The organism is Agrobacterium leguminum (assembly GCF_005144435.2).
GTDB classification, from domain to species: domain Bacteria; phylum Pseudomonadota; class Alphaproteobacteria; order Rhizobiales; family Rhizobiaceae; genus Agrobacterium; species Agrobacterium leguminum.
Map to the genome: position 1 here is coordinate 113,698 of NZ_CP120212.1, position 230,686 is coordinate 344,383.

Here is a 230,686-nt window from a genome sequence, read left to right on the forward strand (position 1 = left end):
ACCGTGGAATCGGCGAAGCCACCAAGTAAAGCGTGGCGCACCTGCGCCGGGTCCGCTCCCCCCTCTTCCACAAGGGTCAGAGCTTCGGCGACGGCGCAGATCGTCGAGGCGACGATCAGCTGGTTGGCGAGCTTGGCCAGAGAACCGCAGCCCACCGGGCCGACATGGGTGACGCGCCCCAGACAACCGAGGAGCGGCCGCAGCGCATCCACATCCTGCTGTTCGCCGCCGGCCATGATGGCGAGCGTTCCTTCGATCGCTCCCTTTTCACCACCGGATACGGGCGCATCGACATATCTGACCCCGCATGCCCTCGCCGCCTCCGCCTGTTCCATTGCGGTCTCGACGGGAATGGAACTCATGACCAGCAGAACCGCGCCGGACCTCATGGCTGAAACGACGCCCGATGGGCCGAGCAGAAGCTCGTTGCAGACCGGCCCGGAACTCAGCATGCAGAGCACGGCATCCGCTTCGGACACGGCCTCGGCAGCCGTTGCCGCCGCCAGCACGCCCTTCTCCGCCAGAACCGCAGCTTTTTCAGCGCTGCGGTTCCAGACCTTGACGGAAAACCCGGCCTCCGCCAGACGCCCCGCCATCGGAGCGCCCATGATACCCGTTCCGATAACGGCGATCCGGCGAATGTCAGCCATCGTTTCCATCTTTCAGAGCCATTGCCGGTTCAGGAAACGCACCGGCAGTTCTTCTTCGATGAGGGCGGGAAATGCTTCCCGAAACCGGTCGAGATGTGGTGTCTTCAGATGATCGTCGAAAGCCTGTCTGTCGTCGTAGACCTCGTAGAACACCACATTGTTTCCGGTTTCCGGCCGCACCACATCGAATTGCCGGCAGCCCGGTTCATCCTGAACCGAGTGCCTGGCGTCATCGCGCGCCGCATCGAGAAAGGCGTCCATCGCCTCGGGTTTCACCCGGAATTCTGCGATCACCACGAAAGCTCCCTTCGACATTTCCTCTCTCCCGTCCATTACGCCGCGGCGTCCTTTTGCGGGCGGAACTGGTTTTCCATGTCCTGGCGCAGCTTCACCACATCGAGATCATTGACCAGCTCCACATCGTCGAAGCTGACGATCTGGTCTTTCTTGATGGCGCGCTTCAGCTTGACATTATGGGCAAGGCCGATCGGCAGTGCCTTGATGTCTAGGCTACGGGTGGCGGGAATGGCGTTTGCCCAGACCGCGTAACCGCCCTCGCCGTCGAGCATCTCGCCGGGCTGCATATCCTTCTTCGCCGTAGCGACGGCATCGCCGCGGAACTCCCTGGAGCAACCGGTCGCTTCGTTGCGCAGCACGGCGGAAAGCACGCTGATCGAGGTTTCCAGCCCGATGATGTGGAATGGACGCCACATGGAGGCGTACCAGCCGGAGGGATCGGTCAGCAGGCCATATTGCTTGAAGCAGGCCCGGGCATATTCATTATGCGCCTTGAAGGTGACGAAAACGCCGTAGCGGATGTTGTTGAACACCTCGCGCCCATCCGGCTCCTGGCTCGCGGCGATGTCCACGAGACCGGAGCGCGCCATGCGGCCGCCATCGGCAGCGGGGCGGAAGACGCGGGCGAGATCGTGCAGGCCGGCCGGCGGGAAGGCCAGACCGTCATCCGGGCAATCCAGCCCCGTACCGTTGGCGACGGCCGCCATCTCGATGGCCGCCTTGGTGCCGTCGGTGAAGGAATTGTACATTTTCGGATTGAAGTCGCCCTTGGCCACTTCCTCTTCCGTCCAGCCGAAATAACCCCAGACCGTGTCCGGCGTCGAATAACGATAACGCGGCTCGAAATTCATGCCCTTGCCGGCGGAGACGACCTCGAAACCGGTGGCGCGCGCCCAGTCCACCAGCTCGCAGATCAGCGCCGGCTGGTCGCCGTAAGCCATCGAATAGATGAGGCCCTTGGCGCGGGCCTTTTCAGCAAGGATCGGCCCGACCATGACATCGGCTTCGACATTGACCATGACGACATGTTTGTTGTGCTCGATGGCGCCGAGCGCGTGGCGCGCGCCGGCCAGCGGATGGCCGGTGGCCTCGATGACACATTCGATTTCGCCGCAGGCGAAAAGCTCGTTCACATCATCGGTCACATAGGTCTTGCCGCTTTTCAGCGCATCGGCGCAGCTCGTCGCGTCATAACGCTCCTTCGGCCAGCCGACGCGGTCAAACGATTCCCTCGCCTTGCCGACATTGAGGTCTGCGACGGCGACCATGTGGAAACCGGCGATGCGCTGCGCCTGCGCCAGCACCATGGAGCCGAACTTGCCGGCGCCGATGAGACCGACCCTGACAGGTTTGCCACCGGCTGCACGCACTGACAGAAGAGAATAGAGATTCATGTTTTGACATCCTTCGCTGGGGAAATTGCTGGCGAGAGTGTCCAGTCTGCCCGGCGAAGGCCATGCGATACCGAGGCTACGAAGGTGTGACCTTCGCGGCGCTGGCCACATGACGTTTCTGCGTTCCTCCCGGATCCCGGCACGCCTTTGCGCCGGCTCTCGCGGTCGCCTCCCAAAGCAACCTTGGGAACAGAGTAGGAGCGTTCAAATATTAGTTCTATTTAGAAAATCAGATTTTTTGTTTAGTTTATCTAACAAGTCATCAGGCCGATTTACGCAGCATCAGATCGGCGCTGAGCAGGATGCGTTCCCGCATCCGGGTGGCGGCATCATCCGCCTCCTCGTTCAGCTTCTGCAACAGAAGCTCGATCGACAGCCTGCCGATCTCGTTATAATTCTGCGCCACCGTGGTAATCGGCGGGCAGGCATAACGCGACAACGGATGATCGTCATGACCGGCAACCCTGAGATCGTAATCCGCACCATGGCCGACCCTGATGCCCTTCTGGAAGGCGGCGGCGATGACGCCGAAGGCGATGCGGTCGTTGGCGCATAGAATCGTGCGCGATGGCAGAGACCCCGCCCCTTCCAGCAACCTGCCCGCTTCATCGAAGGCGAAACGCTCGAAATCCCAGGTGACAATGTCTGGAACGTTGATCACCTGCGGCTCGAAACCAAGGCGCCGCATGGCCTCCTCATAGGCAGTGCGACGCGTGGCGGCATTGGTATTGACCTGCGGCATGTCGAAGAAACAGGGCGGCTCGCCCGAGCGGCAGAGATAATCCACCATCAGCCCGACACTCTGGCGGTTGTCGGTGCCGACAAAGGCCGAGGTCTCGTCGAGCGGCGAATCGACATAAACGATCGGAATGCTGGCGGCGAGTTGCTCCAGCGTGGCGCGGTGGGATTTGACGCCGAGCGGCGCGATGATAGCGCCGGCCACATTCATCGACTTGAAGGTGCGGATGGCGCGGTCTTCGATTTCCGCCTTGCCGTCGGATGACAGCACGAAGGCAAGGAAGCCCGCCTCGTTGGCGATGAGCTCGATGCGGCTAGTCAGCGCCATATAGAAGGGATCGGTGGAATTCGGGATGATGATGCCGATGATATTGGAGCGGCGGCGGTTGAGATTGACGGCGAAAATATTGGGCCGGAAACCCGATTTCTTCAGCGCATCCTCGATGGTGTCCCGCGTCTTCTTGCGGACCGAGGCCGGATCATTGAAGTATTTCGAAACAGTCGGGCGCGAAAGGCCGACGAATTCCGAAAACTCTTCCATCGTCCTGATAGATTTGGCCAAAGTGCTTGCCCCCATGAGATATTACATGTGGTACTTTATATCGACCGGCCTTCGCACGAAAAGCCGGTCGACTGCGGTTATCAACCACCAAACGATCATTCGGCTGCAAATTGCACTTTCATGGTGGCCGGATCGGATGGTTTCTTCGTAAAGAACGGCAGCATCTCCGAAAGCGGCAGCCGGTGCGAGACGAGCCGCGCCATGACATCGCCATCCGTTTCCAGAATGGCAAGCGCCTGCGGTATGTTACGGTTCAACGAATGCGAGCCGACAAGCTTCAGCTGACGCCTGAAGATTTCGAAGGGCGCGACCGAAATGCGGGCATCCGGCGCGCAGACGCCGAAGAACAGCGCCGTGCCGCCATCGGCAACCAGCGGGATCATCGCTTCCGCAACGGGTGCGATTCCGGTCGCATCCGCCACGACATCGAAAGACTTCTGTTGCCGCAGGAGAGCTTCCGAGCCGGAAACTGCCACCTTAAGCCCGAGACCTTCGGCAAAAGCCAGCCTGCTTTCGTTGATATCGGCAATCGTCACCGTCTCGATGCCGCGCGCTTTCAGCGATAGAGCAAGCAGCAGGCCGATGGGACCGGCGCCAAAAATCAGCGCATTTTCAGCCACCGTTCCGTTCTCGCCAATGCCCGCGCTCTGCATGCCGTTGACGACGCAGGCAAGCGGTTCAGCCAGCGCCGCGACATGATAGGGCATGGAGCCGATGCCATGCAGGTGATCGGCGCGCACCAAGCTGAATTCCGCGAAACCGCCATTATGGGAAACGCCATAGGCCTTCAGCGTGCTGCAAAGATTGGTCAACCCCTTCCTGCAACTCGGGCAGGTGCCGCAGGGCAGATTGGGATCGACCACCACCCGGTCGCCGGCCTTTATGCCCGTCACATCGGCGGCCACGGCCGCGACTTCACCGGCATATTCATGCCCCGGAATGACCGGAAAGGCACCGTCGCCGTAACGCGCGTGGAGCACATCGATATCGGTGTGGCAAAGCCCCGAAGCCTTGACCCGCACAAGCGCGTGGCCCGGCGGCAGATCGGCAACGGGAACCTCCGCCAGAACGGCCTGTCCCTTCTCGACGAATTGAATGGCATGCATGGTCATTCATCTCCGGCTTTTCAGCTCATCCAGTTGCCGCCGTCGACATTATATGTCTGGGCGAGAATATAGTCGCTGTCGGAAGAGGCGAGGAAAACCGCCAGCCCCTTGATGTCGTCGGGCGTCGCAAAACGGCCGATCGGCACGGATTTCGCCACCGCCGCCTTCTTCTCACCCGGCTTCAGGCCTTCCCATTTGGCGAACTCCGCATCGACCACTTCCCAATGCTCGCCATCCACGACGCCGGGTGCAATGGCGTTGACATTGATGCCGTGCTTGACGAGCGCCAGCGCCGCCGACTGCGTGGCGGAAATGATCGCCGCCTTGGAAGCGCAATAAAGCGTGACGAGCGCTTCGCCGCGACGGCCGGCCTGGCTCGCCATATTGATGATCTTGCCACCGCGCGCCCGCTCGATCATCACATTCGAGACCGCCTTCATCATGAACAACGGTCCCTTGAGATTGATGTCGAAGACCCGCTCATAACTCTTTTCGGTAATGCCGTTGATCGGCGCCATATCGAAGATCGCGGCATTGTTGACGAGAATGTCGATGCCGCCGAATTGCTCATCCACCGCCTTCACCACGGCATCAATCTCGGAAAGATCGGTCACATCCAGCTTCACAGCCTTGGCTGCAGGGCCGATGGCGGCGGCGGAAGCCGTCGCCCGGGCGATATCGATATCGGCGATAATCACCTTCGCACCTTCATCGGCAAAAGCCTGCGCGAAACCAAGGCCGATGCCGCGGGCGGCGCCGGTGATCAGCGCGACCTTGTTCTTCAATCTCATGTCGATCTCCGTGATGCATGGTGGGTAAGTTAGCCATGCTCGTTTGTTGTTAGATGCTTTTCCTCACTCGCCTCATTCCTGTGCCTGTCACAGGAATCCAGCCGACGCGCGTCTGCGCGGCGAGAGAGTCCTTCCAGCCCAAAGACTTGGGCTGACTGGATTCCTGTGACAGGCACAGGAATGAGGGAAGAACTGGCCCTCAATCCCCACCCATGCCGCCCGCCCCCGAAAGGCAAACGGGCGGCACGCCGGGAGGACGCGGCTACTTGATGTAGCCCGCGCGGGTCATGTCACGCTCGACCTGTTTCTGTGCGCCTTCGAGCGCCGCATCGACGGTCTGCTGGCCGGAAAGGGCGGCCGCGATCTGCTGGCCGACAATCGTGCCGATGGACTGGAATTCCGGTATGGCGACGAACTGCACGCCGGTATAGGGCACCGGATCCTTGGTCGGCTTGGACGGATCGGCCGACATGATCGCCTTCAGCACCGTATCCGCAAAGGGCGCCGCCTTCTTGTATTCCGGCAGTTCATAGGTGGATTTGCGCGTGCCCGGCGGCACGGCGACCCAGCCTTCGCTTTCGCCAACCGTCTTCACATAGTTCTTCGAGGTCGCCCATTTGACGAAGGACTTGGCAGTTTCGAGCTTCTTCGTGGTGTTCGGAATGGCGAGGTTCCACGACCACGACCAGCTCGACCCGTTCGGCGTCACTTCGACTGGAGCGCGCGTGAAAGCGGTCTTGTCGGCAACCTGGCTTTGCTTGGGGTCATAAACGCGGCCCGCCGCCGAAGTGGCGTCGATCCACATGGCGCAACGGCCGGATGAAAACAGCGTCTGGTTCTCGTTGAAGCCGTTGGCGGCCGCGCCGGGCGGGCCGTAGGAGGTCATCAGCGCCACATAATCCGAGATCGCCTTTTTCCACGGCTCGCTCGTCAGCTGCGGTTTCCAGTCCATGTCGAACCAGCGGCCGCCATAGGTGTTGATCATGGTGCCGAGGAAAGCCATGTTTTCGCCCCAGCCCGGCTTGCCGCGCAGGCAGATGCCATATTGCTGCTTCGACTTGTCAGTGAGCTTGGCGGCGAAATCCTTGATCTGATCGTAGGTCGGATTGTCCGGCATCTTCAGGCCGGCTGCATCGAACAGATCCTTGCGGTAAAGCGTGAACGAGCTTTCGGTGTAGAATGGCACGGCGTAAAGCTTGCCGTCGACAGTCAGGCCTTTCTTGATCGGATCAAGCAGATCGGCGTAATCGTAGTCGTCGCCGAGATCGTCGACCGGCGCCAGCCAGCCCTGCTTGCCCCAGATCGGCGCCTCGTAACCGCCAATGGTCATGATATCGAACTGCCCGCCATTGGTGGCGATATCGGTGGTGACGCGTTCGCGCAGAACATTCTCTTCCAGCACGATCCAGTTGATCTTGTTGCCCGTCTCCTTCTCCCAGGCGCTGGAAAGCTTCTGCATGATGATCATGTCGCCATTGTTGACGGTGGCAATGTTGATCTCTTCCGCCTGCGCCAGCCCGGCCAGAAGCCCGGCTCCAACCACAGACGACAACAGAATTCCAATGAATTTGTTCATGATACCCGCTCCTCCTTTACGGATGTCCACGCATAACAATACATGCGTAAATTTTTTATCTCGCGAAATCCGCTCTCTTGTCAACATCCGAAAATAAATCGGAGCATGGAGATATCGTCGCACGCGCCAATAAACCACTGTTTTAAAGCGAATAATATCATAAAAAATTATTTCTAGAGGTTCCTTGCTTGCTGCGATGCAACAAAATTTTCATCATCTCATATATTGACGCGCGTAAATTTTTGGATGATATCCGAAAATCAGAAGCCCTCGGGACGGCGGATTTGCATCCGCCAAAAGGACGGGAGCCGAATGCATATGGAGGAGACGATGAGGCAGACATCCGCACTGGCGCCGCACACGAAAGGCCCGACCATCACGGCGGGGGAAATCCTCGTGGAAATCATGGCGACGACGGTGGGCGACGGCTTTCTGGAGCCGCAGGCGCTGATCGGCCCCTTCCCGAGCGGCGCACCGGCCATCTTCATCGATCAGGTGGCGCGCTGCGGCGGAGCGGCCGGCATCATCGCCGCAGTCGGTGACGATGATTTCGGCCGTCTCAATGTCGAGAGGCTGCGCGGCGACGGCGTCGACGTATCGGCCATCGCCACCATTCCCGACCGGCCGACGGGCAGCGCCTTCGTGCGTTACCGGGAAAACGGCGCACGGGACTTCGTTTTCAACATCGCCCATTCGGCGGCCAGCGAAACGCATATGACCGATGAAGCGCAGGCTCTTATCGAAAAAGCCGGCCATGTGCATGTCATGGGATCGGCCTTTGCGATTGCCGGTATCGGCGAAATCATTCTTGAGGCCATCAGAAGCGTCAAGGCGCGCGGCGGCTCGGTCTCCTTCGATCCGAACATCCGCAAGGAACTGGCGCAGGGCGATGCCGGCCGCAGGCTGATCGACGATCTGCTTGAGATTACCGATCTTCTCCTGCCCTCCGGTGAGGAGCTTCAGGCGGCCTCCGGGCTTCATGACGAGGACGCGGCAATCGAAAAGCTGCTTGCCTCCGGTATCGGCGAGATCGTGCTGAAGCGCGGCGCGGATGGCGCAAGCCATTTCAGCCGCGCCCATGGGCGCATCGACGTCCCCGGCTTGCGGGTCCGCGAAATCGACCCGACCGGTGCCGGCGACTGTTTCGGTGCGACCTATCTCACCTGCCGCCGCCTGGGCATGCACCCCGGACAGGCGCTCGCCTATGCCAATGCCGCCGGCGCGCACAATGTCACCCGCCGCGGCCCGATGGAAGGCGCCGCCAGCCTTTCCGAACTCGACGCCTTTATGGCCGCGCAACTGTCGGAGGAAATCCTGTGACCGGTATACTCGAAAATCTCGCCGCCGCGCGCCGCTCCGGCAAGCCCGCCGGCATCACCTCCGTCTGCTCCGCCCATCCCGTTGTTCTGCGCGCCGCAATCCGCCGCGCCGCCGGCGGCAGGACACCGGTGCTGATCGAGGCAACCTGCAATCAGGTCAATCATCTCGGCGGATATACCGGCATGACGCCACGGGACTTCGTCAGCTTCGTCAACAGCATTGCCGAGGAAGAAGGGTTGCCCCGCGAACTGGTGATTTTTGGCGGAGACCATCTCGGCCCCAATCCCTGGCGTAAGGAAACGGCCGAGGAGGCGCTGACAAAAGCCGCCGCCATGGTCGAGGCCTATGTGACGGCGGGTTTTCGCAAAATCCATCTCGATGCCTCGATGGGCTGCGCCGGTGAACCGGCGGCGCTGGACGACGACACGATAGCCAACCGCGCCGCCAAACTTGCGGCCGTCGCCGAAAAGGCCGCCACGGCTGCCGGCCTGCCGAAACCGCTTTATATTCTCGGCACCGAGGTGCCGGTGCCGGGCGGGGCGGACCATGTGCTCGATACGGTCGCGCCGACGCAGCCGCAGGCGGCGCGCCAGACCATCGACCTTCACCGCGAAATATTCGCGCGACACGGCCTTTCCGATGCGTTCGAACGGGTCATCGCCTTTGTCGTGCAGCCCGGCGTGGAATTCGGCAGCGACAATGTCGTCGCTTACGATCCGCAAGCGGCCACCGCCTTGAGCGCCGTGCTCGACGCCGAACCGCAACTGGTCTTCGAGGCCCATTCCACCGATTACCAGACGCAGGCCGCCCTCACGACATTGGTATGCGATGGATATCCCATCCTGAAAGTGGGCCCTGGCCTGACCTTCGCCTATCGCGAGGCGCTTTACGCACTCGACATGATCGCCTCCGAGATGATCGGCGATTATGGCGACCGTCCTTTGGCGCGGACCATGGAGGAGCTGATGCTTTCTTCACCCGGCGACTGGCGCGGACATTATCATGGCGATGACATCACGCTGCGATTGCAGCGCCACTACAGCTACAGCGACCGCATCCGCTATTACTGGACGCGGCCGGAAGCGCTTGCGGCCGTTTCCGCCTTGCATAAGGCGCTGGATGGGAAGACAATTCCCGAACCCCTGCTGCGCCAGTATCTCGGCGAATTGCCGCTCGCGGCAGTTGCAGGAAAGGATATGGAGGAGGTTCTGGTCGCGGCAGTGGATCAGGTGCTGGCGACCTACCATGCGGCGACGGGCGAAGGCCGGCAGTAAGATAATCGTTAAATTCGGATGCCCCGGCGGGAGACGTTGCGGGTATCGGTTAGGGAGGGGAAACTCATGGCAACCCGAAACACAAGCGGATTAGCGCGGGTCATGCTTGCGCCATCGGTGCTGTTGTTGCTGGTGTGGATGATCGTGCCTCTGGCGATGACCCTGTGGTTTTCGTTCCAGAACTACAATCTCCTCAATCCGGCCAATGTCAGCTTCGCCGGTCTGTTCAATTACCAGTATTTCTATACCGACCCGGCCTTCTTCCAGTCGATCTGGAACACGCTACTGATCGTCGGCGGCGTGCTGCTGATCACCGTCATCGGCGGCATCGCCATTGCGCTTTTGCTCGACAATGACATTTTCGGCCAGGGCATCGTGCGCATCATGATCATCTCGCCCTTCTTCGTCATGCCGCCTGTCGCAGCTTTGGTGTGGAAGAACATGATCATGCATCCCGGTTACGGCGTGCTTGCCGATCTCTCCCGCTTCTTCGGTTTCCAGCCGGTCGACTGGTTCGCGCAGTTTCCGCTCTTGTCCATCATCATCATCGTCGCCTGGCAATGGCTGCCCTTTGCGACGCTGATCCTGCTTACCGCCCTGCAGTCGCTCGATGGCGAACAGAAGGAAGCGGCCGAGATGGATGGCGCCAACTTCGTCAACCGCTTCATCCATCTGACCCTGCCGCATCTGTCGCGCGCCATCACCGTCGTCATTCTGATCCAGACGATCTTCCTGCTCGGCGTTTACGCGGAAATCCTCGTCACCACCAATGGCGGCCCCGGTTATGCCTCCACCAACCTCGCCTTCCTCATCTATCGCACGGCGCTTCTCGGTTACGACGTCGGCGGCGCATCGGCCGGCGGCATCATCGCCGTCATCCTCGCCAACATCGTCGCCATCTTCCTGATGCGGGCGGTTGGCAAGAATCTGGATCGGTAGGAGGAGCGCGATATGACCATGGTTTTGTTCTCTGGACGGCCTTCCAACCTCCCTCATTCCTGTGCTCGTCACAGGAATCCAGCCGACGTGTGTCGGCGCGGCGGGAAGACTCTTTCTCAGCCCAAAGACTTGGGCTGGCTGGATCCCTGTGACAAGCACAGGGATGAGGGTGGAGCGGATGTCTCCGTCTCAGCACCGAAACGGCCCCGTGCGTTTGCCGCTATTACCTCAGGGGAGGTCTAATCATGGCCCGCAAGACAACCACACGTGCGAAGATCGGCTTTTCCATCGCGGCCTGGGCCGTGGCGCTCCTGCTGTTCTTCCCGATCCTTTATGCCTTCCTCACCTCGCTCAAGACCGAGCCGGAAGCGATCGCCGGCTTCAGCCTCATTCCCTCGGGCACGCTTGAGAATTACGTGACGGTCCAGACCCAGCGCGATTACTTCAAGCCGTTCATGAACTCGGTGGTGCTGTCGCTCGGCTCGACGATCATCGCGCTGATCATCGCCATTCCCGCCGCCTGGGCCATGGCGTTCTCGCCGACCAAGCGCACCAAGGACATTTTGATGTGGATGCTCTCCACCAAGATGATGCCGGCCGTCGCCGTGCTGGTGCCGATCTATCTGATCTTCCGCAATGCCGGCCTGCTCGATACCCGCATCGGGCTGACCATCATGCTCACCTTCATCAACCTGCCGATCGTCATCTGGATGCTCTACACCTACTTTCGGGAAATCCCCGGCGAGATTCTGGAAGCCGCCCGCATGGATGGCGCATCGCTGTGGAACGAGATCGTGCATGTGCTGACGCCGATGGCGGTGCCGGGCATTGCCTCGACGCTGCTCCTCAACGTCATCCTTGCCTGGAACGAAGCCTTCTGGACCATCCGGCTGACGACCACCAATGCGGCCCCGCTGACGGCCTTCATCGCCTCCTTCTCCTCGCCGCAGGGGCTGTTCTGGGCAAAACTCTCGGCCGCCTCGATGATGGCGATCGCCCCCATTCTCGTCATCGGCTGGTTCTCGCAGAAACAACTCGTGCGTGGCCTGACCTTTGGCGCCGTGAAATAAGGAACGACAAACATGGGCAGCATTTCCCTTCAGAACGTGTCCAAGCTCTTCGGTGAGGCGAAAGTCATCCCGTCGATCGATCTCGATATCAACGACGGCGAATTCGTCGTCTTCGTCGGTCCGTCGGGCTGCGGCAAGTCCACGCTGCTGCGCCTCATCGCCGGGCTGGAGGACGTCTCCGGCGGCAAGATCGTCATCGACGGCAAGGATGTCACCGAAAAGGCGCCGGCCGAGCGTGGCCTTGCCATGGTGTTCCAGTCCTATGCGCTTTATCCGCATATGAGTGTCAGGAACAACATCGCCTTCCCGCTGAAGATGGCCAAGCTCGACAAGGCGATCATCGATAAAAAGGTCGAGGACGCCGCCCGGGTGCTGAACCTCACCGATTATCTCGAGCGCCGGCCCTCGCAGCTGTCGGGCGGCCAGCGCCAGCGTGTCGCCATCGGCCGCGCCATCGTGCGCGAACCTTCCGCCTTCCTGTTCGACGAGCCGCTCTCCAACCTCGATGCGGCGCTGCGCGGCACCATGCGGCTGGAAATCTCCGAGCTACACAACACGCTGAAGACAACGATGATCTACGTCACCCACGACCAGGTCGAGGCCATGACCATGGCCGACAAGATCGTCGTCTTGAACCGCGGCAATATCGAGCAGGTCGGCTCGCCGATGGAGCTTTACCGCTCCCCCGCCAACCTCTTCGTCGCCGGCTTCATCGGCTCGCCGCGCATGAACCTGGTGACCGGCGATTACGCCCGCCAAAAGGGCGCCACCACCGCCGGTGTGCGGCCGGAGCATCTGGTGCTGTCGAAGGAAAGCGGACTGTGGCAGGGCAAGGTCACCGTCGCCGAACATCTCGGATCGGATACCTTTCTGCATCTCGAGGTCGACGGTATCGGGCCGATCACTGCCCGCACGGACGGCGAGTTCGAATGCAGGCATGGCGATACCGTGTTCATCACGCCGGATGAGACCAAGATCCACAGGTTCGATGAGAAGGGGGTGGCGATCTAGGTGCTGGCTTTCACAAGGTTTTTCGTTCACGCGGACCCGCAGGCGCGTGGGCTTACCCCCCTCTGCCCTGCCGGGCATCTCCCCCTCAAGGGGGGAGATCGATCTGCGGCAAAGTCTCGCACATCTCGAAGCTTGTGAGTGAAGCGATGAAAGAGCCTCTTGCCGATCTCCCCCCTTGAGGGGGAGATGCCCGGCAGGGCAGAGGGGGGTAAGCCCCACGCGCCTGCGGGTCCGCGTGAACGAAAAATCCTGTGAAAGCTCACATCCAGCCGGAGCCTCCATAATAGACGACCGAAAGGCAATCTGATGCCACGGTTGGCGCGTTTGCGAAGGTTTTCAACGTCTCCAGCTTTCCGCCGTTCCAGCTCAAGGCCGGAATGACGGAGGTGGATGTGCAACCGCACAGGAAATATTCCTGCGTACTATGCCAAACCTCACGCCTCCCCGATCCTGACGCCACTCCTGTCAAAGACATGCAGCCTTTCCTGCGGGAAACCGACCCGCAGGGATTTACCCGGCTGCAACAATGCCCTGTCTGATGAAAACAGCTTGAAGGGCAATCCATGCACAGTGAGGTGCAGGATGACGCCGAGGCCGGTCGGTTCGACGAGATCGACCGTCGCTTCCACACCGCCTTCAGCCGGCGCGACGATCACATGTTCCGGGCGGATACCGAGCGTGACCGGTTCGCCATCGGCCAGCTTCACTTCCCGGCCAAGCGCCAGACGCGTGCCGTCACCCAGCACGACGAAACTGCCGCCATTCTCCTGCACGAGCCGTCCTTCGAGGAAATTCATGCCGGGCGAACCGATGAAGCCGGCGACGAAAAGATTGGCCGGGCGATCATAGAGATCGAGCGGCGCGCCGATCTGCTGTACATGGCCGGCATTCATGGCGACGATACGTGAGGCAAGCGTCATCGCCTCGATCTGGTCATGGGTGACGTAAACCGAGGTTGCGCCAAGATCGGCATGCATGCGTTTGATCTCGGCGCGCATCTGCTCGCGCAGCCGGGCATCGAGGTTGGATAGCGGCTCATCGAACAGGAAGGCCTTTGGCTGGCGCACGATGGCGCGGCCCATGGCGACGCGCTGGCGCTGGCCGCCGGAGAGCGCCTTCGGGCGGCGGGCGAGATAGGGATCGAGGCCGAGCTTGGCGGAAGCACCGGCCACCGCCGCCGCGATGGTTTCTTTCGGGCTGCGGCGCAGGCGCAGGCTATAGCTCATATTGTCGGCGACGCTCATATGCGGATAGAGCGCATAGGACTGGAACACCATGGCGATATCGCGATCCTTCGGCCGGCGATCGTTGACGCGTTCGCCATCGATGGAGAGGTCGCCGGACGAGATTTCTTCCAGACCGGCGATCATGCGCAAAAGCGTCGATTTTCCGCAGCCGGATGGGCCGACGAGGACGATGAACTCGCCATCCCTGATATCAAGATCGACGCCATGCAGCACGGCGAGGTCGCCATAGGTCTTGCCGACATTCTTCAGCTCGATGGAAGCCATGGGATTATCCTTTCACCGCGCCGGCCGTCAGGCCCTGCACGAGATAACGTTGAATGAGCAGGAAGAAGAGGCAGGCCGGAATGAGCGCCAGAACGCCCGCCGCCATCATCTGCCCGAAGTCGACAGAGAATTTCGAAACGAAGGTCAGAAGGCCAACCGGGAAGGTGGCGCTCTGGTTGCCGGAAATCAGCATCAGCGCAAACAGAAGCTCGCTCCACGCGGCGGTGAAGACGAAACCAAGCGTCGCGGCAATGCCCGGCAGCGTCAGCGGCAGAATGATCTGGCGGAAGGCCGTAAACCGGCTTGCCCCGTCAATCATCGCCGCCTCTTCCAGATCCTTCGGAATGCCATCGAAGAAGGACTGCATCAGGAAGGTGGCGAAGGGCACGTTGAAGGCGGTGTAGACGATAACGAGGCCCGTCAGGCTGTTGGTGAGGCCGAGCGGCGAGAGCATCTTGAAGATCGGCGCGACAAGCATGACCAGCGGGAACATCTGGGTGATCAGCATTAGCGCCACGATCCAGTATTTGCCCTTGAAACGGAAGCGTGACAGCGCGTAACCCGACAGCGACGAGAGTATCGTAACGGCAATTGCCGTGGAGCCCGCGACGATGACGCTGTTCTTAAAAAACGTCGGGAAGGCACTGTTTTCTATGACGAAACGATAATGATCCCATGTCGCCCGCGATGGCCACATCCTCACACCTTCGCTATAGAGCAGATCATTCGGCGTGACGGACACCTTGAGCAGCCAGAACAGTGGGAACAGCGCAAAGGCGATATAGGCAAGGATCGCCAGACGATGGGCAAGGGTGAGAAATATCCTTGATGTCATCGGTCAGTCCTTCTCGATCAGGCGCTGGCGCAGCAGCACGATCAGCATGGAATAGGCAAGCAGCAGCACCAGAAGCACCAGCGCAATGGCCGAGGCATAACCGAAATCCAGGCGCCTGAAGGCCTGGGTGAAGATGTAGCTGGCGACGATCTGCGTGCGGTCGGCCGGCCCGCCATTGGTCATCACGATGATGAGATCGGCGAAATTAGCGATCCAGACGGTGCGCAGCAGGATGGTGATGGCGATGGTGGGCGCCAGAAACGGCAGGGTGATGGAGGTGAAGCGCTGCAGCGGGTTCGCCCCGTCAATTTCCGCCGCCTCGTAAAGATCGCGCGGGATGGCCTGAAGTGCCGCAAGCAAAGTGATGGCGAAGAAGGGAATGCCCCACCAGACATTGGCGATGATCGGCCCCCACATGGCGAGATGCGGATCGGCGAGGATATTGTTGGGCGCGGATAACAGCCCGAGCGAGACCATCCAGTGCGGCAGCGGCCCGATGACCGGGTTGAACAGCCATGCCCAGTTGAGACCGGCAAGGAAGGTCGGCACGGCCCATGGCAGGAACACCAGCGCCTGCGCCAGCCCCCTGCCCGCAAAGGGCTTGTCCAGCAGCAGCGCCAGAATGAGGCCGAAGAAGAATTGCAGGAAAACCGAAGCGCCGGTCCACCACAGCGTATTTTTCAGCGCCCGGTAAAAAGCCGCATCCTGCGACAGCGCCTCCAGATGTTTGAGACCAACAAAACCGCCGGAAAACGGATTGAGCAGCTGCACATCGCGAAAGGCATAGGAGAGGCCAAGCACCAGCGGCACCAGCATGACGGCGACGATGAGCACCAGCACGGGCGCGCTGTAAAGCCAGGGTTCGGCCCAATCGGCAAACCGCCGCATCGCGGGCTTGCCAGCCGGTTTGCGCGCAGCCACCGGCCCGGCGCCATGGGCATAGGACATTGTATCGCTCCCTGATCGGACGACGGAACGGACGGGTTTTCCAGCCTCTCGGCTTACCGATCCGAAAAATTTCTATGAAAAGGCCTGTCGCAGCGAAGGCCGGCAAGACCCGCCGCACGGGCATTTGCGCCCGCGCAGCCGGTCAATGTCGTTACTTCGAGGCCAGGAACTTCTGCTGCGCCTTGGTCATGTAATCAGCCCATTGCTTGGCAAGGTCTTCCGGCGTGATGTCGCCGAGCAGCGCTTCCTGCGATGTCTTGATCACAAGCGAATCCTTGAAGAAGGCGAATTCCTCAAGATAGGTCGGCATCGTCGTCGGCACGGCGTTCTTGTCGGCCAGTTCGTCGAACCAGCCCTTGAACTGCTCGCTGGCATAGAAGGGGTCCTTCTCCGCCGACTTGTGCACCGGCAGCGCGCCGGTCTTCTTGTTCCACTCGATATTGCCTTCCGGCCCTTCAAGCGTCTCGATCAGCTTCCAGGAAAGGTCCTTGTTTTCGGATTTCGACATCATCGACCAGCCGGCGAAACCGATCGTCGGGAAGGTCTTGCCGTCAGGTCCCTTCGGCATGGTCATGACGCCGAAATCTTCCGGCTTCATGCGCTGGGCAATGGCGATAAGCGCATCCGGGTCCTGATCGAGGAAGGCGCAGGTGCCGGAATAAAAGCCGGCGACGATCTCATTGAAGCCCCAGTTGACGCTGTCCTTCGGCGCCAAGCCGTTCTTGTAGAGATCGACCACATAGGTCAGTCCCTTCACCCAGCCGGGGCTGTCGAAGGTGGAGGTGCCGTCCTTGGTGAAGAACTCGTTCGAGCCGGCCATGGAGGCGCCGAACATGACCCAGCCGTTGAGGCCGCCCGGACCGCCGCGCAGGCAATAGCCATATTTACCGGGAAGGGCCGCGACCTTCTTCGAGGCGTCGGTGAATTCGTCGAGCGTCTTCGGTGGCTCCTTCACGCCCGCCTGTTCCAGCAGCTTCTTGTTGTAGAACATGGCGCGGAGATAGAAGCCGTAAGGCAGCATATAGGCCGTGTCCTTCACGTCGCGGCCGAGTTCCAGCGTGCGGTCGCTGAGACCCGCAGTGTGCTCCCATTTGGCGAGATAGGGCTCAAGGCTTTCGAGCATGCCGTTATTGGCATAGAGAGACAGCCATGTGTCGGGCATTTCCATCACATCGGGAATGTCACCCGCAGAAACCATGGTGGCGAATTTCTGGAAGGCTTCGCTCCACGGCAGGGAGATGATTTCCACCTTGGTGCCGGGATTGGCGGCCTCGAATTTCGAAACGATGCCCTTCAGCGTTTCGGTGCGTTCCGGGCTGGTGATGACTTCCACCAGCTTCAAGGTCGTGTCCGCCAGCGCCGTTCCGGTCATCAGGGCGGTGAAGATTGCTGCTGTTACCAGTTTTTTCATGTCGTTCTCCCCTTTTTTGTCGTCAGTTTAAAAACACGTCAGGCGGCGGTGGCCGCCTTGATCGCGGGTTCAAGATCGTTCCAGAGCGCTTCCGTGCCCTCCAGCCCGACATGCAGGCGCACCGAACGCGCGCTGATGCCGAAGGTGTGGGCGGAGTTTGGCTGCGCCTTCTGTTCGAGCACCACTTCCCCCGGAACGATCAGGCTTTCATGCCCGCCCCAGGAAACACCCAGTTTGAAAAGCTTGAGGCGGTCGGCAAAAGCGCGCACATCCACCCCTTCCTTAAAGATGAAGGAAAACAGGCCCGAGGTGCCGTTAAGGCCGGGCGGCAGGCGGTTCGCCAGCCCCGGGTGGCAGACCTTCTCCACCACATCCAGCGCCTGCAGGCGGGTTGCGATCTCAAGCGCCGAGGCCTGATGCGCCTTCATGCGCAGCGGCAGGGTGCGAAGCCCGCGAATGAGCAGCCAGGCATCGAAGGGCGACATCTTGCCACCGAGATAGGGATAGGTTTCCGCCCGGATGCGGTCGATCATCGCCTTCGAACCGGCCACCACACCGGAAACCACGTCGCTATGGCCGCCCAGATATTTCGAGGCGGAATGCACGACGAGATCGACGCCGAGCGCGATCGGCTGCTGGAAGACCGGGCTTGCCCAGGAATTGTCGATGACGGTGACGGCGCCGTGCCGCTTGGCAATGGCCGCCAGCGCGCCGACATCGTGGGCTTCCATCACCCAGCTCGTCGGGCTTTCCATGTAGAACAGCTTCGCACCCGGCATCGCCTTTTCAACCGCCGCCTCGTCGCGACCGTCGACATAGACCACCTCGATATTCATCCGCTGCATGAAGGTGCCGAACAGGCGGAAGGCATCGGGATAGACATGGCGCACCGCGACAATGCGATCGCCCGGCGAAACGAAGGAAAGCACGGTGGAGGAAATGGCCGACATGCCGCTCGCAAAACCAAGCGCATCTTCCGCCCCTTCGAGCTTCGCCAGCATCTCTTCGAACAGCCGCACCGTGGGGTTCAGCCCGCGCGTATAGACCGGCCGCACCTTTTCGCCGCGATAGGTGGAGACCATTTCGTCATAGCTGGAAAAGGTGAAAAGCGAGGTCTGCACGATGGGCGGCACCACGGCCTCAAAGGCGTGAGCCTCGTCATGCGCAACGATAAATGAGGCGGGATCGAAGAGATCGTTGCCATGGTTCATTTCGACATGTCCTTGATATCCTCCTCGACGACGGCGAGGATTTTCAGTGTTTCTTCACGCGCACCGGCCGCATCGCCGGCAGCGATGGCATTGAACAGCGTGCGGTGAAAGGGGAAGGAGCGGCCGGCGAAATCCGGGCGGTCGAAGGGTTTCGACCAGAAACGTTCGAAACCTTCGCGCATCTGCTCCAGAAGCTGCTTGAACAGCGTATTGTGGGTGGCGTCGTAAATCGAAAGATGGAAGGCAAGGTCGGCCTTGCCGGAGGTGCCTTCGGCCAGATGCACTCGCTCCATCTCATCGAGCCGCGCTTCCATAATGGCGATATCCTCGGGCGTGCGGCGGCGGGCGGCGGCCATGGAGGCCTCCACTTCGATGCCGCGTCGCACTTCCAGCGTCATCAGCAGCGCATCGCGCAGGCTTTCGGCGTCGATGGAAATCGGCATATGCACGGTGGCGGCGGAGATCGGCTTCAGCAGATAATTGCCGCTGCCCTTGCGGCTGTCGATAACGCCGAGCGCCTGAAACTTGCGGATGACTTCGCGGATGGTGGACCGGCCGACGCCGAGCGCCGCCATCAGTTCCCGCTCGGCCGGCAGCCGGTCTCCCGCCTTCAGCCCTGCCCGCTCCACATAGTCGGAAAGCGCGGCCTCGACCTGGCGCACGCGGTCGCTCGGCGGAATCGGCTGCATGAGTTCCCGGCTGGACCTGTCCAAGACGCACCCTCTAAATTGGTCTGACATCTTACCATTTCAAACGGAATGTCGATTGTCAACCGGCAAGCGGCCGTGCGTGCACACCATTCGGCTGGAGTCGCGAAAGAGTACCGGGGCAACCGCTCCATACGAAAAAGGTCGAGACGGGAGATGGCTGAAGTGAAGAGATTGAAGCGCCGAATCACGGCGACTGACGGCCGCCGGCTAAAGCACCGTCGCGCGGGGAACTCCACGCGCCAATGCATCGGCGTGCTCGTTGCCGACAGTGCCGGAATGCCCTTTGCACCATTCTACAACCACATGGGGATGCCGCTCCAGCAGGCTGTCGAGCTGCTGCCAGATGTCCCTGTCGGGGATCGGTCTTCGGCGGGTGCGCTGGTTGGGCGTGATCCGCTTCCAGCCGTTGTTGCGCCAGATCGCCCTATATCGGCGGCAGCCTTCGATGACATGAACGGCATCCGTCCAGAGTGTGACTGCCCGCGTTGGCGCCTCGACGGCGATCCAGGATAGTGCGTTGAGGACGGCGAGGATCTCGAACGTATTATTCGATGTGCCGACAGTCCTGCCTGAAGCGGAATGGACTTGGTGACCCGCTTCATGAACCACGAACGCCCATCCTCCGGATCTGGAAGCATCGTCGAAGGAGCCGTCGGTGAAGATGTGAAGCGCATCGGACATGAGGAGGCTTTGTAGCACCAATATGGAAATCGCTAAAGGAAGAGTTCCAGGGCCATTGCGTAAACACAAAAGCAGAGAGGGCGGCACAAGCCACCCTCCCCGAATTCACAGCGATATGGTCCAACTTACTGGCCGAGCACGGCCGCCGTGATCGTCTCGATATTGTGGTTGATCATGTCGATATAGGTTGCAGCCGGGCCGTCAGCGGTCGAAAGCGCGTCGGAATAGAGCGTGCCGCCAACCTTCAGGCCGGTTTCGCTGGCGATCTGGTCGATCAGCCGCTTGTCGGTGATGTTTTCGACGAAGATCGCCGAGGCCTTGTCGTGCTTCACCTGATCCACCAGCTTGGCGACATCGGCGGCCGAGGCTTCGGATTCCGTCGATACGCCTTCAGGTGCGAGGAAATTCAGGCCATAGGCATGCTCGAAATAACCGAAGGCGTCATGCGAAGTGATGATGACGCGCTTTTCCGGCGGGATGGCGGCGATCTCGGTCTTCACCTTCTCGTTCAGAGCGGCAAGCTTGGCGATATAGGCATCCGAATTGGCGGTGTAGGTCGCGCAACCGGCCTTGTCGACCTCGCAAAAGGCGCCGGCAATGTTCTTCACGTAGATTTCGGCGTTCTTGATCGACTGCCAGGCATGCGGGTCGAACTCGCCGTGATGGTGATGGCCCTCATGGCCATGGTCGTGATCGTGGGCCTCGGCGGTCTCATGGCTGTGGCCGGCTTCTTCTGCCTTGTGGTCGTGACCTTCCTCTTCCTCGGCTTCCGGATGGGCGTGACCGGCCGGCTCTTCGGAAAGCTTGAGCGGCTCCACACCCTTGGTCAGCTCCACCACCGGCGCCTTGGTGCCGCTGGTGTCGACCAGCCGCTTCAGGAAGCCTTCGAATTCCAGACCGTTGACCAGCACCACATCCGCCTTGCTGACGGCGACGGCATCGGCCGGACGGGGTTCATAGACATGGGCGTCGCCATCCGGCCCGACCAGCGTGGTGATTTCGACGCGGTCGCCGCCGACGTTTTTCGCGAAATCGGCGATGATCGAGAAACTGGCAACGACCTTGAGTTCGGCGGCGGATGCCTGCGCCATCAGAACCGGGGAGAGGGAAAGAAGGCTGGCGCAGGTGGCCAGACGGAAGGTTTTGAACATGAAGGTTCTCCTTTTTCGAACGCTGTTTTCAGGCCGTCCTGTGACGGCCGGAACCGAGAAGATCGCTGAGCACGCCGCGCGTGCCGATGAGGATGGAGAGCGCATAGATGACGCCCGCGGAAAGGATGATCGCCGGGCCGGATGGCAGCGACGCGTGATAGGACAGAAGCAGGCCGGCAAAGCAGGACACCATGCCGATGCCGATGGAAATGAAGCACATGGGCGCGACACGGTTGGACCAGAAGCGGCTGGCGGCGGCGGGCAGCATCATCAGCCCGACCGAGAGCAGCGTTCCCAGCGCCTGAAAGCCGCCGACCAGATTGAGCACGACGATGGCAAGGAAGAGGAAATGCACCGGGCTGCCCCAATTGCTGACCGAGCGCAAAAACAGGGGATCGAGGCATTCCGCCAGCAGCGCCCGCCAGAAAGTGATCATCACCACCAACGTCACGATGCAGATGCCGCCGATCAGGCCGAGCGCCTCATTGTTCAGCGCCAGCACCGTGCCGAACAGCACATGCATGAGATCGACGCTGGAACCGCGCCATGAGACGAGCAGCACGCCGAGCGCCAGCGAGATGAGATAGAAGGCGGCAAGCGAGGCGTCTTCCTTCTGGATGGTAAAGCGTGACACAGCGCCTGCACCCAGCGCGACCAGAAGGCCGACGGCCAGCCCGCCGATGGTCATGGGCAGGATTTCCAGCCCGTAAAATAGGAAACCGACCGCCGCTCCCGGCAGGATGGCGTGGGACATGGCATCGCCCGTCAGGCTCATGCGGCGCAGCATCAGAAACACACCGACCGGGCCGCAGCTGACGGCAAGGATTAGCGCACCGGCAAGCGCGCGCTGCATGAAGACATATTGGACGAAGGGTTGGATGAAGATATCAGCCATGGACATTCGAATTCGCGTGGGAGTGGGCATGGGAATGGGCGGATGCCGCCTGCGGACTTGCCCCGACGATCTGCAGCGAAGGCGCTTCGGCCGGTTCGCACCAGGGCGCATTTTCCTCCCACGCCTCGTGGAAATGCCGCGCCTGCCGAATGTTCTCCGCCTGCAGGACATCGGCTGTAGGACCCAGCCCGACGAGCTTTCGGGCAAGGAACAGGGTCTCCGGAAAATGCTGCCGCACGAGCTGGAAATCATGAAGGACGGCCAGAACCGTGCGCCCCTCCGCCACCCATGATTTGATGAGGACCATAAGGTCGGAAACGGTGCGCTCGTCGACGGCGTTGAAGGGTTCGTCGAGCAGGATCAGTTGCGCATCCTGCAACATGGCGCGGGCAAACAGGGCGCGCTGCATCTGGCCGCCGGAGAGCGAGTCGATATTGCGCTTTTCGAAACCGGAAAGCCCGACCGCCTCCATCACACGGCCCATCGCCGCCCTGTCTTCGGGACGGTGGCGGCCAAGCAGGCCGCGTTTCGGCCAGAGACCAAGCGCCACCAGATCCCGCACCTGCGCCGGAAAGGAGCGGTCGAGTTCCGATTGCTGCGGCAGATAAGCGACGGAGAGATCTGGGCTTACCCGGCATTCGCCGCCGAGCGGCTTCAAAATGCCGGCAATGCCTTTCATCAGCGTCGATTTTCCCGAGCCATTGGCGCCGACCACCGCAGTGAGCGAGCCTCTGGCGATATCGCCATTCAGATGATGCACGGCCGCGCGGCCGGCATATCCAAGCGTCAGGTTTTTGAAGGCGAGGCACGGATCGCTCATCGATCCCTCCGGGGCAGGATGTCATTCGATGGCCCTTGATATGTAATGTTATTACATTCGTCAAACGAATATGTAATGAAATAACATTAACTATCGGAAAGATACGTTGCGCTTCGCGTAAGCCGCAGCCCTCGCGTTGCGGGGACGCTTTTTTTCTGTCGCCCGTTGACAGGCGGCCAATATGTAATGTTATTACGTTACATAACAACGACGGGGCAGCACTGAACCCGTCGTTTCCAGATCGTGCGCATGGCCGCCATGAGGTCCACGCGAGCGTTGCCAAAGAACGAGGTCCATATGTCGCAAAAACTTCCCGTCACCGTGCTTTCCGGCTTTCTCGGCGCCGGCAAAACGACGCTTCTCAACCATATTCTCGCCAATCGCGATGGTCTGCGCGTGGCGTTGATCGTCAATGACATGAGCGAGATCAATATCGACGCCGCACTGGTGCGCGATGGCGGCGCCAACCTCTCCCGCACGGAAGAGCAATTGGTGGAAATGACCAACGGCTGCATCTGTTGCACGCTGCGCGACGACCTCCTGACGGAGGTGCGGGCGCTGGCCGAACAGGGCCGTTTCGACTACCTGCTGATCGAATCCACCGGCATCGCCGAGCCGCTTCCGGTCGCCGCAACCTTCGATTTTCGCGATGAAAACGGCCGCAGCCTTTCCGATGTCGCGCGGCTGGATACGATGGTGACGGTGGTGGATGCCGCCAATCTTCTCAACGATTACGGCTCGTCCGATTTTCTCGCCGACCGGGGCGAAACGGCGGGCGATGGCGACAACCGCACCATCGTCGACCTTCTGGTGGAACAGATCGAATTTGCCGATGTCGTCGTCCTCAACAAGATCGGCACCGCGACGCCACAGGAACGGGACGCCGCCCGCAAGATCATCGTCGGGCTGAACCCGGATGCGAAACTTATCGAGGCCGATTTCGGCAAGGTGGCGCTGAATGAGGTTCTCGGCACCGGCCGTTTCGATTTCGCCAGGGCCGAAGAACACCCCCTGTGGTTCAAGGAATTGCACGGCTTCAAGGACCACATTCCCGAAACCGAGGAATATGGCATCCGCTCCTTCGTTTACCGCGCCCAAAAACCCTTCGACCCCGTGCTGTTCCAGCGCTTCATCGACCGCGCCTGGCCAGGCGTGGTGCGCGCCAAGGGCTTCTTCTGGCTGGCGACGCGTCCGCGTTATGTCGGCGAGATCAGCCAGGCCGGCGCGTTGGTGCGCACCGGCAAGATGGGCCTGTGGTGGTCCGCCGTGCCGAAGGAGCAATGGCCGCGCGAAAAGCAGTTCCTCGATATGATGAAGCCCTATCTCGATCCGGTCTTCGGCGACCGGCGACAGGAAATCGTCTTCATCGGCTGCGACCCGATGAACGAGGCGCGCATCCGCGCGCAGCTCAATGCCTGCCTGATCGATACCGAGGCATTCACACCGGATGCATGGCGGCACCTGCCCGATCCTTTTGCAAGCTGGGACCGACAGGCGGCTTGATTGTCTCCACCGCCCGCATTTCAGCCGAGCGGTTGCGTCTTTCGCCTTCTCCCCGCCGGGGAGAAGGTCGCGGCAGCGGGATGAGGGGGCGAGGGTAGCGATATGCGGTAAGCTTGCCCCCTCATCTGACCCTTCGGGCCATCTTCTCCCCGGCGGGGAGAAGAAACAGGCCGCAGCGTTTCTTGCGAAACACTACAGAAAATTCAGTGTCACCAGCGCCAGAACGAGATAACGCCCGACCTTGGCGATGGTGACCAGCAGCAGGAAGACCGGCAGCGGTTCCTTCATGATGCCGGCGGCGACCGTCAGCGGATCGCCGATCAGCGGCGCCCAGCTGATGAGCAGTGACCATTTGCCATAACGACGATACCAGTTCTGGGCGCGCTCCAGCGCCGCCTCCCCGACCGGAAACCAGCGTTCATGCCGAAAGCGCTCGATGCCGCGGCCGAGCAGCCAGTTCGCAACGGAGCCGGCGACATTGCCGGCGCTGGCCACGGCGACCAGCAGCCAGACGGGCTGTGATTTCAAAACGATGAGGCCGGCCAGTGCGGCCTCCGATTGCATGGGCAGAATGGTCGCCGCGATAAACGCCGTCAGGAACAAACCCGCATATACCGCCAGATCGGCCATTGCCCGCCCTTCATCATCCGCGAATCCCGTCGCTACCCCTGAAGTGGCGGATGAGGGCGTCGGCGGTCAAGCGCATCTTGAGCCTGAAAACGGGTTCTCAAGCCGAATTCGCGGTGATGGCGCGCACGATATCGTCATGATCCACCGCGAGAAGCGCCTTGTGGATGGATAGTTGCCGGCTTGTGCCGGCAGCTGACAGGATGACGATCACCGTTTCGCGCGGTGGGCAATCCGGCAGGGAGCAGGAAAGCTCGCTGACGGTGATAATGTCTTCGGGGTGGAGATGCAGCAGATCGCGGGACCATTGCTTCAGAAGACGGGCCTGCGAGACGATTGCGGAGCCGCTGCGCGCAAGCGGATTGTTCATGCCCTGCCCTTTCGCCCCGCCTGCAAGGCCAATGTCTCGAAGAGGGCGCGGATCGGCTGCTGCGGCATGTCCATGCCGATCAGCACGATGCGCGTGGAACGATTGCCATCCGGCCAGCGCTCCAGGCGGGTCAATGGATAAAGCCGGTGCTGCACCGCATGGGCGACAACCGGCCGCTCCGGGTCATCCGTCGCGCCGAAAATTCCCTTGAGCCGCAGCAGGCCGGAATGCACATTGCTGGTGACGAGCTCCAGAAAAGTGACGATCGCCTGCGGATCGAAAGCGCCGTCAAAGGTGAGATCGAAAGCCTCAACCCCGACGCCATGGCGGTTGATATCGTGCTGGTGGGCGGCATGAAGGCTCAGCCTGTCGGCCGCAAGCCATCCCGGCGCATCCTCCGGCTTGCCGCGCAGCGAATAATCCGAGGCTGCAAACAACGACATCAGGTCGAAATCGACCGCATTACGGTCATGAAACGAGGCCGCAGGATTGAGATCGGCGAGGCTTTCGCGGTCCACGGCTGCGGCATCGGCAAGGTCGGTTTTCGTCAGAACGATATGGTCGGCAAAGGCAAGCTGTTTCCAGCCTTCGATAAAGCTGTCTAGCATCGCCGGACCGGAGACAACGTCGAAAGCCGTGACCACGCCCGAAAGGTGGAAATGCCGGGCGACGATGTGATCGCGCAGGCCAAGAGCCGGCGTGCCGCCGGCGATCAGGCTGTTGATGATCGGCGCGGGATCGGCAAGGCCGGTGGTTTCGATGACGACCCGCGATACTTCCGGCATCATCCCTTCCAGAAAGGCCTGATGCAGCTCGTAAAGCGAGGTGCGGATATCGCTGGTGGCCGTACAGCAGATGCAGCCCGTCGTCGTTCTGAAATATCGTTCTGAACCCGTTCGCACCAGACCGTGATCGATGGGCACCGAGCCGAATTCATTGACGATGACCGCGGCATCGCGCATGGCCGGCTCAGTTAGAAGCGCGTTCAGCAACGTCGTCTTGCCCGCCCCCAGAAAACCGGTCAGCAGGGTAACCGGCACCGTGCGGACAGGCGGCACGACGGCCGAATCGTCCCTGGAATCGACCGTCTTCTTCCGCTTCATTCCGAACACATCCGCACCTTCGCCATCCATAAATTCGCCGCACCATAATACGTAATGTAATAACATATCAATGACGATTATTGGATTTCCGGCGGGAGCTGATCCCGCGCCGGCATGCCCCTAACGGTCGGACGCATGAAAAAACCATGGAACGAAGGAAATGGAATAATAAATCCGTTTCCTTCACTTTCGTTTTAATCGTTCCACGTTCTCTTGCATTTTCGTTAGAGTTCGCTTTTAATCAGATCGCTAGTACAGAAAAGATCGCCCGCAGCCGGATCGAGGAGGATAGGCTGCAATAAGGGGCTGTATCTTTTACTGTTTTCATAACGGGAGGAATGACCTTGAAAAAACTCAGCTACCGCCTCGCCGCGGCATCCGCGCTTTCGTTTTTTGTCACATCGAATGCATATGCAGTAACGGACATTCAGTGGTGGCACGCCATGACCGGCGCCAACAACGAGGTCGTGGATACGCTTGCCAAAGAATTCAACGATAGCCAGAAAGAATACAAGATCACGCCCGTCTTCAAGGGCACCTATCCGGAAACGCTGAATGCCGGCATTGCGGCGTTCCGCGCCAAGCAGCCGCCGGCGATCATTCAGGTCTTCGACGCCGGTTCGGGCGTGATGATGGGTGCGGCCGGCGCCATCAAGCCGGTGGCCGACGTGCTGAAGGAAGGCGGCTACACCTTTAACAAGGCCGACTATCTGGCCGGTATCGTGGCCTATTATTCCAAGCCTGACGGCACCATGCTGTCCTTCCCTTACAATTCGTCCTCGCCGATCCTCTATTACAACAAGGATGTCTTCCAGAAGGCCGGCCTCGATGCCGCCAACCCGCCGAAGACCTGGCCGGAAGTTTTCGAAGCTGCCAAGAAGATCAAGACCAGCGGTGCGGCCCAATGCGGCTTCACCTCCACCTGGCTCACCTGGATTCAGACCGAAAACTTCGCCGCCTGGAACAACGTCTCCTATGGCAGCAATGAAAACGGCCTTGGCGGCACGGATGTGAAGCTTGCGGTCAATGCGCCGCTCTTCGTCGAGCATTTCCAGGCCATTGCCGATCTCGCCAAGGACGGCACCTTCCGTTATGGCGGCCGCACCTCGGAAGCCAAGCAGCTGTTCATGTCCGGCGAATGCGGCATCCTGACCGAATCCTCCGGCGGCCTTGGCGATATCGTCAAGACCGGCATGAATTACGGCATCGGCCAGCTTCCCTATTATGAGGGCCATGGTCCGCAGAACACCATTCCCGGCGGCGCCAGCCTCTGGGTCTTCGGCGGCAAGAGCGACGCCGAATATAAGGGCGTGGCCGAGTTCTTCCACTTCCTCTCCCAGACCAAGATTCAGGCGCGCCTGCATCAGGTCTCCGGCTATATGCCCGTGACGATCGCGGCCTATGAGGAAACCAAGAAGTCCGGCTTCTATGACAAGAACCCCGCCCGTGAAACGCCGCTGCTGCAGATGATGGGCAAGCCGCCGACAGAAAACTCCAAGGGCGTGCGTCTCGTGAACCTGCCGCAGGTGCGCGACATCATGAATGAGGAGTTCGAGGCGATGCTGGCCGGCAAGCAGGACGCGAAAGCGGCACTCGACAAGATCGTCGAGCGCGGCGATGCGGCCATCAAACAGGCTGCCGGCAACTAATCGATCCCCTGCCCCGCCCGCATCCTTATCCGGTGCGGGCGGCATTCCCATCTCATCAGGAGATCGCCGTGCAAAGCGTCGTATTCCCCAACAAGATCCTGCCCTATCTGCTGGTCGCCCCGCAGATCATCCTCACGGTGATCTTTTTCTTCTGGCCGGCAAGCCAGGCGCTTTACCAGTCGACCATGCGCGAGGACGCCTTCGGGCTGAACAGCAATTTCGTCGGGCTGGCGAATTTTTCCGCCGTGCTGTCGGATGAAAGCTATCTGAACTCGCTGCAGGTCACCGTCATCTTCAGCATCCTGACCGCGCTCGTCTCCATGGGGCTGGCGCTGCTTCTGGCGACGGCGGCGGACCGCGTGGTGCGCGGCAAGGGCTTTTACCGCACCATGATGATCATGCCCTATGCCGTCGCCCCTGCGGTGGCCGGCATGTTGTGGCTCTTCATGTTCAACCCGGCCATGGGCACCTTCTCCTACATTCTGCGCCGCAACGGCATCATGTGGGACCCGCTGCTCAACGGCGATCAGGCCATGCTGCTCGTCGTCGCGGCTGCCGCGTGGAAGCAGATCAGTTATAATTTCCTGTTTTTTGTCGCAGGCTTGCAGGCAATTCCTAAATCATTGCTGGAAGCGGCCTCCATTGATGGCGCGCGCGGTTCGCGGCGCTTCTGGACCATCGTTTTCCCGCTGCTTGCGCCGACAACCTTCTTCCTTCTGGTCGTCAACACGGTCTACGCCTTCTTCGATACCTTCGGCATCATCCATGCCGTCACCGGCGGCGGCCCGGCCAAGGCGACGGAAACGCTGGTCTACAAGGTCTATAATGATGGTTTCGTGAACCTCAATCTCGGCTCTTCCGCCGCGCAATCCGTGATCCTGATGGTGATCGTCATCGCGCTCACCGCCTTCCAGTTCCGCTTCGTCGAGAAGCGCGTGCATTACGGCTGAGGATTTCCCATGATTGAAAATCGCCCGGTCGCCCGCGTGATCGCCCATCTGATGCTGGTTCTTGGCATCATCATCGTGGCCTTCCCGATCTATTACACCTTCGTCGCCTCCTCCATGACGTCGACGGATATCATCCGCCCGCCCATGTCGCTTTTGCCCGGCGACCATCTTGGCGCCAATTACACCGAGGCCATGGTTGGCGGTGTCGAAAGGGTCGTAGGCGTCAGCCTCGAGCGGCTGCTGTTCAACAGCTTCGTCGTGGCGCTCGCCATTGCCATTGGCAAGATCGTCATTTCGTTCCTGTCGGCCTTCGCCATCGTCTTCTTCCGCTTTCCCTTCCGCATGGGCTTCTTCTGGATGATCTTCATCACGCTCATGCTGCCGGTGGAAGTGCGAATCCTGCCCACCTACAAGGTCATCGTCGATCTTGGGCTTATCGACACCTATGCGGGATTGACGCTGCCGCTGATGGCCTCTGCCACGGCAACCTTCCTGTTCCGGCAGTTCTTCCTGACCATTCCCGGTGAGCTGGTCGAGGCGGCGCGTATCGACAATGCAGGGCCGTTCCGCTTCATGCGGGATATTCTGCTGCCGCTGTCGAGAACCAATATCGCCGCCCTTTTCGTGATCCTGTTCATCTATGGCTGGACCCAATATCTCTGGCCGCTGCTCGTGACCAACGACGCCAAGATGAACACGATCATCATCGGCCTCAAGCGCATGGTGGATTTCACCGACGCTTCGACGCCCTGGAATTATGTGATGGTGACGGCGATCCTCGCCATCATCCCCCCGATTATCGTTGTGGTGCTGATGCAGCGCTGGTTCGTCAAAGGTTTGGTGGAGACCGAAAAGTAATGGCAAAAATTGCGCTGAAAGACGTCCGCAAGGTTTATGGCGGCAATGTCGAGGCCATCAAGGGCGTGTCGATGGACATCGCCGACGGCGAAATGATCGTGCTTGTCGGCCCCTCCGGCTGCGGAAAATCCACCCTGCTGCGCATGATCGCCGGGCTGGAAGGCATTTCGGGCGGCCAGATCGTCATCGGCGACCGTGTCGTCAACGATCTCGAACCCTCCGACCGCGATATCGCCATGGTGTTCCAGAACTACGCGCTTTATCCGCATATGACGGTGCGCCAGAACCTTGCCTATGGCCTGAAGAACCGCAACACGCCGAAGGAGGAAATCGAACGGCGCATCACCGAGGCGGCCAAGGCGCTGGAAATCGAACAGTTCCTAGAGCGTAAGCCGCGCCAGCTTTCCGGCGGCCAGCGCCAGCGCGTGGCCATGGGCCGCGCCATCGTGCGCAAGCCCGCGGCCTTCCTGTTCGACGAGCCGCTCTCCAACCTCGATGCCAAGCTGCGCGTGCAGATGCGTGTGGAAATCCGCCGCCTGCAGCGCTCGCTCGCCACCACCAGCGTCTACGTGACCCATGACCAGATGGAGGCCATGACGCTGGCCGACCGGCTGGTGGTGCTGAATGCCGGCCGCATCGAGCAGATGGGCACGCCGATCGAGCTTTATGAAAAACCGGCGACAACCTTCGTCGCCACCTTCATCGGCTCGCCCTCCATGAACCTGCTGAGCCATGGCGCGACATCGGCAAACGGCTCTTCCGGCTGGTCGGTGCAGGGAACCGAGGCACTGCCGCAGGGCGTCGCCACGCTCGGCATTCGCCCCGAAGACATTACCCTTGCCGATGAAGCCCCCGCAGACGCCGCCTTCACCGGCACCGTGCAGGTGGACGCCGTGGAACTGGTGGGTGCGGAAAGCTATGTGCACGGCTCCTTCGCCGATGGCACAACAATCGTCTTCCGCGTCCACGGCCGCTCTCAGTTGCGCATCGGCGAAACGCTGAAGATCGCCGCACAGGCGAAGGATTTTCACCTGTTCGATGCGACGGGGAAGCGGATTTGAGACCGAGTGCGCCGGCATAGCCGCCCCCTGCGGCAATGCCGGTGCATTCATGCCGATGATACGGCCACTTGAGCGGGCTGGCGTGAGGCGAGTTTCTTCCCGAGCTTTTGTGACGGCAGCTCGATGAACCTGTAGCTCAAATAAGCCATGATCACCGTCAGGGCGAAGGTCAGGATGATGGTGACGTGAACGGGATAGGGAGCCAGTTGCCGATAGGGGAGAACATATTCCACGATCGGCTGGGCGACCGGGCCAAGCAGATACACGGAATAGCTTATCGCGCCGAGCCAGACGAAAACCGGGTGCGTGATGCGAAGCCTTGTCGTGAAGAGCGCAAACAGCGCCATTCCCGCATAATAGGCAATTGTATAACGGTACCAGGTCTCACCGAACCCCATATCCACATTATAGCTCAGAAGGCTGACGACAGGCACGGTGAAGATGATGAGGAGGGATGTGGCAAGGATGAGCCGCCGCATGTGCGCGCCAGCCTCTTCACCCGCGCCGTGACGCCACAACAATCCCCAGAACATAACGGTCAGTCCAAGCGGAATGGCGACCGGCAATTTAATGCCCGTACCATATCGCGCCGCCCCCATGGCGACGGCGCAGAACAGGAAGAACACCACAGCACCCGCTGCCGCCTCCGGCTTATGGAGAAGCCTGACATAGAACAGCATGGCGCTGACGACATAAAACAGGATTTCTATCTGCAGCGTCCAATAGACGCCGAGAATATTTTGCTGCCCCAGAAACTGTTGCAGCATCGTCCCATTGGCAATGATCTGGCTAAGCGTGAAGACATCTCCGCGCAGCTGCGGAATAATCAACAGAGCAAGGACCATCGACCCCCAGTAAGCGGGATAGAGCCTGAAAAATCGCGAAATCGCAAAGCTGCGCAAGGGCGCCTTGTTTGCCTTCAGCAGCGAGAAGGGAATAACAAACCCAGAAACGGCAAAGAACATGACGACGGCGATCTTCCCGAGATCGAAGTATTCGGAAAAAAAGTAAAACAGATAATGCTCGACCGCATAGGTCGAAAATCTGTTCTTATAGGCGACTTCGGCAATATGAATGTATATCACCGCCAGAGCCGCTATGCCTCGAATGGAATCGACGTAAATCCAACGCCCGGGATTGTGCTCCGCGCTCATCAATACCTCATTCAAAATTTGTTATAAATATACAATATTCAGCAATGTAGACTTGATTATACTGCCGCCCAAACAGGAATTGCAACAGGTCATGCTCTCTTTGACGGCCTGTGCTCCCAAACAGCTGCGGCACACCGCATTCCGACCCTCAATCGGAACGCGGCGCGACGACGCCAGCGATCTGGGGCGCTGTTTCAAAGCTGACAGCAAGCAAACTCTGCCCGCCCCCCCTACCACACCAGCTCCACCTGCGGCCGACCGTTGGAGGTTTTCTCCACCGTGCGACCCGACGTATCGACATTACAGTGAACACGCTGGCGAAAGGCGGAAAAGCTTTCGAAAGTCACCACATCCACCGGATCGTCGAGATGCAGGGTCAGCCGGTAGCGTTCGGGATCGCCGCCGAGCGCCTGCACGCCCAGAACGGAGGCCACGAAGGGTTGGCCGAGGTAAAAACCTTCCACCCTTGAACCCAGAAGATAGGGGTTGAAGGCGGGGCGGTTACCGGCTGTGGCATAGAGGGTATTCCAGTCGCGGAAACCATATTGCGCGGCGATGAGTTCCAGCGCTTTCGAATGGGTGATTGCCTGCCCCTGATCCTCAAGGGCGGCGCGCAGGCGTTTTGCCTGTTCTTTCAGCCCCTCAAGTGCGGGAAGCGGTTTGGACACGTTCATAACGGTTCTCCAACATGCGCATGCCGACTATTCCGAAGGGGGTCCGCGTTGCCATCGACGACATGCAAAACATGGGATGACCGTTATTGAAGAAAGAGCTTCACCAGGGGCGCAAACGCCTGCGGACGGCCGGGGCTCTTATGCCCGTGGCCGTCCCTATAGCCCAGAAAGCGCCGCCCGTCAAAGGCGGCGCTTAACCGATCCCCTAATCAGAAGCGATAGGTGATACCCGCGCCGATCAGCCATGGATCGAGCTTGGCCTTGCCGCTGATCGGCGTGCCGCCGAGTTCCGCCGTCCAGTCGGTCTTGAGGAAGATTTTCTTCACGTCGAAGTTCACGCCCCAATGCTCGTCCAGCATATAGTCGAAACCGACCTGCACGGCTGCACCGACCTTGTTCTTGACGTCGAGATTGCTGAAACCGGGCTTTTCCGTCTGATTATAGAACAGCGAATAGTTCACGCCCGCGCCGATATAGGGCTTGAAAGCACCGAAATCGGTGAAGTGATATTGCAGCGTCAACGTCGGCGGCAGCAGCCAGGTCTTGCCGACCGGCGTGCCGGCCAGCACACCTTCGCCATTGATCTTGGCATAGGTGGTGCCGAGGATAAGCTCCGCTGCGAAGTTTTCGGTGAAGAAATAGCTGATGTCGAGTTCCGGGATCACGGTGTCCGAATAGGACAGGCCCGCTCCCGGCAAACCGTCGACGCTGCCGCTGTCATGGGTGATGACGCCGAGGCCGCGCACGCGCAGCATCCACGGGCTTGCCGCCGCAATCGCCTCTTCGGCGGTGGGGGCCGGCGCTGCCTGGGCCAGATCGGCGGCCATGGCATTGGCGGATACCAGCATGGCCGCGACACCGACTGCGACACTGGCAAGCAAGGCGGTTTTTTTGTTTCTGTTCGTCATTCCATCTCTCCTATAGCGCACCGCAGCCGGGCAAGTCCCCGGAACCGGCTGATGACGGCGGGCTTTCGCGAATCTTCGCCTGCCGCAACCGCTTGAAAGCCACTATGACGAAGGGAGAGGCGGGCCGATTGAGATGGATCAAACCGGGATGCCGATCATGGATCGGAACGATTAACCGGCAAGCATTGTGACAATTACGCAACAAATGCCGTCCAGCGATCGAGAAGCGGATGCACAACGCGCCCGGCAAATGTCGGAAAAATACAAAAAAGGCCTGCATTTGCAGGCCTCCTTCCAGTGCATCACCTCTATTACGCGGCCTGCGGTGTCAGGGTTGCGGAACCCGGCTTGCGCAGAAGCAGAACCGAGACGGCCGCGATCATGCACATCAGACCGGCAATCTGCAGCGCGGGCATATAGGTGTCGAAGTCGCTCTTGAAGAAACCGGCGCCAAAGGCGGCGGTGGCGGCTCCCAGCTGATGGCCGGCAAACACCCAGCCGAAAACGAGACCGGCCTTTTCGCGCCCGAAATTCTCGGCAGCGAGCTTCACCGTCGGCGGCACGGTCGCCACCCAGTCCAGCCCGTAAAAGACAGCGAAGACCGAAAGCTCCACGAAGCTGAACCCCGAGAATGAGAGGTAAAGCAGGGACAGGCCGCGCAGACCGTAGAACCAGAACAGCAGGAAACGATTGTCGAACCGGTCGGAAAGCCAGCCGGCGAAGATCGTGCCGAAGAAATCGAAAATGCCGATCACCGCCAGCGTGCCTGCCGCCGTCACCGCAGCCATGCCGAAATCGCCGCAGATCGAAATCCAGTGTGTCTGGATGAGGCCGTTGGTCGAAAGCCCGCAGACAAAGAAGGTGCCGAAAAGCACCCAGAAGACCGGGTTGCCCGATACGCTCTTCAGGGTCACCAGCGGCGATACCAGTGTGGCGAGAAGATTGTGATCCTGCTTGACCGGCTTCGCCACCGCTGTCTCGCCATAGGCCGGCAGGCCGACATCGGCAGGATGGTCACGCATCAAAAGCAGGACGAGGACCATGGCGGTGGCGATTACCGCAACGGACAGGGTCAAGGCGGTTCGCCAGCCATAGGCTTCCGTCAGCGCCGCCAGCAGCGGCAGGAAAACCAGCTGGCCGGTGGCGTTGCTCGCCGTCATGAGGCCGATCACCAGTCCGCGACGCTTGGAAAACCAGCGTGTCGCCACGGTGGCGCCCAATACCAGCGCGGTCATGCCAGTGCCGACGCCGATCACCACGCCCCAGAGCAGCAGCAATTGCCATACCTCGTTCATGAAGAAGGAGGCGACAATGCCGCCCATGATCAGGGCAAGCGCAGTGGACACCACCTGCCGGACGCCGAAATGATTCATGAAGGCGGCGGCAAAAGGCCCGAGCAGGCCAAAAAGCACCAGCCTGACGGCCATTGCGGAGGAAATATCGGCGATATCCCAGCCGAATTCCTGATGCAGCGGCTGGATCATCACCCCGGCGGACCCCATGGCACCGGCGGTGGCCAGCATGGTCAAAAAGGTGGTTGCGGCAACGAGCCAGCCATAATGCAGATTTCTGCCGGCCATCCAGCTGGCGAGGCGTGTGGAGAGCATGTTCAAATTCCCTTTCCAGCGGCCGCGGCCGATATTTTACGGGTATATACCCTGTATTGCGGGCAGATACCCGCTTATGTCCCCAAAAATCACAGGGCTGCGAGCAGTTCCTGCAATTGTGCTGTCTTCTCAGGCCCAAGCCGGGCCTCGATTTCATCCTGCACCCCATCCCAGAGCGGCGCGCCCGCTTTCAGGATCGCGTGGCCTTCCTTCGTCACGGTCAACATCGCTTCCCGCTGATCCTCGCCGTGCCCGATGGCCACCAGACCCATGCGAGCCAGCACCTTGGCGTTGCGGCCGACGGTGGAACGATCCAGTTCCACCCGCGCGGCCAGATCGGTCAGCGAAACCGGCGCGGTGCGATTGATATTCCGCAACAGGCTAAACTGACCGATATTCACGCCAAGCGGCGCCAGGGCCTCGTCATAATAGGACGAAACCTTGCGGGATGCTTTGCGCAACAGGATGCAATGGCAACTATCGTTTGGCATTTGTCTCGGGTATATACCCGTAAATTTTTGTGCGCAAGAGGCACCCCGAGAAATTATCGGCGGGCAACGGTCGACCCCAAGGCCATAGAGCAGAAACAACAAACCCCGGCTTTGGGCCGGGGTTTGATATCAGCAGCGAGGCTCGTCTCAGGCAGACAGCCTGCGCCCGCTTGCCACCAGCAGGCCGGCAGCGCCTTCGAGCCAGCCGGCTTTCAGTTCCAGCGCCAGGAAACGGCTGCGCTCGAACGGGCCGGGCATGATGAGGTGCTGGGCCTTGTCGGCGAAAAAGCCGAAGCGCTCGTAATAGGGCGCATCGCCAACCAGAAGAACGGCGCCGTGGCCACGCTTGGTCGCTTCTGCAATGGCGGCGCGCATCAGCGCCGATCCGATGCCCTTGCCCTCATGGGCGGCATCGACAGCCAGCGGGCCGAGCAGCAGGGCTTCGACGGCGCGACCTTCTCGGGAGATGCCAGCCTCGACATTCCAGAGACGTACCGTACCAATGACATGGCCATCCTCGTCGCGGGCAACCAGCGCCAGGCCTTCGGCCGGAATGCGACCGGCGCGCAGCTTTTCGGAAGACTTGCGGCGGCGGCCGGCGCCCATGGCGCGGTCCAGCAGGTTCTCACGGGCGACGACATCGCCCGGATTTTCCTGATCGACATGAAATGTCTGCGGCGTGAAAAATGCCCGTACCGAATTCAAAAGAGCGGCCATCCTTGGCCTCCCGTCACACTACCGCCCACACGCGGCCCTTGATGAAAAATTGGTGGAGCCGTTCCGGCCCGCCGACACGCTTTCCTCGGCTGGAAGAGGTGCAGCAAGCAGGGATTTGCGCATCAGCACAATCGGCAAAGCCGGAACGGAAGCTTGGTCGAGACGCCGCCCTGCTCAGCGGACGGCGCTCGGACTTTTAAGAAGCATCGGATTTTCCGAAAACCGCGTAACGCTTTTCGGTTCGATGCTTTAGATGACGTAGGCCTTCAGCGGCTCGAAACCGTTGAACGCGACCGCCGAGTAGGTGGTCGTGTAAGCGCCCGTGCCTTCGATCAGAACTTCGTCGCCGATGGTCAGCGAGACCGGCAGCGGGTACATGTTCTTTTCATACAGCACATCGGCGCTGTCGCAGGTCGGGCCGGCCAGAACGCAGGGCTCCATCTCGTCCTGATCGCGCTCCGTGCGGATCGGGTAACGGATAGCCTCGTCCATCGTCTCGGCGAGACCGCCGAACTTGCCGATGTCGAGGAACACCCAGCGGTGGTTGTCGTTGTCGGACTTGCGCGACACGAGAACGACTTCCGCCTTGATGACGCCGGCATTGCCGACCATGCCGCGGCCCGGCTCGATGATCGTCTTCGGGATCTGGTTGCCGAAGTGCTTGCGCAGCGCCGTGTCGATCGCCTGGCCGTATTCTTCGGCAGCCGGAACGTCGCGCAGGTACTTGGTCGGGAAACCACCGCCCATATTGACCATCTGCAGGTGGATGCCCTGCTTTGCGAGCGAAGCGAAGACGCGCTTGGCATCGGCCAGCGCCGCATCCCATGCGTCGAGATTCATCATCTGCGAACCGACATGGAAGGATACGCCATAGGACTCGAGGCCGAGCTGGTGTGCATAGACCAGAACGTCGACCGCCATCTGCGGCACGCAGCCGAACTTGCGCGACAGCGGCCATTCGGCACCTTCGCCATCCGTCAGCACGCGGCAGAAGACGCGCGCGCCGGGAGCGGCACGGGCGACCTTCTCGACTTCCTCATGGCTGTCCACGGCGAAGAGATCGATGCCGAGCGCGTGGGCGCGAGCAACATCGCGTTCCTTCTTGATGGTGTTGCCGAAGGAGATACGGTCAGCCGTTGCACCGGCATCGAGCGCCATCTGGATTTCAGCCACGGAGGCGCAATCGAAGTTGGAGCCGAGCGAAGCGAGCAGCTTCAGGATTTCGGGAGCCGGGTTTGCCTTGACGGCGTAATAGATGGCGCTGTTCGGCAGGGAATGCCGGAAAGCGTTGAAATTGTCGCGCACGACGTCGAGATCAACCACGAGGCAAGGGCCTTCGGGACGTCGGGTCTTGATGAAGTCGAGAATGCGTGCAGTCGTCATCGATGTATTCCCTGTTAAACCGGCTCCGGAAAAATCCGGAGGACAAAGGACGCTCGAGATATGCATTCGAATCAGCCGGTGGAGGCGCAGAATCGATAGCATACGCTCAAGGCGCGAATGTGAACGATGCCCTGCCAGAGCATCATTCGGCTTTGTCTGCCATGGATTGGAGGGAATGACCCGACCGCACTTCAGGCAATGATGGTGTGCCTCTTTAGTACCCCGGCTGATGGAAAGCCGGCAGAGAACCAGAAAGGCCCGCACCGTCGTTGCTTCGTATGTCCTCGCATTTTCCGGTTGGCCGGAATAGCGACTGGAGGGGTTAGTTCCAGGTACCTTACCTAAATCCTCACCACATCGAGGAATCGGCGGACACACATGGGCACGTGCGACTTTGGGCAGCACGGGAGATAAGAATATTCGCAGTCATAATCAAGAGGATTTTTTCACCAAAGAGCGGATTTTTTCGGCAGTGAATTAAGGGTTGAACAGTCCGCCCTCGCCGTTCAATTATATGGAACGAACTGGAGGATTTTCATGGACACGCTCACCCGCATCCGCGCCTTTATCGATGTCGTCGAAGCGGAGGGTTTTTCCGCCGCGGCGCGCAAGACGGGGCGTTCCAAGGCGCTTCTGTCCAAATATGTGCGGGAACTGGAGGACGATCTCGGCGCACTGCTCCTCAACCGCACCACCCGGCAGTTCTCTCTGACGGAAGCCGGACACACCTATTACCGCACCGCTTCCGATATTTTGAAGGAGATCGATAACCTTGCCGATCTGGTGCGCGAAAAGAATGCCGATCTGAAGGGCAAGCTCAGGATTTCCGTTCCCCGCACCTTCATCGATGCCGATGTCGGCCAGAGCCTGATCGATTTCGCCAAGGAAAATCCGGAACTGTCGCTGGAAATCGTCGCGGAAGACCGATTCGTCGACCTGATCGAGGAGGGTTTCGATCTTGCGGTTCGCATAACCCGGCTGGAGGATTCCGGTCTCATCGCCCGCAAGCTTTCCGATTTCCGGGTCTATGCAGTGGCGACGGCGGATTTCGTGGCGCAACACGGGCCGCTCGACGGGCCGCAGGATTTCTCCCGCGTTCCCTTCATCATCGACACCAATACGCGGTTTCACAATACGGTACGGTATCTGGAGCCGGATGGCGGTTCGAACTCCGTCACCATCAGCGGGCCGATCGAGGTCAACAGCCCGCAGGCGACGCTACGCGCCGCCCGCGCCGGCCTCGGCATCGCCATGGTGCCGGATTTCATCGCCCGGCCCTATATCCAATCCGGCGAGCTGGTGACGCTGTTCGACGATTATATTTCCAAGGACAGGGGTATCTATGCGGTCTATCCGCATCGCCGCTACCTGCCGGCCAAGGTGCGCAGCTTCGTGGATTATCTCTCGGCCTGGTTCAGGAAAAACGGGTGAAGGGCCGGGCGGCATTCGCCGAGCGTCTCTCCGTCATGCCGGACTTGATCCGGCATCCAGCAACGGCGCGTCTGCGCCGTGAAAGGACTCTCCCGCGATCAAGGACTTGATCGCCCTGGCCCCCGGATCAAGTCCGGGGTGACGGAGTGGGGATGCAGCCGTCTCGCCAAATCCAAACCTCGGCAAACTTTTAGCAGCATCGACGCCCGCGTTTCAGCGGGCGTCGCATGGCAGAAGCCGGCTCGTCAGAACGGCGAATCCGGGAAGTAGAACTGCTCGGCATTGTCCTTGGTGATGAGCGTCGCATCGAGGATATATTCACCTGCAACCGGCACCTGATCGTAGAAATGCCCGGCCGTCAGCTGCATGGCGGTCGCCACCATTGCCGGCGGGTAGAGCACGTCGACCGGCACGAGCTTGTCGCCATCCATGACCTTCTTGATCATGTCCTTGGAACCGGCGCCCGCAACGATATACTGGATATCCGTGCGTTTCGCCTGCTGGATCGCCTCCAGCACGCCGATAGCCATGTCGTCATCCTGACACCAGACCACGTCGATCTTCTTGTACTTGGTCAGATAGTCCTGCATCACGCGGAAGGCGTCGTCGCGGTTCCAGTTGCCGTACTGACGGTCGAGAACCTTGACGCTGGAACCGGCGATGCCCTTGTCGAAACCGTCCTGACGCTGCTGATCGATTGGGATCGGCAGGCCGCGAATGACCACGACTTCGGCGTCAGGCGTGGTCTTCTTGATGTATTCGCCGGCCACCTGGCCAAGTGCGGGGTTGTTGCCGGCAACATAGAGATCGCGGATGGAATTGTCGTTGACGCTCGGCGCGCGGTCGACAAGCGCGACGAAGGTGCCCTTGTCCTTGATCTCCTTGATGGCGTTGACCAGCGGATCGGGATCGGACGGCAAGACGACCAGCGCATCGAGCCCCTGCACGGCAAGGTCCTGCAGCGCATTGGCCTGATTGGCGGCGTCCGGCGACGTCTTGACGATGACGTTGAGCCCCGGATGTTCCTGCATCAGAAGTTTCGCCACACGCTCGGCATGGTAGACGACGCCCGCCGTCCAGCCATGGTCGGCCGCTGGAATGGATACGCCGATGGTGACCTTCTTGTCCTGCGCATGCGCTGAAGCGGCAAGCACCGTGGCCAGCGCGGCAAAGGCCACGCCGATGAATTTACTACGCATAGTCTCTTTCCTCCCAAGACCGGGGCGTTCCTCCTTCGGCCGCGCCTGCCCCACATGGCGCGGCGTGATACGTCACCTGCGGCTGAGCGAACGCTGCACCAGCATGGCGATGATGATGATGGCCCCCTGAATGGCGCCGATCAGATATTCGCTGACGAAGTTCGACAGGATCATGATGTTGCCGACGATCTCCAGAATGAAGGCGCCGCAGATCGTACCCCAGATGCGCCCCACCCCGCCCCTCAGCGCCGTGCCGCCGACAACGACCGCGGTGATGGCCTGCAACTCCCACGACATGCCTGTCGTGGCCGAAGTGGAGGCAAGACGCGGCACGTAAAGCAGCACCGCAACGGCGACACACAGCCCCTGCACCACATAAGCGATGGTGCGCACCCGCGCGACCGAGATGCCGGAATAACGCGCCACATCCTCGCTCGACCCTACTGCGGTCAGATGCCGCCCGTAACGGGTGCGGTAAAGCACGAAGGCGGCTATCGCAGCGGTGACGAAGATGACGATGACCGGCACCGGCACGCCAAGGACATTGCCGAAATAGACCGGACGATAAAGCGTCTGGATTTCCGGGTTGCGCAGCGTGATCGCCCCGCCCTGCGACAGCCATGTGGTCAAGCCGCGATAGATGCCCATGGTGCCGAGCGTGGCGATGAAGGGTTCGATACGGCCGATGGTGGTGATGAGGCCGTTCGTCAGCCCGCAGGCAGCCCCGATGGCGAGCGCCAGCGCCATGGCGGTGAGCAGCATCAAAAGCGGACTGGCGATGACGCCGCTATTCATGAACAGGATCATCAGGCTGGCGACGAAAGCCACCATCGCGCCAACCGAAAGATCGAGCCCGCCCGAGGTGATGACGTAAGTTGCGCCGAGCGCGATGATGGCGATGAAGGCGCTGCGGGTGATGACGTTCAGGAGATTGTCGATGCCGATGAAATTGGGATTGGCGATGGTGCCGAGAACCAGCAGCAGGGCCAGCGCCACGAAAGGCGCGACGGCGCGCAGATCCCAGTCCTTCGAGGTCTTCGGCGTTTTGCCGTTGTCAAATGCGGCCTCAGTCATGTTTCCCCTCAGTCTCTTTTGTCAGGCCATGTTTCCCGGCACACGGGCGCTCAGGCGGGTTCCTGCGTATGAACACCCGTCGCCAGCGCCACGATGTCGTTTTCGGTCATGCGCTCACCTGTCACCTCGCCGACGATCCGGCCCGACCGCATCACCAGAATGCGGTCGCAGATGCCGATCAGCTCCGGCATTTCCGAGGAAACGACGATGATCGAGCGCCCCTCATCCGCGAGCCTGGCGATGAAGCGGTAAATCTGTTCCTTGGTGCCTATATCGATGCCGCGCGTCGGTTCGTCGATGATGACGATGGACGGATCGATGAGCATCATCTTGGCCAGCAGCAGCTTCTGCTGGTTGCCGCCGGAAAGCTGGCCCGCCAGCAGATCCTTGCGGCCGGTGCGGATGTCGAAGTCCCGGACCGCATCATCGAGCGCCGCCGTTTCCCGGCGGGTATCGATCTGAAACAGCCGGCTGAATTTCTTCAGCGAAGCAAGCGTGAGATTGACACGCAAATCCTTGGTAAGCAGCAGGCCCTTGCCCTTGCGGTCCTCGCTCAGATAAACGATGCCGGCCTTCAGGCTGTCTTCCGCCTTTGCGAAATGCACCGGCCTGCCGTGGTGTCGCACCGTTCCCCGACCGGCGCGCAGGCCGAGTATTCCTTCCATGAGTTCCGTTCTGCCCGCGCCGACCAGACCCGCAAAACCGAGGATTTCGCCCCTGCGCAGGCTGAAACCGGTATCCTGCGCATAACCCGGTACGGTAAAATGCTCCACCTGCAGAACCGGCTCGTGCTCGCCGCCGGAGGCGCGGTCCGGATAAAGCTTGGCGACATCGCGCCCCACCATCAGCCGCGCCATATCGGCAGGCTCCAGCGCCGATGCCGGATGGGAGGCGACCAGCCTGCCGTCTCGCAGAACCGTCACCCGGTCGGCGATCTCCTTCACCTCCGGCAGACGATGCGAAATGTAAAGCACGGCCACGCCTTTCGCCCGGATGTCCCTGATGACATTCAGCAGCGCATCCGTTTCGATGGGTGTAAGGCTCGCCGTCGGCTCATCGAAAATCACCACGCGATGCGGCACCAGCAGAACGCGGGCGATCTGCACCAGCTGCCGCTGGGCAATCGACAGGCTGCCGACAATGGCGTCCGGATCGATCGTACCGCCGAGATCGGCGATTGCCTTGCGGGCGCCGGCGCGCATGGCGCGGTCGTCCACCACGGCGCCCCGGCGCACTTCGCGGCCGAGATAGATGTTCTGCGCCACCGTCAAATCCGGGGCCAGCAATATCTCCTGATGCACGAGAACGATGCCGCGATGTTCGGCATCCACCGGACCGCTTAGCGTAACGGCTTCGCCATCGATGCGGATTTCCCCGCCCGACGGCTTTTCATTACCGGCCAGCAGCTTCATCAGCGTCGACTTGCCGGCGCCGTTCTCGCCAATGATCGCGTGGACCTCACCGGCGCGCACCGCGATCTCTATATCCTTGAGAACCTGTACCGGCCCGAAAGACTTGGACAGCCCAACCGTCCGGATAAGGGCGTGGTCTGGAGATTCGTCAGTAAAAGCCATGTGCCGTCACCGGAATCCGGCGTGAACGGACGGCGCTTGCCCCTTGATTTTATCTGAAACGACCATCTGCGAACTCCTCCCAAAGCTCGAGGAAGAAGCTAGCCTTCGTTTTGAGGTACGTAAAGCAAATTTCGCTGGTGTTTTAGAATACACTCAAATTTGACCGCCGCGCCGGGTCCGGGAAATCCATTCGCTATGCCGGGGAGCGTCGAAAAGCCTTCATCAGACGATGCACCGCTTCCGCGCCCTCATTGGCCAGATCGAAACGCTTGCCGAACAGCAGCCAGTCCGAGCACATGCCTTTCAGCAGCCAGTAGAGCGCACCGAGCGCGGACTCGGCCGTCCAGTTATCGTTGAAAGCCCCTTCCGCCTGCGCCCGTTCGAAAGCCTCCTCGAGCAGCCGCTTGTGGTAACGGTCCAGTTCCTCCTGCGCGCGCAGCACGGGGGCGAATTCATCGGAGTAATTGGTGCGCAGGCTGATGGTCATGATGCGCTGGCGCTGTTCGTCTTTTGAAAGAAGCGAAAGCCAGTTGCATGCGGCGTCCTCGATCTTGGCCAGCAGCGCTTCCCCCTTGAGGTCCGGATCGCCGAAATCGAGCAGGTCCGATTCCGGCAGCGCCACCGATTCGTAAAGGCCGATGAAAAGGTCGCTCTTGCTGGAAAAATGCCAGTAGATCGCCCCGCGCGTAACGCCGGCCGCAGCCGCCACCTCATCCAGAGAGCTGTTGGCCACGCCCTTCTTGAAGAACACCCGCTCGGCAGCGGCAAGGATCGCCTGACGCGTCTCTTCTGCCTCGGCCTTGGTTCGGCGCATGCTGATGTCTCCTTCCAGTCGTGGCACGGCGCTTTCGCACCGTGCCTTGTTTGCGGTGCCGGGCTGTCAGTCAGATGAACGCATTCAACTGACTTTTCGCCCAGCCGTCACACCCGTTTTATTCCGCCGGCGATACCGCGTCAGCAGTAATCTCATTCTCCTTCTTCCGATCCCCGAAAATCTTCATGACGAAGACGAAGAACACTGTCACAGAAGTCAATTTATCTCGTTTGCGCTAAATATCTCTATATATTCAAAGAGATAATTCAGATGTCACGCAATAAATTTGAAGCCGCTTTCGCAAAATCAAACCCGCATTTTGAGTACGAAACCAAAAAATTCCCGTACCTCGTCACACATACATACACTCCTGACTTTATAAATCCAAGCACCGGACAGATTTTTGAAACCAAGGGCAGGTTCACCAGCGCCGACCGCTCGAAGCATCTGGCGATCAAGAGCCAACATCCAGAGTTGGACATAACGCTTGTATTCCAACGTCCTCAGAACAAAATCCGAAAAGGTTCAAAAACGTCATACGCTGACTGGTGCGACAAGTACGGCATAAAGTGGATGGATGGTAGTAAGATATAACTAGAAGAAAGGCTGAGCGGCGTATCTTAACAACAGGAGACAACATTGATACGAAGCGCTCAGCCTCAACAGTATAAAGGCAAAAAGGAACATAACCTTTACTGTCATAACTATTTATAACACTGAAGTTGACTTCATTGAAGAAATAGACGATGTGTCGCGAGTCTAAAATTAATATGGAGAAATTACTTATGGAAAATTTCAATGAACGCGAAAAGCAGTTACTTCAAGCAGCTGAGAAACACACAATCAATCACGTCAACAAAGTCGTTTGGGTGATGATTGTAGTTACTCTTGTCATCAACATTGCGCCTAAACTATTTGGATGAAATTTCGAAAGCCCTATAAATACTTGTTTATGGGGCTTTTTCTATGACTGACACCGAAGACCAGATTGAAACCATCAACCGCTATTATAAACGGTTCGGAAAGAATTATTATTGGTGGCCAATGATTGTCGCCAAATTCGAACTTGATTGGGATGAGCCGGATGACATCCCGGCTTGCGAACTCCTCAAGAGGTTGTTCCAACTATCCCCTACGTTCTGCCGCGCTCAGTTCGAACATATCCGAAAATACAAATCGTTCTCGATACATCCAACAACCGTCATCGGCCATTTCATTCACGAATTGGATATCGATGCACCTGATATTGTCGATCAAATCGAAAAGCGGCTGTATGCCGTTATGTCACCCCAAAACATCCCGCAGCATTTCGGCGTAAAGACCTCAATCGATCTTGAGATAAAGTTTGAACGTTGGAAAAGAGCGCGCATAAAAAAAGCCCCCTGAGGGGCTTTCTTTTTCCATTTTCCTTAGTCGGCTTTCTTGCGTCCACCCTTGCCTTCAAATCCCGAATAATAGTCATCAATCTGTTTGCGGATATCGGCGTCGTGGAGAACCATTTCCTTTGCCTCCTCCCACATTGAGATAACCGTCTTTACATCTGGAGCGTTGAACCATTCCGCGCCGTCGATAACCAAAGGGCGGCGGCCAACCTTGAAAACGTAGCGGGAACCGTCTTTGCGCCACCAAGAGAACTTGCCCGGTCCTGCTTTCTTATCGGTGTCTTCCTTAAACTGACGAATAGCCTTGTCGATGTTCTGGTTAAACTTTCCGTAGTTATCCAGCGGAGTCGAAATGTTTGCCGTTGGTGCAACTGCTTTAGCCGCTGCAAAACGTTTACGAATCTCATCAACCTTAGTCATTTTCATTTGCCCCTTTTGGCGTTTCGATACGTTTGGTCTATTTGATAAATAGTTATGAAGTCAATAAACGAAATTAGAAAAATCATATGAAAATTTATTTCGAAGTATCGTTTCGCCTAACCCGTGGCGAACTACAAAATTACATCAAATCAAAACCGGGTTTGCCACGCGAAGAAGCAATGGCAGAATGGATTGATCTAAAATACAAAAGTTGGATTGATGGAAACATATGCTCATCCTTATCAGACTTTGAGCTTGAACCGAATTTCCCAACATCAACTGACTCCGCGATATCGTTCACGGTTGATTTCAAGAAACAAAAGGATGGCGAAGCGTTCCTGGCTCAGATGGGAGGACGAATCCTATGACTGATACCGTGACCAAATTAGATAAGCGCAAGTCGCCAGAGCATAAAGAACACCTTCGCCAGATCGGCTTTAAGAAGAACGATCCCGTTACGTTGGAACGCATCAAAGGCGGCTCAACCAAATATACGGAAGAACTCAAAGCGGCTGTTGCTGAGCATTCATTAGATGCTCTCGCCGTTGTTGTTGACATTATGAAGAACGGTGCAAACGAACACGCAAAACTCAAAGCGGCAACCTACATCTTGGAAATTTGTGTAGCGAAAGCAGCGCGTGAAATCAAAGTTACAAAAGAATATTCAGTTGCTGATTTGTTGGCTCAGGTTAACGCGACCAATCCAGATATGATGATTGATATAACCCCCGAAGTTGACGATAAATAATTACAAAAAAGAATACCTATGACTAATTTCGATGACATTATCAATTTTCTATTTGCACTAGTTGGATCACCATTTGCTGCTGGTTTGGCAGGCGGTTACGTGCGCGCAATATTGCTTCAAGAGAGCAATATAATCAAAACGACCGTATCGACTTTTACTGGTGGTATTTGTGCATATTACATCACGCCGGGACTTCTCAAATACGGCGACCTCTCAGGTATGTCATCCGGCGAAATAGGAACCATTTCGTTTGTTGTTGGCCTAGTCGGTATCTATGCGGCTGAAGGTCTTATCCGCCTTGCGATCCGATACGCAAACAATCCGACGATTCCCTCAAAACAAAATATTGCAGAGATCGTCGAAACGATCTCAAAGCCAAAGGAAAATGAAAAAGAATAATGACCGATACGTCTCTGACACCAGAGGCGAAACTTGAACTAGAAGCAGTACAAAAGTTTGTTGAATTATCTAAAAACGATATCGAATTTTTTGCCAAAAATGTTTTAAGAGTTAGCCTCAGACCAAAACAAATTGAATTTGCCAACGCCTTTATGAACAACCGTCGCGTGACGTTTCGCGGTGGCGTCGGCTTCGGAAAAACCTACGTCATTTCCGTTCTGGCTTGGTGGGCTTTATTCTGCCACGACGAAGTTAAATTCATCGCGTTCGGTCCTACAGAGGATCAATTGAAAGGCGCTCTGTGGGGCGAAATCCGTTCCCGTTGGGAGGGAATGCAACCCGTTTTTAAAGACGCTTGGGAAGTCACCAGCACCAAGGTCGAGCGCAAAGCAAATCCAAACGGTTGCTATGCAGAGTATCGATTAGCGTCAAAAACAAATCCTGCCGCAGCGCGTGGTATCCACGCAAAGAACGTATTCATCGTTTGCGACGAGGCCGATGGCGTACCCGATGAAATCATATCTCTTATGGCGGGTATTTTCGCAGACTCGAATCCAAAACTTGCGCTGATATCCAACCCTACCAAACTCGGTACTTTTTTCTGGAAAACACATTGCGATCCAGAGATTTCGAAAATTTGGGTTCCGCTCCACGGCAAGGTTACTGACAATCCAAATCTGAGTGAGGAAGCCCTTCAGGAAATGATCGCTGAGCGTGGCGGTCCAAACTCTCTTGAAACGCGCACGATGCTTTGGGGTGAGTTTCCAGAGGAGGAATATGAAAGCCTCATCCCGTACAACTTGCTTACGCTTGCGGCTCAGAATGATGATGTTGTCGAGAACGAACAAAAGTCGATAGTTTGGGGAGTCGACCCGGCTGGCGATACGGGCCAGGATCGAAGCGTCCTTTGCATCAGGCGCGATAACCTAGTCTTGGAATTCAAGAGTTGGGAGGGTTTGAACACCACCCAATTGAGTTATGCGATTGCCGATCTCTATCAATCTCTACCCTTAAACAAGCGACCCTCCGTCATAGCCGTTGACGCTATCGGTATCGGTAAAGGCGTTGCTGACAATCTTGCGGAATTCGGCCTTCCGGTTCGTCACGTCAAAGTTTCAAACAAGGCAACTCGTCAGCCTGAGCGCTGGCATTCTTTGAAAGAGCAATTGTGGTTTGAAGCCAAAGACTGGTTTGCGACCGAGAACGTCAAGACTCCTGATAACGCCGATTTCATCCGCGAAATATCCGCTCATACGTATGAGATAACCAGCGGTGGAAAATACAAAATGGAGAGCAAAAGAGACGTTGTCAAAAAACGCCTTAAGAACAAGTCTCCAGACTTTGCCGATTCTTTCATTTTAACGTTCGCTGTTACCGGTATTAGGTATCAGGGTAAATACTCATTCAATAAGCCGATACAATACGATAACCTCGCTATATATGAATAAATACAATATACCAAATAATAATAATAAGAAAAATAAATATGGCGAAAAAACCAAATATTCAAAACGTTAAGACGGAACTATCTCAGCGTATTGCTAAATGTGTAAACTTCGGAAACACTCAACTTGCAACTCAATGGCAATTCAACCTTGAGCAATATTTCTGTTTGCCATTTAAAGAAGATGAAAAAATTCGTGGAACAAGCAAACATATTGTTCCGGTTCTACGCGACCACGTTGACCTTTTTACGGCACAGGTTGTCCGTATCCTTGACGGTCAAAAGAACGTTGTTTCATTCTCTCCATTAACCGCCTCCCCTCAAGACAAGATTGTTGCCAACCAGCAGACGCGAGTTGTTCAACACGTTCTCAGGGAAAAGAATAGCCACGTTGCACTTTTGACGCCGTGGGTAAAGAACTCTGCGATTTTCGGCCTTGGCGTTGCTCATATCGATTTCACTGATACCGCTGAGGAAGGTCTTGTTGAAACGTTGAAAGGCGTGACCGACGAACAACTCGTCCAGATCGTAGAGGATGAGAAGGCCGGTAAAATCATAATCGAGGCAACCGGCGACGATTATCGCGCTGAAATCCCGCCTGAGATTATTGAACAAATCGGTATGGCAACGGGTGGTCAAATCGACCCCTCAATGATCGATCCAAGCGTGATTGAACAACTCGTCCCAACTGTGCGCGATATCGAAATTCGCAAGGTCAAGAAGACCCCGCAATTTACCCTAAAAGCACTTGCTCCAGAGGATTTTGTCGTATCGGTTGATGCGGATATCGACCCTATGACCGGTGGCATCACAGCCTCTATTCAAGGCCATAGAACCTACACGACAAAGCAGGCTCTCATTGAAGAAGGCTATGATCCAAAGTTAGTTGATGAAATCCCGTTGGCACAGCAGAAACTCAATGGGACCGCAACCGTTCGTGCAAGAAAGACTTCCTACAATTCAGGGCAATCGGATGACGGCGACCTTGTAGAGGTCTATGAGATTTTCACTCATATCGCAATTGATGACAAAAAGAAGCGTCATTACCGTATAACGATTGGCGGAAACCCTACGCAATCTCCTATCTTTTTAGGACATTATGAAGTTTCCAAATATTACCCCTATGCTCCTCTAGTTCCTTATCCTGTTCCAAATACGCTGTTTGGTCAGGGTTTGGGCGACCGTCTTGGCGCGGATCAAGTTATGATTTCCAAGATGTATCGAGCGATGATTAACAACCTTAATTACGTTGTTGATCCGATCAAGATTATCAATCCAGATGTCACCAATACCGATGATGTCCTTAACCTACATCCCGGCAAGGTAATCCGTTCCGAAAACCCAACTGGTGGCATTTCATATAACCCTCCTCAGTTGGCGGCTCCCTTGGTATTGCCGGTCCTTGATATGATCGATCAACGCCACGAGTTGAGCACTGGCGTCGGTAGATCGATGATTTCGGTTGATGCTACCGATCTACAAGACGTTACGGCCACAGCGGCTCGTCAACGCTCCTCAATGCAGCAGATGTTGATTGAGCAAGTTTGCCGCCATTATGCCGATACCGGGTATCGATACCTGGCGAAGATCATCATCGATTTGATGATTTCGAAATCAGATATGGCAAATCTCTATATCGCAAGATTGACTGAGGAAAACCAGCCGTTTGTCGTGGGCGATGATTGGGATTCCGATATGGACGTTTCGACCAATACGGCCTTTGGGGCGATGGATAAAGACCTCAAACAATCTGCATTGCTCTCATTGTTGCAGCTTCAGCAGCAAGGACTAGGCCAGACCACGACCCCTCAGAACATCTATAAAACGTTGATCGATATCACCGAGACAATGGGTATTCAGGGCGCGACACAGTATTGGACCGATCCGGCTCAAATGCCTCCAGCACCACCGCCACCAGACCCGAACGCTGGCATTATTCAGATTGAGACCGTCAAGGCACAACTCAAAGCACAGAGCGACGAGAAAAAGCGTGATTTCGATGCGTACAAACTCCGTGTTGAGGACGATCTAAAGCGCGACCAAATGTTGGCTGACATCGAACTAAAGCGCGCTGAGATAACGGCACGTTTCGCGGCTGACGTTGATATTGCTCGTATCCAAGCTGAACAAGCAGCAGCGCGTTATGACGTTGATTGGGCAAGGCAGCAGGAACAGAACCGCAAGGGTGAAGAAGCCCGCCTTGAACAAGAAAAACAGATGCAAGCGATGATGGCTCAAAGCCAATTGGCTCAATCTCAGCCGCAACCACCAATGATTTAAAGCAAAAACAGGATTTTACCAAAATGAATATCACAGAGGAACAACGTCAGATCATTTCAAAAGGGCAGAAGGCAGAACTACTTTTGTCTATCCCTGAATTCAATGAATTAGCGCAAGATATTGAATTGGATATCATCAACCGATTTCGCAAAACAAACGTTTCCAATGCAGAAGAAAGAGAACATATCCACACCGCATTCTTTGGTCTCGATTTGTTTAAAAAACGCCTCGAAAAATATGTCGAAGCGTCGAAGGTAGAAATTGACAAAATAAATAATTATAACTTTAACGAATAAATTGAGACATACAATGGACGATTTACAAAGCAACAACCTCGATATGGGGACTGCTACTGAAACTGAAAATGCAAGTATCGAAGATAGATTGAGTGGATATTTTGGACAAGCCGATACGGACTCCGAAGAAACCAATGGCGTAGATACTAATACCGCTGATGACGTTGAAACAGACCTATCAAATTCTGATGACGAACAAACCGTAACGGACTCCGAAGAAGGCGATAACGTTGAAACAACTGATGAGGCAAACGACGAGGTAACGACCACCGAACCCGCTGATGATTTTAAAATCAAGATTGGCGACGAGGAAATCACATATGCTGATTTAAAGGGCGGGTATCTCAGACAGAGCGATTACACGCGCAAGACGCAGGAACTTTCCGGCCAGAGAGCAATCCTTGAACAAGCGCAGTTAGCCGCTAACCAACTCGTACAGAAAGAAGTCATCGACAATATGCGCTTGGCGTATCAGGTCGAATTGATGGAAGAACCAAATTGGGCCGACCTCAAAGAAAATGACCCTTTCGGATATCCTGATAAGCGTGAGGCGTGGGACGCGAAGATGGCAAAGTTTGCCGAACTCCAGACCATTGAACGCAATATGCAGAAACAGCGAGTTGAATTGGAAAATAAACGTTTCCAAGAAATGCGAAACAAAGCAAAAGTTGAGTTTTTCGAACGTCATCCTGAATTCAAGGACAAGACGGTCGCTGACACTCATACTGAGGGTATGTCAAACTATCTATATAACTTAGGATTTTCTGATGAAGAAATCACAAGTATTGCAGACCCCCGTTTGTTGACCATTCTATATTCCGCTTACAAGCACGAAAAAACTGCTGACAAAGTTGAATATGCAAAGAAGGTTATTTCCAATAAACCTAAGATAACGGCACCAAAAGCAACTGGTTCACGACCTCAGTATACGCAAGCAAGAAACAAATTGCGTGAAACCGGTTCAACCCAAGATGCAATTGATGCTCTACGCAATTTTTTCTAAACCAAAATAAAAAACCATATCAATAATAATAAGAAAGATACAAATATGGCTCCATTAATTTCTACTAACTTGCAGAGTCTTCGCGAAGACCTTGCGGATATCATTTCCGATATTTCTCCTTCTTCAACTCCTGTTTTGTCCTCAATTGGTAAAACAAACGCGACTCAGGAATATCACCAGTTCCTAACCGATACACTTGCACCAGCGAACAAAGATAACGCGGCTCCAGAAGGAGCGCCAGCGCCAACTACTACCCTTAACGGCCCAACCAAGATCGGCAACCACACGCAGATTTTCCGTAAAGTCGTTGATGTTTCAAATTCGACCATCGCCTCAAAAACCGCTGGTGCGAAAGACGAATTCCTTCGTCAGGTTGTTAAGGCTGGTAAAGAACTCAAACTCGATATGGAAGCATCTATCGTTTCTGATAACGCATCCGTAGGCGGCTCAACTCGTAAGAGCGCTGGTATGGGCGCGTGGATTTCTACAAACGCAATGCACGGCGCTGGAGGTTCAACGCCCGGCTTCGCAAGTGCGATTGTTGGTGACGTTGTTGACGGTACGACTCGTCCTCTTACTGAAGACCTCTTTAACGATATGATTGAAGAGATTTACGGTCATACCGATACTGACGAACTCCGCGTTATCGCTCCTCCAAAACTTAAGAAGGCAATCTCACAGTTCGATGCCAACGCAACTAAGTACAACGTTAGCGCAACTAAGAAACTGACGAACACCGTTGACATCTACGTTAACGATTTCAGCGTTCTTAACATTGGCCTTTCCCGTTATCTTAAGTCAACCTCTATCATTGCTTACAACCCTGAACTTTGGGCTTGGGCATCGTTGCGCCCGATCACTAAGATCGATCTTGCTGTTACAGGCGATGCTAAGAATATGATGCTCGTAACTGAAGGCACTCTTGAGAGCCGTAACGAAACCGGTAACGGTAAACTCGCTGACGTAACCGCAGTATAATAAAAACAAAATTCAATAATAAACTTAAACCCCATCATTCATTTGGTGGGGTTTTTTCGTATAAATATCTATAAATAATAACAATAAAAAGACTACCTAAATATGATTGATGAAAACACATTTAACGATGCCAAACTTGGCGATATGTTCATTACCTCCGATAGATATGTTGTGGTTGATGACGACGACGAATTGATCGTGATGACCAAAATTGGTGATCAAATCAAGATCGATCATTACGCGAAAAATCTCCAAGCAATATTTGACCAGAACGCGGAAGAGGCGGCGGCGTTCAGCCGTACCGGTAAACTTGGTTCTCAGGTCAAAGTCGCATCCATTCCGACCACGCTTTATAATCATTGGAAAAAGCTCGGCATTATGGACGACAACAGATTATTGAAACGTAAGTTGAACGATAGCGATTACTCAAAATTTAGAACGAATACATTGAAAGTTTGATACAGTGGCAATCAGTAATTATTCAGAATTGATTGCAATGGTTGGGGATGTAACCCTAAGGCCAGATGCACCAATCGCAAATTTTATATCTCTTATTGAATCCGATTTGTTTCCAACTCTGAAGCATCGCGACGGCCTGAAAACCATTACTGTTGATATCGTAGATGACAGGGTTTCAATCCCTTCTGACTTTATCGAAATCCGCAACGCTCAGATTGATGATTTATATACTCGTCCTTTAGGGATTTCGTCCCCTGTCAAATTGCGTCCCAACGAAGTCGGCTATGTCAATTCAGGTACTCATTTTGAAATCGTAACCGATAAGCAAAAGCCGAAAAAGTTTACGCTCCAATATTGGGCGCGTCCTCTTGGCGTATCTCCTGATAATCCTACGAATTGGGTTCTTACGAAATTCCCGAATGTTTACGTTTCGGCTGTATCAGCGCGTGTTTTCAGATGGGCGCGTGACCTTGAGGGCGAACAACTTGAAATGCAGGCTCTCGGGCAGGCTCTCGGCGTTGTTGCGGCTGATAATGCCCGCCAATTCACGATGATACCGGTCAACATCCAAATGGAGGATTCCAATTGGTAATGACCACAATTCCCCTTCCCGCTTGGTTGCCAGATATGGCTTCGCTGAATAGCCCCGGCCTTGCTATGGCTTACAACGTATATCCCTTGCCCGGTAACGGTGGGCCAGGAACGGTTACCTATGCGCCGGTTCCATCCGCTCAAAAGTATTCAGATTCAACATTGCCTGAGGTAATCAACTCGGCTTGTATTGGTACGGACAGGTTCTCCAGCCCGCACGTTTATGCGGCAACAGCGACTAAACTCTGGACCTACCTTTCATCGGCTCGTCAATGGAGTGATGTTTCCAAGGCCGGTGATTATATCTCCTCTGCAACTGAAACGTGGAATTGGATCCAGTACGGCACATCAGTCATTGGGACGAGTTTCGTAAACGCTCCTCAGTGGATTTCTTGCGATGACGTAACGGCGAAATTTGCCGATCTTACAACCGTTGTCAGAGGCCGTCATATCGCACAGCACAAAGGGTTTGTCCTTCTCGCAAATTGTTACGATTCCTTTGACGGCGAGGTTCCTAATCGCCTTCGCTGGAGCGCTATTGATAACCCGTTTGATTGGTCATTCTCTCAGGCAACAATGGCTGATTTTCAGGACTTGCAAGACGTTGGCGCTATTCAAGGAATGGTCGTTGATGAGGATTTATGGATATTCTGTAAGCAGGCAATTATTCGTGGACAGTTTGTTGGCTCACCTTGGGTTTATGAATTCTCTGAAGCTGTTTCTGGTCGCGGTCTGGCTTATCCGAACTCGCTTATAACAATTGATGGCGTCTCGTATTTCCTCGATGACGATGGCTTCTATTCGTTCAAAAAAGGCCAGATCGACCCCATTGGTGTCGGTAAAATCAACCTTACCTTTTACAAGAATTTCGATACGAATTCCGCCGCGCAAATGACAGTTGTTGCCGATCCAAGACGCACGATCATCAAATGGAACTACGCCGATAAAGCATCTCCAAACGGGCTTCCAAACAAGACGATAATTTACAATTACGTTTCTCGCGATTGGACGATTTGCGACTCTCAGGTTCCTTACGAATTTCAGGCGCAATCATTGGCTTGGACGATTGAGGACTTGAGCAATGCGTATGGTGCGATTGAGAACATCCCTGCCCCGTTCGACTCTCCCCTTTGGGCTGGTGGTAACGCGATCCTATGGGCTGTGAATGAGGCTGGAAACATCCTTACTTTAACCGGTCCACCTATTAGGGGAACGATTGAAACGACCGATTATCAACTTGGGACAACCCTAAAAAACCCCGTTGATATGGCTCTTGTGCAAAGGGTTAGACCGATTGTCGAGGGCGACGGTCGTGCAACTGTTTCGATTGCTGGTAGGCGTACCCAAAAGGGCGATATCAATTTCGAGAATGAATTTGAAACGAACGCCTCTACCGGGTTTGCGTATGTCCGTGCGGCTTGCCGATATCATCGATTCAAAATCAATCTCTATGGAGCGTGGGACTTAGCATCTGCGATTGATGTCGATTTTGTTGGGTTTGGGGGGCGCTGATGGTTTCCATTCAATCAATCACAAATATGGATGATAAGCCGAAAGTTAGGCAGACCTTGAACCTAACAATTCGTCAGGTTTCCGATATTACCGGCTCTTTTAATACCGAGTTGGGAACTCCCAAAACGACCATTGAAAACCTCAAGATTGGCCCGTCATCCGTTATCTTATTATCTCCGCGAAACCTTAATGCAGTGACGGCAAACGCTTTTGTAAGCGTCATCGGTCCCGGCTATTTCGAGGTATCACACAATGATGCTGAGGCCATTTTTGACTATGTAATAGTAGGTGCCGTTTGATCAAATTTAACGACACGCCAGACGATTTAGTCAGGGATTATCTCAAACATCGATTATACATTTTGAGGGCGATTATAAAAGATGAAAATTGTGAACCAGAGCAAGCAATCATCGATATCTTATTTGATCGAAAAGCCTATCTTATTACCGCTGAAAACACTTTTATCATAATCGAATATCTAATTGATGATTTGACCAAAGAGAAATCATTACACGTCAGGCTTGCCGGTGGACCTAAGAACAATACGTTGGAAATCTTCGACAAATATATACCGATATTATCCGAACTCGCCAAAGAACATAACTATGAATTTATATCCGTAGTTGGCCGAAAGGGATGGATCAAATATCTTTCAAAATTCAACTTTGAAATCGATCCGAATTACGTCCCTAAAACATCGTCATTGGTATGCTTAAAAGCCAAAGTTGATAACTAAATATAATAAAATACCTATCTCAAAAAATAATAATAAAAAAAGAGATTTTAAATATGACCGCTTCAAAAACACAGACTCAATCTCAAGAAGTTAAACCTTGGGGTCCGTATGAGCAATATTACAAAGAAAACGCCGCTGATTATAAAGCGCTAATCGATTCCGGCTCTCCCCAATTCTATCAAGGCTCGACTGTTGCCGGTCAATCCGCTGCTACCAAACAGTCTCAACAGATGGCTACGAATTACGCGACAAACGCGGCTAATTCTCAGGGTCTAACCTCAGCAAACAATGCCGTAAATACGCTTGCTCAGACCGGTGGCGCGAACGCTCAGGCAAACAATGTGTTGTCTCAGATTATGGGTGGTCTTGGGATGAATAACCCTGCTTCCGCTGGCATTGCATCTCAGATCGGTAGTGTTGCGAATTCATCGATGCCGGGACAATCAACATATTCAAGCGTTATGAACGGCGCGAATAACCCTGCAATCAGTAACCTAACTGCTACGGCATCCGGCGCGAATATCGGCAACAATCCATATCTTGCCCAAATGGTCGACCAGCAGCAGAACAACATTGCTGACAAGCTGAAAAATACAACACTTCCGGGCCTTCAGTCACAGGCGGCGGCTATGGGGCGTGGCGGCTCAAACGCGTTCGCAAGTCAGATCAATTCCGCAAACAACATTGCTGCAAATGAGATGAGCAAGGTCGCGACCGATATGTACGCAAACCAGTACAATACCGATACCGCAAATATGTTGCAGGCAAACAATCAACTTGGTTCGCTTTATAATCAGGATACGACGAACAAACTTAATGCGGCAACTGCGGCTGATAGTTCGTATAACAATTACAACAATCTATTGAGCAACTTATACGGCCAGCAATCAAACGTCTATAATCAGGGCATATCGAACCAGTTGAACGCGGCAAACTCTGCGAATAGTTCGGCTCAGAATACGGCTCAGACGCAATTGAGTGCCGCTAATTCTGCTGGTCAAGTTTATCAGAACGGCCTTCTTCCAAGTCAGATTCTTGGTGGCGTTGGCGCGGCTCAGGACGAATACAATCAAGACGTCCTCAATGCCGATATCGCACGTTGGGATTACAATCAGCAGATTGGTTTGCAGAACATTGCGAATTTCCAAGCACTGCTTAACGGACAAGGTTTGGGAACAACGTCTTCTCAGACTAAATCATCCGGTTCGGCTCTTGGTGGCATCCTTCAGGCAGGTCTCGGCCTTGCGTCACTCTGCGATTCCAGAACGAAGAAGAACGTTAAATATCGTTATACGAACGATAACAACATCAAGATTTATGAATTTGAATACATCCATAAACCCGGCCTTTACGAAGGTCCGTTGGCTCAAGATATGCTCAAAACACATCCAGAATTGGTTGAGACGTTACCTTGTGGATATCACGTCATCACCGACTCAACTCTACTTAAAAAGGTCGCATAAAGAATGGCTAAAAAACCTATTGAATTTACTTTTGACAAGCCGAAAACGTGGGCTGAATTGTTTGGGTTCGGTCCTCAGGTTCAAAAGCAGGCTGAGGTAATCGCAGATCAACAGAAGAATGCTTTGATTGACCTCTATCCTCAGGACTACGTTGATCAACAGCTATCCCGCGAAAATCAGCAGATCGAATGGGCAAGAGAAGACCAACTCAATGATGAGCGTTTAGCAGCAGAGGAACGTGCGCGTATTTCTCGCGAAAATCTTTATGGGCAACCTTCTGCAAACCCTATCGATAGAGCGCGTTCGGTAACGGTTGAAGCTGGTTCTACCCCATCCGGTGCACCAGTTGGATTTGAGACGGTTTCTGATACGGGACCGATCTTGCGCCGCGTTCCAGAGCCGCCAAAGAATGTTGGCCCTCTCCTATCGTCCGCTATGACCTCGATGCCTGATATTGGCCCGATCCTTACGACACGCGAAGAAGCCCTTGCTCAACCAGTACCAGTAGATAGCCAGACGACGAACTCGGTAACCGCAGGGCCAGGAACTGATTTTTTCCCTGATGCTCCAGCGGCTCCAGAACAGAAAAAGGGTATTCGAGATACAATCCTTGAAACTCTTGGATTTAGCACGCCTCAGGAAAAGCAAGCGTTTGCTATGGGTATGATTGCCTCAGGTGGCGCGTCCCTATCTGCCGCTGCTGAAGGTTACAATGGTTGGGGTTCACTCGGTAAAGGTTTGCAGGGCTTTGGCGCTGGCTATTCGAATGCCCTTTCTACCGCGATTGATGGTGACGCCAAGAAAGCGGCAATTGATGCCTCACGTCAAAAGCAGATCAAGGATGCCAAGGCTGACGTTTATAATCAGCGTATGGCTCAGATCATTGCCAACGGTCAAAACGGCAATTTTGGAATGACGGCTGAGGCTCTAAACGAACTTGCTCAGATGGCTATCGCTGCTGGCGATGGTGATACGGCTCGTAAAGCGCTCGAATATGCACAACAGGTTCAACAGGCGGCGGCGAAAGAAGGCCAGATTTACAATCCTCAGACCGGCCAGTTTGAATTGGCCCCCGGTTATGCTGGTGGTCAGTATCAGGTTGAGCAGGCTAAGTCGGCAGGTCGTGAATCCGGTGAATTGCCTTTCCGCACAACAACAGATTTGACCGAACTCGACCGCGTAAATGCGGAACGTTCTCGTAATGGTTTACCACCTGTTTCGGCTGAGGTTTGGATTAGACAATCTCAATCGACCAAATCTGCAAAACCAACCGGTGATGATACTTTCGATTCCAAGGGCGGCGAAATTCAAGCCAAATCGTTTGATGAGGCGCGTGTTGCAGGTCTCCAAGCAAAATCAAAAATTGAAACTATCAATAAGTTACAGGGTGCTTTGGGGAACGTTCAAGGTGGCGCTTTGACGGGTATGCAACAGTTTGCATCGAACTACGGCATCAAGTTAGGCGATAATGCATCTCAGCTAGAATACGCTCAGGCTCTAATCAACCAGATCGTTCCCGGCCAACGTCCAGCCGGTTCCGGTGCAATGTCGGATGCCGACTTGGAACTGTTCAAGCGTTCGGTTCCTGCTTTGATGAATACCCCTGAAGGCAACCGTTTGATTATCGAAACGATGCGCGGGATTGCTAACTATGAGGCTCAAATTGGTCAGATTGCAGGTCGTGCGCTTGCTGGTGAAATAACTCGTTCAGAGGCTAATCGCTTGATGAATGAAGTTCACAACCCTATCGAAACTTTCCGTTCCGCTCAGGGAACATCAACAGGTGTTAAAGTTGGCGGTTCTGTTATGACAAATAACGGAAAGGTCTATATTAGACGATAAATATCTAAAATAACTAATAATAAGAAACATTGATTTTATATGTCTATTTTAAATAATGAAAATGCACGTTATGCCTATTCCTACCTGAAACAAAAATATGGTTATACCGATGCCCAAGCAGCGGGTATCGTTGGAAACCTTATGCAAGAATCTACGTTCAATACCGGCGCTCGAAATAAGGGCGACGGTCGCGACGGCTCGGATTCTATCGGTATCGGTCAATGGAACGGTGATAGAGCGATTAACCTCCACGGCTACGCTAAGGCAACCGGTCGCGACGTTAGTTCTCTTGATACCCAACTTGATTTTATCCATCACGAGTTAGGCGGCGCTGAGAAACGCGCTGGAGATATGTTGCGCTCAGCTTCAACGCCTGAGGCCGCAACCCGCGCAATGATTGCCTATGAGCGTCCACAAGGGTTTTCTTGGAAACGTCCAGAGGGTGGCCACGGTTGGGATAATCGCCTTACGCACGCCGTTTCCGCTGCGAACGGTTGGGGTGGTCAAAATTACGACCTTGCTCAGATGAAAGCCCAATCTCAGCCTCTTGCCGGTGCGCCTAACGTTTCATCACAACCTATTGAGACAGCCGCTGTTGCTCCTCCAGTTGAGGATAAACGTCCTCAATTTATCAAGGATATCGATAACAGTTGGACCGGTTTCAAAGGAAAGTTGGGCATTGAAGGTAAAGGTGCCGACACAACGTTTCTCGGTATGAAACTCGGTGGCGATAACGGCCTTGCAAAAGTCCTTGGCGGCGCTGCGACTTCGTTGACTGGTGGCGATGATCCTATTCAGGCAGGACCACTCCCCGTCGCTGGTCAAAAAGCAGTTGCTGAGCCAATTCAGGTTGGTCTCAAACAGCCGTCATACTCTATCGGTCAATCCTCCGATCCTGAGATTGAATTAGAAAAATTAAAACAACGAATGAACAAGCGTGGCGGACTTGGCGGTCTCGGGGGTATGTATCTTGGCTGATAACAATAAAAAGAAACCAATCAATTCGGTAATGTTTAATGCGGATGGTTCACCCGCCGCTCCCCCTGAGCCTCAGATTGAGGAAATGACAGAGGAAGACCGCAAATACCTTATTTCACAAGGTTTAAATCCAGATGATTATATTGCCGTAAAAGAGGGGACAGAAGGTTCTCTTATCAACAATCCTGACGAGACATTTAACCCTGATGAATGGCAAGAGGTTGACCCTCAATCAATTGAACGCGAATTAGGCTTTACTGAGCGTCAAAGATATTCCGGTTTGACGAAGATTGAGGATAAGGAAAACGCTCTTAAAAAAGATTTCGATAACGTTACAAGAGTAGGCGAAAGCAATTTTGTAATGACCGATCCGAAAACCGGCGAATTGATCGTTTACAACAAAGAAGGTTACATACCATCTGGTGGCGATCTTGCGGACTTCATCCCTGATGCTGTTGGTTCCGTTGTCTCCATTCCGACAACAATCATAGGCGGCGCTCTCGGTTCTGCTGTTGCGCCCGGTCCCGGTACGGTTGCCGGTGGTATTGCTGGTGGCGCTGCTGGTTATTCTGCTGGCGCGGAAGCCGCTCGTCGTGGCCTCAATTGGTTGAACGGCGTAGAGGATACGAGAACGGCAGGCGAAACGGCTTCTCAGATTGGGACCGACCTTGGCTATGCTGCTGCTGGTGGTGCTCTTGGCGCTGGCGCTGGTGCGGCTTTAAAGGGTGGTGCAAAGGTTATCGGAAACTCTCTGAAATCCCGCGCCCTTGGTGGTACGGTTGATGACGCTGCAAAGGCCGCTGAGCGCTTGGCAACCTATGAAACGGCTGGAGTTACCCCAACGCCAGGAATGATTGGTGGTGAGGCTCTTAGTACGGCAGAATTGCAACGTGCCGGAACTCGTCCTTGGCTGAAAACCAAGATCGATGAGGTTCCAGAACAACTTAAAAACAATTGGTTGAAATCGGTTGATGAGGTTTCAGGTGGTCAAGGTGCGATGACGCCAAATGAGGCCGGTGGGTTTATTCGCGAAAATATCGACACCCTTAAAACCAACGTCCAGAACGAAACCAACCGTCTCTATGACAACGTTTCTGGATTGACGAAAGGCGTTCCGGTCGAATCCTCGACAACACGAAAAGCATATGAAACGCTTGCACACGAATTCGAAAACGCTGGCGCTTTCAAGAAGTCAACGGACGGTTCGGTCTATGAGCGCTCCCTTGGACAAGTCAAAGCCTTGCTTGACGATATCGAGGGCGGAAAGGCTGATTTCGAATATCTCAAACAAGCCCGTACAACGTTGAACGATACTGGTTCTGCGATGGGCGCAACTCGTGCTGAGAAACGTATATATTCACGCGTCGGTGAGGCTATCACGGCTGATATGGAAGCCACGGCTAAAAAGGCTGGCGATGACGTTTTAAAAGCGTGGCAAGACGCTAATGCGCAATTTATGCGCCGCCTCGATCCAACGGACGTGATTGGAAACAAGGCAATCGACAAGATTCTAAAAAACCAGAGCGATGACGCAATTTTAAAACTTGTTTCCACGGGTTCAAAAACGAACGCGTCTCAGGCTACCCGCGTTCTCGAACAGGTTCATATGGCCGGTGGTGATGACGCCTTGCGTGCGGTTTCAACAACGGTTCTGGACAACCTTGGTAAAAACGCTGCTGGAGAATGGTCGCTTGCCGCTCTTGGTAAAAATTGGACGGTAATGACCCCAGAGGCCAAATCCTCATTGTTCAAGTTTAAGGGCGGGAAAGAAATTTACGAACGTATGAACGGTATCGTAAAGGCAGGCCAACAGTTTCAGGAATATGGAAACAATGCGAATCGATCCAATACCGCAAGGCATATTGGGTCTGCTGTAAAAGGTATGATGGACCGTTATGCGGGACCGGTTGCCGGTGCTGCCGCCCTTTCCGGTTCGCCTTCAGCGGCGGTTGGCTATGGAGCGTTTCGTGGTGCGAAATGGATGTTTGACCGCGCAACACGTAAAATGATCGAAGATCCAAAGACGCTTTCTTGGCTGGCGAAACTGCCATCTGCTACCGATCCTGAAAAGCATTTGTTGGGCCTCAAAAACCTTTATCAAACAACCAAAGATGAGCGCACAAGACTCACTATCAGAGAGTATCTTGAGAGTTTAGAAAACGACAATAAATAATAATAACTCATAATAATAAGAAGATCATAATAAATGACCGATATTTCAGAGAACACTTGGAAAGAATTAGACGCGGATAACACATCAAATCCGCCTGCTGGCCTTCCACCCGGCACAGATGCAAACAAAATGTATCCGGTTGTTCACGCAATGATGGGCGCAACGAAGCGCGAATATACCCAATCCAATCCTGTTTATACGTCAACGGGTACAGCAGAATCTCGCGTTTACAACCTTACTTTTACCGGTGGTATTCAAACCCCTGCCCCAATTGGAAAAACGATCAAGTTTAATCCCAACTTTTCGAACGTTGCCGGTGTTCATAGCCTGAATATCAACGGTCAAGTTTATAGTCTCAAACGTGCAAACGGTACTAGTGATTTAATTGCTGGCGATATCCAAGTTGGTTATCCGGTTGAAATTACCTGCCTGAGCAACGGTCAATTCAATCTTCAGAATTCAATAAATATTGATGACAATCGTTTGCCGACAACTTTGGCCGGTAAAACGTTTTTCAGCGCGGTTACCGTTTCAGCAGGTGGCGTACTTGTCACAGGCAATTCAACCATTACCGGAAAACTCAACATAACCGATGGCGCAACAATTGTCGGCTCGACTACTGTTGATGGGCAACGTGTTTTAACACTTGCGGATGTCGGCTCAGGCAAGGGATTGGATGCTGACAAACTGGACGGCCAGGAAGGCACCTTCTACCTTAGCCGCGCTAACCATACCGGGACACAGCCAGTTTCTACAATTACCGGACTTGATACCGTTTTGACCGCCAAAGTCTCTAAGGCTGGCGATACGATGACAGGAAACCTCGTTCTTTCTAACGGTTCAAACCCTACACCGATCACGTTCAATGCAGCAAATGGGTCCATCACGGCTGGCGGTTTGGTACATATTCAATCTTCAGGAACAAATGCATCCGTCCTTGAAATGAGAGCACCTGCTAACGCTTCCGCTATTATTGATTTTAGCCCGAACGGCTATGGAGGCGACTTTGTTTGGAGAATTAATGCTCATCCAGACACTGCATCGTTTGATATCATTCACACTGGTACACATCGTTTCCGTCTAAGAAATGATGGCGCGATTTGGAATTCGTATTCCGGTTGGCTGCACGATAAATTTGCAGACCGTGGCGCACAGATACAGCACAATTCCGGCGTTTGGGAATTCGGTTCAATCGATCCGAATTATAACGACAGAACCACCGACGCGCCTAATCCGTGGGTATTGGTAGGTCTTAGAAGCGCAAGAGGAACAAACGTTATCAATATGCGCGCTATATGGCTCCGCAATAACTAATTTTCAGGAAACTATTTAAATGGAATTTGATTTTACAAACTATCCCCACGACCTATCAGCCAATGAAGTCCAGTTATTGTTAGGATTGGAATATCCTACATTGAAACGCGGTATAGACTATTGGGTTGCGCATCAAGTTGAACAAAACTCATCCGTGCGAACGTCACCGGCAGTCATTATCCAATGGACCCCAACTGTGACGCCTCCTACGCCTGAAGATATAGCAAACCTTGCAATCAAATATGCTATTGAACTGTCTTCATTTCAGTTGAAAGAAAAACGCTTTAACGACTATCCCGCAAAGACCCCCCTTGAGTTTAGAGAATGGCTTGTTCGCATCGGTCAATTTCCACGCGGGATCAAGAAAATGATTGATGAGGTCGATAGTGACGAACTGAACGCGTCACTTGAATCCTATTGGGAATACACCGATTGGTTCCGCCGCGACGATCCTTTTACGGTATGGCTTGCAACCGCCCTTGAAAAGACGCCTACCGAGTTTGATACGATTTGGAATGAATAAAGCCCCGAATGGGGCTTTTCGTTTCATTGAATGGAAATGATTTCTTTTGGAATATCGGTTGGAACGTCAATCACTGATTCTATGAATTTTACCGTAACTTTGTTCAGGTCTACGACATCCTCGTAGACCCATATTTGATTTCCATCTACATATCTACTCCATATACGAAAAATATCATCGTAAAACTTCTGATCGATCTTACGAAATCTCCCCTGCATCTTAGGCGGCATTTCTTCAATATTACTCGCAATAAGATAGATGTCCTTGATGATATTTCGCAATGCTTCATCCGTCGCACGATCCATATCAATTCCCCAATAGGGTTGCCCCATAGCGGACGGATCATCTACGCCGAAAGTTTCAAAGCGGGTTGTTTCGATATTATCGATTAAGTTTACAAGTTCTGACATTGTATGTGTTCCTCATTACAATTTCTTAAGTTTTGTCTTTTTCTGGAGCCAACGAAATTTCATTGATTTTGAAATCTTCGCCTTATGCTCTTCGGTTAGTTTTCTGTTTATTTTCACATAACCGGTTGTCTCAATACTATTTATCATTTTCACCTACTTTAAACGTACAGCGTCATTAAAATAAATTGCCCAAACTTGTATTTCGTCCTCTTTTAGATCAACGTTGATAGCCATTGATGTCACATTCTGGATTGAATCAGGATCATAGCGTGACAATCCCTCAAACTCCTCTTGCCAATCCATATCAACGATAGGCAGCACGTCGGTTAGGTGAAAATCTTCCAAGTACGGGCAGAACGAAAACCAGAGCGACGGTATGAAATAGATGACCGATGATTGATGCTCAGCCGTGGCGAGAATGGAAACAACCTCTGTCAGAGTTGGGACGTGGCCGTTTCGGGCAATGGTTTTGATGTCGGTCGTCATTGTAAGAAATTCGCCTCATAAACTGCTTTCATAAAGCCAACTGGTGTCTCTGAGCGGAGGTTCTTTCGATCCTCATTTTCAGAGGCGTTGACGATACGTTTCGTGTCGATTTGCAATCCCTCTGGATATGACGGCCACGGCATCTTGAAGCCGTTCCCTACCCATAGGCACGTTTGCTTTGAATAGTTGTCGCGGGGTTCCCAATCCGCAAAATGATACGGATGGAACTTATGGTCGGGTTTGCGCCAGTAACTCGAAATCGTGCTGATAGGATTTTCGATAAAGTACGGCGCGGCCAGCTCGTCGGCCATTTCAGCCGCAACGGCGAACAACTCTATCGAGGATGAGAGTTTTCTAAGCCCTTTGCCTTTGAACCACCTCGCACCAGATACCGCCAAATGATCGCAAGGCGGGAACGCTGCAAAGAATTGGCAACGCTCTTTTTGGTCTGGAGTTGGCGACCAATTCCTGGCGTCGGCTTTGATGAAATTGATCGTACCTGGCGCTCTAGTTTCAGATCGATCGGACTCGTGCGCAATATCAACACAAATGCATTCCCAGCCCATTTCGAGGAATGGTCCAGCGCTCTTTCCCGATAGTTCGTAGAGGAAGATCGCAAGCGGTGGTTTGTGATTGTTGAGCGCAACGGGCCGCATTATTTGCAAACCTTTGCTGGAGCCTCGTCCAAGAGGTTCTTTGCGGGAACCGTCTCAAACAATGCTCTTTCAGCCGCACGGCGACGAGTGAGGCCAGCAACCGTCTTTGTGTTGACTTTATTCCATCGTGCAAACTGTGCCGCCGCGCCTTTGTAATCAGAGGCGTTCAACAGCTTCAGTAGCGTGGATTTCCCAAAAGCCGCTGAGCCTACGTTAAACGAGAAAGATACCAACGCTGCGAACTGGTTGTCGTTCAGCGGAACCTTTGTAAGGCTATCGACAGTCTTTTCAAAAGTTGATACGTCAGCCTTTAAAAGACGCTCAGCCTCAACCTTCGTAATGGTTTTCTTTTTCGCAACATCTGTCTTAGTTACGCTATTGGTATTTCCCCAACCTATTGTAGGGATACCGCCAATGTCGGCGTATGCGGTTAAACGTAATCCCTCAAACTCTTGGATTAGTTTTAAACCGTTGGAATTAATCTTTCTAGCCATTATCAAAATACCCAAACTTATGTGTTTGAGGTATTTATCGAATGGTGTTTCAGGGTATTTCAGATGACGTTATGGAACCACAGTTGCTGAACTATAGAGGTTTAGAACCCGCTCGACTCCTGCCTGTTTTGGCCGTATAGGAATATGAGAACGGAAGGAGAACAAAAATGATGGGCAATGACGATCTGGAATCTTCGATCTATCTGAAATTCATCACGACAGAGCGCACGATACGGTCCAACTTTGCAGGCACCGGCCAATCTCGAAAGCGATCAATCAGCATCACGAGAGTCCTTGCCGAACACCTCGTAAGCCGGCTGTCGGTCAACTACACGTTCACAAAGAGCGGCAACCTAATCGGCAAAGCCGAATTGATTGAATTCGTATCGATGCACCTTTGGGCGGTTCCTGATGACGTGGCCAAGGCGTCCGGTACACGCAACACCGATATCAGCCAGCCAGCCGCTAAAGCCATTGCCCACGGCCTCTTTCTCGCAATCGATATGGAATACATCAGATCGTACGAGTCTCAGGACTTTCTCGATCCATCATCTCCCCGATACGTTAACCGACCAAAGGAAACATAGTCGACTTCTGCAATCATCGCTGGTAGATCAAACCTCCAAAAAACACACCAATAGGAGGTAAAACGAAAATGGTTGAATACGGTGTTTGGCTTAAGGGCGATGACGAGGATATCCTTGTCCATACAAACAATATGATGGGTTGCCAGAGATATACCGAAATCGAAACGGCCAAGAATTCCGATCTTAAGACACGCTGGCGTATTGGTCCTCTGCCAAGATATCGCGTTATGGTGAAAACCAAGGGTGGCGAAGAGATTGTAGCGGCATTTGAAGAAGAGACTACCGCAATGTTCTACGCACGGGAGTTCCTCGAAAAGATCGATAGCAAGACCGGCGAAGAGGTCGTCATAGTTTCCTAAAGGCGCATATCATTACCGAATACGGAACCCTGCCCTAAGCGGTGGGGTTTTTTGTTTGCAGTCCTGTAGCCATATTGCAACCCGCCGTTCTATCAGCAATCTAACCCAAAGTTGATTTCAAATGGTGCGAATGATGACGACAGAAACGGATAACTGGAAAGACGACCTGCTTAATCGCCAAGCGGATGGTGAGTTGATTTATCGCCTATTGGTGAACCGTTATCAGGAGAACACGAAGGCCGGTAAACACGGCTCATACGTGATCAACGTAGATGCGAAATGGGGCCAGGGCAAAACTTTCCTCATTAACGGAATGTACCGAGACGCTCTCAAGGACCATCCGGCTATTCTCATAAACGCTTGGGAACACGACTTCGTAGACGACCCATACAGCATCGTTGTCGGCGCGCTGGATAAGTATTTTAAAAGCATCGAAAGCGAACTGCCAAAATCCGTTAAAGCGAAGTTCGTTGAAGGCGCAAAGAAACTACGCCGAAACTTTGCTACTGTTGCGATAGCCACCGGGAAAGAAGTCGGGAAAACCCTGTTAAAGAAGGCCATATCTGACGGCGGCGAAGGCATTGTTTCAGCCTTTGAAGCCGAAGGCCAAGCCACTGGAGCGGAGGACAAATCAACGACAGCAGAAGTGATAGATGCGGTAGGTGTTGGTGTTGCTGCCTTAACCGAACAGGCAATAGATAAGTACGCGCAACAAAGACTTGACGACCTACATAAGACAACCAGTAGCATCGATAATTTCAAGACGAACCTTGCGGCACTTCTAAAAACCCTATCAACCGACGATAAGAAATTACCTTTCATCATATTCATTGACGAACTCGACAGATGCAGACCAACATACTCAATTGCAATGTTGGAACGTATTAAGCACCTATTTGACGTTGACGGTTTGGTATTTGTAATTGCAACAGATGCAGACCAATTAGCCCACGCGATAAATGCAGTCTACGGCTCGAACTTTGATTCAAAGCAATACCTACAAAGGTTCTTTCATAGGTCATACAAATTAGACGAATCAACTTTTGCTTATATAGCGAGAAACCTTATCGCAACGAATGGAATTAACACATCAAAGTGGTCAATCCCGCCATCGTCGTCCATTCAAGACCCGGCATTATTCGCTGAATTCCTTGCTGAGACCGCCAAACTCGCATCGTTGACAACACGGCAATTCGAACAATCGATTGATATACTTCAAGACATAACTTCAATCTGGACCGAGGAATATCCGATTGAGTTGGTAATGATGTATCCCCTTGTATGCGAGTACGCAAAGACAAGGTCGATTGAAAAAAACACGAGAGTGAAGAACATATTGGACGCTAATTCACATTGGTCTATAGTCTATGAGGGACAAGACATCGATTTGAGAAAGTACGCAAATATATTCAATGATTCAATGACGATGCATACGTTTGATTGGATTAGAAAGGTATCTAATTCGACAGAACTAACATATGAAGTTAGTTACGTTTACGAATATATGCGTAAAGAACACCAAATTAGGTCGCAAAACCCAGAGCATACCCGGTCGTCGCATTCAAGCGTCAAGGACTACAGGAGAGTTATCTTAAAAAATGAAGGGTTTTATAGGTGAGATAATAGCAGGCGAGGATACATACTCTTAATCCTCGCAATGAACCAAGACCCGCCGTAATGGGCGGGTTTTTTGTATCCACCGTAATAATCTACCAATTTAGCGTACTATTAACATTTCAGATAACAATATATAGTGTTTAATTAGTTTAACATACAACATATAGACATAATGCTTCAAAATAAAGTTGATAGAAAATTATTCCAAAAAGGTTTTCATCAAACGTTGTTGACAAACGTTTTAGAACGTTAGATAAGACCCTCCTTCGCAACAAACCAAAGGAGAGTTTATCAATGCCATATTCTAAACCAAAATTGTCAGCAAAGAACACTCGTGAAATCATTAAGATCGTCAAGGACGTACAATCTGGTAAAATCGAAAACTATGAAACGTTGAATAAGGATGGGAAACTTCATTCGTTTGACGACCTGCCATCGCTCATCCATATGTCTGATTATACCTCTGGCGAAAACGATAAGAGCATTACCTTTGATTGGCACAAGGACGGTACGCTCCATAGGGATAATGGGCCAGCATCGATCACCATTAACAAGCAAGCCGAAATTATGTTTTACTGGTGGAGAAACGGTATCAGGGCTGGTCAGTTCGTGTGCTGCCTCCCAAATACCGATGGATTTTTTGTGCCTCACAACAATACGGTTTATACCTATTGGACGATTGGGAACGCTGTTTCACCGGCGATGACCTGCTATCTTCCTGCCCATATTGGTATTCGTATGGTAGCGGATTTGGTTCCGATCCCCGTACAATTTCCAAAGATGCCAAAAAGGATGTTTACCCTCCCTATTACCGTTCAAGGGGGAACGTTTAAAAACGTCGCGGAATGGGCCGAGGATTTCCTTGAAAAAAGCAAGGAACAATCTTTGAAGGCGGCTTGATGCACAATCTTTCCCGGTGCGTGGTGTCAATTCGTATCGAACGAGTTAAACCAAATCTAACTTCACGTTAACCGAAGTTAAAAAGATCGATGGATAATGTTTCTGTTTGGGTTAAAAAAATGGGTCGGTTAAATTTCAAAACAAGGTTTTTAACCGACTTTTTAACCGGAAATTTCTTCCGAAAACCCCTATAAAACAAGGGTTTTCTCTATATAATATAATAATAAGTTAAAAAGTTAATATTATATAGTGATTGTTATATAGAAACGCTAAAAACGCATTATATATAGGAAGTTGAAAAGATATCTAACAAACTTAACTTTTTAACTTTTTTTAACCGAATCCGTTTGTTTTGATGAGATTGTTTGGACACCGGCTCAACACCGATGCCCAAACGCGTTCACCGGGATTACTTATCCAAGGCTTGAACCATACGGTCGTAATCAGCGTCATCAAGATAAGCTATTCCCGGAAGGTTGGTTTGAGGCAACTTTGAGCGGGGCTGGACCTTATCCAAGTCGAGGATGACCAGATACAAACCTGAGCCGTTGATGTTCTCGTCTGTAACATCGTATCGATCCTTGGACGGCTCGTGATCATTGTTGGGTGAAAGATACAAGCCGGACTTACGAGTAGTAGGAACAACGACCGTACCTGTTGCCCAACCGTCGCCAGCCCCGTAATTGGCGCTCACCCGCTCTATCGCCCATATATTGCTGTTGGATGTGATGCGGCTATGATCGTCGTCATCCGCCTCGAAAGCCGTGGTAAGGAAATCAACGTTCCTAATAAGATGGATTACAGGCATCTTGTCGTGAATGTTCAAATCGAGTGTCAAAAGAAAATCCCCCGCCATCTTGCCAATACTACTATAAATGGATTTAGGCAGGGATTCAGCCAAATCTTTTTCAACTTTTTTCTCGACCCTCCCCAAAAGTCGAAGGGGGAGAATCATACATAATTCCCCCTCAAAATCAATAACATAAGTCGATTTTCCCTCATTTTATTCCGGGTGGGAAATATTGAACGGTCGTTGAAAATGGGATATGGTTTTGACAGGGTAATTGAACGATAGGAACGGAATCCTAATGACCGAATATGTTGCATACTTTCGCGTTTCAACGGCGCGCCAAGGTCAGAGCGGATTGGGCTTAGAAGCTCAGCGATCATTGGTTGAAGCCTTTACCGATCCTGCGAATATCGTTGCTGAATTTACCGAGATAGAATCCGGTCGTAAGGATGATAGGCCAGTTATTGCCGAAGCCCTTGCCCACGCCAAAAAGACCGGCGCAACGCTCCTGATAGCCAAGATTGATCGATTGGCCCGCGATGTTCATTTCGTATCGGGCTTGCTTAAGTCAGGCGTCCCTATCGTTTGTGCGGATATGCCAGAGGCTTCGACAATGGTTCTCCAGATGTTGAGCGTCTTTGCCGAATACGAAGCCAAGGCTATTTCAGATCGTACCAAAGCAGCGCTCAAAGCAGCCAAGGAACGCGGCGTGAAACTCGGCGCTAACAATCCCGTCATCCAAGCAGCAAACGTTGCTGGAGCCATTGCCAAGGGCGATAGAACGGCCTCTGAGATTATGGGAATGATTGGGCAACATTGCCCGAACTATCAGGAATTATCCTATCGAAAGATTGCATCGATCCTTGACGAGAATGGTTGCCAATCATCCAAAGGCAAGGCTTTGACGCACAAGCAAGTAGCAAGCGCCATACAGCGCCACACGGCCTCACACAGCGCCGTAGAGCGTTCAGGGCTACATCGATAGCCAAAACCCTCCCAAATCCTCTGTGTGACGATCTGTGCCGATTTCCGGCAAAAATACCCCTACACCCCCCCCTTTGAGAATCCAGAATATATTTGCAGCCTATTCGGAATTTTTGAGAATTTTTTCGAGAAAACCCCTGCCCGATAAATATCATAGACAATAGGGGAACAACTTAATGAAACACCAGATCGAACTAGCAAAAGAACTCATTGCCGAAAACGGTTTAGAGAATTTCAAATACGATAGACATTATTTTGGAACAACTTATTCAACCTACAAACAAGCCAAAGAATGCGCCCTTAAATATTCAATCAAATTTCCGATGGAAATTAGACCTGCGAAATATAAGGGATTGTTTGTTTATTGCCACACGTTCGGGCGTCCTCCAATCGGGATAATTGCTGAGCGTATGAAAGACCCCACGCGGGACTTCTCAGATGATATTGCTGCAAATTTCATAATGAGTTTTCTAAGCCGACCCCGCGAACGTCACGAATTCGAGTTTGTTGACGTTTACCGCGATGAATTTCAATATGACGCAATATCCGATTATCTGCCTTACACGGCTGAGACGATCAAAACGATAAACCCAATAAAATTGAATGACTAAAGAATGATGGGTATACGGCTTCACGCGTTCTCGTAAACGTCTTTCAGAAGATCATACATTGTCACCTGATTATCGTGTCGCATTGTTTTTTCGACATCGAGAATGATTTTGTAACTCAAGTCCGACTGTTTCATAAATCCGACTTTCAGGTGCTTAGTGATCTTCAAGTCCTCGTCAGTCACCGCTGCTCTCGGGCCGAACAGAACTCCGACCAAGCTGACTGATGCGGTTTCAAAAGAGGCAAAATGAAGGTCGCCTTCCTCTAATGCATCATCAAGCGGGATATGTGTACGGCGTTCATTTTCATATATCCACTCCTCTGATTTCATCATTCCAACAGCAAACATCTCACGCTTGGATAATTCGCGATATCGAACTTTTCCAAACATTTCCAAAGTTGGACGAGTGGACGTATAGATAACCGGGTGCCATTTTTCGGGATCGGCGTCGAAAATCAGCGCTACCCCTTTATGGGCATCGGCATACTGCCCCCACATCAAAGGCGAATTGAACACTCCTGACATACATATGAGACCGCCTTCGTTATCGAAACGCTCTACCTGTTGTCGCTGATGTTTTTTATTTGTCGGCCCCTTAACGCACAGGGACAACTCTGATGTATCATTGAGTTGACTGTATCGGGATACCTTCAGGCGTTGGTCTCGAATAGCATCCAGACCAAACTGCTTGTTTATGTAACGGTAGAGCCGCAAATCAGCTTCCTTCAATTATCTGTTTTTGGTCCGTAGAACTAAATTTTCAGGGCGATTTTTTAACTGGGCGCTTCTTTCTCCGACGAACACCTGTGAAATCAATATCCTCAGGCGTAATTCTAGGTATCCGTAAAAAGTTTGTCATTACTGACTGAATCGAAGAGTCAATCATTTTCTCAATAGCGTGTTCAAATTCTAATCGGTCGGGCACTGGCAATTGTAAGACTCGATTATCTTCTGGCACACTTTCTTCTGTCTTGAATTTATCGATGACAATATCAAATGCGGTATTAGCTGGACTGGTTATCGCTAACTTAACGTTCGGATTTGCCGAGGCTATCCTTTTGATCTGCTCACTTGAAATCTTAGCGCGAGAACCAAACAAAATATATTTCAAAACCATCGACCCATCAAACCGCAGGTAATGATTGCCATCAACGAAATCAGCGGGTTCAAGATCAACAACACGACGCCATTCTCGTTCGTATGACCAGTGATTGAATTTTCTGAAAGCAATTTGCGCCTTGTCCTCATCGGTCAACTCGTGGATCGATGTCTTACCGAAATCAGCAAGTCGGGGACGCTCAGCACGATATTTAATCTGCTCGTAATGTCCCGCACGCACCTCGAAACCAAGACATACGCCTTTGTGCGCCTCAGCATAGTGACCCCACATAAGAGGTTCCTTCCAAGTTTCGCTTAGGCAGATGATACCCGACTTGGCACTTATTTCGTCGCGGATGGCTTTTAGTTCTTTGCGCTGATCCTTGCTATCGGTTGCCACACCAAGGAAATCAAAAGGATCGTTCAGGCTATCGTACAGGGATATCTTGATGCGCTTGTCGCGCACGGACGCCAAGCCGTATTGAAGTTTCGTGTAGTAATACAGTTGCATCGCTTCCCCCGATACGCCTCACGGATGAAAACGGATAAATCCAGAATCGGGAAAAGTCGATCTTGCAGCATCAAGGAAGCTCAATTGCACACAGCTTCTATGAGAATTTTTGTTTAGCGAAGAAAACTACGATCTTTTTGCCGTTTAATATTGAAGACGTATATAACGATAAGCTATGATTGATAAATACTAATATCGCGGATGGTACTTTTACCTTATCCCTCCTCCTTGGTTCCGATGTTTACCCGACTGACAACCTAAAATCCATCCGCGATAACTCCTCCCAACAAAAAACGTCAAATCTTTTATTAATTTGACGCCGATTTTACCGATATGTTATAAATAGATATGTAGCGATATTCATCGTTATTTGGGTAAACATAAACAAACGTATTTTTCAATAAATAGTTTGGAGATAGCATATAAGGTAAAGAATAATGACAAACAATTTTACGGTCGTTCCTGGCCAAACCCCTCTGCCGCCTGCCCACCAGATCGTCGCAGCGGCTCCCATCATCAACGCGGATTGGTTGATAGACAAATACAACACCGAATGCGCCGATGAAACGTATCATTGGATTCAGTTCGTCGTTGATAACGGCATCGATCTATCCCCCGCCTTCAAGCCCGTGCGTGACCATATCCGCAAGACGGAAAAGCTCTCAATCGAACGTTGTCGCGGAATGATTAAATTCGCAGTCAAATATGGCTCCTGCCCCCATTCCGATATGGAAAAGGTTGAACTCGTCCTTGCGAGGAACAACGTAAAAATCAATTTCGATAGAACGTGTTCGGGGGCGATCAACGGAAAGCAAATCTACGATACCGAGGGTATGACAACCATCCTCAGCGACTATATCGACACCTACGATATCGATATTACGTACAACGAAACGACCCGCGCAATCGATAACTATCTTGGCGCAATTCCATCAAGATTGTTGGCAGATGTCGCGAAAACCATCGCTTATGACAAAACGGTTGATGCGGCAAAGCACTGGCAGATCGTCGCAAAGCAATTCGATCAATCCAAGCAATCATCCGAATTTACCGTTGCGATTTTAAAGAAATTCATTTGGCAGGTTAAGCGCAAGATTAACAATATCGACGTGACGCATCATATGATGCCCGTTATTTTCGGCGCTCAGGGGACCGGCAAGTCCGTTTTCATCAAAGAACATTTCTACACCCCGTTTTTGGGAATGGTGAACGAAACGGATTTTGCGCAGTTGACCGAAGTCCGTAACGCAGATCAATGGACGTTCCCTATTCACCATTTTGATGAAATGGCGTTTGCGTCTGGGTCTGATGTTGAAACGATCAAGACCCGCATTACGTCAAAAACAATCGCCTATCGTCCAATGAATTCTAATAGGCAGAAGCTGACGCCAAACAACGCAACGATGTTGGGCCTAACGAACGCATATAACCTTTCATCGCTCATCCGCGACGAAAGCGGCAACCGTCGCTTTGTTCCGCTCTACTTTTCATCGGTTCCCGGCGCTAACCGTCAAGCGGATATGGACGAACTTGATACCGTTGTCCTCTGGCAATCAGTTGACGAACGCGCAGACGACCCCTCCAAACCATTTTGGGGAGAAGTCGCGGAACTCCAGAAAGATCATCGTCATCTTGGCGCATACGACCAATATCTCGAAGATTGGAAAGACGATAACGTAGATGGAAAAAAAGTATCGCTAAATGAAATGTGGATCGATTTTAACGATTGGTACAAGGCATCAAACATCGGCAAAGCTTTTAAGGCATACAATAAAAAAGATTTCATCCGACATATTGAAAACTTTGCTGCGAATTCTAGCGGCTCTGAATGGAAAATTCAAAAGCCGCAGAACGTCAAAACGTTGGTATATACCCCAACAAAGATGACATCCGGCGATGAAACAAACGTTGTTTCCATCAACAAACCGAAAGCGGTGAATATTCATCAACCTTCGACCAAGCTTTATCAAGATATTGCTGAGCGTGTAAAGAAAATCAAAAAAGACGCAGGGGAGGAATGAAAATGTCGATTCATTGGACCTTTGAAAAATCAATTTACGACGACAATCCGACTATCGAAAGCGATCTTTTCGCGAATTTGAAAAGCGCTAACGAAATTCGTTTTCCTAACAGGGACTCCGTACCACTATGGAGTCCTGCAATCTTTGACGCATCATTGACCGACGATGACAAATACAAGACCCGCGCCAACGTTATGTGCACGACCGCGCTCGTGTTCGATTTCGACGGCTCTATGGTCGATCCTCGAACGGTCATTGATGATCATTTCAAAGTATATGGCCTACTGGCGCACAACTCGTTCAACAACGGCGTAAAGGGCAAGGGAACGCGTTTCCGCATCATCCTACCGTTTACCGATCCAATGGCCGAAACCGCGACTACGGCGCGCTATGAGGCGATATGGGATTATTTTTCCCGTGACATCACTGCTACGAAATACAGCCTCGACAAATCCAAGCGCGGCGCTCAGTCGTTTTTCTATCTACCGGCAGAAACCGACCATCCTTTGTGGATTGATCGCCTGAGCCTTCCGTTTATCGATCCTATGGAAATCTTGGCGTCCGACGAGTGCTGCCAGTGGTTCCAACATATCTATGAAATGGAACAACAGCGTTTGGCACTTGAAGCGGAAAGGCAAGCCAAGATCGTCAATGTCCCGGTCACCGATAAGATGAAAATCGAACGTGCCGAAAAAGCCCTTGATAAGTTTGCAGGCACGGACAATGGGCATAACCGCTTTTTCAAATACGCGCTCAGCCTCTACCGTCACGCCCAACTCGATATACCGGCAATCGATTTCAAGTTAAGAGCCAACGCACACCTTTTCGGAACGGATAAGAACGACCGGTTAAAGGAAATCCCGCACACGCTCAAAAAACTACAAAAATCATAAATACAAGAAAATGAGGGAGACAACGAATGATGAATGAATATGAAATTGCGATGGATATCATCGAAGGTGTTGGAATAGATCAAGTTAATATATGGGGCAATAAATTCGGTATTGTTGCGCCAGTTATGTCCCAATGGGTGAATGCATCGAGTCTATCAAGCCGGTATGGTTTGCCGTTCTATCAAACCTATGCGTTCTTTGCGAACGATGAATATTATTTTACGTATTTCGATATGGGCCGCTATGCGTTGCCAATCCAAGTTGATGCTTATGGGCAATCGATGAGGATACAGCCTGAGGAACAAGACAAGTTTGAAAAGGAACGTGTAAAAACGTTTATCGCTGATAATCGATCTTTTGAGTTTCGCCAGCATATAGCGTGCATAAAAACGATGGCTGATATATTCGGCTATGATCCTTCTGATTACGTACCGTTCACGTTGGAAAGCATCAAAGCTGAGCGGGTATAATTCCACGACCGAAAAAAGCGAAATGACCCTTTTTTCATTTTTTAGATAACGTTGAAAGAATATTTTTTTATTTTTTAACGTTTTCGATAAATAGTTATGTAGCAACAATTCAAAAGGAACAACGAATATGATAATTCCCTTCATCAAAGACGAATTCAATAACAACAAATCAGAACTAATCGTAAAAGCAGCATTGCTCCTGTCATTTGTTGTTATGGCGACGTCTGGATTGTATTTTGCTTTGGTCGTTTCGTTTATCCCATTATCCGTATTTGGCCTCATAACCTACAGAGATTATGAACGGTTCAGACGTCGTCGCGATTAATCTACCGGGATCGCAGCGGCTTAAGCGCCGCTACCCCTCACCTTTTCAATATCTTTTTCTGATACGGAAAGCCCGACACCTTTGGTCATCTTCTGAATAGTTTCGATAGGAAGATGGCTAAAATCGAACGATGAAACAACGTCACCTTTACCGCTGAACGTCCAACCCTTTGTAACGCCACCTACGGCTACGTGGACCTCATTTGATCCCGCATCAATCCTAACAGCCGACACAATTGATTTGATCCTGAGCGCTACGTTTGAACGGGACTCGTAAAGGTCATCAACGGTCATATCAGGCCATTTAGTTCTCTCGTCATCAACATACGATTTAAGGTCTACCTTCCGATCTTTAGCGGTAGCAACCTCATTGATGAGCGTTTGCTTTTCGGAAAGCATTTGTTCGATAGTTGCCTTCTCAGAGCGTCGTTCAGCCAGCCGTTTACGAAAGTTTGCCCTATCCTCAACGTTGTCGATATCTTCGGCCAAATCGAGAAGGTTGTTGATTTTCTTGTTAATGCCGTCCAGTTCCAACAGATGCGCGGCGACTTCCTTGGCAAGATCGGATGCGTCCTTGGGGCTTTCCTCAACCTCGACAAACAGGCCCACGTTATCGAGGATAGCCTTTTCGATAGGATCATAGGGCAGAGCGCGCTTTCCCCATTTCACCTCACCGTCGCAATGTATACCGGTCTTATGGGCTGTTTCACACGTCAGATATTTGTAAGCAGAGCCGCCACCGACCACCCGTGCATTCCCCCCGCAAACAAAACACTTTGTAAGGCCACTGAAGAGGTTGGTTACCGTTTTGCCTCTACGTCCCGTACGATCTTGTTTTGATAGACGGTCGTTCGCAATCTGCCATTCTTTACGGCTCACAACTGCTGGAAAGAAATCGGGCAATACAACGTCATCAACCTGATAATCCCCTTTTGCGACTATCGAACGGATGACGCGCAAAATACCGTTTACGTGCCATTTCGTTTTCGTTTCGTAGACCGGGATAGATTGTTGATTGAAACGCTGAGCAATGACGCTTGCGCCCAAACCTTTGTTGTAGAGCCTGAAAATCTCTTTTGCGGTCTCGGCGTGTCGATTAAGCGAATAGTCGTATTCTTTCGAGCCATCAATTCGCGTTTGGTCAAGCCACCTTGGAAGTTTAACGATATGACGTTTGTGACCAGCCGCGATATCGTTCAAACGTTGCGAATGATATTTGAGAGAGAAGTCCGCTTTACGGGACGACTCCTCATTGGCACGAGACATAATAGTCAGAGAAATTATTAGCTGTGTGAAATCTCTATCGCGGCTGTAACGGGCTTCATCAGTAAGCGTTACAACATCGATGCCAGCGGATAGCAAAGTCAGAAGTTGAGCCTGAGCGCTGATAACATCCGCTCGGGAAAGTCGGTCCAGCGATTCAACGATCAATACCGAACCGGCTTCAATCCTACCCTCTTTGACCAGATCAAGGAAAGCGCCAAGCGCGCCGTGGGTGACGTGCTTGGCGTGATAACCGGATGCGATATCCTGAAGTTGGGTATCGATCTCTAGGCCGTGCTTCTTTGCATAAGCATCAGCCCGTTCCAACTGGCGACGTATGCCCTCCCCGCGTTCCTGTTTCTTAGAACTGATACGGATGTACGAGTAGGCTTTTGTCATTGCTGGAACCCTGATTTACTGCGATTTCCTCCTAATAAACCGCGCAAATCGTTCATTGACAAGTGTTACATAGACGAAGAAGACGGGAACGAAGAAGATCGCGAGGATCGTCGCCGAGATCATGCCGCCGAGAACCCCGGTGCCGATAGCGTTCTGGCTCGCCGCACTGGCGCCCGACGCAATCGCCATCGGCAGCACGCCGAGCGAGAAGGCGAGCGACGTCATCAGGATCGGCCGGAAGCGCAGGTGCGCCGCCTCCACCGTCGCATCATAGGTGGATTTTCCTTCCGCCCGCAAATCCTTGGCGAATTCGATGATCAGGATCGCATTCTTGGCGGACAGGCCGATGATCGCGACGAGGCCTACGAGGAAATAGACGTCGTTCGGCATGCCGCGCAGCATCACCGCCGCCACCGAGCCGATGACGCCGAGCGGCACCACCAGCATGACGGAGAGCGGAATGGACCAGCTTTCGTAAAGTGCTGCAAGCAGCAGGAAGACGAACAGAACGCTGAGCCCGATCAATGCCGGTGCCTGCGAACCGGACTGGATTTCCTGCAGCGACTGGCCGGTCCATTCGAAACCGAAGCCGCTCGGCAACTCACCCGCCAGACGCTCCATTTCGGCAATGGCGTCACCCGACGAATAACCGGGTGCGGACTGGCCGCCGATACGGACCGCCGGATAGCCGTTGTAACCGACCACCTGCGAGGGACCGCGCACCCATTCCACCGTGGCGAATGAGCTCACCGGCACCATGCCGCCATTGGCGTTGCGGACGTTGAGGTTCAGGAGATCCTCCGTCTTCATGCGCTGGCCCTGTTCCGCCTGCACCGTCACGCGCTGCATGCGGCCGGCATTGGGGAAGTCGTTGACGTAGGACGACCCCATATTGGCCGAGATGGTGGCGTTGATGTCGCTGAAGGTGACGCCGAACGTATTGGCCTTCTCACGGTCGATGATGAGATTGACCTGCGCCGCATCCGGCATGCCTTCGATGCGAAGACCGGCAAGGATGGGGCTCTGACGGGCGGCGGCCATCAGTTGCGCACCGGCGGCGCTGAGAGCCGCCTGTCCCGCGCCCGAGCGATCCTGCAGGCGGAAGGTGAAGCCGCTGGAATTGCCGAGGCCCTGGATCGGCGGCGGCGACAGCGCAAACGACATGGCGTCCGGAAGACCCCACAGCTTGACGTTGACGCGCGCCGATATGGCGGCGGCGGAATCGTTCGGTCCGCGTTCGCTCCAGTCCTTCAGGGTGGCGAAGGCGAGACCCGCATTCTGGCCCGAGCCGGAGAAGGAGAAACCCGAAACCGCAATCACACGATCCACCGCCGGCTCTTCCATGAAGATCTTTTCGATCTGCTGGATGGATTGCAGGGTGCGGTCGCTGCTGGCTTCCGCCGGCGCCTGAATATCGACGATCAGATAGCCCTGATCTTCGTTCGGAAGGAACGAGCTCGGCAGCTGCATATACGCCCAGCCAAGACCGACCAGCAAAGCCGCGTAAATGACCATGAAGCGACCGGAACGCTTGATGATGCTGCCGACGGACGAGGAATATTTGTGCGACGCCTTGTCGAAGCCGCGGTTGAACCAGCCGAAGAAGCCCTTCTTCTCATGGTGTCCGGCCTTGATCGGCTTCAGGAACGACGCGCAGAGCGCCGGCGTGAGCGACAAAGCAAGGAAGCCCGAAAACAGGATCGACACCACCATGGTCAGGCTGAACTGCTGGTAGATGATGCCGACGGCGCCCGGGAAGAAGGCCATGGGCACGAACACGGCCGTCAGCACCAGCGTGATGCCGATGATCGCGCCGGAAATCTGGCCCATCGCCTTGCGGGTGGCCTCCTTGGGCGACAGATGCTCTTCCGCCATGATGCGCTCGACATTCTCGACGACGACGATTGCGTCGTCCACCAGAATGCCGATGGCGAGAACCATGGCGAACATGGTCAGAACGTTGATCGAGAAACCCGAGATATACATGATGGCGCAGGTGCCGAGCAGCGCCACGGGCACCACCAGTGTCGGGATGATGGTGTAGCGGATATTCTGCAGGAAGACGAACATCACCACGAAGACGAGGATGATCGCCTCCACCAGCGTGTTGATTACCTTCTGGATGGAGATTTTCACGAAGGGGCTGGTGTCATAGGGAATTTCATATTCCAGACCCTGCGGGAAATATCGGGACAGTTCTTCCATGGTGGCGCGAACGCCCTCGGAGGTCTGCAGCGCATTGCCGGTGGGCGAAAGCTGCACGCCGATGGCGGCGCTCGGCTTGCCGTTGAGGCGGCTCGAGAAGTTATAGCTTTCGCCGCCCACTTCCACGCGTGCGACATCGCGCAGCCGTACGGATGAGCCGTCCGGATTGGCGCGCAGCACGATGGAGCCGAATTCTTCCGGCGAGGTGAGCTGACCCTGCACATTGACGGTTGCGGAAATCTGCTGCCCGATGGGATTTGGCGATGCGCCGATGCGGCCGGCGGCAACCTGCGAATTCTGCGCCTGAATGGCGCCGATGACGTCGTTCGAGGTGAGGCTGAGGCCCAGCATCTTGTCCGGGTCCATCCAGATACGCATGGAGCGCTGGGTAGCGAAGAGCTGCGCGCTGCCGACGCCGGGAACGCGGCGCAATTCGCCGAGCACATTGCGGCTGAGATAATCGCCGAGACCGATGGCGTCCGTGTTACCGTCGACGGAGGTCAGCGCCACCATCATCAGGAACGACGTGCCCGCCTGCTCCACGCGCAGGCCCTGCTGCGTCACCGCCTGCGGCAGGCGGGGTTCGACGCGCGCAATGCGGTTCTGAACCTCCACCTGGGCTTCACCGATGTTGGAGCCCGGCGCAAAGGTGACGTTGATGGAAATGCGACCCGAGGATTCCGACGTCGATTCGAAATAGATCAGGCCTGGAACGCCGTTCAGCTCTTCTTCGATGGGACGCGTGACGCTCTGGTAAATATCCTCCGGCGACGCGCCCGGATAGGTCGTCGAGACGGAAATCTGCGGCGGTGCGACATTCGGATATTGCGCAATCGGCAGCATGGGAATGGCGAGCAGGCCCGCCAGCATGATGAAGATGGCGACGACCCAGGCAAAAATGGGCCGATCGATGAAAAAACGTGCCATGAAATCGGTCCTTATTGCTTTGCAGCCGGAGCCGCGCTCTCGCTGTCAGCGGCGGTTGCGACATCGGCCTCATCGGACCACGGTTCCGGCTTCACTTTCGCGCCCGGAGCGGTCTTCTGGAAACCTTCGGCCACGACGCGGTCGCCGTCCTTCAGGCCCTCGGAAATCACCCAGCGATCGCCGATGGAGCGGCCGACGCTGACGCGACGCTGCTCCACCGTGTCTTCGGCATTGACGACAAGCACGCTCGCCTGGCCGCCGGCATCGCGCTGAACCGCCTGCTGCGGCACCGCGAAGGCCGCCTTCTGGATACCCTGCTGGATCTGCACACGGACATACATGCCCGGCAGTAGATCGCCGTTCGGGTTGGGGAATTCACCGCGCAGCGTCACCTGACCGGTGGTTTCATCCACCGCCGCTTCGGAAAACAGCAGGCGGCCGGGCAGCGGGTAACGGCTGCCGTCATCGAACAGCAGGTTGACTTCGGCTTCGTTCGGGCCGGTCATCAGCTTGCCATCCTGCAGGGCCTTGCGCAGACGGATAAGATCGGCCGCCGGCTGGGTGAAGTCGGCATAGATCGGATCGAGCTGCTGGATCGTCGCCAGATTTTCAGAGCCAGTGGCGCTGACGAGGGCGCCTTCGGTAATACGCGCGCGACCGATGCGGCCGCTGATCGGGGCTTTGACATCGGCATATTGCAGATTGAGCTTCGCTTCCGCGACGCCGGCTTCGGCCACGGCCACCTCGGCATCGGCCTGCGCCAGCTGGGCGATGGCATTGTCGAATTCCTGCTGGGAACCGACGTTGGAACGGCGCAGCTGCTGCTGTCTGTCGGCCGTCTGCCGTGCCTGAAGCTGCGCGGCCTGCGCCCGGCGCAACGTGCCCTCGGCGCTATCGACGCGCACCTGAAACGGCGCGGGATCGATCCGGTAGAGAACATCGCCCTCCTTCACCAGCGAGCCCTGCTCAAACACCCGCTCCACGATGATGCCGGAGACACGGGGGCGCACTTCGGCAAGCCGCGTCGGCGCAATGCGTCCCGGCAATTCGTTGGTGATGGGCAGTTCTTCCTGGCTCACCGTCACGATCTTCACCGCACCGGGCGGCGGCGCGCCGGGCGCGGACGCCTGCTCATCGCTACATCCGACCAAAACGATGCCCGTCAACAACACCGCCGCGATCTGCCCCAATCTCTTCGCCATACTGCGCTCCGAATCCATAAAAAAATGTCACATTTACATACATACTAAGACGTATGTAAAACTTCGGCAATAAAATTGTTGCAACGCAAAAGCCGTCTCACGCGCTTGTGAAGGTGCGTGAGACGGCTTGCGGAGAGCGCTGTAATTGGGAGCGGAGGACTAACTGGCGTCCAAGGCAGGACATATCGCGACGAGCCGGAGGCGACAGCTGGCCGAATGAAGCTTTCCGCTGCTTCCGTCACGTCCAAACCACCGCTGTGCGGTTTAGAGTCCGAGGATAAACATTCTCTCGACGTCATCCTCGGGCCTGTCCCGAGAATCTGCAACCGATTGATTTTATTCGACGTGATTAGATCCTCGGCATGGGGCCGAGGATAACGTCGGGGCTGAGGGAATGCCCCACGACGCTCTCACTCCCCGTTAGGACAGACGCTTCAGCGAGGAGGCTTCCGACTGCGGGTCAAGTTTCGTCGTGTCGTTATTGTCGGCGGATCTGCTGCGCAGGGCCGCATAATAGGCGTTCTTCTGCTCGTACATATTCATATCGGCGCGGCGCACCAGCGATTCCATCGTCTCGCCGGCCTCGCTGGTCGCCACGCCCAGCGACAGGCTGAGCGGCGCGCTGGAATAGAACTGGTTGTTGATCTTCAGCAATTCATAAACGGTCTCGACCATGGCGGCGGCAATCTGCCTGTCGGCGCCGGGAAGAAGGATGGCGAATTCGTCGCCGCCGATGCGCGCAGCATGGTTCGGCGCGGTCACCACGCCGTTCAGCACCTCGCCCACACGTCGCAACAATGCGTCGCCGGCATCGTGTCCCAGCTTGTCATTGGCGTCCTTCAGGCCGTTGAGATCGATGACGATGGCCGAAACCGGCCTGAGCGCGCTGCGCTCCAGCCGGTTCAGCTCGTCCGAATAGAAGGCGCGGTTGTGCAGCTTGGTCAGTACATCGTGCTTGCCGAGATATTCGAGATAGGCTTCCGCCTTCTTGCGCGCGGTAATGTCCGTCAGCGCCACCTGCACCAGCGACCAGTCGCGCTCATGGCCGGGGAAGACGGAAAAATGCAGGAGCACGTGCCGCTCCGAACCGTCAAGCGCGTAATTCACCACCTCGCGATGGTGGGTGAGATTGCCGTTCCAAAGCTCCATCAGCTGTTCCCGGAACGGTTTTTCCATCTCGCCGCGAAAAATATCGCCGAGCCGCTGCAACAGAACCTGCCGATCCGGCGCGCAGAACAGGTCCAGCGTCGCGCGGTTGACGTCGATGACGCGGATTTCGCTCATGCATTGCCGCACGAATTCAGGATGCACATCCATGAACACGCGGAAATCGACGATGCCGCGATCCCTGACCTCCTCGATCAGCCGCCGCACCCGGCTGAAATCCTCCACCCACAGGGAAACGGGCGAATGTTTGAACATGCCTTCGGCGTAACGGCGGTTGAGAAGTTCCTTGCGGCGCGCCTCCTCCCGCTCCGTCACATCCTCGGTGGTCAAAAGCAGCCGCCCGAGGGTTTCTTCATGGCCGGGAATGACCGCGCCGCGCAACTGGATATCCAGCCGCTTGCCGCTGATCGAATAATTGACCGCGTTGCTGGTGAATTCCGTCTTGCCCGCCCAGAGTTCGGAAAGCTCGTTCACATGGCTTTCCAGCATGTCGTCACGAAAAATCCGGTGGAGATTGTCGATGAGATGCGCCTGATCGCGGGCCTCGAACAGTTCCAGCGTCCTGGCGTTGACCTTGATCACGCGGATTTTCTGCGAGCAGGCCGCCACTCTCGATAAATCTTCCAGAAGAAACGCCCGGATATCCTCGACGCCCTGCGATCGCCAGATATCGAACTGGCTTTTCACCTCGCTGAAATCCTCGATCCACATCGCCACGGGGGCAAGATTGAAGACATTGGTATCGATTATCTCATTCATACGGGAGGTCTTCTCAAGGATAGCAGGCGAATGCCGAAACGGTGCGGAACGGCGATAGCCGCCCGCATAACCGGATTTATTAGTGATATTCGATTTAACGCAAGCATTTATCGCGCAAACCGCCGGATTGCGCGATAATTCATGGGTTTTGCGGATATGATGCCCGTTACCAGAGCTTCACGTGCCGGTTCACATCCTTGTAGAGCAGGTAACGGAAGCGGCCCGGTCCACCCGCATAGCAGGCCTGCGGGCAATAGGCGCGCAGCCACATGAAGTCACCCGCCTGCACTTCCACCCAGTCCTCGTTCAGCCGGTAGACGGCCTTGCCTTCCAGCACATAAAGGCCATGTTCCATCACATGGGTTTCCATGAAGGGAATGGTCGCGCCCGGCTCGAAGGTGACGATGTTGAGATGCATGTCGTAACGCACGTCTTCCGGATCGATGAAGCGGGTCGTCGCCCATTTGCCGTCCGTATCCGGCATGGCCGACAAAGCGTGCTCATCCTCATGCGTGAAGATCGCCGGCGGTGGCTCCAGCCCGTCAACCGCCTGAAACGCTTTGCGGACCCAGTGGAACTTGACCGGCGCCTTGCCCGAATTGCGAAGCTGCCAGCGGGAGCCGGCCGGCAGGAAGGCGAAGGAGCCCTCCCGCAACGCATGCTGCACGCCCTCGAATTCCACGGTCATTTCGCCGTCAACGACGAAGATCGCCGCTTCGGCCCGTGCGTCCGGTTCCGGCCGCTCACTGCCGCCGCCCGGCTGCACCTCGACGATATATTGCGCGAAGGTTTCGGAAAAACCCGTCATCGGCCGGGCGATAATCCAAGCCCGGGTGCCGGTCCAGTGCGGCAGCACGCTGGTTACGATATCGGACATGACGGTTTTGGGGATGACCGCATAGGCGGTCTTGAACACCGCCTTGCTCGACAGAAGTTCCGTCTGTCCCGGCAGACCGCCCATATCCGAATAATATCTCTTCATTTCAGCCATTCCATTCTGCAACGCATTCGGCGCGGATTCTTAGGCCCGCGCCGGCGTTTAATCAAATGGTTATTGGCAAGCAGAGACTGGCCCGAAGGATGTCACGCCTTCTTACGCATCGTGGCATAGACGATATTGTGGTTCTCACCGAAGAACACATCCGCCTCGATGCCTGCGGGATCGGCGCTGGCATTGACGATCCGCCACATATCCGCCTTGGAGCGCAACAGCAGCGCCCAGTTCATGAAGGTTTCCATGTAACCGTCGACGACGATGTCCTCCGAGAAATTGGCGAAGAGGAACATGCCGCCGGGTTTCAGCATTTCCATGCAGCGCCGCGTGAGTTTGATCGCCACGCGGTCGTTCAGATAATCGTAGAGACCGGCCGCGTAGATCAGGTCGAAAGTGCCGAGTTCCTGCGTGCGCAGGACGATATCGCGCACGGAACCGTCGATCGCCTCGATGCAGCTGCCGTTGAAATCGCGGGCGACGGAACCGACGCTCAAGGGGTCCTGATCGAGCGCCACCCAGCGCTTGATTTTGCCCTCTTTCAACGCCACGGAGGCATCCGCCTCGCGCAGATGGCCGGAAGCGATGGTGAGGATTTCCGTCTCATTGCCATGCCGGGCCGCGGCCTCATCGACGAACCGCGTCAGCAAATCGCGCCGCTCGCGCACGGCGACCGAGGAACTGGCATCCCTGGTGTAGTCGTAAAGGGCCGCACCGAGCGGCGTGGCATTATTTACCAGTTCGGCAACGCTGTCGTGGCCATAAATGAAATCGAGCAGCTGCGCATCGCCCGAATAACCCCGCGGCTTTTCGAAAGACCAGCGCGTGAACGGGTCCTCCAGAAAATGGACCGAAACGGGGTGATTCTGCACCAGCGGAATCAGTTCAGCCCACACGCTGGAGTGGAGCTTCTCCCGCAGGGCATGCAGTGCACCCGCCGTTCTATGTATTATCTCACGTGCTGAAACACGACTGTCGAATTGCTGCTGTGCCAATTCGAGAATGAGCGCAATCTCTGCTTTCGCAACTGCGAACTGCTCATCGAATGTTTCCGTTCTGCGTGCAAAAATCTCTTTTGCGACAGTATCCGGGGTAATCAGACTTGCCCCATCAAGATTTTTCTTCTTTACCCGCACCACTTCAGCCTCCAGTATTAACGCATTGTTAACTATACGTTTCTGGGAGGCGGAAGGCCACTCGCTTTCGATTTTTGAGCGGTGTAGGGATACATTAGTAGATTAGCGTATTTTTTTGGTCACACTCGTGAGGACGGGAGAAAGCAGATACGCGATTTAGTGAAACTTAATGTTGCGAACGTATGATGCGTTCTTCCTTTCCATGTTCTCCGCACGCATCGGCAGAGATCGACGGGAACCCGCACTGGGTGCGACAGCACACGGAAAAGTGGAATAAGCAGTTACTTAATAAAGTATACGCAACACTATGGGAAAGTGCATGAAGCACACATTGGGAGAGGTGAGTGGACAGCAAGACTATCGGCGGCCGGACTCCCGGTTTTCTGATGAACTCCTTGCCCTTTACCAGCAGGAAGGTGAGCGCAGCCGCCGCGGTTCGATCCGGCGGGGCCTGTGGACCGCTGTCTTCATCTATCTGCTGTTTGCCGTAACCGACATCATTCTGATACCCGACGTCGCTTTTTACACCATTATCGCACGTCTGATTGTTGTCCTGTCATCCCTGCTGACGCTGGAGATTCAGCTAAGCAAGGGCGCCAGCACCACGGCGCTCGATCTCACCTGCGCCACCGCTCTCGTCATGGGCTATATCGGCTGGCTGCTGCCGTCGCTGTTGACCGACAATACCGAAAACATGTCCTATTACATGGTTTTCGGGGCGATCTTCATGATGGGCGCCAATCTGTTTTTCACCTTCCGCTTCCATCTGTCGCTGGTGTCTTCAGGCATCATTCTCGTTACCTATTTTCTGGCGGCAACACAGTTTCCCGAAGACAGCTTCTACAAGTTCGCCTTCGGCACCTTCTACATATCCTGTTTCGTCTTCACTTCTTACGTGAACTGGAACCTGAACCGGGAGCGCTACCACGTCTTCGTCAACGGGCTGGAGGCGAAGGCCCAGCAGAAGGCGGCCGACGAACGTGGCCAGGCGCTGCTGCGGCTTTCCAATACCGACTCCCTGACCGGCCTGCAGAACCGCCGCGCCATCGACCACCATCTGCGCCTGCTGTGGGACAACTGGATCAGGAAGGAAGAGGGCTTTGCCGTTTTCCTGATCGATGTCGACTTCTTCAAGAAATACAACGACCGTTACGGCCACCAGGAAGGCGACAAATGCCTGGTGACGGTGGGCACCGCCCTGCAGGATGCGATCACCGAACACGGCGCCTCCATCGGCCGGTATGGCGGCGAGGAATTCATCGTGCTGGCGCCGTTCAAGTCCAAGCAGCAGGTGGGTGAGCTTGCCGAGACGATCCGCCACACCGTTGAAGAACTGTCGCTTGCGCATGACCAGCGCCGGGATGGCACCTTCATCGTCACCGTCAGCATCGGTGCGTCCTTCACCCGTCCCAATGCGGACGGCAAGCTGGAAAAGATCATCAACGAGGCCGACCGCGCGCTCTATATCGCCAAGGGCAATGGCCGCAACTGCATGAAGCTGTTCGATCCGGACGACCCGCAAACCAGCGACGAGACGGAGAATATTGCCGCCCTGCTGAAAATCGCCGTCGCGGAAGATCTCGTTTCCCTCGTCTATCAGCCTATTCTCAACATTTCGACCAATGAGACCGCAGGGGTCGAAGCGCTGATGCGGCTTCGCCTGCTGGATGGCAATCCAGTCGCACCCGGTATTTTCATTCCGATTGCCGAACGCACCGGCACGATCATGGAACTGGGCCTGTGGACCATCAAGACCGTCTGCAAGCAGATACTGGCCGATGACAAGGTGGCCGTCGTCAGTGTCAACGTATCGCCGATGCAATTGAAAAATCCGGGCTTCGCCACCTCGGTGGCCGCCATTCTCGTGGAGGCGGGAATTGCCGGCAACAGACTTGCCTTCGAAATCACCGAAGGCGTCGACATGGAAATGCATTCGGACGTGCTGCGTTGTCTCAACGACCTGAAAACGCTCGGCATCAATATCTGGCTGGATGATTTCGGAACGGGTTTTGCCGGCCTTTCGTGGCTGCGCATGACGGATTTCGATACCGTCAAGATCGACCGCTCCTTCCTGCACGACAGCAAGACCCCGCGTGGCCGGGCGATGCTGCAGGACATGATCCGCCTCATCCGCAATCGCGGCCACAAGATCCTGATCGAAGGCGTAGAGACCGAGGAACAGTTGAGGCTCGTGCGTCAGATGGAGATCGACTACGCGCAGGGTTATTATATCGGTCGCCCCATCGGCGCCGAAAGGCTGGGCGCGGCGGCAGCGCCCTATCCGCGCCCGAATATGCTGCTACGCCCCGCCTAATCCTGTATGACGGCGGAACGCCGCCGTCAGCTGCGGGCCGCTTTAATGATAAGCGGGCGGGTTGAGCGAGAATTTTGCGGCAAGCTCCGAGAAGGCCGCCCGCGTGACGGGATCGACAGGAGCCCCTTCCCTCTCCCGCCTTGCCGCCACCGCCCACTCCCGGTCACCCGGCGCCATGACCTTGCAGTCTTCCCGCACGGGGGATCCGCGCAGGACTTCGAGATAACGTTTCATGCCCTCGTCGAACACCTCGCGCTCCAGGAAGGCTTCCGGCTTCAGCGCCAGAACGAAGGCCCCAAGCCCGCGCGGCGTGGAAAAATCCGGCCCGCCCATGGGAGCGATATCGAAGCTGAGTTTCATGCCTGTGAGAACAGCGCTGAAAATCTCGACCATTCCCGCAAGTGCCGCACCCTTGAAACCGAACTCGCCGCCGACCGGGGCAAGCATTTCAACGGCATGGGGATCGCGGGTATCGACACCATCACCATCCGAAGCGACACCTTGCGGCAATTGCTGGCCAAGGCTCCGGTAAAGCAGGACACGGTTATAGGGCACCGCGCTGGTGGCCATATCCAGCAGCCAGGGCATGTCATCCGCTGCCGGCACACCGATGGCGATGGGATTGGTGCCGTGGAAACGCATTGCGCCATCGTGCAGGCGAACGAAACTGTCGGAGTTGCAGAAGGTGAGGCCGATATAGCCCTGTCGCGCCGCTTCCAGCGCATAAGCGCCGGCCGGGCCGAAATGCGATGAGTTGCGGATCGCCACCGCGCCAATGCCGAATTTTTCCGCGAGCGCCATGGCGCTGTCCATCGCCGCATAGGTGGCGCGGGCGCCATGGGCGTGGTCGGCGTCGATTGTCTCCACCGCGCCGAAGCCCGAAACGCGGCGAATCTGCGGCCGCCGATTGAGACGCCCGCCTTCGAGCGCGGTAATATAATGGGCAAGCAGGCGGACGCCGTGGCTGTCTACACCGAGCCTTGTGCCGTGCATCATGGCGCGCGTCGCCGCATCGGCCGTTTCGTCATCGGTGCCGGCGGCCAGGAAAACGGTGCGGCAAAACCGCTCCAGCTCATCCAGACTCGCCAGAACGGTGGCTTTTTCATTGCTGTGCGCCATGAGGGAATCCTCCCAATTCCAGAATCCATGCCGCACAAGCTATTCACGGGGCGCGTTTTTGCAATCGAATATCGCGCGCCCGAAGGCTCAATCAGTCTTCCGCTCCCATGGCATCGTAAGAAGAGCGTTCGCCGGCGATGATCGCGCGTTTGCCGACATGGTTGGCAGGCCCGACAATGCCTTCCTGTTCCATTCGCTCGACCAGCGAAGCGGCACGGTTATAACCGACGGACAGGCGGCGCTGAATATAGGAAGTAGAGCACTTCTTGTCGCGCATCACCACCTTGACGGCCTTTTCATAGAGATCGTCGCTATCGTCCTCACCCATGGCGGTCTTGTCGAAAACAGCGGCTTCCTCTTCCACCTCTTCGTCGGTTTCGTCGGCGTCTTCGGTAACGGTGCCGAGATATTCCGGGCGTCCCTGCGTCTTCAGATGCGCGACCACCTTTTCCACTTCCTCATCCGAAACGAAGGGACCGTGGACACGGGCGATGCGGCCGCCGCCCATCATATGCAGCATATCGCCCTGGCCGAGCAGATGTTCCGCGCCCTGTTCGCCAAGGATGGTGCGGCTGTCGATCTTCGAGGTCACCTGGAAGGAGATGCGGGTCGGGAAGTTCGCCTTGATCGTACCGGTGATGACATCGACCGACGGGCGCTGGGTTGCCATGATGAGATGGATGCCGGCGGCACGCGCCATCTGCGCCAGACGCTGGATCGCGCCTTCGATTTCCTTGCCCGCGACCATCATCAGATCGGCCATTTCGTCGACGATGACGACGATATAAGGCATAGCCGTGAGGTCCATTTCCTCCTGCTCGTAGACCGCCTCGCCGGTGGCGCGGTCAAAGCCGCTCTGCACGTTGCAGAACACCGTCTCGCCCTTGGCGCGGGCGGCAGCGGCCCTTGCATTGTAGCCGTCGATATTGCGCACGCCGAGACGCGACATCTTGCGATAACGGTCTTCCATTTCGCGCACGGCCCATTTCAGCGCCATGACCGCCTTTTTCGGATCAGTGACTACAGGCGTCAACAGATGCGGAATACCGTCATAAACGGAAAGCTCGAGCATCTTGGGATCGACCATGATGAGACGGCACTCTTCCGGCTTCAGGCGATAGAGCAGCGACAGGATCATGGTGTTGATGGCGACCGACTTGCCGGAACCGGTGGTGCCGGCGACCAGCAGATGCGGCATCTTCGCCAGTTCGGCGATGACAGGCTCGCCGCCGATGGTCTTCCCGAGGCAAAGCGCAAGCTTCTGGCGGGTCTCGGCGTAGTCTGTCGCTTCAATCAGTTCCCGCAGATAAACCGTCTCGCGCACCGGGTTCGGCAGTTCGATGCCGATGACATTGCGGCCGGGCACGACGGCGACGCGTGCCGAGAGCGCCGACATGGAGCGGGCGATATCGTCCGAGAGACCGATGACGCGCGAGGACTTGACGCCGGGAGCCGGTTCGAACTCATACAGCGTGACGACGGGGCCCGGACGAACGTCGATGATCTCGCCCTTGATGCCGAAATCCTCCAGCACGCTTTCGAGAAGCCCGGCGCTCTGCTCCAGCGCTTCCGGCGTCATGGTCGTGGTCTGCTGGACGCGGGCCTCCTGCAGAAGATCGATGGAAGGGTATTCATATTCCCCCTCGGCGAAGACAGGCGCTTCGCGGAACATCGGCTGCGAGGCCTGGATGGGCGCGCGCGGCGTGAAGCGCGGCTCGGCCGCAATTCTCTCAACCGGCTGAACCTGCTCCACAGGTCTCGGCGTCTCGACAACCATCGGCGCTTCCGCGACGGGCGGCGGCGCGACTTCCTGTTCAGCGACCGGAAGGGCGGCAGGAACGACGGACTGACGCACGCCGATCTCGCGGTAAAGCCGGATTGCGGAACCGCCCGGCACGGTGACGACAGGAGGTTCCGACGAAAGCACGATCGCAGCGGCTGCCGGCGACACGACGGCGACCGGCGCGACTATCGCTGGCGCCGTGACGACCGAATTTGCAAGAACGGCGCGCGTGGACGCAGAAACGCCCTCACTGGCGCCGCCCGGCAGATCGAGCGTCATCACTTCCCAGAAAAGCTCATCCGGCAGATGGGCGGCGAAAGCAGGAATGACGGCCTGAGCGGCCTCGACGGATTGCGGGTGAACCGACGGGGATACCTGCGGCACAGGCGCTTCCACGGCTACGGAGATACCCTCCTGAACCGGCATTTGCGCAGCGGCTGCCGCCTCTTCCGCCTGCTTGCGGGCAAGCTCCAGCCGCAATTTGTAAGTCAGCGCTCTGGCTCCCCGGGCCTCCGGCGGCTGCGGCAGAAACGGCATGCGCGGCGGCGGCACGCGCTGCTCCGCCGGCTTCACGACGGGTTGGGAGACAGGAGCAACCTCCTCCTGCACAGCCTGCTGCTGCGCCAACGCTTCCTGCTCCACCGTTTCAAGTGGAGCGGCAGCCGGGATTTCTTCTTCCGGAATATTGGGTGTCTCGACCGGCATACGCCGGGTAAAGGCGCTTTCCGGCGTACGGGTGAAACGCACATTCGGGCCAAGCACGAAAGCATTCTGCCAGCCGGGCATCTCGGCGCGGCCTTCGATGGCGTCGGCTGCGCTGACATCGGCATTCGGCCGGGGTGCCGCGCCCGCCTTCATTCCCGCCGTCTGCTGACCGGCAACCGACTGGCCGCCGGCATGACGAGCCTTCTCGCTCCCCTCCCCTACGCTATTGGACGAATTCTGGAATCTGGATCGGGAGAAACTCATGGCAGCGTGCACACTCATCATAAACGTACATATTTCGGTCTCCCTGAAATAGAAAATAAAGGTTAATTACCCCTTTCCAAACGGGGCCGCCGCGGCAGATTTTCGCTCCGCCCACAGGCGCAACGGGGCACACACGGCCGAAGCACCGGCGTCCCAACCACCTAATTTCATTGCGTTAAATCAATTTTCCGGAACATCGCCGCCGGCAGGGCCGCAGCAGGAGAAAAGCGCATTGCCGCCGGAAAGCATATTGTTTCCGCAAAGGCCCACGCAACGTAAAATCATTGCTGTAAAGCCCGCGAATTAACGTGGACACTGCCGAGGTTGCAGTCTTAAGATCGGCCGCCGCGGACCAAGTGGAAAGGCCCGCCCAGCCCTCATTTCCGGAGTGAATCATGTCGCCTGTCCACCTGTCCCGCCGCTCGCTTCTCAAGACGTCACTCCTTCTTGCCGCAACCACGGGTTTGGCGGGCATCGCCGCCGCGCAGCAGGCGGCACCCGGCGGAAGGCTGATCGTCGCGGCCGATTCGGAGCCGAAGAACCTCAACCCGGCGATCGTCGCCTCAAACGGCGTGTTTTATATCGCCAGCAAGATCGTCGAGCCGCTGGCCGAAGCCTCATTCGATGGCAAGGACGGGCTCACGCCGCGGCTTGCGACCGAATGGCAGGGATCGGATGACGGGCTCAGCGCCACTTTCAAGCTGCGCGAAGGCGTCTCCTGGCACGACGGCAAGCCGTTTACCTCGGCGGATGTGGCCTTTTCGGCGCTCTCCATCTGGAAGCCGTTGCAGAATCTCGGACGGCTGGTCTTCGCCAATCTCGAGAAGGTGGATACGCCGGATGAACACACGGCGATCTTCCGCTTCTCCAAGCCCACGCCCTTCCAGCTCATCCGCAACGCGCTGCCGGTCGTTACCAGCGTCGTGCCGAAACATCTTTATGAAGGCACCGATATCGTCACCAACCCGGCCAATACCAAGCCGGTCGGCACCGGGCCTTTCGTCTTTGCCGAATACAAGCCCGGCGAATATTATCGCCTGACCCGCAATCCCAATTACTGGGGCAAGGACGAACCGCAGCTCGAAGAGATCATCTACCGCGTCCTGCCGGACCGGGCCGGTGCGGCCTCCGCGCTCGAAGCAGAGGAAATCCAGCTCGCCGCCTTCTCCGCCGTACCTCTGGCCGATCTCGACCGCATCTCAAAGGTGGCGGGCATCAAGGTCATTGCCGATGGCTACGAGGCGCTTACCTATCAGCTGGTGGTCGAAATCAACCATCGCCGCAAGGAACTGGCCGATCTCAAGGTCAGAAAGGCCATCGCCCACGCCATCGACAAAAAATTCGTCATCGACAAGGTCTTCCTCGGTTACGCCACGGCATCCACAGGACCGGTGCCGAAGAACGCCCCTGAATTCTACACCGACGATGTCGAGACCTATGATTTCAATGTGGCCAAGGCCAATGCCCTGCTGGACGAGGCGGGTTATTCGCGCGGCCCGAACGGAACACGTTTCTCGCTGAAACTTCTGCCGGCGCCCTATTTCAACGAAACCAGGCAGTTCGGCTCCTATCTTCGTCAGGCGTTGCAGGAAATCGGCATCGATGCCGAGTTGGTCAACAATGATTCAGCCGCTCACCAGAAGGCGGTCTACACCGATCATGCCTTCGATCTCGCCATCGCGCCGCCGGTCTTCCGCGGCGACCCGGCAATTTCCACCACCATTCTCGTGCGTTCCGGCATCCCGGCGGGCGTCGGCTTCTCCAACCAGGGCGGTTACGAGAACAAGACGCTGGACGAATTGATCGACAAGGCGGCGATAACGGTCGATACCGCCGCACGCACGGCGCTTTACAAGGATTTCCAGAAGCGGGTCGCCGCCGATTTGCCGCTGATCAACGTTGCCGAATGGGGCTTCATCACGGTAGCGCGCGATACCGTCAAACATGTCGCCAGCAATCCCCGCTGGGCCGTTTCCAACTGGGCGGATACGGCGGTCGATACGTAAGGACGCATCGTGAAGCGTGCAGTAACATTGCTGAAGCGAAGGGCAGTCAGCGCCATTCCGGTGCTGCTGATCGTTCTCATCTTCACTTTCGTACTGCTTGAAAATGCATCCGGAGACGCGGTGGACGCCTATCTCGTCTCCATCGGCGGCGGCGATGCCGGGCTCAGGGATGTGTTGCGCGAGCAATACGGCCTGAACGGTTCGGTGCTGGCCCGTTTCTGGCTCTATGCCAGCTCGGTGCTGCGGCTCGATCTCGGCTGGTCGCTTGCCTTCGACCGGCCGGTGCTGGGGCTGATCCTCGAGCGGCTGCCGAACACGCTTCTCCTGATGGGCAGCGCCACCGCATTCGCCTTTATCCTCGGCACCGGGCTTGGCATCGTGGCCGGTGCGCGTCCCGGTGGGCTGGCGGACCGCGTGCTTTCAACGCTTTCGCTGGCGCTTTACGCCACGCCCGGCTTCTGGCTCGGCCTCGTGCTCGCAATCGTCTTTGCCGTTCAACTCAAATGGCTGCCCACCTCAGGCATCGAAACCATCGCCTCGGGCAAGCAGGGATTTGCAAGGGCGCTCGATATTGCCCGCCATCTCGTGCTGCCGGTCGCCAGTCTCGGCCTCATTTATCTCGCGCTTTTCCTGCGCGTCATGCGCACTGCCATGGCGGCGGTCTGGCCGCTGGATTTCGTGCTTTTTGCTCAATCCAAGGGGCTTTCCAAACGGCGGATCGTGCTGCGCCATGTCGCGCGCAATGCCGCTCTTCCGCTTATCACCGTGCTTGGCCTGCAGGCTGCGACCATGTTGGGCGGCAGCGTGGTGATCGAAAGCGTCTTCGCGATTCCCGGTTTCGGCCGGCTGGCGCAGGAGGCGGTCAGCGGTCGCGACACGCCGCTTTTGATGGGCATTATTCTGACAAGCGCCGTCTTCGTCATCCTCGTCAATCTCGCCGTCGATATTGTCTATGCCGTTCTCGATCCGCGCATCGGCAGCGGGGAGCGACAGGCATGAGTTTCGCTCTCCGGCTGCTGCGCAGTTTCGAAGGCGCCACGGGCACCATCATTCTGGTGCTGCTTGCCGTGGCGGCGCTTGCCGCCTCCCTCCTCTTTCCGGGCGACCCGCTGGCCATTGTCGGCGAGCCGCTGATCGCACCCTTTACGGATGCCGCCCTGCCGCTGGGCACCGACCGGCTCGGCCGCAACGTGCTGGCCGAGCTTGCCCATGGCGCGCAGGCCTCCCTGCTCGTCGGCATGGGCGCCGCCGCCGCCGCGCTGGTGATCGGCACCGTCATCGGCACCATCGCCGGTTTTGCGGGCGGTCTCGTGGATGAAGCATTGATGCGCGTCACCGACGCTTTCCAGATTGTGCCGAATTTCCTGCTCGCGCTCGCCTTCGTCAGCACCATCGGCCCTTCCATGCCCATCGTCATTCTCGCCATTGCGCTCGGCGCATGGGCGGATCCCGCGCGGCTGATGCGGGCGCAGGTGTTGAGCATCCGCGAGCGCGACTACGTGCAATCCGCCCGCGCCATCGGCATGCATCCGCTGGAAATCGCCTTCCGGCAGATTTTACCGAATGCCCTGCCGCCGGTCATGGCGCTCGCCGCCATCATCGTCGCGGCCGCCATTCTCACCGAAGCGGCACTGTCCTTCCTCGGGCTCGGCGATCCCAATATCGTCACCTGGGGTTCGATGATCGCCGAAGGACGCAACGTCCTGCGCTCGGCCGCGTTTTTGTCCGTCATCCCCGGCATCGGCCTTCTGGTCACGGTTCTCGGCGTTTATCTTCTCGGCGAAGGCATCAACAGGGCGATGGCGACGAGGAGGCAAGCGCCATGAGCGGAAATGCGCTGTGCCGGATCGACGATCTCAGCGTTTTTTATGCGGCAGGCGATGCACCGGCCTTGCAGAATGTTTCGCTGACGATTCGGCAGGGGCAGAGGCTGGCGATCATCGGCGAAAGCGGTTCGGGAAAATCCACGCTTGGCAGAGCCATAGCCGGGCTTCTTCCCGGCAATGCACGGGTTTCCGGCGATATTTCCTGGAGCCGCGATAGCGGCCTCTTTCACGGCAGGCCGCAGCCGGGGCGCGATATCGGCACGATCTTTCAGGATACCGGCGCGACACTCAACCCGGTTCTCACCATCGGAGAACAGGTGGCGGAAGGCGCCGTGCGGCATCTCGGCCTGTCATGGAGGCAAGCGCGCGATCTTGCCCGCGATCTTCTGGACCGGGTGCGGCTGCCCCATCCTTCCCATCTGCTCACCGCCTATCCGCACCAGCTTTCCGGCGGCCAGAGGCAGCGCGTGGCGATTGCCGCCGTCATTGCCGCCAGTCCTTCGATCCTGATTGCCGACGAGGCCACGAGCGCGCTCGATACGGTCAGTCAGGCCGCCATCGCCACGCTGCTGGACGATCTGGTACGGCAGGAAAACAAAACGCTGGTGTTCATCACCCATGATATCGGCCTTGCCTCCAGCCTTGCCGACGAGATCGCGGTTCTGCGCGCGGGGCTGCTGGTGGAACACGGCCCGACGCGGCGGGTGCTTTCCGCACCCGCCCATAACTATACGCGTGCGCTGCTTGCCGATTATCTCGATCTCTCCACTCCGCCGCTCATCGGCGAGGCCGCGTCATGAACGAAGCCCTTCTGAGTGTCGACGGACTGTCGAAAACCTATCGCACCGGCGCAAGAACGGTGGCGGCGCTTTCCGACATCTCCTTTTCGCTTCAGCCCGGCGAGACCCTGGGGCTTGCCGGTCCCTCCGGCTGCGGGAAATCGACGCTGGCGCGCATTCTGATGCGACTGATCCCGGCCGACGAAGGCACGATCCATTTCAAAGGCCGTGACTGGCTGGCGCTTGACGACGGCAAACTTCGCGCCGCCCGCCGGCATATGCAGATGGTGTTTCAGGATACGCATGGCGCGTTCAATCCACGCGCCAGCGTCGAGGATGCCATCGGCGAACCGTTGCGCATCCATCGCATGGTCAAAAGACGCGAGCGTGCGGCGGAAATACGCCGCCTTCTCGAGCGCGTGGGCCTGCCCGCCAGCTATGCCGGCCGCTCGGTCTTCGAGCTTTCCGGCGGTCAAAGGCAGCGTGTCGCGATTGCACGCGCCATTGCGCTCAAACCGTCGCTTCTCATTCTGGACGAAGCCGTATCCGCGCTCGATGTTTCGGTTCGCCGACAAATCCTCGAACTGCTGGTGGAAATACAGCGGGAGACGGCCGTTTCCTGTATTTTCGTTTCTCATGATCTCGCGGTCATCCGGGCCGTCTGCCACCGCGTCGCCATCATGGAAGCGGGGCGGATCGTTGAAATCGGCAGGACGGGAAATATCGTCTCGGCGCCGCAATCCTCGACCGCCAGAACCCTGATCGACGCCGCACCGCGCCTGACCATTGCCACGTAAGGAAAAGACATGCCCGTTCCGGATTATGCATTGCTGCTCGACCCGCCCGCTTTTCCCGCGGAGCGTTACGCGATTCTGGCTGACCGGCTGGCAGCCTTGATGGGCACGGGGAACGACGTCCTTCTCATGCAGGCGGAAGCCGTGCTGGCGCTTGAGGCGGCGGCGACGAGCCTTGCCCGACCGGGTCTTAGAGCGCTCAACATCGTCACCAGCCCCTATGGCGCATGGTTCGGCGGCTGGCTCGCGAGAGGCGGCGCGACGGTGCGCAACCTGACCGCCAGCCCGGCAAAGCCGGTCACGCTGGAGGAGGTGGAACGGGCGCTGGACGAGGGCCAGGGCTTCGATCTTCTCGCCATCGTCCATGCGGAATCGGCGAGCGGCATTCTCAACCCCCTGCCCGCCATTGCCGCGCTCGCTCGGAAAAAGGGCATCGTAACCCTTGTCGATGCCGTCGCCTCCATCGGCGGCCATGCCTTCGAGGTCGACCGGCTGGGCATCGATATCGCCGTCATCGGCCCGCAAAAGGCGCTGGCCGGCCCGGCCGGGGTTTCCGCCATTTCCGTCAGCGAAAAAGCGTGGGAGCTACTTTCCCATGGTGGTGCGCCGGAAAACTCCATGCTCTCGCTTATGGACCAGAAGAAATTCTGGCTCGATGCCGGCCGCAGCGTGCTGCCCGGAACGCCCGCTCCGCTGGAATTCTATGCGCTGGAGGCCGCCCTCGACAGGATAGAGGCGGAAGGTTTGGCATCCGCCAATGAACGCCACGAAAGGGCGGCGGCGGCCACCCGGAACGGCATCAGGGCGCTCGGTATCCCGACCTGGGTGGAAGAGGCACACGCCTCCGCCCTCGTTTCCACGGCGATCCTGCCGGATACCGTGGAAGCCGGAGCGTTCCTCGCCGCTGCATCCCAAAAGCAGGGCGCGGATCTTTCCGCCGGTGTCGGCCCCGGCGCGGAACGGTTGATAAGGCTCAATCACACCGGTCGGAGGGCACATCCGGAGGCGGTAAAAGCCAATATCGCGGCCTTCTCCAGCGCCCTGAAGAGCCTCGGCCATGCCGCAGATACCGATTCCGCACTGGAAGCGACTGAAAAAGCCTATTCTGACGCCCCTGCGAACGGCGTTTAACGCCGTTAATAAACGTTCATTGCGCCAAATCCGGCAGCGTTGGAATGTCAGTCACGACATTGTTGTTAAAAATGGTAGACAAATTCCTCAGCCAATCTTGACGAAATCATGGCAACGCGCGAAACTTAACGCTACGTTAACTCGCGTGAAGAAGGGAAATGGCCATGGTAGCAGGGTTCAACATGCTCTCCTTTGACCTCTTTGGCATCGGCCGAAGGATGCCCGTCGTCAATGAGCGGGTGGAGACCGAGTTTCAGGACAAAACACCGCGCAGACCCGATGACGAGTCGCACGACGACGACCGCGATCAGGAATATGAACTGTTCTTCTGGTCGCTTTACCCGGTGATCTGAGCCACTCACAGCGGCTTGCAGCCATGAACCTTGCCAAGGACCGCCGGTTCATACAATGATTGCCGCATGCGCCGGCCCGAAAAGAACTCTGCGAACAGAGACTTGCAACTGTTGCGCCGCCTTCTGCGGGCCAAGGATCATATGGACGCGGCACCCCATGAGGCGTGGCCTGTTTCACGCCTTGCAAGCGTCAGCGGCGCCTCGCAGGCGCACTTCGCGAGATCGTTTCGCGATGCTTTCGGCATACCTCCTCACCGTTATCTGCTGACCCGCCGGGTGGAGCGCGCCGTGGCGCTGTTGCGTGACACGGACCTTCCGATCATCGAGATCGCGCTGCAAACGGGCTGGAACAGCATCGGCACGTTCGGCCGTGTTTTCCGCGACGTGACGGGGGAAAACCCGAGTGAATTGCGGCGCAGGATGCGGCTTTTGCCTGCCGACCTTGAGCAGGTTCCCCATTGCTTCGTCAGCGCCGCACATCGTCCCCATCTCACAATCGCAGTTTCGGAGAAGCGCCGGCGAACGGAAAGCGGTAGGCACGGTGAGTGAAAGGGAGATAGCTCATGAAAAATGGTGTTCAACTTGTCGGGCTTTATGTTCACGACCAGGACGAAGCGTTGCAATTTTATGTCGAAAAAGTCGGATTTCGTCTGCATACGGACGCACGTAACGGCGATTATCGCTGGTTGACCGTGCAGCACCCGGACCAGCCGGATTTCCAGCTGGGTCTGTTTCGGCCGCAGGCCCCGACCGTTGATGAAGCGACGGCGCAGGACCTGAACGAAGCCGTGGCCAAAGGCGCCATGCCGCCGCTGGTTCTGGTGGTCGAGGATTGCCAGAAAGCCTTTGACGCCATGCACAAACGCGGCGTCGAATTCACCCAGGAACCGATCACCCGCTACGGCTCGGTGGATGCGAGCTTCCGCGATCCTTCCGGCAATGGCTGGAAGCTCGTTCAGGCCCGCTGAAGCGCCGATGTGTCACATTCCATCATGGATGCTTTTTCTTGGGGGCGATTTTGATCTTGCGAAACTGGATAAGGCAGGGCCATCGGTGGCTGGGCATTCTGCTGACCATTACCATTCTGGCGAACTTCGCTTCGATGGCCTTCGGCCCGACACCACCGATGATCGTCTTTGCTCCGCTGCTGCCGCTGACTTTGCTTGTTTTCAGCGGGCTTTACATGTTCTTCCTGCCATATCTGGGAAAGCCGCCAGCCCCATCGGAGAAGTAGGCAGGTAAGCAATGATGCTATCGCGCTCTTCGGCCGCCCGCACGGTTTACGCGGTTGCGAAGCACGGTATTCAAAATGTTTCGGCCCCGGGTTTTACCCCGGGGCTGATTAAAAAGCGCTCGGTCGAAACTACCTAACCTTAGTGGTTGTCGCGCGGCAGGCCCTTGGTCTGGGCAATACGCTGATACTTCACGGCCGGCTCCAGAACCGCGCCGGTTTCCATCTGGCTGACAATACCGCGCTGGATTTCCTGCCATGGCGTCTGGTGATCGGGGAACTTGTAACCGCCCTCGGCGGAAAGCGCTTCGTAACGCTTGGCCAGTTCCTCGCCGGAAATCAGGATATCCGCCTTGCCGCGGCCCACATCGATGCGGACGCGGTCGCCCGTCTGCAGGATGGCGAGACCGCCGCCGGCCGCCGCTTCGGGCGAAGCGTTGAGGATGGACGGGCTGCCCGACGTGCCGGACTGGCGGCCATCGCCGATGCAGGGCAGCGAATTGACACCTTCCTTCAAAAGATAATCCGGCGCGCGCATGTTCACCACTTCCGCGGCACCCGGATAACCGATGGGGCCTGCGCCGCGCATGAAGAGTATGGTGTTGGCGTCGATCTTCAGCGACGGATCGTCGATGCGGTGATGGTAGTCCTCCGGACCGTCGAACACCACGGCGCGGCCTTCGAAGGCCTCCGGGTCGTTCGGGTTGGAGAGGTAACGGTTGCGGAACTCTTCCGAGATCACGCTGGTCTTCATGATGGCGGAGGAGAACAGGTTACCGCGCAGAACGCGGAAGCCGGCGCGCTCCTTGAGCGGCTGTTCATAGGGACGGATGACCTTCTCGTCTTCGATGATGGCGCCACGGCAGTTTTCGCCGATGGTCTTGCCGTTGACGGTCATGGCGTCTTCCATGATCAGTCCCTGGTTCATCAGCTGGTTGACGACGGCAGGAACGCCGCCGGCATGGTAATAATCCTCGCCGAGATATTCGCCGGCCGGCTGCAGGTTGACGAGCAGCGGCACATCTTCGCCATAGGTCTGCCAGTCATCCACCGTCAACTCGACGCCGACGTGACGTGCGAGGCCGTTCAGATGGATCGGCGCATTGGTGGAACCGCCGATGGCCGAATTGACGCGGATGGCGTTGATGAAGGCATCCTTGGTCATGATATCGGAAGGCTTCAGGTCTTCCTTGACCATTTCGACGATGCGCAGGCCGGTAAGGTAGGAGACTTCCTGACGGTCGCGGTAAGGCGCCGGAATGGCGGCGGAGCCCGGAAGCTGCATGCCGAGCGCTTCAGCCAGCGAGTTCATGGTCGTTGCCGTGCCCATGGTGTTGCAGTAACCGGTGGAGGGAGCCGAAGAGGCGACGAGCTTGACGAAGCCCTGATAATCGATCTCGCCCTTCGCCAGCAGTTCGCGCGCCTTCCAGACGATGGTGCCGGAACCGGTGCGTTCGCCACGGAACCAGCCGTTCAGCATGGGGCCGACGGAAAGGGCGATGGCCGGAATGTTGACGGTGGCCGCCGCCATAAGACAGGCAGGCGTGGTCTTGTCGCAGCCGATGGTGAGGACAACGCCGTCGAGCGGGTAACCGTAAAGCACTTCCACGAGGCCGAGATAGGCAAGGTTACGGTCGAGACCAGCGGTCGGGCGCTTGCCGGTTTCCTGGATCGGATGCACCGGAAATTCGATGGCGATGCCGCCCGCTTCACGGATGCCTTCACGCAGGCGGTTCGCCAGTTCCAGATGGTGGCGGTTGCAGGGCGAAAGGTCCGAACCGGTCTGCGCAATGCCGATGATCGGGCGGTCGGACTGAAGCTCGGCCTGGCTCAGACCGAAGTTCATGTAACGCTCGAGATAAAGCGCGGTCATATCCGCGTTGGCGGGATTGTCGAACCACGCGCGCGAGCGAAGCTTGCCTTGGGTTGCAGGCAGATTGTCGGATTTGGTCATTATGCAGGTCTCCAGCCGGAAGTGGCCAACGGTAAAATATTACGAAATGCGACAAGCTTATGTTGTGCGCAAGGAAAATGGAATCAGCTTTCGGAGATCACGCATAACCGACAGAGCAGCCCCAGACGAGTGATTTGGAGCTGTTCTTCGGCTTTAACCGAATATTTTTCGGCATTTACGATGATACCGGTGTCGCGCAACGGCCTCTTCCTCCCTGCCTTGCCGGAATGCGGCTGGCCCGATGGCCCGGCACTCCGCCTCAGTCTGATCTCTTTATTTGTATTACTATTAGATGCCGCCATTCACTGTCAAGCCACATCACGGGCCATTTTCGGCCTGTTCAGACAGGGAAAGAATGCAGTTAATTTCTACACAAACCATTGATTCATTGTATTTTATGACAAAATTTCGTCGCAGCTCGTGAAAGCCAAATTGCGAAAAGGCTAAAAAACCACTTTTCAAGAGTATTACTATATGCTCATAGTGTCGCCGTCACGCTGACATCATCTCTGGGAGGATAAGATGAGAAAAGCTCTTGCGGCATTCACTGTCGCCGTTTCCGCATGCCTTGCATCCAGTGTTTCCGCACAATCGCTTACCGTCGGCTTCTCGCAGATCGGTTCGGAATCCGGCTGGCGCGCGGCTGAAACAACCGTCACCAAGCAGCAGGCGGAGAAGCGCGGCGTCACGCTGAAATTCGCCGACGCGCAGCAAAAGCAGGAAAATCAGATCAAGGCCGTTCGCGGCTTCATCGCGCAGGGCGTCGATGCGATCCTGATCGCTCCGGTCGTCGCAACCGGCTGGGACGCCGTGCTGAAGGAAGCCAAGGAAGAAAAAATCCCTGTCATCCTGCTCGACCGCCAGATCGAGGCTTCGGACGATCTTTACCTCACCGCCGTAACCTCCGATCAGGTTCATGAAGGCAAGGTTGCCGGCGACTGGCTGGTCAAGGATGTCGGCTCCAAGGACTGCAAGGTCGTGGAATTGCAGGGCACAACCGGCTCTTCGCCCGCCATCAACCGCAAGAAGGGCTTCGAAGAGGCGATTGCCTCGCACAAGAACATCAAGATCGCGCGCTCGCAAACTGGTGACTTCACTCGCACCAAGGGCAAGGAAGTGATGGAAAGCTTCATCAAGGCCGAAGGCGGCGGCAAGGATATCTGTGCTGTCTACGCTCATAATGACGACATGGCCGTCGGCGCGATCCAGGCGATCAAGGAAGCCGGCCTGAAACCCGGAACCGACATCAAGGTCGTTTCCATCGATGCCGTGCCTGATATCTTCAAGGCCATGGCGGCCGGCGAAGCCAACGCCACCGTCGAACTGACGCCTGACATGGCCGGCCCCGCCTTCGACGCGCTCGAAGCCTATCTGAAGGACAAGAAGGCCCCGCCGAAGTGGATTCAGACCGAATCCAAGCTCTATACGGCGTCCGACGACCCGATGAAGGTCTACGAGGCGAAGAAGGGTCTGGGTTACTGATACCCCATTCTTCGGAAGGAGCGGCGCGTCGTTCGTGCCGCTCCATCATGGCGTTTTTCATGCGGAACCTGCTCAATGTCCGAAACGGCACCACTTCTGGAAGCACGCGCCATCGGCAAATCCTTTCTGGGGATCACGGCGCTCGATGGCGTCGATTTTTCGCTTGGACATGGTGAAATCCATGCCCTGCTCGGCGAAAACGGTGCGGGTAAATCGACGCTCATCAAAATCCTGACCGGCGTTTATCACCGCGACAGCGGCTCGATCTTTCTGGAGGGTAGCGAGATTTCGCCCGCCAATGTGGGCGAGGCGCAGGCGCTCGGTATCGGCACGGTCTATCAGGAGGTGAATCTTCTCGAAAACCTGACGGTTGCCGAAAACCTGTTTCTTGGGCGCCAGCCGCGCCGCTTCGGGCTGATCGACCGCGGCACGATGCAGAAGAATTCGCAGGCGCTGCTTGCGCAATACGGGCTTTCCATCGACGTCAACGCGCTTCTTTCAAGCTATTCCGTGGCCATCCGGCAAATCATCGCCATTGCCCGCGCCGTCGATCTTTCCGGCAAGGTGCTGGTGCTGGACGAACCGACCGCCAGCCTTGATGCCCATGAGGTCGAGATGCTGTTTGGCGTCTTGAGAAACCTGCGCGCCCGCGGCATCGGCATCGTCATCATCACCCACTTCCTCAATCAGGTCTATGATATCGCCGACCGGGTGACGGTGCTTCGCAATGGCCGCCTCGTCGGCACCCGTGACATCGGCAGCCTGCCCCGTTCCGAACTGATCTCGATGATGCTCGGCCGCGAGCTTCAGCACATCACCCATGAACATCAGGCGACCGAAGATACGGTTGCCGAGGGCGAGCCGCCGATCCGTTTCGAAGGTTACGGCAAACGCGGCAGCATCGCGCCCTTCGATCTCGGCATCCGGCCGGGAGAGATCGTCGGCGTCGCCGGTCTCCTTGGCTCCGGCCGAACCGAAACCGCCTTCCTGCTGTTCGGCATCGACCGGCCCGATACCGGCACGGCGACAATCGACGGAAAGGCTGCGGCGATCTCGTCTCCTGAAGCCGCCATCTCGGCCGGGTTCGGATTCTGTCCGGAAGAGCGCAAGACGGATGGCATCATCGGCGACTTTTCCGTCACCGATAATATCGCGCTGGCGCTTCAGGCACGGCAGGGCTGGGCACGGCCGCTCTCGCGCCGGCAGAAGGCTGAGCTTGCCGAAAGCTTCATCAAGTCGCTCGATATCCGCCCCGCCGATCCCGAGCGGCCGATCAAATTCCTGTCCGGTGGCAACCAGCAGAAGGCCATTCTGGCGCGCTGGCTCGCCACCCACCCCCGGCTGCTGATCCTCGACGAGCCGACACGCGGCATCGATATCGGCGCGCATGCGGAAATCCTGAAAATGATCGAAAAACTCTGCAGCGAGGGCATGTCGCTCGTCGTCATCTCCTCCGAGCTGGAAGAGCTTACCGCCGTCGCCCACCGTGTGATCGTGCTCTCCGACCGCCGCCATGTCAGCGAATTGAAAGGCAGCGAGGTGACCGCCGACAACATCATGCGGGCGATTGCAGATGCGGCGAAAACGGAGGCGGCGTGATGACAGCAATGACACGACGCCTCAAAAGACTTGCTCCGCAGCTTGCCGCACTCTTCATCATTCTGGCAGCGATTACAATCCTTTCGCCGGGTTTCCTGCATGTCTCGTTCCAGAACGGCCGGCTCTATGGCAGTCTGGTGGATATTCTCGTGCGCGCCGCACCGGTTGCGCTTCTGACCATCGGCATGACGCTGGTCATCGCCACCAAGGGCATTGATCTTTCCATCGGCGCTGTCATCGCCATCTGCGGCGCGGTCGCTGCCACGCTCATCAGCAACGGCCATTCCATTCCTTCGGTCATTGTCATCTCGCTTGCGGTGGGCATTGCCTGCGGTCTGTGGAACGGCGTGCTGGTCGCCCTTCTCGACATACAACCGATCATCGCCACCCTGATCCTGATGGTGGCGGGACGCGGCATCGCCCAGCTCATCACCGAGGGTGTCATTCTCACCTTCAACAATGACAGCTTTTCCGCCATCGGTTCCGGCTCGTTCGCGGGCATACCGCTGCCCGTCATCATCTGGGTGGCGGCCGCACTGCTGATCGGCCTTCTGGTGCGCAAGAGCGCGCTCGGTTTTCTGATCGAGGCGACCGGCATCAATCGCCGTGCGGCAGCGCTTGCCGGTGTGCGGGCGCGCTTCCTGCTGTTTTTCGTCTATGCCGTTTCCGGCCTCTGCGCGGCCATCGCCGGCATGATCGTGACCGCCGATATACGCGGCGCAGATGCCAACAATGCCGGGCTTTGGCTGGAGCTGGACGCCATCCTTGCCGTGGTCATCGGCGGCACCTCGCTGAACGGCGGGCGCTTCTCCATCACCGCCTCGCTGATCGGCGCGCTCATCATCCAGACCATCAATACCGGCATTCTCGTTTCGGGCTTTCCGCCGGAATTCAACCTCATCATCAAGGCGGGCATCATCATGGTGGTGCTGACGCTGCAATCGCCGGCAATCATGACGGTACTCGGCTTCGTGAAAGCGCCCAAGCCACACGCTAAACCGGCCGCCGCCAATGGCATGACCAAGGAAGGAACCGCGCGATGATCCACAGCCGCAACCTGCCCTTCCTCACCACGCTGACGATCTTCGTCATCGCCTATCTGCTGTGCGTGCTGCAATATCCGGCGATCCTGTCGACGCGGGTGATCGGCAATCTTCTGACCGACAACGCCTTTCTCGGCATCGCGGCGGTCGGCATGACCTTCGTCATCCTGTCTGGCGGCATCGATCTGTCCATCGGTTCGGTCATCGCCTTCACCAGTGTCTTCGTGGCGGTCATGGTCGGCACCTATAACATCCATCCGCTGCTTGCCTTCGCCATCGTGCTGGTTGTCTCGACATTGTTCGGCTGCCTGATGGGGGCGATGATCCGCTTCCTCGCCATCCCGCCCTTCGTGGTAACGCTGGCGGGCATGTTTCTGGCACGCGGCGCGGCTTACCTCATCTCCACCCAGTCCGTGCCGATCTCGCATCCCTTCATCGATGCGATACAGGGCTTTTATTATCGCTTTCCCGGCGGCGGCAGGCTGACGGCGCTGGCCATGCTGATGCTTCTCGTCTTTGCTGCCGGCATGCTGATCGCCAGCCGCACCCGCTTTGGCGCCAATGTCTATGCGCTCGGTGGCAACCCGCAATCGGCCGAGCTGATGGGCGTGCCGATCGGGGCGACGACCATCGGCATCTATGCGCTTTCCGGTTTCCTGTCGGGCCTCGCCGGCATCGTCTATACGCTCTACACCTCGTCGGGTTATTCGCTGGCGACGGTGGGGGTGGAACTCGACGCCATCGCCGCCGTCGTCATTGGCGGCACTCTGCTGACCGGCGGCACGGGGCTGGTGGCGGGAACCTTCATCGGCCTTCTGATACAGGGCTTGATCCAGACCTACATCGTTTTTGACGGGACGCTTTCCTCCTGGTGGACGAAAATCGTCATCGGTGTGCTGCTTTTCATCTTCATCGTGTTGCAGCGCGCAATCATCTGGTATTCAAACAGGAGACTGGCCGGACCGCATCCGGCATAATTGCCAAGGGAGGCTTGCTTGGGGCTGCTCGAAACGACGATAAGCGGGCGAAAACGCCGGAACAGCCACGCCCATGTGGTCTCCGAACTCGGCAGCGCCATCGTTTCGGGCAGAATTGCGGAAGGCTCCCTGTTGCCCAATGACGCGGAACTTTCCATGCGCTTCGGCGTCTCGCGCACCGTGCTGCGCGAAACCATGAAGACGCTGGCGGCCAAGCGGCTGGTCGAACCCAAGGCGAAGGTCGGCACCCGCGTTCTCGACCGCTCAAGCTGGAACTTCTTCGATCCGGATGTGCTGGGCTGGCGCTGCGAGGCCGGCATAGACCAGGAATTCGTCACGCATCTGGCGGAGATCCGCCTGGCGCTGGAACCGGCGGCGGCAGCGGCAGCGGCCCTGCAGGCCTCCAATGACGATATCGTTTCGCTTTACGTCATCGCCGCCAAATTCGACAATCCTAAACATACGCCCGAAAGCATTGCCAAGGTCGATCTCGAATTCCACCTTGCCGTGGCGCATATGTCCGGCAACCCCTTCATGCGCTCGGCAAGCGGGCTGATCGAAGCAGCACTTGCCATTTCCTTCCAGCTCTCTTCGCCGGCCGCTTCGCCTGGCACCATTGCCGAAATCGCGTCCAATCATCTGCGCATCGTCCATGCGATTGCGGCGCGTGACGCGGATGCGGCGGTGAAAGCCATGCGCCACGTGATCGAGGTCGGTAAAGACCGGACGCAGAAGGCGATCAAGACGGTTTGAGGAGGAGTAGGACCCGCAGGAATGCGGGTCCGGTTTCTTCGACCAATTACCCCTGCGATGCCTCGACCTGCGGCACCACGCCACGGCGTGACGCCATCAACGATGCGCCGAGAAGGGCGGCAATCGCTACGAAGACGAAGACCATCGTCGCCCCCTGAAGATCGATCAGCAGGCCGCCCAGAACCGCACCGCTGGAAATGGCGATCTGGAACGTGGTGAGCAGCAGCGCACCGGCGCTTTCTGCTTCATCGGAAGCGGCCCGCGTGATGAAGCTCTGCACACTGACCGGAAGCGCACCGAAGGCAAAGCCCCAGGCAGCGATGGCAAGGCCCGCAACGAGGGGCGACGCACCCGCAACGACCAGAACGGAGGCCGATGCCGCGATGAGAGTCGCGGCGAACGTCACCGCCCATGCCGTGTTTTTCTCGGAGAGGAAACCGCCGAAAAGATTGCCGAAAAAGCCGCCGACACCATAAACCAGAAGGATGAGGGAAATCGCCTCGACGCCAAGAAGCGTCACATCTTCCAGGAACGGACGGACATAGGTGAAGCCGGCAAAGTGACCCGCAACGATGAACAGCGTCGTCAGGAGGCCGATCCGGACCTGCGGCCGCTGCAACAGGCGGAACATTGTGGAAAGACCGGGTGCGCCAGCCGGCGGCAGCGACGGAACGGTGAGCAATTGCACGAGAAGTGCGATGACACCGAGCGCACCCGCAACGACAAAGGCCGAGCGCCAGCCAAGCGTCGCGCCGATCCACGCGCCCACCGGCGCTGCACAGACGGTGGCAACCGAAACCCCTGTCAGGATGATGGCCATGGCGCGCGGCATCTTCTCAAGCGGCACCAGCCTCAGCGCCAGCGCCGCCGACATGGCCCAGAAACCGCCAAGGCCGATGCCGAGCAGGACACGCGAGGCGAACAGCATGAAAAGACCGTTGGCGAAGGCGGCCAGCGTGCTGGAAATGATCAGCAGCGTGGTCAGCCCAAGCAATGTCCAGCGGCGATCGATGCTGCGCGTGCCGATGACGACGCCGGGGCCGGCGACCGCCGCGACCAGCGCCGTAACGGTGATGGATTGACCGGCGATGCCGGAGCTGACGGCGAGATCGGCCGAAAGCGGCGTGAGCAGGCTGACCGGCAGGAACTCCGCCGTCACCAGCCCAAAAACGCCGAGCGAAAGCGAAACCACGGCCGCCCATTTCGCATCCGGCTCTGTCTTGCGCGGCACATATTCAAGCTCGTTTATGGTCCGGTTGTTCATGAAAATCTCCTGATGCGCATTCCCGGAATGCGTCCTGAAACGGAAAGACAAAGTGGTGAAACCGGTGGGAGTCCGGTTCAACAACCGCAAATCGATGCGCATAAGCTATGCGTGACATCCCGGCGTTTCCATGCTAGAAAATCCATATTCCTTAACCAAACATCCGAATTTGCGAGAGCGCCATGAATGATGCCCTGACCGAAATGTTGCGTGGCCTGAGGCTCGATGGTGTCGAATACGGCCGGTGCCGCATGGCCACACCCTGGGCGACGGCCTTTCCCGAACAGGAAGCCGCGCGGTTTCATTTCATCGGCGTCGGTCAGGCGAAATTGCAGAAACCTTCCGGGGAATGGCTGACGCTGACCTGCGGTGACGCCGTGCTTCTGCCGCGAGGGCACGCCCACGTGCTGGGCAGCGGCGAGGATGTGAAGCCCACCCTTTTCGACCGCTTCGGCAAGAAGGAAGTCTGCCAGGGCATCTTCGACATGGAATGTGCGAGCGCCGGCGGCGATACCGTCGCCTTTACCGCCTCGATGCGTTTCAACATGGACAATCTGCACCCGCTGCTGCAGCTGATGCCGGATGTGATGCTGACCAGCGATCTGGCCAAAAGCGACCCGGCTATCCCCCATCTGCTGGAAGCCATGACGCGCGAGGTGGAACTGAACCGCGTCGGCGCGGGCGGCATTCTGGCAAGGCTTGCCGATGTGCTGACCGCGACCTTGATCCGCACATGGGTGGAATATGGCTGCGGCGATTCCAGCGGCTGGCTGGCCGCCGTGCGCAATCCCGAACTCGGGCGGGTGCTGGCCGCCATCCACCTCAACCCCGAAAAGGACTGGAGCGTGGAGGAGCTTGCCTCGCTGATGGGCGCATCCCGTTCGAGTTTCGCGGAACGTTTCACCCGCGTGGTCGGCGAAAGCCCGGCCCGTTATGTGGTGCGCGTGCGCATGCATCAGGCGCGGCTGTGGCTGCGCGAAGGCATGCGCGTAACGCTGGCGGCAGAAAAGCTCGGTTACGATTCCGAAGCCTCCTTCAGCCGCGCCTTCAAACGCGTGCTCGGCGCGCCGCCCAGCCAGTTCCGCAGGAAGGACACCGCGGGGCTGGAGGATGCGGCTTAAAAGCTTCAAATAAAACGGATATGGATACGGGGTGAAATCAGATCCGCTCGACGCGAAAGCGTGGGGTTCGGGGAGCATCCACCATGAGCATTGCCGACGACGCCCGTTTCTGGAACCGGACTGCCCGGAAATATGCCGGGGGCAGGATTTCGGATGAAACCGGATATGCGCGCACGCTGGAACGGACCCTCGCCCTGCTGAAACCGGATGACAGGGTATTGGAACTGGGCTGCGGCACCGGGACAACGGCAATCCGGCTGGCAGGCGGTGTCAAAAACTATCTTGCGACGGATATTTCCACCGACATGATTGCGATTGCGCAGGAAAGAAAACACGCCGCCGGCTCTCTCACCAACCTCGTTTTCAGCATGGCGACCGTGGAAACGCTTGTGCCCGACCCCGCGCAGTTTAACGCGGTTCTGGGTTTCAATTACCTTCATCTGGTCCGCGATCTGCCCGGCACATTGCAGCACATCCATTCCCTGCTCGCCGCGCAGGGGCTTCTCATCACCAAGACACCCTGCGTCGGCGATATGAACCCACTCATCCGCCTTGTGTTGCCGGCCATGCGCGCAATCGGCAAGGCGCCCTATGCCGGCATCTTCACCGCCACCGAGTTGAGCCGGCATATAACAGCCGGAGGCTTCGACATTCTGGCCACGGAATTCCACGCGACAAAGGGCAATGACAAGCGGCCTTATATCGTGGCGCGAAAAAGATAATCTGAACCGCCTTTTCAATGAAAATTGCGGGAAATGACCTTTATCCGCTCCACCTCATCGTTATCATCGACTGTAGCCGGCAGGCGTTTCTTAATAGTGCGATGATCTTCCGGCGGCATGCCGTGGTGGAACTCATCGCCCCGCCCATGCGGCAGCGGAAAGGCGCGGTTGCGCTCGCCCACACTTGCCAGCGCTTCCGACAGATCGGTCAATCGGTGGGCGACCAGATGCACCACCTCGCCTTCCCGCTGGATCTTGCCGTAAATGCCGACCATGCCGGCAGACAGCACCACACGCCGGTATTTTTCGAAGGTCTTGACCCACAGCACCGCATTGGCAATGCCCGTCTCATCCTCCAGCGTCATGAAAATCACGCCCTTGGCCGAGCCGGGGCGCTGGCGCACCAGCACCAGACCCGCCGTTTCCAGCCATGTGCCGTCACGCACACGCACCGCCTCCGCACAGGTAACGATGCGCCGGCGGGAAAGATCGCGCCGCAGGAAGGTCATGGGATGTTCGCGTAGCGTCAGCCCCACATGACCGTAATCCTGCACCACCTCGCCGCCATCCGTCATGGGCCGGAGCGCGACGGCGGGTTCCTGAAGCTCGTCCACGACAGTATTTTCCCGGCTGGCGGCGGCGGCGAAAAGCGGCAGCGGCTCATCCCGCAAAGCCTTGATGGCCCAGAGCGCCTCGCGTCTGGCAAGCGAAAGCGACGGCAGAAAGGCATCGGCTTCGGCAAGACAGACCAGTGCGGCGGCGGGAACGCCCGCCCTTCGCCAGAGATCATCCACCGAGGCAAATGCCCGGTCCTGCCGGCCGGCGACGATATCGGCAGCATGATTGTTGGAAAGCCCCTTCACCAGACGCATGCCGAGCCGCACGGCATAACGTTCTTTGCCATTGGTGTCCGTCTTGCCGGTCGGTTCCAGCGTGCAGTCGAAGCGGCTGTTATTAACGCAGACCGGGCGCACCTCCACGCCATGATCGCGCGCATCGCGCACGATCTGCGCCGGAGCATAAAAGCCCATGGGCTGCGAATTGAGAAGCGCCGTGCAGAAAATATCGGGATGATGGCACTTCAGCCATGAGGAAGCATAGGCAATCAGCGCGAAGGATGCCGCGTGGCTTTCGGGGAAACCATAACTGCCGAAACCTTCTAGCTGCTTGAAAATGCGTTCGGCGAAGTCCTGCGCATAACCGCGCTCCACCATGCCATCGATCAGATCCTGCCTGAATTTGGAGATGGTGCCGACATTCTTGAAGGTTGCCATGGCACGGCGCAACTGATCCGCCTTGCCGGGTGAAAAACCGGCGCATTCGATGGCGACGCGCATGGCCTGCTCCTGAAACAGCGGAACGCCCAGCGTCTTGCCCAGCACTCCTCTCAATTCCTCCTTCGGATAATGTTCATCCTCTTTTTTGTCACGGCGTCGCAAATATGGGTGCACCATATCACCCTGAATGGGGCCAGGACGAACAATGGCCACCTGAATGACGAGGTCGTAGAATTTTGCCGGCTTCAGACGCGGCAGCATCGACATCTGCGCCCGGCTTTCAATCTGGAAGGTGCCGAGCGTATCGGCCTTCTGGATCATTTTGAAGGTTGCGGGATCATCATCAGGCATGGAAGTAAGATCGTGCTTCTTGCCTGTCCGCTCCTCCAGAATATCGAAGCCGCGCTTCATGCAGGAGAGCATGCCGAGCGCCAGACAGTCCATCTTCATGAACTTCATGATATCGATATCGTCCTTGTCCCATTCGATAATCTGCCGCTTGTCCATGGCAGCGGGTTCGATCGGGACCAGTTCGTCCAGCCGGTCATGGGTCAAAACGAAGCCCCCCGGATGCTGGCTGTGGTGACGGGGCGTGCCGACAAGCTGATTGGCAAGCTCGAAAGCGAGCTTAAGGCGACGATCCTCCATATTGAGGTTCAGCTCCTTCACCTGCTTTTCATCCACCCCTTCGCTCCAGCGCCAGACCTGCGAGGACAGAAGTTTGGTCAAATCTTCCGGCAGGCCGAGAACCTTGCCAACATCGCGTAGCGCCCCGCGCCCGCGATAACGGGTGACGACAGAACACAGCGCGGCTTTGTCATGGCCATAGGTTTTGTAAACCCACTGGATCACCTCCTCGCGCCGCTGATGTTCGAAATCCACGTCGATGTCAGGCGGTTCGCGCCGTGCTTCCGAAACGAAACGCTCGAACAGGAGATCGACCTTGAGGGGATCAATGGCGGTGATACCGAGCACGTAACACACCACCGAATTGGCCGCAGAACCGCGACCCTGACACAGAATATCTTCCCCGCGCGCAAATTGGACGATGGCATTCACCGTCAGGAAATACGGCGCATATTCCAGCCTGCCGATCAGGTCCAACTCGTGATGCAGCGCCTTTTCCACCTTTTCCGGCACGCCATCCGGATAACGCTCCGATACCGCATCCCAGACGAGCTTTTCCAGCGCCTGCTGCGCTGTCAGCCCCGGCAGGGTGCGCTCCTCGGGATATTGATAGACCAGTTCCTTCAGCGAAAAGGTGCAGCGCTTCGCGATTTCGAGACTGCGGGCCAGCGCCTCGGGGTAACGGGCAAACAGCCGGTGCATTTCCTGCGGCGGCTTCATATAGCGGTCGGCATGGCGTTCGCGCCGGAAACCCGCCTCATCGATGGTGCAATTGTGCCTGATGCAGGTGACGACATCCTGCAACATGCGCCGCTCGGGCACATGAAACAGCACGTCATTGGTCACCACCGTCGGTACACCTGCGGCTAGCGCCATGTTCGACAGTTCGAAAAGACGCATCTGGTCGTTGGGCCGCCTTCTGAGGCTGAGCGCCATATAGGCCCGGTCCGCAAAGGCAGCCCTCAGCCGCCGCAGGCGAAGAGCGCAGAGATCGTCGGCCAGATCGGCGAGCAGCACGACGATCAGGCCTTCGCCATAGGCGACGAGATCGTCCCATGTCAGCCGGCACTTGCCCTTGCCACCCCTTTTCTTGCCGACGGAAAGCAGCCGGCAAAGCCGGCCGTAGGCCGGGCGATCCATGGGATAGGCAAGCACGGAGATATCATCATCCAGATCGAGCCTGCAGCCGATGACGAGGCGGATGCCATGATTATTGGCGGCTTCGTAAGCGCGGGGAATGCCCGCAAGGCTGTTGCGATCCACGATGCCCAGCGTCTCGATACCGAGATTTTTGGCCTGTTCGAAAAGTTCCTCACAGGAGCTTGCACCGCGCAGGAAGGAGAAATGCGTGGTCACCTGCAGTTCGGCGTAAAGCGGCGTATTCATGCGAAAACCCCGTGGATGAACCAGCCCTGCGAGCCGGTTTCGGCATGTTCGCCGTCACCGGAGCGGAAAATCCAGAAGCGCTCGCCGCTTTCATTTTCCACCGTGAAATAATCGCGCACGGCGGCCTTTTCCCGGTCGCGTTTCCACCATTCGCCGAACACCCGCTCCGGCCCGTCGGCGCGCCGCACATTGTGGCGCACGCCTTTCCAGAGGAAATAACGCGGCGGATGATCCGGCAGCAGCGCCAGCGTCTCGATGGGTTCCGGTCTTGAAAAAAGCCTGACCGGGCGCGGCCAGTGGCCGGGCCAGCCGAGCGTATCCTCAGGCGCAAGCGCCGCAACGGGGGTAAGGGAGCGTTCCGGCACGTCGCTTGCCACCGCCGCATAACGATAGACCCTGTGGCCGCGATTGAGAATAACATCGACCGTATCGGCGATGTCCGCACGTCCCTCCTCCAGAAGCGAGGAACGGGCCTGCGCGGCGACAAGCGGTTCGGCATGGGTGGCGGTCAGCACCATCATCTCGATGCCGAAACCGGGATCGATGGTGTCGATCCGGTCGGTCAGCAGCCGAACCAGTTGCTTGATGTCGCGCACCGGTCTGGAGGTGCCGGCCCGCACCGCCTGCAAGCCGCTATCCACCCGATGCAGCACCAGATCGACCCGGCGGGCGCCGAGGCCGCGCTTTTCCAGCGCGACACAAAGCTCCACAACCAGCTTCTGCGTATAACGGGCAATCGTTTCCGCCGCTGCAATCGGCTCGGGAAAGGCGCGGCGCACCTCCACCAGCTCGGCCACACGCACCGGTTCAATGGGTTCGCCGATTTCTCCGGAAGCCTGGGAAAGACGGCGCACGAGTTCGGGGCCGAAGCGCAGGGTCAGCGGCGCACGCGGGGCATCGGCCAGCTCGCCGATGCTGCGGAAACCGAGCACCTTCAGCCCGGAAACAATACGCTCTTCCAGCCTGAGCGCGGCCACTGGCAAGCCGCTAACCGCCACCCGCTGCCCGCCCGGTGGCACGATGCTGATTTCCTCACGGCCGAAACGGGCCAGCGCATGGGCCGCTCCCCAGCTATCGGCAATGGCGGCGCGGGCGGCAAAACCGGCGGCATGCAGGCGGTTGACCATGCCGCTCAGCATCAGCGCCTCATTGCCGTGCAGATGGTCCGCCCCCACCGTGTCCAGCACCAGCCCGTCCGGCGGGTCGGCGGCAACGATGGGGGCATAGATGCGCAGGAAATGAAAGGCCAGCTGCTGCAGGGCGCGGGCATCACCAGCCGTATCCATATCTTCCACGATAAGGCCCGGCACCAGCGCCTGCGCCTTGCTGACCGGCGTGCCGGGCCGGATGCCCGCCGCCTTTGCCGCCTTGTCGAGCGCCAGCACCAGCCGGCGGCTGCCCTGGCGGCCGATCATGACCAGAGGTTTTTCAACCGGCGGCGCGTCCTTGCCCGAAAGACGCCGGAAACGATCCGTCGACCATGTCGGCAGGTAGAGCGAGACGACCCTTTGCATCACAGGCTTCCACTTCAAATTCGGCACTTTCGCCGCCGCGACATCGCAAAAGTTCCAGAAACCAGCGCGGCCTGCCCACCCCCGGCACCGGCAAGGGGGATGAGGGCCGGACGGAGATGCGCCAGCGGGTCACCGCCGCCGTCGGCTCGCCGAACAGCGCCGCATCGGCGGCGCGACGGAAACGGCGGATGGCGATGCCGGTCACACCGGAGGTTTCCGCCACCAGTTGCAGCCGCCGTGAGGCGTTCATCGGCAGTTTCGCCACCTCACCCATCACTGCGCCGAAGCCGTTGCAGCGAAGGCCTTCCTCGAAACAGTCGAGCACGCCTTTTTCATCACGGCATTCAACGATGATGACCCGGTTCTGCGACAGGCCCGCCTGCGTCAGCCCCGGCATGAACAGATCCCGGCGGGTGACACACCATAAAACCTTGCCGGAAAGCCTTGCTGCCACACCGGCCGCAAAAAGGGCGGCCGCCGCGCCATCGGCAGCGCCATTGCCGCCGCCGCTCACCTCATGCAGGCAACCGAGCTTCAGCCCGCCTCCCGGCAGGTGGTGGTCGATGGCATCCACGCCGAAAGGCAAGGTCTCGTGCAGGCGCGGAGCGCCGTTACCGATCCTTTCCAGCCTTTCACGCAGCTCTTCGACAACGAGCAACTGATCCGCGCGCTTTTGCATGGCATGACAGGTTTCAATTCCGGTTATTCATCTTTATTGTTCTTGTTTTGTTCCTATTTCAGCAAAGAGTCAAGCAATAGGCTGCCGGTCTTCAACAGTTTGCACGGGAAGAGAGGATTCTGACCTTGCGGCCCTCTGCCCTGCCGTTAAAACGGAATTGTCCGCTCGCCACCTGTTCACTCTGACAACGGCAACGGACATCATGGTTTGGAGGAAACCGCCGATGATCGCCAGCATTCTGATTGCCGTGGTTGCGGCCATCCATATTTACATCGTCATTCTGGAAATGCTGCTGTGGGAAAAGCCAGCCGGCCGCAGGGCCTTCGGCCTTTCGGCGGATTTCGCCCGGCAGACAAAGGTGCTTGCCGCCAATCAGGGGCTTTATAACGGTTTTCTCGCAGCGGGGCTGATCTATGGGCTGATGCAGGGCGATGAAGGGCTGAGCTTCAAGGTTTTCTTCCTGACCTGCGTTCTGGTGGCCGGTATTTTCGGCGCCATCACCGCCAATATGAAGATCCTGTTCATTCAGGCATTGCCGGCATTGTTCGCGCTCGGCTTCCTCTGGATCGGAGTATGAACCGATGAGCGCATGGAACGATCACAGCGCAAAAGACGCCCTCAACCGGATTTTCATGGCGGCAGTCGCAAGCGCCGATCCGGCAAAGGTGCTGCAACACCACCTTCCCTCCCCGCCCAAAGGCCGCTGCGTGGTGGTGGGCGCCGGCAAAGCTTCGGCCGCCATGGCCGCAGCGCTTGAAGCGGCATGGCCGCATGTCGATCTTTCCGGTGTGGTGGTGACGCGTTACGGCCATGCCGTCCCGACCACACGCATCGAACTCATCGAGGCCTCGCACCCCGTGCCCGACGATAAAAGCGCGGAAGCGGCAAAACGCATTCTCGCCGCCGTTGAAGGGCTGACGGCGGACGACATGGTGATCGCGCTGATTTCCGGCGGCGGTTCGGCGCTGATGGTGGCGCCTGCCGAAGGCATGACGCTTGCCGACAAGATGGCCGTGAACCGCGCCTTGCTTGCCAGCGGCGCGACGATTTCCGAAATGAACGCCGTGCGCAAACATCTCTCCCGCATCAAGGGCGGGCGGCTGGCGCTGGCCGCCAAACCGGCCAGGGTCGTTTCGCTGCTTATTTCCGATGTGCCGGGAGACGATCCCTCCGAAATCGCCTCCGGCCCGACGGTTGCAGATCCGAGCGATATCGAAACCGTGCGGGAAATCATCTCCCGTTATGCGCTCGATCTTCCCGAAAACGTGCGCAAGGTGCTGGAAAAAGGCGAGGAAACACCGAAGACAGGCGATATCGACGAGGATATCCGGCTGATCGCCGCCCCCTCGCTCGCCCTGCAGGCGGCAGCGGATGAGGCGGTGAAACTCGGGCTTACGCCGCTCATCCTCGGGGATTCGCTGGAAGGCGAGTCAAAAGATGTCGGCGCTGTCATGGCCGGTATCGCTCTTTCCGCCAGCCGCAAGGGCCTGCCGGTCAAAGGCCCGGCCGTGCTGCTTTCAGGCGGCGAAACCACAGTCACGATCGGCAAGGGGCCGGCTGGCAAGGGCGGCCGCAATACGGAATTCCTGCTGAGCCTTGCGCTGACGCTCAAAGCTGCGGACGGCATCTGGGCCATTGCCGGCGATAGCGACGGCATAGACGGCGTGGAGGATGCGGCGGGTGCGGTAGTAACACCGGACACACTTGCCCGCATGCGCGAAGCCGGCGTCGATCCGCGTCAGTCGCTCGTGGGCCACGACAGCTACACCGCTTTCAGGGCAGCAGGAGACCTTGTCGTGACGGGGCCGACGCTGACGAATGTGAATGATATCCGCGCGATTTTGATCGAGTGATAGCGGAGAAGTTCGCAGCGATTACTGGCCTTCCGGCGCGGGCGTCGTGGAGGGAAGACGTTTTGACTATGCCCTCGGACAGGAGTAATCTGGCGGGATATCCTTTGGAGCCTCAGCCATGCGTCCTGGAGTGCTCATACTTGGCCTGATCATGGCCCTTATTCCGACTTTGGCGGATGCCCACAATTGCAAATGCCGAAATCGCGGCGTCATGTTCCAGCTCGGCCAGACATCCTGCCTGAAGGTCGACGGCGGCTCTTATCTCGCGCGCTGCGAGATGAAGCTCAACGTTTCGTCCTGGACCAAGCTTCAGGACGGTTGCCCCATAACGGAAAGGGTGCAGCAGCAGACGACACGCGTTAATTGATAACGTCGTCAGATGGCAGACCAAGCTCCACATCCCGGCCACCCTACAGCCGTCAACTTCTGCCGTTAACCGATAGTCCTGAGCCCAAACCTGAGCCCAAAGAGCTGCGCGATGACGCAAGCGCGCGCCGCTTGTTTCTTCTCCCCGTCGGGGAGAAGGTCGCGGCAGCGGGATGAGGGGGCACCGGTAGAGATAAACCGAGAGCTTGCCCCCTCATCCGCCCCTTCGGGCCACCTTCTCCCCGGCGGGGAGAAGAAATACGCCGCGCACAATCTTACAGCTTCACCCAGCCGCCATTCTTCTTGCCGGACTCGATGCAGGCCGTGACGAAAGCGACACCTTTAACCCCGTCATCCACGGTCGGGTAAATCACCGCCTTGTCGAGCGCCGAGCCGGTGCGGCGGGCTTCGATGGCATGCGCTGCCTCGGTATAGATGGTGGCGAAGGCTTCGAGATAACCTTCCGGGTGGCCGGACGGAATGCGGGTGACGCGCGCTGCGGCAGCCCCTGCCCCGGCGCCGCCGCGGGTGATCAATTGCTTGGGTTCGCCAAGCCTCGTGAACCAGAGATAGTTCGGGTCCGCCTGCGTCCACTCGATACCGGCCTTGTCGCCATAAACACGAACCTTCAGCCCGTTTTCGTGGCCGACCGCAACCTGGCTGCACCAGAGCAGCCCCTTGGCCGCCTGCTTGCCGCCCTTTTGCTTGAAGCGCAGCATCACATGCGCATTGTCGTCCAGCCGGCGGCCTTCGACAAAGGTGTGCACATCCGCCGCCAGCTCATCCGCTTCCAGACCGGAAATGAAGCAGCCGAGATTATAGGCATGGGTGCCGATATCGCCGGTGGAGCCGCCGACGCCCGATTGCGCCGGATCGGTACGCCAGACAGCCTGTTTCGCACCGGTCTGTTCCACCGCTTCCGTCAGCCAGTCCTGCGGATATTCCATCTGCACCAGACGGATATTGCCGAGCTCACCGGCCTCCACCAGTTCCCGCGCGTGCCGCACCATGGGATAGCCGGTATAATTATGCGTGAGGATGAACAGGGCATCGGCCTTGTCGGCCACCTGCTTCAGCTTTTTGGCGTCTTCCAGATTGGAGGTCAGCGGCTTGTCGCAGATGACATGGATGCCGCGCTCCAGAAACGCCTTGGCGGCCGGATAATGCACATGGTTGGGGGTGACGATCGCCACTGCCTCGATGCCATCCTCGCGCAGCGCTTCCTTTTCGGCCATTTCCTCGAACGAACCGTAGCAACGCTCGGGATCGAGCCCCAGCTCACGGCCGGAGGCAAGGGATTTTTCCGGCGTCGAGGACAGAGCCCCCGCCACGAGATCGAAGCGATTGTCGAGCCGCGCGGCCATGCGGTGAACGCCGCCGATAAATGCACCCGAACCGCCGCCCACCATGCCAAGGCGAATCCGCCTGTTCGCCTTGTCGGTTGTCTTTCCTTCAATAGCCATAATATCTCCCCTGAAATGCTCTCAAAGCCCAAGCATACGGCGGTTGGCCGCATCGTCCGTGCCGCTCGATGCGAAATCGTCAAAGGCTTTTTCCGTGACGCGGATGATATGCGCCTTGACGAATTCGGCTCCTTCCCGGGCGCCATCTTCAGGGTGCTTCAGCGCGCATTCCCATTCGACCACGGCCCAGCCATCGAAATCATTGGCCGCCATTTTCGAGAAAACCGCACCGAAATCCACCTGCCCGTCACCCAGCGAACGGAACCGGCCCGCGCGGTTGACCCAGCCCTGATAACCGCCATAAACGCCCTGCCGTCCGGTCGGGTTGAACTCGGCATCCTTGACGTGGAACATCTTGATGCGGTCCTTGTAGATGTCGATATTGTCGAGATAATCGAGGCATTGCAGAATGTAATGCGAGGGATCGTAGAGCATGTTGGCGCGCTTGTGGTTCTTCACGCGCTCCAGGAACATCTCGAAGGTCACGCCATCATGCAGGTCTTCGCCCGGATGGATTTCGTAGCAGACATCCACACCCTGCTCATCGGCATAATCGAGGATCGGCGTCCAGCGTTTCGCCAGTTCGTCAAAGGCTGTTTCCACCAGACCGGCCGGGCGCTGCGGCCACGGGTAGACGAAGGGCCAGGCAAGCGCACCGGAGAAGGTCGCATGCGCCTTGATGCCGAGATTTTTCGACGCCTTCAGCGCCAGCTTCACCTGCTCCACCGCCCATTGCTGACGCGCCTTGGGGTTGCCGCGCACTTCCGGTGCGGCAAAACCGTCAAAGGCCTCGTCATAGGCGGGATGAACGGCGACGAGCTGGCCCTGCAGATGGGTGGAAAGCTCGGTCACTTCCACGCCGTTCTGGCGTGCGACACCGGCGAACTCGTCGCAATAGTCTTTCGATTCGGCTGCTTTTTTGAGATCGATCAGCTGCCCGGCCCAGGTCGGCACCTGCACGCCGAGGTAGCCTTTTTCCGCCGCCCATTTGGTAATGTCGTCCCAGCTGTTGAAGGGTGCGGCATCACCGGCAAACTGGCCGAGAAAAAGACCCGGTCCCTTGATCGTTCTCATAAAAATCTCCTCCTGCATCGATACAGTTTCGCGGTAATCCGCCTTTTTCCCAAGCGCCAAGCTAACCGCTCGTGATTTTCAAACAAGCCCCAAAAGCGGAGAGACGAGAGAATTTCCGCATTTCGTTGAAAATGCGGAAGGCGCTTAAAGCGCCAGTCCGCTCGCCCTGTCGAAGACGTGCACACGCTCATGGTGCACGGTGGCGGCAAAGGGGGTGTTGACCTTGACCGGCTGCTCGCCATCCACCACCGCCGTCACATGATCGCCCGCCAGTTCGAATATCACATGGGTCTGTGCGCCTGTCGGCTCCACGAGCAGTGTCCGGCCGGAGAGCGACACATCGCCGCCGATGGCTGAGCCGATATGTTCCGGCCTCAAGCCAATCGTCACCGGCTGGCCGCGTTTGACCTTTCGAGAGGCGGCAATGCGGATCGCGGTTCCGTCTTTCAGCCGGGCGGCCGGCTGGTCTCCCTCGCCATCGACCACGCATTCGATGAGATTCATGGCCGGCGAGCCGATGAAGGCCGCGACGAAGAGATTGGCGGGTGTCTTGTAGAGCTCGAGCGGCGTGCCCTGCTGTTCGATGCGACCGTGATTGAGCACCACGACCCGATCCGCCAGTGTCATCGCCTCGATCTGGTCATGGGTGACATAGATGGAGGTGGTGCCGACTTTCTGATGAAGCGCCTTGATTTCGCTACGCATCTGCACGCGAAGCTTGGCGTCGAGGTTGGACAGCGGCTCATCGAACAGGAAGACGGCCGGATTGCGCACCACCGCGCGGCCCATGGCGACGCGCTGGCGCTGACCGCCGGAAAGCTGCGAGGGCTTGCGATCCAGCAGCTTGCCGAGATCGAGCATGCGAGCGGCTTCCGCCACGCGCTCCTCGATGATGTTTTTCGGCTGGCCGGCAAGCTTCAGGTTGAAGCCCATGTTTTCGGCCACCGTCATATGCGGATAAAGCGCATAGGACTGGAACACCATGGCGATGTTGCGCTCGCGCGGGGTCATACCGTTGACCACCTTGTCGCCGATGAGAATATCCCCATCGGTGATTTCCTCCAGCCCGGCGATCATGCGTAAAAGCGTGGACTTGCCGCAGCCGGAAGGACCGACCAGCGCGATGAATTCGCCGTCCGTAATATCGAGCGAGATGCCGTGAATGACATCGAGCGCGGCGTAGGACTTGCGGATATCCCTAAGTTCGACGGAAGCCATGTTTTGCTCCTTTCAAGTCACGATTTGACGGCACCGGCCGTCAGGCCCGCGATGATGTGTTTCTGTGCAAGGAAGAAGACGATGACGGTCGGCAGGATCGTCAGCGTGATGAAGGCGAGAACGAGCTGCCATTCGGTGCCGAATTCGCCACGATACACCATGATGCCGAGCGGCCAGGGATATTTCGATTCCGAATTCAGCATGATCAGCGGCAGGATGTAGCTGTTCCAGCTGCCAACGAAGGACACGATGCCGACGGTCGCCACGATCGGCCGCGATAGCGGCACGGAAATATGCCAGAAGAAGCGCAGATAACCGCAGCCATCCACAAAGGCCGCCTGAAACAGCTCTTCCGGCAGATTGCGGAAATAATTGCGGAACAGGAGAATGCTCATGCCAAGCCCGAAGGCAACCTGCGGCAGCACCACACCCCAATAGGTGTCTAGCAGGCCAAGATCGCGGATGCGGATGAACAGCGGCAGGATGGCGGTGGCCGCAGGAAACATCAGTCCCAGCAGGAAATAATTGAGCAGGAAGGACGAGCCGAAGAACTTCACATGCGCGAAGGTGAAGGCGGCCATGGCCGAGACGGTCAGCGTCAGGAACACCGTCAACAGCGCAATGACCAGCGAATTGAAAATCTGCAGCCAGTAACGTTTGCCGAAGAGGATATCGCCGTAATTGGCCCATTGCCATTCGGCCGGAATGCCGAACGGGTTGACGCGCAGGTCTCCCAGCGTCTTGAAGCCGCCAAGTGCGGTGGTGAGCAACGGGATGAGCACGATGGCCGCAATCAGGCTCAGCGAAATATAAAGATAAAGCTTGGTTTGCAGCGGCATGCGGACGGAGGTGGATGTGTCAGTCATGGCGCATGAAAATCCTTTTGTAACCGAAGGCGAGCGTCACGCAGATGATGAAGAGAACGACGCCGACCGCGCTGCCAAGCCCCACCTGCATGCGCATGACGCCATAGGTGTAGAGGAAGGTAACCATGGTCTGCGTGGAGTTGGACGGCCCGCCGCCGGTGAGCGGCATGATCATGTCGAAGAGCTGCAATGAGCCGATGACCGCAAAGAAGACGGAAAGGCGCACCGTGGAGCCGAGCATCGGCAGCGTGACATAACGGAACTTCTGCCAGCCGGAAGCGCCGTCGATTTCGGCTGCTTCCAGCACATTCTTGTCGACGGACTGAAGTCCGGCGATGAACAGCATCATGTGGAAACCGAAATATTTCCAGACGATGACGCCGAGCACGGCATAGATCGCCACATCCTTGTCGGCCAGCACGTAAGGATTGGCGAAGCCGAAGAAATTGGAGATGGCGGCAAACAGACCGTAATCGCCGTCATAAACGAAACGCCAGATCAGGCCGGCTGCGACATCCGCCAGGACATAGGGCAGGAAGAAAACCAGCCGGAAGGCGACGACGCCGGGAATGCGGTGCGCCAGCATCATGGCAAGCCAGATCGCCAGCGGGATCTGGATCAGAACCGAGATCAGGATGATGAGGCCGTTATTGAGCAGGGCCTGCGAGAAGGCGGCATTGCCGAACAGGACCTGAAAATTCCGCAGGCCCACGAAATCGGTCGGCGTGCCATAGCCGTTCCAGCGGTAAAGGCTGTACCATGCCGCCTCGCCCATGGGCAGGATGACGAACAGGGTAAAGAGCAGCAGGGCGGGCGGCAGGAAGACCAGAAGGGTCAGCGCCCGGTCATGCGCGACCGAACTCTGCTTGCGCTTTGTCTTCGCCGCGCCGCGCGCCGGTATCGACGCAGAAGTCATGGAAATATCCGTCATCTCTATCCGCTTTCATTGAGGCAGATATTGCGGCGCCGCGTCCCGCGCAGCGCCGTCATGGAACACAATCAGCGAAGCTCGAAAGCGTCCTGAATTTGCTTGGCGCCCTCTTCCGCGCTCATCTGGCCGGAAACGATCTCGACGGAGACATCATTAACGACGCGGCCGACGGCAGCGCCCAGCGTCTGGTCGAAAAAGTTCTGGTGCCAGGTGGAGCCGGCAAGCTGCTTGGCCGAATCCGCCAGCAGCGGGTTCTTCACCGCGCCGTCCGCCCCGCTCGCAACCGGCAGTATCATGCCGGCAGCAGCCATCTTCTCTTCGCTCTCCTTGCTGGTCAGGAAGGTGGCGAAATCGATTGCTTCCTTCGACGCGTTTTTCGTGACCGCCCAGCCATTCAGGCCGCCCAGCGTATCAGTGGCCTTGCCCGCGCCGCCCTCGACGACGGGGAAGGCGAAGCGGCCAATATTGTCGGCGGCAAGCCCCTTGCCGTCACCGGCATTCTTGCGCTGGTTGGCTTCCGTATTGTCGAAACCGAGAATAATCGCCGCCTTGCCGTCGCCGAAGACGCCAAGCGCCTGTGGCCAGGTGGAGCCGAGATAGCCGGGCTGGAAGGGTTCGAGCTTGCCGAACTCCGCCAGCTGTTCACCCGCCTTGATGATCGCCGGATCCATAAAACCTTCGCCCTCGCCCTTGCGAGCGGCATCGAACACGGCCTGCCCGCCATTGCGCATGACGAGATAGCTCCAGTAGAAATGGATCGGCCATTTTTCACCGCCGCCGCCCGCGATCGGGACGATGCCCGCTTCCTTGATCTTCTTGACCGTGGCGCTGAGATCGTCCCAGGTCTTGATGTCCTCGGCCTTCACACCGGCCTTGGCAAACAGCTCCTTGTTGTAAAAGAAGCTGACGAGACTGACCTTGTAGGGCACGGCCCAGACCTTGCCATCGAAAGACAGGCCGTCGATTGCGGATGCATTATAGGCCTGACGCAGCTTGCCGCCATCGGCGTCGAAAACCTCGGTCAGATCCTTCAGCGCACCGGTCTTGGACTGTTCTTCGAGAACGCCGCCACCCCAGCTATAGAAGAAATCCGGCACGTCGTTGGATTGCAGCAGCGTCGGCAATTTTGCCTTGAAAGCCTCGTTTTCGAGGAACTGCAGCTGAATATCGACATCGGGGTGCTTGGCCTCGTATTCCTTGGCGATCTCCTCCCAGACAGCCACGGATTTCGGGTCCAATTCCACATGCATCCATTTAACGACGGTCGCCGCCGAGGCGCTGGCCGCGCCGAACATCAGGGCTATGCTTGTCGTTGCGGCAAAGGCGATCCGCCTGCCGCTCAGGCTTGCGCCTGCGTGCCAATAGGTCATGTTCGTGATCCTCCCTGGGGTTCCTCACCATTTATTCCCCAATGCGGATTAATTCACCCCACACCCTGCCCAATGTCAAGGCGGGTTGCTGATTTTTTACCCTGATGGCTTGACACACCCCTCCCGGCAGACGTTATTTAATCCGCAATCCGATATAAATTCGTTTTAGATCGAACCCGATCGCAGCAGGACCCCATGAAGACCGCAGACCCCGAATTAATGCGCGCGATCAACAGGCTGAGCGTGCTGGACAGCATCCGCCGCCATGGGCCGATCTCGCGGGTGGAAATCAGCGAAAGAACGCAGCTTTCCACCACCACCGTTTCGGCAATCACCGCCTCGCTGCTCGATGACGGGCTTATCCTCACCCGTCATATCGGCGATATCCGCACTGAAGGCGCACGCGGCAGGCCGCGCGTGATGCTGGAACTGAACCCGGATGCGGCCCGCGTGGTGGGCGCCAAGATCGCCGCAAGCCGCATGGTCTTCGTCGTCACCGATTTCTGCGGCAACGTGCTTTCGACGCTTGCCCTGCCGATCCGTGTCGACCGCCAGCCCATCGGCGTCATCGCCGATCTGGTGGAGGACGGGGTGCGGCGCTGCGTCGTCGATGCCGGTCTTTCGCTTGAGGATGTGGACATGGTCTGCCTCGGCCTGCCCGGCGTTATCGAGCATCGCACCGGGAAAATTCGCAGCAGCCCCATATTGCGGGAAGTGAACGTCAATTTCGCCGAGGAAATGACGGCGCGGCTGAATTCACCGACGATTATCGAAAGCGACGCCCACGCCATCACGCTCGCCCATCACTGGTTCGGCCATGCCCGCGATCTGGAAGACATGGTGCTGATTTCGCTCGAACAGACGCTCGGGCTTGGCGTGCTGCACCAGAACCAGCTTTTTCGTGGTGCCGGCGGGCTCAGCCACAATCTCGGGGATCTCGTCATCGGCCTTGCCAATGAGGGCACGGTGCGGCTGGCGAGCCAGGCGGGCGAAAACGCCATTCTGGGCTCCCGCCCGGCGGATGGGCGCTTTGCCGAGGCGATCCGGCTCGGCCGTGGCATGCAGCATGCCCATGCATTGATTGCGGCGGAAGACCACGATCTCATCGCGGCCGCTTTGCGCGCCGGCGCAGCGCTCGGCCTGACGCTTGCCAATATTGTCACGCTGTTTGCGCCGCCGCGGGTCATCATCACCGGCTCCAGCCTCGAGCTCGGCGAACCCTTCATCGCCAGCATCCGCGACAGCTACAACGCCGCCGTGCCGCCTTCGCTGGCCGGCGTCGCCGAGCTGGTTTTCGACATTGCGAGCGACGAATTATGGGCGCAGGGGGCTGCGGCCGTTGCGCTTTACGAGCTTTACGAATCGCCATGGAACACCACGGGACCGGCACTCTGACCAGCAAGGTTGAGCACGGGCTTCGGCATTTCTGATTTACGGGAGGAAATCACATGAACAGGGTCGGTATCGGCATCATCGGCTGCGGCAACATCTCCAGCGCCTATCTCAAGGCCATGGCGTCGTTTCCCATTCTCGACATTCGCGGTCTTGCGGATATGAACGAGGAGGCTGCGAAGGCCCGCGCCAATGAATTCGGCCTCCAGGCAAAAAGCATTGACGCGCTTCTCTCCGATCCTTCCGTGGAGATCATCGTCAATCTGACCATTCCCAAGGCGCATGTGGAGGTTGGCCTGCGCGCGCTTGACGCGGGTAAACACGCCTATTCCGAAAAACCGCTCGGCATCAATTTCACTGAGGGCAAACGGCTTGCGGATGCGGCAAAGACAAAGGGCCTTCGCATCGGTTCGGCCCCGGATACCTTCCTCGGCGGCGGGCACCAGACCGCACGCAGGCTGATCGATGAGGGCGTGCTGGGCCGGCCGGTCGGCGGAACCGCCACATTCATGTGCCCCGGCCATGAGCGCTGGCACCCCAACCCGGCCTTTTATTACGAGGTTGGCGGCGGGCCGATGCTGGATATGGGCCCCTATTACATCACCGATCTCGTCAATCTGTTCGGCCCGGTCGCCAAAGTGGCGGGCTTTGCCATCGCCCCGCGCAATGAGCGCCTCATCACCAGCGAGCCGAAGAACGGCGAAAAAATCCCTGTTCATGTCGCCACTCATGTGTCCGGCGTGCTGGCTTTTGAGAACGGCGCCGTGGTGCAGGTGGGCATGAGCTTCGATGTGGCAGGCCACAAACATGTGCCGCTGGAACTCTATGGCACTGAAGGCACGCTGATCGTGCCCGATCCCAACCATTTCGGCGGCGAGGTGCAATTGCTGAAGAAGGGCGGCCAGTTCGAGCCGCAGGCCCTGTCATCCCCCTATGCGGACGGCAATTACCGTTCGATAGGCGTAGCGGATATGGCCCATGCGATCCGCGAAAACCGCCCGCATCGCGCCAATGGCGATCTTGCCCTGCATGTGCTGGAGGTGATGGAAGCCTTCCAGACCGCATCGGACAGCGGCACCGCCGTTTCCATCACCACCAAGGCGGAGCGCCCGGCTCCGCTCGAAACATCGCTGGTCGACGGCCAGCTCGGCAAATAATCCGGAGGAGGAAATAATGCGCGAAGCACTCATCGTCTGGGGCGGCTGGAGCGGCCATGAGCCGCAGGAATGCGCCACCATCGTCAAGGACATGCTGGAGGAGGACGGTTTCAAGGTCTATGTAGAGCACAGCACGGAGGCCTTCGCCGATCCTTCGGTGCATGATCTCAGCCTCGTGGTGCCCATCGTCACCATGTCGAAGATCGAAAAGGAAGAGATCAAGAACCTGACGGCCGCCGTGGAAAACGGCGTCGGCATTGCCGGCTTTCATGGCGGTGCGGGCGATAGTTTCCGCGAATGCGTCGAATATCAGTTCATGATCGGCGGCCAATGGGTTGCCCATCCCGGCAATATCATCGACTACCACGTCAACATCACTCGTCCCGACGACCCGCTGATGGAGGGGATTGCCGATTTCCCCTACACGTCGGAGCAATATTACATGCATGTCGACCCCTCCAACGAGGTGCTGGCGACGACGAAATTCACCGGCGATCATGCCTGGTGGATTGACGGCGTGGTGATGCCGGTTGTCTGGAAACGCAAATACGGCAAGGGCCGGGTCTTCTATTCGGCGCTTGGCCATCAGGCCAAGGAATTTTCCGTGCCGCAGATGAAGACCATGTTCCGCCGTGGCGCGAATTGGGCGGCGCGGTGAGGCTATGGGAGGAGGCGGCCAAGTACTCTCTCCGTCATGCCGCACTTGATCCGGCATCCAGCAGCCGCGCGTCTGCGCGGCGTCAGGAGTCTTTCACGATCAAAGACTTGATCGCGCTGGACCCCGGATCAAGTCCGGGGTGACGGAGAATGACTGTGTGAACCGCCCTCTCCTCAACCCCGAACGATTTCTTCCGCCGTCATCGCGACACCCAGCACATGGTCATCAGTGCCGTGCAGGCCGGAAAGCAGCAGGCCGACCGGCATGCCCGCATCGCCCGTTCCGCAGGGGATCGAAACACCGCAGAGATCGAAAAAATTGCCGATCTGGGTGTTGCGCAGGGTCTTCGCATTCATGGCGAAAAAGGCATCATCACTCTCGAGAAGCGGCGCGACCTTGGCCGCGACATGCGGCAATGTCGGCGACACCAGCAGCTCTTGCCTGCCTATCATGCCGGAAAACGCCGCCGTCATGCGTTCGCGCGCCTCGATGATGGCGATATAGTCCGGCATGGAAATATTCGCGCCGAGCCCTGCTCTGGCCACCACGCGCGGATCCATGCGGGCGGCGTCGGCACCTTCCAGCCGGGTCTTGTGCAGGGCGAAGGCTTCCGCCGTCACCAGCGCACCCTTTTCCCTGATAAGATCGAACAATTCCGAAAAAATCGGGAATGCCTGCCGCCGCACCGAGGCGCCGGCGCGGACGAGACGTTCCACCGCCTGCTCGAAAGCGGCTGCGACGCCATCCTCGATGCCATCGAAAAAGACCGTTTCCGGCACCACCAGCGACAGGCCGGAAAGAGGCGCGCGTGTGAGATCGGCAGCCGCCTTGCCGCGCATGGCGGCATCCACCCAGACGGCGTCCTTCACGGTATGCGTGAGGGGGCCGAGCGAATCGAGGCTTTTCGCCAAGGGATAAACCCCGCGCATCGAATAACGGCCACGGCTTGCCTTGTAACCCACCACGCCGTTGAAGGCGGCGGGAATACGCACCGATCCGCCGGTATCGGTGCCTATCGCCACCGGCACCAGACCGGCAGCCACGGCGACGCCCGCGCCCGATGAAGAGCCGCCCGGCAGGCGGTGACCATCCATAGAAGCAGGATTACGTGGCGTACCGTAATGCGGATTGATGCCGAGACCGGAAAACGCGAACTCGCTCATATTGGTGCGGCCGATGCAGATCATGCCCGCCTGTTTCAGCGCCGTCACCACATCCGCGTCGTGAGACGCAGGCTTATCGTTGGCAAGCACCGTCGATCCCGCCGTGGTCGCCATGCCTTCAAGGTCAAACAGGTCCTTCCAGGCCACCGGAATACCATCGAGCACACCACAGGAACGACCCTCACCAATGCGTTTTGCCGCAGCTTCCGCCTCCGACATCGCCCGCGCTGCCGTCAACTCGACAAAAATCGCCTGATCGTCCTCTCCGCCGATCGCATCCAGCGTCTCTTCCACCAGGGCACGCGAATCGAGATGGCCGCTCTGGAGGAGAACGGAAAGCTGCGCGATGTTTTTGCCTTTATGAGCCATGATATCTTCCCTGAAAGCGGCATGTCGCGCACAACATGCCGTTTATCGGCCAGTTGGCAAGGCCAATTGCCGCGCTATCGATGACCGGTATGCCGGATCGGGAAACATGGCGGAGATCGCAGAATTTTGGAGTTTATCCTTGACGATTCATTTCTAACCTCCGATTTTTTCAACCTGAGGTGCAGGAACGCCATCTCTTATATAAGCTACGACTATAAAAAGACGGATTAATTCTTAATCACATCTAAACTTTGTTGAATTATTTAGCAGACAGCATTGAAATGCATGCCCTATAAAATTCCATAAAACAATTATAACGCGACATCGCGGGGGACTATCGCGAATGGAAGAGACTGCCTATCGCGGGACAGATAGACAGGTTGAACCGGGCCACACGCTTCGCTCGCCAACGCAGCCGGAAACAGGCCGGTTTTCGCGGCGGCGTTCGCTCGCCAGCAAGATAACCCTGATATTCCTCGGCGGCGTGATCTTTTCCTACAGCATCGGCGCGCTTGTCGGCTGGTATATGTTCGTCGCCGCCGCCAGCGAGCAATGGCTCAACCAGGCGCGCGTCAATTCGCAGATCGCCAGCGCCACGCTTCGCAGCATCTACACCTATGTCAGCGTCACCGCCGATGCCGACGGGCAGGTCAACGGCATATTGACCGACAAGCCCATCGGCGACGACGAATCCATTCTCGTCACCGGCTTCAACCCCAGCGACGTTCTCGCGCTTATCGGCGCACAGACCAAGAATGCCGTCTGGCTTTTCCGTTATGACGAAGCGGATTCCGGCTTCCGGCAGATCGCGGCGGCTTTCGACAACGCCACCGACGACGATGAAAAGCCGCTCGCCACCGATCCCATCTTTTCCCGGGATGCGGTCGCCGCGCGTTTTTCCACCGGTTTTGCGAATATCGGCGAATCCAGCCATTATATCGGCCTGCTGCCGATCATCAGTACGGAAACGAAGAAACCCATCGGCGCGGTCGCCGTCAGCATCGGCGGCTCGGACGCGCTTTATGGCGCGCAGCGCAAGCTCATCTATAATTCGCTCGCCGCGCTGATCGTGGTCTTGACCGTCACCGGCGTGCTTGTGACCGTCATCGCCCGACATTTCCTGAAACCGGTCCCGGCGCTGGTGCAGGCGACGCTTCGGATCGCCCGCGAGGAAACGGATGTCGCCACGCCGTTTCAGGAGCGGCGGGACGAGATCGGCGACATGGCCACCGCCATCGAGACGTTGCGCGAGGCTGTTCTGGAACGCGGACGCCTGCGGCAGATTCGCGATATGGCGCAGCAGCTGGAACATATGGCCCATCACGATGCGCTCACCGGACTTCCTAACCGCGTGCTGCTGATGAAGACGCTGGAAAACCGTCTCGAACAGCTTGCCGCGTCAGGCCAGCCGTTCAATGTCATGCTGCTCGATCTGGACCGCTTCAAGGCCGTCAATGACACACTCGGACACGCCGCCGGCGATGCCCTGCTGGTGGCGGTGGCCTCACGGATTTCCGCCGTGCTGGGTGAAAACGACATGGTAAGCCGTCTCGGCGGCGACGAATTCGCGATCATACAATCGGCAAACGGCGACTGCGAGAGCGATGCGGCGATGCTGGCCGCGCGGGTGGTGCATGCCGTCTCGCGCAGTTTCAGTCTCGAAGGCAGCGATATCAGCATCGACACCAGCATCGGCATCGCCTGCGCGCCGGGCCACGGCACATCCGCAACGCAGCTTCTGCAACATGCCGATCTCGGCCTTTACCGAGCAAAATCAATGGGCTGCGGCTATTTCGTCTTTTATGAGCCCGGCATGGACATGGCGGCGCAACACAAGCATGCGCTGGAAATAGACATGAAATCCGCGCTCGAAAACCAGGAATTCGAGCTGCACTACCAGCCGGTCGTCAATCTGCAGAGCGGTCGCATCGTCGCTTATGAAGCTCTGGCCCGCTGGCGGCACAGCAAGCTTGGCCTCATCGCACCGGACCGCTTCATCGCGCTTGCCGAAGAAAACAACTTCATCAAGCCGTTGGGCGAGTGGGTTCTGGCGCAGGCCTGCAGGGATGCGATGACATGGCCGAAGGATATCAGGCTCGCCGTCAATCTATCCGCCGTTCAGCTCAGCAATGACGACATCGTACCGATAGTGGACCGGGCACTTGAAACATCCGGCTTCCCGGCGGAACGGCTTGAACTGGAAGTGACGGAAACGGTCATGCTGGAGCGTGACAACAGCGCCCGAGCCCTGAAACTGCTGAAGGAAAGGGGCGTTCGCCTCGCGCTTGACGATTTCGGCACCGGTTATGCGGGCCTCAGCACGCTCACCCATGTCGCCTTCGACAAGATCAAGATCGACCGGGAATTCGTCTCCGGCCTGCCATCCAATCCCATGTGTTCCGCCATCGTCAACACCGTCATCGACATGGCTGAACAGATCGGCCTGAAGGTCACCGCCGAGGGCGTTGAAAACAGGGAGCAGGTCGAAGCGCTCAAGCTTTCCGGCTGCGACGAAGCGCAGGGCTATTATTTTGCCGAGCCCGCGCCGCTTGCCCGCATTCTCAAGAACCGCGCCGTCATCGCTCCGATTGCGAAGGATGAATTCGGCGATATCGGTCGACCGACACAGGAAACCTATTGCCCACCACAAAAAGCCATTTGAGAAACCGGCCGCCGGCCCAGAGGACATAAAATGCGTCTTTCAGTATTTTGCCTTTTCCTCACATGCCTTGCTCCCATCACGCCTCTCCAGGCTGCCGGCGAAAGCGATACGCTTCAGCAGATCGCCAAAACCGCAAAGATCCGCATCGGCTATCGCGAAGCCGAACCGCCCTTTTCCTATCAATTGCCGAATGGGGAGGTCACCGGTTTCTCGACCGATCTTTGTCGGGCGATCAGCGAAGATATTCGCAGGAAGCTGAAGCTCGACAGGATCGAACTCGAATACGTCAAGGCGACGCCCGCGACCCGTTTCATCCTTGTCCGCGGCGGCCAGATCGACATTGAATGCGCGGCCACCACCAACAATAGCGAACGCCGCAAGATCGTGGATTTCTCCTATCCCAACTTCATGACCGCGACGCAGTTTCTCTCCCGCAAGCAGGACAATCTGAAAAGCCTTGCCGATCTCGCCGGGCGGTCCGTCACATCCGCCTCCGGCACCGTCAATATCGAGCAGCTCAACGCCGTGAACCGGGCGAAGAACCTCAATATCTCGGTGATGCCGACGAAAACCAATGAGGAGGCCTTCGAACTCGTGGTTTCCGGCAAGGCCTCCGCTTTTGTCATGGATGGCATATTGCTCGCGGCGCTGGCGGCAACGTCAGAGAATCCGGACCTCTATGCGCTTTCTGAGGAAACGCTGAGCGCCCCCGAGCCTTATGGCCTGGTTTTCCGGCGCAACGATCCGGGTTTCAAGGCGGCGGTCAATGAGAGCCTTCGGCATATTTTCACCGGGCCGGTCATTCATGGCCTTTATGAAAAGTGGTTCACCAAGCCCATTCCCCCAAACGGCATGAACCTGAACCTGCCGATGGCCGCCTCTCTGAAACAGGCATACGAACATCCGAGCGAATACCAGGACTGAGAGCGCAAGGCGTCCACCCGTATCGATTTTCATGAAAATGTTTTGACGGATTATTTGGCTGGAGATGCGCGATGCAGAGATCGACATTATGGCTTATGCTCGTTTTTTCAAGTCTTCTTCCCGCCCAGGCGGTGAGCGAGGATGCCCAACCGCCGACACTTGAAACCATTGCCAGAACCGGCACCATCAAGCTCGGTTATGCCGATCGCAATATTCCCTTTTCCTATCTCGGCGCCGGGCCGGAGCCTATCGGCTACAGCATCGAGCTGTGCCTGAGAGTGGCGGATTCCATCAAGAAGAAGCTCGGCCTGCCGGAACTGAAGGTCGAGTTCGTCAAGCGCACGCCCAGCAACCGCATCATGCTTCTCAATGACGGCACGATGGACATGGAATGCGTGGCGAGCACGAATACGGAAGAGAGACGCAAGGCCGTGTGGTTCTCCTACAGCCACTTCATCACCGGCACCCGTTATGTGGCGCTGAAATCGAGCGGCCTGAACACCGTCGCCGATCTCGCCGGGCGAACGGTGGTGGTGACGACGGGAACCATCAACATCACCCAACTCAACGTGCTCAATCGCAAACTGGGGTTGAACGTCGCGGTTCTGCAAAATGACAGCACCGAGGGCAGTTTCGACATGGTGACGGAAAACCGTGCCTCGGCCTTCGTCATGGACGATATACTTCTGCGATCCTTCGTTGCCGAGACCGGCAAGCCGGAAGACTACGTCATCTCCGATGAATATCTCGCTCCGCCGCAGCCCTATGGCCTGATGCTCCGCCACGGCGATACCGGCTTCCGCGACGCCGTCAACGAAGCGCTCGGCCAAATCTATGAGAGCGGCGAAATCGAGAAAATCTACGACAAATGGTTCAACGCGCCGATCCCGCCAAACGGCATCAACCTGAAGCGCCCGCTGCCCGGCGATCTGGCCGAGGCATTTCGAAAACCCGTCGATACGACAGCGGAATAAAAACGCCGCCCGGTGGCGGGCGGCGTTTTTCGACACGTATCTTACGCGGCGCGTAGATCGGCACCCAGAGGAATCTCGACATCGATCTCCAGAATTGAGACATGTTCGTCGCGATCCATCTTCACATGCACCCGATCATTGTCGATCTGCACATGTTTGGCGATGACGCCGAGAATTTCTTCCCTGAGGATGGCGACCAGATCGGAGCCGGAAGATGCCCTTTCGTGGGCGAGCAGCACCTGCAGGCGTTCGCGCGCAAGCGGTGCCGACTTCTGTTTGCGGAAAAGACTGAAGATGCTCATGCAGCCCTCCTTGCGAAGATCTTGGAGAAGATGCCACGCTTCTCGCCCGGAATGACCACCGGAATATCCTCACCGGACAGACGGCGGGCGGCGTCGAAATAAGCCATGGCCGGCGCGCAGCGGGCATCCGCCAGCGTAACAGGCGCACCGACGTTCGAGGCCCGCAGCACATCCGTGCTTTCGGGAATGATGCCGAGCAGCGGAATGGAAAGGATTTCCAGAACGTCATCGACCTTCAGCATGTCGCCACGCTCGGCGCGGGAAGCGTCGTAACGCGTCAGAAGCAGATGCTTCTCCATGCGCTCGCCGCGTTCGGCCTTCAGCGTCTTGGAATCCAGCAGACCGATGATGCGGTCGCTGTCGCGCACCGAGGAGACTTCTGGATTGGTGACGACGACGGCCACATCCGCATGGCGCATGGCCAGCGTCGCGCCGCGTTCGATACCGGCGGGGCTGTCGCAGATCACCCAGTCGAAGTGCTTCTTCAGCTCGTTGATGACCCATTCGACACCTTCCGGCGTCAGATTGTCCTTGTCGCGCGTTTGCGAGGCAGGCAGCAGGAACAGCGTCTCGAGGCGCTTGTCGCGGATCAGCGCCTGCGTCAGCTTAGCGTCGCCCTGGATGACGTTGACGAGATCGTAAACCACGCGGCGTTCAGCACCCATGACGAGATCGAGGTTACGCAGGCCGACATCGAAATCGACGACCACGACCTTCTCCTTGTTCTGCGCCAGTGCGGCGCCAAGCGCTGCGGTCGAGGTGGTCTTTCCCACCCCGCCCTTGCCGGAAGTTACAACGACTACCTTCCCCATATGGCTCTCCTGTTCCTGTGTTGTTTCTCTGTTATCAGCCAAGCTTTGCGGCCTTTATCGTATCGTTTTCCAGCCAGAGCTGAACGGGCTGGCCGCGCAGCTTGTCGTCAATATCCTCAGCCACCTTGTAGACGCCGTCGATGGCCAGAAGCTCCGCTTCGAGCTTGCGGCAGAAGATGCGCGCCGAAACATTGCCGAGCGAACCGGCCATGGCGCGACCGCGCAGGGCGCCGTAAATATGCACCGAACCGCCGGCGATGATTTCCGCCCCCGAGGCGACCGAACCGATGACAGTCACGTCACCCTCGGGAAACATGATCGACTGGCCGGAGCGAACCGGCTCGTTGATGACCAGCGACGGCACGACGGCCCTGACCTCGCCGGCAGCGCGCGGCTTTTCCTCCGGCAGTTCGGCGGCGATGGCGACCGGCTCAACCTCGACATCGGAAGCGGGCTTTCCGCCCTTCAGCGACGGCGGCATGCCCGGCTCGATCATCGAGGGGCGAACGCCCTCGATGCCCATGATGCCGACATTGCGCTCCGTCAGCGCCGCCAGCAGCTCCTTCAGCCCCGCCTTGTCGAGCGATAGCTCCGACACATCCAGAACCACCGGACGCGACAGGAAGAAGCCCGCCGAACGGGCGGCAAGATCATCGAGCCTTTCCAGCCATTGACCGACCGGAGATTCGGGAGACAGGACGACTGCGAGGAAGGAGCGGCCTTTGATACGGATCGAACGCTGGTCTGTTAGCACTTTGGTCATCTTGGTAAACAAATCGTTGACAATTAGGTACCTCGAATATGGTTAACAAATGGTTAACGCCGCCCTTGAAGCGGTGGATTCGTTAAGAAAATTCCGCCCCGAAAAACTTCATGCGAAACATTCAAAATCCCTCATTACCTTTTGATTTAGCGCGTTTCCGGCGCTCGTGAAAACTCACGATAGCAGCTCATCCTTGCTGCAACCTGACGCCCGGCATCGCGAGATGGGCACGCCTTCTCCCCTACCCCAACCCGGCGAGTCGCGGAACACGCGAACGTCCGATTCCGGGACAATATCCGCCTTCGGCCAGATGACCGCATTATGCCTTCAAGGTGGAAAAGCGATTCCGTTGTGTCCGCCGATGCTGTAGAGAGAGGCGTCCCGACAGCTTCAACGGAAGAATGAGATGCACAGCAAAGTCCCGCCGCAGAACCAGATATTTTCGCAAGACTATGCGGCCTTCCTGTTCGACATGGATGGAACATTGCTCAACTCGATTGCGGTGGTGGAGCGGGTCTGGCGCGAATGGGCCGTGGACAACGGCATAGAGCCGAACGCTTTCCTGCAGCGCATCCATGGCATGCGCGCGTCGGAAGTGGTGCGCCGCGAGGCCGTTCCCGGTCTCGATGTCGCGGAACAGGCGGCGATGCTGCTGCAGAAGGAAATGGACGATGTCGACGGCATCCTCCAGATTCCCGAGGCTGCGGCATTTCTCGAAAAATTGCCGGCCGGCAAATGGGCCATCGTCACCTCCGCTGCCCGCGCGCTCGCCGAACGCCGGCTGGCGGCCGCAGGCCTCACCCCGCCTCCGGTGATGATCTGCGCCGAGGACGTGGTGAACGGCAAGCCTGATCCGGAAGGATATAAAAAGGCGGCGGAAAAGCTCGGCGTCGCGCCTGAAAACTGTGTCGTCTTCGAGGACGCCCCCGCCGGCATTCAGGCCGGGGAAAGTATGGGCGCAACCGTGGTCGTCATCAACGCCACCCACTCCCATCTCATCGAAACGCCGCATCTTTCCATAGGCGGATATGGTGAGCTGGATGTCGTCATCGGTGAGAATGGCGCTCTGAGGCTCGCAGGTGGCAGGGGCTGAAAAGCCGCCGGCATTCCTGAACTTCGCATCATTTTCGACCTTGCAGCCATTAAGTCGGTCGCCGGGGACCATCGAGCCCAACCAACTTTCCGTCATTCCGGCCTTGAGTCGGGATCCAGCCGACGCGCATCTGCGCGACGGGAAGGACTCCTTTCAGCCCAAAGACTTGGGCTGGCTGGATTCCGGCTCAAGGCCGAAATGACGGAGACGGCAAAGCAGTAAACTAAAGCAAATGCCGAGCCTGCCGTACCGACCTCAAGCCAGGCCCCACACACTTTTCCGCCAGCGGCCAATTGACAGCACCGCATAAATGCGTCCTAATAAAATTGGTAAGACCATCTTACCGCTTGCGCGATCGGGGGAGACTTTCGCGCTGGGAGGATATCATGTTTGTGGCTCTGGAGCCGCGCCGCCTTTACCGGCTGGTCGCGGAACAAATTCGTTTACTCATCGAAAGCGGGGAACTGACCGAAGGCCAGCGCCTGCCGGCGGAACGGGATCTTGCCGAACGCTTCGGCGTATCGCGCCCGACGGTTCGCGAAGCGCTTATCGTTCTGGAAGTGGAAGGCCATATCCATATCCGCATGGGTTCGGGCGTCTATGTCAGCGCAGCCGGCAAGCAGGCCAAGGAAAAGCCGCCGGTGCCGGATGCGCATGGGCCATTCGAAATCCTGCAGGCGCGCTGCATCATCGAAAGCGCGATTGCGGAGGAGGCCGCGCGGCTTGCCACGCCAGAATGCATCGCCAAGCTCGATGATATCATCGAACGCATGGCCGGCGCGCTCGACAGCTCGCCACAGGCGCTCAATTTCGACCGGGCCTTCCACACCGCGATTGCCGATATCATCGGCAATTCGGCGCTGAACCGCTTTACCGGCCTGATCTATGACGAACGCAGCCTGTCACCCTTTTTCGAAAAGCTCGCCAGCTATTTCGAGGGCCCGCACACCTGGAACCTTGCCGTTCAGGAACACCGCGCAATCCGTGACGCCATTGCCGCCAACGACCCGGAAGGCGCACGCGAGGCGATGCGGCAGCATCTGACGCTGTCGCAAAAGAGATTTTCCGAAAGTTTCGGGGAGGAAACGATCGGGGAAGAGTGACCGCGCCGCAACCGGCGACGGGAAAAATGAGAAATCTGGCTTTAATTCGGGAGGAGTTAAGAATGAAAATCAGATTGTCGACTTTGATGGGCGCAACAGCCGCCATCCTGCTTTCCGCCCTTGCGGCGCAGGCGCAGACCACGCTGAAATGGGCGCATGTCTACGAGACCTCCGAACCTTTCCATACGGATTCGGTCTGGGCCGCGGAAGAAATCGCCAAGCGCACGGACGGCCGTTACAAGGTGGATGTTTTCCCCGCCTCACAGCTCGGCAAGGAAGCCGATATCAACCAGGGCCTGAAGATCGGCACCGTCGATATCATCATTTCCGGTTCCAGCTTTGCCGCGCGTGACTTCAAGCCGATCGGCGTCACCTATTTCCCTTACATCTTCCGCGATCCGAGCCATCTGATCGCCTATACCAAGAGCGATATCTTCAAGCGTCTCGCCAAGGGTTACGAAGACAAGACCGGCAACCACATCGCCGCCGTCAGCTATTACGGCACGCGTCACACCACGTCGAACAAGCCGATTGCCGCCTGCGCCGACATGGCGGGGCTGAAGATGCGCGTTCCTGACGTTCCGGCCTATCTCGCCATGCCGCGCGCCTGCGGTGCCAACACGACCCCGATTGCCTTTGCGGAAGTCTATCTGGCACTCCAGAACGGCACGGTCGACGCACAGGAAAACCCGCTGACCACCATCGAGGCGAAGAAGTTCTTCGAAGTGCAGAAGAACATCGTCCTGACCGGCCATATCGTCGACCACCTCAACACGGTGATCTCCAAGAACCTGTGGTCGCAGCTCTCCGATGAAGACAAGAAAATCTTCACCGAAGTCATGCAGCAGGCCGCCGAGCGCACCACCAAGACCATCGAAGGCCGCGAAAAAAGCCTCGTCGAAGACTTCAAGAAGCGTGGTCTCACCGTCGCCGAGGTGGACAAGGCCGACTTCGAGAAGAACGTTCTGGAGAAGGTGAAGTTCGAGGACTTCGGTTACGACAAGGCCGACTGGGAAGCCATTCGCGCCGTCAAGTGAGCCAAGATCCGGTGCGGCCCCGTTGCCGCACCGCCCTTTCTCTCCAGACGGGATATCTCAATGTCGCAGGAAATCCATACTCAGGTCACGCCTGAGGAACTCGCCCATACGTTCGACGAGGCGCCGCCGGAGGTCGATCTCAAGGTCTATTCATTCGAAGACTGGGTCACGCTCGGCCTCTTCTGGCTGATGACGGGCTGCGTGTTCCTTCAGTTCTTCACCCGCTACGTGCTCAACGACAGCTACGCCTGGACGGAAGAAATCGCCGTCAACTGCCTGATCGGCGTCGTCTTTTTGGGTTCGGTCATGTGCGTGCGCATGTCGCGCCACATCCAGGTGGACGTGCTTTATCACTATGTGCCGCCGCAGGTGGCCCGCGCCATGTCGATCCTCGTCGACGTGCTGCGCATCCTCTTCTTCGCCTACACCTCGTGGCTGATGTGGCGGTATATGGAAATCGTCGCGGATGAGGAGATGGTCACCGTGGCGCTGCCGCGTAACATCGTTTTTTATACGGTTCTGGCCGCTTTCGTTCTGATGTTCTTCCGGTCGGTGCAGGTCTTCATCGCCAATATGCAGCGTGGTTATTCCGTGCTCGAGCGGCCCGAAGAATTCCAGAGCGCGGGGGATTGACCACATGCTGCTTCTTATCGGCTCATTTCTTCTCCTGATGCTGATCGGCCTGCCCGTCGCCATTTCCATGGCCTCGGCCTCGCTGCTCTACATCGTGTTTTACAATGTCGCGCCTGATATCATCGCCGCGCAGCGCCTGATCGCGGGTGTGGAAAGCTTCCCGCTTCTGGCCGTTCCCTTCTTCATCCTTGCCGGCAACCTGATGAATACGGCAGGGGTGACGGGACGCATCTATTCCTTCGCCGTCGCGCTCGTCGGCTGGATGAAGGGCGGTCTCGCACAGGTCAACATCATCGGCTCGGTGATCTTTTCCGGCATGTCCGGCACCGCGCTTGCCGATGCGGCCGGTATCGGCACCATCGAAATCAAGGCCATGAAGGATCACGGTTATCCGGTCGAAGCGGCCGTCGGCGTCACCGCCGCCTCCGCAACGCTGGGCCCGATCTTCCCGCCGTCGCTGCCCTTCGTCATCTACGGCATGATGGCCAACGTCTCGATCGGCGCGCTGTTCATGGCCGGCATCGTTCCGGGCGTCGTCATGACGCTTCTGATGATGATCACGGTTGCGGTCTTCGCCTATATCAAGGGCTGGGGCTCCGATACGCCGTTCAGCCTCAGAACCATCTTCGGCGCATCGATCGAGGTCTTCGTGGTGATGATGGTGCCGCTCGGCATCTATATCCTCACGGCGCTTGGCCTGTCGCTCAACCTGTCGATCCTGATCGTGCTGGTGATCCTGCTTGCCTGCGACTGGTATTTCGACTTCTCTGCCGTGATGGCGCTGATGACGCCGGTGATCCTGATCGGCGGCATGACCATGGGCTGGTTCACACCCACTGAAGCCGCCGTCGCGGCCGTGTTGTGGTCGCTGTTCCTCGGGCTCGTGCGCTACCGGACGATGACCTTCAAGACGCTGGCGAAATCGACCTTCGATACGATTGAAACAACCGCTTCGGTGCTCTTCATCGTCGCGGCGGCCTCGGTCTTCGCATGGCTGCTGACGGTGAGCCAGGCAGCGCAGCTTCTGTCGGCGGCGATCCTGACGATCACCGACAGCAAGTGGATTTTCCTCGTGCTGGTCAATCTCCTGATGCTGTTCGTCGGCTGCTTCCTGGATACGATTGCGGCCATCACCATCCTCGTGCCGATCCTGCTGCCGCTGGTGCTGCAGTTCAATATCGATCCGGTGCATTTCGGCCTCATCATTACGCTCAACCTGATGATAGGGCTGCTACACCCGCCGCTCGGCATGGTGCTGTTCGTGCTCTCGCGCGTGGCGAAACTCTCCGTCGAACGCACGACGATGGCCATCCTGCCGTGGCTGGTGCCGCTGTTCGTGGCGCTGCTGCTGATTACCTTCGTTCCGGCCATCACGCTGTGGCTGCCGACCGAAATGGGCCTGATCCGCTAACGCCAATATCATCGCCCGCGCGGTTTCCCGCGCGGGCTTCTTCATCCCATACACATATGAGGGCATCGTCATGCAGACACGCGTGGCACGTCTATACGGCCAGAAGGACATTCGCGTCGAAACGCAGGACCTTCCCGCACCGGGACCCGGCGAAGTGCTGCTTGCCATGGCGGCTGGCGGCATCTGCGGCTCCGATCTGCATTATTATCAGGATGGCGGCTTCGGCCCGGTCCGGGTGCGAGAGCCGATCATCTGCGGGCATGAGGCATCCGGCCATGTGCGGGCGCTGGGAGAAGGTGTCAGCGGGCTTGCCGTCGGCCAGCTCGTTGCCGTCAATCCATCCCAGCCCTGCGGCCATTGCCATTTCTGCCTGGAGGGCCAGCCGATCCATTGCCTTGAAATGCGCTTCATGGGCAGCGCCATGCGCCTGCCGCATGAACAGGGCATGTTCCGCGACCGGCTGGTGGTTCCCGCCAAACAATGCGCGACATTTTCAGAGGATACCTCACCCGCCGAAGCCGCCTGCACCGAGCCGCTCGCGGTGTGCCTGCATGCCGTGGCCCAGGCCGGCGACCTGAAAGGGGCAAACGTACTCGTGACGGGCGCAGGCCCCATCGGCCTCCTGACCATCGCCGCCGCCCGCCATGCCGGTGCGGCCACCATTGTCGCCACCGACCTCACCGATGCCGCACTTGAACGCGCTCCCGCCATGGGTGCCGACCGCACGATCAATGTCGCGAAAGACGCCGAGGCGCTTTTGCCCTATCAGGACAATAAGGGCTATTTCGACGTCATTTTCGATTGCTCCGCAGCCGGTCCGGCACTTCGCACCGCCTTTGCCTGCGTACGCCCGCGCGGCACCATCGTACAGGTGGGCGTCACCGGCGACATCACCATTCCGCTCAACGCGCTGGTAGGGAAAGAAATCCTCTGGCGCGGCTCACAACGCTTTCATGAGGAATTCGCCGTCGCCGCAGGGCTGATCTCCACGCGCAGGATCGATGTGCGGCCAATCATTTCCCACAGCTTCCCGCTTGGTGAGGCGACAGCGGCATTCGAACAGGCCGGGGACCGCTCTGCCGCCTGCAAGGTGCAGCTGACATTTTCTGCAGACTGATATTTGAGGATTTAGGATGAGACATACATGGCGCTGGTTCGGCCCGGTCGACAAGGTCACGGTTCAGGATGCGGCTCAGGCGGGCGCGGAAGGCATCGTCAGCGCGCTGCATCACATTGCCACCGGCGATGTCTGGCCGGTGGATGAAATCGCCAAACGGCATGAGGCGATCAAGGCCGGCGGTCTTTATTGGGACGTGGTGGAAAGCGTGCCCGTGTCCGAGGATATCAAGACCCAGACCGGCGACTGGAAAAATCACATCGCCAACTGGCAGGAAACGCTGCGCCGCCTTTCCGCCTCGGGCATCCGCACCGTCTGCTATAATTTCATGCCAGTGCTGGACTGGACCCGCACGGACCTGCGCTGGGAAACCAGACACGGCGCTAAGGCGATGCGTTTCGATCTTCCCGATTTCGCCGCCTTCGACATCCACATCCTGAAACGCCCCGGGGCAAAGGCCGATTATCCGGACTGGCTGGCGGAGGAAGCGGCAAAACGTTTCGCCGACATGCCGGACACGAAAATCGCCGCCCTCGGGCGCAATATCGGCGCGGGTCTGCCCGGTTCGGCGGATGGTTATACGCTTGCCCAGCTTCTGGAAAAACTACGCTCCTATCACGGCATCGACCGCGAAAGGCTGCAGCAAAACCTCATCGACTTCCTCTGCGAGGTGACGCCGGTTGCCGAAGAGGTGGGTATCAACATCTGCGCCCATGGCGACGATCCGCCATGGCCGCTGCTCGGCCTGCCGCGTATTCTCTCCACCGAAGCCGACTACGCCCATATGCTCTCAAAGGTCGATAGCCGCGCCAATGGCGTGACGCTCTGCACCGGCTCCCTCGGCGCGCGGGCGGACAATGACCTGCCCTTCATCGCCAGCCGTTTTGCAGATCGCATTCATTTCGTACATCTGCGCAACGTGACGCGCGACACAGACACCGTGCCCTGCTCCTTCTTCGAGGATGAACATCTGGAAGGCGGAACCGACATGGTCGCCGTCATCGCCGCACTCCTCACCGAAGAAGCGCGCCGCCGGGCGGAAGGCCGCGAAGACCACACCATTCCGATGCGGCCCGATCACGGCCAGGAAATCCTCGATGACCTGATACGCGGGGCCCAGCCCGGCTATCCCGCCATCGGCCGACTGAAAGGGTTGGCGGAACTGCGCGGCATCGAACGCACGCTGTCGCACGGCCGTTTCGGGCTGACGGGTGGGACACGCTGAACAATGTTCCCGGCTGGGAGGCGTTCCGTCAGCCTGCGGCCAACCTCGCCCTGTACAGAAGATAGGAAAAAGCCCCTAGCCCGCCGGCGATGACGCCGGCGGCTTTCACGGCGGCGTCCATCAGATGCGGATGGCGGGTGGGCGACAGGAATTGCAGCGCCTCGATGCCGAAAGCCGCCGCGATGCCTGCCACGATGATCGCCAGCCAGTAACGCGGATAGGCGAGCACGAAAGCGGCCGAGCAGAAGGCGAAGGCCGCGGCGCGGTCCAGGCCCACCGTCGTCAGCGTGTGCGGGCGAAAGCCGATAGGGCAAACTGTAACGATCACGATCAGCAGAAAAACCGACCAGGCAACATATTTCGGAAGTCTATTTGTCATCATGGCGTCACAATAGAGCGCCGTGCGCATAAACGGAAGCGGGTCTTTTTCACGCCTCGCCCAATTAATCACACTTTTCGGTCAGATAGTTGAAAAACCGGCTTTCGCTCAGGCCCCACACGGGCTAAGGCAGAAGGCAACCGGGCGAGGATCGCGGCTGATGGCGTTTGCGCTGTCGCCTTTCGGTGCAACGTCACGGTGTCGGGTGGATTTTCCACACAGGATCAGATTTTCAGGGAAGAGCACAATGAGTTTCAAGCCGCACGGCAAACATCTGGTTGCAGGAGAATGGGTCGCAACGGAAGCAAAATTCCGCAGCGAGCCTGCACATGGCGAAGCTTTCGATTTTTCGGTCGGCACCGTCGATCTGGTGAATGCAGCCTGTGAAGCAGCCGAAGACGCCTTCTGGAGCTACGGTTACACCACCCGCGAAGAGCGCGCCGCATTCCTCGACACCATTGCCGACGAGATCGAAGCCCGCGCCGACGCCATCACCGAAATCGGCTCCTCCGAAACCGGCCTGCCCGCAGGACGCCTGCAGGGCGAACGCGGCCGCACCGTTGGCCAGCTGCGCCTTTTCGCCTCGCATATCCGCAAGGGTGACTATCTCGACCGCCGCCACGACGAGGCGCTGCCGGATCGCCAGCCCCTGCCGCGCCCGGATATCCGCCTGATGCAGCGCCCGATCGGCCCCGTCGCGGTCTTCGGTGCCTCCAACTTCCCACTCGCCTTTTCCACCGCCGGCGGTGATACCGCCGCGGCTCTGGCAGCCGGCTGCCCGGTCATCGTCAAGGGCCATTCCGCCCATCCCGGCACTGGCGAAATCGTTGCCGAAGCCGTTCTCGCCGCCGTCAAGAAGCATAATCTGCATCCCGGCGTCTTCTCGCTGATCCAGGGCGGCCGCCGCGATGTCGGCTCCGCGCTCGTGCAGCATCCGCGCATCAAGGCGGTCGGTTTTACCGGTTCGCTCGCCGGTGGGCGCGCGCTGTTCGATCTCTGCGCCCAGCGCCCCGAGCCGATCCCCTTCTTCGGCGAACTCGGTTCCGTCAACCCGATGTTCCTGCTGCCAGAAGCCGTTGCCGCCCGTGGCGAAGCCATCGCCAAGGGCTGGGCTGGTTCGCTCACCATGGGCGCCGGCCAGTTCTGCACCAATCCCGGCATCGCCGTCATTCTCGCCTCGCAGGCGGATGCCGTTGCTGAAACCGCCCGTGCAGCCCTGTCGGAAGTCGGCCCGCAGGTCATGCTGACCGACGGCATCGCCGCTGCCTATCGGGACGGCCGTGATCGTATCGCTGCCGGCAACGGCGTGCGCGACGTTCTGACCACCACCTGCAACCTGCGCAACGCCACGCCTTATCTCTACCGCGTTTCCGGCAAGGACTGGATTGCGAACCACGCGCTTGCCGAAGAGGTCTTCGGACCGCTCGGCCTGATCGTGACGGTCGAGAGCCCGGAAGAGATGATCGCGGTTGCGAAAAGCTTCGAAGGCCAGCTGACCGCCACCCTGCATCTCGATGCCGGCGACGCCGAGCTTGGCCGCAAGCTGCTGCCGATCCTTGAGCGTAAGGCGGGCCGCGTTCTTGCCAACGGTTTCCCGACCGGTGTGGAAGTCTCCGAAGCCATGGTTCACGGCGGCCCCTACCCGGCCTCCACGAACTTCGGCGCAACATCGGTCGGCACCATGTCGATCCGCCGCTTCACGCGCCCGGTTTCTTACCAGAACATCCCTTCGGACGTTCTGCCGGAAGACATTCGCTAAATTGAACGATGGCAGGCGCGATGACGCGCCTGCCATTCTTTTCAGCCGGCCTTTAAAGAAGGCCATCGGCCTTTCGAAAGATGCGGCCCGACGCCGGCGCGTCATCTGCTTCTTCCAGCCTCTTCCAGATTTTCCACATTGCGACATCCAGCTCGGTTGACATTGGCCCTGCACGTAATGCTAATACGCGACTCGTAACGTAATAACATTACAATCATCCTCAAAAGACCGCCATCGGTTCAACTCCGCAAGAGGATGACAACGTCTGGAAGGAACACCATGAGATTTTCCCTTCATCACCATCTCGGCATGAGCGCGCTTGCAACATGCCTTGCCCTCGCCATGCCCCTTGCCCCAGGCATGGCGCTGGCCGAAGAAAGCAACGACAGCATCAAGGAATGGCGGCTGTTCGTCGCCGATCACAGCCAGCCGGTGGTGCGCGCAATCAATTTCGAAACCGGCAAGGAACTCGGACGCTACGATCTCAAGGGTTACGCGGCGCTGACCGCCAGCGCCTCCGGCAAGACAGTCTTCGCGACGCAATCGGATGCCGACATGGTGCATGTGATCAAGACCGGCATCGTTTTCTCCGATCACGGCGAACATCGCGATCTGGATGTGGAAGATGCGGCGCTTTTGCCCGTCACCTTCGAAGGCAAGCGCCCTTTCCACGTCGTGCCGCATGACGACCATGCGATCCTTTTCTATGACCGTGGCGGCAAGGCGGAGATCATCGACGAGGCGGCCCTGCTGGACGGCAAGGCTAAGGTCCGCACCGTCGACACGACTGCGCCGCACCACGGCGTGGCGGTGACGATGGGGCGTTACGTTCTGGTTTCCGTGCCGAATACCGAAATCGAAACGAAACCCGATACGCTGCCGCCCCGCATTGGATTGCGTGTTCTCGACAGGGACGGCAAGCAGGTCGGCGAACAGGCGGCATGCACCGATCTGCATGGCGAGGCGACATCCGCACGGCTTGCCGCTTTTGGCTGCAAGGAAGGCATTCTCGTTGCCCGCCCCGGCGGCACGGATGGCCCGAAGCTGGAAATGCTGACCTATCCGGAGGATTTCCCGAAAGCCTATACCGGCACGCTGCTCGGCGGCAAATCCATGCAGTTCTTCCTCGGCAATTACGGTGAGGACAAGGTCGTCCTGATCGATCCGGACAGCAAGGACGCCTTCCGTCTGGTGGAACTGCCGACCCGGCGCGTCGATTTCATTCTCGATCCCGCCAATCCGCGCAATGCCTACATCCTGACGGAAGACGGCGATCTGCATGTGCTTGACGTGCTGGAAGGCGCCATCACCCGCAAGGCAAAGGTGACCGAGCCCTACAGCAAGGACGGCCATTGGCGCGATCCGCGTCCGCGTCTCGCGGTTGCCGATGGGCAGGTCGCGATCTCCGATCCGCGCCATTCCCTGATCCGCGTGGTGGATGCGGAAAGCCTGAAGGAAACCCGCACGGTTGCGGTGGAAGGCCAGCCCTTCTCCATCGTCGCCGTCGGCGGTTCCGGCGCTTCGCACTGATCCTGAACAAAGAAAACCCCGTGCGCCGATTGGCGCACGGGGTTCTTCAATTTCAAAGACCCTATCCTCAGGCGGACTGGATCGCCTCGATCTTGTCGATGCCGCCGACGACGCCGGCAAAATCCTGCCAGACGCCCTGAGCACCCTTGCGCCATTCATCCAGCGCTTCCGGCTGCAGCACCTTGCCGCCCTTGGAGAGCGCAAGCTCAACGGACTTCGTTTCGTCCTCGACGATCAGCTGGTTGAAATAGTGTGCACCCTCGCTGGAGGCTTCCGAAAGAACCTTTTTTTCTTCGTCATCCAGCTGGTTCCAGAAGGTCGCGCCGTAATAGACGACGCCCGAGGCCCAGATATGGCCGGTCTCGGTCATATAGGGCACGACCTCGTAAAGCTTGAAGCCGGCATAGGCGGACTTGGTAAGGTCCATGGCATCGGCCACGCCGGTCGCCAGCGCATTATAGGTCTCGGTGATCGGAATACCGACCGGCGTTGTGCCGAAAGCGCTCCAGAGCTTGGTGTGCAGCGGGCTCTGGATGACGCGGATCTTCTTGCCTTCCAACTGCTCCGGTCGGGTAACAGGCTCCTTGGTCAGAAGATGGCGAGCGCCGTAATTGATGAAATCGGCGGCGACGAATTGCTGCGCGCCGAGCTTCGTCTTCAGCTCGTTGCCCGTCTCGCCCGTCACCACCTTGCGCACATGGTCGGCATCGCGGAACAGGAAGGGCAGATCGAGGATCTGCAATTCCGGCACCCAGCCGGAAAGCGAGGAGACGGTGGAAAGGCTCGCCTGAACCGATCCCAGACGGATGTTTTCCGCCACTTCCTTTTCGCCGCCAAGGGCACCGCTCTTGACGATGTTGAAACGGAAGCGGCCGGGCAGCTTCGCCTCCACCAGCTCGCTGATCTTCACCCAGATTTTCGTCTCCGGCTTGTCGTCGGCGAAAAGCGACGCGACGGTGAGGCTGCGCGTTCTGGCATGTGCCGTCCGCACGAAGGCGGGTGCGGCAAGCGTTGCCGCGCCAATGGCGGAAAATTTGAGGAGATTGCGGCGATCGATAATAGTCATGAATGAAACCCCGGATTTAGAAGAAAATGGCCCAGGCGCACAGAATGGCGAGGGAAACGAGAAGAGAGACGAGATAGGGAACGACCGCCCGGAAAAGCGCGGTTGCCGGAATGCGAGTGACGCCGCTGACCACGAAGATCAGCATGCCGAGCGGCGGCGTCAGGCCATGGATCATCAGATTGACCACGAGGATGACGCCGAAATGGATCGGATCGATGCCGGCGGCCACGGCCGCGGGCAGCAAGATCGGCCCGAACAGCAGGATGGCCGCACCGATATCCAGCACCAGGCCGACCACGAGCAGGATAAGGTTGGAGAGCAGCAGTACCGCGATCTTGCTGCCGCCGAGCAACGTCACGAAATCCGTGACGAGGCCCGAGACATTATCGACCGCCAGCAGGAAGGCGAAAGGCCCCGCCGTGCCGATCAGAAGACCGATGGCCGCCGCTTCACCCGCCGATTGGCGGAAGGTAGCAAAAATGCGGCCCGCGCCCAGCCGGTAACCGAAGCCGAGAAGCAGCGTGTAAAGCGCCGCAAGTGCTGCCGCTTCCGTGGTGGTGACGATGCCGATGCGGATGCCGACCACCACGATGACGCCAAGACCGAAGGCCGGTATGGCAGCGACAGCCGAGCGCCAGCGCTCCGCACCCGTGGCACGCGGCAAGGTATCGACGCTGCGCACGCTGAAATGGATTGCCACCGCAAGGCAGACCGCCATCAGCCCGCCGGCAAAGAAACCGCCAACCAGCAGCGAGCCGACCGAAAGGTTAGTGGCCGTTGCGAGGATGAGAAAGGCGATGGAAGGCGGAATGACATTGTCCAGCACCGAGGTAGCGGCAATGATCGCGCCTGCCTGCGCCGGCGGATAGCCGTGCTTGACGAGTTCCGGCTGGAAGGTGGAGGCGCCAAAGGCGGCATTGGCGACCGATGAGCCGGATGCTCCGGAAAACAGCACGCTGGTCAGAAGCGTCGTCTGCGCCAGGCCTGCCCGCCGGTGGCCGACCATGGAGGCAGCGAAACGCACCAGCTGGTTGGCGACGCCCGATTCCGTCAGCAGGCTTCCGGCCAGCAGGAAGAAGGGAATGGCGAGCAGCAGGAATTTCGACATGCCGGTCACGGTTGACGAAACGATGGCCGGCTCCGGCAAGGTGCTGCCGAAGGCAATCGCCACATAGGCGGCGGCAAGGAAGGCATGAGCAAGCGGCGCGGCAAGCACCAGCCCCACGGCCGCCGTCAGCGCCAGAAACAGGCTCGGCGGCAGGCTCGTATCGACGAAAACTTCCGGCAGGCCAACATAGGCCACGACTGCGATGGCGAGAGATGCGAGAACGGCAAACAGCTTGCCTTCACTGACACGCTGAAGGACCAGATAAAGAAGGATAAGCGCGCCGCCTGCGCCGAGAAAGCCGAAACGCACCCATTCCGGCAGGCCAAGCGTCGGAGACGTGCCGCCGAGCATCGCCGCAATCTCTACCCCGCCGAAAGCGAGGATAAGCGCTGCGACGAAGGAGAAGGCATCGGCCAGAATTTCGGTCGCCGCGTGAAATCGTTGCGGGAGGAACCGCACGAAGACATCGAGCCGCATGGCGAGCGCGCTTTTGAGACTGAGCGGCGCACCGACCGCGATCATGGCCACATGCAGCCAGATGCCGAGGTCTTCCGCGCCAATGAAGCCTGTGTGAAACAGGTAACGCAGCGTGACATTGACGAGCACCACCACGAGCAGCGCCGCAAGGATGGCCGCCGCGACCGCGCCGAGCACCGTGTCCAGAACGGCGAGCACCCGCTCTGCCACGCGTTGCGGGCCGATGCGTCTTTGTGCGATTGTCGTTGCCGGACTTGCCGTCATGTCTTGTCTCTCCACTCCCGCACCATGCTCAGGAGGCCTTGGCCGAGAGGTCGCGATCGAACAAAGTCGACCAGGTGAATTGTTTTGCCGTCGAGACCTCACGCGATACGTCAAGACGTGGCAGAACCTTTTCGCCGAAGCGGAAAGCCTCTTCCAGCAATGGCATGCCGGAAAGGATGAAGGTATTCACGCCCGCCTTCTTATAGGCCTCCAGCGTGCGGATGACAGTATCCGGCGAGCCGACAATCGCGGTTCCCGGGCCCGGACGGACAAGCCCGATGCCGGCCCAGAGATTGGGCGCGATTTCAAGATCGCGCAGATTCTCCGGTTTCTGGCCGCCGTGCATCGCCGTCATGCGCTGCTGGCCGACGGAATCGGTCTTGCCGACGAAACGCTGGTTGGCGGCAATCGCACGCTCATCCATGCGGCCGTAGAGATCGGCAGCGGCAGCCCAGGCCTCTTCATCCGTATCGCGCACGATGACATAAAGGCGAATGCCGTATTCCAGCTCGCGACCGAGCTTTTCCGCCCGCGCCTTGACGAGATCGACCTTCGCGCCGATCTGATCCGGGGTTTCCCCCCAGGAAAGATAGGTCTCGACATGTTTGGCGGCAACGTCGATGGCCTTGTCCGAGGAGCCGCCAAACCACAATGGCGGAGGCTCGATGCCCTGCCCCACCGGCAGCGCCAACTTTGCGCCCTCAGTCTGGAAATGCCGCCCCTTGAAATCGACTGTTTCGCCGGCAAAAAGGCGGTGCCAGATCTGCAGATATTCATCCGCCATATCGTAACGCTCATCATGCGGCATGGTCATGCCGTATGCGCCGAGCATCTTCGCATCGCCCGAGACGACATTTATCAGCAGGCGGCCGCGCGAAAACTCCTGAAGCGTCGCCGCCATCTTGGCGAGCAGCGTCGGCGCAACAAGGCCCGGATGGATGGCGACCAGCAGTTTCAGCCGCTCGGTATAGGAAAGCAACGCGCCAGCCAGAACCCAGACATCATGCGCGCCGGTGGCAAACAGCGCACCGGTATAACCCAGCTGGTCATAAGCGAGCGCCAGCTGTTTGTAATAACCGAGATCGACCTTGCGGGACCCTTCCGGCTGCCAGGGATAAGCGCCGTCGGGCGCACACATGTACCAGAAAACATTCATCTGCCGCCTCCCACGCTGGCTGATTGCCCGGTCAGAACCGGTAAAGAGAAATGACCGTGCCTGTAAAGCGTATCGGCCTCCTCCTGCTGTTCGGCAAGGATATTTTCGGCAGCGGCCACGACCGAAAGGTCTCGCGACCTCAGCACCTTGGCCCAGGACTGCGCATCACCTTCGCTGCCCGGTTCCGCGGCGAGAAGGGCGGCGGCTTTGTCGATATCCGCCATCACGGCGCGGCCGATGCGATCCAGCTCGGCCGCAATTGCCTGCCCTGTCTCGCCCGCTATGTTGTGGCGCGCAAGTGTCCAGAATAGCGAACGGTTGGGAATGGTGGAGCCACAGCGAACCAGAAGGCTGATCTCCTCATGGGTCAGAGCCTTTTCCAGCCGCGGCGACATCGTCACCCAGGCATCCACGCGGCCTTCCACGAGATCACGCAGGCTATCGCTGTCGCCGCTTTCGATACGGGTCACATCCGCAAGACCAAGCCCCGCCCCTTCCAGGCTGCGCGCCAGAAGATAGGTGTGAAACGATCCGTCAATCAGCGATATGCGTTTTCCCGCAAGATCCGCTGCGGAGCGGATCGGGCTATCGCGCCTCACGAGGATCGCGCCATTGGCGGGCCGTGGTGCGGACGCGGCGATATATCTTGCGGAAAGCCCGCGTGCATCCGCCTCGATGGGCGGTGTCGAACCCGTACCGCCGAAATGGATGTCGCCCTTTTCCAGAAGCGCCGCCGTATCTCGGCCTTCACGATAGGCCACGAATTCCGGATCGAATTCTTCAAAGGCGCCGGGCCAGAGCCGGGCGAGCCGTAAATGCAGATTATTGGGATGGACCCCGATTTTCATGTCGACACCTCATTTCGCAATCAATCTACTTTTTTATAGAATGTTTTCGAGGAAGGTTTTGGCGATCCTTGGCCGGAAAGCGAAAGAGAAATCTACCAATCCTGTAGATTTTGAAAAATGCTTGATCGGGTCGAACTAGCTTTCATCAAGCCATTGAAATTTATCGTCATAAAATCTACTTTTTTGTAGTTTTAAAAATGGGCCTGTAGTCGTGACGAAACCGGTTTCCAATCTCATCTGCCGCAGCGTGGTGGAAGCGAGCGAGCTTTTGAAGCTTGTCGCCAACGCCAATCGTCTGGCCATCGTCTGTTATCTCATGGAAACGGAGGCTTCCGTTTCCGCGCTGGAATATGAACTCGGCATCCAGCAGCCAACGCTTTCGCAGCAACTTGCCGAATTGCGCGACGCCGGTGTGATCGAAGGCTCGCGGGAAGGCAAGGCGGTGATCTATCGTGTCACCGATCCGCGTATCGTCCAATTGATTCTGACGCTGCGCGGTCTTTACACGGACCTTTCCGACGTGACCGGCAAGAAAGGCAGACGGGTACTGCCGCTGGATGAGGCAATGTTCGACTAGCATGATCGACCTTTACACCTGGATCACACCCAACGGTCTTAAAATCTCGATTGCACTGGAAGAACTTGGCCTGCCCTATCGAAGCCACGCCATCGACATCGAAAAAGGCGAACAATTTGCCGCCGATTACGTCCGCATCAATCCCGGCTCGAAAATCCCTGCGATTGTCGACGATGAAAACGGCACCGTCCTGACGGAATCGAACGCGATCCTGATCTATCTTGCCGAAAAGGCAGGCCGGCTTCTGCCCGCCGCCGCGACCGAGCGACTGGTCGTCACGGAATGGCTGATGTGGCAGGCCGCCAATTTCGGCCCGACACTCGGTTATGCCCATTATTTCCTGACCTACCATGCCGGACAGGCACCCTTTGCCGAAACGCGTTTCGCGGCGGATGTGGCGCGGCTTTACCGGACATTGAACGACCGCTTGAGCGAGCGGGAATTCGTGGCCGGCGATTTCTCCATCGCCGATATCGCCATCTGGCCATGGGTCTCGCGTTTCGCGCGCCACAAAATCAATCTCTATGATTTTCCGGCGGTACAGCGATGGTATCGCCAGCTTGGACAGCGGGAAAGTTTTAAGCGCGGTTATCGCGTGCCCTTCGCAACATCGGACGTACCGGGACTTTAACAGGCAACGAGGTGGCCGGGCGAAACCTCGCGATATTCACGCGGCTTGACGATATAATCGACGGCGCGGATCGGGCTTTTCAGCTCGTCATTCGCAGCACCCCGCCGCGTGTTGCGGCGATCCGGATCGGGCACCGGCACGGCCGCCATCAGCTTGCGGGTATAGTCATGCTGCGGATTGTCGAAGACAGCCGCACGCGGACCGATCTCGACGATCTCGCCGAGATACATCACCGCCACCCGGTGGCTGACGCGTTCCACCACCGCCATGTCATGGCTGATGAACAGAAAGGCAAGGTCGAGGCTCTGTTGCAGGTCCAGCATCAGGTTGATGACCTGCGCCTTGATGGAAACATCCAGCGCCGAAACGCTTTCATCCGCGACAATCACCTTGGGCTGGAGCGCCAAGGCACGCGCGATGCAGATGCGCTGGCGCTGGCCACCGGAAAATTCATGCGGGTAACGCGAAGCCATGTCTGGCGAGAGACCGACCTTTTTGAGCATGTCGGCCACCACATCCTTCGCCTCGCGGGCGCTTCCCATGCGATGCTCCAAAAAAGGTTCGGCAATCGCCGCACCCACCGTCATACGCGGATTGAGCGAGGCGAAAGGATCCTGAAAGATCATCTGAACCGTCTTGCGCATGTCCCGCATGCCCGTCTTGTCGAGCGCGAGAATGTTTTCGCCGTTGACTACGACCGAACCGGCATCCGGCTCTATCAGCCGCATGATGGCGCGTCCGGTGGTGGATTTGCCGCAGCCGCTTTCGCCCACCAATGACAATGTTTCACCGGCCCTGAGATCGAAGGACACGTTTTCCACCGCATGCACGCGGCCGCTGAGGCGCCCCAGAAGACCGGAATGAATATCGAAACGCTTGGTCAGCCCCTCCACCTTGAGCACGGGCTGTGCGGCGGCGTTGACGGTATCGGCCGGACGCGCCGGCTCCTGCATTTCTCCCGTGGTGGTGTTGACGATGGGAAACCGGAGCGGTCTTTCCTCGCCTTTCATCGACCCCAGAACCGGAACGGCAGACAAAAGTGCACGCGTATAGGGATGTTTGCCGCGATGGAAAATATCCGCCGTCGCACCGACTTCCACTTGCTCGCCGCGATACATGACGACCGTGCGGTCGGCGATTTCGGCGACCACACCCATATCGTGGGTAATGAAGAGGACCGACGTGCCCTCCTCCTCCTGCAGCGTCTTGATGAGGTCGAGAATCTGGCCCTGGATCGTCACATCAAGCGCCGTCGTCGGCTCGTCGGCGATCAAGAGCTTTGGTCGCGAGGCAAGCGCCATGGCGATCATCACGCGCTGGCGCATGCCACCGGAAAAGCGATGCGGATATTCATCGAAGCGCGAGGCGGCAGACGGGATGCGGACCTTTTCGAGAAGGCGGATCGTCTCGGCCCGCGCTTCCGCTTTCGACATCGGCTGATGGCACAGCAGGGCCTCGGAAATCTGGTCTCCGATGGTGAAGAGCGGATTGAGGCTGGTCATCGGCTCCTGAAAGATCATCGCAACCTCATTGCCCCGCACCCGCCGCATGGCGTCTTCGGAAAGAGAAAGCAGGTTGCGCCCGCCAAGCAGGATTTCACCCTGAACCCTGCTGCTTTCCCGATCCAGCAGCCGCATGATGGAGAGCGAGGTAACGCTCTTGCCGGAGCCGCTTTCGCCGACGATCGCGACCGTCTCGCCCGGCCCGACATCGAAGGAAATATCACGCACCACCGGCTTCCAGCCGCCATCCACGTGAAAGGACGTGGTGAGATTGCGGACGGAAAGTACGGCATCTTCGGCACCAAGCGGTGCTGCCTGCGGCATGGTCATGAGCGTTCCCTTCTTTTCTTCTCATTTGAACTCAGGCAGGGCGTCGCCGCCTGTTTCTTCTCCCCAAGGGGGAGAAGGTGGCCCGAAGGGTCGGATGAGGGGGCAACGCCAGCGATAGATCGCACCCTCGCCCCCTCATCCCGCTGCCGCGGACTTCTCCCCCTCGGGGAGAAGAAGCTCGCGGCACCCGCTCGTTCCATATGCAGTCGTTACTTAATCCGGCCAGCGCAGCATGCCGTCGAAACGGTGACGGCTGCGGTCTTCGAACGGCGTCGCAATCACCTCGTTGGAGGCGCGCGCCTTGTCCAGCTCCTCGGCCAGCCGGGAAGCCACGATGGTCTCCTGGCCGGGATGAAGATTGCAGGGGTCGAGATAGAAATAGCGGTGTTCCACCTCGTGATCGCGGGCAATGATCGGCGGGTTACCTTTGGCAAGCGCCGTCGTCAGGTCCCAGGCGGTGATATGGGCTTCTTCGGCATCGATGATGACGCGCAGCCGGTCGAGCGGGTTGTTGGTCGGGTCGGGCTCGATCAGCGCCGTTACACCCGGGCGTCCATCCAGCGTCTTTTTCCAGAGATTGAGGTAGCCGGTTTCACGCTCGCGAATGCCGGTATGGTCGCGCTTTTCCCAGGCTTCCAGCGCCGCCATGACGCCATAGATGCTTTCCTTGCCGACCTTCATGCCGCGGCCGATGCCCATATTCTGCAGGAAGGCATTACGCACCAGCTCCTTTTTGCCGGCGACGATGCCGGAAGTCGGGCCGCCGAGGAACTTGTGGCCGGAATAAAGCACCATATCCGCGCCCGTCGCTAGAAACAGCTTCAGATCATATTCGGAAGCCGCATCCACGATGACAGGCACGCCCTTGGCATGGGCAATCTCGACGAACTCAGAAAGATGCAGCAGGCCATAATCGACCACATGGTGCGAGACGACATAGACCGCTGCCGCCGTCTTTTCGGTGATGGCGTTTTCCATGTGGAAACGATGGGTCGATGTTGCCTGCCCGATCAGCACCACCTTGCCGCCGCCGAGACGGATCGCCTGATCCACCGGCGCGCCATAGCTCACCACATGCCCCATCTGCACCAGCACTTCGTTCTTTTCCGGGGTCACATCGGGCAGTTTTTCGATGGCCAGCAGATTGTTGCCGGTAATGGCACCCGCAACCGCAAGGCTGATACCCGAGGAGCAGGAGGCCGTGACGAAACCGGCCTCGCCGCCCGTCAGCCTTGCAATGATCGCGCTTGCCTTGCGTTGCAGATCGTTGATCTCGACGAATTGCGGCAGGATGGCCGCCATGGCCTCGACCGCTTCCGGAACGACGATAGAAGCGCCGAGCGAGGTCATGGTGCCCGAGACGTTGATGACCGGGCGAAGGCCGATCCTGCTTCTGATATCCTCGGTCATGTCTTTCTCCTGTCTTTGCGATGCGATGGGCATCGACATATATGCCATAATAATGTAATAGCTTCTCAAAATTCATGAGGAGCCAAAATTGGACGCCCATAAACTGGACGAAACGCCTTCAACCGCCCTGTCCGACGCCGCCGAAAACGCGGACGCGAAGGCGGCCAAGCGCTCGCGCGTCAGCGGTATCGACCGTGCCCTTCAGGTGATTGATTATCTTTACGAAACCGGATCGCCGGCCGGCGCTTACGCCATCGCCAAGGCGATCAAGGCGCCGCTTTCCACCGTCTATGTGATCATCGACGATCTCGTCGAAAAGAACATGCTGGCGCGCAATGCCGATGGCAACATCTGGCTTGGCGCGCGGCTTTATCATTATGGCCTTGCTTATGCCCGCTCGCTGGATTTCATGGGTGTCGCCACCCACGAAATGCACGATCTGTGCCGCCACGCGGGCGAGACCGTGCAGCTTTGCGGCCGCGATGGCGACCATATGCTTGTTCTGGCCATGGCGGATGGTCCGAGCCATTTTCAGGTCGCCTCGCGCGTCGGCACCCGCGTTCCCCTGAACTGGACGGCGTCCGGCCGCCTGCTGGTCGGGCATCTGCCGGAGGCCGAACGTGTCGAGCTTTTCCGCCGTTGCGCCCGCACTTCTCCCACGGGCCGTGCGGAAATCAACCCGGAGACCCTGTCGCAATCGGCAGGTGCGGCCTTCCATGACAGGCTGTCGATACAGGTTGCCGAATCCGATTACGCTGTCGCCTGCATCGCCTCGCCGATTTGCGACAACAGGGGCGAATGCGTGGCGACGATTTCCATCGTGCTGCCGGAACAGAAGGTGCTGGCGGACGAAAACCATTATACCGAGCAGGTCAGGGTTTCGGCGGAACGGATCGAAAAGCTGATGGGCTGGCGCAACCATTGAACGGCCTCAATCCTTGAGCGCGACGATGGCTTCTATCTCAACGGTGATGTTACCCGGCAGCGAGCCGAAACCGACGGCGGAGCGGGCATGTTGTCCCGCATCGCCGAACACATCGATGAAGAGATCGGAGCAGCCATTGATGACGCTCGGGTGATCGCGGAAATCGCTGACGGCGTTCACCATGCCGAGCAGCTTGACCACCTTCTTCACCCGCGACAGGTCCCCCAGCGCTTCATGCATGACGGCAAGCAGGTTGATGCCGGTGAGCCGCGCATGGTTATAGGCCTCTTCCAGCCCGATTTCCGCGCCCACCTTGCCGGCGTAAAGATGGCCGTTTTCCTCCCGCGGCCCCTGCCCCGAAAGATATAGCATGTTGCCTTCCACCACATGGGTGACGAAATTGGCAATCGGCGGCGGTGGCGGCGGCAGGGAGATGCCAAGCGCGGCGAGCCGGTCATAGGGCGAAAGATGCCCATCTGCGTCGAGCGAAGACTGTTTCACGCGAATTCCTCATAATGCCGGGAGGGGTATCCCGTAATGCCTGCGGAAGGCGGAGGACGGACCTCCGCCATTCCAGTCGAGTTCAGCGCCAGGAGTAACCATGGCTGTGGCGCACGAGCTTGCGCGCCCTTGGAATATAACGGCTGGCGGCAATCGCCTCGGCGCCGATGACCGCGTAACGCGGCTCGAACAGGCGAGTCAGACGCGCCACGTCGCCGTTGGAATCGGTCGCTTCCAGATCGGCATCGACAAGATCGAAAATCGTGAAATCAGCGCGCTGGCCGACATCGAGGCGATTTTCCATATCGAGGCGAATGATGGAGGCCGGATTGCGGGTGACGGCCTCAACGACGTTTTCAAAGGGCATTTCGACCGACAGCAGCTTCGACATGGTCGTCGCCAGATCCCAGACCGGGAAATTCATCGAGTGGCCGTGCAAATCCGTGGAGATCGAGAAGGGCAAAAGGCCGCGTGCAATCGCCGCTTCCGCCACCTTGAAGGAGAAGGACGCACCACCATGGCCGATATCCAGCCGGATGCCTTCGCCAGCGCAGCGTTCGGCAAGGTTGAACAGGTCCTCGTCTTCCATGATGCTGGAGCCCGACTTGCCGTTGAAGCAATGGGTCACGACATCGCCGGGGCCGAGAATTTCCAGCACCTCGTCGTAAAGTGCCGGCGGTTCGCCCACATGCACCATCATCGGCACTTTCAGTATCTTGGCGATCTTCTTGCCGAGCTTGACCGGTGTAACGCCCCAGGAGCCGGTGATGACATGGCTCGCCCGCACCTTGAGGCCGACAATATGTTCGCTGTTTTCGGCGTAACATTCGAGGATACGATCGAGATCGATATCCTTGATGTCGCGCAGTTCCGGCACGCGGTTACAGGCGACGAGACCGATGGAACCGAGATTGAGGAAGGCCTTGATGCGCTCCCTCGAGGGCTCGATGATATATTCCCGGAAACCGTGGAAATTCGCCTCACCCGCCGAACCGGCATCCACCAGCGTCGTCACGCCACGCTCGGCCCCGCATTCGGAGGGGCGGATAGAAATATCGGTGCCGCCGTGCCAGATATGCACATGCAGATCGACCCAGCCGGGCGAGACGAAGGCACCCCTGGCATCAATGCGCTGCGCATCAGCTGGCGCCTGAATGGCAGGCCCAACCGCGGCGATCTTGCCATCGCCGCCGATCAGAATATCGGTCGAAGCCTGTGATGCACCCTTTCCGAAACCGACGGGTTTGACATTGGTGAGAAGAATGGGAGCTTGAAGAGGCGTTTTCGCCTGTTCACCGGACGTCATATTACAAATCCCTTCGCAGTCTTGGGTCGAGCATGTCCCGCAGCCCGTCACCGACCATTTGCAGCGACAGCACGGAAAGAATGATGGCAAAGCCGGGGAAATAGGTCATCCAGTCCGCCTGGCCGATATATTGGCGGCCGGCGGAGATCATGGTTCCCCAGGTGGGTATTTCGGGGCTGACACCAAGCCCCAGAAACGACAGGCCGGCCTCGGCCAGCATGGCGCTGGCAAAGAGGAAGGTGCATTGCACGAGGATCGGCGAGACCAGATTGCGCAGCACATGCCGCGTCATGATGTGGAAGGTGGAGATGCCGAGCGCCTTCGCCGCCTCCACATAGGGCAGTTCACGGATCACCAGCGTCGAGGCGCGCACGATGCGTGCAAGGCGCGGCGAATAAACGACAGCAAGTGCGATGATGACAGTCGTCAGCGACGGACCGAGCGCGGCCACCAGCGCGATGGCGAGCAGAATATCCGGAAACGCCATCATGGCATCGATCAGCCGCGCAATCGGCGTATCCAGTTTCTGGAAGAAACCGGCGAGCAAACCGAGCGTGATGCCGATCAGCGCCGAAAGCGCCACCACGGCTGCACCCACCAACAGCGACAGTCTTCCGGCATAGATGGTGCGCGAGAAGACGTCGCGACCAAACTCGTCGGTGCCGAACCAGTAAAGCTCGCTTGGTGGCTTCAGGCGGTTCACAATCGACAGCTTCGATGGCGAATAGGGCGCAATCATCGGCGCGAAAACCGCGAGAAGCACGAAGACCAGCAGCACGATGAGACCGGCAGCGACCGTCTTGCGCTTCAGGAGACGCCGAATGAAAAGGACGGTCGGGTTGCGTGCCGGCGGGGCGGTGGAAACGATATCGGCCATCAGTAACGAACCCTCGGATCGACCAGCAGATAGAGCATGTCGATTGCAAAATTGATGAGCACGTAAAGCCCGGCGATGACGAGAAGCGCGCCCTGAATGACCGGATAATCGCGCCTGAGAACGGCCGAGACGACGAGATTGCCGACGCCCGGCAGACCGAAAACGGTTTCCGTGACGACTGCACCGGAAATCAGCACGGCGGCGGTAAGTCCGAGTACGGTCAGGATGGGAATGAGCGCGTTTTTCAGCGCATGTTTCATCACCACGCGGCGCTCCTTGACGCCCTTGGCACGGGCGGTGCGGACATAATCGTCGCCTAAAACATCCAGCATCGAGGCGCGGGTGAAGCGCAGGATGAGGGCGGAGGAGACGAGGCCGAGCGCGATTGCCGGCAGGGTCAGGTGATACATGCGCTCAAGAAAGCTTGCGCCCGGACCGCCATAACCCGATACCGGGAACATATCGAGCCGGACGGCGAAGACCTGCATGAGAATGAGGCCAAGCCAGAAGCTCGGAATGCTTGCCGCCAGCATCGCCACTGTGGTCGCTGCCTGATCGACAAAAGAGCCACGACGGTAAGCGGCATAGATGCCGATGGGAAGGGCGATGACGCTGGCGATCAGCAGCGAAAAAATCGTCAGGAAGAAGGTCGGTTCGGCCCGGTCCAGCAGCGCCGATCCAACCGGCATGTTGAGAAAGATCGACTGGCCGAGATCGCCCTTCAGCAATTGCCCGATATAATAGACATATTGCACGCCGAGCGACTGATCGAGACCGAGCCGGCTGCGCAACTCCGCAATGTCCTGCGCCGAGGCATCCGGCCCCAGCATCACGGCCGCCGGATCTCCGGGTGTTACGCGCAGGATGACGAAGACGATGGTGACGACAAGGAACATCACCACGATCATTCCCGCAAGTCTCTGGAAAATATACCGTATCACGTATAATAGCTCCGAAGCGCGTGATTGCCGCTATCAGGCGACGGTTGAACCGGGTTACTTAAAGATCGACTGCTCACTTCCGTCATGCCAGACTTGATCCGGCATCCAGCCACCACGCGTCCGCGTGGTGAAAAGGTCTCTTGCGATCAAGGACTGATCGCGCTGGACCCCGGCTCAAGGCCGGGGTGACGGCGTGCGGTGCCGGTCTTACTTCGTGACCGATGCATTCCAGAAGTAAGGCCATGGAGCCGGATCGACGCCTTCCAGCTTGTTGGACTTGGCCGCCACGGCATTGAAGTCGCCGATTTTGATGAGCGGCAGCTCGGCATAGATCGTTTTCTGCACATTGGCCCAGAGCGCGATACGCTTGTCCGGATCGGCTTCCGAGGTGAAGGCATCAACCGCCGCCTTGCGCGCCGGCGTATCCCACCAGCCCGGCGAGCCGGTGGAGAGCGCACCGATCAGCGCCGGCTCCGGCAGGAAGGGACTATGGGTGATGTAGATATCCCAGAGCTTCGGGTCGGCGCGGCGCTGCGTCAGCGTCGCCCAGTCCACCACCTGCATATCCACCTTGAAACCGGCAAGCTTCAGATATTCCGCAGCGACCTGCGCCATCTTGTAATGGAACTCATACTGGCGGCTGGTGAGGATGCGCAGCGGCTCGCCGTTGTAACCGGCCGCCTTCAGCTTTTCGGCGGCGGCTTCCGGATTGCCGAGATTATAGTTGCCCTCGACGCCATCTTCCGAATGCCAGGAGAAATTATCGGGATAATAGGCGCCGTCGAGCGCATAGAAATCCGTGCTGCCGAATGCAGCCGCCAGCATGTCTTCCATGTTCAGCGCTTCGGTCACCGCCTTGCGGACCTCCAGCTTGGAAGAAAGCCCCTCCTTCGTGTTGAACACGAAGACCGGATAACCGAAAGGCTTCAGCATCAAAGGCTGTGAGGCAGATGACGACTTCACCTTGTCGAAGGATTCCACCGGAATAGAATCGACGTAGTCATATTGCCCGGAAACGGCGGCTTCGACACGGGTATTCGGATCGGGCACCGGAACGAAGCGGATTTCATCGAGATACTGGTGGCGTGCACCGCCATAACCGTCGCTTTCGCCATCGCGGGACTTGTAGCCATCGAAACGAACGAGCTGGATATACTGGTCGGCCTTGCGTTCCTTCAGCATATAGGGGCCGGTGCCGATGAATTCGGCCATCGGCTCCGCCTGCTTTTCGGCCGGCAGAATGATGGCTGCGGAATTGTTGAAGGCGAGCAGCGAGGCGAGCGGCGCATAGGGCTGCTTGAGGGCGATCGTCACCGTTCCGGCATCCGGCGCGGAGATATTGTCGATAAAGCCGGCTGCCTGCTTGCCGCGCGAGGCGATCTTCATCCAGCGGCCGAGCGAGGCGACGACATCTTCGGATGTCATGTCGCTGCCGTCATGGAACTTGATGCCCTGCCTGAGCTTGATCGTGTAGGTTTTGCCGTCCGCACTGATCTCGGGCAGGCTTTCCGCCAGAAGCGGCGTCACCTTCCAGCCCTTGTCGAAGGTATAGAGCGTTTCGAAAATATGCTGCGTGACGATGCCGACGAGATCGGCGGTAGACGCCATGGGATCGAGGGTCGGCGGCTCGCCGATGGTGGCGACATTGATGACGCCACCCTTCTCCGCAGCCATCATTACACCCGGCGCAAGCAGCAAAGCGGCGGTGGCGAGAAATGCAAGTTTACGTCTCATGGTCAAGCTCCCAGCTCTTATGTGTTCCATTATTATGTTATATGCATCTTTATAACAGAATATCTCGATAAGACGCCTTGTCAATGACAATGCGGCACGATGATGGGTTTCCATGATCGGCGAAACGCAAGAGAAGTCTTCGGGAGAGGTGGCAGCAACGTTTAAGGCAATGAAAAAATGGGAGTTTCGCCAAAAATGCGGCGCGCCGTGACATCCATCTCTTTCGAGTGTGAGAGCGGGAATGACGACTGGCGTTTGACTGCAAAGGAAGAAAGGGAATTAAGAAGGTTGGATATTTCGCATTTGCGAACAAAGTGCTATTAAAGAGCGGACTAACGCTAGGCCACCCCAGACATACCCGCATATTCTTACTAATCGTTACGCCATTTGACGCCGCCAGCCGTATTTTCAAGGGCTGCAGACAGACCTGATATTCTACACCGCCAAACTTTATTCCATGGCGGAACATTAATTTTTATTACGTTGAAATTATTGAGGAAATTATGAAGACGGCAATCGTGCATGACTGGCTCACCGACAGAGGCGGGGCCGAAAAAGTGCTTCACAACCTTCTTGAAATTTATCCTCACGCGGATCTGTACTGCCTTGTCGATTTCATGAGCGAGCGCGACCGGGGGTTTCTCGGCGGCCGTCCCGTCAACACCTCCTTCATCCAGAAGCTGCCTTTCGCCCGGAAAAAATACCGCTCCTATCTGCCGCTCATGCCGCTCGCCATCGAACAGTTCGATCTGAGCGGCTACGATCTGGTGATTTCCTCGAGCTATGCGGTTGCCAAGGGCGTCATCACCGGCCCGGGCCAGTTTCACGTCTCCTATATCCATAGCCCCATCCGCTACGCCTGGGACCTCCAGCACCAGTATCTCAAGGAAACCAGACTGACGCGCGGCTTTACCTCATGGATCGCGCGCGCCATTCTTCACTATATCCGCATGTGGGACATCCGCACCGCCAACGGCGTCGACCTGATGACGGTCAACTCCAAATTCATCCGTAACCGGGTGCGCAAGTGTTATGGCCGCGATTCCACCGTGATCTATCCGCCGGTGGACACGTCCCATCTTTCCCCGTCCGAGCTTAAGGGTGACTATTTCGTCACGGCATCCCGGCTCGTGCCCTACAAGAAGGTGCACCTGATCGTTGAAGCCTTTGCAAAGATGCCCGACAAACGGCTGGTCGTCATCGGCGACGGGCCGGACATGAAACGCATCCGCGAAATCGCCACGCCGAATGTCGAAATCCTCGGTTTCGTGGGCAATGAAGAGCTTCACAAATACATGGCCGAGGCCAGAGCCTTTGTCTTTGCGGCGGAAGACGATTTCGGCATCGTGCCGGTCGAATCCCAGGCGCTCGGCACACCGGTCATCGCCTATGGCAAGGGCGGCGTGCTGGAAACCGTCGTTCCGCTCGGCGCCTCCAACCATCCGACCGGCCTTTATTTCGGTGAGCAGACACCGGAGGCGATCTGCGCCGCCGTACAGGAGTTCGTCGACAATTCCGACCGCTTCGACAAGAACGCCTGCATCAACAATGCCGCCCGCTTCTCACGCGAGCGTTTCCTGCGGGAATTCGCGGATACCGTGAATTTCGCACTGGCTGAGCGGGCATGACGGGCACATAAAAACATTTACAAAACAATTGATTAGTCTTCACGTCAGTCAACAGCAAAAGAAACCGCGCAAGCGTGACAAAACTGCACTAGCGCAATGCAGCAATCAAAGAGATTATGGCATCCAACTGAATATTGAAGCGCAACAATACTGACACCATCAGAAGGTTCGAACATCGTGCCTCGCCCGGAATTTTTCGGCGCAGTTGAACGATGATGAACTTGAAGCATCGTCTGAAATTGGGCATATGCCTGATAGGGGACGTAAACATCCCGGGATGCGATTCCGCTGAACGGATGTAATGCCGATTTGGATTTCCTTTACCGGTGTCATTTATGAAGTGCTTATTTTTAAAAACTTATACGATGTCCGGATTATTTCTGCTTTTCGGACGGCATTCATTTCGAGGACCAAATGCGTTTATTGAATGTTTCGATTCTGCTTGCCTCTGCAGCACTGGCGGGTTGCACGGTTACTGCGGCCTCCGGCCCCGATGCAGCCTCGATCGAATCTAACGCTTCCGTGAAATTCGCCTCCAAGGACAAGCACAAAACCGCCGGTGTCGACTACGCGCTGCTCGACATCAACAGCTCCGTCCTCAATTACGTCGGCGACACCACAACCACCACCCTGCTCGGCAGTTTCGGCGGCGGCAAGGGCGGCGTTCCGGCGCTGCCGATGGGCGTCGGCGACGTGGTGCAGGTTGCAATCTTTGAAAGCCAGGCCGGCGGCCTGTTCATTCCGAACGACGCGGGCAGCCGTCCCGGCAACTTCATCAGCCTGCCGAACCAGACCGTGGACCGGGAAGGCAATATCAGCGTCCCCTATGCGGGCAAGATTCGCGCCACCGGCCGCAATGTCGAGGATGTGCAGAGCGAAATCGAGGAACGGCTCGCCAACCGCGCCATCGAGCCGCAGGTTCTCATCACCAAGATTTCCAGCCGCTCCGCACAGGCCTCCGTGCTGGGCGACGTCAAGGAGCCAACAAAGGTTCAGCTTTCGGAAGCGGGCGATCGGGTTCTCGACATCATCTCCTATGCAAAGGGCCTCAGCGCCCCGAATATCGAATCCTATGTCACGCTGATCCGCCGCGGCAAGACCGCCCGCGTCAACTACAACCACCTCGTCAGCACGCCGTCCGAAAACATCTATGTGGTTCCGGGCGACACGATCATGGTGGAACGTGAGCGCCGCACCTACCTTGCCTTCGGCGCTTCGGGCCTCAACGGACGTTTCGAGTTCGAGGATGCCGATCTCAAGCTTTCGGATGCACTCGGCAAAGCGGGTGGACTGCTCGATTCCCGTGCCGACCCGGCTCAGGTCTATGTTTATCGTATCGTCAAGCGCGATCTTCTCGTGAAGCTCGGCATCAATACGTCGAAGTTCCCCGGACAGGACGTTCCGGTCATCTTCCGCGCCAATCTGCGCGATCCGTCGACCTTCTTCGCCGCCACGAAGTTCCCGATGCAGGATCGCGACATCATCTATGTCACCAACTCGCAGGCCACCGAACTTTACAAGTTCCTGGATCTCGTCGGCTCCGTACCAGCAACGACGGGCAATGTCGCCGAGGACGTGCTGGCGACCCGCAACGCCATCCGGGCCTTCTAGTCGGAGGCTTCTCGCCGTTCATGCCAGAGCCGCCCCGGAAACGAGGCGGCTTTTTCCTTGGCCGGAACCAGCGGCGAAACGGGAACATGGTCAAGCATTGCCTGGAGCATAAACCGAAACCGTCTGCCTCCTGAAAGGCAAGGGATATAGCGACGGTCATTGTCGCCGCCATTACAAAAGTTTAAGGTGATTTCGCAGCGCATTGGGTGTCTTGTGGGGGAAAGCTGCTCCCAAGGCTTACCGCACATGTTCGGGAAACATGTATCGCTCTCATTACGCGGAATCGTCAGATGAAACGTTTCTGGACCGCTCTCAGCGTTCTTGCCATCGCAGCCGCCGGTGCCTGGTATTTCAAGGATCGCCTGCCGCTCGATCAAGTCCCCTATCTCAAACAATTTGCCAGCGTGTCTCCCAGGGCCGACGCCGAAACGGCGGCGCAGTCCTCCCAAGGCGGCCAACCAGCCCGGCAGCAGGGACAAAGACAGGGCGGAGGGCGGCGCAATGGCGGACCACCCACCGTCAGCACCATCGCCGTCGGCAAGGCGACGCTGCCGATGGATGCAACGGCGACGGGCTGGGCGGTTGCGGCCGACATCACCAATATCGCGCCGCTTCAGGCCGGCCTCGTCATGGAAATCGAGGCGAAGGACGGTCAGCATATCAAGGCGGGCGACCTTATCCTCAAGATGGATGACCGCATCGCCCGCGCGGCTGTCGACAAGGACAAGGCCAATATCGCCGCCGATCAGGCAACGCTGGAGCAGACGGAGGCCGCCTTCCAGCGCGCCGCCAACCTCGTCAAGCAGAGCGCGGAATCCCAGCAGGTGCTGGATCAGGCAAGGGCGGCGCGGGATAGCGCCAGCGCCAAGATCGATGCCGACAAGGCAACGCTTGCCTCCGACCAGGTGACGCTCGAACATATGGAAATCCGTGCCCCCTTCGATGGACGGCTCGGCGATATCAGCGTCAGCCCCGGCGCCTATCTCAGCGCCGGCGTCAATATCGTGACAATCACCAAATACGATCCGATTTCGGTCAGTTTCCGGCTCTCGCAGCGCTATCTGCCGCAATTGCGCGAAGGCGTGGCGAAGGATACCGCAGTCGATGTCGACCCCGCGGCGACGGGGGGCGAACCGATGAGCGGCGTACTGCGGTTCTACGACAATACGGTGGACCAAACCTCCGGTACGGTGCTGGCCAAGGCGGAATTCAAGAACGATCGCGGTCTTTTATGGCCCGGCCAGTCCGTCAATGTCACCGCGCACTTCGTTTCGGACGATGAAATGATCGTCGTGCCGACGGTCGCCGTGCGGCCGGGGCCGAAGGGCAACTTCGTCTATACCGTCGATAGCGAGCATCATGCCCATATGACGCCGGTGGAAGTCGCCCGCTCGAACGGCGATCTTACCGCCATCGCAAGCGGCCTGAATGGCGGCGAGCATGTGATTATCGAGGGTCAATCCGAACTTGCCGACGGCCAGTTCGTGGTCGAGCAATTTTCCGACAAGGGCGGCGCGGCTGGCAATCTGGCCGCCAATATTCCGCAGGAAAAGGTTGGCGGCCAATGATCCCGAATTTCTGCATCAACCGGCCCGTCGCCACCACGCTTCTCGCCATCGGCCTGGTGCTGGCCGGGCTTGCCGGCTTCCGCCTGCTGCCCGTCGCCGCCCTGCCGAAGGTGGATTTCCCGACGATCAACGTTTCCTCGTCGCTTTCCGGCGCTTCGCCGCAAACCATGGCCACATCGGTCACCACACCGCTGGTCAAGCAGTTCGAGACCATTCCCGGCGTCAGCGAAATCAGCGCCACCAATACGCTCGGCAACAGCTCGATCGTGCTGCAGTTCGATCTCAACCGCGATATCGATGCAGCGGCGGCCGATGTGCAGGCCGCGATTTCCCGCGCACAGCGGCAATTGCCGAGCAACATGACGACGACGCCGAGCTATCGCAAGACCAACCCCGCCGATGCGCCGGTGCTGCTGCTGGCCGTCAACAGCAAGGAAATGCCGACCAGCAAGGTCGATGAAATCGCCGAGAACATCATCTCGCCGCTTCTTTCCACCATATCGGGCGTCGCACAGGTGAGCATCTATGGCGCGCAGACCTACGCCGTGCGTATCGGCCTCGATCCGGCCCAGCTTCAGGCAAGAGGGCTTGGCGTCGACACCGTCACCACCGCCATCGCCCAGGCGAATAATCAGGTTCCCGTCGGGGCGTTGCAGAACGACAATCAGCGCCTGACGATCGAGGCCGATACCCAGCGCACCAATGCGGCCGCCTTCCGCTCGCTGGTCGTCTCGACGAACAATGGCGCACCGATCCATCTCGGCGATATCGCCAATGTCACCGACAGCATCGACAACACCAATGCCGGCAGCTGGTTCGACGGCGAACAGGCCATCGTTCTCGCCGTGCAGCGCCAGCCGGACGCCAATACCGTCGACGTGGTGGACGCCATCAAGGCCAAGCTGCCAGCGCTTCACCAGCAATTGCCGCCTTCGGTCAATATCAACGTCATGAATGACGCCTCGACCGCCATCAAGGACGCGATTTCGGACGTTCAGTTCACGCTGTTTCTTACCATCGGACTGGTGGTTGCGGTTATCTATCTCTTCACCGGGCACCTGACGGCGACCATCATTCCGGGCCTTGCCGTGCCTCTCTCTCTCATCACCGCCTTCGGCATGATGTATGTTCTGGGCTACAGCATCGACAATATCTCGCTGCTCGGCCTGACACTTTCGGTGGGGCTGGTGGTGGACGACGCCATCGTCATGCTGGAAAACATCCTGCGCCTGCATGAAAAAGGCCTGCCCATGCGCGAAGCGGCCCTTCAGGGCGCGGCAGAGGTCAGCAGCACCATTCTCTCCATGTCCATCTCGCTGGTTGCCGTCTTCATTCCCATCCTGTTGATGGGCGGCGTCATCGGCAGGCTCTTCAACGAATTCGGCATGGTCGTCACGCTCGCGATCATGGCCTCGGCACTGGTCTCGCTGACGGTGACGCCGATGCTCGCTTCGCGCCTCTCCGGCCACTCCTCCAGACCACCGGCGATCATCCGCTGGTTCGATGCGGGTTTCGAACGCACGTTGCGCGCCTATGGCCGCGCCGTCGGCTGGTGCCTTTCCCATCGCCGCATCGTTTTGGCATCGTTTCTCGCTTCGGTCGCGGCATCGCTCTATCTCTTCGAAACCCTGCCCTCCAGCTTTTTTCCCCAGGAAGATATTGGTCGTCTTTCCGTTTCGACACAGGCGCGTGAGGATATTTCCTATACGGCAATGCGCGATCTCCAGGCTCAGGTCGCCGATCAGATCCGCAAGAATCCAGCCGTGGTGCACGTCACCTCCATTGTCGGCGGCAATTCCCGTAACCCGCTGAACAACGGCTCGATGTTCGTGGAGCTGAAGCCCAAGGAAGAGCGCGCGCCGCTGAGCCAGGTGCTGGCGGAACTGGGGCAGGCCACATCGAAAGTGGCGGGCATCCGCACCTATATCAATCCGCAGCAGAGCCTGCGTTTCGGCGGGCGCAGCTCCGCCAGCCAATACCAGCTCGTCGTTCAGGGCCTGAATGCCGACACGACCAATGAATGGTCGAACAAGCTGATGGAAGCGATGCGCCGCGACCATACCTTCACCTCCGTCACCTCAGATGCCCAGAACGGCGCGATCGCCGCGACGATTTCCGTCGACCCGGAAAAGGCCGCAGCCTTCGGCATCACCAATGACCAGTTGCGCAAGACGCTGGAAATGTCCTTTGGCGGTTATACGGCGGCACAGATCCAATCCACCGGCGACAGCTACGACGTGATTGTGGAATTCGACAGCTCGAAACCGTGGAATGATGATTTCCTCAGCGATATCAACATTCTTTCGGCAAAATCGGGCGTTCTGGTTCCGCTTTCAAACTTCGCCAGCCTCACCCGCACACAGGCGCCCGTTACCATCAACCAGACGGGCCAGCTCGTCTCCACCACCATCTCCTTCAACCTGCCCGACGGCGTAGCGCTTTCCGATGCCACAAGCCGGATCGATCAGATCAAGAGCACGATAGGCCTGCCGCAGGATGTCTTCACCAGCTATGGCGGCACGGCGGCGATCTTCCAGCAGAGCCAGGGCAATACCGGCATCCTCATTCTGGCGGCGGTGCTGACCATCTATGTGGTGCTCGGCGTGCTTTACGAGAGCTTCATCCACCCGCTGACCATCCTCTCCGGCCTGCCGGCGGCGGCCTTCGGCGCACTGGTGGCGCTGAAGGTGATGGGCATGGATTTCTCGATCATCGCGCTGATCGGCCTGCTGATGCTGATCGGCATCGTCAAGAAAAACGCGATCATGATGATCGATGTCGCGGTGGAACTGATGCGGGAAAAGGCCGAGCCGCCCGCAACCGCCATTCACGAGGCCTGCGTGCGCCGGTTCCGGCCGATCATGATGACGACCTTCTGCGCGCTGCTTGGGGCGCTTCCCATCGCGCTCGGTTCGGGCGCGAGTTCGGAACTGCGCCAGCCGCTAGGCATCGCCGTGGTCGGCGGCCTCATCGTCTCGCAATTGCTGACGCTGTTCATCACGCCTGTCATCTTCGTGGAAATGGACCGGTTCGGCCATTTCCTCACCGGGCTGTTTTCCCGCCGGAAAAAGGCGGAAAAACACACCGAACCGCAAAAGCCGGAAGGGACCGGCGAACCGGATTCCGTTGCCGCTTAACGCAGATTTTCGAGGCGCTTCAGCGCCTCGAAACCCGCTACGGCGCTACGGCTGCAATAACAGAAGCCTCTGTCAGAGAATATGAAAATCCAGCCAGGCTCTTTTATTGCCGCGAAAACCGGCCAAAGGCCCCGCCTGAAAAGCATAGCGGGTCCCCGTCACGATGGGCGGCGCGCAGCACCTCGCCGACGATGATGGTGTGGTCGCCCGCATCGTGCGACGCCGCCTGCCGGCATTCGAAACGGGCAAGCGTGCCGGGAATGACGGGAACGCCCTCGTCGTTCATTTCCCAGTCGAGATCGTCGAAAGCGCGGCCGTTGCGGGTGAAGCGGGCGCTCAGCACATCCTGATCGGCGCTGAGCACATGGATGGCGAAATGGGTTGCACCACTGAAGGCCTGATAACGCGACGAGCTTTTGGCCGGCGACCACAGCACCAGCGGCGGATCGAGCGACACGGATGCGAAGCTGTTGACCGTCATGCCGATCGGCCCTTCCGGCGTCGTGGCGGTCACCACCGTCACGCCGGTGGTGAAAGCGCCGAGCGCATTGCGGAAGCTGCGGCTGTTTTCGCCGCCGGGAACGAATACATGCTCATTGGGCATTTTGATCGCCTCTGCCACTGTCATCACGGCACCTCTTTTCCAAGCGCAAGGGTGTAGAGTTCGAACCACGTCTGGCGGTCCATCGTCACGTTGAGGGCATCGGCCGCCGTTCTGATACGCTCGATATTGTTGGTGCCGAGCACAGGCACGATCTTGGCCGGATGCCGCAAAAGCCAGGCGATCGCCACTGCCGTGGCATCCACGCCCTGCTCCTTGCCGATGCGCTGCAGAGCGGCCATTGTGCCGCCATGGGCACCGGAGAACAGCGAGCCGCCGCCAAGCGGCGACCATGCCATTGGAGAAACGCGCTTTTCCTGCAGGAAGGCTAGATCGCCATTGGTGAAGCAATCCGTGGCAAGAAGGCTCATTTCGATCTGGTTGGTCACGAGCCGGTTGCTCATCGCCGATTGCAGCAGGGAGAAATCCCAGGGGCGGAAGTTGGAGACGCCGACGGCCTTGACCTTCCCGGATGCCACCAGCGCGTCGAGCGCCTTGCCGGTTTCTTCCGCATCGATCAACGGATCGGGACGGTGAATGAGCAGCAGGTCGACGTGATCCGTCCCCATGTCGCGAAGCGACGCCTCGACCGAGGCGTTGATGTGGCCGGCCGTCGTGTCGTAATGTTTGACACGGGCGGCGGCGTGACGCCCGGCAGGTGCAACGATGCCGCATTTGGTGACGATCTCTATTCTGTCACGCAGCCCCGGAGCAGCTTTCAGGCCGGCACCCAGAATGGCTTCCGCCGTGTATCCGCCGTAAATATCGGCCTGATCCATGGTGGTGATGCCCTGCGCGAGGCAAGCCTCGATCTTGGCCTGCACATGGGCGGGCGAGGTATCGGCATCGTCACCGATGCGCCACATGCCGTAGACGATGCGGCTGAGTTCGAGTTTGTCGGAAAGAGCGATGCGTTCCATCAGTGGCGTTCCCCGTTGCCGAGCGGCGTGGCCGGCGTTTCAGAAGGCACCCGGCCATAGGCATGCGGCAGGGAGCAGGTTTTCATCTGCGGCAGAACCTTGGTGCCGAAGTGCTCCGCCTCATCGAGATGCGGATAACCGGAAAGGATGAAGGCGCGAATGCCCATCTTCTGGTATTCCTCCAGCGCCGAAAGCACCTTGTCGGTGGAACCGACCAGCGCCGCACCGCAGCCCGAACGCGCCCGGCCGATGCCGGTCCACAGATTGGGTTCGACATAACCGAACTTGTCGGCGAGTTCGCGGGCACGCGCCTGATGCGACACGCCGAGCGAGCCGCTGTCATGCGCGCGGTTGCGGATCAGTTGCCCATATTCGTCATCGAGCTTCGAAACAAGATGTTCGGCATATTCGCGGGCTTCCTGTTCGGTATCGCGCACCACCATATGAACGCGCAGGCCGTAATCCAGCGTGCGGCCATTGGCGGCGGCGCGCTCATTTGCGGCACGCATGCGGTCCGCAAGCTGGTCCTTCGTTTCCGGCCACATCAGATAGACGTCGCATTGCGCGCCGCAGAGTTCCAGCGCATCCGGCGAGTAGCCACCGAAATAAAGAAGCGGTCCGCCATTCTGCTGATAGGGTCTTGCCGGCTCGGTAGAGACGCCCTTGAACTGGTATATTTCGCCGTCATGGTCGATGGTGTCGCGCGTCCAGGCCTGGCGCAGAATCTCAACGACCTCATGGCTGCGCTTGTAGCGAAAGGCGCTATCGGCCACTTCGCCGGGGAAATCGGAACTGATGACGTTGAGCGTCAGACGGCCTTTCAGCATGTGGTCGAGCGTCGCCACCGTGCGCGCCAGCATGATCGGCTGCATTTCGCCGCAACGGATAGCAGCAAGGAAATTGATGCGGTCGCTTATCGGCGCACAGCCAGCGACGAAGCTCAACGTATCCTGCCCGACTTGATAGGATGAAGGGCAGAGGATGTTGCGAAAACCGAGTTCTTCGGCCTTTTTGACGATATCGGAGCAATGCTCGAAACTGGAACGCAGGCTGCCATCCGGCACGCCAAGATAGGCGTAATCATCGGAACACAAAGCGGAAAACCAGGAGACCTCGGCAGCATCGAGATCAGCGGATGTAACGGGTACGACGGTCATGCAATTCCTCCTCAGGGCCGCTCTCGTTTTTCTTGCATAACATCAAGAAATATGTAAATCAATGATGTATCAATTTTTGTTTCGGGGGAGGAAACGGCATATGAAACACACTGGCGGCAGCCTGCCAATGTATATGCAGATCGCGGAAATGCTGGTGCGCGAGGTGGCGGCGGGTCGGCTGATCGATGGCGAGAAGCTCGCGCCGGAGCGCGACATGGCGGCCGATCTCGGCATCGCCGTTGGCACGCTTCGCAAGTCGCTCGCCGAATTGCAGGAGCGCGGCCTGCTGGAGCGCGTGCAGGGCTCGGGCAACTACATCCGCGCCGTCAGCGATCCGCAAAGCGTCTACGCCTTCTTCCGGCTTGAACTGATCGAGGGCGGCGGCCTGCCGACGGCGGAAGTTCTGGATGTGGCGCGTCTTGCCAAGCCCGCCGACCTGCCCGCTTTCGGCACATCGGCCGAAGGGCACAGGATTCGCCGCCTGCGGCGCATTGCCGGCAAACCAGCGGCCATCGAAGAAATCTGGCTGGACGGTTCTTACGTCGACACCATCGCCATCGAGAACATGTCGGAATCCCTTTATCTCTATTATCGCACCCGCCTCAACCTCTGGATATCGAAGGCGGAGGATCGCATCGATCTCGGCGAAGTACCGGAATGGACGCCCGAGGTCTTCGGTCAGAAATCAGGCGCGCTGGTGCCGCGGGTGTTGCGTCTCAGCCAGGCGCAGGATGGTGCGGTGGCCGAAGTTTCATGGACCTGGTTCGACCATAGCGTTGCCCGATACGTTTCTCGCATACGTTGAAACTGCGCAAAATTCGCGTGATCCAGATGAACGGAGAAATTTGACGGGAGGCAAGCAAGCAGCGGCCTGCCCTGCAGGCAGTTTTGCGACTATATTTCTTTAAATCAATGACTTAATAGTTTTTGATTTCTGTCAGAAATAAAATTGATACACTATTGATTTCCTTTTTTTGAAAGGTAATATCACGTCCTCAGGGAGACAGGCGTTTCGCCATCCCACGATATCGCCAGACAATCGGGATCGATTTTCGACGATGCGATGCGTGGAAGTTGAAGGTTGATACCGGCAATGGCGTCCATCCGAATTCTGGACGCGCCGGTCGTGAGGAGGAAAATATGGCTTCGGTCAGCCTGCGCAAGCTGGACAAGAGTTACGGTGCGCTTCGCATCGTCAAGGGCATAGATCTTGAAATCAACGATGGCGAATTCGTCGTGTTCGTCGGCCCTTCCGGCTGCGGCAAATCGACGACGCTGCGCATGGTCGCCGGGCTTGAAAGTATTACCGGCGGCGAAGTGAAGATCGGCGACCGCGTCGTCAACCGGCTGCCGCCGCGTGAGCGTGACATCGCCATGGTCTTTCAGGACTATGCGCTTTATCCGCATAAGACGGTGCGCGAAAACATGGGTTTCAGCCTGAAGGTTCGCGGTGTCAGCGCATCGCAGGCCAATGCCAGCATCGACGAGGCGGCGAAGATGCTCGGCATCGAGCACCTTCTCGACCGTCGACCCGGCCAGCTTTCCGGCGGCCAGCGCCAGCGCGTGGCCATGGGCCGCGCCATCGTGCGCCGCCCGCAGGTGTTTCTGTTCGATGAGCCGCTTTCCAACCTCGACGCCAAGCTGCGCGGACAGGTGCGCACGGAAATCAAGCGGCTGCACCAGCAGCTCGGCACGACCATCATCTATGTCACCCATGACCAGGTGGAGGCCATGACGCTGGCCGACCGTATCGTCATCCTGCGCGGCGGCGATATCGAGCAGGTCGGCACGCCGGACGAGGTCTATAACCGTCCGGAAAGCGTCTTCGTGGGCGGTTTCGTCGGCGCTCCGGCGATGAATTTCGCCCGCGCAAAGGTGAGCGGCGACCGGCTGATATTTTCCGACGGCAATTCCCTGCCGATGGCAGCCATCCGGCCATCCCGCGAAACGGGTCTCGACGGGCGCGAAGTCATCGTCGGCATTCGTCCGGAACATTTCGGCCCCGTAGAGGGCTTCGACACGCAGCTTGCGGTCAAGGTGCAGGTAGTGGAACCGCTGGGCTCGGACACGCTCGTCCATTTCAGCCTTGGCGATGCGGCGCTGACCGCACGCATGCCGCCGCATCTGCGACCTGCGCCAAATGAGGAACTGAAGATCGGCGTCGATCCGTCCAAGGTCCATCTTTTCGATGCCGCGACGGAACGCTCGATTCACTGATTGCCGGGCGAAGAGACGCTGCGGCCAACAGGTTTAATAATGGGAGGAACACATGACATTTAAAACCATCAAGGGCAAAGCCCTCATGGGTGCCGCGCTCTGCGCAACCGTGCTCGCCTTTTCGGGACAGGCCTTTGCCGACGCCGAACTGAAAATCTTCGTTTCCAGCCAGCATCAGCCGGATGTCTGGCGCAAGGCGCTGGATCAATATGAGGCCAAGACGCCCGGCGTGAAGGTGGTCATCGAGACCGGCGGCAACACCTCGGAAATGCAAGCGCAATATCTCAACACCGTCATGTCGGCGAAGGATTCCAGCCTCGACGTGCTGATGCTCGACGTCATCCGCCCGGCGCAATTCGCCACCGCCGGCTGGACCAGCGATTTCTCCGGCAAGGACATGTCCGCCTATCTGCCGACCTATGCCGAAGCCAACACCGTGGACGGCAAGATCGTGGCGCTGCCCGCCTTCGCCGACTCCATGTTCCTTTATTACCGCAAGGACCTGCTGGACAAATACGGCATTCAGCCGCCAACCACCTGGGACGAGCTGAAGGAAGCATCCAAGAAGGTGATGGAGGGTGAAAAGAACCCCGAGCTTCAGGGCCTGTCCTTCCAGGGCAAGGCGATCGAGGGTGCGGTCTGCACCTTCCTGCTGCCCTATTGGAGCGAAGGCAAGTCGCTGGTCGAAAACGGCAAGCTGAACTTCGATAATCAGGCGGCCGTGGATTCGCTGAAGCTCTGGAAGAGCTTCGTCGATGAAGGCATTTCCAAGAAGAATATTTCGGAAGTCGCGACCGACGACACCCGCAAGGAATTCCAGGCCGGCAAGGTTCTCTTCGCCGTCAACTGGTCCTACGCCTGGACCCATTTCCAGGGCAAGGAATCGCAGGTGAACGACAAGGTCGGTGTCGCCCGCCTGCCGGCCGTCAAGGGCGGCGAGCAGACGACCTGCCTCGGCGGCTGGGAGTTCGGTGTTTCCGCCTATTCCAAGCAGCAGGAGGAAGCCAAGAAGCTGGTGGAATATCTTTCCGGTCAGGATGTTTCGAAGTTCATGGCCATCAACGCCGCGCTTCTGCCCACCTATGCCGCGCTCTACAAGGATGCGGATGTGACAAAGGCGATCCCGTGGTTCGCGGATGCCCTGCCCGTGGTTGAAACCGCCAAGGCCCGCCCCGTGACGCCGCGTTACAACGAGGTCAGCGAGACGATCCGCACCACCGTCAACGGCGTGCTTGCCGGCGTCATGACGCCGGAGGATGGCGCAAAGCAGATGGAAAGCCGTCTGCGGCGCGTTCTGCGCTAAGCTTTGGGCCGGAAAGCGGCATGCCTGCCATGCCCTTTCCGGCCGCTTCGACTGACAGGAATAAAGCCGCCTGAAGGGCGCGATAAACGGGCCGGATAAGAACCGGTCCGATCGGGAGACGACGACGTGAATCCAGTTGCGGGAGTGGCAGACGTGACAATGCCGGAAAGAACCATGGTTCGGGTGGACGAGAAACCGCAGCCGCGCTGGACGCGGTGGCTCGATCTCGGCGACCGGCCGCTGGCGGTGCTTCTCTTGGCACCGGCGGCGATCCTGCTGTCGCTCATCATCGTCTATCCGGTGGCGCGGCTCGTCTATACCTCGTTTTTCAGCCTGTCGCTGACATCGGGCCTGCCGGCGGAATTCATCGGCTTTGAAAACTATACGGCGATGTTCGACGACCCGATCTTCTGGGAAACGACCCGGAATACGGTGTTGATAACGTTAATCACCGTGCCCGGCGCGCTCATCATGGGCCTTGGCCTCGCGCTGCTCGCCAACCTGCCTTTTTCCATGCAGTGGCCGATGCGGCTTTCGCTGCTGATCCCGTGGGCGCTGCCGCTATCCTTCGCCGGCCTCATCTTCGCATGGTTCTTCCATTACGAATATGGCGTCGTCAACGATGTGCTGAACCGTTTCAGCTTCGAAGGCATCATCTGGTTCAATTCGCCGAACTGGGCCTTTGCGGCCATCTGCCTGACGATCATCTGGAAGACATCCTCCTTCATGGCGCTGATGATCCTTGCCGGCCTGCAGACCATTCCGCGTTCGCTCTACGAGGCGGCGGATGTGGATGGCGCCGGCAAAATCCGGCAGTTCTTCGAAATCACCCTGCCGCTTCTCAAACCCTCGATTGTCGTCGCGCTCATCTTCCGCACGATCACAGCGCTGCAGACCTTTGATATTCCTTACATGATGACCGGCGGCGGTCCCGGCACATCCACCACGACGCTTGCCATGTATATCCACCAGAACACCGTCTCCTTCCTCGATCTCGGTTACGGTTCGGCCTTGGCGGTCATGATGTTTGCGCTCTCCATGTGCGTTACCGCCGTTTATCTCCGCATCATCAGGACGAAGGACTGATCCCATGAGCACCGTTGCGAATTCCGGTCTGTCCTCCTTCTTTTCCGGCAAGCCGCTGCGCTTCATCGCGGCCTCCATTCTTCTGGTCAATGGCCTGTTTCCGGCAATCTGGATCCTCTTCACCTCGCTGAAGACCGAAGCGGAACTGACGGTCAAGCCGATCACCTGGTTTCCGCATGCACCGACGCTGGCCAATTACATGCAGGCCTTTTCCGACCAGCCGCTGCATCTCTTCCTGTTCAACAGCTTCATGGTGGCGCTGCTTTCGACCGCGCTCACCATCCTGATTTCGGTGCTGGCGGCTTACGCGCTGGCGCGGCTGAACCTCAAATATCGCGCGCTGATCCTCTCGCTCATCATCGCCGTTTCCACATTCCCGCTGGTGACGCTGCTGGTGCCGCTGTTCGAAATCATGCGCGCCTTGAACCTGCTCAACAGCTGGACGGCGCTGATCCTGCCCTACACGGTGCTTTCGCTGCCGGTCTGCACGCTGATGCTGGTCTCCTTCTTCGAAAGCATTCCGCGCGATCTCGAAAATGCCGCCATGATCGACGGCTGCACCCGCATCGGCGCGCTGTTCAAGGTCGTCGTGCCGCTCTGCGCGCCGGGCGTCTTCACCGCCGGCATCCTTGCCTTCGTGAATGCCTGGGATGAGTTCCTGCTGGCGCTGTCCTTCAATTCCAATCCGGCGCTCCGCACGCTTCCCGTTGGCATCCAGCTTTATCAGGGTGAATTCGCCTTCCCCTGGCCGGTCATTTCGGCAGCGCTGGTGGTTGGCATCGTGCCGGTCGCGATCCTGATCGTCATCTTTCAGGAACGGGTCGTCTCCGGCCTCACCGCCGGCGGTCTCAAGGGCTAAACAGGTACAGTCATGCATTTCGAAACGACCAAAGACGGCTTCACGCTCGCGATAGGCAATCGCACCATACTTTCCCATTCATCCGAAAACCCGGCCTTCTTCGCCGGTTTCGGCAAGGAGCGAATGGATATGTATCGCGGCAATTTCAATATCGAGGACTATGTTATCGAACGAAACGCCCTGCGTCACGCCGAGGTAAGCGGCGACAGCGTCACGCTCGCATCCGCGCCGGGACAGGCACCGCGCCTTCGCCTGACGCTCGATGGCAACGCGATGCGGCTAACGGCGCTGGATGACACCATCAACCGCCTCTGGCTGCGCGTCGTTGCGGAAACGGATGAGCACGTCTGGGGCGGCGGCGAGCAGATGTCCTATTTCGACATGCGCGGCCGGCGTTTCCCGCTCTGGACCTCCGAACCGGGGGTCGGCCGCGACAAGACCACCGAAATCACCTTCAAGTCCGATGTCAGCGGCAAGGCGGGCGGTGATTATTACAATACCAACTACCCGCAGCCGACTTACCTGTCGTCGCGCAGATACGCCCTCCATGTGGAGACAAGCGCCTATTCGGTCTTCGATTTCCGCAACGGCGATTTCCATGAGATCGAAATCTGGGCCATCCCCGAAAAGATCGAATTCTTCGCCGGCGATCATTTCACCGATATCGTTTCCGCCCTGTCGCTGCGGTTCGGACGCCAGCCGCAACTGCCGGAATGGGTCTACAATGGTGCGATCATCGGGTTAAAGGACGGCGTCAACTCCTTTGCGCGGCTGGAGAAAATCCGTGCGGCCGGAACGAAGGTGTCCGGCCTCTGGTGCGAAGACTGGGTGGGTCTGCGCCAGACATCCTTCGGCGCGCGCCTGTTCTGGGACTGGCAGGCGAATGACACGCGTTATCCGCATCTGCGCCAGAAGATCGCCGAGCTTGCCGATCAGGGCATCCGTTTCCTGGGTTATGTGAACCCCTATCTCTGCGTCGATGGCCCGCTGTTCCCGGTGGCCGAAAAAGCCGGCTATTTCGCAACCGACGCCGAGGGCAAGACGGCGCTGGTGGATTTCGGCGAGTTCGATTGCGGCGTGGTCGATTTCACCAATCCGGCCGCCGCCGACTGGTTTGCCGAAGAGATCATCGGCAGGAACATGCTCGATTTCGGCCTCTCCGGCTGGATGGCCGATTTCGGCGAATATCTGCCGATCGACATCACGCTTTCCAATGGCGTCGACGCCAAGCTGATGCACAATGCCTGGCCAACGCTCTGGGCCGAGGTCAACGCCAAGGCCGTCGAAAGTCGCGGCAAGACCGGCGAAGCGCTGTTCTTCATGCGGGCCGGCTTCACCGGTGTGCAGGCCCATTGCCCGCTCATCTGGGGCGGCGACCAGTCGGTCGACTTCTCCCGTCACGACGGTCTGGTCACCGTCATCTGCGGGGCGCTCTCCTCCGGCCTCATGGGCAATGCCTATCACCATTCCGATATTGGCGGTTACACCAGCCTGTTCGGCAATGTCAGAACCGCGGAACTCATCATGCGCTGGACGGAGATGGCCGCTTTCACGCCGGTCATGCGTACCCATGAGGGCAATCGACCGCGCGACAATCTCCAGATCGATCAGGATGAGGCGGTTCTTGCCCATTTCGCCCGCATGACATCCATCTATGTCGCGCTGGCCCCCTATCTGAAATCGCTCTCGGCGGAAGCGGCCAGGACGGGCCTGCCGGTGCAGCGTCCGCTCTTCCTGCACTACGAGAATGACTGGCAGACCTATACCATTCAGGACTGCTATCTCTACGGGGCGGACATGCTTGTCGCACCCGTCTGGAAAGCGGGTGAAACGCAACGCTCGCTCTATCTTCCCGGCGACGGTGAATGGGTGCACCTGTGGAGCGGCGCGCATTATCCCGGCGGACAGGACGTCACCGTCGAAGCGCCGCTCGGCGAGCCGGCGGTGTTCTATCGTGCCGATAGCAGCCATCGGCCGCTGTTTGAACAGCTTCGCACCATTGGCTGAACTAGTGGGTTCGTCCCTGCCATCACCCCGTCAGGCGGGGTGATGTTATGGCCTTTTTGAAAAGGGCGGTCATCGCATCGCTGATACCCTGCGACGGGCTGACTTCGAAGAACAGGCCCGGCGAAGCGCATTGCTGCATGCGTGCGCCGATTTCCGGCTGAAAGGGCGCGATCCAGCTATTGTACCAGTCATTGGTCGGCAGCGGCAGATAGGTGGTATAAAGCACGGCAATGCGAAAACCCTTTTCCTTCAGCTTCGTGCAATATTTGATATCGATCGGCTCCTGACAGCGGCCGCTGGTCGTTTTCTTGGTGCAAGCGGATGGCTTGTAGCTATCGCCGACGCCGTCCGAAACGAAGAAGACGATCTTTTCGGGGCTGGCTGAACTTGCACCGGTTCCCGAAGAGCCGATCCTGTCGCCAATCTGGGTCAGTGCCCGGTCAAAATCGGTCTGCTGGTCGTTGTTGAACCCCTGCTTGGGGATCGACATCAGGTCGACTTCAGCGGCTTTCTTCTTCGCGGTCGCCAGATCAGATGTCAACGACACGACTTCGAGCAGCTTCGTATCTTCCGCTTTCTCTCCGAAGGAGTAAACCGCCATACGATATTGATTGCTGCTTTTGCGCATGGACTTCGCCGTATCCATCAGGCTTGCCGTGGCCTGTGCCACCACATTGATACGCGTCGTGACCCCGAGGCTTTTGGCTTTGTAGTAATAGCTGTTTGTATCGGCCACCCCGTTTTTCACGATGTGACAGGCGAAAGCACATTTGTCGCTCGTATTCGCAACCATGGTGGCAACGTCGGTTGGCGTCGCGCCGACACCCATCGAGGGGGTGTTATCCAGAAGGACATAGAAGTCGCTGAATGTTTCCGTCTCGTATTTGGCCGTCGCCTTGCCAGAAACGGTAATGAGATCCTCTCCGAGTATCCGTGAAAGCGTGGTGCCGACGGATGCCTTGAAGCTGACCGAGGATTCGATCGCGTTACCGTGCTTGATCACCGACACATCAAGAGACAGAAGCTTATAATCGGGATTGGCCCGCTCATTGCTTTCAAAAAATGCGGAGGCTTCATCAGTGCCAAGCGAAATGACACCGTCGCCGGACATTTCCTTTGCCTTCTGAACGCTCGCCGACGTATCGGCAACCACCGCAAGCGCCGCGGCATCCGCCGCCATCTGCAGGTCCGATTTGACGGCCATGCCATGCGTCACATCGAGTGCTACGCCGGCCGCCCCGATCAGCGGCACCATCAACAGGGCGCTGAGAATGCCGAAATTTCCCGATTTATCCTGCCAGATGTTCTTCAAATTCGCCCCCGGAACTTTTCCCCGGAGCGAAAGTTAGCCGAATAATATTGAAAGGCAGTTTCAAGAGATAACTAATTTTCGATAAATCTAATTTCCTCAATAACTAATACGCCAATGGGAGATGCGCATCAGCGCAAACCCGTTCAGGCATTGACGATCACGCCTGACGACGGATCGCTGGCGGGACGTTGACATTTATGAAACTTGACCTACAAAACAAACTCTTCCGAGGGGAGCACCGAACGGTGCTGAGATGGCGATGAGCCGGACCCTTGAACCTGATCCGGGTCATGCCGGCGTAGGAACGGAACTGTCGCGCCAAGAGGCGCTGCCCTTTCTCTTCTCCGCTTTGCCTGATCTCCGAGATTGTCATATCTGGAGACGAATGATGATGCTGAAACCTTCCGCCCTTCGCACACGGTGCGTCTGCGTCTGAGGTCCGGCTCATGCGTGCCACCCATGCGCTGAACGGTGTCGGTCTTCTGCTAGTTTTCTGGCAGGCGGGAACATGGCTGTTTTCGCCGCCCCGCTATATCCTGCCATCGCCCGCCGATGTTGCCGGCGCTTTCTGGCGCCAGCCGGGCTTCCTGTTCGGACAGGCACTGGTAACGCTCGGTGAAATGGCGCTCGGGCTTGCGGCGGGCATCGCCGCCGGCATTCTCGTTGCCTTCACGATTGCCGCCATCCCGCGCCTCGGCCGCCTCGTCTGGCCCACGGTTCTGGTGTTGCAGGCCTTCCCGGTCTTCGTGCTCGCCCCCATCCTCGTCCTCTGGTTCGGTTTCGGCATGGCCTCGAAAGTGGTCATGACGGCGATCATCATCTTCTTCCCCGTTGCCTCCGCTTTCACTGACGGGCTCAACCGCACCGATCGCGCCATCCTCGACGCCGCCTCGCTGACTGAGGCGAGCCACTGGCAGATCCTCACCCGGTTGCGTGTGCCGCTGGCGTTGCCATCGCTGATTTCGGGCTTGAGGGTGGCGGCGCCGCTTGCCCCGCTCGGCGCCGTCATCGGCGAATGGGTGGGCGCATCGGCCGGGCTCGGGTTTGTGATGATCCAGTCCAATGCCCGCATGCAGACCGACACCATGTTCGCCGCTATGGCCATTCTCGCCATCATGGCGGTGCTGCTGCGGCTCATCGTCGACTTTTCGACCGCCAATCTGGCCCCCTGGGCCAAGGAAACAGAACACACCATTCCTTTCAGATCTTTACGGAGACTTTCGGCACCATGAAACGAACTCTTCTTTCCCTCGTCGTCGCGGCAGCAAGCGTGCTTTCCCCCATGCAATCGCATGCGGCAGACAAGCTGACCGTGTTGCTCGAATGGTTCGTGAACCCCGATCATGCGCCGATGGTGATCGCCAAGGAACGCGGCCTGTTTGCCGATGCGGGGCTCGAGGTGGAACTGGTTCCGCCCGCAGACCCCTCCGCCGTGCCGCGCCTCGTCTCGGCCAAACAGGCCGATATCGGCGTGCACTACCAGCCGAACCTCTATCTCGATCACGATGCCGGCCTGCCGCTCGTGCGTTTCGGCACGCTGGTCGAAACCCCGCTCAACACCGTCACGGTTCTGGCCGACGGCCCGATCAAGAGCCTGAAAGACCTGAAGGGCAAGAAGGTCGGCTTTTCCGTTTCCGGCTTCGAGGATGCGATGCTGAAGCGAATGCTGGAAAAGGACGGTCTGACGAAGGACGATGTCGAACTCATCAACGTCAATTTTTCGCTCTCGCCGTCGCTGATCGCCGGCAAGGTGGATGCCACGCTGGGTGGTTTCCGCAATTTCGAGCTGACGCAGATGAAGCTAGAGGGACATGAAGGCCGCTCCTTCTTTCCCGAAGAACACGGCGTGCCGGCCTATGACGAGCTGATCTTCGTCACCCATCGCGACCTCGCAAAAGACAACCGCCTGCCGCGTTTCCTCTCCGCCGTGGAGCAGGCCGCGATCTTCATTACCAACCATCCTCAGGAATCCTGGCAGCTTTTCATCAAGGCCTATCCGAACCTTGACGATGCGCTGAACAAGCAGGCCTTCTTCGACACGCTGCCGCGCTTCGCCAAGCGCCCGGCTGCACTCGACCGCGCGCGCTACGCCCGTTTCGGCGCCTTCATGCAGGAGATGCAGCTCATCAAGCAGGCGCCGGCGGCGGACGACATCGCCGTGGAGCTGCAGCAGCCATGACGACGAATTTCCCGACAGCGGCAAAGGCCGCCGAGGTTCTGGAGCGCGTGCGGCAGACGCGCCCGCGCGTGCATTGCCTGATGAACACCGTGGTGCAGAAATTCACCGCGGATGGCATCACTGTCGTTGGTGGTATTCCTTCCATGACCACCTCGCTCGAGGAAATCGAGAGCTTCGTCACCAAGGCGGATGCGCTGACCGTCAATCTCGGCACACTGGATGCCGAGCGGCGCAAGGTCATCCGGCTGGCGATCGAGATCGCCAATGCATCCGGCAAGCCATGGATCGTCGACCCCGTGCATTGCGACTATTCGCCGTCGCGTCTGGAATTCGCGCGCGAACTCATCGCACTTTCTCCGACGATCGTGCGTGGCAATCACGCCGAAATGAGCCTGATCGGCGATGTGCCTGGCGTGGTGAGGATCGAGACCGGGCCGGTTGATCATCTGCGCGATGCCACCCGCAGCGTCAGGATCGTCAACGGCCATCCGTGGATGGCGAAGGTGACGGGAACGGGTTGCCTTTCGGGCGGCGTCATCGCCGCCTTCATGGCTGTCGAAAAAGACGCGTTGACGGCGGCGGCCTCCGCCCTAGCCGTCACCGGCGTTTCCGCCGAACTCGCCGCAAAACACGCCAGAGGCCCCGGCACCTTCGAACCGGCGTTTCTGGATACGCTTTCCGAAATTTCCGGTGAGGACATCACAAATCACGCAAGGATAGAGCATGAACAAGGTTGATTACCGCCTCAATGCGCTGGTCGATGCGAGCCTTGGCGATGTTGCGCCCCTGCCGGAGCTTGCTCTGGCCGCCGCACTCAACGGCGCGACCATTCTGCAATATCGCGACAAGCACGGCTCGACGCGCGAGATGATCGAAAACGCCCGCGCCATTCACGAGGCCATCGCCGGCACCGGCGTACCGCTGGTCATCAACGACCGGGTGGATGTAGCGCTTGCCTCGGGCGCGGATGGAGTGCATCTCGGCGCCGACGACATGGACGCCAAAACCGCAAGGCGCATTCTCGGCGAAAAGGCGATCATCGGCCTCACCGTCAAGAACCGCCCCGATGCAGAACGGGCGGCCTCCATGCCCGTCGACTATGCCTGCATTGGCGGCGTGTTCGAAACCGTTTCCAAGGTCAATCCGGACAAGCCGGTCGGTATCGACGGCTTTACCACGCTGCGCGCCCTGCTGAAGGAGTGGAAGCCGGATATGCCGGTCGGCGCTATCGCCGGCATCGATCTTGCCCGTGTGCCACCCGTCATTGCCGCCGGCGCGGATGGTGTGGCGGTCATTTCCGCCATTTTCCGCGCGGGCGATATTGCCAGTGCGACCAAGGACTTCCGCTCCAAGATTGACGCGGCGCTGAAAGCGAGACAGCCATGACATCAATTGCATTGACCATTGCCGGTTCCGACAGCGGCGGCGGCGCGGGCATCCAGGCAGACATCAAGACCTTCTCCGCACTCGGCGCCTATGCCGCCAGCGTCATCACCGCCATCACTGCCCAGAACACCAAGGGCGTAACGGCGGTCGAGGATATTTCGGTCGCCACCATTATCGCGCAGATGGATGCGGTTTTTTCCGATCTTACCGTCAATGCGGTGAAGATCGGCATGGTCTCGCGGATCGAAACCATCACCGCCATCGCGGAACGGCTTCGGCGGCAATCGCAGCCGGTGGTGCTGGACCCGGTCATGGTAGCGACCTCCGGTGACAGGCTGCTGCATGAAGACGCCATCGAGACATTGCGGCGCGACTTGCTGCCGCTCGCGACCATCGTTACACCGAACCTGCCGGAAGCGGCGCTGCTGACCGGCACTTCGATGGCGAAAACGGAGACGGAGATCGCCCGCCAGGCCGAGCTGATCCTGAAGGCGGGCGCGAAAGCCGTGCTCATCAAGGGCGGCCATGGCGATGGGCCTGAGAGCACGGATTACCTGTTTGCGGATGGCGCCATGCAGGCGCTTTCCGCGGCACGGGTGGAGACGAAGAACGACCACGGCACCGGCTGCACATTGGCGGCGGCGATTACGGCTCATCTTGCAAAGGGTTGTGAGTTGCGGGAGGCGGTTGGGCTTGCGAAAGAGTATCTGAATGGAGCGCTCGATGCCGGGCGAGGCCTTGCCGTGGGGCACGGGCGGGGGCCGGTGCATCATTTTTATCGGTGGTGGGGTTAGCGATGAGAGGGCGGAGTTTGGGGTTTACCCCCCTCTGTCCTGCCGGACATCTCCCCCTCAAGGGGGGAGATCGACAAGTGGCTTGCCCACCACATTCAGCAACGTCACTTTATTGATAAGATGGCTACGAGGGGGACGAGCGGGCGCTCCATCCGATCTCCCCCCTTGAGGGGGAGATGTCCGGCAGGACAGAGGGGGGTAGCCGCGAACTCCGATGCTACCGCGCCTTCGGCGTCGCCAACACATTCCGGATCGCAAAACTCGAATGAATGCGCGAAACCCCCGGCAGCTTCGACAGTATCTCCTTGTGAATCCGCTCGAAATCCCCAGCACTTTCCGCCTCGCAGCGCAGGAAATAATCCGAACCGCCCGTCATCAGATAACATTCGCGGATTTCCGGATAGCGTCGCACCGCATTTTCGAAACGGTTGAGAAAATCTTCCGTCTGGCGGTCGAGCGTGATTTGCACGATGACCGAAATCACCTCGCCGCCGGCAAGGCCGCTGGTCAGCGCCGTGTAACCGCGGATAATCCCTTCCCGTTCGAGAATATCGACCCGGCGCAGACAAGCGGATGCGGAAAGCCCGACTTCTGCTGCGAGTTTCGCATTGCTGATACGGGCATTGAGCCGAAGCAGGCGGATGATGTGGCGGTCGGTCGCATCGAGTGACGACATAGAAGATTCCAATCAGCAAAAGAAAATTGCGCCATTGTGAATTCTATCGCATTTTCTTCGAATAATCGCCAAGAAATTCGACAATCGTTGCAATACCCTCATGAGATAAAAATGAGGGTGAACGACCATGGACATGCAGATCAGCCGCCAGCAGGCCGCCGGTGGTGCAAGCGGTCATCTGACCATCGATCTCGGCGCATTGCGCGACAATTATCTGACCCTTGCGGCCATGGCGCCCGCATCGCAGACGGCAGCGGTCGTCAAGGCCGATGCATATGGTCTCGGCGCGGATATCGTCTCGCAGGTCCTGTTCGAGGCGGGTTGCCGCAATTTCTTCGTCGCCCATATCGATGAAGCGTTGGCGTTGCGACTGCGGCTTTCGGCAGAGGCGCGGATTTTTGTTCTCAACGGGCTTCAGCCCGGCAATGAGACCTCCTGCGCCGCCATGGCCATCACCCCCGTTCTGAATTCGCTGGAGCAGATCGCCCAATGGTCGGCCCACGCCAAAAAGCTTGGCAAGACGCTCACCGCCGCCGTGCAGATCGATACCGGCATGTGCCGTCTCGGCCTTTCCCCTGAAGAGCTCGAAATCCTCACCTCCCAGCCGCAATTGCTCGATGGTATCGACATCACCTTCGTCATGAGCCACCTCGCCTGCGCCGACGAACCGGACCATGCCGCCAATGCCGCGCAGCTTGCGGTGATGCGTAAAGCCGCCATTGCCTTTCCTGAAGCGCCCGTCTGTTTTTCGAATTCCGGCGGCATCTTTCTGGGCAATGATTATCACAACCACCTGCTGCGCCCCGGCATCGCGCTTTATGGCGGTGCGCCGTCGGTTACACGCCCCAACCCGATGAAGCCGGTCGTTCGCCTCGATCTCGCCGTCATCCAGACCCGCACCGTTCCGGCCGGTTCGCTGGTTGGTTACGGCGGCTCCTTCGAAGCGGCCGGGCCCACGCGTCTGGCAACCATCGCCGCCGGTTACGCTGACGGCCTGCCGCGTTCGCTCAGCAATCGTGGCGCGGCGTGGTATAACGGCGTGCGCCTGCCGATTGCGGGCCGCGTTTCCATGGACAGCATCATTCTCGACATATCCGCCCTGCCCGAGGGAACATTGACCCAGGGCAGCCTTGTGCAGATGATCGGTCCGGACCAGACGCTGGAAGACATTGCCGAGGATGCCGGCACGATCGCCTACGAAATCCTGACCGGCCTCGGACGCCGCTATCACCGTAGTTATATTCAGCCGGGAGAAACCTCGGCCATCGCTTCAACATCAGTCAATCACAAGTGAGACGATCATGAACGTCACTATCCTCGGAGCCGGCGTTGTCGGCGTGACATCCGCCTGGTATCTGGCCAAAGCCGGACACAAGGTGACGGTGATCGACCGCCAGCCGGCGGCAGCGCTCGAAACCAGCTTCGCAAATGCCGGCGAGGTTTCCCCCGGCTATTCGTCGCCATGGGCTGCCCCCGGCATTCCGGTCAAGGCGATGAAGTGGCTGTTCATGAAACACGCGCCTCTTATCATCCGCCCGACAGCCGATCCGGCCGCATGGCGTTGGATGAGCCAGATGCTGCGCAACTGCACCTCGGCGCGTTACGCCATCAACAAGAGCCGCATGGTGCGTGTTGCCGAATACAGCCGCGATTGCCTGATGGCGCTGCGCGAAGAGACCGGCATCGAATATGACCAGCGCATGCAGGGCACGCTGGAGGTGTTCCGCACCCAGAAGCAGTTCGACGCCATCGGCAAGGATGTCGACGTGCTGACGGCGGGCGGCGTGCCTTTCGAGATTCTCGACCGCGACGGCTGCGCCGCCATCGAACCCGGTCTTTCTCCTTCGAAGGAAAAGATCGTTGGCGGCCTGCGCCTGCCCGGCGACGAGACCGGCGACTGCTTCATGTTCACGACAGAACTTGCCCGCATGGCTGAAGAAGCGGGCGTTACCTTCCTCTACGATACCGGCATCATGCGCCCCATCGTCGAGGCAGGACGCGTCAAGGCTGTGGAGACCACCCGTGGGCTGGTGGAGGCCGATATTTTCGTGGCCGCACTGGGCAGCTATTCGCCGCAGTTCGTGCGCCAGCTTGGCCTTACCCTGCCGGTTTACCCGGTCAAGGGTTACTCCATCACGGTTCCGATCGTAAACGAGGAGCGCGCGCCCGTTTCCACGGTCATGGACGAGACGTTCAAGGTGGCGATTACCCGCCTCGGCTCACGCATCCGCGCCGGCGGCATGGCGGAAATCGCCGGTTTCAGCAAGGATTTGCCTGCGGCCCGGCAGGAAACGCTGGCCCACTCGGTGGAAGACCTGTTCGGCGGCGCGGGCGACCAGACCCAGGCGAAATTCTGGTGCGGCCTGCGCCCGATGACGCCGGATGGCACGCCTGTCATCGGCGCCACCCGCTACAGCAATCTTTATCTCAATACCGGCCACGGCACGCTTGGCTGGACCATGTCCTGCGGCTCCGCCCGGGTGCTTGCCGATCTCATCAGCGGCAACAAGCCGGAGATCGACACGCACGATCTGGCGATCAGCCGTTACGCCGCCTGACGCGCAATCAACCCGCCATTCCCGTCCCGCGACGGGGATGGCGGTCAATCAGAGCGCCAACGCATCCTTCAGCGCCAGACCTTCCATCATGCGCAGGTCGAGATCGGCCTCGATGTGGTCGAGATGCTGCAACATCAGCGCGCGCGCCTTTGCCGTATCTTTCGCCTCAAGCGCGTCCAGGAGATCGGCGTGATCGTTGTGGCCGCAGCTTGAAACACCCGAGCGCCCGTAAAGCGCAATGACCAGCGACGAGCGGGCGACCAGCTCGTCCATGAATTTTTCCAGAATGGCGTTGCCGGCAAGCGAGGCCAGCATCAGGTGGAAATCGCCCGATGCCTTGATTTCCGCGCGTCTGGCGCTCGGGCCGCGCTCATGCTGGTGGCGGCTTTCCTGCACCAGATGCTCACGCAGCCGCTTAACCGCCGCAGGCGTGATTTTTTCGATTGCGGCATCCACGACGCCGGGTTCGATCAGCCGGCGCGACGCGAACACCTGCCGCGCTTCATCCGGCGTGGGATTGGAAACGAAGGCGCCCCGGTTGCGTTCGGCCTTCACCAACCCCTCATAGGCCAGCATCTGAAGTGCGGCGCGCACCACCGTACGGCTGACATCGAACAGCGTTCCGACTTCCGATTCCGACAGTTTGGTTCCGGGCGCCAGCCGCCGGTCGACAATGGCGTCACGCAGCGTATCGCGAATGGCCTGGGCACGGTCTTCATGCGAGGTGTCGGAATTGACGGTTATCTGGGAAAGGCTCATCGGTGCGTCCTGTTTGTTCTTGAGTTCTAGCGCGAAGTGCGTCGCGCGCAAACAGGAATTGCGGGCCGCCGCCGGTCTGCCACAATTCATTCAGCGCCCGTTCAGCAGCCGGGCTGTATTTCCTTAACCATCGAATTTGCAACTGGCAGCGCCCTGCCACCTGTATGGAAGAACACACCATGTCGTCCTTTGCAGCTAAAACCGTTCTGGCTGTCGCCGTCGCCGCCGCCACCATTGTTCCCTTGAGCAGCGCATCCGCTGGCGACTGGGACCGCCGCGACCGTCGCGATGCTGCCATTCTGGGTGGCGTGCTCGGCCTTGCCGCCGGTGTGGCCGTCGGCTCCGCAATGTCGCGTCCGGCGCCAGCCTACGATGAGCGCGTCTATGTCGACGAGCCGAGCTATGTCGATGAAGAGCCGGATTACCGTTATTATCGCGCAGCACCGCAGCCGGTTTACCGCCCGGCACCCGTCTATCGCGCCCAGCCGGTTTACGACAGCCGCCCGGTCTACAACCAGCGCCGCACCTATCGCACCATCGAGCCCTGGACCAACGCCTGGTACGACTATTGCTCGCAGCGTTACCGGAGCTTCAACACCCGCACCGGCACCTATACGGATTATGATGGCCAGCGCCATTTCTGCGTCGCGGGTTGATCGGGAAGACCTTCAACACGGTTATTACCGTTATTGTCAGGCCGCGGATGGAAACGTCCGCGGCTTTTCCATGCGCGCTCCGCGCCAACTTACGCCGTGCCGCTCCTCACATAATCCGCCCGGTTGATGCCGTGGCGCTGCAGCTTGTCGTAAAAGGTCTTGCGGGCGATGCCGAGCATGGCGATGGTCTCCGCCACGTCGCCATTCGATTGTTCCAGCGTTTCGCGGATGATGCGCGCCTCGATCTCGTCCATGCGTTCCGGCAGGGTACCAGAGGCGGGGATCGCGGATCGTAATGCGGGCGCCTCCGCTGGTTCCGTCTCCAGCCCCAGAACCACCCTTTCGGCGAAATGGCCGAGTTCGCGCACATTGCCCGGCCAGTCATGGTCATTGAGGCGGCGGGAAATGCCGGCGCTGATCTGCGGCACCGCCATGTTGAAACGGTTGGCCGCCTTGGTGACGAAATGGGAAAACAACAGCGGAATATCCGCCTTGCGTTCGCGCAGCGGCGGAATGGACAGCGTCACCACATTCAGCCGGTAATAGAGATCCTCACGAAACGTGCCGCGCTCGGACGGATCGCCAAGATCGACCTTGGCCGCCGCGACCACGCGAATATCGACCGGCCTCTCCTCATTCGACCCGAGCGGCGAGACCTCGCGCATTTCCAGCACACGCAGCATCTTCACCTGCACCGCAAGGGGCATGCTTTCGATCTCGTCCAGAAACAGGGTGCCGCCGCTCGAATGCTCGATGCGGCCGACGCGCTTTTTCTGTGCGCCGGTGAAAGCCCCGGGCTCATGGCCGAAAAGCTCGCTCTCGATCACCGTTTCCGGCAACGCACCGCAATTCAACGCCACGAAATTGCCCTTTGAGCGTTTCTTGCTCCAGCGGTGAAGGGCCGTCGCCACCACTTCCTTGCCGCTGCCGGTCTCGCCCGCCACCAGCACATCCACATCCGTATCGGCAATGTGCCGGAGTGTGGTGCGCAGGCGCTCCATGGCGGGCGTCTGGCCGATCAGTGGCAAATCATCCTCCGCCTGCCCTGCCGCCCGACGAAGCGCCCGGTTTTCCAGCACGAGGCGGCGCTTTTCCAGCGCCCGCCGGGCGCTTTCCACCATGCGTTCAGCGGGAAATGGCTTGGCGATGAAATCATAAGCGCCATTGTGAAGCGCATCGACGGCCATCGGCACATCGCCATGGCCGGTGATGAGGATGACCGGCAGATCGGCATCGATCTTGCGCACATGGTCGAAAAATTCGAGCCCGGTCATGCCGGGCATTCGCACATCGGTGATGACGACGCCGTCGAAATCCTCGTTCAAAGCCGCAAGCGCCTGTTCTGCGCGAGCAAACGACGTGACCGGCAATCCATCGAGTTCCAGCGTCTGCACCATCGCCTTGCGCAGCTGGGAATCGTCGTCCACCAGGAATATGGTTCCGTCCGCCGTCATGTCATGCTCGCTTCAGAAATACGGAAAAACATGTGCCCGCCTTGCTGCTCGCCACCTCGATACGCCCGCCATAGTCCGAAGCAATATCGTTGGAGATAACGAGGCCGAGGCCAAGGCCGCTTTCCTTGGAGGTATTGAAAGGCGAAAAAAGCTGGGCACGGATGGCCTCTGGAATGCCCGTGCCATTGTCGCTGACGGAAAGCACGACCATGTCGCCTTCATCGCGCACGCGCACCTCGACGCGGGCGGCGTCAATTGCTTCAGTGGCTTCCAGCGCATTTTGCAGAAGATTGATGAGGATCTGCTCCAGCCGGATACGGCTGCCGAGCACTTTCAGCTCCTGATCCGGTAGCACTATATCCAACGCATCCATCTGGCCGGAAAAACGGCTGCGCAACAGCATGACCGCACCTTCGATGACCAGTCGAACACTGACAGGCTCAGCAGCGGTGCGGCCCTTGCGGGCCAATATTTTCAGGTCGCCGGTAATCGTGCCGATGCGCTCGGTCAGCGCTGCGATGTTTTCGAGGTTTTCGGTGGCCTCCGACATGCGGTCACGTTTGAGCAGGGTGCGGGCATTGTCGGCAAAGGCGCGGATGGTCGCCACCGGCTGGTTGATCTCATGCGCCACGCCCGCCGCCACCTGCCCCAGAATGGAAAGGCGGTTGGCCTGTACCAATTCATGCTGCACGTTGCGCAACTCACCCGTGGTCTTTTCGTGCAGGGCGATTTCAGCCTGCAGATGGTCGCGGGTCTTCGTCAGGTCGCGGGTCCGCTCCTGCACCTTCATTTCCAGCTCGGTGCGGGCGCGCTGCTCCTCTTCCTTTTCCTTAAGCGCCTTGTGCCTGCGCCACAGCCACAGGGCCGAAAGCGCCATCAGCGGCATCAGCGTTGCCAGCGCCACCACCCGGCCCTCGCGGATGGCGGCATTCAGCGCCGGCGCGACGGGTTGCAGATAATGCAGCGTCCATGAGGTCGTCGGTACCGGCGTTTCCAGCCTCAGATAATCACCACGCTCGCGGCCGGGTTCGTCAACATGGATGAGTGGAGCACCATCCTGCAGCGACCTGGCCGCCCGGAAAGGCAACAATGAAAGCGTCTCATTGCCGAATTGCAGGCTTTCGGAAATGGTTTTCCGCCGCGCCTCGTCAATGGGTGCGACGGTTTTGAAGCGCCATTCCGGTACGCTGGTCATCAGCACAACGCCGTTTCTATCCACCACATAGACCGGCTTGCCGCCAATATTCCAATCCGCCTCCAGACGGTTGAACTCGACCTTGGCGATGACGACACCGAGCGGCCGCCCGTCGGCGGCATCGATGCGGCGGGAGATGTAAAGACCCGGCCGGCGGCTGACATTGCCGAGCGCATAATGTTCGGACATGCCGGTATTCATCGCCGCCTGAAAATATTCGCGGAACGCATAATTGGAGCCGACGAAACTATCCGCCTGCCGCCAGTTGCTGGAAGCGATGGTCAATCCGGTCGGTCCAGTCACATAGATGACCGAGGATTGCGTGCCCTCGATCAGCCCTTCCAGCTTGCGGTTCAACCGGTCAAGGGCGGCAGGGCCACCGCCGTCCAATGCGGTTGCGAGGTCGGGATCACCCGACAGCACCAGCGGAATGGCGCGCGGCCTCTCCAGCGCGACATTCAGAAGCGCAATTTTCAGCTCTGCATCCGTGGAAGCCTCGGACGCGGCGGTACGCATCGCCTGGTTACGCGCGAACTCATCGGCCACCAGCAGGATACCCAGACTGACAAGCAGCCACAGCCCGGCGAGCGCCAGCCATTGCGCCCGCCGCTTCGCCTGGGAATGAGGTGCCTGATCCTGATAAGTCATGCGCCAATTGTGCGGATTTACACACAGACCGCAAGAGATTTTGTCCGGAATTCCGCACAAATGGCCGTGAGCCAGCAAAGAACCAATTAAAACTACTTTTTAAATCAGTCAGTTACACCAAATAAACAAGTCTGGCATGCGTATTGCACATGACTCCGCAATCGGCGCGAAGCCGTCAACGTCACGGCGATCCCGGGAGGCCAATAAAGGCAGGGTGAGGCCGAGGAGGAAAAAACATGATCGATACGACAGCCGTGGCCGCGGGCCACGCCAAACTGCCATTTTACAAGCACCTGTATTTCCAGGTTCTGGTGGCCATTATCGCCGGTATCGCGCTTGGCCATTTTTATCCGGCCTTCGGCGAAGAGCTGAAGCCGCTCGGCGACGGCTTCATCCGTCTCGTCAAGATGATCATCGCTCCCGTCATCTTCCTCACCGTCGCAACCGGCATTGCCGGCATGAACGACATGAAGAAGGTCGGACGCGTGGCCGGCAAGGCCATGATCTACTTCCTGGTATTCTCCACGCTCGCGCTCATTGTCGGCCTCATCGTCGCCAACACCGTGCAGCCGGGCGCCGGCATGAACATCGATCCTTCCACGCTGGACGCCAAGGCCGTCGCGACCTATGCCGACAAGGCTCATGAGCAGACCATCACCGGCTTCCTGATGAACATCATCCCGACCACCATCGTCGGTGCATTCGCCAGCGGTGACATTCTGCAGGTGCTGTTCTTCTCGGTTCTGTTCGGTATCGCGCTCGGCATTGTCGGTGAAAAGGGCAAGCCCGTCACCGATTTCATGCATGCCCTGATGTATCCGATCTTCAAGCTGGTCGCGATCCTGATGAAGGCGGCTCCGATCGGTGCTTTCGGCGCCATGGCGTTTACCATCGGCAAATACGGCATCTCGTCCGTCACCAACCTCGCAATGCTGATCGGCACCTTCTACGTCACGTCCTTCCTGTTCGTGTTCGTGGTTCTCGGCGCCGTCTGCCGTTATAACGGCTTCTCCATCGTCGCGCTTATCCGCTACATCAAGGAAGAACTGCTTCTGGTTCTCGGCACCTCCTCTTCCGAGGCCGCCCTGCCGGGCCTGATGAGCAAAATGGAAAAGGCCGGCTGCAAACGCTCCGTCGTCGGCCTCGTCATTCCCACCGGTTACTCCTTCAACCTTGACGGCACCAACATCTACATGACGCTGGCGGCCCTCTTCATCGCGCAGGCGACCGGCATTCACCTCTCCTTCGGCGAGCAGATCCTGCTGCTGCTCGTGGCCATGCTCTCCTCCAAGGGTGCCGCCGGCATCACCGGCGCGGGCTTCATCACGCTCGCGGCCACCCTCTCCGTTGTGCCTTCGGTTCCGGTTGCCGGCATGGCGCTGATCCTCGGCATCGACCGTTTCATGTCGGAGTGCCGCGCACTCACCAACTTCGTCGGCAATGCAGTCGCCACCATCGTCGTCGCCCGCTGGGAAGGCGAACTGGATCAGGATCAGCTCGCCCGCGTGCTGAGCGGCCAGGAAGAGTTCACCGGCATCGCCGATGTGGATCAGCTTCCGGCTTCGGTGCAGCCCGCCGAATAATAAGACCTCCCAAGGTCCGGCCTGTCCCGGTTTCTCCGGGCAGGCACATATGGAAAGCCCGGCGCATCGACTGGATGCGCTGGGCTTTCATTGTTCAGGCACGCGCCCACCAAACGGGGTTTTTCTCGGCCGGAAGATGCGGTAGAGCCGAAGCGGAACAAATGCGATAAGCGGAGTGGCGGCATGAAGAACCTGTTTCTGGCCTGGCAATTCTGGGCGCTGCTATCGGCGGCCTTTGCGGCGCTCACCGCCATCTTTGCGAAGATCGGCGTCGAAAATATCAATTCCGATTTCGCCACTCTCATCCGCACCGTCGTCATTCTCGCCGCCGCCGGCCTGATGGTTTACATCACCGGCAACTGGCAGCAGCCTTCCACCATCTCGGGTAAAACCTGGGTGTTCCTCGTGCTTTCGGGATTGGCTACCGGCGCATCGTGGATATGTTATTTCCGGGCGCTGAAACTCGGCGACGCCGCCCGCGTCGCGCCCATCGACAAGTTGAGCGTCGTGTTTGTCGCCGTCTTTGCTGTGCTGTTTCTGGGGGAAAGGCTGTCTTTGCCCAACTGGCTCGGCGTGGTGCTGATCGCCTGCGGCGCGGTGCTTGTGGCCTATCGGGGATAGGCCGGCCGGATAAACCGGCCGGCGCAATCGCTGGAATCTTCAGCCTCGGGCAGCCGCAACCTTGTCGAGACCACGCTTCACACCGGCAAACAGCTCGTCCAGCTGTTCGGCCGTAATGATGAGCGGCGGGCAGAAGCAGATGGATTCGCCGATAGGCCGGGTGATGACACCCTCTTCCTCGATGGCCGCTGCAAGGGCGAGCGTCGTATCGCCCGGCTTCATGCCCTCCCACGGCTTCACCTCCAGCGCGCCGATCAGGCCGATACCGCGCGAGGAATGAATGAGCGGATGATCGGCCAGCGCCTTCAGATGACTAAGAAACTTGCCCTCCAGCCGTGCGACATTGCCGACCAGATCGCGCTCCTGAATGATCTTCAGGTTTTCCAGCCCCACAGCCGTCGCGACGGGATGGCCGGAGGCGGTGTAACCATGGCCGAAGGAGCCGATACGGTCGGATTCATCGGCAATCGGCTGGTAGAAATTGTCATTCATGATGATCGCCGAAAGCGGCATATAGGACGACGAAATCTGCTTGGAGACGACAAGCACATCCGGCTTGATGCCGTATGTCTCGCAGGCGAACATCTTGCCGGTTCGACCGAAACCGCAGATCACCTCATCCACCACAAGCAGAATATCGTATTTTTTCAGGATCGCCTGCACGCCTTCCCAATAACCTTCCGGCGGCAGGAGAACGCCGCCAGCGCCCATTACCGGCTCGCCCCAGAAAGCCGCGATGGTTTCCGGGCCTTCGCGCAGGATCAGATCCTCCAGCTCCTTCAGGATACGCGCGGTGAAATCCGCCTCGCTTTCCCCTTCCTTTCCAAAATGCACATAGGAAGGGCAGGCCGTATGCAACATGCGGTCCAGCGGCAGGTCGAAGCTCTCATGGTTACGCGGCAGGCCGGTGATCGAGGCCGAGGCAATCGTCACACCATGATACCCCTTGATGCGGCCGACGATCTTCTTCTTGTCTCGTCTGCCCAGCGCATTGGAGCGATACCAGACCATCTTGGCGACCAGATCGTTGGCCTCGGAGCCGGAGGAGGTGAAATGCACCTTGGACATCGGCACCGGTGAAAGCTCGATCAGCAGCTCGGCAAGATCGACCGACGGGCCGTGCGTCTTGTAGGAAAAGGTGTGGTAATAGGGCAGCTTCTGCATCTGCTTCGTCGCCGCTTCCACCAGCCGCTGTTCACCGAAGCCGAGCGCCACCGACCACAGCCCCGCCATCGCCTCGATATAGCGCTTGCCGCTGCTGTCGGTGACATAGATGCCCTCGCCGCTCTCGATCACCAGACCGCCGGTCTTTTCGAATTTGCGCAGATTGACGTTCGGATGCATCTGATAGGCGATATCGCGTGCCTCGACGGAATTCGGCAGGATGGTCATCGATGAAGGCTCCATTTTCGGTTGATGCTCGGCGTGTCAGACGTGCTGGCCGCCATTGATGTGAATTTCCGCGCCGTTGATGTAGCTCGACTGTTCCGAGCACAGGAAATAGATGGTCTGCGCCACCTCGGCCGTGGTGCCGAGCCGCCCGAGCGGCACCTGGGCTTCCACCAGCTCGGCTGTTCCGGGGGAGAGGATGGCGGTGTTGATCTCGCCCGGCGCAATCGCATTGGCGCGCACGCCGCGCGGGCCGAACTCATGCGCCAGCTCGCGCGTCAGCGCCGCGAGCGCCGCCTTCGACGTGGCATAGGCCACGCCGGCAAAAGGATGCACCCGTGAGCCGACAATCGACGTGACGTTGACGATGGAGCCTTTTGCCGCTTCCAGTTCCGGCAAAAGCGTGCGGGCGAGCAGCGCCGTCGAAACGAGATTGACGTTCAGCACCCGCGTCCAGATTTCCGCCGTCGTATCCATGACACCGAGACGGCTGCCGCCCTCACCCTTCGGCGAAATTCCGGCATTGTTGACAAGCGCCGCAAGCTTTCCCTCCGGCAGGCGTGAACGCACCTCGTCCGCCAGATCGTCGATGCGGGACAGGTCCTCCAGATCGGCCTGAATATGGCTCTCCCGCGCCGACGGCCAACGGCATTCCTCGGAGAAAGGTTGCCGCGATACGGTGAGAATTCTCCAGCCCTTTTCCTGAAACAGCTTGACGGTGGCGTGCCCTATTCCGCGGCTTGCGCCGGTCAGAAGCATATAAGGAACAGCCATGTGAGAACTCCTGTGCCATGCGGACCGTTGATCCGACCGCGCATTCAGCCCCGCATGTTAGAGCGCTGCCACCGGCTGACAAGGTCTTTTTTGTCGCGGCGCAGCGATGGCGGATCGGCGACGGGCTAATCCCATTTGATGCACGGCTTTCACCCGAAGGGAATATTTGAAGCCGACCGTTTACCCATAAAATGAAGCCTCCCGAATGTGTGATCAGTATTGGGAGGGGGACGAATGCGCATCGATATCATCGACACGGACGCCGGCTTCGAGGCGATCCGCGAAAACTGGGATGCGGTGTTCATGGCCGATCCCCATGCCCGGCATTTTCTCTCCTGGGGGTGGCTGAGGGACTATATGCCGCGCCGCAGGCGCTGGTTCATTCTTGCGCTGCGCGAACGGGCGGAAGGCTCGCCCTATGTGGCGTTTTTCCCGCTGCGCATCGTCACCGAACCGGACAAGAAAACCGGACGCTTCCACGACAGCATCGTCATGGCCGGCAATGCGGCGGCGGATTACACCGGTTTCATCACCCTGCCGGACTATGAAAATCACGCAGTCGCCGGTTTCTGTTCCTATATACGCCAGCAGAACTGGACCGAGCTGAAGCTCGATTATCTTTCCGGCCCGCCGGAACGCCGCGACGCAATGATCCGCGCACTTCAGGGCCCGCTCGTCATGTTTCGCGACAACATGCCGACCAACCCCTACAACATCAACAATTGCATCTGCCCGGTGGTGGCCCTGCCGGAGACCTTCGACGGCTATCTCGACAGCCATATGAGCAGCCAGACCCGGCAGAAGCTCAGGCGTTTCCTGAGAAAAGTGGAGGGCGGCGACGAATATCGCATCACCTTTGCAACGAGGGAAACAATCAAGCGGGACATGGGCATCCTGTTCGATTTCTGGCGCATCCGCTGGGCGCCGCACAAGGGCAAGGAACGCACGGAACTCCTGATCGGTGCGACACGACAGATGCTGATGGATGTCTATATCCGCGGCGATCTGGAAGTGCCGGTACTGTGGTTCGGCGACCAGCCGCTCGGCGCGCTCGCCAATATCATCGACCGCCAGAAGAAATCGGTGCTGTTCTACATCACCGGCCGCGACGAGAACTGGAAGACCCCTTCCCCCGGCCTCGTGCTGCATGGCCATTGCATTCGCAGGGCAATCGAGCAGGGTTTCAAAACCTATGATTTCCTGCGCGGCAACGAGCCTTACAAATATTTCTTCGGGCCGGAGGAGCAGAAGCTGAGTTGCACGCTGTTCCGCACCCGCTCGGGCGACAATCTCGGCGGCACGCTTCACCCGCGCAGCATCCGTTTTGTCTACGAACAGGCCCTCAAACTCTATAAGACCGGCCAGAAGGCGGCCGCCAATATTGCCTTCGCGCAGGTGCTGACTGCGGCACCGGACCATCTCGGCGCGCAATTCGGGCTCGCCAATCTGTTGTTCGACCGGGGCGAATTCCGGGAGGCCGAAATCGCCTTTCTCAGCCTTCTGGCCGCCGGGCAGGAACCCGTCGTCCTGTGGCTGCGTATCGGCGAGGCCCGGCTGGCGCAGCAGCATTACCATGAGGCATCCGAGGCCTTCCGCCAGGTGACCAATCGCGCGCCCTTCCACCGGGAGGCGCTTTACAAATGCGCCGTAGCGCTAATTGCCGCCGAAAGAACGATGGAAGGCGCGGAAATCCTCGACAGGCTGCAGCACTATCATTCGGACGATGCGGCGCATCTGGAATATGCGGAAAAGGCCCGTGCAGCCCTTGCCCGGCTGGAACTGGCAAAAGCCAAGGTTCCGCTGCCGGACGATGTCGTCACGCTCGCCATCAAGCCGAAAGCGGCCGGCAAACGCTGGCACCCGCCAAAGGTTTTGCATTAAAGGCAACGCCCTGTAAGTTGCGGCAGGAAAAACCGGCCTGACGACTTGCAAGGATTTTTGATGTTTCTGACCAACAAGGACATGCTCGATCTCATTGAGCTTCGCCATGATCTTCACCGTCATCCGGAAATTTCCGGCGAGGAGAAGGAAACGGCGCGGCGCATCCGCGCTTTCCTCGAGCAGGCGCAGCCCGACCAGCTTTTCGCCGATCTCGGCGGCCACGGCGTGGCTGCGGTCTATGACAGCGGCAAAAGCGGCCCGGCGATCCTGATCCGTTCGGAACTCGATGCCCTGCCCATTCACGAAAAGAGTGACGCCGAATACCGCTCCGGCACCGACGGCAAGGGCCATCTTTGCGGCCACGACGGTCATTCCACCATTCTGACGGCGCTGGCGCTCGGCCTTTCCCGGCAGCGACCCGCGACAGGCCACGTCATCCTTCTGTACCAGCCGGCGGAAGAAACCGGCGCGGGCGCCGCCGCCGTCCTCGCCGACCCGCGCTTTGGGCAGATAAAGCCGGATTATTCCTTTTCGCTCCATAACCTGCCCGGCCTGCCTTTCGGCCATGTCAGCGTCGTGGAGGGACCGGTCAACTGCGCGTCGCGCGGGGTCAAGATTCACCTTTCCGGCAAGACGGCGCATGCGTCTTCGCCCGAACATGGCATTTCCCCGATGCGGGCAATATCCCGGCTGATGCCGGCCTTGGCCGAACTGGGCTGCGGTTTCCCGCCGGAGCCCGATTTTTCGATGGTGACGATCACCCATGCCGTGATGGGCGAAGCCGCCTTCGGCATTTCCCCGGCCGATGCTGAAATCTGGGCGACACTCCGGACACTGACCGACGACCGGATGGAAAAACTCTGCGAGGCTGCAGAAACGCTGGCCAAAAAGGTGGCGGACGAACAGAAGCTGACGCTCGACATCACCTATGACGATATTTTCCTGCATTGCGAAAATGCGCCTGACGCCGTCGGGCATATCCGGCGTGCGCTGGACGAGGAAAAAATCTCCCACGGTTCGGAGGGTCTGCCCATGCGGGCTTCAGAGGATTTCGGCCGCTTTCGCGCCGTTTCGTCATCGGCGATGTTCTTTCTCGGCGCCGGCCGGGATTATCCCAACCTGCACAATCCGGATTACGACTTTCCGGATGCGCTGATCGGCACCGGCGCGCGCATCTTCATGCGCATCATCCGCAACCTGACCGACGCGGGATAGCAGCGGCCGGCTATATCCAACCGCCCGTCAGCCGCCCTGGGGACCGTTGCTGGGCCGGGCGGCGCGCACCGCAGCCAGCCCCCGGATGCCATCCTTGTTTCCGATAGCCGTCAGGCTTTCGAAAATCTGGGCGGCCTCACCATAACGGCGCATGGCGAGGTAAGAATAACCGCGCAGCACCATCAGGTCCGTGCGCTCATCCGCCAGCCGCGCCCGCTGGTCGAGCAGGAGAAGCGTTTCGGCATATCGCTTCGACCCGAACGCGGAAACCGCTCGATCGGCAAGGATCGAGACCTGCAGTTCCGTCGCGCGTGGGCGATCCATACGCGATTTCGTCGCCGAGACGGCTGCATGGTCCGTCAAGCCCATGCGCAGATAGGCAAGGCTCTGGCCGTAGGCTGCATCGCTTTTGACATTGGACTGACCGCTTTCAATTGCGGATTCGAAAGCTTTGAGAGCCTCCGCCGGCCGGTTCGTCTCCATCAGGCACCAGCCGAGATCGAGCGCCTGCTGTGGCGGCAGACGTTGCGGATCGGGATAGGCCGCGCAGGAACGCGGGCGCGATGCGGCGCTGGTTTCCCTTTGCACCTGCGCGGGGCGGCGCGCCTGCTTGCGCGAAGGTTCAAGCTGCTGAACGACAGGCGGGTTATAGACCACCGCCGTCTCACCCTGCGGTGCACTGGTCTGCACGGGCGGCGCCGTCACCTGTGCGATAACCGGCGGCGCGGTTATGGGAGCAACCGCCTGCCCGGACTGGTCCACCATGCGCGCCGTTCCCACATCGGCGATACGTTGCGAACGGCCTCCCCATTGCTGCTGGATGCCACGCAGGCCGGCGAGATTGCGAAGATCGTGATAGCTGACCGCCATACCGTAGGCTGACGGCTCATCATCGGGTTTCCAGCCAAGGGCCGTGCTGAACCACTGTAAAGCAAGCGGCGTCTGCCGGAACGCAAGCGAATACCAGCCGAATTGCTGCGCCGTCGCCGCATCCTTGCGCGCCACCGTTTCGGCGGCGATACGTTGCAGCACCTCCGGCGGCAGAACGACCGGCGGCTCCAGCGCGAGAAGATTGGCCGTTGCGGCGAGATAGGTCGCAAGCGCATCGTCGGATGCCTTGCGCCATTTATACATGACGTCCTCGGCCTCACGCGGCTCGTTACGGTCGATCAGCGCCAGCGCCAGCCCCTGCGAGGCCGATGCGCTGTCTTCCTCTTCCCGCGCCTTGCGGAACCACTTCTCCGCCTCCGCCATGTTCTTCTGCCGGATATTGTACCAGCCGAGCAGCAGAGCGTCGCTTGCAAGCTTGTCGGTCTCGGCAAGCCGCTGAAGCCGCATCACATAGGCCGAGGGAACGGCGACGCCCTCCTTCTCCCCTGCCCTGGCCACGAACTGACGGGCGAGATCGTTCTTGACCGGCTCGAATTCCAGCTGACCGTCCGCACCGGGTTTTTCCCTGGTCAGCAGTTCGTCCATCATTTCCGCCGGCAAAAGCGCGGATGCCTTTTGCACGGTGGCAAGCCTGTCGCTTGCAACCGTGCAATTGTTGAGGATGTAGAGATAGGCGTCGCGCGCCCGTCCCATCCGGTCGGTATTGGCGAAAGCATCGGCAACCCGCCACAGCACATCGACCTCGCCGCAGGTCAGCAGGCCGGGATTATTGGCGGCCGTATCCACCACTGTCGCATATTGCTTGAGATCGGAAGCATTGACGAGCCGCTGGCGCGCTTCGGCAAGGGAAAGCATGCCCGTCAGATTGTCGGGCGGCTGCCAGCCGGCCTCCGCCTGCTGGCGGTCGGCAATCGCCTTTCTCACTTCGGCATAACGGCCGTCGGTATAAAGCTGCCACATGGCGTCGAGCCGAGGATCGCCGTTTTCGGGAATGGCGAGAGGATCGGCAGGCGGCGTCCAGTTGGGATAAAGCGTGCGCAGGCGCGCGATTTCGGCCTGAAGACGCTGCGTATCGCCCCTCGCCGCGAAATAGCGCAACGCACTCAGATCGACCTCGGGCATATCGGCCGATGCAGGCTGGGTGGCACGAGGGGCCGGCGCCTGCGCCGTCTGTGTTTGCGGCGCCTGTCCGCCAGCCTGCGTCACCGGCAAGGGGTCGGTCGCCGGCACCGTGACCGGCGGTGTCGCGGGCTGCGTTACCTGCGCCATTTCACGGTTCTTGACGAAAGCGTTGATCTGCGCCGGATTGGCCGCCGTCGGCAAAACACGCTGTGTCGCCCGGTTGTCGCCGACCGCGGAGGTATGCACGTCCGACACCCGCCCGAGAATGCTGTCGCGCCAGTGGAAGGCGGCGAGCGCTATCAGAAGCAGAATGAGAGCCGAGGTCGACAGTGGCTTGTTCATCGGCATTCCCCGTTATTCCTTGCCAGAAACGACAATGCCAGAAGATGCAATGTGGAAGGATAATAAAGTGTTGGCTGGAAGTTTTTAAGTTCGGCGGAAACGGCCGGCCCGCCGCCGACACAGGCCGCAAGCGCAGGAATGATACGATAACCGGGATCGGACAGGACATCCTTGACCGCTCCGCTCTTCAGATCGAAGGTTCCGGCAGCGCCGCTTTCCAGCGTCATGCCGCCTTTCAGTCGTGCGAGCAGCTCCGGCGACCCCATATTCGCCCTTGCGAGATAAAGCGGTATGCGCACCGCATTATAGCCGAATTCCGGCGGGAAGCCCGATGCCGGCTGTGGCTTCGTCTTCACCGACACCCAGTCGGCCGGCAGTTTTCTATCGCTGAAAGCGAATGTGCCGATCTGCGCCACACCGTCATCGGCAAGCGCTTTCCAAAGCGGCGACGGCGCAACAAGGTTGAGCACCGGAAAGGCCTCGAAAATCAGATAGGAAGCATTGACCACTGGCCCGTCCTCCCGGTCATCCTCGTCGAAACCGCTGGCCGCCGGCAGAAGCAGCGTTCGCCCACCGCGTTGCACCACCGTCTTCTTGAGAATGGCGGATGCGATGGCCGCAGATGCTTCGGCATAATCCTGCCGGTTCCATTGCCCGGCCGCCAGCGCCAGCGCATAGGCGATCAGGATATCGCCATCCGTGGCGTTGTTGATATCGGTTACATGCGGTCTGGTGCGCGGATCCCATTTCCAGGCTGAAAGCCCGTCGTCACGCACCAAAAGCTCCGTGCGCGTGAAACTCCAGATCAGTTCGAAATCGGACAGGTTATCGGCAAGCACGGCAAGCCACATGCCGTAGCCCTGGCCTTCGCTGTGGCTGATATTGCCGTTGCCGGTATCGATGACGCGGCCGCCGGGATCGAGAAACGCGCCTTTATAGGCGGACCACGCCTCCGGCGAAACCGAAGCGGCGCGGCTGACGGAAATACCTGCAATCACCGTCATCATGGACAGGAAGAAAATGCCGGCCAGTTTCGAGATCCCGTTCTTCATCGATGCCGTCCCATCATGCGCAGCATCGTGAAAGTGGCGAGGCCGAGGAGAGACACGAAACCGATGAACGCCAGCGAATAGGAAAGAACGTTGGAAGACAGCCAGTTGGCGGCGACCAGCCTCCAGTTGGAAAGGGAAAACGCCCGCGTGACGTAAAAATACGGCCGCTCCACCTCCACCGTTTCAAGCTTTTCGGCAGCGGCATCGTAAGCGGCAACACGTCCCGTGACACCGCGCCAGCGGTTTTCCCGCGTCATCGCAGCCATGCCGTCAAGAAGTTCCGCGGACGTCGGTGCAGTGGCAAGCGTCCACACCCCTTCACCGGAGGGGCTGAGCCCCTGGGCAAGCATGAAGGAGACATTGCTCGGCGGCGCATAAAGCTGTTCGGCGGCCGGCAGGAAGCGCAGCGTATCCGAACTCAGGTCGAAATTCCGCTTCATCCATTCCTCGAGAGAAGACACCTGCCCCTCCCAGACACCGCCGTCCACCCGCTCGCGCCAGTCGTTGAAAAGGGTCTCGCTGCTCTGGGCGGGCGGCTGAACGCCGGTTCCCATTTTCCAGGATATCTGGCTCGAAGGAACGAGATTGAACTGGCCGATCAATGCCTGCGGGAATTGCGAAATCGTGCCGACGAACAGCGCGTCGCGATCGCCGATCACCAGCGGCGAGGCGACAGTCTCGATGTCGATGGGATGTCCCGCCACGCTTGCCAGCCGGCTGATAAGCGTGGCTGCCGCAGACATGGTATCGGTGTCGAAGCGGTCGAGCGACAGGGCAACAGGCGCTCCGCCGGTCCGATAGGGCTGTCCGGCCCCCGCCATCGCGGCAAGATCCGGCTTGCGGCCGATCTGCGCATAGTCTGGAATATGAAGTTCCGACGTGTCGAACAATGCAAAACGCGGCGTCGTGCTGGCGGGCGCGCCCGGCGCGCAGGCCTGATCCTGCGCCGTCATCAACACTGCCTCGATGGTGACCTTGTTCGGCCCGGGCTTGAAATGACGCATCGTGACATTGATCGGCAGATGCCGGAAAATGCCGCCGCCATTGTTGGAAATCGGCACGGTCGAGGCGATCTGGTCATTGACGTAGATATCGACGTGGCTGCCCGGCAATACCTGCGACGAATAGGCGGCATCGAGGAGAAGCGACGCCTCACCATAGGCGGACGCATAAAAATCGGCTGGCATGCCGACGTAAAATTCGTTGCGGAAACGCCGGCCGCCAAATTCGATGCTTTCGAAACCAAGTTCGGAAAGCGCGATACGGCGATCCGACATGACGAGCGGCACATCCGGCGCATGCCAGCTTCGGGTCGAAAAAGTCGTTCTCTGCGCACCGGGTGTGCGCGATATCGACGAAAACAGCGTCTCAATTGCCGCCTGCACCGCCTGCGGGGTGGGCCCGCTGACGAAAAGCGGTGAAAGACCGCCCGGCGCGGCGGCGCCAAAACCGGCGAAAGCGCCCGCCGAAGCCTCGGGTGGCAGCGTTCCGGCAATTCCGGCAATCTCGCGGGCGGTGCCGACGAAGACCGTCAGCGTGCCCGCCTTGCGCTCCGCGGAAGGAGCGGCCACGAAACGGATCGTCTGGTTCGGCATCTGGGTTCTGAGCGCCAGCGCCTGTGAAAGGCGCAGGAGAGAATCCGCAAATGCCGGATTGCCGAGCGCCGGTGCGACAATCTCGATCGACGTCATCGCCTTTCCGTCCGGCCCCGTTGCCTGAATATCGTCGATATTGGCAAAGCTTCCGGCAACATCCGCATTAAAGCCGATATAGGTATTGGCAGGGTCTATATCGGTCCACAGATCGTAGGTGGACTGGATCGTGCAATCGGTCCTGTGGCGCTGCTGCACGCCCAGTCTCACGACATTCGAGCCGACCTGCAAGACGCCGGGCGGAATCTTCAAGGAAACATTGCCCTCGCTGTCGGGCGCTTCGATACGGGCCGGATCCAGCGCGACATTGTTCAGGCTGACCTGAAAATTCGAGCTTTCCGGCGCAACCACGATAGCGTTCTGATAACCGATATTGAGCGAAACGGCGGCGTTCACCTGCTCCGGCGTCAGATAGATGCTCCATTGCCGCCTATCCATCTCCCCGGAAAGGCTGAGCTTTTCATAGGGCAGGATGTATCGGCGGCGACTGTCGGCGTTGAGCGACGGAGCCCTTGCTGGAAGAGGTCTTGCGCCTTCCTGACGCGGAGGAGCCGCAACCGGCGGCGGCAACGGAACGGCTGGGCGCTGTTGCGGCTGCGGCGCGGGCTGAACCGCAAATGGCGGCGGGGCGGATGGCTGAGACGGCGTCTGGGCCGGAATTTGGGCCGGCATCTGGGCAGGTGGCTGCTGACGCGGCGCGGCAGGCGCAACGGCGGACGGCGGCACGGGTGTCGGAGCCGTCTGGGCGGGCCGTTCCGGCGACATGTCGAAGGGGGAGGACTGCGCCATCGCACCCGTGGCGACGGCCCCCCATATCAACATTGCCAGAGAATCCCGGATGGGTTTACGGCCGATCATTTTACCGCTCCGACAGGTTTGGCGTCTCTGGGAGCAGGCCGAAGCGTTCGGACCAGATAATAAAGGCCGCGCTGCGTCTGAAAGAGCGATATGGCCAGGAAGATGGCCGTGCCACGGATGAGGCCGGGGTTCTTGCGGCGCACCCGCTGGAATTCGCTCCACTGTTCCGAATTGGCGAAGATCAGGTCCGCGATCAGGCGGTGATCGACGGCGCGTTGCGGCGAGAAGGTGCAACCGATCGAGACGAAACCCTCGCCCTTCACCGTTCGCACCACGTTGACAGGCATGGTTTCCGGCACGCCCTCGCTGTGCGGCTTGACCTTGACGATTGCCGTCGCGCCTTTTTCGATGGTTGTCGCGCTGTCGAAGAGATTGATCAGCAGGCCATGCACCGACACGTTATCGATGGAAGCCGGCACCCAGGCGTCGCTACCCTCGAGCTTGACTTCGCAACGCCGTTTGACCGTGATGCGCCGCGACGCCGACTTGTCGCCGCGCTCGGAGACGACACCGAGCGCACAGCCCGCAAAGATGAGATTGAGCAGGTTCCAGCCGCCCACCACAAGCGTGACATCCGCCTTGTAAGGCTCGCTGTAGATGCGCCAGGCGGCAAAGGCCATCGCCACCAGCAGCAGCGCGAAAATGACGAAGAACGGCCGACTGATTTCCGAAAGGCGCGCCTCGGCAATGGATTCATCCTTCGCCGTCACCTTGAAGGTGGGCTTGCCGGGATTAAAAATCACCGAAACGACGGCGGGCAGGAGGTGAACCGTCTGCACATATTCGTAAAGTTCCGAAATCCACGGCCAGCGGAAGCTGCCGTAGAGATAGTTCTGCATCATCAGGTTCACGAGCATATAGGCCGCCGTATAGGCCAAAAACTCACCGCCCGAGGCCACGAAAATCTGCAGGTCGAAGAACAGGTAGAACAGCGGTGCGAACAGAAAGATGGTGCGCGGGAACGGAAACAGCCAGAACAGCGTCGACGACATGTAGCAGAGGCGCTGCGTAAACGAGAGACCACGCCGGAAAAGGGGCTGGCGGAAGATCAGGATCTGCATCATGCCCTGCGCCCAGCGGCTACGCTGGCCGATGAAGCTTGCGAAGGTGGCCGGCTGCAACCCGGCGATCAACGGCTTGTCGACATAGATGCTGTTCCAGCCGCGCGAATGCAGCGCCAGCGCCGTTTCGCAATCCTCCGTGATGCTGACGCCGCTGAAACCTTCGGTATCCTGCAACGCCTCGCGCCGCAGCACGGCGGCCGAGCCGCAGAAGAAGGCACCGTTCCATTTGTCGAGACCGCGCTGGATGATACCGTAGAACATCTCGTTTTCGCTCGGCATCGTCTCAAAGGTGCGCAGATTGCGCTCGATGGGATCGGGATTGACGAAGAAATGCGGCGTCTGCACCAGAAAGAGCCGTGGGTCTTCTTCGAAATAGCCAACCGTTTCCAGAAGGAAGTCGCGGGCGGGCGCGTGGTCGGCGTCGAACACGGTCACGAGCTCGCCGGTCGAATGGGCAAGCCCGTTATTGAGATTTCCGGCCTTGGCGTGGACGTTGCGCTCGCGCGTCAGATAGCGCACGTCGAGGTCCTCGCAGAGCTTCTTCAACTCCTCGTGGCGGCGCTGCGCCGCCTGCGCTTCAACGATATTGCTGGCGTTGCGCTTCTGCACCGAGCCGCCATCGTCCAGCAACCAGACGGTGAACCGGTCGGCCGGATAATCCATGTTCTTGGCCGCTGCGAGCGTATTGGCGAGAAGCTCCGCGTCCTCGTTATAGCTCGGCACGAAGACGTCGACCGTCGGCCGGTAATCGGGTGAACCGGGCCTCGTCTTGCGCGACGGCAGCGGCATCGACACGATGACGAGGCTGAGCGCCAGCATCACGACGCTGTACATTTCCGCCAGATAGAGCAGAAAGCCGGGAATGAAGTTCTCGAGCTGGTTGACGGGCGGCAACGTGCTGGTGGTGCGCCAGTAGACATAGCGCAGCACGATGGCCGTGCCGAAACCGAGCGCTACCAGACGCCAGGCCCCCTGCCCGTTGAAGCTCTTGATCGTCGCCAGCAGAATGAGCGAAATCGCCGTGGCGACCAGATGCGTCTGCAGGCTGACCGGCATCGTGACGATGGCCAGAACGCAAAGCGACACAAGTAACCAGACAATGATTGTGATGGCCTTGCTCATCCAGAAACTTTCCGTTGTCTTCCCCACCCGGAATTTCGGCCCGGAATTTTTGCGATCTGCGCCTTGGCGTGCTCTTTCCCGCTGGTTCCGGCGATCACCTGCATCCTGACGCCACCCCCGAACCGGACAGACATGCGGGTGACGGAATGGATACCTGCGGGACCTGCGACGGTTGCCGGCCGCTATCCGCCGGCACACCGTCCAGGCGCCTGCCCGCCACCGTGGGCTTTGCAGGCTGGAGGGGTGCGCCAGCCGATGCGGGCGACGGGATACTGACTGCAGCAACGGGTGGAAGCGGCTGCGGCTGCGGTTCCGGCTGGGCGGGCGGTGCAACGGCAGCCGTGCGACGAACGGGCCGGGGCGGCACGCTCGCGGTCACCTCGCCGCCGGGCCGCATCGGCACCTCATCCGTCTTTATGGGATAGACCGGATGGCCCGGCCGTCCGAGATTTTTATCCACCGCCTGCGGCGTGCCGTAAGGGTTCCAGCTGGGCGAGGCATAGGTGCCGGTGATCGTGTAATTATACATGACCGCCAGCAGCCGCTCGACGCTGGCGCCCGACTGGCAAAGGCGCAGCCGCACCTTGATGCGTCCGAGATTGCGGAAATCCTGCCGCATGCTTTCCGGCGAGCGTATGTCCTGCCAGCCATAAAGGCAGGTATCGTCGCCACGGCCGCTGCCGGCGGCATAGGAGAACGCGCCATAACCGTTCTGCAGGTAATTTGCCGACATGGCGATATTTTCGCCCGGAAACTCGGCGCGGATTTCCCGCGCGACGGAAGATGCCCTGAAACCGGAAAAAGCCAAGGCATCGCCACCGGTATCGCCGGCCTGTTGCGGACCGAAAAACTCGGCCTTGATGTAGTTCTGCCCGGGCGTGACGGCCTCGGAGCGCAAGATGACCTGCTGCGCCACGGCGTTGGAATAGGTGCGGTTGACCACGGTCACGATTTCGGGACCACCGGGCGGCGGGAAAACCAGCGCCTCGGAAGGGGACAGCATCTGGGGTCCCCCGAAGGACCGAACGCCCGCGGGAGTATTGCAGCCCGACAGAACCGCAATGGAGAACAGCAATGAAGTATAGGCAGAAAAATTCACTGCCTTACGCCCCTTTATTTCCCCAACGCCGCCCAGGTTAAAAGGAGACCGAATCACTAATGACCAGACCATTGTTACGAAATACGTGAGGACTACGAATAAGCAATCTCAAATTTGCGTTGTAATTTCTGACACTTTATGGCTAGCGAATCACCGTTGCCGCCCCATGTTCGCCATGGAAGAAGGTGGAACCAATCGCGCTGCCGGGGGTTGGCTTCCTGTCAGGTCGATAATTTTACGGTTGCAGCGCAATATGTCCCATGGTCTACTTGCCTCCATAATGACGTATTTTTATTGGTCCGCTTTTTATTCAACTGTAAAAACAGAGAGTTGACGCATGACATTGCCATTTCCGAGCATCGCGCAGACGCTTGCCGAGGAGATCGGAAGATTACGCAAATGGCTGGATGAGGACGCCCTGCCCCTGTGGTGGGAGGCGGGTTCGGCGCGGCCGGATGGCGGCTTTTACGAGCGTCTCGGCCAGGATGCGAAACCGGTTTTTTCCGATGACCGCCGCGCCCGTGTGCAGCCGCGCCAGGCCTATTGTTTCGCCGCCGCCGGTCAGCATGGCTGGCAGGGACCGTGGAAAGACGCGCTCCTACACGGGCTTTCCTGGTTCGAGAAGGTCTATCGCCTTGAAAACGGCCTTTATGGCAACCTTGCCGACCAGACCGGCCGGCTGATCGATCCCTCCTTCGATCTCTACAATCAGGCCTTTGCGCTGTTCGCCGCCGCACAGGCCGCCGCAAGCCTTCCCGAGCGCCGGGACGAGATGCGCGGTCGGGCGCTCGATATCCTCGCCATCCTCGAACGCGACTACAGACATCCGGTCGCCGGCTTCGAGGAAGCGAACCCGCCGCGCACGCCGCTCTGCTCCAATCCGCACATGCATCTCTTTGAGGCGATGCTGGCCTGGGAGGTGCAGGACCCGGACGGCCCGTGGTCGGCGCTGGCCGACGAGATCGCCGATCTTGCGCTTAACCGCTTCATCGATGGCGGCAATGGCGGTTTGCGCGAATTCTTCGCCCATGACTGGACACCGCATGACAGCGACAAAGGCCGGATCATGGAACCGGGCCACCAGTTCGAATGGGCCTGGCTTCTGGTGCGCTGGGGCAGCCTGCGTGGAAACGATGAAGCGATCGGCAAGGCAAAACGGCTGTTCGAGATCGGCGAGGCCTACGGCATCTGCCGGCGCCGCAAGGTGGCGGTGATGAGCCTCTACGACGATTTTTCGGTGCATGACGGGCTGGCGCGGTTATGGCCGCAGACGGAATGGCTGAAGGCTTCGGTGCGGCTTGCGAGCGTCACGAACGGCGAGGAGCGTCAGCGTTACCTCGCCTCCGGTCTCAGCGCCATCGGCGCGCTGCAGCCTTTCCTCGACACACCGGTCAAGGGCCTGTGGTTCGACAAATGGCCGGCCGACAGGCCGATGCTCGACGAGCCGGCGCCGGCAAGCACGTTTTATCACATCGTCTGCGCCATATATGAGGCGGAGGCCGTGCTGGCGGCGGCCAGCTAATATTGGACCGCCGGCGAGCGGCCTCGCCGCTCGCCGGTTTTCGGCGTCGATCAGGCCTTGGCCGGGCGCACGACGCGCCAGTCCGGTCTGCCGAGATTGTGCGGCCAGGCATGAACATCCTTGTCGTTGAAATAGACGACCTCTTCCAGCTTCGGAAAATCCGCCTGTTTCAGCGTCACGTCATTCATCCACGGACGAACATAGGAATCGCCGCCTTCATAACCCAGTTCGGCAACCCAGACCGGCTTGTTGAAGGTTTCGACAAGTCCATAGCCCTTGCGCAGCAGATCGGTGAAGGTCTTCGGTCCGCCATATTCGATCTTGTCGTATTCCTCAAGACCGAAGACCGAGAGGCCGACCAGATCGGCGTAGCTGTCGCCTGGGTAGTAGGCCTGCAGACCGTCCAGACCTTTCGGTGACCACATCACCTTGACGCTGGGAACCGCCTTGCGGGTCATGTCCACCATGCGTTTATACGCCGTGATGTAATCACGCGGGTTCCAGCCCGACCACGAGAAGCGGCCGGACGTGTCTTCCATTTCCTGTCCCCAGCGCAGGATCAGCGGACTTTTCATCGCCGACATGCGTGCGGCGATCGCCTGCATGTTCTGGTCGTAGTCGCCTCTCATCACCTTGCGGCGCAACTCGTCGGAGGTGAGCCGCCAGTTAACGTCCCAGGACCAGGGTTCGACCGTGATCAGCACGTTGCGCTTGCGCTCCAGAGCGTAGGCATCCGCAAGTGCGAGACTGTCGAGATCCACGTCTTCCCAGGGCAGGAACAGATGTTCCGACGCCACCCCGGTCTGGGCCGTGAAATCGCCGTGCGGATCGTAGGCACCGAAACGGATGCCGTCCGCATGCAATGTCGGTCTTTTGTCGGCAAGTGTCTTCATGCCCGTCGACGTCATGGGGGCGACACCCTGTGCGTCGAGCTTGAGCACCGGATACATGCCGGCGGTAAAGGCTGCGGCGGCACCACCTGCGAACAGAAGTTTTCTTCTTGTTATCTGCATGACACCTTACTCCCTACCTTGTTGCCGTCATCGCCTTGTCGTAAGCGGCGATCTGCGGCGTGACATCGTCCTTGCGGACGAGCTTGAGGAATTCATCGCCAGGGCGTGGCGGGTTGTGCCGGAACACGTACCATGGCCCGCCCTGCTTGCGCTGGTAGAGCACTTTGCCAATGCGGCCATGGTCGAAGCAGGTATCGGCCTTGCCGTTTCCTGCAGCGCTTTTCCAGGTGGCGCGCATGCACAGGGTGCCGTTGGCATCGACGGTCCAGCGGCCTTCACCGATGGACTTCTTGCCCTTTTCTTCCGTTGCGGCGATGAATTTGCGGTCTAGGGCGATGAAGCGTCCACCGCCCGTTTCCCATTTCCAGGTCTTGTCGAAGTACATGTCCACGACTTCGCTGGTTCTGAGCGGTTTCGGCGTCTTCGTGCCGCCTGCAGCGTGGACCGCGCTTGGCACGACCACCGCAAGACAGAGTACGAAAGCGGAGAATCCGCATTTGCTTATTGTTGTTTTCATCACAGCCTCCTCCTTCATTGTCCGACCCTATTGTCGGCCAGCATGATCTCTCCGGTCGCCACCGCCGGCGGCGGCGCCACGATGGGTTCCGCCTGCATTTCCTGCGGTCCGCGCAGTCCCGGTACGGTAATGCGCAGTTTCAGACGCACCGATCTCGCACCTTCCACGCCCGCACCGGCGACAGTGAACCGCGTTTCGGTAAAACTGACATAGGGCTGCCCGTGCGACAGGGCCTCCAGCCCGCCGATCGCATGGGAGCTGAGCTGTACGGCACTGCCCGCCACCAGCAGCAATGAACAGGCGGCGGCAGTCGCTCCCCCGCGCAATGCCGGCAGCCTTGGCAAGCCGTTTTCCATCGCATGGCGGATGAGCAGAAATACCGAAAGGCCGGCATAGATCGCCACATTGATGGCGGCGAAGACGAAGAAGCCCTCCGCCCCGTTTTCACGCGGCGCCAGAACCATGGCCACGAGGCTGAGTGCCGCCAGAAGAATGTAAGGCGCGACGACCCTCAGCGGCAGCGGCGGTTTTGCCTGCGTGCCCTTGGGAGTGATGCGGAAATCGACGAAATCGCCACGGATCGTGTCGCGTATCGCCGCCAGCACGCCCATCAGCGACCAGGGCCAGCGCAGGAACAGAAATACCATGGCCTCCCAGCTGAAGAGCTTCGCATCATGCGGGCGGAACGCGCCCGTTGCCCGCCAGAAGAAGGCAAACACGATCATGATCAGCGAAACCGGCAGGAAATGCGCCAGAAACGCCGGATAGGATGCGTTCACCAGCACATCGCCGCGCATCAGCGCAACGGCGGGAAGCACGAACATCAGCGCCATGAAGCCGGAAAACAGCGGATACCAGAGCTGCGAAAACAGGAACTGGAACTTCAGCCTCGACGGCAGCTTCGGCACGTAGTGCCTTGAATATTGCAGCAGAATGGTCATCAGGCTGCGCGACCACTGGAATTCCTGCACGATGAGATCGGCAAAGGTCACCGGCCCGTCGCCATGGGCGATGGCGTTGACGGCGTGAACGCCGCGCCAGCCGCCGGCGTTCATCAGAAGCGTGGTGGAATGATCCTCGGCAAGCTCCGGCCCAAGGCCGCCGACCTTTCGCAGGGCTTTCGTGCGCACGGCATAATGCGAGCCGATGCAGAGCGGCGCCCAGCCATTATTGTAACCCAGTTGCAGCGCGCCATGCAGGCTCGCCTCGGCGTAAAGCCTGCCGCGCGCGGCCCAGCTTTCACCGGCATTGGCGTCGCAGATGCTCGGGGCCGAAACATATCCAACCTTCGGATCGGCAAAGGGACGGACGATCTCGCGCAGATAATCCGGTTCCGGCACGTGATCCGCATCGAACTGGGCAACGAAATCATAACGCTCGTAACCGTAGTGATCGTAGAAATAAGCGAGATTGCCTTCCTTGCAGCGTGTGCGCCGCGGCCAGGTCTTGCGATGATACTCCGCAACACCCTGTCGGGTGGAAACGAAAACGCCATGCGCGCCACACCATTTCAGCGTTTCCGCATCCGGTGCCTCATCGGCAAGCCAGACGTCGAATTCCAGGCCCTTCTGTTCGAGCATGGCCAGCAGCGTCTTCTGCACCACCGCGAAAGGTTCCGACGGCGCCTTGGTGACGACCATCGCCACCCTGCCCCGTGGCAGAGGGGAGCGCCGGTCGACAACCTTCGCGTTCATAAAGATGAAGATGAAATAGGATGGCAGAAGCGTGATCCACGCGAGCGTCATCGTAACGACGGTATAATAGGGCCAGTCGATGACACGATCGCGATCGAGCCACCAGATCCAGAAATAGGCGAGCGTCACCAGCCAGCCGCCAATGCCGAGAAGATAGGCCGTGCGGTTCCAGCCGGCAAAGACCGGCAGCATCCGCAAATCGCTGGCGACTGCGACTGCCCGGGCCGATGGAACGGAAGGGGTGGAATGGGCTTTCATGACCGCACCTCCAGTCCGAAACCGGGACCTGCCGTCCGGATGATGGTGTCGATATCCGAACGCTTCGGGATAAAGCCGAGCGTCTCTTCCGCACGTTTGATATCCGCAAACAGGGCTGGCGGATCGCCGGCGCGCCTTGCGCCGAAATGGACCGGAACTTCCTGCCCCGTCACGCGGTGGATCGCCCGGATGATATCCCCGACCGATGTACCGTGACCGGAACCGAGATTGACGCGCAGCGTCTCTCCGCCCTCGGCAAGATAATTGACGGCAGCCACATGGGCATCGGCCAGATCGCTGACATGGATGTAATCGCGAATGCAAGTGCCGTCGCTGGTGTCGTAATCCGCCCCGAAGACATCCAGTTGTGGCAGCCTTGCGGCAGCCGCCATCAATGCCCGCGGGATCAGATGGGTTTCAGGCTCATGGCGCTCGTAAAGCTCACCGTCCGGGTCGGCCCCGGCGGCATTGAAATAACGCAGCGCCACGAAACGCAGACCGTAGGCAGCGGCATAATCATCGAGCGCCATTTCGAAGATCAGCTTCGTGCGCCCGTAAGGATTGACCGGCATTTGCGCCGTTTCCTCACGGATGGGCAATTGCGGCGGCACGCCATAGGTGGCGCAGCTGGAAGAAAACACCAGCCCGCCGATATTCTGGTCGAGACAGGCATCCAGCAGCGCAAGACTGCCGCCGACATTGTTGCGATAATATTTGCGTGGATCCTCGACGGACTCACCGACATAGGCATTGGCGGCGCAATGGATGACGAAGGCCGGCGAGAACTCCCTGAGCGTGGCTTTCAAAAGGCCACGATCCAGAATGTCGCCCTCGATGAAGGGACCCCAGCGAACCGAATCCGCGTGACCCGTCGAGAGATTGTCGTAAGCGATGGGCTTGAAGCCGGATTGGGCCAGCGCCTTGCAGATGTGGCTGCCTATGAATCCGGCCCCGCCCGTGACGAGGATTGTGCGGGGCATCTCATACGGCCTCCGCCACAGTCTTGCCGGCCAGCAATGCATCGAAATAGACGATGGTTTTTTCCAGGCCGATTTCGAGCGGCACACGCGGCTGCCATCTCAACAGTTCCCTTGCCCGCGAAATATCGGGGCGGCGCTGCTGCGGATCGTCGATCGCGGCAGGCAGATGCACGATGCGCGAACGGGAACCCGTCATGCGGATCACGATATCGGCGAGCTGCCGCACCGGAATTTCGCTCGGGTTACCGAGATTGATCGGCCCGGTGCAATCCTTCGGCTTGGCCGAAAAGCGCAGGAAACCGTCGATCAGGTCGTCGACATAGCAGAAGGAACGGGTCTGGCTGCCATCGCCGTAAATGGTGATGTCGGCGCCCTTCAGAGCCTGGACGATGAAGTTCGAAACCACACGTCCGTCATCGGGTCGCATGCGCGGCCCATAGGTGTTGAAGATGCGTCCCACCTTGATATCGACACCGAAGCTACGGTGATAATCGAAAAACAGCGTTTCGGCGCTGCGTTTCCCTTCATCGTAACAAGCTCGCGGCCCGATTGTATTTACATTGCCGAAATAGGTTTCCGGCTGCGGATTGACGTGCGGATCGCCATAGACTTCCGATGTCGATGACTGCACGACGGTTGCACCGCATCTGCGTGCCACTTCCAGTACATTGACCGCACCCAGGACATTGGTGAGCAGCGTGCCGACCGGGTCGCGCTGATAGTCTGGCGGCGAAGCCGGCGAGGCGAAGTTGAAGATCAGCGAGACATCGATGTCATAGGGTTTGCGCACATCGTGCTCAACCAGCAAAAACCGCTTATTGTCCCGCAAATGCGCCACATTCGCGGTGCGTCCGGTCGAAAGATCGTCGAGACAGATCACCTCGTGACCGCAGCTCAACAGGCGCTCGCAAAGATGGGAACCGAGAAAACCGGCGCCGCCATTGACGAGAACGCGTTGGCCAGGTCTCCATTCGGAGTAGATGGTGACGCCGTTGTCGTGGTCGTTGGGAACGAAATTACGCATTACACAATCCTCCCCATGAGGAATCAGCGCAGCTGATTCACCTAAACTGGATCAAACTCCCGATTGTACGATATCTTGAATATCATCCTCCGGTTTTTACTTCTTCTGGAGGTTTAATATTTCGATCAGATAAATTTCAACTTTCATGATAGGCGCAGCAGAAAACAGGTCAACTTCATTTTATCAAAATATTACAATTGATTACCCAAAATTACTCAAAATAGCCCCTTTATTTAATACTTTTTAATTATGCCTCTATTATGCCTTTCTTATTGAGCATTAGCGCAAGCTTCGCTCAACCAGTCGGGGCTATCCTGGTTTTGTAAGGCTCGGTCCACCGGGAACAAAACCGCCCGGCGAGATGCGACAGACAGTCGATTTCAGGGGACACACATGACGAATGAAATGCCTTATTCCCATAGCGGCAAAGCAGCCCGCCATTGTCGCTTCGCGCTTGTTGCCGCAGCACTTGTAACTTTCACCTTCGCGACGGCTTCATGCTCCGTGGTCGAAGACGCCGTTCTCATCAAGACCGCGTCGGCCAATACCGCCACGACCAAGAGCAGGGTCGTTCCGGCGAAGGCGTCCTACGGTTATCAAAAAACCGGCAACGCGGCCGTTACGCTTGTTGCCGATGCCTCGGGCACACCCGCGGCATCGCGGCAGTCCTACTCGGGCTCCTCTCCCTATATCTGCTCACCGAGCGGATTCGGGCAGAAATCCCGCTGCTTCCTGAGGCCCTGAGCCTCCTGGAGAAATACCGGAGGGAACTGGCGTCCGGACGGCTCTAGCCGCCCTGACGCTCAGTTCTTCCAGCCGCCGGAGAACGTCGTGTCTTCATCTTTGTTGAAGAAGCGCGACGCCGCCTCCGTGCGGTTGCGCACGTTCATTTTCTTATAGATATTGCGAACGTGAACCTTGACGGTGTTCTCGGACAGATGCAGCCGATCAGCGATGATCTTGTTTTGCGTTCCCTTGCAAAGCAGGTCGAGGATTTGCACCTCGCGTGTCGTCAGCGCCGCCACGTCGCTCCTGCTTGCGGCAAGGGCATCGGCGCGGTTGGCGATCACGGCATTGCTTTGAACGCTCTTGCTGTTGACCGAAGGCGAATAGGGCGTGAGCTTGCCGAGAAGAGCAGCCGGAAAATGTTCCCCGCCTTTCATGAGCAGATCCACAGCCGCCATGAACACATCGAGCCTGAGGTTGAGCGGCAGCACGCCATCGATGACGCGCATTCCCACCAGCCTTTTCAGCGGCTCCTCGAATTTATCGATGGTTTCGACGACGAGCGCGATCGGCGCATCGGGATGTTTTTCCCGAACCTCCGAAAGAACGGCATGAAGACGATCCCCCGACATCCGGTAAGGCAAAACCAGCCGTACATTGTTACCGTAGTCGTCCTCGATGCCCGCCGACGACCTTACGCTCACCACCGCGAATGTGGGGAACTTTTTGCCCAGCGCCTCCATGAGGCACTCGGAAAACAGGTCCGGATCCGCTATGACCAATAAAGTTCCATTTATAGGAGCAACGGCGTTTTTTTGTTTTGCCGCATAATCTGACGTTCCCATGAACATTGACGCCTCCCTCAAGCGCTTACGCATTACTTTCTTTTGGTTGTGCAGTCTGTTGTCCGCCGGCTATCTTTCCCCTGAATACTTGGGGGCGATTCTCCGCTTTAGGCCATGTCAACTATCATTAATTACCCGTTAATTAACACACGCTAATACGAAAAGCTGTGTAAATAAATGGCCCAAACGGGTTATTTTTTACAATTGACATACAAAATAGGTTACGCCGAGATAGAATCATTCATTCTGTAACCGCTGCAAAAACAAACACATCGGAAAAGCTTTCGCTGTGGTTTTGCCTTCCGGGAAAATATAACTTTTAGTTGATATCCCTTTACATAGCTCGCCGGCGAAGCACGCGGCAGCCTGTTCCTTTTCGGGATAAAAGCCTTTTTCCACCGAAATAAACCATGTTTCACGAAAAAGCCGTCCTGCCCGGACGAAGCGCCGTTTTTTTGAGGCCAGACCGGCCAAACGACCCGCCGGACAACCGCCTGCGACATATATATTCGGGTAAAGCGCCGATATGTTTAACCCGAATTGATATCTAGGAAGCGCAATTTTTCTGCGGCACAGTCTGACCGTCGCTGAACGGCGGCCGATGGAAAGACACCTCCGGCCTTGACGTGTGTTTGAAAAACGCCGGTCCCTTTTCAAGAAAACATGCAAGCGAAAAGACGAAGCCACCGCGCTCCCCTGCTGGAGCGAGGAACGGATTTGTGCGCCGTTTTACCGAGTAGCGCACAAGGGCTGAACGAAAAGAGCCCAATCACGGGCCACTACCGAACCGCAGATGATGCGTACCGAGTGCATCTGCAAAACATCAATCTTCATGCTACCCGGGGCAAGCGCGAAAAAATCCCGTTTGAGATGAGAGGGATTTCGAAAGCTGCTCCGAACTTTTTCGGAGGAAATCGAAATGGGTTATGATCACAAGGCATCCGGCAGCGACGACGATATCACCAAGATCGGCGCGCTTTCCGATGGTTTCGCCAACACGTCGACCAATGACGCCAAGGTGGAAGACAGCAACGTCGGCACCGCAAACGGTGAAAACCGCAACAACGACAACAGCGACAACAGCACCAATGTGGATGTTGACGCCAAGATCGATGTTGAAGCCAATAACGGTGACAATCGCGACAACGACTATGACTGGAGCTATGACAGCAAGTCCTATAGCGACAACGACACGACCACCAAGACCAGCACCGAAACCAACACCGATATCAAGGTCGATTACGACTGGAGCTATGAAAGCAAGTCGTACAGCGACAACGACACCGATGTGAAAACGATCACGGATACGGACACAAAGACGTCCAACTATTCCGACAACGACACCTCCACCAAGACCACGACGACCTCCGACAGCTTCAACTCCGCAGACAGTTTCTACAAGTCGGATGACGACTTCGGCAACATCACGGGCGTCAAGGATGTCGGCAATCTCGGCATCGCCGGGGGAGACCTCACCTTCAATCTGGGTGACGACTTCTCCTTCACTCTCGATGTCGACAATATCCTCAACGGCTCGCTCAATGGCGATGGCAACGACACCGGCTTCAGCATGGTGCAGGCCAACCACCTGGCAGACCAGGATGAGGCCTACGATATCAAGATGCAGAATGGCGGTGCGGAAAACCACCTGAGCGCCAATGCCGGTGACGCCTTCGGCGCCGAAGGCATCGACGGCAAGGGATGGGACCTCAAGGCCGGCGACGACGCAGCAGGCACCAGCACTGCGGATGCATCGGCAATCCTTGCAAATTCCGGCTTCCATCTGGAACTGGTACAGGGCGCCAACATGCTCTCCAACGCAGTTGATGCCACGATCACAGGCGGTAACTCGCATGTGTCTGATGTCGGTGAGGATCACTCCTGATAACCACCTCTTGACGAAAAGAGCTGCACCGGCACCCGCCGGTGCAGTTCGCGGTTGAAGGACCGGGGTTGCGTAAAACGAAGCACCGCCTCCAGGACGTGTGCCCCCCGCAGCCTTAAGGCTCTGCCGCGATGATCAGGGAGGGACCTCCAATGCATATCGACAAGATTTCGGACATGATTGCGCATTTCATCGGCCTGTTCGACACGGTGATCGAGGAAGCGCGTCTGAGAGCCAACTATACCGAAGGCCCGGCGCATTCCGCTCCGAACCGTTTGCCGGACGATGAAGCAGCAAAGCTGCTCGACAAGAACTATGACGTTGCGCTCAAGGACTACGATCCCGGTGTCAACTACCGCGCCGGCTATTATGATTTCGATTATCTGCAGCCGCATTTCGCGCGTATGGTCGAACACGACATGCAGCGGCTCGCAGATGCCATCCCTGTCGATATTTCCGGCGTCAATTTCCGTTTTCCCGGCCGTCTTTCCTTTGAGGAGGAATATGAGCTGGTGGTTCACACCGGCCCCGGTTCGGTCATCGCGCATGTGGCGCAGGTCAATATTCTTCAGGACGACGACTATCTGAACATGACGGACGGACCTTATGTGTGGCGCGACACCAGCTTCGCCACAGAGCGCACCGTCGAGTTCTACAATGAAGCGTCCGTCTTCACGCCTTTCGCCGGTTTCCAGCGCACTGACAGCTACGACGCCCTGCAGGCGCTCGCCAAATCCGCGCACGACTATATCGACCACGCCCGCGAAAACGACGTGACGTCGCTCGGCACCGGTGCGGATCAGGATTTCGTTCTGGCCGGCAATGACATCGACGGGCTTTACATCAACGGCTCGATAGCCAGCGAAAAGCCGATGCTCGACGACTACATGCCCGATCGCGGTATCGCCAAGCCGGCGGAAGAGCCGGAAAAGAGCGATGTTTCGCTGCATGAGGACAGCCCTGCCGGCAACAGCCTCGATGTCGCCGCAGGCGCCAATGTCGTCGCCAACATCGCCACGCTGGTCAATACCGGCGTCATGACGTCGGTAACCGCCGTCATGGGCGATTATCACCAGATCGACGCGATCACCCAGGCCTATATCTATAGCGACCGGGACGAGATCGACTCCGTTTTCACACGGTCGGAAGATCAGGCGGCGACGGCAGCCTTCAATATCGCCAGCTTCGAGCGCAGCGTCTATCCGGGCGCCGAAAGCACGGAAAACAGCAGCCAAGAAAACGGCGAACCGCCGATATTTCCGACCGCCTGGCGCGTCAGCGTGCTGGAAGGCGACGTTTCCTTCGTGCACTGGATCGAGCAATACCAGTTCGTCAGCGACAACGACACGATGACGATAACGACCTCGGGCTCAACCGTCAGCCTGCTGACTGGCGGCAACGCCGCGCTCAACATTGCGAATTTCCTCGGCATCGGCATGCAATACGATCTGATCATCGTCGGCGGCAATGTGCTGGACATGAACATCATCAGCCAGATCGCCGTGCTCTACGACAATGACTGGGCGCGCGCCAATCCCGATGCGCCGGACGGCGCCACCATCCAGTCCGGCAACAACCTGCTGTGGAACGACGCCGCCATTCACAATGTCGGCAGCAACGATCGTTTCGAAACCATGCCGGACTATATGAACCAGACGGTGAACGCCATCAACGAGCGCGATCCGAACATGCCGGATGCGCTTGCCCATGACGTCGATTTCGCCGGCTATGAGGGTCTGAACGTCCTCTATATCACCGGCAATCTCTACGATGTCAGCATCATCAAACAGGTGAGCGTTCTGGGCGATTCCGACGATGTGACGCAGGCCGCCGCCAAGGTTCTCGAAAATAACGAGGACGCCACAGTCCATATCGATACCGGCAGCAACGCCGTGGTCAATCTGGCCCAGATCGTCGACTACGACAGCTTCGGCTCCACCACCTATGTCGCCGGCGGCGTTTATTCCGATGCCATACTGATACAGGGCGGCATCATCGAAAATGACACGTCGCAACCCCAGCAAGGCCAACTGGCGAACGAGGTCATCGCCTTTCTTCACGACGATCCCGCCACCATCGAAAACGAATCCAATGGCGTCATCAATGCCGGTCACGACCTGTCATGGTCGAATGCCCATCCGGCCGACGTCATGCAGACGGTCGTTGCGTAACCTCTGGCAGGCGGGGCTGCAAACGCACCCCGCCGCAGCCGGAACCGCAAACACCGCTAGATCACCGAGGGGACCGATATAAAATGGATCATATTTCTAGAAAAACCATTGCCGACGGACGCTCGTTGGACTTGCCGCTGGATCAGGACGCGGAAGACAGCAAACTGACGGACGCCTGTATTTCAGCAATCAATGAAGCCGTCGAAAACCTGCGCCAATTATCCGGCGCGGAACAGACGGCAAAAGAAGTTTCCTCCCCTGCACAGACCGCCTCCCCACAAGTTCTCTCCCAACCGCATGCAAAAACGGAGCAGGCGGAACAGTTGCGGGATGTTCCCCCGGAAAGGCCGGCACCTCAACGGGACCGGCAACCCGCCTCCCCGCCGGAACCGCAGGCCAAGATCGACAATGCCGACCTGCCTTTCGTCAAGACCATCGACAATAATGATGGACCGATCCGTGAAAACGAACGCCGGCCGGTGACGGGCGGCGGCGGCAAGGAGCCGACGGACAATGGCGGTGGCGGCGGCGGTGGCGGCGGCGGTGGAAGCCAGAGCGGTTTTCACAAACGCAGCGAGCCGATCAATTTCGCCGCAAGCCTTGCCAAGGGCATCGCCGCCGTGCGGCGCAACATGGTGGTGGTGATGCTGTTCACGGTCGCCATCAACGTCCTGCTGCTCGCCATCCCGCTTTATCTGTTCCAGATTTCCGACCGGGTTCTGACCAGCCGCTCGATGGATACGCTGGTGATGCTGACGGTCGCCGTCCTTGGCGCGGTTCTGCTGCAGGCCTTCATGGACGCCATCCGCCGCTTCATCCTGATGCGCACCGCCGTCGAACTCGAGGTGCAGCTTGGCGCGCCGATCCTGTCCGCCGCCGCCCGCGCCTCCCTGCATGGCAGTGGCAAGGACTACCAGACCTTGCAGGATCTACAGCAATTGCGCTCCTTCCTCACCTCCGGCACGCTCATCGCCTTTCTCGATGCGCCGCTGATGCCGCTCTTCATCGTGGTGGTCTATCTCGTCCATCCACATCTCGGCATCATCATCATGGTCTGCTGCGTCGTGCTGTTCGGCATCGCCTGGCTGAACCAGCGCTTCACCGCAAGACAGTTCTCCGAGGCTTCCGGTTATTTGAGCCGCGCCAATTTCCACCTCGATTCCATGTCGCGCAATTCGCAGATCATCAATGCGCTCGCCATGATCCCCGAAGCGGTGAAGATGTGGGGCCGCGAAACCGCCGGTTCGTTGAAATCGCATGTGGCGGCGCAGGATCGCAACATCATGTTCTCCGGCGTTTCCAAGGCGGCGCGTATGATTACCCAGGTGGCGCTGCTCGGCTGGGGCGCGCATCTGTCGCTATCCGGCGAACTGACCGGCGGCATGGTGATTGCAGCCTCCATCATTTCCGGCCGCGCACTGGCGCCCATTGAAGGCGCGATAGAAGGCTGGCACCAGTTCAACAAATCTGCCGCCTCCTATGGCCGCATCAAGCAGCTTCTCATCAATTCGCCACTCAATTTCCCGCGTCTGCGCCTGCCCAATCCGGAAGGGCGTCTCGACGTGGAGCGTATCCTCTTCGTGCCGCCGCCGCAGAAGAAGGTGATTTTGAACGGCATTTCCTTTTCGCTGAAAAAGGGGGAATCGCTCGCCATCATCGGCAATTCCGGCTCCGGCAAGACGACGCTTGGCAAGATGCTGGTAGGCTCCATTCTGCCGACGTCAGGCAATGTGCGCCTCGATCTCATGGATCTGCGCAACTGGGACCAGCGGCAATTCGGTGAAAGCATCGGTTATCTGCCGCAGGACGTGCAGCTTTTCCCCGGCACCATCAAGGCCAATATCTGCCGCATGCGCGACGATATCGAGGACCGGCAGATCTACGAGGCCGCGGTGCTGGCCGATGTGCACGAGCTGATCGCCGGTTTCCCGCAGGGCTATGAAACCGTGGTCGCCGCCGATGGCGCACCGCTTTCCGGCGGCCAGAAACAGCGCATCGCGCTTGCCCGCGCCTTTTTCGGCGATCCGAAATTCGTGGTGCTGGATGAGCCGAACTCCAATTTGGATACGCAGGGCGAACAGGCGCTGGCCAAGGCGCTGCTGCATGCCAAAAGACAGGGCATCACTACCGTCACCATCACGCAGCGGCCGGCGCTGCTTCAATGCGTCGACAAGATCATGGTGCTGAAGGACGGATCGGTCGCCATGTTCGGCGAAAGGATGGACGTGCTGAAGGCGCTTTCCGGCAATGGCCGCCAAGCCAACCAGTCCCCGCAGATCGAGGGTTGAGAACCATCATGTTCAAAAAGAAAAACGCCATTGCCGAAGTCAAACCCCAGGGCCAGCTCGAATGGTACAGCGAGGTGCCGCGCTCGATCCGCCTGCACAGCTCGATCGGTCTTGCCGTGCTGCTCGCCTCCTTCGGCGGTTTCGGATTCTGGGCCGGCACTGCGCCGCTCTCCTCCGCCATCATCGCCCAGGGCAGTTTCGTCGCCACCGGCAACAACAAGGTGGTCCAGCATCTGGAAGGCGGCATCATCAAGGAAATGATGGTCAGCGAAGGCGACACGGTCAAGGAAGGCGACGTTCTTCTGACGCTGGACAAGACGACGGCGCTTGCCAACGAGCGCATGTTGCAGCTGCGGCGGCTTCGCCTCGAAACCATCGTGGTGCGCCTGCGCGCCGAGGCTCAGGGCGCAAAAAGCTTCAAGGTGCCGGATATCGTCATGAAGGAAGCCGGCGATCCGGATATCAATTCCATCATCCAGAGCCAGAACATCGTGTTCCACAGCAAGCTCATCAAGCTTGAGGAACAGATGAATCTGATCGACAAGAATATCCGGTCGCTGGAGTTCCGCTATGCGGGCTATGACGGCCAAAAACAGTCCTTCGACCGGCAATTGGCGCTTTTGACACAGGAGCGCGATTCCAAGGAGCGGCTCGCCAAGGACGGCGTCATCCGCAAGACCGACATGCTGGCGCTGGAGCGCGCCATCGCCGACGCCATGGGCGACATCGCCCGCCTGAGTGGCGAAATGAACCAGAGCGAGGCGGAAATCGCCAAGTTCCGGCAGGAAGCGGTCATTGCCGTCAACGCCAACAAGCAGGCGGCGCTCGATGCGCTGGAAACCGCCGAATCCGATCTGGACAGCGTGCGTGAACAGGTGCGTGGCGCCGCCGAAGTGCTGGAGCGCACCGTCATCCGCTCCCCCGTCAACGGTACTGTCGTGCGTGCCTATTATCATACACCGGGCGGCGTCATCACCACCGGCAAGCCGATCATGGAAATCCTGCCCGCTCATGTGCCCCTTATTCTGGAGGCGCAGGTGCTTAGGACCTCCATCGACCAGCTGCATGAGGGCCAGACCGCCGCGATCCGCCTGTCGGCGCTCAACCGCCGCACCACACCGGTTCTGAACGGCAAGGTCTTTTACGTTTCAGCCGACAGCATCGAGGAAAATGCAGGCCTTCAGGTCAAGGACGTCTATATTGTGCGGGTGCAGATACCCGACGAGGAAATCGCCAAGGTTCACAATTTCCACCCCGTGCCCGGCATGCCGGCCGACGTGCTGATCCAGACTTCGGAGCGCACTTTCTTCGAATATCTGACCAAGCCGATCTCCGACAGCATGTCCCGTGCTTTCAAGGAAAGATGAAGAAATATCAGTAACCTACACTGTCTTTTCCGCAGCGGTCGGCATATAATATCCAAATATGTTTCGTCGGGGCGGGAGAAGCAGCATGGCGGCGATGTCGGATGTATTGCTGCTGGTCGGCAGGCTGAATTACGTGTGGACCAACACGGAAAGCCTGATGATCTATCTGATCGTCCATCTCCTGAAAGTGGAAAAGGAAGCGGCCATCGTCG

206 protein-coding genes and 1 riboswitch (2 of these 207 running past the window's edge) are annotated in these 230,686 nt (G+C 58.2%); of the genes, 110 read left to right on the top strand and 96 right to left on the bottom strand.

Annotated features, from left to right (window positions below; translation table 11 throughout):
• From CFBP4996_RS15070 to CFBP4996_RS15100, 7 genes are all read right to left on the bottom strand, one after another.
• On the bottom strand, nt 1-650 hold the 5' portion of the coding sequence (locus CFBP4996_RS15070) for an NAD(P)-dependent oxidoreductase (protein WP_080854917.1). Its footprint begins 253 nt before the window's first position; the window shows 650 of its 903 coding nt (coding positions 1-650); it begins with the start codon at nt 648-650; its stop codon lies beyond the left edge, outside the window.
• A 12-nt stretch (nt 651-662) separates the two neighbouring features.
• Nucleotides 663-965, bottom strand: coding sequence for a putative quinol monooxygenase (locus tag CFBP4996_RS15075; protein ID WP_080854701.1), 303 nt, complete (start codon nt 963-965; stop codon nt 663-665).
• 17 nt (nt 966-982) lie between these two features.
• Nucleotides 983-2,341, bottom strand: a complete 1,359-nt coding sequence (locus tag CFBP4996_RS15080; RefSeq protein ID WP_162936113.1) for an NAD(P)H-dependent oxidoreductase — start codon at nt 2,339-2,341, stop codon at nt 983-985.
• A gap of 262 nt (nt 2,342-2,603) precedes the next feature.
• A complete protein-coding gene (locus tag CFBP4996_RS15085; protein WP_080854699.1) occupies nt 2,604-3,620 on the bottom strand; it encodes a LacI family DNA-binding transcriptional regulator in 1,017 nt (338 codons plus the stop codon).
• Between the two features lie 116 nt (nt 3,621-3,736).
• Complete coding sequence (locus tag CFBP4996_RS15090) at nt 3,737-4,747, bottom strand: D-altritol 5-dehydrogenase (RefSeq protein ID WP_080854916.1); 1,011 nt, start codon at nt 4,745-4,747, stop codon at nt 3,737-3,739.
• 20 nt (nt 4,748-4,767) lie between these two features.
• Nucleotides 4,768-5,538: a galactitol 2-dehydrogenase gene (locus CFBP4996_RS15095; protein ID WP_080854698.1), complete on the bottom strand. Its 771-nt coding sequence runs from the start codon at nt 5,536-5,538 to the stop codon at nt 4,768-4,770.
• Between the two features lie 262 nt (nt 5,539-5,800).
• A complete protein-coding gene (locus CFBP4996_RS15100) occupies nt 5,801-7,114 on the bottom strand; it encodes an ABC transporter substrate-binding protein (RefSeq protein WP_162936112.1) in 1,314 nt (437 codons plus the stop codon).
• Between the two features lie 312 nt (nt 7,115-7,426).
• Between CFBP4996_RS15100 and CFBP4996_RS15105 the strand changes: the two genes are divergently transcribed.
• The 5 genes from CFBP4996_RS15105 (at nt 7,427) to CFBP4996_RS15125 (ending at nt 12,728) form a co-directional block, all read left to right on the top strand.
• The gene (locus CFBP4996_RS15105) at nt 7,427-8,434 is read left to right on the top strand and encodes a tagatose kinase (RefSeq protein WP_162936111.1); all 1,008 of its coding nucleotides are present in this window, start codon (nt 7,427-7,429) and stop codon (nt 8,432-8,434) included.
• A complete protein-coding gene (locus CFBP4996_RS15110) occupies nt 8,431-9,708 on the top strand; it encodes a D-tagatose-bisphosphate aldolase, class II, non-catalytic subunit (protein ID WP_080854696.1) in 1,278 nt (425 codons plus the stop codon). Before CFBP4996_RS15105 ends, CFBP4996_RS15110 begins: the two co-directional genes overlap by 4 nt.
• A gap of 66 nt (nt 9,709-9,774) precedes the next feature.
• Entirely contained in the window at nt 9,775-10,647 is an 873-nt protein-coding gene (locus CFBP4996_RS15115; protein ID WP_080854695.1) for a carbohydrate ABC transporter permease, read from the top strand.
• Nucleotides 10,648-10,892: 245 nt separating this feature from the next.
• Nucleotides 10,893-11,717: a carbohydrate ABC transporter permease gene (locus tag CFBP4996_RS15120; protein ID WP_080854694.1), complete on the top strand. Its 825-nt coding sequence runs from the start codon at nt 10,893-10,895 to the stop codon at nt 11,715-11,717.
• Nucleotides 11,718-11,729: 12 nt separating this feature from the next.
• On the top strand, nt 11,730-12,728 hold the full coding sequence (locus CFBP4996_RS15125; protein WP_080854693.1) for an ABC transporter ATP-binding protein: 999 nt from the start codon (nt 11,730-11,732) through the stop codon (nt 12,726-12,728).
• A gap of 434 nt (nt 12,729-13,162) precedes the next feature.
• Here the strand turns inward: CFBP4996_RS15125 and CFBP4996_RS15130 are convergent, their stop codons facing one another.
• From CFBP4996_RS15130 to aztA, 10 genes are all read right to left on the bottom strand, one after another.
• On the bottom strand, nt 13,163-14,239 hold the full coding sequence (locus CFBP4996_RS15130) for an ABC transporter ATP-binding protein (RefSeq protein WP_080854692.1): 1,077 nt from the start codon (nt 14,237-14,239) through the stop codon (nt 13,163-13,165).
• Nucleotides 14,240-14,243: 4 nt separating this feature from the next.
• Nucleotides 14,244-15,074 carry a carbohydrate ABC transporter permease gene (locus tag CFBP4996_RS15135; RefSeq protein WP_035228147.1) on the bottom strand — a complete coding sequence of 277 codons (831 nt, stop codon included), beginning with the start codon at nt 15,072-15,074 and terminating at the stop codon, nt 14,244-14,246.
• Between the two features lie 3 nt (nt 15,075-15,077).
• A complete protein-coding gene (locus CFBP4996_RS15140) occupies nt 15,078-16,022 on the bottom strand; it encodes a carbohydrate ABC transporter permease (RefSeq protein ID WP_003499971.1) in 945 nt (314 codons plus the stop codon).
• Between the two features lie 151 nt (nt 16,023-16,173).
• A complete protein-coding gene (locus CFBP4996_RS15145) occupies nt 16,174-17,433 on the bottom strand; it encodes an ABC transporter substrate-binding protein (RefSeq protein ID WP_080854691.1) in 1,260 nt (419 codons plus the stop codon).
• A 38-nt stretch (nt 17,434-17,471) separates the two neighbouring features.
• The gene (locus tag CFBP4996_RS15150) at nt 17,472-18,644 is read right to left on the bottom strand and encodes a PLP-dependent transferase (RefSeq protein WP_080854690.1); all 1,173 of its coding nucleotides are present in this window, start codon (nt 18,642-18,644) and stop codon (nt 17,472-17,474) included.
• Nucleotides 18,641-19,333 carry a FadR/GntR family transcriptional regulator gene (locus CFBP4996_RS15155; RefSeq protein ID WP_162936134.1) on the bottom strand — a complete coding sequence of 231 codons (693 nt, stop codon included), beginning with the start codon at nt 19,331-19,333 and terminating at the stop codon, nt 18,641-18,643. Before CFBP4996_RS15155 ends, CFBP4996_RS15150 begins: the two co-directional genes overlap by 4 nt.
• A 228-nt stretch (nt 19,334-19,561) precedes the next feature.
• Complete coding sequence (locus CFBP4996_RS15160) at nt 19,562-20,035, bottom strand: ribonuclease H family protein (RefSeq protein WP_080854688.1); 474 nt, start codon at nt 20,033-20,035, stop codon at nt 19,562-19,564.
• A 125-nt stretch (nt 20,036-20,160) separates the two neighbouring features.
• Nucleotides 20,161-21,186, bottom strand: coding sequence for a zinc ABC transporter substrate-binding protein AztC (aztC, locus tag CFBP4996_RS15165; protein WP_080854687.1), 1,026 nt, complete (start codon nt 21,184-21,186; stop codon nt 20,161-20,163).
• A 28-nt stretch (nt 21,187-21,214) separates the two neighbouring features.
• Entirely contained in the window at nt 21,215-22,081 is an 867-nt protein-coding gene (aztB, locus tag CFBP4996_RS15170; protein ID WP_003525097.1) for a zinc ABC transporter permease AztB, read from the bottom strand.
• Nucleotides 22,074-22,901, bottom strand: a complete 828-nt coding sequence (gene aztA / locus CFBP4996_RS15175) for a zinc ABC transporter ATP-binding protein AztA (protein ID WP_080854686.1) — start codon at nt 22,899-22,901, stop codon at nt 22,074-22,076. Before aztA ends, aztB begins: the two co-directional genes overlap by 8 nt.
• A gap of 297 nt (nt 22,902-23,198) precedes the next feature.
• Here aztA and zigA point away from each other — a divergent pair, with 297 nt between their 5' ends.
• The gene (zigA, locus tag CFBP4996_RS15180; protein ID WP_080854685.1) at nt 23,199-24,404 is read left to right on the top strand and encodes a zinc metallochaperone GTPase ZigA; all 1,206 of its coding nucleotides are present in this window, start codon (nt 23,199-23,201) and stop codon (nt 24,402-24,404) included.
• Between the two features lie 192 nt (nt 24,405-24,596).
• Here the strand turns inward: zigA and CFBP4996_RS15185 are convergent, their stop codons facing one another.
• The 3 genes from CFBP4996_RS15185 to CFBP4996_RS15195 all read right to left on the bottom strand — a co-directional run bounded on the left by CFBP4996_RS15185 (nt 24,597) and on the right by CFBP4996_RS15195 (nt 26,504).
• Nucleotides 24,597-25,034: a YqaA family protein gene (locus CFBP4996_RS15185; protein WP_080854684.1), complete on the bottom strand. Its 438-nt coding sequence runs from the start codon at nt 25,032-25,034 to the stop codon at nt 24,597-24,599.
• A gap of 97 nt (nt 25,035-25,131) precedes the next feature.
• Complete coding sequence (locus CFBP4996_RS15190; protein ID WP_080854683.1) at nt 25,132-25,401, bottom strand: hypothetical protein; 270 nt, start codon at nt 25,399-25,401, stop codon at nt 25,132-25,134.
• Nucleotides 25,398-26,504 (bottom strand): CobW family GTP-binding protein, encoded by a 1,107-nt coding sequence (locus CFBP4996_RS15195; protein ID WP_233283559.1) that lies wholly within the window; start codon nt 26,502-26,504, stop codon nt 25,398-25,400. Before CFBP4996_RS15195 ends, CFBP4996_RS15190 begins: the two co-directional genes overlap by 4 nt.
• A gap of 338 nt (nt 26,505-26,842) precedes the next feature.
• Between CFBP4996_RS15195 and ugpB the strand changes: the two genes are divergently transcribed.
• The 4 genes from ugpB (at nt 26,843) to CFBP4996_RS15215 (ending at nt 31,022) form a co-directional block, all read left to right on the top strand.
• On the top strand, nt 26,843-28,153 hold the full coding sequence (ugpB, locus tag CFBP4996_RS15200) for a sn-glycerol-3-phosphate ABC transporter substrate-binding protein UgpB (RefSeq protein WP_003523344.1): 1,311 nt from the start codon (nt 26,843-26,845) through the stop codon (nt 28,151-28,153).
• Nucleotides 28,154-28,221: 68 nt separating this feature from the next.
• A complete protein-coding gene (gene ugpA / locus CFBP4996_RS15205) occupies nt 28,222-29,103 on the top strand; it encodes a sn-glycerol-3-phosphate ABC transporter permease UgpA (RefSeq protein ID WP_003523346.1) in 882 nt (293 codons plus the stop codon).
• A 9-nt stretch (nt 29,104-29,112) separates the two neighbouring features.
• Nucleotides 29,113-29,961, top strand: a complete 849-nt coding sequence (gene ugpE / locus CFBP4996_RS15210) for a sn-glycerol-3-phosphate ABC transporter permease UgpE (RefSeq protein WP_080854682.1) — start codon at nt 29,113-29,115, stop codon at nt 29,959-29,961.
• Nucleotides 29,961-31,022, top strand: coding sequence for a sn-glycerol-3-phosphate import ATP-binding protein UgpC (locus tag CFBP4996_RS15215; protein ID WP_080854681.1), 1,062 nt, complete (start codon nt 29,961-29,963; stop codon nt 31,020-31,022). The genes ugpE and CFBP4996_RS15215 overlap by 1 nt, the downstream gene beginning before the upstream one ends.
• A 47-nt stretch (nt 31,023-31,069) precedes the next feature.
• Here CFBP4996_RS15215 and CFBP4996_RS15220 read toward each other — a convergent pair whose 3' ends face one another.
• The 7 genes from CFBP4996_RS15220 to odc2 all read right to left on the bottom strand — a co-directional run bounded on the left by CFBP4996_RS15220 (nt 31,070) and on the right by odc2 (nt 37,956).
• Nucleotides 31,070-32,176 carry an acyltransferase family protein gene (locus CFBP4996_RS15220; RefSeq protein WP_080854680.1) on the bottom strand — a complete coding sequence of 369 codons (1,107 nt, stop codon included), beginning with the start codon at nt 32,174-32,176 and terminating at the stop codon, nt 31,070-31,072.
• A gap of 230 nt (nt 32,177-32,406) precedes the next feature.
• Nucleotides 32,407-32,850: a glyoxalase superfamily protein gene (locus CFBP4996_RS15225; protein WP_080854679.1), complete on the bottom strand. Its 444-nt coding sequence runs from the start codon at nt 32,848-32,850 to the stop codon at nt 32,407-32,409.
• Between the two features lie 209 nt (nt 32,851-33,059).
• Nucleotides 33,060-33,758: an OmpW/AlkL family protein gene (locus CFBP4996_RS15230; RefSeq protein ID WP_059757254.1), complete on the bottom strand. Its 699-nt coding sequence runs from the start codon at nt 33,756-33,758 to the stop codon at nt 33,060-33,062.
• Nucleotides 33,759-34,069: 311 nt separating this feature from the next.
• The gene (locus CFBP4996_RS15235; RefSeq protein WP_080854678.1) at nt 34,070-35,365 is read right to left on the bottom strand and encodes an MFS transporter; all 1,296 of its coding nucleotides are present in this window, start codon (nt 35,363-35,365) and stop codon (nt 34,070-34,072) included.
• An 89-nt stretch (nt 35,366-35,454) separates the two neighbouring features.
• Entirely contained in the window at nt 35,455-35,856 is a 402-nt protein-coding gene (locus tag CFBP4996_RS15240; protein ID WP_020813347.1) for a MarR family winged helix-turn-helix transcriptional regulator, read from the bottom strand.
• 147 nt (nt 35,857-36,003) lie between these two features.
• On the bottom strand, nt 36,004-36,573 hold the full coding sequence (locus CFBP4996_RS15245; RefSeq protein WP_080854677.1) for a GNAT family N-acetyltransferase: 570 nt from the start codon (nt 36,571-36,573) through the stop codon (nt 36,004-36,006).
• A 249-nt stretch (nt 36,574-36,822) separates the two neighbouring features.
• Complete coding sequence (gene odc2, locus CFBP4996_RS15250; protein WP_003523360.1) at nt 36,823-37,956, bottom strand: ornithine/lysine decarboxylase; 1,134 nt, start codon at nt 37,954-37,956, stop codon at nt 36,823-36,825.
• 537 nt (nt 37,957-38,493) lie between these two features.
• On the opposite strand from odc2, the gene CFBP4996_RS15255 reads away from it, so the two are divergent.
• On the top strand, nt 38,494-39,387 hold the full coding sequence (locus tag CFBP4996_RS15255) for a LysR family transcriptional regulator (protein ID WP_065117027.1): 894 nt from the start codon (nt 38,494-38,496) through the stop codon (nt 39,385-39,387).
• Nucleotides 39,388-39,632: 245 nt separating this feature from the next.
• Here CFBP4996_RS15255 and CFBP4996_RS15260 read toward each other — a convergent pair whose 3' ends face one another.
• The 4 genes from CFBP4996_RS15260 to CFBP4996_RS15275 form a co-directional block, all read right to left on the bottom strand.
• Complete coding sequence (locus CFBP4996_RS15260; protein WP_020810860.1) at nt 39,633-40,586, bottom strand: substrate-binding domain-containing protein; 954 nt, start codon at nt 40,584-40,586, stop codon at nt 39,633-39,635.
• Nucleotides 40,587-40,658: 72 nt separating this feature from the next.
• Nucleotides 40,659-41,660, bottom strand: a complete 1,002-nt coding sequence (locus tag CFBP4996_RS15265; protein WP_080854675.1) for an ABC transporter permease — start codon at nt 41,658-41,660, stop codon at nt 40,659-40,661.
• Between the two features lie 50 nt (nt 41,661-41,710).
• Nucleotides 41,711-43,234 (bottom strand): sugar ABC transporter ATP-binding protein, encoded by a 1,524-nt coding sequence (locus CFBP4996_RS15270; protein ID WP_080854674.1) that lies wholly within the window; start codon nt 43,232-43,234, stop codon nt 41,711-41,713.
• 193 nt (nt 43,235-43,427) lie between these two features.
• Complete coding sequence (locus tag CFBP4996_RS15275; protein WP_080854673.1) at nt 43,428-44,048, bottom strand: TetR family transcriptional regulator; 621 nt, start codon at nt 44,046-44,048, stop codon at nt 43,428-43,430.
• 270 nt (nt 44,049-44,318) lie between these two features.
• Here CFBP4996_RS15275 and CFBP4996_RS15280 point away from each other — a divergent pair, with 270 nt between their 5' ends.
• From CFBP4996_RS15280 to CFBP4996_RS15290, 3 genes are all read left to right on the top strand, one after another.
• Complete coding sequence (locus CFBP4996_RS15280; protein WP_080854672.1) at nt 44,319-44,642, top strand: PDDEXK family nuclease; 324 nt, start codon at nt 44,319-44,321, stop codon at nt 44,640-44,642.
• A 191-nt stretch (nt 44,643-44,833) separates the two neighbouring features.
• Nucleotides 44,834-44,971, top strand: a complete 138-nt coding sequence (locus tag CFBP4996_RS15285) for a hypothetical protein (RefSeq protein ID WP_162936109.1) — start codon at nt 44,834-44,836, stop codon at nt 44,969-44,971.
• A 43-nt stretch (nt 44,972-45,014) separates the two neighbouring features.
• A complete protein-coding gene (locus CFBP4996_RS15290) occupies nt 45,015-45,434 on the top strand; it encodes a hypothetical protein (protein ID WP_080854671.1) in 420 nt (139 codons plus the stop codon).
• A gap of 23 nt (nt 45,435-45,457) precedes the next feature.
• Here CFBP4996_RS15290 and CFBP4996_RS15295 read toward each other — a convergent pair whose 3' ends face one another.
• Nucleotides 45,458-45,850, bottom strand: a complete 393-nt coding sequence (locus CFBP4996_RS15295; RefSeq protein WP_080854670.1) for a hypothetical protein — start codon at nt 45,848-45,850, stop codon at nt 45,458-45,460.
• Nucleotides 45,851-45,936: 86 nt separating this feature from the next.
• Here CFBP4996_RS15295 and CFBP4996_RS15300 point away from each other — a divergent pair, with 86 nt between their 5' ends.
• From CFBP4996_RS15300 to CFBP4996_RS15390, 19 genes are all read left to right on the top strand, one after another.
• Nucleotides 45,937-46,218 (top strand): hypothetical protein, encoded by a 282-nt coding sequence (locus CFBP4996_RS15300; RefSeq protein ID WP_080854669.1) that lies wholly within the window; start codon nt 45,937-45,939, stop codon nt 46,216-46,218.
• Nucleotides 46,215-46,598, top strand: a complete 384-nt coding sequence (locus CFBP4996_RS15305) for a hypothetical protein (protein WP_080854668.1) — start codon at nt 46,215-46,217, stop codon at nt 46,596-46,598. The genes CFBP4996_RS15300 and CFBP4996_RS15305 overlap by 4 nt, the downstream gene beginning before the upstream one ends.
• A gap of 18 nt (nt 46,599-46,616) precedes the next feature.
• On the top strand, nt 46,617-46,997 hold the full coding sequence (locus CFBP4996_RS15310; RefSeq protein WP_137396254.1) for a hypothetical protein: 381 nt from the start codon (nt 46,617-46,619) through the stop codon (nt 46,995-46,997).
• Nucleotides 46,997-48,445: a terminase large subunit domain-containing protein gene (locus CFBP4996_RS15315; RefSeq protein WP_080854666.1), complete on the top strand. Its 1,449-nt coding sequence runs from the start codon at nt 46,997-46,999 to the stop codon at nt 48,443-48,445. Before CFBP4996_RS15310 ends, CFBP4996_RS15315 begins: the two co-directional genes overlap by 1 nt.
• Nucleotides 48,446-48,483: 38 nt before the next feature.
• Nucleotides 48,484-50,721, top strand: a complete 2,238-nt coding sequence (locus tag CFBP4996_RS15320) for a portal protein (protein ID WP_080854665.1) — start codon at nt 48,484-48,486, stop codon at nt 50,719-50,721.
• Nucleotides 50,722-50,744: 23 nt separating this feature from the next.
• The gene (locus CFBP4996_RS15325) at nt 50,745-51,017 is read left to right on the top strand and encodes a hypothetical protein (protein WP_080854664.1); all 273 of its coding nucleotides are present in this window, start codon (nt 50,745-50,747) and stop codon (nt 51,015-51,017) included.
• A 13-nt stretch (nt 51,018-51,030) separates the two neighbouring features.
• Nucleotides 51,031-52,020, top strand: coding sequence for a hypothetical protein (locus CFBP4996_RS15330; RefSeq protein ID WP_080854663.1), 990 nt, complete (start codon nt 51,031-51,033; stop codon nt 52,018-52,020).
• A gap of 45 nt (nt 52,021-52,065) precedes the next feature.
• Nucleotides 52,066-52,998, top strand: coding sequence for an SU10 major capsid protein (locus CFBP4996_RS15335; RefSeq protein WP_080854662.1), 933 nt, complete (start codon nt 52,066-52,068; stop codon nt 52,996-52,998).
• A gap of 102 nt (nt 52,999-53,100) precedes the next feature.
• Nucleotides 53,101-53,457 (top strand): hypothetical protein, encoded by a 357-nt coding sequence (locus tag CFBP4996_RS15340; RefSeq protein ID WP_137396255.1) that lies wholly within the window; start codon nt 53,101-53,103, stop codon nt 53,455-53,457.
• A gap of 4 nt (nt 53,458-53,461) precedes the next feature.
• Nucleotides 53,462-54,049, top strand: coding sequence for a phage adaptor protein (locus CFBP4996_RS15345; RefSeq protein ID WP_137396256.1), 588 nt, complete (start codon nt 53,462-53,464; stop codon nt 54,047-54,049).
• Entirely contained in the window at nt 54,043-55,560 is a 1,518-nt protein-coding gene (locus CFBP4996_RS15350; protein WP_137396257.1) for a hypothetical protein, read from the top strand. The genes CFBP4996_RS15345 and CFBP4996_RS15350 overlap by 7 nt, the downstream gene beginning before the upstream one ends.
• The gene (locus tag CFBP4996_RS15355; protein WP_137396258.1) at nt 55,560-55,859 is read left to right on the top strand and encodes a hypothetical protein; all 300 of its coding nucleotides are present in this window, start codon (nt 55,560-55,562) and stop codon (nt 55,857-55,859) included. Before CFBP4996_RS15350 ends, CFBP4996_RS15355 begins: the two co-directional genes overlap by 1 nt.
• Nucleotides 55,856-56,296, top strand: a complete 441-nt coding sequence (locus tag CFBP4996_RS15360) for a hypothetical protein (RefSeq protein WP_080854658.1) — start codon at nt 55,856-55,858, stop codon at nt 56,294-56,296. Before CFBP4996_RS15355 ends, CFBP4996_RS15360 begins: the two co-directional genes overlap by 4 nt.
• Before the next feature lie 53 nt (nt 56,297-56,349).
• Complete coding sequence (locus tag CFBP4996_RS15365) at nt 56,350-57,759, top strand: hypothetical protein (RefSeq protein WP_137396259.1); 1,410 nt, start codon at nt 56,350-56,352, stop codon at nt 57,757-57,759.
• 3 nt (nt 57,760-57,762) lie between these two features.
• Nucleotides 57,763-59,601, top strand: a complete 1,839-nt coding sequence (locus tag CFBP4996_RS15370) for a hypothetical protein (protein ID WP_137396260.1) — start codon at nt 57,763-57,765, stop codon at nt 59,599-59,601.
• Between the two features lie 39 nt (nt 59,602-59,640).
• Nucleotides 59,641-60,579 carry a phage tail tip lysozyme gene (locus tag CFBP4996_RS15375; RefSeq protein WP_137396261.1) on the top strand — a complete coding sequence of 313 codons (939 nt, stop codon included), beginning with the start codon at nt 59,641-59,643 and terminating at the stop codon, nt 60,577-60,579.
• Nucleotides 60,572-62,752, top strand: a complete 2,181-nt coding sequence (locus CFBP4996_RS15380) for a hypothetical protein (RefSeq protein ID WP_137396262.1) — start codon at nt 60,572-60,574, stop codon at nt 62,750-62,752. Before CFBP4996_RS15375 ends, CFBP4996_RS15380 begins: the two co-directional genes overlap by 8 nt.
• Nucleotides 62,753-62,785: 33 nt before the next feature.
• Entirely contained in the window at nt 62,786-64,066 is a 1,281-nt protein-coding gene (locus CFBP4996_RS15385; protein ID WP_137396263.1) for a hypothetical protein, read from the top strand.
• Nucleotides 64,067-64,085: 19 nt separating this feature from the next.
• Nucleotides 64,086-64,589 (top strand): XkdW family protein, encoded by a 504-nt coding sequence (locus CFBP4996_RS15390; RefSeq protein WP_080854653.1) that lies wholly within the window; start codon nt 64,086-64,088, stop codon nt 64,587-64,589.
• Between the two features lie 23 nt (nt 64,590-64,612).
• Here the strand turns inward: CFBP4996_RS15390 and CFBP4996_RS15395 are convergent, their stop codons facing one another.
• The 4 genes from CFBP4996_RS15395 to CFBP4996_RS15410 form a co-directional block, all read right to left on the bottom strand.
• Entirely contained in the window at nt 64,613-64,999 is a 387-nt protein-coding gene (locus CFBP4996_RS15395) for a hypothetical protein (RefSeq protein WP_080854652.1), read from the bottom strand.
• Nucleotides 65,000-65,152: 153 nt separating this feature from the next.
• Nucleotides 65,153-65,485 carry a hypothetical protein gene (locus CFBP4996_RS15400; protein WP_080854651.1) on the bottom strand — a complete coding sequence of 111 codons (333 nt, stop codon included), beginning with the start codon at nt 65,483-65,485 and terminating at the stop codon, nt 65,153-65,155.
• Entirely contained in the window at nt 65,482-66,141 is a 660-nt protein-coding gene (locus CFBP4996_RS15405; RefSeq protein WP_205529289.1) for a hypothetical protein, read from the bottom strand. The genes CFBP4996_RS15400 and CFBP4996_RS15405 overlap by 4 nt, the downstream gene beginning before the upstream one ends.
• Entirely contained in the window at nt 66,141-66,635 is a 495-nt protein-coding gene (locus CFBP4996_RS15410) for a lysozyme (protein WP_080854913.1), read from the bottom strand. Before CFBP4996_RS15410 ends, CFBP4996_RS15405 begins: the two co-directional genes overlap by 1 nt.
• 167 nt (nt 66,636-66,802) lie before the next feature.
• Between CFBP4996_RS15410 and CFBP4996_RS15415 the strand changes: the two genes are divergently transcribed.
• From CFBP4996_RS15415 to CFBP4996_RS15430, 4 genes are all read left to right on the top strand, one after another.
• On the top strand, nt 66,803-67,222 hold the full coding sequence (locus CFBP4996_RS15415) for a hypothetical protein (RefSeq protein ID WP_080854650.1): 420 nt from the start codon (nt 66,803-66,805) through the stop codon (nt 67,220-67,222).
• A 68-nt stretch (nt 67,223-67,290) separates the two neighbouring features.
• Nucleotides 67,291-67,581 (top strand): hypothetical protein, encoded by a 291-nt coding sequence (locus tag CFBP4996_RS15420; RefSeq protein WP_080854649.1) that lies wholly within the window; start codon nt 67,291-67,293, stop codon nt 67,579-67,581.
• A gap of 133 nt (nt 67,582-67,714) precedes the next feature.
• Complete coding sequence (locus tag CFBP4996_RS15425) at nt 67,715-69,199, top strand: KAP family P-loop NTPase fold protein (RefSeq protein WP_162936108.1); 1,485 nt, start codon at nt 67,715-67,717, stop codon at nt 69,197-69,199.
• Between the two features lie 293 nt (nt 69,200-69,492).
• The gene (locus CFBP4996_RS15430) at nt 69,493-70,098 is read left to right on the top strand and encodes a hypothetical protein (RefSeq protein ID WP_080854647.1); all 606 of its coding nucleotides are present in this window, start codon (nt 69,493-69,495) and stop codon (nt 70,096-70,098) included.
• A 409-nt stretch (nt 70,099-70,507) separates the two neighbouring features.
• Here CFBP4996_RS15430 and CFBP4996_RS15435 read toward each other — a convergent pair whose 3' ends face one another.
• On the bottom strand, nt 70,508-71,053 hold the full coding sequence (locus CFBP4996_RS15435; RefSeq protein ID WP_080854646.1) for a hypothetical protein: 546 nt from the start codon (nt 71,051-71,053) through the stop codon (nt 70,508-70,510).
• 133 nt (nt 71,054-71,186) lie between these two features.
• Here CFBP4996_RS15435 and CFBP4996_RS15440 point away from each other — a divergent pair, with 133 nt between their 5' ends.
• Nucleotides 71,187-71,873, top strand: coding sequence for a recombinase family protein (locus tag CFBP4996_RS15440; protein WP_080854912.1), 687 nt, complete (start codon nt 71,187-71,189; stop codon nt 71,871-71,873).
• A gap of 175 nt (nt 71,874-72,048) precedes the next feature.
• Entirely contained in the window at nt 72,049-72,483 is a 435-nt protein-coding gene (locus CFBP4996_RS15445; protein ID WP_080854645.1) for a hypothetical protein, read from the top strand.
• A gap of 20 nt (nt 72,484-72,503) precedes the next feature.
• On the opposite strand, the gene CFBP4996_RS15450 is transcribed toward CFBP4996_RS15445, so the two are convergent.
• On the bottom strand, nt 72,504-73,211 hold the full coding sequence (locus CFBP4996_RS15450; protein ID WP_080854644.1) for a DUF2971 domain-containing protein: 708 nt from the start codon (nt 73,209-73,211) through the stop codon (nt 72,504-72,506).
• A 31-nt stretch (nt 73,212-73,242) separates the two neighbouring features.
• Entirely contained in the window at nt 73,243-74,091 is an 849-nt protein-coding gene (locus CFBP4996_RS15455) for a DUF2971 domain-containing protein (RefSeq protein WP_080854643.1), read from the bottom strand.
• Between the two features lie 437 nt (nt 74,092-74,528).
• Here CFBP4996_RS15455 and CFBP4996_RS15460 point away from each other — a divergent pair, with 437 nt between their 5' ends.
• From CFBP4996_RS15460 to CFBP4996_RS15470, 3 genes are read left to right on the top strand one after another with little or no spacing between them, the layout of a single operon-like run.
• On the top strand, nt 74,529-76,112 hold the full coding sequence (locus CFBP4996_RS15460; protein ID WP_137396264.1) for a VapE domain-containing protein: 1,584 nt from the start codon (nt 74,529-74,531) through the stop codon (nt 76,110-76,112).
• A 2-nt stretch (nt 76,113-76,114) separates the two neighbouring features.
• Nucleotides 76,115-77,005, top strand: a complete 891-nt coding sequence (locus CFBP4996_RS15465) for a hypothetical protein (RefSeq protein WP_080854641.1) — start codon at nt 76,115-76,117, stop codon at nt 77,003-77,005.
• Nucleotides 77,006-77,031: 26 nt separating this feature from the next.
• Complete coding sequence (locus CFBP4996_RS15470) at nt 77,032-77,475, top strand: hypothetical protein (RefSeq protein ID WP_080854640.1); 444 nt, start codon at nt 77,032-77,034, stop codon at nt 77,473-77,475.
• 345 nt (nt 77,476-77,820) lie between these two features.
• Here CFBP4996_RS15470 and CFBP4996_RS15475 read toward each other — a convergent pair whose 3' ends face one another.
• The 6 genes from CFBP4996_RS15475 to CFBP4996_RS15500 form a co-directional block, all read right to left on the bottom strand.
• On the bottom strand, nt 77,821-79,461 hold the full coding sequence (locus CFBP4996_RS15475; RefSeq protein WP_080854639.1) for a recombinase family protein: 1,641 nt from the start codon (nt 79,459-79,461) through the stop codon (nt 77,821-77,823).
• A 15-nt stretch (nt 79,462-79,476) separates the two neighbouring features.
• Nucleotides 79,477-82,593, bottom strand: a complete 3,117-nt coding sequence (locus CFBP4996_RS15480; protein WP_080854638.1) for a multidrug efflux RND transporter permease subunit — start codon at nt 82,591-82,593, stop codon at nt 79,477-79,479.
• Between the two features lie 11 nt (nt 82,594-82,604).
• On the bottom strand, nt 82,605-83,795 hold the full coding sequence (locus CFBP4996_RS15485; RefSeq protein ID WP_080854637.1) for an efflux RND transporter periplasmic adaptor subunit: 1,191 nt from the start codon (nt 83,793-83,795) through the stop codon (nt 82,605-82,607).
• A 420-nt stretch (nt 83,796-84,215) separates the two neighbouring features.
• Nucleotides 84,216-85,721, bottom strand: coding sequence for a sensor domain-containing diguanylate cyclase (locus CFBP4996_RS15490; protein ID WP_080854636.1), 1,506 nt, complete (start codon nt 85,719-85,721; stop codon nt 84,216-84,218).
• Between the two features lie 166 nt (nt 85,722-85,887).
• Nucleotides 85,888-86,712, bottom strand: a complete 825-nt coding sequence (locus CFBP4996_RS15495; protein WP_080854635.1) for a bifunctional allantoicase/(S)-ureidoglycine aminohydrolase — start codon at nt 86,710-86,712, stop codon at nt 85,888-85,890.
• Nucleotides 86,713-86,804: 92 nt separating this feature from the next.
• A complete protein-coding gene (locus tag CFBP4996_RS15500) occupies nt 86,805-87,851 on the bottom strand; it encodes a class I SAM-dependent methyltransferase (RefSeq protein WP_162936106.1) in 1,047 nt (348 codons plus the stop codon).
• Nucleotides 87,852-88,167: 316 nt separating this feature from the next.
• Here CFBP4996_RS15500 and CFBP4996_RS15505 point away from each other — a divergent pair, with 316 nt between their 5' ends.
• The gene (locus tag CFBP4996_RS15505) at nt 88,168-90,162 is read left to right on the top strand and encodes a putative bifunctional diguanylate cyclase/phosphodiesterase (RefSeq protein WP_080854634.1); all 1,995 of its coding nucleotides are present in this window, start codon (nt 88,168-88,170) and stop codon (nt 90,160-90,162) included.
• Between the two features lie 42 nt (nt 90,163-90,204).
• Here CFBP4996_RS15505 and CFBP4996_RS15510 read toward each other — a convergent pair whose 3' ends face one another.
• Together CFBP4996_RS15510 and CFBP4996_RS15515 are read right to left on the bottom strand one after the other, a co-directional pair.
• Entirely contained in the window at nt 90,205-91,281 is a 1,077-nt protein-coding gene (locus CFBP4996_RS15510) for an Ldh family oxidoreductase (RefSeq protein WP_162936105.1), read from the bottom strand.
• Nucleotides 91,282-91,372: 91 nt separating this feature from the next.
• On the bottom strand, nt 91,373-94,054 hold the full coding sequence (locus CFBP4996_RS15515) for a DNA translocase FtsK (protein WP_080854633.1): 2,682 nt from the start codon (nt 94,052-94,054) through the stop codon (nt 91,373-91,375).
• Nucleotides 94,055-94,428: 374 nt separating this feature from the next.
• Between CFBP4996_RS15515 and CFBP4996_RS15520 the strand changes: the two genes are divergently transcribed.
• From CFBP4996_RS15520 to CFBP4996_RS15565, 10 genes are all read left to right on the top strand, one after another.
• Nucleotides 94,429-96,039 (top strand): ABC transporter substrate-binding protein, encoded by a 1,611-nt coding sequence (locus CFBP4996_RS15520; protein ID WP_080854632.1) that lies wholly within the window; start codon nt 94,429-94,431, stop codon nt 96,037-96,039.
• Nucleotides 96,040-96,048: 9 nt separating this feature from the next.
• Entirely contained in the window at nt 96,049-97,038 is a 990-nt protein-coding gene (locus tag CFBP4996_RS15525) for an ABC transporter permease (protein WP_080854631.1), read from the top strand.
• Nucleotides 97,035-97,865 carry an ABC transporter permease gene (locus CFBP4996_RS15530; protein ID WP_080854630.1) on the top strand — a complete coding sequence of 277 codons (831 nt, stop codon included), beginning with the start codon at nt 97,035-97,037 and terminating at the stop codon, nt 97,863-97,865. The genes CFBP4996_RS15525 and CFBP4996_RS15530 overlap by 4 nt, the downstream gene beginning before the upstream one ends.
• The gene (locus CFBP4996_RS15535; RefSeq protein ID WP_080854629.1) at nt 97,862-98,665 is read left to right on the top strand and encodes an ABC transporter ATP-binding protein; all 804 of its coding nucleotides are present in this window, start codon (nt 97,862-97,864) and stop codon (nt 98,663-98,665) included. The genes CFBP4996_RS15530 and CFBP4996_RS15535 overlap by 4 nt, the downstream gene beginning before the upstream one ends.
• On the top strand, nt 98,662-99,441 hold the full coding sequence (locus CFBP4996_RS15540) for an ABC transporter ATP-binding protein (protein WP_080854628.1): 780 nt from the start codon (nt 98,662-98,664) through the stop codon (nt 99,439-99,441). Before CFBP4996_RS15535 ends, CFBP4996_RS15540 begins: the two co-directional genes overlap by 4 nt.
• Before the next feature lie 9 nt (nt 99,442-99,450).
• Entirely contained in the window at nt 99,451-100,569 is a 1,119-nt protein-coding gene (locus tag CFBP4996_RS15545) for a pyridoxal-phosphate-dependent aminotransferase family protein (RefSeq protein ID WP_080854627.1), read from the top strand.
• 158 nt (nt 100,570-100,727) lie between these two features.
• Nucleotides 100,728-100,922 (top strand): hypothetical protein, encoded by a 195-nt coding sequence (locus CFBP4996_RS15550; RefSeq protein ID WP_003523745.1) that lies wholly within the window; start codon nt 100,728-100,730, stop codon nt 100,920-100,922.
• Between the two features lie 66 nt (nt 100,923-100,988).
• On the top strand, nt 100,989-101,471 hold the full coding sequence (locus CFBP4996_RS15555; protein WP_080854625.1) for a helix-turn-helix domain-containing protein: 483 nt from the start codon (nt 100,989-100,991) through the stop codon (nt 101,469-101,471).
• A gap of 14 nt (nt 101,472-101,485) precedes the next feature.
• Complete coding sequence (locus tag CFBP4996_RS15560; RefSeq protein ID WP_080854624.1) at nt 101,486-101,890, top strand: VOC family protein; 405 nt, start codon at nt 101,486-101,488, stop codon at nt 101,888-101,890.
• 56 nt (nt 101,891-101,946) lie between these two features.
• Entirely contained in the window at nt 101,947-102,156 is a 210-nt protein-coding gene (locus CFBP4996_RS15565) for a hypothetical protein (RefSeq protein WP_233283594.1), read from the top strand.
• 139 nt (nt 102,157-102,295) lie between these two features.
• Here CFBP4996_RS15565 and CFBP4996_RS15570 read toward each other — a convergent pair whose 3' ends face one another.
• Nucleotides 102,296-104,107 carry an IlvD/Edd family dehydratase gene (locus CFBP4996_RS15570; RefSeq protein WP_003523749.1) on the bottom strand — a complete coding sequence of 604 codons (1,812 nt, stop codon included), beginning with the start codon at nt 104,105-104,107 and terminating at the stop codon, nt 102,296-102,298.
• A gap of 522 nt (nt 104,108-104,629) precedes the next feature.
• On the opposite strand from CFBP4996_RS15570, the gene ytfQ reads away from it, so the two are divergent.
• The 5 genes from ytfQ to CFBP4996_RS15595 all read left to right on the top strand — a co-directional run bounded on the left by ytfQ (nt 104,630) and on the right by CFBP4996_RS15595 (nt 109,961).
• Nucleotides 104,630-105,589, top strand: coding sequence for a galactofuranose ABC transporter, galactofuranose-binding protein YtfQ (ytfQ, locus tag CFBP4996_RS15575; protein WP_020809449.1), 960 nt, complete (start codon nt 104,630-104,632; stop codon nt 105,587-105,589).
• 75 nt (nt 105,590-105,664) lie between these two features.
• On the top strand, nt 105,665-107,188 hold the full coding sequence (locus tag CFBP4996_RS15580; protein ID WP_080854622.1) for a sugar ABC transporter ATP-binding protein: 1,524 nt from the start codon (nt 105,665-105,667) through the stop codon (nt 107,186-107,188).
• Nucleotides 107,188-108,231, top strand: a complete 1,044-nt coding sequence (locus CFBP4996_RS15585; RefSeq protein WP_162936104.1) for an ABC transporter permease — start codon at nt 107,188-107,190, stop codon at nt 108,229-108,231. Before CFBP4996_RS15580 ends, CFBP4996_RS15585 begins: the two co-directional genes overlap by 1 nt.
• Complete coding sequence (gene yjfF / locus CFBP4996_RS15590) at nt 108,228-109,208, top strand: galactofuranose ABC transporter, permease protein YjfF (protein WP_080854620.1); 981 nt, start codon at nt 108,228-108,230, stop codon at nt 109,206-109,208. The genes CFBP4996_RS15585 and yjfF overlap by 4 nt, the downstream gene beginning before the upstream one ends.
• A gap of 18 nt (nt 109,209-109,226) precedes the next feature.
• Nucleotides 109,227-109,961, top strand: coding sequence for a FadR/GntR family transcriptional regulator (locus tag CFBP4996_RS15595; protein WP_003523755.1), 735 nt, complete (start codon nt 109,227-109,229; stop codon nt 109,959-109,961).
• A gap of 46 nt (nt 109,962-110,007) precedes the next feature.
• Here the strand turns inward: CFBP4996_RS15595 and CFBP4996_RS15600 are convergent, their stop codons facing one another.
• Nucleotides 110,008-111,225 carry an MFS transporter gene (locus CFBP4996_RS15600; protein WP_080854909.1) on the bottom strand — a complete coding sequence of 406 codons (1,218 nt, stop codon included), beginning with the start codon at nt 111,223-111,225 and terminating at the stop codon, nt 110,008-110,010.
• 182 nt (nt 111,226-111,407) lie between these two features.
• Between CFBP4996_RS15600 and CFBP4996_RS15605 the strand changes: the two genes are divergently transcribed.
• Nucleotides 111,408-112,346, top strand: coding sequence for an AraC family transcriptional regulator (locus CFBP4996_RS15605; protein ID WP_080854619.1), 939 nt, complete (start codon nt 111,408-111,410; stop codon nt 112,344-112,346).
• 83 nt (nt 112,347-112,429) lie between these two features.
• On the top strand, nt 112,430-113,068 hold the full coding sequence (locus CFBP4996_RS15610; protein ID WP_080854618.1) for a class I SAM-dependent methyltransferase: 639 nt from the start codon (nt 112,430-112,432) through the stop codon (nt 113,066-113,068).
• Between the two features lie 14 nt (nt 113,069-113,082).
• Here CFBP4996_RS15610 and CFBP4996_RS15615 read toward each other — a convergent pair whose 3' ends face one another.
• The 3 genes from CFBP4996_RS15615 to CFBP4996_RS15625 are packed head-to-tail and all read right to left on the bottom strand — an operon-like array spanning nt 113,083 to nt 118,551.
• Nucleotides 113,083-116,358, bottom strand: a complete 3,276-nt coding sequence (locus CFBP4996_RS15615) for an error-prone DNA polymerase (RefSeq protein WP_080854617.1) — start codon at nt 116,356-116,358, stop codon at nt 113,083-113,085.
• Nucleotides 116,355-117,872, bottom strand: coding sequence for a Y-family DNA polymerase (locus CFBP4996_RS15620; RefSeq protein WP_162936103.1), 1,518 nt, complete (start codon nt 117,870-117,872; stop codon nt 116,355-116,357). The genes CFBP4996_RS15615 and CFBP4996_RS15620 overlap by 4 nt, the downstream gene beginning before the upstream one ends.
• Entirely contained in the window at nt 117,787-118,551 is a 765-nt protein-coding gene (locus CFBP4996_RS15625) for an ImuA family protein (protein WP_080854615.1), read from the bottom strand. Before CFBP4996_RS15625 ends, CFBP4996_RS15620 begins: the two co-directional genes overlap by 86 nt.
• Before the next feature lie 223 nt (nt 118,552-118,774).
• Here CFBP4996_RS15625 and CFBP4996_RS15630 point away from each other — a divergent pair, with 223 nt between their 5' ends.
• From CFBP4996_RS15630 to CFBP4996_RS15640, 3 genes are all read left to right on the top strand, one after another.
• On the top strand, nt 118,775-119,128 hold the full coding sequence (locus CFBP4996_RS15630) for a DUF1304 domain-containing protein (RefSeq protein WP_080854614.1): 354 nt from the start codon (nt 118,775-118,777) through the stop codon (nt 119,126-119,128).
• A gap of 4 nt (nt 119,129-119,132) precedes the next feature.
• The gene (locus CFBP4996_RS15635) at nt 119,133-120,404 is read left to right on the top strand and encodes a glycerate kinase type-2 family protein (RefSeq protein ID WP_080854613.1); all 1,272 of its coding nucleotides are present in this window, start codon (nt 119,133-119,135) and stop codon (nt 120,402-120,404) included.
• 118 nt (nt 120,405-120,522) lie between these two features.
• Nucleotides 120,523-120,771 carry a hypothetical protein gene (locus CFBP4996_RS15640; RefSeq protein ID WP_059757328.1) on the top strand — a complete coding sequence of 83 codons (249 nt, stop codon included), beginning with the start codon at nt 120,523-120,525 and terminating at the stop codon, nt 120,769-120,771.
• A gap of 274 nt (nt 120,772-121,045) precedes the next feature.
• Here the strand turns inward: CFBP4996_RS15640 and CFBP4996_RS15645 are convergent, their stop codons facing one another.
• The 6 genes from CFBP4996_RS15645 to CFBP4996_RS15670 all read right to left on the bottom strand — a co-directional run bounded on the left by CFBP4996_RS15645 (nt 121,046) and on the right by CFBP4996_RS15670 (nt 127,692).
• Entirely contained in the window at nt 121,046-122,233 is a 1,188-nt protein-coding gene (locus tag CFBP4996_RS15645; RefSeq protein ID WP_080854612.1) for a Gfo/Idh/MocA family protein, read from the bottom strand.
• Nucleotides 122,234-122,254: 21 nt separating this feature from the next.
• A complete protein-coding gene (locus CFBP4996_RS15650) occupies nt 122,255-123,307 on the bottom strand; it encodes a sugar phosphate isomerase/epimerase family protein (RefSeq protein WP_080854908.1) in 1,053 nt (350 codons plus the stop codon).
• A gap of 144 nt (nt 123,308-123,451) precedes the next feature.
• Nucleotides 123,452-124,525, bottom strand: a complete 1,074-nt coding sequence (locus tag CFBP4996_RS15655) for an ABC transporter ATP-binding protein (RefSeq protein WP_080854611.1) — start codon at nt 124,523-124,525, stop codon at nt 123,452-123,454.
• Between the two features lie 17 nt (nt 124,526-124,542).
• Nucleotides 124,543-125,391: a carbohydrate ABC transporter permease gene (locus CFBP4996_RS15660; protein WP_078052712.1), complete on the bottom strand. Its 849-nt coding sequence runs from the start codon at nt 125,389-125,391 to the stop codon at nt 124,543-124,545.
• Complete coding sequence (locus CFBP4996_RS15665; protein ID WP_020809466.1) at nt 125,384-126,322, bottom strand: carbohydrate ABC transporter permease; 939 nt, start codon at nt 126,320-126,322, stop codon at nt 125,384-125,386. The genes CFBP4996_RS15660 and CFBP4996_RS15665 overlap by 8 nt, the downstream gene beginning before the upstream one ends.
• A gap of 68 nt (nt 126,323-126,390) precedes the next feature.
• Complete coding sequence (locus tag CFBP4996_RS15670) at nt 126,391-127,692, bottom strand: ABC transporter substrate-binding protein (protein WP_080854610.1); 1,302 nt, start codon at nt 127,690-127,692, stop codon at nt 126,391-126,393.
• 195 nt (nt 127,693-127,887) lie between these two features.
• Here CFBP4996_RS15670 and CFBP4996_RS15675 point away from each other — a divergent pair, with 195 nt between their 5' ends.
• The 3 genes from CFBP4996_RS15675 to CFBP4996_RS15685 are packed head-to-tail and all read left to right on the top strand — an operon-like array spanning nt 127,888 to nt 130,899.
• The gene (locus CFBP4996_RS15675) at nt 127,888-129,087 is read left to right on the top strand and encodes an ROK family transcriptional regulator (protein ID WP_020809468.1); all 1,200 of its coding nucleotides are present in this window, start codon (nt 127,888-127,890) and stop codon (nt 129,085-129,087) included.
• A gap of 53 nt (nt 129,088-129,140) precedes the next feature.
• Nucleotides 129,141-130,241 (top strand): Gfo/Idh/MocA family protein, encoded by a 1,101-nt coding sequence (locus CFBP4996_RS15680; protein WP_080854609.1) that lies wholly within the window; start codon nt 129,141-129,143, stop codon nt 130,239-130,241.
• Between the two features lie 16 nt (nt 130,242-130,257).
• On the top strand, nt 130,258-130,899 hold the full coding sequence (locus CFBP4996_RS15685) for a ThuA domain-containing protein (RefSeq protein ID WP_003500892.1): 642 nt from the start codon (nt 130,258-130,260) through the stop codon (nt 130,897-130,899).
• A gap of 173 nt (nt 130,900-131,072) precedes the next feature.
• On the opposite strand, the gene CFBP4996_RS15690 is transcribed toward CFBP4996_RS15685, so the two are convergent.
• Nucleotides 131,073-132,431 carry an amidase gene (locus tag CFBP4996_RS15690; protein WP_080854608.1) on the bottom strand — a complete coding sequence of 453 codons (1,359 nt, stop codon included), beginning with the start codon at nt 132,429-132,431 and terminating at the stop codon, nt 131,073-131,075.
• A 343-nt stretch (nt 132,432-132,774) separates the two neighbouring features.
• Here CFBP4996_RS15690 and CFBP4996_RS15695 point away from each other — a divergent pair, with 343 nt between their 5' ends.
• The 3 genes from CFBP4996_RS15695 (at nt 132,775) to CFBP4996_RS15705 (ending at nt 136,991) form a co-directional block, all read left to right on the top strand.
• Nucleotides 132,775-135,093, top strand: a complete 2,319-nt coding sequence (locus CFBP4996_RS15695; protein ID WP_080854607.1) for an EAL domain-containing protein — start codon at nt 132,775-132,777, stop codon at nt 135,091-135,093.
• Between the two features lie 30 nt (nt 135,094-135,123).
• Nucleotides 135,124-136,017 (top strand): amino acid ABC transporter substrate-binding protein, encoded by an 894-nt coding sequence (locus tag CFBP4996_RS15700; protein WP_080854606.1) that lies wholly within the window; start codon nt 135,124-135,126, stop codon nt 136,015-136,017.
• 71 nt (nt 136,018-136,088) lie between these two features.
• Nucleotides 136,089-136,991, top strand: a complete 903-nt coding sequence (locus CFBP4996_RS15705) for an amino acid ABC transporter substrate-binding protein (protein ID WP_080854605.1) — start codon at nt 136,089-136,091, stop codon at nt 136,989-136,991.
• 41 nt (nt 136,992-137,032) lie between these two features.
• Here the strand turns inward: CFBP4996_RS15705 and minE are convergent, their stop codons facing one another.
• Genes minE through minC form a run of 3 tightly spaced genes read right to left on the bottom strand, consistent with a single transcriptional unit; the run spans nt 137,033 to nt 138,868 of the window.
• Nucleotides 137,033-137,293 carry a cell division topological specificity factor MinE gene (minE, locus tag CFBP4996_RS15710; RefSeq protein ID WP_020809474.1) on the bottom strand — a complete coding sequence of 87 codons (261 nt, stop codon included), beginning with the start codon at nt 137,291-137,293 and terminating at the stop codon, nt 137,033-137,035.
• Nucleotides 137,290-138,105 (bottom strand): septum site-determining protein MinD, encoded by an 816-nt coding sequence (gene minD / locus CFBP4996_RS15715; RefSeq protein WP_003506498.1) that lies wholly within the window; start codon nt 138,103-138,105, stop codon nt 137,290-137,292. The genes minE and minD overlap by 4 nt, the downstream gene beginning before the upstream one ends.
• A gap of 34 nt (nt 138,106-138,139) precedes the next feature.
• Nucleotides 138,140-138,868 carry a septum site-determining protein MinC gene (gene minC, locus CFBP4996_RS15720; protein WP_162936102.1) on the bottom strand — a complete coding sequence of 243 codons (729 nt, stop codon included), beginning with the start codon at nt 138,866-138,868 and terminating at the stop codon, nt 138,140-138,142.
• A 406-nt stretch (nt 138,869-139,274) separates the two neighbouring features.
• Here minC and CFBP4996_RS15725 point away from each other — a divergent pair, with 406 nt between their 5' ends.
• The 7 genes from CFBP4996_RS15725 to uxuA all read left to right on the top strand — a co-directional run bounded on the left by CFBP4996_RS15725 (nt 139,275) and on the right by uxuA (nt 146,487).
• Nucleotides 139,275-139,961: an HAD family hydrolase gene (locus CFBP4996_RS15725; RefSeq protein ID WP_059757355.1), complete on the top strand. Its 687-nt coding sequence runs from the start codon at nt 139,275-139,277 to the stop codon at nt 139,959-139,961.
• Nucleotides 139,962-140,347: 386 nt separating this feature from the next.
• The gene (locus CFBP4996_RS15730) at nt 140,348-141,064 is read left to right on the top strand and encodes a FadR/GntR family transcriptional regulator (protein ID WP_020809475.1); all 717 of its coding nucleotides are present in this window, start codon (nt 140,348-140,350) and stop codon (nt 141,062-141,064) included.
• A gap of 62 nt (nt 141,065-141,126) precedes the next feature.
• Complete coding sequence (locus CFBP4996_RS15735; RefSeq protein WP_003519848.1) at nt 141,127-142,101, top strand: sialic acid TRAP transporter substrate-binding protein SiaP; 975 nt, start codon at nt 141,127-141,129, stop codon at nt 142,099-142,101.
• A 60-nt stretch (nt 142,102-142,161) separates the two neighbouring features.
• Nucleotides 142,162-142,734, top strand: a complete 573-nt coding sequence (locus tag CFBP4996_RS15740) for a TRAP transporter small permease (protein WP_064263022.1) — start codon at nt 142,162-142,164, stop codon at nt 142,732-142,734.
• Nucleotides 142,735-142,738: 4 nt separating this feature from the next.
• A complete protein-coding gene (locus tag CFBP4996_RS15745; protein ID WP_080854604.1) occupies nt 142,739-144,145 on the top strand; it encodes a TRAP transporter large permease in 1,407 nt (468 codons plus the stop codon).
• A gap of 70 nt (nt 144,146-144,215) precedes the next feature.
• Nucleotides 144,216-145,262 (top strand): L-idonate 5-dehydrogenase, encoded by a 1,047-nt coding sequence (locus CFBP4996_RS15750; protein ID WP_080854603.1) that lies wholly within the window; start codon nt 144,216-144,218, stop codon nt 145,260-145,262.
• A gap of 16 nt (nt 145,263-145,278) precedes the next feature.
• A complete protein-coding gene (uxuA, locus tag CFBP4996_RS15755) occupies nt 145,279-146,487 on the top strand; it encodes a mannonate dehydratase (protein WP_080854602.1) in 1,209 nt (402 codons plus the stop codon).
• A gap of 28 nt (nt 146,488-146,515) precedes the next feature.
• Here the strand turns inward: uxuA and CFBP4996_RS15760 are convergent, their stop codons facing one another.
• Nucleotides 146,516-146,869 carry an antibiotic resistance protein VanZ gene (locus CFBP4996_RS15760; RefSeq protein WP_162936101.1) on the bottom strand — a complete coding sequence of 118 codons (354 nt, stop codon included), beginning with the start codon at nt 146,867-146,869 and terminating at the stop codon, nt 146,516-146,518.
• 244 nt (nt 146,870-147,113) lie between these two features.
• Here CFBP4996_RS15760 and CFBP4996_RS15765 point away from each other — a divergent pair, with 244 nt between their 5' ends.
• A complete protein-coding gene (locus CFBP4996_RS15765; protein WP_080854600.1) occupies nt 147,114-148,625 on the top strand; it encodes an aldehyde dehydrogenase (NADP(+)) in 1,512 nt (503 codons plus the stop codon).
• Between the two features lie 279 nt (nt 148,626-148,904).
• The gene (gene aztD / locus CFBP4996_RS15770; RefSeq protein WP_080854599.1) at nt 148,905-150,155 is read left to right on the top strand and encodes a zinc metallochaperone AztD; all 1,251 of its coding nucleotides are present in this window, start codon (nt 148,905-148,907) and stop codon (nt 150,153-150,155) included.
• A gap of 67 nt (nt 150,156-150,222) precedes the next feature.
• On the opposite strand, the gene CFBP4996_RS15775 is transcribed toward aztD, so the two are convergent.
• From CFBP4996_RS15775 to CFBP4996_RS15790, 4 genes are read right to left on the bottom strand one after another with little or no spacing between them, the layout of a single operon-like run.
• Nucleotides 150,223-151,221 (bottom strand): TRAP transporter substrate-binding protein, encoded by a 999-nt coding sequence (locus CFBP4996_RS15775; protein ID WP_080854598.1) that lies wholly within the window; start codon nt 151,219-151,221, stop codon nt 150,223-150,225.
• A gap of 16 nt (nt 151,222-151,237) precedes the next feature.
• Nucleotides 151,238-153,070, bottom strand: coding sequence for a TRAP transporter large permease (locus CFBP4996_RS15780; RefSeq protein ID WP_080854597.1), 1,833 nt, complete (start codon nt 153,068-153,070; stop codon nt 151,238-151,240).
• Between the two features lie 28 nt (nt 153,071-153,098).
• Complete coding sequence (locus CFBP4996_RS15785; RefSeq protein WP_080854596.1) at nt 153,099-154,226, bottom strand: LLM class flavin-dependent oxidoreductase; 1,128 nt, start codon at nt 154,224-154,226, stop codon at nt 153,099-153,101.
• On the bottom strand, nt 154,223-155,074 hold the full coding sequence (locus tag CFBP4996_RS15790; RefSeq protein ID WP_080854595.1) for an ABC transporter substrate-binding protein: 852 nt from the start codon (nt 155,072-155,074) through the stop codon (nt 154,223-154,225). The genes CFBP4996_RS15785 and CFBP4996_RS15790 overlap by 4 nt, the downstream gene beginning before the upstream one ends.
• A gap of 211 nt (nt 155,075-155,285) precedes the next feature.
• On the opposite strand from CFBP4996_RS15790, the gene CFBP4996_RS15795 reads away from it, so the two are divergent.
• Complete coding sequence (locus CFBP4996_RS15795; protein WP_080854594.1) at nt 155,286-155,651, top strand: ArsR/SmtB family transcription factor; 366 nt, start codon at nt 155,286-155,288, stop codon at nt 155,649-155,651.
• 1 nt (nt 155,652) lies between these two features.
• Nucleotides 155,653-156,282, top strand: coding sequence for a glutathione S-transferase family protein (locus CFBP4996_RS15800; protein ID WP_080854593.1), 630 nt, complete (start codon nt 155,653-155,655; stop codon nt 156,280-156,282).
• On the opposite strand, the gene CFBP4996_RS15805 is transcribed toward CFBP4996_RS15800, so the two are convergent.
• Together CFBP4996_RS15805 and CFBP4996_RS15810 are read right to left on the bottom strand one after the other, a co-directional pair.
• Entirely contained in the window at nt 156,279-158,114 is a 1,836-nt protein-coding gene (locus CFBP4996_RS15805) for an ABC transporter ATP-binding protein (protein ID WP_080854592.1), read from the bottom strand. The genes CFBP4996_RS15800 and CFBP4996_RS15805 overlap by 4 nt on opposite strands.
• A 213-nt stretch (nt 158,115-158,327) precedes the next feature.
• Nucleotides 158,328-159,524, bottom strand: a complete 1,197-nt coding sequence (locus tag CFBP4996_RS15810) for an aminotransferase class V-fold PLP-dependent enzyme (RefSeq protein ID WP_080854906.1) — start codon at nt 159,522-159,524, stop codon at nt 158,328-158,330.
• Nucleotides 159,525-159,612: 88 nt separating this feature from the next.
• On the opposite strand from CFBP4996_RS15810, the gene CFBP4996_RS15815 reads away from it, so the two are divergent.
• Entirely contained in the window at nt 159,613-160,449 is an 837-nt protein-coding gene (locus tag CFBP4996_RS15815; RefSeq protein ID WP_059758172.1) for an IclR family transcriptional regulator, read from the top strand.
• A gap of 6 nt (nt 160,450-160,455) precedes the next feature.
• Here CFBP4996_RS15815 and CFBP4996_RS15820 read toward each other — a convergent pair whose 3' ends face one another.
• The 5 genes from CFBP4996_RS15820 to CFBP4996_RS15840 all read right to left on the bottom strand — a co-directional run bounded on the left by CFBP4996_RS15820 (nt 160,456) and on the right by CFBP4996_RS15840 (nt 165,808).
• Nucleotides 160,456-160,950, bottom strand: coding sequence for a RidA family protein (locus CFBP4996_RS15820; RefSeq protein ID WP_080854591.1), 495 nt, complete (start codon nt 160,948-160,950; stop codon nt 160,456-160,458).
• 82 nt (nt 160,951-161,032) lie between these two features.
• Nucleotides 161,033-162,256 carry an amidohydrolase/deacetylase family metallohydrolase gene (locus CFBP4996_RS15825; protein WP_080854590.1) on the bottom strand — a complete coding sequence of 408 codons (1,224 nt, stop codon included), beginning with the start codon at nt 162,254-162,256 and terminating at the stop codon, nt 161,033-161,035.
• A 1-nt stretch (nt 162,257) separates the two neighbouring features.
• Nucleotides 162,258-163,133 (bottom strand): ABC transporter permease, encoded by an 876-nt coding sequence (locus CFBP4996_RS15830; RefSeq protein WP_065655629.1) that lies wholly within the window; start codon nt 163,131-163,133, stop codon nt 162,258-162,260.
• Nucleotides 163,133-164,074 carry an ABC transporter permease gene (locus tag CFBP4996_RS15835; protein WP_035220817.1) on the bottom strand — a complete coding sequence of 314 codons (942 nt, stop codon included), beginning with the start codon at nt 164,072-164,074 and terminating at the stop codon, nt 163,133-163,135. Before CFBP4996_RS15835 ends, CFBP4996_RS15830 begins: the two co-directional genes overlap by 1 nt.
• Before the next feature lie 207 nt (nt 164,075-164,281).
• Entirely contained in the window at nt 164,282-165,808 is a 1,527-nt protein-coding gene (locus CFBP4996_RS15840) for an ABC transporter substrate-binding protein (protein WP_080854589.1), read from the bottom strand.
• 503 nt (nt 165,809-166,311) lie between these two features.
• Between CFBP4996_RS15840 and CFBP4996_RS15845 the strand changes: the two genes are divergently transcribed.
• From CFBP4996_RS15845 to CFBP4996_RS15860, 4 genes are all read left to right on the top strand, one after another.
• Nucleotides 166,312-167,436 (top strand): glycosyltransferase family 4 protein, encoded by a 1,125-nt coding sequence (locus CFBP4996_RS15845; protein WP_080854588.1) that lies wholly within the window; start codon nt 166,312-166,314, stop codon nt 167,434-167,436.
• Between the two features lie 414 nt (nt 167,437-167,850).
• Nucleotides 167,851-169,047: a polysaccharide biosynthesis/export family protein gene (locus CFBP4996_RS15850; RefSeq protein ID WP_080854587.1), complete on the top strand. Its 1,197-nt coding sequence runs from the start codon at nt 167,851-167,853 to the stop codon at nt 169,045-169,047.
• A 290-nt stretch (nt 169,048-169,337) separates the two neighbouring features.
• A complete protein-coding gene (locus CFBP4996_RS15855; protein ID WP_080854586.1) occupies nt 169,338-170,615 on the top strand; it encodes an efflux RND transporter periplasmic adaptor subunit in 1,278 nt (425 codons plus the stop codon).
• Complete coding sequence (locus CFBP4996_RS15860; protein ID WP_080854585.1) at nt 170,612-173,752, top strand: efflux RND transporter permease subunit; 3,141 nt, start codon at nt 170,612-170,614, stop codon at nt 173,750-173,752. The genes CFBP4996_RS15855 and CFBP4996_RS15860 overlap by 4 nt, the downstream gene beginning before the upstream one ends.
• A 103-nt stretch (nt 173,753-173,855) precedes the next feature.
• Here the strand turns inward: CFBP4996_RS15860 and smoA are convergent, their stop codons facing one another.
• From smoA to CFBP4996_RS15875, 3 genes are read right to left on the bottom strand one after another with little or no spacing between them, the layout of a single operon-like run.
• On the bottom strand, nt 173,856-174,380 hold the full coding sequence (gene smoA, locus CFBP4996_RS15865) for an NADH-dependent FMN reductase SmoA (RefSeq protein ID WP_003519878.1): 525 nt from the start codon (nt 174,378-174,380) through the stop codon (nt 173,856-173,858).
• The gene (locus CFBP4996_RS15870) at nt 174,380-175,273 is read right to left on the bottom strand and encodes an aldo/keto reductase (RefSeq protein ID WP_080854584.1); all 894 of its coding nucleotides are present in this window, start codon (nt 175,271-175,273) and stop codon (nt 174,380-174,382) included. Before CFBP4996_RS15870 ends, smoA begins: the two co-directional genes overlap by 1 nt.
• Entirely contained in the window at nt 175,273-176,430 is a 1,158-nt protein-coding gene (locus CFBP4996_RS15875) for an LLM class flavin-dependent oxidoreductase (RefSeq protein ID WP_080854583.1), read from the bottom strand. The genes CFBP4996_RS15870 and CFBP4996_RS15875 overlap by 1 nt, the downstream gene beginning before the upstream one ends.
• 100 nt (nt 176,431-176,530) lie before the next feature.
• Between CFBP4996_RS15875 and CFBP4996_RS15880 the strand changes: the two genes are divergently transcribed.
• From CFBP4996_RS15880 to CFBP4996_RS15905, 6 genes are all read left to right on the top strand, one after another.
• The gene (locus CFBP4996_RS15880) at nt 176,531-177,235 is read left to right on the top strand and encodes a GntR family transcriptional regulator (protein ID WP_059758203.1); all 705 of its coding nucleotides are present in this window, start codon (nt 176,531-176,533) and stop codon (nt 177,233-177,235) included.
• A 335-nt stretch (nt 177,236-177,570) separates the two neighbouring features.
• Nucleotides 177,571-178,647 (top strand): ABC transporter ATP-binding protein, encoded by a 1,077-nt coding sequence (locus tag CFBP4996_RS15885; protein ID WP_031233950.1) that lies wholly within the window; start codon nt 177,571-177,573, stop codon nt 178,645-178,647.
• A 52-nt stretch (nt 178,648-178,699) separates the two neighbouring features.
• On the top strand, nt 178,700-179,950 hold the full coding sequence (locus tag CFBP4996_RS15890) for an ABC transporter substrate-binding protein (RefSeq protein ID WP_080854582.1): 1,251 nt from the start codon (nt 178,700-178,702) through the stop codon (nt 179,948-179,950).
• Between the two features lie 174 nt (nt 179,951-180,124).
• The gene (locus CFBP4996_RS15895) at nt 180,125-181,036 is read left to right on the top strand and encodes a carbohydrate ABC transporter permease (protein WP_162936132.1); all 912 of its coding nucleotides are present in this window, start codon (nt 180,125-180,127) and stop codon (nt 181,034-181,036) included.
• Nucleotides 181,037-181,040: 4 nt separating this feature from the next.
• Nucleotides 181,041-181,895 carry a carbohydrate ABC transporter permease gene (locus tag CFBP4996_RS15900; protein ID WP_003519886.1) on the top strand — a complete coding sequence of 285 codons (855 nt, stop codon included), beginning with the start codon at nt 181,041-181,043 and terminating at the stop codon, nt 181,893-181,895.
• Between the two features lie 12 nt (nt 181,896-181,907).
• On the top strand, nt 181,908-183,902 hold the full coding sequence (locus tag CFBP4996_RS15905) for an alpha-glucosidase (protein ID WP_080854580.1): 1,995 nt from the start codon (nt 181,908-181,910) through the stop codon (nt 183,900-183,902).
• A 22-nt stretch (nt 183,903-183,924) separates the two neighbouring features.
• Here the strand turns inward: CFBP4996_RS15905 and CFBP4996_RS15910 are convergent, their stop codons facing one another.
• On the bottom strand, nt 183,925-185,214 hold the full coding sequence (locus tag CFBP4996_RS15910) for a pilus assembly protein TadG-related protein (protein ID WP_080854579.1): 1,290 nt from the start codon (nt 185,212-185,214) through the stop codon (nt 183,925-183,927).
• Nucleotides 185,215-185,433: 219 nt separating this feature from the next.
• A riboswitch (TPP riboswitch) is annotated at nt 185,434-185,536 on the top strand.
• 124 nt (nt 185,537-185,660) lie between these two features.
• Here CFBP4996_RS15910 and CFBP4996_RS15915 point away from each other — a divergent pair.
• From CFBP4996_RS15915 to thiD, 5 genes are read left to right on the top strand one after another with little or no spacing between them, the layout of a single operon-like run.
• On the top strand, nt 185,661-186,446 hold the full coding sequence (locus tag CFBP4996_RS15915) for an ABC transporter permease (protein ID WP_080854578.1): 786 nt from the start codon (nt 185,661-185,663) through the stop codon (nt 186,444-186,446).
• Nucleotides 186,443-187,393: an ABC transporter substrate-binding protein gene (locus tag CFBP4996_RS15920; protein WP_162936100.1), complete on the top strand. Its 951-nt coding sequence runs from the start codon at nt 186,443-186,445 to the stop codon at nt 187,391-187,393. Before CFBP4996_RS15915 ends, CFBP4996_RS15920 begins: the two co-directional genes overlap by 4 nt.
• Nucleotides 187,390-188,130 (top strand): hydroxyethylthiazole kinase, encoded by a 741-nt coding sequence (locus CFBP4996_RS15925; protein ID WP_080854577.1) that lies wholly within the window; start codon nt 187,390-187,392, stop codon nt 188,128-188,130. The genes CFBP4996_RS15920 and CFBP4996_RS15925 overlap by 4 nt, the downstream gene beginning before the upstream one ends.
• Nucleotides 188,117-188,779: a thiamine phosphate synthase gene (gene thiE, locus CFBP4996_RS15930; protein ID WP_080854576.1), complete on the top strand. Its 663-nt coding sequence runs from the start codon at nt 188,117-188,119 to the stop codon at nt 188,777-188,779. Before CFBP4996_RS15925 ends, thiE begins: the two co-directional genes overlap by 14 nt.
• On the top strand, nt 188,776-189,573 hold the full coding sequence (gene thiD / locus CFBP4996_RS15935; protein ID WP_080854575.1) for a bifunctional hydroxymethylpyrimidine kinase/phosphomethylpyrimidine kinase: 798 nt from the start codon (nt 188,776-188,778) through the stop codon (nt 189,571-189,573). The genes thiE and thiD overlap by 4 nt, the downstream gene beginning before the upstream one ends.
• A 217-nt stretch (nt 189,574-189,790) precedes the next feature.
• Here the strand turns inward: thiD and CFBP4996_RS15940 are convergent, their stop codons facing one another.
• The gene (locus CFBP4996_RS15940; protein WP_003500727.1) at nt 189,791-190,249 is read right to left on the bottom strand and encodes an Lrp/AsnC family transcriptional regulator; all 459 of its coding nucleotides are present in this window, start codon (nt 190,247-190,249) and stop codon (nt 189,791-189,793) included.
• 127 nt (nt 190,250-190,376) lie between these two features.
• On the opposite strand from CFBP4996_RS15940, the gene alr reads away from it, so the two are divergent.
• Complete coding sequence (gene alr / locus CFBP4996_RS15945) at nt 190,377-191,543, top strand: alanine racemase (protein WP_080854574.1); 1,167 nt, start codon at nt 190,377-190,379, stop codon at nt 191,541-191,543.
• A gap of 7 nt (nt 191,544-191,550) precedes the next feature.
• Nucleotides 191,551-192,807: a D-amino acid dehydrogenase gene (locus CFBP4996_RS15950; RefSeq protein ID WP_080854573.1), complete on the top strand. Its 1,257-nt coding sequence runs from the start codon at nt 191,551-191,553 to the stop codon at nt 192,805-192,807.
• A gap of 48 nt (nt 192,808-192,855) precedes the next feature.
• Here the strand turns inward: CFBP4996_RS15950 and CFBP4996_RS15955 are convergent, their stop codons facing one another.
• Nucleotides 192,856-193,566 (bottom strand): GntR family transcriptional regulator, encoded by a 711-nt coding sequence (locus tag CFBP4996_RS15955; protein ID WP_003519916.1) that lies wholly within the window; start codon nt 193,564-193,566, stop codon nt 192,856-192,858.
• 179 nt (nt 193,567-193,745) lie between these two features.
• Here CFBP4996_RS15955 and CFBP4996_RS15960 point away from each other — a divergent pair, with 179 nt between their 5' ends.
• Nucleotides 193,746-194,222, top strand: coding sequence for a BA14K family protein (locus tag CFBP4996_RS15960; protein WP_080854572.1), 477 nt, complete (start codon nt 193,746-193,748; stop codon nt 194,220-194,222).
• A gap of 89 nt (nt 194,223-194,311) precedes the next feature.
• Here the strand turns inward: CFBP4996_RS15960 and CFBP4996_RS15965 are convergent, their stop codons facing one another.
• Both CFBP4996_RS15965 and CFBP4996_RS15970 read right to left on the bottom strand, forming a co-directional pair.
• Nucleotides 194,312-195,676: a sigma-54-dependent transcriptional regulator gene (locus tag CFBP4996_RS15965; RefSeq protein WP_080854571.1), complete on the bottom strand. Its 1,365-nt coding sequence runs from the start codon at nt 195,674-195,676 to the stop codon at nt 194,312-194,314.
• A 1-nt stretch (nt 195,677) separates the two neighbouring features.
• Complete coding sequence (locus CFBP4996_RS15970; protein WP_121490341.1) at nt 195,678-197,519, bottom strand: sensor histidine kinase; 1,842 nt, start codon at nt 197,517-197,519, stop codon at nt 195,678-195,680.
• 236 nt (nt 197,520-197,755) lie between these two features.
• Between CFBP4996_RS15970 and CFBP4996_RS15975 the strand changes: the two genes are divergently transcribed.
• Entirely contained in the window at nt 197,756-199,102 is a 1,347-nt protein-coding gene (locus CFBP4996_RS15975; protein WP_080854570.1) for a dicarboxylate/amino acid:cation symporter, read from the top strand.
• Nucleotides 199,103-199,285: 183 nt separating this feature from the next.
• Nucleotides 199,286-199,723, top strand: coding sequence for an EamA family transporter (locus tag CFBP4996_RS15980; RefSeq protein ID WP_059758266.1), 438 nt, complete (start codon nt 199,286-199,288; stop codon nt 199,721-199,723).
• 39 nt (nt 199,724-199,762) lie between these two features.
• Here the strand turns inward: CFBP4996_RS15980 and CFBP4996_RS15985 are convergent, their stop codons facing one another.
• Both CFBP4996_RS15985 and CFBP4996_RS15990 read right to left on the bottom strand, forming a co-directional pair.
• On the bottom strand, nt 199,763-201,115 hold the full coding sequence (locus CFBP4996_RS15985; protein ID WP_080854569.1) for an aspartate aminotransferase family protein: 1,353 nt from the start codon (nt 201,113-201,115) through the stop codon (nt 199,763-199,765).
• Between the two features lie 36 nt (nt 201,116-201,151).
• A complete protein-coding gene (locus tag CFBP4996_RS15990) occupies nt 201,152-201,886 on the bottom strand; it encodes an SDR family NAD(P)-dependent oxidoreductase (RefSeq protein ID WP_003524050.1) in 735 nt (244 codons plus the stop codon).
• Between the two features lie 234 nt (nt 201,887-202,120).
• Here CFBP4996_RS15990 and CFBP4996_RS15995 point away from each other — a divergent pair, with 234 nt between their 5' ends.
• Entirely contained in the window at nt 202,121-203,767 is a 1,647-nt protein-coding gene (locus tag CFBP4996_RS15995; RefSeq protein ID WP_080854568.1) for a GNAT family N-acetyltransferase, read from the top strand.
• Between the two features lie 60 nt (nt 203,768-203,827).
• Entirely contained in the window at nt 203,828-204,982 is a 1,155-nt protein-coding gene (locus CFBP4996_RS16000; RefSeq protein ID WP_080854567.1) for an amidohydrolase, read from the top strand.
• Between the two features lie 27 nt (nt 204,983-205,009).
• On the opposite strand, the gene CFBP4996_RS16005 is transcribed toward CFBP4996_RS16000, so the two are convergent.
• The 5 genes from CFBP4996_RS16005 to bcsN all read right to left on the bottom strand — a co-directional run bounded on the left by CFBP4996_RS16005 (nt 205,010) and on the right by bcsN (nt 214,088).
• Nucleotides 205,010-207,343: a cellulose synthase gene (locus CFBP4996_RS16005; protein ID WP_162936099.1), complete on the bottom strand. Its 2,334-nt coding sequence runs from the start codon at nt 207,341-207,343 to the stop codon at nt 205,010-205,012.
• Nucleotides 207,334-208,389: a family 8 glycosyl hydrolase gene (locus CFBP4996_RS16010; protein WP_080854566.1), complete on the bottom strand. Its 1,056-nt coding sequence runs from the start codon at nt 208,387-208,389 to the stop codon at nt 207,334-207,336. The genes CFBP4996_RS16005 and CFBP4996_RS16010 overlap by 10 nt, the downstream gene beginning before the upstream one ends.
• Nucleotides 208,386-210,899: a cellulose biosynthesis cyclic di-GMP-binding regulatory protein BcsB gene (locus CFBP4996_RS16015; protein ID WP_080854565.1), complete on the bottom strand. Its 2,514-nt coding sequence runs from the start codon at nt 210,897-210,899 to the stop codon at nt 208,386-208,388. Before CFBP4996_RS16015 ends, CFBP4996_RS16010 begins: the two co-directional genes overlap by 4 nt.
• On the bottom strand, nt 210,896-213,085 hold the full coding sequence (gene bcsA, locus CFBP4996_RS16020; protein WP_065655596.1) for a UDP-forming cellulose synthase catalytic subunit: 2,190 nt from the start codon (nt 213,083-213,085) through the stop codon (nt 210,896-210,898). The genes CFBP4996_RS16015 and bcsA overlap by 4 nt, the downstream gene beginning before the upstream one ends.
• Before the next feature lie 94 nt (nt 213,086-213,179).
• Nucleotides 213,180-214,088, bottom strand: coding sequence for a cellulose biosynthesis protein BcsN (bcsN, locus tag CFBP4996_RS16025; RefSeq protein ID WP_080854902.1), 909 nt, complete (start codon nt 214,086-214,088; stop codon nt 213,180-213,182).
• A gap of 433 nt (nt 214,089-214,521) precedes the next feature.
• On the opposite strand from bcsN, the gene CFBP4996_RS16030 reads away from it, so the two are divergent.
• Nucleotides 214,522-215,706: an AGE family epimerase/isomerase gene (locus CFBP4996_RS16030; RefSeq protein ID WP_080854564.1), complete on the top strand. Its 1,185-nt coding sequence runs from the start codon at nt 214,522-214,524 to the stop codon at nt 215,704-215,706.
• Nucleotides 215,707-215,756: 50 nt separating this feature from the next.
• On the opposite strand, the gene CFBP4996_RS16035 is transcribed toward CFBP4996_RS16030, so the two are convergent.
• From CFBP4996_RS16035 to CFBP4996_RS16055, 5 genes are read right to left on the bottom strand one after another with little or no spacing between them, the layout of a single operon-like run.
• Nucleotides 215,757-216,719: a glycoside hydrolase family 26 protein gene (locus tag CFBP4996_RS16035; RefSeq protein ID WP_003523822.1), complete on the bottom strand. Its 963-nt coding sequence runs from the start codon at nt 216,717-216,719 to the stop codon at nt 215,757-215,759.
• A gap of 13 nt (nt 216,720-216,732) precedes the next feature.
• Nucleotides 216,733-217,236 carry a DUF995 domain-containing protein gene (locus CFBP4996_RS16040; protein ID WP_080854901.1) on the bottom strand — a complete coding sequence of 168 codons (504 nt, stop codon included), beginning with the start codon at nt 217,234-217,236 and terminating at the stop codon, nt 216,733-216,735.
• Nucleotides 217,237-217,250: 14 nt separating this feature from the next.
• Nucleotides 217,251-219,188: a glycosyltransferase family 2 protein gene (locus CFBP4996_RS16045; protein WP_080854563.1), complete on the bottom strand. Its 1,938-nt coding sequence runs from the start codon at nt 219,186-219,188 to the stop codon at nt 217,251-217,253.
• Entirely contained in the window at nt 219,185-220,168 is a 984-nt protein-coding gene (gene galE / locus CFBP4996_RS16050) for a UDP-glucose 4-epimerase GalE (protein ID WP_080854562.1), read from the bottom strand. Before galE ends, CFBP4996_RS16045 begins: the two co-directional genes overlap by 4 nt.
• Nucleotide 220,169: 1 nt before the next feature.
• Entirely contained in the window at nt 220,170-221,192 is a 1,023-nt protein-coding gene (locus CFBP4996_RS16055; protein ID WP_080854561.1) for a UDP-glucuronic acid decarboxylase family protein, read from the bottom strand.
• Nucleotides 221,193-221,585: 393 nt separating this feature from the next.
• On the opposite strand from CFBP4996_RS16055, the gene CFBP4996_RS16060 reads away from it, so the two are divergent.
• Nucleotides 221,586-221,936 carry a hypothetical protein gene (locus CFBP4996_RS16060; RefSeq protein ID WP_059758592.1) on the top strand — a complete coding sequence of 117 codons (351 nt, stop codon included), beginning with the start codon at nt 221,586-221,588 and terminating at the stop codon, nt 221,934-221,936.
• Between the two features lie 59 nt (nt 221,937-221,995).
• On the opposite strand, the gene CFBP4996_RS16065 is transcribed toward CFBP4996_RS16060, so the two are convergent.
• Both CFBP4996_RS16065 and CFBP4996_RS16070 read right to left on the bottom strand, forming a co-directional pair.
• Complete coding sequence (locus tag CFBP4996_RS16065) at nt 221,996-222,769, bottom strand: helix-turn-helix domain-containing protein (protein WP_035262289.1); 774 nt, start codon at nt 222,767-222,769, stop codon at nt 221,996-221,998.
• Nucleotides 222,770-223,000: 231 nt separating this feature from the next.
• On the bottom strand, nt 223,001-223,450 hold the full coding sequence (locus CFBP4996_RS16070; protein ID WP_137396265.1) for a hypothetical protein: 450 nt from the start codon (nt 223,448-223,450) through the stop codon (nt 223,001-223,003).
• 232 nt (nt 223,451-223,682) lie between these two features.
• Here CFBP4996_RS16070 and CFBP4996_RS16075 point away from each other — a divergent pair, with 232 nt between their 5' ends.
• From CFBP4996_RS16075 to CFBP4996_RS16095, 5 genes are all read left to right on the top strand, one after another.
• A complete protein-coding gene (locus tag CFBP4996_RS16075; protein ID WP_080854560.1) occupies nt 223,683-224,648 on the top strand; it encodes a fibrinogen-binding protein in 966 nt (321 codons plus the stop codon).
• Between the two features lie 152 nt (nt 224,649-224,800).
• On the top strand, nt 224,801-226,819 hold the full coding sequence (locus tag CFBP4996_RS16080; protein WP_080854559.1) for a hypothetical protein: 2,019 nt from the start codon (nt 224,801-224,803) through the stop codon (nt 226,817-226,819).
• 83 nt (nt 226,820-226,902) lie between these two features.
• On the top strand, nt 226,903-229,107 hold the full coding sequence (locus CFBP4996_RS16085) for a type I secretion system permease/ATPase (protein WP_080854558.1): 2,205 nt from the start codon (nt 226,903-226,905) through the stop codon (nt 229,105-229,107).
• An 8-nt stretch (nt 229,108-229,115) separates the two neighbouring features.
• The gene (locus CFBP4996_RS16090) at nt 229,116-230,474 is read left to right on the top strand and encodes an HlyD family type I secretion periplasmic adaptor subunit (protein ID WP_035262274.1); all 1,359 of its coding nucleotides are present in this window, start codon (nt 229,116-229,118) and stop codon (nt 230,472-230,474) included.
• 85 nt (nt 230,475-230,559) lie between these two features.
• A protein-coding gene (locus tag CFBP4996_RS16095; protein ID WP_035262271.1) for a hypothetical protein crosses the window boundary here: on the top strand, nt 230,560-230,686 show its 5' portion. It continues 368 nt past the right edge of the window; the window shows 127 of its 495 coding nt (coding positions 1-127); the start codon lies at nt 230,560-230,562; its stop codon lies off the right edge, out of view.

Bases quoted from the DNA above. Each gene is read 5' to 3' on its own strand.
- CFBP4996_RS15310 (WP_137396254.1), top strand. From the start codon at position 46,617: ATGACTAATTTCGATGACATTATCAATTTTCTATTTGCACTAGTTGGA.
- minE (WP_020809474.1), bottom strand. From the start codon at position 137,293: ATGAGCATCTTCAGTCTTTTCCGCAAACAGAAGTCGGCACCGCTTGCG.
- thiD (WP_080854575.1), top strand. From the start codon at position 188,776: ATGACATCAATTGCATTGACCATTGCCGGTTCCGACAGCGGCGGCGGC.
- CFBP4996_RS16085 (WP_080854558.1), top strand. From the start codon at position 226,903: ATGGATCATATTTCTAGAAAAACCATTGCCGACGGACGCTCGTTGGAC.
- CFBP4996_RS15810 (WP_080854906.1), bottom strand. From the start codon at position 159,524: ATGACCGAGGATATCAGAAGCAGGATCGGCCTTCGCCCGGTCATCAAC.
- CFBP4996_RS15435 (WP_080854646.1), bottom strand. From the start codon at position 71,053: ATGATTCTCCCCCTTCGACTTTTGGGGAGGGTCGAGAAAAAAGTTGAA.
- CFBP4996_RS15430 (WP_080854647.1), top strand. From the start codon at position 69,493: ATGCCATATTCTAAACCAAAATTGTCAGCAAAGAACACTCGTGAAATC.
- aztB (WP_003525097.1), bottom strand. From the start codon at position 22,081: ATGGCTGATATCTTCATCCAACCCTTCGTCCAATATGTCTTCATGCAG.
- CFBP4996_RS15680 (WP_080854609.1), top strand. From the start codon at position 129,141: ATGAACAGGGTCGGTATCGGCATCATCGGCTGCGGCAACATCTCCAGC.
- CFBP4996_RS15505 (WP_080854634.1), top strand. From the start codon at position 88,168: ATGAAGCACACATTGGGAGAGGTGAGTGGACAGCAAGACTATCGGCGG.
- CFBP4996_RS15100 (WP_162936112.1), bottom strand. From the start codon at position 7,114: ATGAACAAATTCATTGGAATTCTGTTGTCGTCTGTGGTTGGAGCCGGG.
- CFBP4996_RS15580 (WP_080854622.1), top strand. From the start codon at position 105,665: ATGTCCGAAACGGCACCACTTCTGGAAGCACGCGCCATCGGCAAATCC.
- CFBP4996_RS15570 (WP_003523749.1), bottom strand. From the start codon at position 104,107: ATGACCAAATCCGACAATCTGCCTGCAACCCAAGGCAAGCTTCGCTCG.
- CFBP4996_RS15670 (WP_080854610.1), bottom strand. From the start codon at position 127,692: ATGACCTATTGGCACGCAGGCGCAAGCCTGAGCGGCAGGCGGATCGCC.
- CFBP4996_RS15470 (WP_080854640.1), top strand. From the start codon at position 77,032: ATGATGAATGAATATGAAATTGCGATGGATATCATCGAAGGTGTTGGA.
- CFBP4996_RS15535 (WP_080854629.1), top strand. From the start codon at position 97,862: ATGAGCGGAAATGCGCTGTGCCGGATCGACGATCTCAGCGTTTTTTAT.
- CFBP4996_RS15985 (WP_080854569.1), bottom strand. From the start codon at position 201,115: ATGACCATCCTGCCGAATTCCGTCGAGGCACGCGATATCGCCTATCAG.
- CFBP4996_RS15220 (WP_080854680.1), bottom strand. From the start codon at position 32,176: ATGAGCGCGGAGCACAATCCCGGGCGTTGGATTTACGTCGATTCCATT.
- CFBP4996_RS15805 (WP_080854592.1), bottom strand. From the start codon at position 158,114: ATGACCATGCCGCAGGCAGCACCGCTTGGTGCCGAAGATGCCGTACTT.
- CFBP4996_RS15400 (WP_080854651.1), bottom strand. From the start codon at position 65,485: ATGACGACCGACATCAAAACCATTGCCCGAAACGGCCACGTCCCAACT.
- CFBP4996_RS15135 (WP_035228147.1), bottom strand. From the start codon at position 15,074: ATGACATCAAGGATATTTCTCACCCTTGCCCATCGTCTGGCGATCCTT.
- CFBP4996_RS15685 (WP_003500892.1), top strand. From the start codon at position 130,258: ATGCGCGAAGCACTCATCGTCTGGGGCGGCTGGAGCGGCCATGAGCCG.
- CFBP4996_RS15080 (WP_162936113.1), bottom strand. From the start codon at position 2,341: ATGAATCTCTATTCTCTTCTGTCAGTGCGTGCAGCCGGTGGCAAACCT.
- CFBP4996_RS15235 (WP_080854678.1), bottom strand. From the start codon at position 35,365: ATGCTCTCCACACGCCTCGCCAGCTGGATGGCCGGCAGAAATCTGCAT.
- ytfQ (WP_020809449.1), top strand. From the start codon at position 104,630: ATGAGAAAAGCTCTTGCGGCATTCACTGTCGCCGTTTCCGCATGCCTT.
- CFBP4996_RS15660 (WP_078052712.1), bottom strand. From the start codon at position 125,391: ATGACTGACACATCCACCTCCGTCCGCATGCCGCTGCAAACCAAGCTT.
- CFBP4996_RS15270 (WP_080854674.1), bottom strand. From the start codon at position 43,234: ATGGCTTTTACTGACGAATCTCCAGACCACGCCCTTATCCGGACGGTT.
- CFBP4996_RS15320 (WP_080854665.1), top strand. From the start codon at position 48,484: ATGGCGAAAAAACCAAATATTCAAAACGTTAAGACGGAACTATCTCAG.
- CFBP4996_RS15615 (WP_080854617.1), bottom strand. From the start codon at position 116,358: ATGAATACGCCGCTTTACGCCGAACTGCAGGTGACCACGCATTTCTCC.
- CFBP4996_RS15790 (WP_080854595.1), bottom strand. From the start codon at position 155,074: ATGAAAATCGGGGTCCATCCCAATAATCTGCATTTACGGCTCGCCCGG.
- smoA (WP_003519878.1), bottom strand. From the start codon at position 174,380: ATGACAGTGGCAGAGGCGATCAAAATGCCCAATGAGCATGTATTCGTT.
- CFBP4996_RS15905 (WP_080854580.1), top strand. From the start codon at position 181,908: ATGCATTTCGAAACGACCAAAGACGGCTTCACGCTCGCGATAGGCAAT.
- CFBP4996_RS15085 (WP_080854699.1), bottom strand. From the start codon at position 3,620: ATGGAAGAGTTTTCGGAATTCGTCGGCCTTTCGCGCCCGACTGTTTCG.
- CFBP4996_RS15280 (WP_080854672.1), top strand. From the start codon at position 44,319: ATGTCACGCAATAAATTTGAAGCCGCTTTCGCAAAATCAAACCCGCAT.
- aztC (WP_080854687.1), bottom strand. From the start codon at position 21,186: ATGTTCAAAACCTTCCGTCTGGCCACCTGCGCCAGCCTTCTTTCCCTC.
- CFBP4996_RS15120 (WP_080854694.1), top strand. From the start codon at position 10,893: ATGGCCCGCAAGACAACCACACGTGCGAAGATCGGCTTTTCCATCGCG.
- yjfF (WP_080854620.1), top strand. From the start codon at position 108,228: ATGATCCACAGCCGCAACCTGCCCTTCCTCACCACGCTGACGATCTTC.
- CFBP4996_RS15275 (WP_080854673.1), bottom strand. From the start codon at position 44,048: ATGCGCCGAACCAAGGCCGAGGCAGAAGAGACGCGTCAGGCGATCCTT.
- CFBP4996_RS15885 (WP_031233950.1), top strand. From the start codon at position 177,571: ATGGCTTCGGTCAGCCTGCGCAAGCTGGACAAGAGTTACGGTGCGCTT.
- CFBP4996_RS15750 (WP_080854603.1), top strand. From the start codon at position 144,216: ATGCAGACACGCGTGGCACGTCTATACGGCCAGAAGGACATTCGCGTC.
- CFBP4996_RS15830 (WP_065655629.1), bottom strand. From the start codon at position 163,133: ATGGCCGATATCGTTTCCACCGCCCCGCCGGCACGCAACCCGACCGTC.
- zigA (WP_080854685.1), top strand. From the start codon at position 23,199: ATGTCGCAAAAACTTCCCGTCACCGTGCTTTCCGGCTTTCTCGGCGCC.
- CFBP4996_RS16060 (WP_059758592.1), top strand. From the start codon at position 221,586: ATGACGAATGAAATGCCTTATTCCCATAGCGGCAAAGCAGCCCGCCAT.
- CFBP4996_RS16065 (WP_035262289.1), bottom strand. From the start codon at position 222,769: ATGTTCATGGGAACGTCAGATTATGCGGCAAAACAAAAAAACGCCGTT.
- CFBP4996_RS15825 (WP_080854590.1), bottom strand. From the start codon at position 162,256: ATGACGTCCGGTGAACAGGCGAAAACGCCTCTTCAAGCTCCCATTCTT.
- CFBP4996_RS15960 (WP_080854572.1), top strand. From the start codon at position 193,746: ATGTCGTCCTTTGCAGCTAAAACCGTTCTGGCTGTCGCCGTCGCCGCC.
- CFBP4996_RS15405 (WP_205529289.1), bottom strand. From the start codon at position 66,141: ATGCGGCCCGTTGCGCTCAACAATCACAAACCACCGCTTGCGATCTTC.
- CFBP4996_RS15495 (WP_080854635.1), bottom strand. From the start codon at position 86,712: ATGGCTGAAATGAAGAGATATTATTCGGATATGGGCGGTCTGCCGGGA.
- CFBP4996_RS15130 (WP_080854692.1), bottom strand. From the start codon at position 14,239: ATGGCTTCCATCGAGCTGAAGAATGTCGGCAAGACCTATGGCGACCTC.
- CFBP4996_RS15195 (WP_233283559.1), bottom strand. From the start codon at position 26,504: ATGAAGCGGAAGAAGACGGTCGATTCCAGGGACGATTCGGCCGTCGTG.
- CFBP4996_RS15705 (WP_080854605.1), top strand. From the start codon at position 136,089: ATGCAGAGATCGACATTATGGCTTATGCTCGTTTTTTCAAGTCTTCTT.
- CFBP4996_RS15725 (WP_059757355.1), top strand. From the start codon at position 139,275: ATGCACAGCAAAGTCCCGCCGCAGAACCAGATATTTTCGCAAGACTAT.
- CFBP4996_RS15075 (WP_080854701.1), bottom strand. From the start codon at position 965: ATGTCGAAGGGAGCTTTCGTGGTGATCGCAGAATTCCGGGTGAAACCC.
- CFBP4996_RS15325 (WP_080854664.1), top strand. From the start codon at position 50,745: ATGAATATCACAGAGGAACAACGTCAGATCATTTCAAAAGGGCAGAAG.
- CFBP4996_RS15115 (WP_080854695.1), top strand. From the start codon at position 9,775: ATGGCAACCCGAAACACAAGCGGATTAGCGCGGGTCATGCTTGCGCCA.
- CFBP4996_RS16010 (WP_080854566.1), bottom strand. From the start codon at position 208,389: ATGAAGAACGGGATCTCGAAACTGGCCGGCATTTTCTTCCTGTCCATG.
- CFBP4996_RS15150 (WP_080854690.1), bottom strand. From the start codon at position 18,644: ATGAACCATGGCAACGATCTCTTCGATCCCGCCTCATTTATCGTTGCG.
- CFBP4996_RS15695 (WP_080854607.1), top strand. From the start codon at position 132,775: ATGGAAGAGACTGCCTATCGCGGGACAGATAGACAGGTTGAACCGGGC.
- CFBP4996_RS15375 (WP_137396261.1), top strand. From the start codon at position 59,641: ATGTCTATTTTAAATAATGAAAATGCACGTTATGCCTATTCCTACCTG.
- ugpB (WP_003523344.1), top strand. From the start codon at position 26,843: ATGACCTTGAAAAAACTCAGCTACCGCCTCGCCGCGGCATCCGCGCTT.
- CFBP4996_RS15740 (WP_064263022.1), top strand. From the start codon at position 142,162: ATGTCGCAGGAAATCCATACTCAGGTCACGCCTGAGGAACTCGCCCAT.
- CFBP4996_RS15550 (WP_003523745.1), top strand. From the start codon at position 100,728: ATGGCCATGGTAGCAGGGTTCAACATGCTCTCCTTTGACCTCTTTGGC.
- CFBP4996_RS15475 (WP_080854639.1), bottom strand. From the start codon at position 79,461: ATGACAAAAGCCTACTCGTACATCCGTATCAGTTCTAAGAAACAGGAA.
- CFBP4996_RS15240 (WP_020813347.1), bottom strand. From the start codon at position 35,856: ATGCCAAACGATAGTTGCCATTGCATCCTGTTGCGCAAAGCATCCCGC.
- CFBP4996_RS15095 (WP_080854698.1), bottom strand. From the start codon at position 5,538: ATGAGATTGAAGAACAAGGTCGCGCTGATCACCGGCGCCGCCCGCGGC.
- CFBP4996_RS15900 (WP_003519886.1), top strand. From the start codon at position 181,041: ATGAGCACCGTTGCGAATTCCGGTCTGTCCTCCTTCTTTTCCGGCAAG.
- CFBP4996_RS15630 (WP_080854614.1), top strand. From the start codon at position 118,775: ATGATCGCCAGCATTCTGATTGCCGTGGTTGCGGCCATCCATATTTAC.
- galE (WP_080854562.1), bottom strand. From the start codon at position 220,168: ATGCCCCGCACAATCCTCGTCACGGGCGGGGCCGGATTCATAGGCAGC.
- CFBP4996_RS15190 (WP_080854683.1), bottom strand. From the start codon at position 25,401: ATGAACAATCCGCTTGCGCGCAGCGGCTCCGCAATCGTCTCGCAGGCC.
- CFBP4996_RS15155 (WP_162936134.1), bottom strand. From the start codon at position 19,333: ATGCAGCCGATTCCGCCGAGCGACCGCGTGCGCCAGGTCGAGGCCGCG.
- uxuA (WP_080854602.1), top strand. From the start codon at position 145,279: ATGAGACATACATGGCGCTGGTTCGGCCCGGTCGACAAGGTCACGGTT.
- CFBP4996_RS15290 (WP_080854671.1), top strand. From the start codon at position 45,015: ATGACTGACACCGAAGACCAGATTGAAACCATCAACCGCTATTATAAA.
- CFBP4996_RS15970 (WP_121490341.1), bottom strand. From the start codon at position 197,519: ATGACTTATCAGGATCAGGCACCTCATTCCCAGGCGAAGCGGCGGGCG.
- CFBP4996_RS15425 (WP_162936108.1), top strand. From the start codon at position 67,715: ATGACGACAGAAACGGATAACTGGAAAGACGACCTGCTTAATCGCCAA.
- CFBP4996_RS16015 (WP_080854565.1), bottom strand. From the start codon at position 210,899: ATGATCGGCCGTAAACCCATCCGGGATTCTCTGGCAATGTTGATATGG.
- bcsA (WP_065655596.1), bottom strand. From the start codon at position 213,085: ATGAGCAAGGCCATCACAATCATTGTCTGGTTACTTGTGTCGCTTTGC.
- CFBP4996_RS15880 (WP_059758203.1), top strand. From the start codon at position 176,531: ATGAAACACACTGGCGGCAGCCTGCCAATGTATATGCAGATCGCGGAA.
- CFBP4996_RS15415 (WP_080854650.1), top strand. From the start codon at position 66,803: ATGATGGGCAATGACGATCTGGAATCTTCGATCTATCTGAAATTCATC.
- CFBP4996_RS15915 (WP_080854578.1), top strand. From the start codon at position 185,661: ATGCGTGCCACCCATGCGCTGAACGGTGTCGGTCTTCTGCTAGTTTTC.
- CFBP4996_RS15215 (WP_080854681.1), top strand. From the start codon at position 29,961: ATGGCAAAAATTGCGCTGAAAGACGTCCGCAAGGTTTATGGCGGCAAT.
- CFBP4996_RS15785 (WP_080854596.1), bottom strand. From the start codon at position 154,226: ATGAATGTTTTCTGGTACATGTGTGCGCCCGACGGCGCTTATCCCTGG.
- CFBP4996_RS15185 (WP_080854684.1), bottom strand. From the start codon at position 25,034: ATGGCCGATCTGGCGGTATATGCGGGTTTGTTCCTGACGGCGTTTATC.
- CFBP4996_RS15490 (WP_080854636.1), bottom strand. From the start codon at position 85,721: ATGAATGAGATAATCGATACCAATGTCTTCAATCTTGCCCCCGTGGCG.
- CFBP4996_RS15980 (WP_059758266.1), top strand. From the start codon at position 199,286: ATGAAGAACCTGTTTCTGGCCTGGCAATTCTGGGCGCTGCTATCGGCG.
- CFBP4996_RS15370 (WP_137396260.1), top strand. From the start codon at position 57,763: ATGGCTAAAAAACCTATTGAATTTACTTTTGACAAGCCGAAAACGTGG.
- CFBP4996_RS15455 (WP_080854643.1), bottom strand. From the start codon at position 74,091: ATGCAACTGTATTACTACACGAAACTTCAATACGGCTTGGCGTCCGTG.
- minD (WP_003506498.1), bottom strand. From the start codon at position 138,105: ATGGGGAAGGTAGTCGTTGTAACTTCCGGCAAGGGCGGGGTGGGAAAG.
- CFBP4996_RS16045 (WP_080854563.1), bottom strand. From the start codon at position 219,188: ATGAAAGCCCATTCCACCCCTTCCGTTCCATCGGCCCGGGCAGTCGCA.
- aztA (WP_080854686.1), bottom strand. From the start codon at position 22,901: ATGAGCGATCCGTGCCTCGCCTTCAAAAACCTGACGCTTGGATATGCC.
- CFBP4996_RS15410 (WP_080854913.1), bottom strand. From the start codon at position 66,635: ATGGCTAGAAAGATTAATTCCAACGGTTTAAAACTAATCCAAGAGTTT.
- CFBP4996_RS15385 (WP_137396263.1), top strand. From the start codon at position 62,786: ATGACCGATATTTCAGAGAACACTTGGAAAGAATTAGACGCGGATAAC.
- CFBP4996_RS15315 (WP_080854666.1), top strand. From the start codon at position 46,997: ATGACCGATACGTCTCTGACACCAGAGGCGAAACTTGAACTAGAAGCA.
- CFBP4996_RS15955 (WP_003519916.1), bottom strand. From the start codon at position 193,566: ATGAGCCTTTCCCAGATAACCGTCAATTCCGACACCTCGCATGAAGAC.
- CFBP4996_RS15090 (WP_080854916.1), bottom strand. From the start codon at position 4,747: ATGCATGCCATTCAATTCGTCGAGAAGGGACAGGCCGTTCTGGCGGAG.
- CFBP4996_RS15920 (WP_162936100.1), top strand. From the start codon at position 186,443: ATGAAACGAACTCTTCTTTCCCTCGTCGTCGCGGCAGCAAGCGTGCTT.
- CFBP4996_RS15640 (WP_059757328.1), top strand. From the start codon at position 120,523: ATGCGTCCTGGAGTGCTCATACTTGGCCTGATCATGGCCCTTATTCCG.
- CFBP4996_RS15745 (WP_080854604.1), top strand. From the start codon at position 142,739: ATGCTGCTTCTTATCGGCTCATTTCTTCTCCTGATGCTGATCGGCCTG.
- CFBP4996_RS15950 (WP_080854573.1), top strand. From the start codon at position 191,551: ATGAACGTCACTATCCTCGGAGCCGGCGTTGTCGGCGTGACATCCGCC.
- CFBP4996_RS15730 (WP_020809475.1), top strand. From the start codon at position 140,348: ATGTTTGTGGCTCTGGAGCCGCGCCGCCTTTACCGGCTGGTCGCGGAA.
- CFBP4996_RS15160 (WP_080854688.1), bottom strand. From the start codon at position 20,035: ATGTCCGATGCGCTTCACATCTTCACCGACGGCTCCTTCGACGATGCT.
- CFBP4996_RS15555 (WP_080854625.1), top strand. From the start codon at position 100,989: ATGCGCCGGCCCGAAAAGAACTCTGCGAACAGAGACTTGCAACTGTTG.
- CFBP4996_RS15285 (WP_162936109.1), top strand. From the start codon at position 44,834: ATGGAAAATTTCAATGAACGCGAAAAGCAGTTACTTCAAGCAGCTGAG.
- CFBP4996_RS15560 (WP_080854624.1), top strand. From the start codon at position 101,486: ATGAAAAATGGTGTTCAACTTGTCGGGCTTTATGTTCACGACCAGGAC.
- CFBP4996_RS15625 (WP_080854615.1), bottom strand. From the start codon at position 118,551: ATGCAAAAGCGCGCGGATCAGTTGCTCGTTGTCGAAGAGCTGCGTGAA.
- CFBP4996_RS15480 (WP_080854638.1), bottom strand. From the start codon at position 82,593: ATGGCACGTTTTTTCATCGATCGGCCCATTTTTGCCTGGGTCGTCGCC.
- CFBP4996_RS15655 (WP_080854611.1), bottom strand. From the start codon at position 124,525: ATGGCTTCCGTCGAACTTAGGGATATCCGCAAGTCCTACGCCGCGCTC.
- CFBP4996_RS15445 (WP_080854645.1), top strand. From the start codon at position 72,049: ATGAAACACCAGATCGAACTAGCAAAAGAACTCATTGCCGAAAACGGT.
- CFBP4996_RS15840 (WP_080854589.1), bottom strand. From the start codon at position 165,808: ATGAGACGTAAACTTGCATTTCTCGCCACCGCCGCTTTGCTGCTTGCG.
- CFBP4996_RS15875 (WP_080854583.1), bottom strand. From the start codon at position 176,430: ATGACCGTCGTACCCGTTACATCCGCTGATCTCGATGCTGCCGAGGTC.
- CFBP4996_RS15735 (WP_003519848.1), top strand. From the start codon at position 141,127: ATGAAAATCAGATTGTCGACTTTGATGGGCGCAACAGCCGCCATCCTG.
- CFBP4996_RS15340 (WP_137396255.1), top strand. From the start codon at position 53,101: ATGATTGATGAAAACACATTTAACGATGCCAAACTTGGCGATATGTTC.
- alr (WP_080854574.1), top strand. From the start codon at position 190,377: ATGGACATGCAGATCAGCCGCCAGCAGGCCGCCGGTGGTGCAAGCGGT.
- CFBP4996_RS15855 (WP_080854586.1), top strand. From the start codon at position 169,338: ATGAAACGTTTCTGGACCGCTCTCAGCGTTCTTGCCATCGCAGCCGCC.
- CFBP4996_RS15125 (WP_080854693.1), top strand. From the start codon at position 11,730: ATGGGCAGCATTTCCCTTCAGAACGTGTCCAAGCTCTTCGGTGAGGCG.
- ugpE (WP_080854682.1), top strand. From the start codon at position 29,113: ATGATTGAAAATCGCCCGGTCGCCCGCGTGATCGCCCATCTGATGCTG.
- CFBP4996_RS15675 (WP_020809468.1), top strand. From the start codon at position 127,888: ATGAAGACCGCAGACCCCGAATTAATGCGCGCGATCAACAGGCTGAGC.
- CFBP4996_RS15520 (WP_080854632.1), top strand. From the start codon at position 94,429: ATGTCGCCTGTCCACCTGTCCCGCCGCTCGCTTCTCAAGACGTCACTC.
- CFBP4996_RS15635 (WP_080854613.1), top strand. From the start codon at position 119,133: ATGAGCGCATGGAACGATCACAGCGCAAAAGACGCCCTCAACCGGATT.
- CFBP4996_RS16055 (WP_080854561.1), bottom strand. From the start codon at position 221,192: ATGCGTAATTTCGTTCCCAACGACCACGACAACGGCGTCACCATCTAC.
- CFBP4996_RS15245 (WP_080854677.1), bottom strand. From the start codon at position 36,573: ATGGCCGCTCTTTTGAATTCGGTACGGGCATTTTTCACGCCGCAGACA.
- CFBP4996_RS15645 (WP_080854612.1), bottom strand. From the start codon at position 122,233: ATGGCTATTGAAGGAAAGACAACCGACAAGGCGAACAGGCGGATTCGC.
- CFBP4996_RS15650 (WP_080854908.1), bottom strand. From the start codon at position 123,307: ATGAGAACGATCAAGGGACCGGGTCTTTTTCTCGGCCAGTTTGCCGGT.
- CFBP4996_RS15890 (WP_080854582.1), top strand. From the start codon at position 178,700: ATGACATTTAAAACCATCAAGGGCAAAGCCCTCATGGGTGCCGCGCTC.
- CFBP4996_RS15515 (WP_080854633.1), bottom strand. From the start codon at position 94,054: ATGATGAGTGTGCACGCTGCCATGAGTTTCTCCCGATCCAGATTCCAG.
- CFBP4996_RS15780 (WP_080854597.1), bottom strand. From the start codon at position 153,070: ATGACGGCAAGTCCGGCAACGACAATCGCACAAAGACGCATCGGCCCG.
- CFBP4996_RS15965 (WP_080854571.1), bottom strand. From the start codon at position 195,676: ATGACGGCGGACGGAACCATATTCCTGGTGGACGACGATTCCCAGCTG.
- CFBP4996_RS15330 (WP_080854663.1), top strand. From the start codon at position 51,031: ATGGACGATTTACAAAGCAACAACCTCGATATGGGGACTGCTACTGAA.
- CFBP4996_RS16005 (WP_162936099.1), bottom strand. From the start codon at position 207,343: ATGCCGATGAACAAGCCACTGTCGACCTCGGCTCTCATTCTGCTTCTG.
- bcsN (WP_080854902.1), bottom strand. From the start codon at position 214,088: ATGCTGTCCCCTTCCGAGGCGCTGGTTTTCCCGCCGCCCGGTGGTCCC.
- CFBP4996_RS15600 (WP_080854909.1), bottom strand. From the start codon at position 111,225: ATGAACAACCGGACCATAAACGAGCTTGAATATGTGCCGCGCAAGACA.
- CFBP4996_RS15845 (WP_080854588.1), top strand. From the start codon at position 166,312: ATGAAGACGGCAATCGTGCATGACTGGCTCACCGACAGAGGCGGGGCC.
- CFBP4996_RS16075 (WP_080854560.1), top strand. From the start codon at position 223,683: ATGGGTTATGATCACAAGGCATCCGGCAGCGACGACGATATCACCAAG.
- CFBP4996_RS15255 (WP_065117027.1), top strand. From the start codon at position 38,494: ATGGACACGCTCACCCGCATCCGCGCCTTTATCGATGTCGTCGAAGCG.
- CFBP4996_RS15540 (WP_080854628.1), top strand. From the start codon at position 98,662: ATGAACGAAGCCCTTCTGAGTGTCGACGGACTGTCGAAAACCTATCGC.
- CFBP4996_RS15265 (WP_080854675.1), bottom strand. From the start codon at position 41,660: ATGACTGAGGCCGCATTTGACAACGGCAAAACGCCGAAGACCTCGAAG.
- CFBP4996_RS15305 (WP_080854668.1), top strand. From the start codon at position 46,215: ATGACTGATACCGTGACCAAATTAGATAAGCGCAAGTCGCCAGAGCAT.
- CFBP4996_RS15510 (WP_162936105.1), bottom strand. From the start codon at position 91,281: ATGGCGCACAGCAATGAAAAAGCCACCGTTCTGGCGAGTCTGGATGAG.
- CFBP4996_RS15335 (WP_080854662.1), top strand. From the start codon at position 52,066: ATGGCTCCATTAATTTCTACTAACTTGCAGAGTCTTCGCGAAGACCTT.
- CFBP4996_RS15690 (WP_080854608.1), bottom strand. From the start codon at position 132,431: ATGGCTCATAAAGGCAAAAACATCGCGCAGCTTTCCGTTCTCCTCCAG.
- minC (WP_162936102.1), bottom strand. From the start codon at position 138,868: ATGACCAAAGTGCTAACAGACCAGCGTTCGATCCGTATCAAAGGCCGC.
- CFBP4996_RS15585 (WP_162936104.1), top strand. From the start codon at position 107,188: ATGACAGCAATGACACGACGCCTCAAAAGACTTGCTCCGCAGCTTGCC.
- CFBP4996_RS15995 (WP_080854568.1), top strand. From the start codon at position 202,121: ATGCGCATCGATATCATCGACACGGACGCCGGCTTCGAGGCGATCCGC.
- CFBP4996_RS15140 (WP_003499971.1), bottom strand. From the start codon at position 16,022: ATGTCCTATGCCCATGGCGCCGGGCCGGTGGCTGCGCGCAAACCGGCT.
- CFBP4996_RS15620 (WP_162936103.1), bottom strand. From the start codon at position 117,872: ATGCAAAGGGTCGTCTCGCTCTACCTGCCGACATGGTCGACGGATCGT.
- CFBP4996_RS15895 (WP_162936132.1), top strand. From the start codon at position 180,125: ATGGTTCGGGTGGACGAGAAACCGCAGCCGCGCTGGACGCGGTGGCTC.
- CFBP4996_RS15390 (WP_080854653.1), top strand. From the start codon at position 64,086: ATGGAATTTGATTTTACAAACTATCCCCACGACCTATCAGCCAATGAA.
- CFBP4996_RS15260 (WP_020810860.1), bottom strand. From the start codon at position 40,586: ATGCGTAGTAAATTCATCGGCGTGGCCTTTGCCGCGCTGGCCACGGTG.
- CFBP4996_RS16035 (WP_003523822.1), bottom strand. From the start codon at position 216,719: ATGCAGATAACAAGAAGAAAACTTCTGTTCGCAGGTGGTGCCGCCGCA.
- CFBP4996_RS15440 (WP_080854912.1), top strand. From the start codon at position 71,187: ATGACCGAATATGTTGCATACTTTCGCGTTTCAACGGCGCGCCAAGGT.
- CFBP4996_RS15485 (WP_080854637.1), bottom strand. From the start codon at position 83,795: ATGGCGAAGAGATTGGGGCAGATCGCGGCGGTGTTGTTGACGGGCATC.
- CFBP4996_RS15860 (WP_080854585.1), top strand. From the start codon at position 170,612: ATGATCCCGAATTTCTGCATCAACCGGCCCGTCGCCACCACGCTTCTC.
- CFBP4996_RS16030 (WP_080854564.1), top strand. From the start codon at position 214,522: ATGACATTGCCATTTCCGAGCATCGCGCAGACGCTTGCCGAGGAGATC.
- CFBP4996_RS15225 (WP_080854679.1), bottom strand. From the start codon at position 32,850: ATGAACGTGTCCAAACCGCTTCCCGCACTTGAGGGGCTGAAAGAACAG.
- CFBP4996_RS15760 (WP_162936101.1), bottom strand. From the start codon at position 146,869: ATGATGACAAATAGACTTCCGAAATATGTTGCCTGGTCGGTTTTTCTG.
- thiE (WP_080854576.1), top strand. From the start codon at position 188,117: ATGAACAAGGTTGATTACCGCCTCAATGCGCTGGTCGATGCGAGCCTT.
- CFBP4996_RS15300 (WP_080854669.1), top strand. From the start codon at position 45,937: ATGAAAATTTATTTCGAAGTATCGTTTCGCCTAACCCGTGGCGAACTA.
- CFBP4996_RS16080 (WP_080854559.1), top strand. From the start codon at position 224,801: ATGCATATCGACAAGATTTCGGACATGATTGCGCATTTCATCGGCCTG.
- CFBP4996_RS15420 (WP_080854649.1), top strand. From the start codon at position 67,291: ATGGTTGAATACGGTGTTTGGCTTAAGGGCGATGACGAGGATATCCTT.
- aztD (WP_080854599.1), top strand. From the start codon at position 148,905: ATGAGATTTTCCCTTCATCACCATCTCGGCATGAGCGCGCTTGCAACA.
- CFBP4996_RS15465 (WP_080854641.1), top strand. From the start codon at position 76,115: ATGTCGATTCATTGGACCTTTGAAAAATCAATTTACGACGACAATCCG.
- CFBP4996_RS16040 (WP_080854901.1), bottom strand. From the start codon at position 217,236: ATGAAAACAACAATAAGCAAATGCGGATTCTCCGCTTTCGTACTCTGT.
- CFBP4996_RS16000 (WP_080854567.1), top strand. From the start codon at position 203,828: ATGTTTCTGACCAACAAGGACATGCTCGATCTCATTGAGCTTCGCCAT.
- CFBP4996_RS15530 (WP_080854630.1), top strand. From the start codon at position 97,035: ATGAGTTTCGCTCTCCGGCTGCTGCGCAGTTTCGAAGGCGCCACGGGC.
- CFBP4996_RS15700 (WP_080854606.1), top strand. From the start codon at position 135,124: ATGCGTCTTTCAGTATTTTGCCTTTTCCTCACATGCCTTGCTCCCATC.
- CFBP4996_RS15940 (WP_003500727.1), bottom strand. From the start codon at position 190,249: ATGTCGTCACTCGATGCGACCGACCGCCACATCATCCGCCTGCTTCGG.
- CFBP4996_RS15990 (WP_003524050.1), bottom strand. From the start codon at position 201,886: ATGGCTGTTCCTTATATGCTTCTGACCGGCGCAAGCCGCGGAATAGGG.
- CFBP4996_RS15295 (WP_080854670.1), bottom strand. From the start codon at position 45,850: ATGACTAAGGTTGATGAGATTCGTAAACGTTTTGCAGCGGCTAAAGCA.
- odc2 (WP_003523360.1), bottom strand. From the start codon at position 37,956: ATGACGACTGCACGCATTCTCGACTTCATCAAGACCCGACGTCCCGAA.
- CFBP4996_RS15365 (WP_137396259.1), top strand. From the start codon at position 56,350: ATGACCGCTTCAAAAACACAGACTCAATCTCAAGAAGTTAAACCTTGG.
- CFBP4996_RS16090 (WP_035262274.1), top strand. From the start codon at position 229,116: ATGTTCAAAAAGAAAAACGCCATTGCCGAAGTCAAACCCCAGGGCCAG.
- CFBP4996_RS15975 (WP_080854570.1), top strand. From the start codon at position 197,756: ATGATCGATACGACAGCCGTGGCCGCGGGCCACGCCAAACTGCCATTT.
- CFBP4996_RS15545 (WP_080854627.1), top strand. From the start codon at position 99,451: ATGCCCGTTCCGGATTATGCATTGCTGCTCGACCCGCCCGCTTTTCCC.
- CFBP4996_RS15925 (WP_080854577.1), top strand. From the start codon at position 187,390: ATGACGACGAATTTCCCGACAGCGGCAAAGGCCGCCGAGGTTCTGGAG.
- CFBP4996_RS15665 (WP_020809466.1), bottom strand. From the start codon at position 126,322: ATGACGGATATTTCCATGACTTCTGCGTCGATACCGGCGCGCGGCGCG.
- CFBP4996_RS15395 (WP_080854652.1), bottom strand. From the start codon at position 64,999: ATGTCAGAACTTGTAAACTTAATCGATAATATCGAAACAACCCGCTTT.
- CFBP4996_RS15870 (WP_080854584.1), bottom strand. From the start codon at position 175,273: ATGGAACGCATCGCTCTTTCCGACAAACTCGAACTCAGCCGCATCGTC.
- CFBP4996_RS15775 (WP_080854598.1), bottom strand. From the start codon at position 151,221: ATGACTATTATCGATCGCCGCAATCTCCTCAAATTTTCCGCCATTGGC.
- CFBP4996_RS15355 (WP_137396258.1), top strand. From the start codon at position 55,560: ATGGTTTCCATTCAATCAATCACAAATATGGATGATAAGCCGAAAGTT.
- CFBP4996_RS15145 (WP_080854691.1), bottom strand. From the start codon at position 17,433: ATGAAAAAACTGGTAACAGCAGCAATCTTCACCGCCCTGATGACCGGA.
- CFBP4996_RS15605 (WP_080854619.1), top strand. From the start codon at position 111,408: ATGAATGATGCCCTGACCGAAATGTTGCGTGGCCTGAGGCTCGATGGT.
- CFBP4996_RS15230 (WP_059757254.1), bottom strand. From the start codon at position 33,758: ATGACGAACAGAAACAAAAAAACCGCCTTGCTTGCCAGTGTCGCAGTC.
- CFBP4996_RS15850 (WP_080854587.1), top strand. From the start codon at position 167,851: ATGCGTTTATTGAATGTTTCGATTCTGCTTGCCTCTGCAGCACTGGCG.
- CFBP4996_RS15105 (WP_162936111.1), top strand. From the start codon at position 7,427: ATGCATATGGAGGAGACGATGAGGCAGACATCCGCACTGGCGCCGCAC.
- CFBP4996_RS15765 (WP_080854600.1), top strand. From the start codon at position 147,114: ATGAGTTTCAAGCCGCACGGCAAACATCTGGTTGCAGGAGAATGGGTC.
- CFBP4996_RS15610 (WP_080854618.1), top strand. From the start codon at position 112,430: ATGAGCATTGCCGACGACGCCCGTTTCTGGAACCGGACTGCCCGGAAA.
- CFBP4996_RS15800 (WP_080854593.1), top strand. From the start codon at position 155,653: ATGATCGACCTTTACACCTGGATCACACCCAACGGTCTTAAAATCTCG.
- CFBP4996_RS15460 (WP_137396264.1), top strand. From the start codon at position 74,529: ATGACAAACAATTTTACGGTCGTTCCTGGCCAAACCCCTCTGCCGCCT.